232 protein-coding genes, 15 tRNA genes, 1 rRNA gene, 2 pseudogenes, 1 riboswitch and 1 other annotated feature (1 of these 252 cut by a window edge) are annotated in these 218452 nt (G+C 39.6%); of the genes and pseudogenes, 44 read left to right on the top strand and 206 right to left on the bottom strand.

The features are described from left to right. The 9 genes from lepB to ACTFWY_RS01380 form a co-directional block, all read right to left on the bottom strand. A protein-coding gene (lepB, locus tag ACTFWY_RS01340; RefSeq protein ID WP_311810705.1) for a signal peptidase I crosses the window boundary here: on the bottom strand, nucleotides 1-391 show its 5' portion. The gene continues 158 nt to the left of window position 1, outside the view; the window shows 391 of its 549 coding nt (coding positions 1-391); it begins with the start codon at nucleotides 389-391; its stop codon lies beyond the left edge, outside the window. A 26-nt stretch (nucleotides 392-417) separates the two neighbouring features. Continuing rightward, nucleotides 418-1839, bottom strand: a complete 1422-nt coding sequence (locus ACTFWY_RS01345; protein WP_003126968.1) for a S41 family peptidase — start codon at nucleotides 1837-1839, stop codon at nucleotides 418-420. Nucleotides 1840-1914: 75 nt separating this feature from the next. Continuing rightward, the gene (locus tag ACTFWY_RS01350; protein WP_003126967.1) at nucleotides 1915-2136 is read right to left on the bottom strand and encodes a YozE family protein; all 222 of its coding nucleotides are present in this window, start codon (nucleotides 2134-2136) and stop codon (nucleotides 1915-1917) included. After that, the gene (gene msrA, locus ACTFWY_RS01355; protein WP_439926560.1) at nucleotides 2129-2650 is read right to left on the bottom strand and encodes a peptide-methionine (S)-S-oxide reductase MsrA; all 522 of its coding nucleotides are present in this window, start codon (nucleotides 2648-2650) and stop codon (nucleotides 2129-2131) included. The genes ACTFWY_RS01350 and msrA overlap by 8 nt, the downstream gene beginning before the upstream one ends. After that, the gene (locus ACTFWY_RS01360) at nucleotides 2650-3288 is read right to left on the bottom strand and encodes a YpmS family protein (RefSeq protein ID WP_439926558.1); all 639 of its coding nucleotides are present in this window, start codon (nucleotides 3286-3288) and stop codon (nucleotides 2650-2652) included. The genes msrA and ACTFWY_RS01360 overlap by 1 nt, the downstream gene beginning before the upstream one ends. Further along, nucleotides 3288-4217, bottom strand: a complete 930-nt coding sequence (locus tag ACTFWY_RS01365; protein ID WP_285603985.1) for an SGNH/GDSL hydrolase family protein — start codon at nucleotides 4215-4217, stop codon at nucleotides 3288-3290. The genes ACTFWY_RS01360 and ACTFWY_RS01365 overlap by 1 nt, the downstream gene beginning before the upstream one ends. Before the next feature lie 114 nt (nucleotides 4218-4331). Continuing rightward, on the bottom strand, nucleotides 4332-4589 hold the full coding sequence (locus ACTFWY_RS01370; RefSeq protein WP_261795516.1) for a hypothetical protein: 258 nt from the start codon (nucleotides 4587-4589) through the stop codon (nucleotides 4332-4334). Nucleotides 4590-4664: 75 nt separating this feature from the next. Beyond that, nucleotides 4665-4865: a hypothetical protein gene (locus ACTFWY_RS01375; protein WP_311810707.1), complete on the bottom strand. Its 201-nt coding sequence runs from the start codon at nucleotides 4863-4865 to the stop codon at nucleotides 4665-4667. A gap of 5 nt (nucleotides 4866-4870) precedes the next feature. Then, nucleotides 4871-5713, bottom strand: a complete 843-nt coding sequence (locus ACTFWY_RS01380; protein WP_034704768.1) for a DegV family protein — start codon at nucleotides 5711-5713, stop codon at nucleotides 4871-4873. A gap of 126 nt (nucleotides 5714-5839) precedes the next feature. On the opposite strand from ACTFWY_RS01380, the gene trhA reads away from it, so the two are divergent. Next, nucleotides 5840-6493: a PAQR family membrane homeostasis protein TrhA gene (gene trhA, locus ACTFWY_RS01385; RefSeq protein ID WP_311810708.1), complete on the top strand. Its 654-nt coding sequence runs from the start codon at nucleotides 5840-5842 to the stop codon at nucleotides 6491-6493. A gap of 63 nt (nucleotides 6494-6556) precedes the next feature. Here trhA and ACTFWY_RS01390 read toward each other — a convergent pair whose 3' ends face one another. The 14 genes from ACTFWY_RS01390 to ACTFWY_RS01455 form a co-directional block, all read right to left on the bottom strand. Beyond that, entirely contained in the window at nucleotides 6557-7051 is a 495-nt protein-coding gene (locus tag ACTFWY_RS01390; RefSeq protein WP_003126959.1) for a dihydrofolate reductase, read from the bottom strand. Nucleotides 7052-7054: 3 nt separating this feature from the next. Beyond that, complete coding sequence (locus ACTFWY_RS01395; RefSeq protein ID WP_029486969.1) at nucleotides 7055-7807, bottom strand: hypothetical protein; 753 nt, start codon at nucleotides 7805-7807, stop codon at nucleotides 7055-7057. A 28-nt stretch (nucleotides 7808-7835) separates the two neighbouring features. After that, nucleotides 7836-8783 carry a thymidylate synthase gene (locus tag ACTFWY_RS01400; protein WP_003126957.1) on the bottom strand — a complete coding sequence of 316 codons (948 nt, stop codon included), beginning with the start codon at nucleotides 8781-8783 and terminating at the stop codon, nucleotides 7836-7838. 14 nt (nucleotides 8784-8797) lie between these two features. Next, nucleotides 8798-10702, bottom strand: a complete 1905-nt coding sequence (locus ACTFWY_RS01405; RefSeq protein WP_081131319.1) for an ABC-F family ATP-binding cassette domain-containing protein — start codon at nucleotides 10700-10702, stop codon at nucleotides 8798-8800. Between the two features lie 121 nt (nucleotides 10703-10823). Further along, on the bottom strand, nucleotides 10824-12860 hold the full coding sequence (locus ACTFWY_RS01410; RefSeq protein ID WP_029486972.1) for a cation:proton antiporter: 2037 nt from the start codon (nucleotides 12858-12860) through the stop codon (nucleotides 10824-10826). 3 nt (nucleotides 12861-12863) lie between these two features. Then, nucleotides 12864-13145, bottom strand: a complete 282-nt coding sequence (locus ACTFWY_RS01415; RefSeq protein ID WP_003126954.1) for a hypothetical protein — start codon at nucleotides 13143-13145, stop codon at nucleotides 12864-12866. A 305-nt stretch (nucleotides 13146-13450) separates the two neighbouring features. Continuing rightward, complete coding sequence (locus ACTFWY_RS01420) at nucleotides 13451-15571, bottom strand: peptidoglycan D,D-transpeptidase FtsI family protein (protein WP_081131318.1); 2121 nt, start codon at nucleotides 15569-15571, stop codon at nucleotides 13451-13453. Between the two features lie 298 nt (nucleotides 15572-15869). Further along, the gene (locus ACTFWY_RS01425) at nucleotides 15870-16967 is read right to left on the bottom strand and encodes an LCP family glycopolymer transferase (protein WP_003126952.1); all 1098 of its coding nucleotides are present in this window, start codon (nucleotides 16965-16967) and stop codon (nucleotides 15870-15872) included. Nucleotides 16968-17245: 278 nt separating this feature from the next. Next, nucleotides 17246-18055 carry an ABC transporter permease gene (locus ACTFWY_RS01430; protein WP_081131316.1) on the bottom strand — a complete coding sequence of 270 codons (810 nt, stop codon included), beginning with the start codon at nucleotides 18053-18055 and terminating at the stop codon, nucleotides 17246-17248. A gap of 46 nt (nucleotides 18056-18101) precedes the next feature. Continuing rightward, nucleotides 18102-19157: an ABC transporter ATP-binding protein gene (locus ACTFWY_RS01435; protein WP_003126949.1), complete on the bottom strand. Its 1056-nt coding sequence runs from the start codon at nucleotides 19155-19157 to the stop codon at nucleotides 18102-18104. A gap of 168 nt (nucleotides 19158-19325) precedes the next feature. Then, entirely contained in the window at nucleotides 19326-19727 is a 402-nt protein-coding gene (tagD, locus tag ACTFWY_RS01440) for a glycerol-3-phosphate cytidylyltransferase (RefSeq protein ID WP_003126948.1), read from the bottom strand. A gap of 105 nt (nucleotides 19728-19832) precedes the next feature. Beyond that, nucleotides 19833-20033, bottom strand: coding sequence for a cold-shock protein (locus ACTFWY_RS01445; protein WP_003126947.1), 201 nt, complete (start codon nucleotides 20031-20033; stop codon nucleotides 19833-19835). Between the two features lie 226 nt (nucleotides 20034-20259). Then, nucleotides 20260-20868, bottom strand: a complete 609-nt coding sequence (locus tag ACTFWY_RS01450; protein WP_311810709.1) for a superoxide dismutase — start codon at nucleotides 20866-20868, stop codon at nucleotides 20260-20262. 75 nt (nucleotides 20869-20943) lie between these two features. Next, nucleotides 20944-21387 (bottom strand): GtrA family protein, encoded by a 444-nt coding sequence (locus ACTFWY_RS01455; RefSeq protein WP_081131315.1) that lies wholly within the window; start codon nucleotides 21385-21387, stop codon nucleotides 20944-20946. A gap of 134 nt (nucleotides 21388-21521) precedes the next feature. Here ACTFWY_RS01455 and ACTFWY_RS01460 point away from each other — a divergent pair, with 134 nt between their 5' ends. Further along, nucleotides 21522-22331, top strand: coding sequence for a DUF1189 domain-containing protein (locus ACTFWY_RS01460; protein ID WP_081131314.1), 810 nt, complete (start codon nucleotides 21522-21524; stop codon nucleotides 22329-22331). Nucleotides 22332-22411: 80 nt separating this feature from the next. Then, nucleotides 22412-23362 (top strand): phosphoglycerate dehydrogenase, encoded by a 951-nt coding sequence (locus tag ACTFWY_RS01465; RefSeq protein WP_081131313.1) that lies wholly within the window; start codon nucleotides 22412-22414, stop codon nucleotides 23360-23362. A 34-nt stretch (nucleotides 23363-23396) separates the two neighbouring features. Here the strand turns inward: ACTFWY_RS01465 and ACTFWY_RS01470 are convergent, their stop codons facing one another. From ACTFWY_RS01470 to ACTFWY_RS01565, 20 genes are all read right to left on the bottom strand, one after another. Further along, nucleotides 23397-24329 (bottom strand): glycosyltransferase family 2 protein, encoded by a 933-nt coding sequence (locus ACTFWY_RS01470; protein WP_003126941.1) that lies wholly within the window; start codon nucleotides 24327-24329, stop codon nucleotides 23397-23399. 103 nt (nucleotides 24330-24432) lie between these two features. Continuing rightward, nucleotides 24433-24729 carry a HesB/YadR/YfhF family protein gene (locus ACTFWY_RS01475; RefSeq protein ID WP_034704656.1) on the bottom strand — a complete coding sequence of 99 codons (297 nt, stop codon included), beginning with the start codon at nucleotides 24727-24729 and terminating at the stop codon, nucleotides 24433-24435. A gap of 12 nt (nucleotides 24730-24741) precedes the next feature. After that, nucleotides 24742-25407 (bottom strand): potassium channel family protein, encoded by a 666-nt coding sequence (locus ACTFWY_RS01480; RefSeq protein ID WP_003126939.1) that lies wholly within the window; start codon nucleotides 25405-25407, stop codon nucleotides 24742-24744. A gap of 90 nt (nucleotides 25408-25497) precedes the next feature. Continuing rightward, nucleotides 25498-26127: a response regulator transcription factor gene (locus ACTFWY_RS01485; RefSeq protein ID WP_003126938.1), complete on the bottom strand. Its 630-nt coding sequence runs from the start codon at nucleotides 26125-26127 to the stop codon at nucleotides 25498-25500. Nucleotides 26128-26129: 2 nt separating this feature from the next. Further along, nucleotides 26130-27197 carry a sensor histidine kinase gene (locus ACTFWY_RS01490; protein WP_003126937.1) on the bottom strand — a complete coding sequence of 356 codons (1068 nt, stop codon included), beginning with the start codon at nucleotides 27195-27197 and terminating at the stop codon, nucleotides 26130-26132. Next, entirely contained in the window at nucleotides 27194-27925 is a 732-nt protein-coding gene (gene liaF / locus ACTFWY_RS01495; protein ID WP_103299900.1) for a cell wall-active antibiotics response protein LiaF, read from the bottom strand. The genes ACTFWY_RS01490 and liaF overlap by 4 nt, the downstream gene beginning before the upstream one ends. A gap of 150 nt (nucleotides 27926-28075) precedes the next feature. Beyond that, entirely contained in the window at nucleotides 28076-28555 is a 480-nt protein-coding gene (greA, locus tag ACTFWY_RS01500) for a transcription elongation factor GreA (RefSeq protein ID WP_003126935.1), read from the bottom strand. A 111-nt stretch (nucleotides 28556-28666) separates the two neighbouring features. Beyond that, nucleotides 28667-30031 carry an endolytic transglycosylase MltG gene (mltG, locus tag ACTFWY_RS01505; protein WP_138371733.1) on the bottom strand — a complete coding sequence of 455 codons (1365 nt, stop codon included), beginning with the start codon at nucleotides 30029-30031 and terminating at the stop codon, nucleotides 28667-28669. Nucleotides 30032-30183: 152 nt separating this feature from the next. Continuing rightward, a complete protein-coding gene (locus tag ACTFWY_RS01510; protein ID WP_219645278.1) occupies nucleotides 30184-31905 on the bottom strand; it encodes a hypothetical protein in 1722 nt (573 codons plus the stop codon). Nucleotides 31906-32059: 154 nt separating this feature from the next. Further along, nucleotides 32060-33007, bottom strand: coding sequence for an NAD-dependent epimerase/dehydratase family protein (locus ACTFWY_RS01515; RefSeq protein ID WP_219645279.1), 948 nt, complete (start codon nucleotides 33005-33007; stop codon nucleotides 32060-32062). Nucleotides 33008-33010: 3 nt separating this feature from the next. Then, nucleotides 33011-36457: a CDP-glycerol glycerophosphotransferase family protein gene (locus tag ACTFWY_RS01520; protein WP_439926553.1), complete on the bottom strand. Its 3447-nt coding sequence runs from the start codon at nucleotides 36455-36457 to the stop codon at nucleotides 33011-33013. A gap of 56 nt (nucleotides 36458-36513) precedes the next feature. Further along, a complete protein-coding gene (locus ACTFWY_RS01525) occupies nucleotides 36514-38499 on the bottom strand; it encodes a CDP-glycerol glycerophosphotransferase family protein (protein ID WP_311810711.1) in 1986 nt (661 codons plus the stop codon). A gap of 18 nt (nucleotides 38500-38517) precedes the next feature. Further along, nucleotides 38518-41826 (bottom strand): CDP-glycerol glycerophosphotransferase family protein, encoded by a 3309-nt coding sequence (locus ACTFWY_RS01530; protein ID WP_311810712.1) that lies wholly within the window; start codon nucleotides 41824-41826, stop codon nucleotides 38518-38520. 11 nt (nucleotides 41827-41837) lie between these two features. Beyond that, nucleotides 41838-43025: a CDP-glycerol glycerophosphotransferase family protein gene (locus ACTFWY_RS01535; protein WP_219645283.1), complete on the bottom strand. Its 1188-nt coding sequence runs from the start codon at nucleotides 43023-43025 to the stop codon at nucleotides 41838-41840. After that, nucleotides 43006-43752: a WecB/TagA/CpsF family glycosyltransferase gene (locus ACTFWY_RS01540; protein ID WP_176333413.1), complete on the bottom strand. Its 747-nt coding sequence runs from the start codon at nucleotides 43750-43752 to the stop codon at nucleotides 43006-43008. Before ACTFWY_RS01540 ends, ACTFWY_RS01535 begins: the two co-directional genes overlap by 20 nt. Beyond that, a complete protein-coding gene (locus ACTFWY_RS01545; RefSeq protein WP_138371729.1) occupies nucleotides 43742-44899 on the bottom strand; it encodes a CDP-glycerol glycerophosphotransferase family protein in 1158 nt (385 codons plus the stop codon). Before ACTFWY_RS01545 ends, ACTFWY_RS01540 begins: the two co-directional genes overlap by 11 nt. 223 nt (nucleotides 44900-45122) lie before the next feature. After that, a complete protein-coding gene (gene asnS, locus ACTFWY_RS01550) occupies nucleotides 45123-46421 on the bottom strand; it encodes an asparagine--tRNA ligase (protein WP_005472233.1) in 1299 nt (432 codons plus the stop codon). A 42-nt stretch (nucleotides 46422-46463) separates the two neighbouring features. Next, nucleotides 46464-47657: a pyridoxal phosphate-dependent aminotransferase gene (locus ACTFWY_RS01555; protein ID WP_003126924.1), complete on the bottom strand. Its 1194-nt coding sequence runs from the start codon at nucleotides 47655-47657 to the stop codon at nucleotides 46464-46466. 21 nt (nucleotides 47658-47678) lie between these two features. Beyond that, nucleotides 47679-48179 (bottom strand): cell wall elongation regulator TseB-like domain-containing protein, encoded by a 501-nt coding sequence (locus ACTFWY_RS01560; RefSeq protein ID WP_003126923.1) that lies wholly within the window; start codon nucleotides 48177-48179, stop codon nucleotides 47679-47681. 54 nt (nucleotides 48180-48233) lie between these two features. Next, the gene (locus ACTFWY_RS01565; protein ID WP_439926550.1) at nucleotides 48234-50996 is read right to left on the bottom strand and encodes a helicase C-terminal domain-containing protein; all 2763 of its coding nucleotides are present in this window, start codon (nucleotides 50994-50996) and stop codon (nucleotides 48234-48236) included. A 228-nt stretch (nucleotides 50997-51224) separates the two neighbouring features. Here ACTFWY_RS01565 and ACTFWY_RS01570 point away from each other — a divergent pair, with 228 nt between their 5' ends. After that, nucleotides 51225-51995, top strand: coding sequence for an SDR family oxidoreductase (locus tag ACTFWY_RS01570; protein WP_003126921.1), 771 nt, complete (start codon nucleotides 51225-51227; stop codon nucleotides 51993-51995). A gap of 134 nt (nucleotides 51996-52129) precedes the next feature. On the opposite strand, the gene ACTFWY_RS01575 is transcribed toward ACTFWY_RS01570, so the two are convergent. The 3 genes from ACTFWY_RS01575 to ACTFWY_RS01585 all read right to left on the bottom strand — a co-directional run bounded on the left by ACTFWY_RS01575 (nucleotide 52130) and on the right by ACTFWY_RS01585 (nucleotide 54623). After that, complete coding sequence (locus tag ACTFWY_RS01575) at nucleotides 52130-52762, bottom strand: HD domain-containing protein (protein WP_005472230.1); 633 nt, start codon at nucleotides 52760-52762, stop codon at nucleotides 52130-52132. 119 nt (nucleotides 52763-52881) lie between these two features. Continuing rightward, nucleotides 52882-53082 carry a cold-shock protein gene (locus tag ACTFWY_RS01580; RefSeq protein WP_003126918.1) on the bottom strand — a complete coding sequence of 67 codons (201 nt, stop codon included), beginning with the start codon at nucleotides 53080-53082 and terminating at the stop codon, nucleotides 52882-52884. Between the two features lie 416 nt (nucleotides 53083-53498). Then, complete coding sequence (locus ACTFWY_RS01585; protein ID WP_138371726.1) at nucleotides 53499-54623, bottom strand: baeRF6 domain-containing protein; 1125 nt, start codon at nucleotides 54621-54623, stop codon at nucleotides 53499-53501. Nucleotides 54624-54803: 180 nt separating this feature from the next. Between ACTFWY_RS01585 and ACTFWY_RS01590 the strand changes: the two genes are divergently transcribed. Further along, nucleotides 54804-54875: transfer RNA gene (locus ACTFWY_RS01590), tRNA-Arg, on the top strand. 226 nt (nucleotides 54876-55101) lie between these two features. On the opposite strand, the gene ACTFWY_RS01595 is transcribed toward ACTFWY_RS01590, so the two are convergent. The 11 genes from ACTFWY_RS01595 to sfsA all read right to left on the bottom strand — a co-directional run bounded on the left by ACTFWY_RS01595 (nucleotide 55102) and on the right by sfsA (nucleotide 65442). Further along, the gene (locus ACTFWY_RS01595; protein WP_311810714.1) at nucleotides 55102-56283 is read right to left on the bottom strand and encodes a GNAT family N-acetyltransferase; all 1182 of its coding nucleotides are present in this window, start codon (nucleotides 56281-56283) and stop codon (nucleotides 55102-55104) included. Nucleotides 56284-56339: 56 nt separating this feature from the next. Next, nucleotides 56340-56753, bottom strand: a complete 414-nt coding sequence (locus ACTFWY_RS01600; protein WP_003126911.1) for a DUF3284 domain-containing protein — start codon at nucleotides 56751-56753, stop codon at nucleotides 56340-56342. Next, nucleotides 56750-56938 carry a DUF3188 domain-containing protein gene (locus tag ACTFWY_RS01605; protein ID WP_003126909.1) on the bottom strand — a complete coding sequence of 63 codons (189 nt, stop codon included), beginning with the start codon at nucleotides 56936-56938 and terminating at the stop codon, nucleotides 56750-56752. Before ACTFWY_RS01605 ends, ACTFWY_RS01600 begins: the two co-directional genes overlap by 4 nt. A gap of 53 nt (nucleotides 56939-56991) precedes the next feature. Next, nucleotides 56992-57213 (bottom strand): hypothetical protein, encoded by a 222-nt coding sequence (locus tag ACTFWY_RS01610; protein ID WP_003126906.1) that lies wholly within the window; start codon nucleotides 57211-57213, stop codon nucleotides 56992-56994. A gap of 118 nt (nucleotides 57214-57331) precedes the next feature. Continuing rightward, nucleotides 57332-58768, bottom strand: coding sequence for a PTS sugar transporter subunit IIC (locus ACTFWY_RS01615; RefSeq protein ID WP_003126904.1), 1437 nt, complete (start codon nucleotides 58766-58768; stop codon nucleotides 57332-57334). 88 nt (nucleotides 58769-58856) lie between these two features. Beyond that, nucleotides 58857-59174: a PTS lactose/cellobiose transporter subunit IIA gene (locus ACTFWY_RS01620; RefSeq protein ID WP_003126901.1), complete on the bottom strand. Its 318-nt coding sequence runs from the start codon at nucleotides 59172-59174 to the stop codon at nucleotides 58857-58859. A gap of 24 nt (nucleotides 59175-59198) precedes the next feature. Then, nucleotides 59199-59516: a PTS sugar transporter subunit IIB gene (locus tag ACTFWY_RS01625; RefSeq protein ID WP_003126900.1), complete on the bottom strand. Its 318-nt coding sequence runs from the start codon at nucleotides 59514-59516 to the stop codon at nucleotides 59199-59201. Between the two features lie 135 nt (nucleotides 59517-59651). Beyond that, nucleotides 59652-62363 carry a sigma 54-interacting transcriptional regulator gene (locus ACTFWY_RS01630; RefSeq protein ID WP_103299890.1) on the bottom strand — a complete coding sequence of 904 codons (2712 nt, stop codon included), beginning with the start codon at nucleotides 62361-62363 and terminating at the stop codon, nucleotides 59652-59654. Between the two features lie 65 nt (nucleotides 62364-62428). Beyond that, nucleotides 62429-63685, bottom strand: coding sequence for a DEAD/DEAH box helicase (locus tag ACTFWY_RS01635; protein WP_230321040.1), 1257 nt, complete (start codon nucleotides 63683-63685; stop codon nucleotides 62429-62431). A 12-nt stretch (nucleotides 63686-63697) separates the two neighbouring features. Continuing rightward, nucleotides 63698-64696 carry a Gfo/Idh/MocA family protein gene (locus ACTFWY_RS01640; RefSeq protein WP_003126897.1) on the bottom strand — a complete coding sequence of 333 codons (999 nt, stop codon included), beginning with the start codon at nucleotides 64694-64696 and terminating at the stop codon, nucleotides 63698-63700. A gap of 17 nt (nucleotides 64697-64713) precedes the next feature. Next, nucleotides 64714-65442, bottom strand: a complete 729-nt coding sequence (gene sfsA, locus ACTFWY_RS01645) for a DNA/RNA nuclease SfsA (protein ID WP_005472220.1) — start codon at nucleotides 65440-65442, stop codon at nucleotides 64714-64716. A 371-nt stretch (nucleotides 65443-65813) separates the two neighbouring features. Between sfsA and ACTFWY_RS01650 the strand changes: the two genes are divergently transcribed. From ACTFWY_RS01650 to ACTFWY_RS01660, 3 genes are all read left to right on the top strand, one after another. Continuing rightward, entirely contained in the window at nucleotides 65814-66158 is a 345-nt protein-coding gene (locus ACTFWY_RS01650) for a DUF4828 domain-containing protein (protein WP_003126895.1), read from the top strand. Between the two features lie 210 nt (nucleotides 66159-66368). Continuing rightward, entirely contained in the window at nucleotides 66369-66530 is a 162-nt protein-coding gene (locus tag ACTFWY_RS01655) for a hypothetical protein (RefSeq protein WP_003126893.1), read from the top strand. A 222-nt stretch (nucleotides 66531-66752) separates the two neighbouring features. Continuing rightward, nucleotides 66753-68087 (top strand): serine hydrolase, encoded by a 1335-nt coding sequence (locus tag ACTFWY_RS01660; protein WP_311810715.1) that lies wholly within the window; start codon nucleotides 66753-66755, stop codon nucleotides 68085-68087. 71 nt (nucleotides 68088-68158) lie between these two features. Here ACTFWY_RS01660 and ACTFWY_RS01665 read toward each other — a convergent pair whose 3' ends face one another. Further along, nucleotides 68159-68677, bottom strand: coding sequence for a GyrI-like domain-containing protein (locus tag ACTFWY_RS01665; RefSeq protein WP_103299887.1), 519 nt, complete (start codon nucleotides 68675-68677; stop codon nucleotides 68159-68161). 130 nt (nucleotides 68678-68807) lie between these two features. Between ACTFWY_RS01665 and ACTFWY_RS01670 the strand changes: the two genes are divergently transcribed. Further along, entirely contained in the window at nucleotides 68808-70010 is a 1203-nt protein-coding gene (locus ACTFWY_RS01670) for a YdcF family protein (RefSeq protein WP_029487014.1), read from the top strand. A gap of 119 nt (nucleotides 70011-70129) precedes the next feature. Here ACTFWY_RS01670 and ACTFWY_RS01675 read toward each other — a convergent pair whose 3' ends face one another. Together ACTFWY_RS01675 and ACTFWY_RS01680 are read right to left on the bottom strand one after the other, a co-directional pair. Next, nucleotides 70130-70642 carry an HD domain-containing protein gene (locus ACTFWY_RS01675; protein WP_003126881.1) on the bottom strand — a complete coding sequence of 171 codons (513 nt, stop codon included), beginning with the start codon at nucleotides 70640-70642 and terminating at the stop codon, nucleotides 70130-70132. A gap of 125 nt (nucleotides 70643-70767) precedes the next feature. Next, a complete protein-coding gene (locus ACTFWY_RS01680) occupies nucleotides 70768-71526 on the bottom strand; it encodes a TrmH family RNA methyltransferase (protein WP_242387636.1) in 759 nt (252 codons plus the stop codon). A gap of 109 nt (nucleotides 71527-71635) precedes the next feature. Between ACTFWY_RS01680 and ACTFWY_RS01685 the strand changes: the two genes are divergently transcribed. The 3 genes from ACTFWY_RS01685 to ACTFWY_RS01695 all read left to right on the top strand — a co-directional run bounded on the left by ACTFWY_RS01685 (nucleotide 71636) and on the right by ACTFWY_RS01695 (nucleotide 74022). After that, nucleotides 71636-71917: an acylphosphatase gene (locus tag ACTFWY_RS01685; protein ID WP_005472207.1), complete on the top strand. Its 282-nt coding sequence runs from the start codon at nucleotides 71636-71638 to the stop codon at nucleotides 71915-71917. A gap of 112 nt (nucleotides 71918-72029) precedes the next feature. Beyond that, nucleotides 72030-72959 (top strand): membrane protein insertase YidC, encoded by a 930-nt coding sequence (gene yidC / locus ACTFWY_RS01690; protein ID WP_005472205.1) that lies wholly within the window; start codon nucleotides 72030-72032, stop codon nucleotides 72957-72959. Between the two features lie 121 nt (nucleotides 72960-73080). After that, entirely contained in the window at nucleotides 73081-74022 is a 942-nt protein-coding gene (locus tag ACTFWY_RS01695) for an AEC family transporter (RefSeq protein WP_003126877.1), read from the top strand. Between the two features lie 113 nt (nucleotides 74023-74135). Here the strand turns inward: ACTFWY_RS01695 and ACTFWY_RS01700 are convergent, their stop codons facing one another. The 9 genes from ACTFWY_RS01700 to rpsB all read right to left on the bottom strand — a co-directional run bounded on the left by ACTFWY_RS01700 (nucleotide 74136) and on the right by rpsB (nucleotide 87049). Then, nucleotides 74136-78485, bottom strand: a complete 4350-nt coding sequence (locus tag ACTFWY_RS01700) for a PolC-type DNA polymerase III (RefSeq protein ID WP_308052452.1) — start codon at nucleotides 78483-78485, stop codon at nucleotides 74136-74138. Nucleotides 78486-78591: 106 nt separating this feature from the next. Continuing rightward, the gene (locus ACTFWY_RS01705; RefSeq protein WP_311810716.1) at nucleotides 78592-80295 is read right to left on the bottom strand and encodes a proline--tRNA ligase; all 1704 of its coding nucleotides are present in this window, start codon (nucleotides 80293-80295) and stop codon (nucleotides 78592-78594) included. Between the two features lie 74 nt (nucleotides 80296-80369). Continuing rightward, nucleotides 80370-81638 (bottom strand): RIP metalloprotease RseP, encoded by a 1269-nt coding sequence (gene rseP, locus ACTFWY_RS01710; RefSeq protein WP_081131699.1) that lies wholly within the window; start codon nucleotides 81636-81638, stop codon nucleotides 80370-80372. 437 nt (nucleotides 81639-82075) lie between these two features. Further along, the gene (locus tag ACTFWY_RS01715) at nucleotides 82076-82882 is read right to left on the bottom strand and encodes a phosphatidate cytidylyltransferase (protein ID WP_060814675.1); all 807 of its coding nucleotides are present in this window, start codon (nucleotides 82880-82882) and stop codon (nucleotides 82076-82078) included. Beyond that, nucleotides 82879-83676, bottom strand: coding sequence for an isoprenyl transferase (locus tag ACTFWY_RS01720; RefSeq protein ID WP_003126871.1), 798 nt, complete (start codon nucleotides 83674-83676; stop codon nucleotides 82879-82881). Before ACTFWY_RS01720 ends, ACTFWY_RS01715 begins: the two co-directional genes overlap by 4 nt. 163 nt (nucleotides 83677-83839) lie before the next feature. Continuing rightward, nucleotides 83840-84397, bottom strand: coding sequence for a ribosome recycling factor (gene frr, locus ACTFWY_RS01725; protein WP_003126870.1), 558 nt, complete (start codon nucleotides 84395-84397; stop codon nucleotides 83840-83842). 1 nt (nucleotide 84398) lies between these two features. Beyond that, nucleotides 84399-85121 carry a UMP kinase gene (gene pyrH / locus ACTFWY_RS01730; protein WP_003126869.1) on the bottom strand — a complete coding sequence of 241 codons (723 nt, stop codon included), beginning with the start codon at nucleotides 85119-85121 and terminating at the stop codon, nucleotides 84399-84401. Between the two features lie 144 nt (nucleotides 85122-85265). Then, a complete protein-coding gene (tsf, locus tag ACTFWY_RS01735; RefSeq protein WP_005472197.1) occupies nucleotides 85266-86147 on the bottom strand; it encodes a translation elongation factor Ts in 882 nt (293 codons plus the stop codon). Nucleotides 86148-86260: 113 nt separating this feature from the next. Then, a complete protein-coding gene (gene rpsB, locus ACTFWY_RS01740; protein ID WP_003126867.1) occupies nucleotides 86261-87049 on the bottom strand; it encodes a 30S ribosomal protein S2 in 789 nt (262 codons plus the stop codon). A gap of 302 nt (nucleotides 87050-87351) precedes the next feature. Between rpsB and ACTFWY_RS01745 the strand changes: the two genes are divergently transcribed. Next, nucleotides 87352-87822, top strand: coding sequence for an arginine repressor (locus ACTFWY_RS01745; RefSeq protein WP_003126866.1), 471 nt, complete (start codon nucleotides 87352-87354; stop codon nucleotides 87820-87822). A 61-nt stretch (nucleotides 87823-87883) separates the two neighbouring features. On the opposite strand, the gene argS is transcribed toward ACTFWY_RS01745, so the two are convergent. The 10 genes from argS to ACTFWY_RS01795 all read right to left on the bottom strand — a co-directional run bounded on the left by argS (nucleotide 87884) and on the right by ACTFWY_RS01795 (nucleotide 98823). Continuing rightward, nucleotides 87884-89575, bottom strand: coding sequence for an arginine--tRNA ligase (gene argS, locus ACTFWY_RS01750; protein ID WP_003126865.1), 1692 nt, complete (start codon nucleotides 89573-89575; stop codon nucleotides 87884-87886). A 91-nt stretch (nucleotides 89576-89666) separates the two neighbouring features. Further along, nucleotides 89667-89869, bottom strand: a binding site (T-box leader). 80 nt (nucleotides 89870-89949) lie between these two features. Continuing rightward, entirely contained in the window at nucleotides 89950-90960 is a 1011-nt protein-coding gene (argF, locus tag ACTFWY_RS01755; protein ID WP_242387638.1) for an ornithine carbamoyltransferase, read from the bottom strand. A gap of 196 nt (nucleotides 90961-91156) precedes the next feature. Beyond that, nucleotides 91157-92176, bottom strand: a complete 1020-nt coding sequence (gene tsaD, locus ACTFWY_RS01760; RefSeq protein WP_003126863.1) for a tRNA (adenosine(37)-N6)-threonylcarbamoyltransferase complex transferase subunit TsaD — start codon at nucleotides 92174-92176, stop codon at nucleotides 91157-91159. Continuing rightward, a complete protein-coding gene (rimI, locus tag ACTFWY_RS01765; RefSeq protein WP_003126862.1) occupies nucleotides 92173-92634 on the bottom strand; it encodes a ribosomal protein S18-alanine N-acetyltransferase in 462 nt (153 codons plus the stop codon). The genes tsaD and rimI (ACTFWY_RS01765) overlap by 4 nt, the downstream gene beginning before the upstream one ends. Further along, entirely contained in the window at nucleotides 92627-93169 is a 543-nt protein-coding gene (gene rimI / locus ACTFWY_RS01770; protein ID WP_021151217.1) for a ribosomal protein S18-alanine N-acetyltransferase, read from the bottom strand. Before rimI (ACTFWY_RS01770) ends, rimI (ACTFWY_RS01765) begins: the two co-directional genes overlap by 8 nt. Then, nucleotides 93153-93875, bottom strand: a complete 723-nt coding sequence (gene tsaB / locus ACTFWY_RS01775) for a tRNA (adenosine(37)-N6)-threonylcarbamoyltransferase complex dimerization subunit type 1 TsaB (RefSeq protein ID WP_081131704.1) — start codon at nucleotides 93873-93875, stop codon at nucleotides 93153-93155. Before tsaB ends, rimI (ACTFWY_RS01770) begins: the two co-directional genes overlap by 17 nt. Before the next feature lie 234 nt (nucleotides 93876-94109). Continuing rightward, complete coding sequence (locus ACTFWY_RS01780; RefSeq protein WP_081131705.1) at nucleotides 94110-95096, bottom strand: LacI family DNA-binding transcriptional regulator; 987 nt, start codon at nucleotides 95094-95096, stop codon at nucleotides 94110-94112. 38 nt (nucleotides 95097-95134) lie between these two features. Continuing rightward, nucleotides 95135-96616, bottom strand: coding sequence for a UDP-glucose--hexose-1-phosphate uridylyltransferase (gene galT, locus ACTFWY_RS01785; protein WP_156247259.1), 1482 nt, complete (start codon nucleotides 96614-96616; stop codon nucleotides 95135-95137). Nucleotides 96617-96627: 11 nt separating this feature from the next. Beyond that, complete coding sequence (gene galE, locus ACTFWY_RS01790) at nucleotides 96628-97617, bottom strand: UDP-glucose 4-epimerase GalE (RefSeq protein WP_021151224.1); 990 nt, start codon at nucleotides 97615-97617, stop codon at nucleotides 96628-96630. Nucleotides 97618-97665: 48 nt separating this feature from the next. Continuing rightward, nucleotides 97666-98823: a galactokinase gene (locus tag ACTFWY_RS01795; protein WP_003126854.1), complete on the bottom strand. Its 1158-nt coding sequence runs from the start codon at nucleotides 98821-98823 to the stop codon at nucleotides 97666-97668. Between the two features lie 153 nt (nucleotides 98824-98976). Here ACTFWY_RS01795 and ACTFWY_RS01800 point away from each other — a divergent pair, with 153 nt between their 5' ends. After that, nucleotides 98977-99144 (top strand): DUF3042 family protein, encoded by a 168-nt coding sequence (locus tag ACTFWY_RS01800; RefSeq protein ID WP_003126853.1) that lies wholly within the window; start codon nucleotides 98977-98979, stop codon nucleotides 99142-99144. A gap of 23 nt (nucleotides 99145-99167) precedes the next feature. Here the strand turns inward: ACTFWY_RS01800 and ACTFWY_RS01805 are convergent, their stop codons facing one another. The 9 genes from ACTFWY_RS01805 to ACTFWY_RS01845 form a co-directional block, all read right to left on the bottom strand. Beyond that, the gene (locus tag ACTFWY_RS01805; protein ID WP_311810717.1) at nucleotides 99168-99530 is read right to left on the bottom strand and encodes a DUF488 domain-containing protein; all 363 of its coding nucleotides are present in this window, start codon (nucleotides 99528-99530) and stop codon (nucleotides 99168-99170) included. 164 nt (nucleotides 99531-99694) lie between these two features. Continuing rightward, entirely contained in the window at nucleotides 99695-100093 is a 399-nt protein-coding gene (locus ACTFWY_RS01810) for a rhodanese-like domain-containing protein (RefSeq protein ID WP_005472184.1), read from the bottom strand. A gap of 15 nt (nucleotides 100094-100108) precedes the next feature. Beyond that, the gene (locus ACTFWY_RS01815; protein ID WP_005472183.1) at nucleotides 100109-101074 is read right to left on the bottom strand and encodes an ROK family glucokinase; all 966 of its coding nucleotides are present in this window, start codon (nucleotides 101072-101074) and stop codon (nucleotides 100109-100111) included. Then, the gene (locus ACTFWY_RS01820) at nucleotides 101074-101283 is read right to left on the bottom strand and encodes a YqgQ family protein (protein WP_005472182.1); all 210 of its coding nucleotides are present in this window, start codon (nucleotides 101281-101283) and stop codon (nucleotides 101074-101076) included. Before ACTFWY_RS01820 ends, ACTFWY_RS01815 begins: the two co-directional genes overlap by 1 nt. 18 nt (nucleotides 101284-101301) lie before the next feature. Then, complete coding sequence (locus ACTFWY_RS01825) at nucleotides 101302-101982, bottom strand: rhomboid family intramembrane serine protease (protein ID WP_096710797.1); 681 nt, start codon at nucleotides 101980-101982, stop codon at nucleotides 101302-101304. Next, nucleotides 101975-102541, bottom strand: coding sequence for a 5-formyltetrahydrofolate cyclo-ligase (locus tag ACTFWY_RS01830; protein ID WP_103299880.1), 567 nt, complete (start codon nucleotides 102539-102541; stop codon nucleotides 101975-101977). Before ACTFWY_RS01830 ends, ACTFWY_RS01825 begins: the two co-directional genes overlap by 8 nt. 72 nt (nucleotides 102542-102613) lie before the next feature. Next, complete coding sequence (locus ACTFWY_RS01835) at nucleotides 102614-103594, bottom strand: FecCD family ABC transporter permease (RefSeq protein ID WP_081131709.1); 981 nt, start codon at nucleotides 103592-103594, stop codon at nucleotides 102614-102616. Further along, nucleotides 103591-104574, bottom strand: coding sequence for a FecCD family ABC transporter permease (locus tag ACTFWY_RS01840; protein ID WP_242387641.1), 984 nt, complete (start codon nucleotides 104572-104574; stop codon nucleotides 103591-103593). The genes ACTFWY_RS01835 and ACTFWY_RS01840 overlap by 4 nt, the downstream gene beginning before the upstream one ends. Next, nucleotides 104571-105362 (bottom strand): ABC transporter ATP-binding protein, encoded by a 792-nt coding sequence (locus tag ACTFWY_RS01845; RefSeq protein WP_060814786.1) that lies wholly within the window; start codon nucleotides 105360-105362, stop codon nucleotides 104571-104573. Before ACTFWY_RS01845 ends, ACTFWY_RS01840 begins: the two co-directional genes overlap by 4 nt. A gap of 169 nt (nucleotides 105363-105531) precedes the next feature. Here ACTFWY_RS01845 and ACTFWY_RS01850 point away from each other — a divergent pair, with 169 nt between their 5' ends. Together ACTFWY_RS01850 and rpmG are read left to right on the top strand one after the other, a co-directional pair. After that, nucleotides 105532-106485: an ABC transporter substrate-binding protein gene (locus tag ACTFWY_RS01850; protein WP_219645293.1), complete on the top strand. Its 954-nt coding sequence runs from the start codon at nucleotides 105532-105534 to the stop codon at nucleotides 106483-106485. A 121-nt stretch (nucleotides 106486-106606) separates the two neighbouring features. Then, the gene (rpmG, locus tag ACTFWY_RS01855; RefSeq protein ID WP_369914469.1) at nucleotides 106607-106771 is read left to right on the top strand and encodes a 50S ribosomal protein L33; all 165 of its coding nucleotides are present in this window, start codon (nucleotides 106607-106609) and stop codon (nucleotides 106769-106771) included. Nucleotides 106772-107092: 321 nt separating this feature from the next. Here rpmG and ACTFWY_RS01860 read toward each other — a convergent pair whose 3' ends face one another. Further along, the gene (locus ACTFWY_RS01860; protein ID WP_171917961.1) at nucleotides 107093-107650 is read right to left on the bottom strand and encodes an adenylyl-sulfate kinase; all 558 of its coding nucleotides are present in this window, start codon (nucleotides 107648-107650) and stop codon (nucleotides 107093-107095) included. A gap of 181 nt (nucleotides 107651-107831) precedes the next feature. Here ACTFWY_RS01860 and ACTFWY_RS01865 point away from each other — a divergent pair, with 181 nt between their 5' ends. Continuing rightward, entirely contained in the window at nucleotides 107832-108107 is a 276-nt protein-coding gene (locus ACTFWY_RS01865) for a hypothetical protein (RefSeq protein ID WP_081131714.1), read from the top strand. Nucleotides 108108-108156: 49 nt separating this feature from the next. Here ACTFWY_RS01865 and ACTFWY_RS01870 read toward each other — a convergent pair whose 3' ends face one another. The 4 genes from ACTFWY_RS01870 to ACTFWY_RS01885 form a co-directional block, all read right to left on the bottom strand. Beyond that, complete coding sequence (locus tag ACTFWY_RS01870; RefSeq protein ID WP_003126837.1) at nucleotides 108157-108615, bottom strand: hypothetical protein; 459 nt, start codon at nucleotides 108613-108615, stop codon at nucleotides 108157-108159. A 67-nt stretch (nucleotides 108616-108682) separates the two neighbouring features. Continuing rightward, the gene (locus ACTFWY_RS01875; protein ID WP_439926539.1) at nucleotides 108683-109048 is read right to left on the bottom strand and encodes a thioesterase family protein; all 366 of its coding nucleotides are present in this window, start codon (nucleotides 109046-109048) and stop codon (nucleotides 108683-108685) included. Nucleotides 109049-109067: 19 nt separating this feature from the next. Then, a complete protein-coding gene (locus ACTFWY_RS01880) occupies nucleotides 109068-110282 on the bottom strand; it encodes a CCA tRNA nucleotidyltransferase (protein ID WP_311810718.1) in 1215 nt (404 codons plus the stop codon). Continuing rightward, entirely contained in the window at nucleotides 110269-110619 is a 351-nt protein-coding gene (locus tag ACTFWY_RS01885; RefSeq protein WP_003126834.1) for a nucleotide pyrophosphohydrolase, read from the bottom strand. The genes ACTFWY_RS01880 and ACTFWY_RS01885 overlap by 14 nt, the downstream gene beginning before the upstream one ends. 136 nt (nucleotides 110620-110755) lie before the next feature. On the opposite strand from ACTFWY_RS01885, the gene ACTFWY_RS01890 reads away from it, so the two are divergent. Beyond that, a complete protein-coding gene (locus tag ACTFWY_RS01890) occupies nucleotides 110756-111658 on the top strand; it encodes a YitT family protein (RefSeq protein ID WP_081131716.1) in 903 nt (300 codons plus the stop codon). Between the two features lie 172 nt (nucleotides 111659-111830). Here the strand turns inward: ACTFWY_RS01890 and ACTFWY_RS01895 are convergent, their stop codons facing one another. The 8 genes and pseudogenes from ACTFWY_RS01895 to ilvD form a co-directional block, all read right to left on the bottom strand. Next, complete coding sequence (locus tag ACTFWY_RS01895) at nucleotides 111831-112388, bottom strand: YpiB family protein (protein WP_003126831.1); 558 nt, start codon at nucleotides 112386-112388, stop codon at nucleotides 111831-111833. Between the two features lie 9 nt (nucleotides 112389-112397). Continuing rightward, a complete protein-coding gene (locus ACTFWY_RS01900) occupies nucleotides 112398-113657 on the bottom strand; it encodes a tetratricopeptide repeat protein (RefSeq protein ID WP_311810719.1) in 1260 nt (419 codons plus the stop codon). Beyond that, nucleotides 113658-114707, bottom strand: a complete 1050-nt coding sequence (locus ACTFWY_RS01905; protein ID WP_005472178.1) for a hypothetical protein — start codon at nucleotides 114705-114707, stop codon at nucleotides 113658-113660. A gap of 167 nt (nucleotides 114708-114874) precedes the next feature. Continuing rightward, a complete protein-coding gene (gene ilvA / locus ACTFWY_RS01910; protein WP_103299868.1) occupies nucleotides 114875-116128 on the bottom strand; it encodes a threonine ammonia-lyase IlvA in 1254 nt (417 codons plus the stop codon). Nucleotides 116129-116141: 13 nt separating this feature from the next. Next, nucleotides 116142-117140 (bottom strand): annotated as a pseudogene (gene ilvC, locus ACTFWY_RS01915) (ketol-acid reductoisomerase); the annotation flags it as partial. Nucleotides 117141-117178: 38 nt separating this feature from the next. After that, nucleotides 117179-117655: an acetolactate synthase small subunit gene (ilvN, locus tag ACTFWY_RS01920; protein ID WP_081131721.1), complete on the bottom strand. Its 477-nt coding sequence runs from the start codon at nucleotides 117653-117655 to the stop codon at nucleotides 117179-117181. Nucleotides 117656-117661: 6 nt separating this feature from the next. Then, nucleotides 117662-119359: a biosynthetic-type acetolactate synthase large subunit gene (gene ilvB, locus ACTFWY_RS01925; protein ID WP_311810720.1), complete on the bottom strand. Its 1698-nt coding sequence runs from the start codon at nucleotides 119357-119359 to the stop codon at nucleotides 117662-117664. After that, a complete protein-coding gene (ilvD, locus tag ACTFWY_RS01930; protein WP_311810732.1) occupies nucleotides 119359-121047 on the bottom strand; it encodes a dihydroxy-acid dehydratase in 1689 nt (562 codons plus the stop codon). The genes ilvB and ilvD overlap by 1 nt, the downstream gene beginning before the upstream one ends. Nucleotides 121048-121695: 648 nt before the next feature. On the opposite strand from ilvD, the gene ACTFWY_RS01935 reads away from it, so the two are divergent. The 3 genes from ACTFWY_RS01935 to ACTFWY_RS01945 all read left to right on the top strand — a co-directional run bounded on the left by ACTFWY_RS01935 (nucleotide 121696) and on the right by ACTFWY_RS01945 (nucleotide 123066). Next, entirely contained in the window at nucleotides 121696-122010 is a 315-nt protein-coding gene (locus ACTFWY_RS01935) for a hypothetical protein (protein WP_123836320.1), read from the top strand. Between the two features lie 188 nt (nucleotides 122011-122198). Beyond that, the gene (locus ACTFWY_RS01940) at nucleotides 122199-122459 is read left to right on the top strand and encodes a hypothetical protein (RefSeq protein ID WP_231475498.1); all 261 of its coding nucleotides are present in this window, start codon (nucleotides 122199-122201) and stop codon (nucleotides 122457-122459) included. Nucleotides 122460-122484: 25 nt separating this feature from the next. Further along, on the top strand, nucleotides 122485-123066 hold the full coding sequence (locus ACTFWY_RS01945; RefSeq protein WP_231475499.1) for a hypothetical protein: 582 nt from the start codon (nucleotides 122485-122487) through the stop codon (nucleotides 123064-123066). 43 nt (nucleotides 123067-123109) lie between these two features. Here the strand turns inward: ACTFWY_RS01945 and ACTFWY_RS01950 are convergent, their stop codons facing one another. The 50 genes from ACTFWY_RS01950 to ACTFWY_RS02195 form a co-directional block, all read right to left on the bottom strand. Next, the gene (locus ACTFWY_RS01950) at nucleotides 123110-123472 is read right to left on the bottom strand and encodes a hypothetical protein (protein ID WP_231475500.1); all 363 of its coding nucleotides are present in this window, start codon (nucleotides 123470-123472) and stop codon (nucleotides 123110-123112) included. Continuing rightward, the gene (locus ACTFWY_RS01955) at nucleotides 123465-123914 is read right to left on the bottom strand and encodes a hypothetical protein (protein ID WP_147586981.1); all 450 of its coding nucleotides are present in this window, start codon (nucleotides 123912-123914) and stop codon (nucleotides 123465-123467) included. The genes ACTFWY_RS01950 and ACTFWY_RS01955 overlap by 8 nt, the downstream gene beginning before the upstream one ends. A 177-nt stretch (nucleotides 123915-124091) precedes the next feature. Beyond that, entirely contained in the window at nucleotides 124092-124985 is an 894-nt protein-coding gene (locus ACTFWY_RS01960; RefSeq protein ID WP_242386927.1) for a GH25 family lysozyme, read from the bottom strand. 1 nt (nucleotide 124986) lies between these two features. Next, nucleotides 124987-125433, bottom strand: coding sequence for a phage holin family protein (locus ACTFWY_RS01965; RefSeq protein ID WP_138371934.1), 447 nt, complete (start codon nucleotides 125431-125433; stop codon nucleotides 124987-124989). Between the two features lie 72 nt (nucleotides 125434-125505). Beyond that, nucleotides 125506-125646 carry a CD1375 family protein gene (locus ACTFWY_RS01970; RefSeq protein ID WP_185079671.1) on the bottom strand — a complete coding sequence of 47 codons (141 nt, stop codon included), beginning with the start codon at nucleotides 125644-125646 and terminating at the stop codon, nucleotides 125506-125508. Nucleotides 125647-125660: 14 nt separating this feature from the next. Then, nucleotides 125661-125960 (bottom strand): hypothetical protein, encoded by a 300-nt coding sequence (locus tag ACTFWY_RS01975; protein ID WP_439927248.1) that lies wholly within the window; start codon nucleotides 125958-125960, stop codon nucleotides 125661-125663. 11 nt (nucleotides 125961-125971) lie between these two features. Beyond that, complete coding sequence (locus ACTFWY_RS01980) at nucleotides 125972-128539, bottom strand: hypothetical protein (protein ID WP_439927246.1); 2568 nt, start codon at nucleotides 128537-128539, stop codon at nucleotides 125972-125974. Nucleotides 128540-128551: 12 nt separating this feature from the next. After that, on the bottom strand, nucleotides 128552-131083 hold the full coding sequence (locus ACTFWY_RS01985) for a metallophosphoesterase (RefSeq protein WP_439927245.1): 2532 nt from the start codon (nucleotides 131081-131083) through the stop codon (nucleotides 128552-128554). Then, entirely contained in the window at nucleotides 131080-132579 is a 1500-nt protein-coding gene (locus ACTFWY_RS01990; protein ID WP_439927244.1) for a distal tail protein Dit, read from the bottom strand. The genes ACTFWY_RS01985 and ACTFWY_RS01990 overlap by 4 nt, the downstream gene beginning before the upstream one ends. Then, complete coding sequence (locus tag ACTFWY_RS01995; protein ID WP_439939942.1) at nucleotides 132576-136733, bottom strand: phage tail tape measure protein; 4158 nt, start codon at nucleotides 136731-136733, stop codon at nucleotides 132576-132578. Before ACTFWY_RS01995 ends, ACTFWY_RS01990 begins: the two co-directional genes overlap by 4 nt. 223 nt (nucleotides 136734-136956) lie before the next feature. Then, the gene (gpG, locus tag ACTFWY_RS02000; protein WP_123836426.1) at nucleotides 136957-137304 is read right to left on the bottom strand and encodes a phage tail assembly chaperone G; all 348 of its coding nucleotides are present in this window, start codon (nucleotides 137302-137304) and stop codon (nucleotides 136957-136959) included. A gap of 43 nt (nucleotides 137305-137347) precedes the next feature. Beyond that, a complete protein-coding gene (locus tag ACTFWY_RS02005) occupies nucleotides 137348-137794 on the bottom strand; it encodes an Ig-like domain-containing protein (protein WP_123836425.1) in 447 nt (148 codons plus the stop codon). 76 nt (nucleotides 137795-137870) lie between these two features. Then, the gene (locus tag ACTFWY_RS02010; RefSeq protein ID WP_439927243.1) at nucleotides 137871-138449 is read right to left on the bottom strand and encodes a major tail protein; all 579 of its coding nucleotides are present in this window, start codon (nucleotides 138447-138449) and stop codon (nucleotides 137871-137873) included. Between the two features lies 1 nt (nucleotide 138450). Then, nucleotides 138451-138825 carry a hypothetical protein gene (locus tag ACTFWY_RS02015; RefSeq protein WP_123836424.1) on the bottom strand — a complete coding sequence of 125 codons (375 nt, stop codon included), beginning with the start codon at nucleotides 138823-138825 and terminating at the stop codon, nucleotides 138451-138453. Beyond that, nucleotides 138822-139196 carry an HK97-gp10 family putative phage morphogenesis protein gene (locus tag ACTFWY_RS02020; RefSeq protein WP_185079693.1) on the bottom strand — a complete coding sequence of 125 codons (375 nt, stop codon included), beginning with the start codon at nucleotides 139194-139196 and terminating at the stop codon, nucleotides 138822-138824. The genes ACTFWY_RS02015 and ACTFWY_RS02020 overlap by 4 nt, the downstream gene beginning before the upstream one ends. Next, the gene (locus ACTFWY_RS02025) at nucleotides 139196-139528 is read right to left on the bottom strand and encodes a phage head closure protein (RefSeq protein WP_185079692.1); all 333 of its coding nucleotides are present in this window, start codon (nucleotides 139526-139528) and stop codon (nucleotides 139196-139198) included. The genes ACTFWY_RS02020 and ACTFWY_RS02025 overlap by 1 nt, the downstream gene beginning before the upstream one ends. Next, nucleotides 139518-139868, bottom strand: coding sequence for a head-tail connector protein (locus ACTFWY_RS02030; protein ID WP_123836421.1), 351 nt, complete (start codon nucleotides 139866-139868; stop codon nucleotides 139518-139520). The genes ACTFWY_RS02025 and ACTFWY_RS02030 overlap by 11 nt, the downstream gene beginning before the upstream one ends. 75 nt (nucleotides 139869-139943) lie before the next feature. Further along, nucleotides 139944-141074, bottom strand: a complete 1131-nt coding sequence (locus ACTFWY_RS02035; protein ID WP_123836420.1) for a phage major capsid protein — start codon at nucleotides 141072-141074, stop codon at nucleotides 139944-139946. A 3-nt stretch (nucleotides 141075-141077) separates the two neighbouring features. After that, the gene (locus ACTFWY_RS02040) at nucleotides 141078-141800 is read right to left on the bottom strand and encodes a head maturation protease, ClpP-related (protein WP_123836419.1); all 723 of its coding nucleotides are present in this window, start codon (nucleotides 141798-141800) and stop codon (nucleotides 141078-141080) included. 34 nt (nucleotides 141801-141834) lie between these two features. Continuing rightward, nucleotides 141835-143067, bottom strand: coding sequence for a phage portal protein (locus ACTFWY_RS02045; RefSeq protein ID WP_123836418.1), 1233 nt, complete (start codon nucleotides 143065-143067; stop codon nucleotides 141835-141837). A 14-nt stretch (nucleotides 143068-143081) separates the two neighbouring features. Continuing rightward, nucleotides 143082-144872 carry a terminase large subunit gene (locus ACTFWY_RS02050; RefSeq protein ID WP_123836428.1) on the bottom strand — a complete coding sequence of 597 codons (1791 nt, stop codon included), beginning with the start codon at nucleotides 144870-144872 and terminating at the stop codon, nucleotides 143082-143084. Then, on the bottom strand, nucleotides 144862-145317 hold the full coding sequence (locus ACTFWY_RS02055) for a phage terminase small subunit P27 family (protein ID WP_123836417.1): 456 nt from the start codon (nucleotides 145315-145317) through the stop codon (nucleotides 144862-144864). The genes ACTFWY_RS02050 and ACTFWY_RS02055 overlap by 11 nt, the downstream gene beginning before the upstream one ends. 30 nt (nucleotides 145318-145347) lie before the next feature. After that, the gene (locus ACTFWY_RS02060; protein WP_123836416.1) at nucleotides 145348-145527 is read right to left on the bottom strand and encodes a hypothetical protein; all 180 of its coding nucleotides are present in this window, start codon (nucleotides 145525-145527) and stop codon (nucleotides 145348-145350) included. A 134-nt stretch (nucleotides 145528-145661) separates the two neighbouring features. Beyond that, nucleotides 145662-145982 carry an HNH endonuclease gene (locus tag ACTFWY_RS02065; RefSeq protein WP_439927239.1) on the bottom strand — a complete coding sequence of 107 codons (321 nt, stop codon included), beginning with the start codon at nucleotides 145980-145982 and terminating at the stop codon, nucleotides 145662-145664. A 246-nt stretch (nucleotides 145983-146228) separates the two neighbouring features. Then, nucleotides 146229-147272, bottom strand: a complete 1044-nt coding sequence (locus ACTFWY_RS02070) for a helix-turn-helix domain-containing protein (RefSeq protein ID WP_439927238.1) — start codon at nucleotides 147270-147272, stop codon at nucleotides 146229-146231. Between the two features lie 415 nt (nucleotides 147273-147687). After that, a tRNA-Ser gene (locus ACTFWY_RS02075) sits at nucleotides 147688-147772 on the bottom strand. A gap of 351 nt (nucleotides 147773-148123) precedes the next feature. Next, a complete protein-coding gene (locus ACTFWY_RS02080; protein WP_242387605.1) occupies nucleotides 148124-148537 on the bottom strand; it encodes an integrase in 414 nt (137 codons plus the stop codon). A gap of 213 nt (nucleotides 148538-148750) precedes the next feature. Continuing rightward, nucleotides 148751-148912 carry a hypothetical protein gene (locus tag ACTFWY_RS02085; protein ID WP_175496514.1) on the bottom strand — a complete coding sequence of 54 codons (162 nt, stop codon included), beginning with the start codon at nucleotides 148910-148912 and terminating at the stop codon, nucleotides 148751-148753. Nucleotides 148913-149001: 89 nt separating this feature from the next. After that, nucleotides 149002-149196 carry a hypothetical protein gene (locus tag ACTFWY_RS02090; protein ID WP_439927237.1) on the bottom strand — a complete coding sequence of 65 codons (195 nt, stop codon included), beginning with the start codon at nucleotides 149194-149196 and terminating at the stop codon, nucleotides 149002-149004. Between the two features lie 14 nt (nucleotides 149197-149210). Continuing rightward, complete coding sequence (locus ACTFWY_RS02095) at nucleotides 149211-149453, bottom strand: hypothetical protein (protein ID WP_439927235.1); 243 nt, start codon at nucleotides 149451-149453, stop codon at nucleotides 149211-149213. 2 nt (nucleotides 149454-149455) lie between these two features. Then, nucleotides 149456-149656, bottom strand: coding sequence for a hypothetical protein (locus tag ACTFWY_RS02100; RefSeq protein ID WP_439927234.1), 201 nt, complete (start codon nucleotides 149654-149656; stop codon nucleotides 149456-149458). Continuing rightward, the gene (locus ACTFWY_RS02105) at nucleotides 149646-150131 is read right to left on the bottom strand and encodes a hypothetical protein (RefSeq protein WP_439927232.1); all 486 of its coding nucleotides are present in this window, start codon (nucleotides 150129-150131) and stop codon (nucleotides 149646-149648) included. The genes ACTFWY_RS02100 and ACTFWY_RS02105 overlap by 11 nt, the downstream gene beginning before the upstream one ends. 41 nt (nucleotides 150132-150172) lie before the next feature. Further along, the gene (locus ACTFWY_RS02110; protein ID WP_439927231.1) at nucleotides 150173-150349 is read right to left on the bottom strand and encodes a hypothetical protein; all 177 of its coding nucleotides are present in this window, start codon (nucleotides 150347-150349) and stop codon (nucleotides 150173-150175) included. Then, the gene (locus ACTFWY_RS02115) at nucleotides 150349-150759 is read right to left on the bottom strand and encodes a hypothetical protein (protein ID WP_439927230.1); all 411 of its coding nucleotides are present in this window, start codon (nucleotides 150757-150759) and stop codon (nucleotides 150349-150351) included. Before ACTFWY_RS02115 ends, ACTFWY_RS02110 begins: the two co-directional genes overlap by 1 nt. 19 nt (nucleotides 150760-150778) lie before the next feature. Then, nucleotides 150779-151102, bottom strand: a complete 324-nt coding sequence (locus ACTFWY_RS02120; protein ID WP_113849446.1) for a hypothetical protein — start codon at nucleotides 151100-151102, stop codon at nucleotides 150779-150781. 290 nt (nucleotides 151103-151392) lie between these two features. Next, the gene (locus ACTFWY_RS02125) at nucleotides 151393-151701 is read right to left on the bottom strand and encodes a hypothetical protein (RefSeq protein WP_439927229.1); all 309 of its coding nucleotides are present in this window, start codon (nucleotides 151699-151701) and stop codon (nucleotides 151393-151395) included. Continuing rightward, on the bottom strand, nucleotides 151701-151934 hold the full coding sequence (locus ACTFWY_RS02130) for a hypothetical protein (RefSeq protein WP_096711182.1): 234 nt from the start codon (nucleotides 151932-151934) through the stop codon (nucleotides 151701-151703). Before ACTFWY_RS02130 ends, ACTFWY_RS02125 begins: the two co-directional genes overlap by 1 nt. After that, nucleotides 151931-152479 carry a DUF1642 domain-containing protein gene (locus ACTFWY_RS02135; protein ID WP_439927228.1) on the bottom strand — a complete coding sequence of 183 codons (549 nt, stop codon included), beginning with the start codon at nucleotides 152477-152479 and terminating at the stop codon, nucleotides 151931-151933. The genes ACTFWY_RS02130 and ACTFWY_RS02135 overlap by 4 nt, the downstream gene beginning before the upstream one ends. Beyond that, entirely contained in the window at nucleotides 152457-152618 is a 162-nt protein-coding gene (locus ACTFWY_RS02140) for a hypothetical protein (protein WP_179299900.1), read from the bottom strand. The genes ACTFWY_RS02135 and ACTFWY_RS02140 overlap by 23 nt, the downstream gene beginning before the upstream one ends. Nucleotides 152619-152629: 11 nt before the next feature. After that, nucleotides 152630-153076 (bottom strand): single-stranded DNA-binding protein, encoded by a 447-nt coding sequence (locus ACTFWY_RS02145; protein WP_192189547.1) that lies wholly within the window; start codon nucleotides 153074-153076, stop codon nucleotides 152630-152632. Next, nucleotides 153073-153456: a hypothetical protein gene (locus tag ACTFWY_RS02150; protein ID WP_225585938.1), complete on the bottom strand. Its 384-nt coding sequence runs from the start codon at nucleotides 153454-153456 to the stop codon at nucleotides 153073-153075. Before ACTFWY_RS02150 ends, ACTFWY_RS02145 begins: the two co-directional genes overlap by 4 nt. Next, nucleotides 153446-153628, bottom strand: coding sequence for a hypothetical protein (locus ACTFWY_RS02155; protein ID WP_192189546.1), 183 nt, complete (start codon nucleotides 153626-153628; stop codon nucleotides 153446-153448). The genes ACTFWY_RS02150 and ACTFWY_RS02155 overlap by 11 nt, the downstream gene beginning before the upstream one ends. Before the next feature lies 1 nt (nucleotide 153629). After that, nucleotides 153630-153941: a hypothetical protein gene (locus tag ACTFWY_RS02160; RefSeq protein WP_195493379.1), complete on the bottom strand. Its 312-nt coding sequence runs from the start codon at nucleotides 153939-153941 to the stop codon at nucleotides 153630-153632. Then, complete coding sequence (locus tag ACTFWY_RS02165) at nucleotides 153916-154737, bottom strand: hypothetical protein (protein ID WP_113849821.1); 822 nt, start codon at nucleotides 154735-154737, stop codon at nucleotides 153916-153918. Before ACTFWY_RS02165 ends, ACTFWY_RS02160 begins: the two co-directional genes overlap by 26 nt. 1 nt (nucleotide 154738) lies before the next feature. Next, nucleotides 154739-155065, bottom strand: a complete 327-nt coding sequence (locus ACTFWY_RS02170) for a hypothetical protein (RefSeq protein ID WP_192189544.1) — start codon at nucleotides 155063-155065, stop codon at nucleotides 154739-154741. Between the two features lie 4 nt (nucleotides 155066-155069). Further along, a complete protein-coding gene (locus tag ACTFWY_RS02175; RefSeq protein WP_439927225.1) occupies nucleotides 155070-155747 on the bottom strand; it encodes a putative HNHc nuclease in 678 nt (225 codons plus the stop codon). A gap of 5 nt (nucleotides 155748-155752) precedes the next feature. Continuing rightward, nucleotides 155753-156436 carry an ERF family protein gene (locus ACTFWY_RS02180; RefSeq protein WP_439927224.1) on the bottom strand — a complete coding sequence of 228 codons (684 nt, stop codon included), beginning with the start codon at nucleotides 156434-156436 and terminating at the stop codon, nucleotides 155753-155755. Continuing rightward, nucleotides 156436-156771: a hypothetical protein gene (locus ACTFWY_RS02185; RefSeq protein ID WP_439927223.1), complete on the bottom strand. Its 336-nt coding sequence runs from the start codon at nucleotides 156769-156771 to the stop codon at nucleotides 156436-156438. Before ACTFWY_RS02185 ends, ACTFWY_RS02180 begins: the two co-directional genes overlap by 1 nt. A gap of 73 nt (nucleotides 156772-156844) precedes the next feature. Then, nucleotides 156845-157048: a hypothetical protein gene (locus ACTFWY_RS02190; RefSeq protein WP_439927221.1), complete on the bottom strand. Its 204-nt coding sequence runs from the start codon at nucleotides 157046-157048 to the stop codon at nucleotides 156845-156847. Continuing rightward, a complete protein-coding gene (locus tag ACTFWY_RS02195) occupies nucleotides 157045-157170 on the bottom strand; it encodes a hypothetical protein (protein WP_439927219.1) in 126 nt (41 codons plus the stop codon). The genes ACTFWY_RS02190 and ACTFWY_RS02195 overlap by 4 nt, the downstream gene beginning before the upstream one ends. 329 nt (nucleotides 157171-157499) lie before the next feature. Between ACTFWY_RS02195 and ACTFWY_RS02200 the strand changes: the two genes are divergently transcribed. Next, nucleotides 157500-157958 (top strand): hypothetical protein, encoded by a 459-nt coding sequence (locus ACTFWY_RS02200; protein WP_219645648.1) that lies wholly within the window; start codon nucleotides 157500-157502, stop codon nucleotides 157956-157958. Between the two features lie 97 nt (nucleotides 157959-158055). Here the strand turns inward: ACTFWY_RS02200 and ACTFWY_RS02205 are convergent, their stop codons facing one another. The 3 genes from ACTFWY_RS02205 to ACTFWY_RS02215 are packed head-to-tail and all read right to left on the bottom strand — an operon-like array spanning nucleotide 158056 to nucleotide 159649. After that, nucleotides 158056-158244, bottom strand: coding sequence for a hypothetical protein (locus ACTFWY_RS02205; RefSeq protein ID WP_217956154.1), 189 nt, complete (start codon nucleotides 158242-158244; stop codon nucleotides 158056-158058). Next, complete coding sequence (locus tag ACTFWY_RS02210) at nucleotides 158244-158759, bottom strand: ORF6C domain-containing protein (protein WP_311809782.1); 516 nt, start codon at nucleotides 158757-158759, stop codon at nucleotides 158244-158246. Before ACTFWY_RS02210 ends, ACTFWY_RS02205 begins: the two co-directional genes overlap by 1 nt. Then, nucleotides 158744-159649 (bottom strand): hypothetical protein, encoded by a 906-nt coding sequence (locus tag ACTFWY_RS02215; protein WP_311809783.1) that lies wholly within the window; start codon nucleotides 159647-159649, stop codon nucleotides 158744-158746. The genes ACTFWY_RS02210 and ACTFWY_RS02215 overlap by 16 nt, the downstream gene beginning before the upstream one ends. A gap of 76 nt (nucleotides 159650-159725) precedes the next feature. On the opposite strand from ACTFWY_RS02215, the gene ACTFWY_RS02220 reads away from it, so the two are divergent. Next, a complete protein-coding gene (locus tag ACTFWY_RS02220) occupies nucleotides 159726-159977 on the top strand; it encodes a hypothetical protein (RefSeq protein ID WP_123836354.1) in 252 nt (83 codons plus the stop codon). On the opposite strand, the gene ACTFWY_RS02225 is transcribed toward ACTFWY_RS02220, so the two are convergent. Genes ACTFWY_RS02225 through ACTFWY_RS02240 form a run of 4 tightly spaced genes read right to left on the bottom strand, consistent with a single transcriptional unit; the run spans nucleotide 159958 to nucleotide 160782 of the window. Further along, a complete protein-coding gene (locus ACTFWY_RS02225) occupies nucleotides 159958-160089 on the bottom strand; it encodes a hypothetical protein (RefSeq protein WP_263864509.1) in 132 nt (43 codons plus the stop codon). The two genes, ACTFWY_RS02220 and ACTFWY_RS02225, sit on opposite strands and share 20 nt — an antisense overlap. 5 nt (nucleotides 160090-160094) lie before the next feature. Further along, nucleotides 160095-160289 (bottom strand): hypothetical protein, encoded by a 195-nt coding sequence (locus ACTFWY_RS02230; RefSeq protein WP_123836355.1) that lies wholly within the window; start codon nucleotides 160287-160289, stop codon nucleotides 160095-160097. Next, nucleotides 160286-160588: a hypothetical protein gene (locus tag ACTFWY_RS02235; protein ID WP_123836356.1), complete on the bottom strand. Its 303-nt coding sequence runs from the start codon at nucleotides 160586-160588 to the stop codon at nucleotides 160286-160288. The genes ACTFWY_RS02230 and ACTFWY_RS02235 overlap by 4 nt, the downstream gene beginning before the upstream one ends. Before the next feature lie 11 nt (nucleotides 160589-160599). Further along, nucleotides 160600-160782, bottom strand: a complete 183-nt coding sequence (locus tag ACTFWY_RS02240) for a hypothetical protein (RefSeq protein WP_439927217.1) — start codon at nucleotides 160780-160782, stop codon at nucleotides 160600-160602. 296 nt (nucleotides 160783-161078) lie between these two features. Between ACTFWY_RS02240 and ACTFWY_RS02245 the strand changes: the two genes are divergently transcribed. From ACTFWY_RS02245 to ACTFWY_RS02260, 4 genes are all read left to right on the top strand, one after another. After that, nucleotides 161079-161402 (top strand): helix-turn-helix domain-containing protein, encoded by a 324-nt coding sequence (locus ACTFWY_RS02245; protein ID WP_439927435.1) that lies wholly within the window; start codon nucleotides 161079-161081, stop codon nucleotides 161400-161402. 7 nt (nucleotides 161403-161409) lie between these two features. Then, nucleotides 161410-161814: an ImmA/IrrE family metallo-endopeptidase gene (locus ACTFWY_RS02250; RefSeq protein ID WP_123836359.1), complete on the top strand. Its 405-nt coding sequence runs from the start codon at nucleotides 161410-161412 to the stop codon at nucleotides 161812-161814. Between the two features lie 90 nt (nucleotides 161815-161904). Continuing rightward, complete coding sequence (locus tag ACTFWY_RS02255) at nucleotides 161905-162519, top strand: hypothetical protein (protein WP_123836360.1); 615 nt, start codon at nucleotides 161905-161907, stop codon at nucleotides 162517-162519. Between the two features lie 103 nt (nucleotides 162520-162622). Further along, nucleotides 162623-163768 (top strand): tyrosine-type recombinase/integrase, encoded by a 1146-nt coding sequence (locus ACTFWY_RS02260; RefSeq protein ID WP_311809784.1) that lies wholly within the window; start codon nucleotides 162623-162625, stop codon nucleotides 163766-163768. Nucleotides 163769-163862: 94 nt separating this feature from the next. On the opposite strand, the gene ACTFWY_RS02265 is transcribed toward ACTFWY_RS02260, so the two are convergent. The 7 genes from ACTFWY_RS02265 to ACTFWY_RS02295 all read right to left on the bottom strand — a co-directional run bounded on the left by ACTFWY_RS02265 (nucleotide 163863) and on the right by ACTFWY_RS02295 (nucleotide 171174). Beyond that, on the bottom strand, nucleotides 163863-164138 hold the full coding sequence (locus tag ACTFWY_RS02265; protein ID WP_003126821.1) for an HU family DNA-binding protein: 276 nt from the start codon (nucleotides 164136-164138) through the stop codon (nucleotides 163863-163865). A 234-nt stretch (nucleotides 164139-164372) separates the two neighbouring features. Then, nucleotides 164373-165683 carry a ribosome biogenesis GTPase Der gene (gene der / locus ACTFWY_RS02270; RefSeq protein ID WP_003126818.1) on the bottom strand — a complete coding sequence of 437 codons (1311 nt, stop codon included), beginning with the start codon at nucleotides 165681-165683 and terminating at the stop codon, nucleotides 164373-164375. A gap of 167 nt (nucleotides 165684-165850) precedes the next feature. Further along, the gene (gene rpsA / locus ACTFWY_RS02275; RefSeq protein WP_003126816.1) at nucleotides 165851-167059 is read right to left on the bottom strand and encodes a 30S ribosomal protein S1; all 1209 of its coding nucleotides are present in this window, start codon (nucleotides 167057-167059) and stop codon (nucleotides 165851-165853) included. 307 nt (nucleotides 167060-167366) lie between these two features. Next, on the bottom strand, nucleotides 167367-168038 hold the full coding sequence (cmk, locus tag ACTFWY_RS02280) for a (d)CMP kinase (RefSeq protein ID WP_003126814.1): 672 nt from the start codon (nucleotides 168036-168038) through the stop codon (nucleotides 167367-167369). A gap of 74 nt (nucleotides 168039-168112) precedes the next feature. Then, nucleotides 168113-168748 (bottom strand): SAG1386/EF1546 family surface-associated protein, encoded by a 636-nt coding sequence (locus ACTFWY_RS02285; protein ID WP_003126813.1) that lies wholly within the window; start codon nucleotides 168746-168748, stop codon nucleotides 168113-168115. A gap of 72 nt (nucleotides 168749-168820) precedes the next feature. Continuing rightward, entirely contained in the window at nucleotides 168821-170197 is a 1377-nt protein-coding gene (locus tag ACTFWY_RS02290) for a RecQ family ATP-dependent DNA helicase (RefSeq protein WP_113849938.1), read from the bottom strand. After that, nucleotides 170191-171174 (bottom strand): helix-turn-helix domain-containing protein, encoded by a 984-nt coding sequence (locus ACTFWY_RS02295; protein WP_003126811.1) that lies wholly within the window; start codon nucleotides 171172-171174, stop codon nucleotides 170191-170193. The genes ACTFWY_RS02290 and ACTFWY_RS02295 overlap by 7 nt, the downstream gene beginning before the upstream one ends. 35 nt (nucleotides 171175-171209) lie before the next feature. Here ACTFWY_RS02295 and ACTFWY_RS02300 point away from each other — a divergent pair, with 35 nt between their 5' ends. Beyond that, nucleotides 171210-171425 carry a ferredoxin gene (locus tag ACTFWY_RS02300; RefSeq protein WP_003126810.1) on the top strand — a complete coding sequence of 72 codons (216 nt, stop codon included), beginning with the start codon at nucleotides 171210-171212 and terminating at the stop codon, nucleotides 171423-171425. 41 nt (nucleotides 171426-171466) lie between these two features. Here the strand turns inward: ACTFWY_RS02300 and ACTFWY_RS02305 are convergent, their stop codons facing one another. The 14 genes from ACTFWY_RS02305 to tuf all read right to left on the bottom strand — a co-directional run bounded on the left by ACTFWY_RS02305 (nucleotide 171467) and on the right by tuf (nucleotide 185453). After that, nucleotides 171467-172060 carry an ECF transporter S component gene (locus tag ACTFWY_RS02305; protein WP_003126809.1) on the bottom strand — a complete coding sequence of 198 codons (594 nt, stop codon included), beginning with the start codon at nucleotides 172058-172060 and terminating at the stop codon, nucleotides 171467-171469. Between the two features lie 154 nt (nucleotides 172061-172214). Beyond that, nucleotides 172215-172339: riboswitch (FMN riboswitch) on the bottom strand. An 81-nt stretch (nucleotides 172340-172420) separates the two neighbouring features. Beyond that, nucleotides 172421-173137 carry a pseudouridine synthase gene (locus ACTFWY_RS02310; RefSeq protein WP_081131786.1) on the bottom strand — a complete coding sequence of 239 codons (717 nt, stop codon included), beginning with the start codon at nucleotides 173135-173137 and terminating at the stop codon, nucleotides 172421-172423. After that, entirely contained in the window at nucleotides 173137-173715 is a 579-nt protein-coding gene (gene scpB, locus ACTFWY_RS02315; protein ID WP_003126807.1) for an SMC-Scp complex subunit ScpB, read from the bottom strand. The genes ACTFWY_RS02310 and scpB overlap by 1 nt, the downstream gene beginning before the upstream one ends. Continuing rightward, nucleotides 173708-174460, bottom strand: coding sequence for a segregation/condensation protein A (locus ACTFWY_RS02320; protein WP_003126805.1), 753 nt, complete (start codon nucleotides 174458-174460; stop codon nucleotides 173708-173710). Before ACTFWY_RS02320 ends, scpB begins: the two co-directional genes overlap by 8 nt. A 14-nt stretch (nucleotides 174461-174474) precedes the next feature. Then, a complete protein-coding gene (gene xerD, locus ACTFWY_RS02325) occupies nucleotides 174475-175365 on the bottom strand; it encodes a site-specific tyrosine recombinase XerD (RefSeq protein ID WP_439927166.1) in 891 nt (296 codons plus the stop codon). 89 nt (nucleotides 175366-175454) lie between these two features. Next, a complete protein-coding gene (gene fur, locus ACTFWY_RS02330) occupies nucleotides 175455-175925 on the bottom strand; it encodes a ferric iron uptake transcriptional regulator (RefSeq protein WP_003126803.1) in 471 nt (156 codons plus the stop codon). A gap of 109 nt (nucleotides 175926-176034) precedes the next feature. Beyond that, nucleotides 176035-176898, bottom strand: a complete 864-nt coding sequence (locus ACTFWY_RS02335) for a CvfB family protein (RefSeq protein WP_081131788.1) — start codon at nucleotides 176896-176898, stop codon at nucleotides 176035-176037. 25 nt (nucleotides 176899-176923) lie between these two features. After that, nucleotides 176924-177241, bottom strand: a complete 318-nt coding sequence (locus ACTFWY_RS02340) for an AzlD domain-containing protein (protein WP_147735539.1) — start codon at nucleotides 177239-177241, stop codon at nucleotides 176924-176926. Continuing rightward, nucleotides 177234-177941, bottom strand: coding sequence for an AzlC family ABC transporter permease (locus ACTFWY_RS02345; protein WP_439927164.1), 708 nt, complete (start codon nucleotides 177939-177941; stop codon nucleotides 177234-177236). Before ACTFWY_RS02345 ends, ACTFWY_RS02340 begins: the two co-directional genes overlap by 8 nt. Before the next feature lie 118 nt (nucleotides 177942-178059). Then, nucleotides 178060-180015 carry a cell division site-positioning protein MapZ family protein gene (locus tag ACTFWY_RS02350; RefSeq protein WP_311810722.1) on the bottom strand — a complete coding sequence of 652 codons (1956 nt, stop codon included), beginning with the start codon at nucleotides 180013-180015 and terminating at the stop codon, nucleotides 178060-178062. 324 nt (nucleotides 180016-180339) lie between these two features. After that, entirely contained in the window at nucleotides 180340-181446 is a 1107-nt protein-coding gene (gene rpoD / locus ACTFWY_RS02355; RefSeq protein ID WP_003126797.1) for an RNA polymerase sigma factor RpoD, read from the bottom strand. A 23-nt stretch (nucleotides 181447-181469) separates the two neighbouring features. Beyond that, nucleotides 181470-183299 carry a DNA primase gene (dnaG, locus tag ACTFWY_RS02360; RefSeq protein WP_311810723.1) on the bottom strand — a complete coding sequence of 610 codons (1830 nt, stop codon included), beginning with the start codon at nucleotides 183297-183299 and terminating at the stop codon, nucleotides 181470-181472. Between the two features lie 158 nt (nucleotides 183300-183457). Further along, on the bottom strand, nucleotides 183458-184087 hold the full coding sequence (locus ACTFWY_RS02365; protein WP_103299860.1) for a lysozyme family protein: 630 nt from the start codon (nucleotides 184085-184087) through the stop codon (nucleotides 183458-183460). Nucleotides 184088-184265: 178 nt separating this feature from the next. Next, complete coding sequence (gene tuf / locus ACTFWY_RS02370) at nucleotides 184266-185453, bottom strand: elongation factor Tu (protein ID WP_003126794.1); 1188 nt, start codon at nucleotides 185451-185453, stop codon at nucleotides 184266-184268. Between the two features lie 274 nt (nucleotides 185454-185727). On the opposite strand from tuf, the gene ACTFWY_RS02375 reads away from it, so the two are divergent. Continuing rightward, a complete protein-coding gene (locus ACTFWY_RS02375) occupies nucleotides 185728-186087 on the top strand; it encodes a YxeA family protein (protein ID WP_003126793.1) in 360 nt (119 codons plus the stop codon). Nucleotides 186088-186131: 44 nt separating this feature from the next. Here the strand turns inward: ACTFWY_RS02375 and ACTFWY_RS02380 are convergent, their stop codons facing one another. Continuing rightward, nucleotides 186132-187136, bottom strand: a complete 1005-nt coding sequence (locus ACTFWY_RS02380; RefSeq protein WP_219645297.1) for a nucleoid-associated protein — start codon at nucleotides 187134-187136, stop codon at nucleotides 186132-186134. 153 nt (nucleotides 187137-187289) lie between these two features. Here ACTFWY_RS02380 and ACTFWY_RS02385 point away from each other — a divergent pair, with 153 nt between their 5' ends. From ACTFWY_RS02385 to ACTFWY_RS02400, 4 genes are all read left to right on the top strand, one after another. Then, the gene (locus ACTFWY_RS02385; RefSeq protein WP_373368160.1) at nucleotides 187290-188135 is read left to right on the top strand and encodes an aldo/keto reductase; all 846 of its coding nucleotides are present in this window, start codon (nucleotides 187290-187292) and stop codon (nucleotides 188133-188135) included. A gap of 14 nt (nucleotides 188136-188149) precedes the next feature. Beyond that, on the top strand, nucleotides 188150-188419 hold the full coding sequence (locus tag ACTFWY_RS02390; protein ID WP_005472161.1) for a hypothetical protein: 270 nt from the start codon (nucleotides 188150-188152) through the stop codon (nucleotides 188417-188419). Nucleotides 188420-188632: 213 nt separating this feature from the next. Beyond that, on the top strand, nucleotides 188633-189274 hold the full coding sequence (locus ACTFWY_RS02395; RefSeq protein ID WP_003126789.1) for a hypothetical protein: 642 nt from the start codon (nucleotides 188633-188635) through the stop codon (nucleotides 189272-189274). Nucleotides 189275-189470: 196 nt separating this feature from the next. After that, nucleotides 189471-189890: a GNAT family N-acetyltransferase gene (locus ACTFWY_RS02400; protein ID WP_311810724.1), complete on the top strand. Its 420-nt coding sequence runs from the start codon at nucleotides 189471-189473 to the stop codon at nucleotides 189888-189890. Between the two features lie 91 nt (nucleotides 189891-189981). On the opposite strand, the gene ACTFWY_RS02405 is transcribed toward ACTFWY_RS02400, so the two are convergent. Next, complete coding sequence (locus ACTFWY_RS02405) at nucleotides 189982-192429, bottom strand: hydroxymethylglutaryl-CoA reductase, degradative (RefSeq protein ID WP_311810725.1); 2448 nt, start codon at nucleotides 192427-192429, stop codon at nucleotides 189982-189984. A 191-nt stretch (nucleotides 192430-192620) separates the two neighbouring features. Here ACTFWY_RS02405 and ACTFWY_RS02410 point away from each other — a divergent pair, with 191 nt between their 5' ends. The 9 genes from ACTFWY_RS02410 to vanS all read left to right on the top strand — a co-directional run bounded on the left by ACTFWY_RS02410 (nucleotide 192621) and on the right by vanS (nucleotide 202930). Then, entirely contained in the window at nucleotides 192621-193775 is a 1155-nt protein-coding gene (locus ACTFWY_RS02410) for a hydroxymethylglutaryl-CoA synthase (protein WP_081131795.1), read from the top strand. A gap of 450 nt (nucleotides 193776-194225) precedes the next feature. Next, complete coding sequence (locus ACTFWY_RS02415; protein ID WP_060814818.1) at nucleotides 194226-195200, top strand: ABC transporter substrate-binding protein; 975 nt, start codon at nucleotides 194226-194228, stop codon at nucleotides 195198-195200. Between the two features lie 102 nt (nucleotides 195201-195302). Continuing rightward, nucleotides 195303-196223 carry an ABC transporter permease gene (locus tag ACTFWY_RS02420; protein WP_005472153.1) on the top strand — a complete coding sequence of 307 codons (921 nt, stop codon included), beginning with the start codon at nucleotides 195303-195305 and terminating at the stop codon, nucleotides 196221-196223. Then, nucleotides 196220-197029: an ABC transporter ATP-binding protein gene (locus ACTFWY_RS02425; protein ID WP_257602775.1), complete on the top strand. Its 810-nt coding sequence runs from the start codon at nucleotides 196220-196222 to the stop codon at nucleotides 197027-197029. The genes ACTFWY_RS02420 and ACTFWY_RS02425 overlap by 4 nt, the downstream gene beginning before the upstream one ends. A gap of 348 nt (nucleotides 197030-197377) precedes the next feature. Next, nucleotides 197378-198409: a D-alanine--D-serine ligase VanC1 gene (gene vanC1, locus ACTFWY_RS02430; RefSeq protein WP_063856645.1), complete on the top strand. Its 1032-nt coding sequence runs from the start codon at nucleotides 197378-197380 to the stop codon at nucleotides 198407-198409. Further along, complete coding sequence (locus tag ACTFWY_RS02435; protein WP_003126779.1) at nucleotides 198406-198978, top strand: D-Ala-D-Ala dipeptidase/D-Ala-D-Ala carboxypeptidase VanXY-C; 573 nt, start codon at nucleotides 198406-198408, stop codon at nucleotides 198976-198978. The genes vanC1 and ACTFWY_RS02435 overlap by 4 nt, the downstream gene beginning before the upstream one ends. Next, complete coding sequence (gene vanT / locus ACTFWY_RS02440; protein ID WP_311810727.1) at nucleotides 198975-201071, top strand: membrane-bound serine racemase VanT; 2097 nt, start codon at nucleotides 198975-198977, stop codon at nucleotides 201069-201071. The genes ACTFWY_RS02435 and vanT overlap by 4 nt, the downstream gene beginning before the upstream one ends. Nucleotides 201072-201159: 88 nt before the next feature. Next, the gene (gene vanR-C, locus ACTFWY_RS02445) at nucleotides 201160-201855 is read left to right on the top strand and encodes a vancomycin resistance response regulator transcription factor VanR-C (protein WP_003126775.1); all 696 of its coding nucleotides are present in this window, start codon (nucleotides 201160-201162) and stop codon (nucleotides 201853-201855) included. Then, entirely contained in the window at nucleotides 201845-202930 is a 1086-nt protein-coding gene (vanS, locus tag ACTFWY_RS02450) for a vancomycin resistance histidine kinase VanS (RefSeq protein ID WP_311810728.1), read from the top strand. Before vanR-C ends, vanS begins: the two co-directional genes overlap by 11 nt. A gap of 240 nt (nucleotides 202931-203170) precedes the next feature. Here vanS and ACTFWY_RS02455 read toward each other — a convergent pair whose 3' ends face one another. The 10 genes from ACTFWY_RS02455 to arcA form a co-directional block, all read right to left on the bottom strand. Beyond that, nucleotides 203171-203815: a V-type ATP synthase subunit D gene (locus ACTFWY_RS02455; RefSeq protein ID WP_029487033.1), complete on the bottom strand. Its 645-nt coding sequence runs from the start codon at nucleotides 203813-203815 to the stop codon at nucleotides 203171-203173. Continuing rightward, nucleotides 203806-205203, bottom strand: a complete 1398-nt coding sequence (locus tag ACTFWY_RS02460; RefSeq protein ID WP_003126771.1) for a V-type ATP synthase subunit B — start codon at nucleotides 205201-205203, stop codon at nucleotides 203806-203808. The genes ACTFWY_RS02455 and ACTFWY_RS02460 overlap by 10 nt, the downstream gene beginning before the upstream one ends. After that, on the bottom strand, nucleotides 205203-206978 hold the full coding sequence (locus ACTFWY_RS02465) for a V-type ATP synthase subunit A (RefSeq protein WP_423121534.1): 1776 nt from the start codon (nucleotides 206976-206978) through the stop codon (nucleotides 205203-205205). Before ACTFWY_RS02465 ends, ACTFWY_RS02460 begins: the two co-directional genes overlap by 1 nt. A 31-nt stretch (nucleotides 206979-207009) precedes the next feature. Beyond that, nucleotides 207010-207324, bottom strand: a complete 315-nt coding sequence (locus ACTFWY_RS02470) for a V-type ATP synthase subunit F (RefSeq protein ID WP_005472140.1) — start codon at nucleotides 207322-207324, stop codon at nucleotides 207010-207012. Further along, nucleotides 207317-208318, bottom strand: a complete 1002-nt coding sequence (locus tag ACTFWY_RS02475) for a V-type ATP synthase subunit C (protein WP_081131801.1) — start codon at nucleotides 208316-208318, stop codon at nucleotides 207317-207319. The genes ACTFWY_RS02470 and ACTFWY_RS02475 overlap by 8 nt, the downstream gene beginning before the upstream one ends. A gap of 12 nt (nucleotides 208319-208330) precedes the next feature. Next, nucleotides 208331-208921, bottom strand: coding sequence for a V-type ATP synthase subunit E (locus ACTFWY_RS02480; protein ID WP_439927159.1), 591 nt, complete (start codon nucleotides 208919-208921; stop codon nucleotides 208331-208333). Nucleotides 208922-208934: 13 nt separating this feature from the next. Continuing rightward, nucleotides 208935-209408 (bottom strand): V-type ATP synthase subunit K, encoded by a 474-nt coding sequence (locus ACTFWY_RS02485; protein WP_003126765.1) that lies wholly within the window; start codon nucleotides 209406-209408, stop codon nucleotides 208935-208937. Next, on the bottom strand, nucleotides 209392-211386 hold the full coding sequence (locus ACTFWY_RS02490; protein WP_041118997.1) for a V-type ATP synthase subunit I: 1995 nt from the start codon (nucleotides 211384-211386) through the stop codon (nucleotides 209392-209394). Before ACTFWY_RS02490 ends, ACTFWY_RS02485 begins: the two co-directional genes overlap by 17 nt. After that, nucleotides 211387-211698: a hypothetical protein gene (locus ACTFWY_RS02495; protein ID WP_003126763.1), complete on the bottom strand. Its 312-nt coding sequence runs from the start codon at nucleotides 211696-211698 to the stop codon at nucleotides 211387-211389. 370 nt (nucleotides 211699-212068) lie between these two features. Continuing rightward, nucleotides 212069-213292, bottom strand: coding sequence for an arginine deiminase (gene arcA / locus ACTFWY_RS02500; protein WP_171918031.1), 1224 nt, complete (start codon nucleotides 213290-213292; stop codon nucleotides 212069-212071). Nucleotides 213293-213672: 380 nt separating this feature from the next. Between arcA and ACTFWY_RS02505 the strand changes: the two are divergent. Together ACTFWY_RS02505 and ACTFWY_RS02510 are read left to right on the top strand one after the other, a co-directional pair. Then, a pseudogene (locus tag ACTFWY_RS02505) lies at nucleotides 213673-215309 on the top strand (beta-galactosidase); the annotation flags it as partial. A gap of 99 nt (nucleotides 215310-215408) precedes the next feature. Next, nucleotides 215409-215588: a Beta-galactosidase C-terminal domain gene (locus ACTFWY_RS02510; RefSeq protein WP_229078489.1), complete on the top strand. Its 180-nt coding sequence runs from the start codon at nucleotides 215409-215411 to the stop codon at nucleotides 215586-215588. Between the two features lie 278 nt (nucleotides 215589-215866). On the opposite strand, the gene ACTFWY_RS02515 is transcribed toward ACTFWY_RS02510, so the two are convergent. From ACTFWY_RS02515 to rrf, 15 genes are all read right to left on the bottom strand, one after another. Then, nucleotides 215867-216628: a (S)-acetoin forming diacetyl reductase gene (locus tag ACTFWY_RS02515; protein ID WP_005472124.1), complete on the bottom strand. Its 762-nt coding sequence runs from the start codon at nucleotides 216626-216628 to the stop codon at nucleotides 215867-215869. Between the two features lie 225 nt (nucleotides 216629-216853). After that, nucleotides 216854-216937, bottom strand: a tRNA-Leu gene (locus ACTFWY_RS02520). A gap of 126 nt (nucleotides 216938-217063) precedes the next feature. Next, nucleotides 217064-217147: transfer RNA gene (locus ACTFWY_RS02525), tRNA-Leu, on the bottom strand. Between the two features lie 26 nt (nucleotides 217148-217173). Further along, nucleotides 217174-217244 (bottom strand) — tRNA-Cys (locus ACTFWY_RS02530). A gap of 39 nt (nucleotides 217245-217283) precedes the next feature. Beyond that, nucleotides 217284-217355: transfer RNA gene (locus ACTFWY_RS02535), tRNA-Gln, on the bottom strand. A 10-nt stretch (nucleotides 217356-217365) separates the two neighbouring features. Then, nucleotides 217366-217438 (bottom strand) — tRNA-His (locus ACTFWY_RS02540). A 29-nt stretch (nucleotides 217439-217467) separates the two neighbouring features. Beyond that, nucleotides 217468-217541, bottom strand: a tRNA-Trp gene (locus tag ACTFWY_RS02545). A gap of 6 nt (nucleotides 217542-217547) precedes the next feature. Next, nucleotides 217548-217628 (bottom strand) — tRNA-Tyr (locus tag ACTFWY_RS02550). A gap of 1 nt (nucleotide 217629) precedes the next feature. Further along, a tRNA-Phe gene (locus ACTFWY_RS02555) sits at nucleotides 217630-217705 on the bottom strand. A gap of 34 nt (nucleotides 217706-217739) precedes the next feature. Further along, nucleotides 217740-217813, bottom strand: a tRNA-Asp gene (locus ACTFWY_RS02560). A gap of 4 nt (nucleotides 217814-217817) precedes the next feature. Next, nucleotides 217818-217890, bottom strand: a tRNA-Val gene (locus ACTFWY_RS02565). 20 nt (nucleotides 217891-217910) lie between these two features. After that, nucleotides 217911-217982: transfer RNA gene (locus ACTFWY_RS02570), tRNA-Glu, on the bottom strand. A gap of 10 nt (nucleotides 217983-217992) precedes the next feature. Beyond that, nucleotides 217993-218081: transfer RNA gene (locus ACTFWY_RS02575), tRNA-Ser, on the bottom strand. 43 nt (nucleotides 218082-218124) lie between these two features. Further along, nucleotides 218125-218198, bottom strand: a tRNA-Asn gene (locus tag ACTFWY_RS02580). Nucleotides 218199-218206: 8 nt separating this feature from the next. Then, nucleotides 218207-218322: ribosomal RNA gene (gene rrf, locus ACTFWY_RS02585) — 5S ribosomal RNA — on the bottom strand. Nucleotides 218323-218452: the final 130 nt, after the last annotated feature.

Raw genomic sequence — 218452 nt, forward strand, 5'->3', positions numbered from 1 at the left:
ACAATGATTGTAGATCAAAGTCATTCGTATAAGAGACATTTTCGTGATCATTCTTTCGATTTTTCACTAGGAAATTCTCATCTACCGGCTGATCATTAACATATAGTTGATCATTTTCGTAACGAATGGATTCACCAGGCAATCCAATCACTCGCTTAATATAGGTGGAACCATCCGGCATTTGAAAAACGACGACATCAAATCGCTTGATGGGTGAGATTTTCTCGATCAAAACCATATCCCCCTGTCTTAAGGTACCTTCCATTGAATTTCCGCCCACCGGTACAGGGATCAGCAAGAATGCACGAATCAGGAATGCAGAGGCCAATGCAATAATCGCGTATTTAATGATGAACCAAAAGCGATCGATCCAGATTTTTCTTCGCTGCATGATGTCCCTCCTCTTTTACTTTGTTACTACTTTGATAATAACTCGACAGCTTTCAAATAAGCATGATCTTCTTGTTTTAATTGATCCGTCACAGCTTTCTCAATTGCTTGTGCTGTTTCTGCATTCACTTTCCCTGTCACTTCCAGCTCAGCTTTTTGCTGAACGGCTTGAACGGCTGATACGGTGGTTTGGTCAAATGTATCTCCGGTGGTCCGATAACCTAGTGCAGAAAGAAACTGATTCAACCGATCAACTGCTTCTGAGCTTTGCCCTTCTTTCAATTCTTTGTCTCTTGGTAATGGAGCTAAATAGGCATACTCAGGAAAATCTGCTTGATGATCTGGCATTACACCTTGCTCATTGACCCATTCTTCATTTGGCGTCAGCCACTTCATGACCGTCATCTTTAGCTCACTATTGTCTCCTAATTCTTTTACATTTTGTACAGTTCCTTTACCAAAGGTTTCTGTACCGACAACTGGTATATCTGCGGATTCTTGCAACGCAGCTGCAAAAATTTCTGCGGCCGATGCACTGCCGCCATCAACCAAAACGACAACCGGTTCTGTGACTTTGAATCCTTCATCAAGAGCAGCACTTGCCTTCGTTTCACTTATGACACCACTATCATCTGCAAACTTAACGATCGTTTTTCCATCTTCTAAAAACATGCTAGCCATGATCTGTACTTGATCTAAAAGTCCACCAGGATTTTGCCGGACATCCAGAATAAATGATTTTGCTCCTTTCTTTCTCAGTGACTCAATTCCTTCTTTTAATTCGGAGGCAGTACTTTCACCAAAAGTCGTAATTTCGATTTTCCCGATTTTTTTCTCACTATCAAGGTCTGTATGAACAGTATCCACTGGAATCGTATCTCGTGTAATCGATACGTCAAAGGTCTCTTTTTCCCGTTGGATCGTCAACTTGACTGTGGTCCCTTTTTTGCCACGAATGTTGTTTACGACCTCTGTTAATGACAGGCCTTTCGTTTCTTTCCCATCCACTTTCAAAATACGATCGTTTAGACGCAAACCGTTTTTCTCAGCTGGGGAGTTCTTGATAGGGGCTTGTGCCACTTCTGGATAGTCGTTGACAAGGGTAAGGGTGGCGCCAATTCCTTCAAAACTGCTTGATAAAGACTGATCCAATTCATTGGCTGCTGATTCACTAAGATACGTTGTATAAGGATCACCTAATGCATCGGTCATTCCTTTTAATGCCCCTTCGACCAAGACATCCTCATCTACTTCTTGGTAATAATTGGCACGAATTTGGTCAAAAAGCGTTTGAACTTTTTCCAGTTCATTTGATGTCGCCACTGTGGGCTGATTCTGTGGGGATTGTGTTGCAGCCGTACTTTTTTGCCAAATGTAGACACCGCCTCCCGAGAGGATCGCGACACAAATCAGTGAGATCACATAACGGTGAAAAGAAACATTTTTCATAGAAAGACACCTTTCTGTCCATTAATTTTTTAGCCTCTAGTGTAAAAAGAGAGGAAGTTTCCACTCCACTCTCTCTTATTTATTATCCTCCACATACTGTTCCCAAATACGATCAAAAATATCCATAGAAGGCAAATAATCGACGTTCAATTCTAAATAAGAAGAAACTTCATCATAATCGTCGGTATGTTTTGGGAATTGAATATCATGACTTGCATGTGTCGCAAAGATCTGTGCCTCATCAGTATGACTAGGCCCTTTGATGGCCATTAAATAAGTATAAAAACTTTTACGCATGCGTATTCTCCCAGTGATCCTCAAGAAAAGCTGCTCGTCTCGCATGATTGCGAGCAAAATTTTCAAGATGCTTTTTGTAGTATTCTTGATGCTCTTCTTCTGCCAAATAAAAAGGTTGTGCAGGTTCGATACTCGTTACGATTGGGGCATTAAAGCGACCCGATGCTTGCAAAGCGGCTTTGCTTGCTTCTGCTTTTTGTTTTTGTTCCTCATTGAAATAGAAGATGACTGGTCGGTAATTGTCTCCTCGATCTTCAAACTGCCCAAAAGCATCCGTGGGATCCGTCTGTTGCCAATAAATAGTCAATAATTCCTCAAAACTGATTTTTTCTGGATCAAAAATGATCTCAATAGCCTCTGTATGACCGGTTTTATGACTTTTTACTTCCTCGTAGGTCGGGTCAACCGTGTGTCCAGCCGTATACCCGGAAAAGATGGACTGTACTCCTTCTAACTCATCAAAAGGCTGAATCATACACCAGAAACACCCTCCCGCAAAAATTGCTCGTTCCATTATTTGTCCTCCGTTTCTGCTGGCAGATAGAGACTCATTTGGATCTCATCATCTACTAGATTGATTTTATTCGCTTTGATAAACAAGCCGTTTTGCATGCGGAATTGATCCAAGCGAATCAAAATAATTTGTTCATCCGTATTGACCTCGATCCACTCTGGAAACTTGAAGCTGCGCTTGATCATTTTTAACACTTCACTGGTCGGCAGATCTAAAGTACCAATTGATAAACTTTTGGCTTTTAACTGAACATTGCCTTCTTCGGTGACATAAGGATCAAAGTATAAGTAAAATGTGATTGGAAAATTCAGCACTTTAAATTGACCTGTCAGTAGTGCCTCATTTCTCAACTCGAAATTGTATTTTACTTCTTGATCTTTCTGAAAATCAGTTAAATAGAAATCGATCAATTGATTGACTTGACTCTTATTACTGTTGATGGTCAAAACAGGATTACCGTCTCGTTTGACTAGTTCTGCACTTTCTGAGATCCCAGATTCACGTTGTTGAAACACCCGTGAAGCAAAAAAGAAAGTTGTTCCCAGCAGAATGCCTACTAAAACTAGAAAAGCAATTTTCCAGTAATTCATTTTTTTGATTGGACTTTTTTTATCCACATCATTAGTTTCTTGTTTCATTATTTTTCCTCCTTCATCAGCCAAACATTTTGGGTTTTGATTAATTCATCACGAACAGCATTCGCCATTAGCTGATACCCTAGATTGTTTGGATGGAAACGATCCCCATCATACAGTACATTGTTGGTCACTTTTGTTCCCCCAGTTTCTGAAGTACCGGTCATACCATTGGTGGTGGAAGTTGTGGTATCCGAAGTTTCTGCTGATCCTGAAGCGCCTGCTTCAGAAGAATCCGTATCTGCGATCCCTACTTCGTCACTTAGCCCCTGGTACAGCAAATCATTGATTGGGATAAAATAAGCATTGTGCTGTTTTTTGACAAATGTTTCTGTTGCTTTGTTCCAATTATCAATAATCGTTTGCATATCAGTAATTTCTGGAAAATTTAAATAAAAAGGATTATATATCCCTAACACATAAATGGGTGCTGTTTCATTCAGTTGACGAATCTGCTCAAACATCTCTACTAATCGTTCTTGATAGTCGGCCATTGGTTTGGTAAAAGAATCGACACTCAAACCAAAAAAATTAGTTTGAATCACTTTTAATACATCATTCCCGCCGACGGTCAATGTAATCAAGTCAGCCTTCTTTAGATCACTGCGCAATTCTTTGTCTTTGTTCACTCGTTTCAGGATTTGATCGCTGCGCTCTCCAGCAATTCCATAGTTCGTCGTCACAACATTTGCTAAATGATACCGATCTTGCAAATCGGCTGCAACGATGGGCACAAATCCTCCTTGTTGCGTCTCATCACCGACTCCTTCAGTCAGCGAATCGCCTAAGGCCATGTAATTGATCACATTTTTGGTCTTTCCCTCTTCTGCCGTTCTCGCAACTGGTGTGAGCAATGGTTGCGCTTTTGGAATCAAAAAATGACCGAGCATTCCAGTACCTAAAGCTACGATCAATACAACTGAAAGATAAATTGCTACTTTTTTCCACTTCACGGATCTTCAATCTCCTAACCTATAATCTAAGCTATTTTATCAAAATTCTCATTAAATTCATAGTCGAAATGTTTTGATTGACGAGAAACTCAATCAACGAAGAGCAGCGAAGTATGAAGCAATTTCTACCCATCTGCTTGATTCGAGTCCCGCTTCATCAACTGCTCGGCTACTCATTGTACTCATTGTTTCGTCTGCAGTTGCTTCTAAACTTACATTAAAAAGAATGTAAAAGTCATTTTTCGAGTGACAACCATAATGATTCTTTTCAAGGTCGCGCTCGCTTGGCTCGCCGTTGCTCATCATCTGCTCTGTCACTCTTCGTGTGCCAGTCTTTGTGATTCTTTTCAAGGTCGCGCTCGTTTGGCTCGCCGTTGCTCACCATCTGCTCTGTCACTCTTCGTGTGCCAGTCTTTGTGATTCTTTTCAAGGTCGCGCTCGCTCGGCTCGCCGTTGCTCATCATCTGCTCTGTCACTCTTCGTGTGCCAGTCTTTGTGATTCTTTTCAAGGTCACGCTCGTTTGGCTCGCCGTTGCTCACCATCAATTCTGTCTTGCTTCGCAAGCCAATCATTGTGATTCGCAGCAAAAAGCGATTCGTGTTTACGAATCGCTTGGATACTGTCATTAAAATTATTCGGTGTAATACGTAATGGCGAATGCGCCTTTGCCGGTATGGGTAGCGATGATTGGGGTGGTATGAAGTAGTGGAATATTCATTTCTGGAAAGAGTTGTTGCAATTCTTTTTTGAATTGTTCTGTGATCTCTAACCCCTCTGCATGAGAGATCCCTATTTGTTTCACATTCGGCATGCGTTTCAATTCGTCTTTCAATTCTTCAAACCACTTATTAAATGTTTTTACACCGCGTCCTTTTACGATTGGAATCAATTCTGAATGGTCGAAATCCATAATCACTTTCATATTTAATAAACTGGATAATAACCCTTTGGCACGACTGATTCGACCGCCTTTTACCAGATTTTCTAATGTAGAGACACCAATAAATAATTTGGTATTTTCTCGAACTTTGTCAACTTCCGGCAAAACTTCAGCTAATGTCTTACCTTCTTGTGCTAATTGAGCTGCCCGAATCACTTGGAACGACAATGCTTGATCTGTCGTATCACTATCGATCACTGTCACATTTGCTTTCGACAAATTACTTGCTTGTCTGGCAGCTTCGACAGTTCCACTCAGACCCTTCGTCATATGTATCGATAAAACGTCACTACCATCTTTTCCTAATTCATCGAACAGTTCCACAAAATGGCCAATCGGTGGTTGGCTCGTTTTTGGAAGTTCTTTTGCTTGTGCCATCATTTGCATGAATCGTTCTCCGGGCAATGAATCATCATCCGGATAAACCATCCCATCGATCATTACAGATAACGGAACTACATGGATATTCAATTGGTCTCGAACGGTTGGCTCCATCGTACAGGAGGAATCCGTTACAACTTTAAGCTTTGCCATCATACATTCACTCTCTCTTTAAATCAAGTCTCTTTTCGTGGTAAAATAACCATAGACCATTTATAATCAGTATAACAGAGAGAAAAAATTTTTTCATCTTATTTAAATTCGAAGGGAAGGTGCTTGATGGATCATATGAAATTTACACGACGCTACTTGATTCTGAATGAGGTACTCAATGCGGTGACCCATGGTATCGGATTTGGATTAAGTATAGCTGGACTCATTATTCTTTTGATTAAAGGGGCTCGATTAGATTCCCCTATTCACATCATTTCCTATGCGATTTATGGCTCTATGATGATTTTGTTATTCTTATTCTCTACGCTCTTCCATAGTTTGATGTTCACACGAGCAAAAAAAGTTTTCCAAGTCTTTGATCACGCCTCGATTTTTTTATTGATCGCAGGCAGTTATACGCCGTTTTGCTTGCTGAGTATTCAAGGTGGGTTGGGCTGGACACTTTTCATTTTGATTTGGTTGTTAGCCATCAGCGGGATCGTTTATAAGTCACTCACACTGCATAAAAAAGAGACGGTTTCAAAAATATCCACACTAATTTATATTATTATGGGCTGGCTCTGCGTGATTGCATTTAAACCATTGATTGCTTCACTGGGTTTTTGGGGTACCTTTCTGTTAGCAAGCGGTGGTGTCTCTTATACCGTCGGCGCATTATTCTACAGTATCAAATCCGTACGCTTCATGCATGTGGTTTGGCATTTGTTTGTTATGCTCGGAGCTGGACTAATGTATTTTTCCGTTCTTTGGTTTACATGATCCAACCCACTTTTACTAAAATAAGACAGCTGCTACAACCATATGTTGTAACAGCTGCCTTATTTATTTTTTCTGTTTACTATAAAACTCAAACCGGTGCGGATAGATGTTCTTTTCATCCACTACGCCTTCTATGACTTTATCCAAATGCCAGTTTGACCAATCGATCTCAGGAAAGTAGACATCTCCGGTAAATGTCTCGTCGATCACTGTTCGATACAACTGATCGCAATCTTCGATCATCGATTCGAAAACTCCAGAACCCCCAGTTAGAAACACAGGATGATCTTGCTGTGCAGTATAATCCAAGACTTCTTGTCGATCATGCATAACTAATACGCCTTCTGCTTCATATGCTGTGTCACTGGTCAAAACGATTGTTGTTCGATTTGGCAATGCTTTTTTCTTCATGCCCTCAAACGTTTTTCGCCCCATAATGAGCGAATTTCCAGTAGTTTGTTCTTTGAAGAATTTCAGATCGTTTGGCAAATGCCATGGCAATGTGCCGTTTTCTCCAATCAAACCATTTTTGTCTTGTGCCCAAAGTGCAATCAACATGTTTCAAAACTCCCTTTCTAGATAAAGTGAATCTGCAATAGCCGCTGCAATCTGCAGCCTTCTCATTAATTGATAAGCAGGCTGTGCTTGCAGATGATCGGTATTTCTTTCTTTATAACACAAGCCTTCGCACGCTTGATAAAAAATATGCCCTCCATGATGCTTCACTTTGGTTGGCCATTCGCCATCCGTCCATCTTGAAGAATCTGCGGATACTAGTAAAGGAATCAATTCCGCAGAAAACAAGACACTGCCGGCGGTAATATCAAGACCCTTGATATGAAAAACTTCCGCTGCAATTTCATTGACCAGCTTTTCTGTCCGCTGCCAAGCAGTTGGATGGCTTAGGAAGGCTTTCTTTGTACGTCCTAATATACAGAAAGTGTTCGTAGGAAATGGCTGACAGCTCAAAGCTGACAGTTCATCTGGGTATTCCTCACACCAAGTGATCAAACGATCAAAATCACATAATTGAAAGGAAGCGAGTTGCGGAAATGCCTTTCCAGCGCGTGCCACAGCTTGTCGACGTGCTGGACCAGCACCGACTGCTGGCAATTCAAAGAGATAGATCTGGGGCGGCAGCTGCCATAAATACCGCTTGATTTCAGGTTTCGTTACTTCAGAAACTGCTAAAATGACTTGCGAAAAATAAGAACGAAGGATCGTAATTGTTTTTTCTACATCTGATAATGAAATGGTATCTTTTGACGTAATATGCAGCGTTGCGACGATTCCCCGCTGTAAATCGTTTGTCATCTATCTTCTCACTCCCAACTGTAATAAGTTAGACAGCGATCGGTGCCTTGATCGTGGGATGCGGATCGTAGCCTTCAATCGTGATATCTCCCATCTCAAAGTCAAAAATCGATTGTTTCTCAGGATTTAAGTGCAACGTAGGTGCAGAACGAATTGTTCGGGAAAGCTGCTCTTTCATTTGTTCCATATGATTGCTATACAGATGGGCATCCCCTAAAGTATGGATAAATTCGCCGACTTGGAGTCCTGTCTCGTGAGCGATCAAGTGAGTCAATAACGCATAGCTAGCAATATTGAAAGGCACCCCCAAAAAAACATCAGCACTTCGTTGATAAAGCTGACAACTTAGACGACCTTCATGAACATAAAACTGAAACATGGTATGGCAAGGAGGCAGCGCCATCGTCGGCACATCTTCTGGATTCCATGCGGAAACAATCAAGCGCCGAGAATCTGGCGTTGTTTTGATCATTTCAATCACTTCTTTGATCTGATCAATAAATTCCCCTTTAGTAGTTTCCCAATGACGCCATTGATACCCGTAAACATGACCTAGATCACCAAATTTTTCTGCAAATGCTTCGTCATTTAAAATACGTTCGCAAAATTTTTGCAATTCCTCTTGATAGCTGGCATTGAATTCTTCATCAATTAATGAGCGACGGCCAAAATCAGTCATATCAGGACCTGTATAGTCCTCACTTTTAATATACCGCTCAAAAGCCCATTCATCCCAAATGTGATTCTTATGTTGCAGTAAGAATCGAATATTGGTATCTCCTTTAAGAAACCAGAGTAACTCGCTTTTGATCAGACCAAAAGGTACGCGCTTGGTTGTCAATAATGGAAATCCTTGAGAGAGGTCAAATCGCATTTGATGACCAAAAATACTTTTGGTTCCAGTCCCTGTGCGATCCCCTTTGACATTTCCCGTTTCTAAAATTTTTTTCCCTAAGTCAAGATATGCTTGTTCCATAATGGGCCTCCTTATTAGTCGTCTGAAAACTCGCTTAAATATTCCCAGCGTGTCATTTTTTCTTCTAACAATTGTTCTGTTTCTGTAACTTCTGCTTGGAGCTGCTGTAATTTCGTAAAGTCATCCCCCTGCTGATTCATCGCTTCAGTTAGTGCGTCGACTCGTTCTTCTAACAGAGCAATCTCATCTTCGATCGTTGCCCATTCTTTTTGTTCCATGTAGCTTAGTTTCTTTTTGACTGGCTTTTCGGAAACAAATTTGTTTTGTAGCCCTTTGTCAGGTTGTGAGGCTGCAGTTTTCTTTGTGCCCTGTTTCGTTGCTGTCTTTTGTAAATATTCGTTTATCGAACCATAGAAGCGAACAATTTGCGCATTGCCTTCAAAAATAAGTAATTTTTCAGCAACTTTATCTAAAAAGTAACGGTCATGAGAAACTGTAATTACGGCACCAGGAAATGATTCAAGATAGTTCTCCAAAACAGTTAATGTATCAATATCCAAATCATTCGTTGGCTCATCCAACAATAGAACATTTGGTTGACCAATCAATAATTTCAATAAGAATAGGCGGCGTTTTTCACCACCAGATAATTTACCGATCTTTGTTCCATGCATGAAACGGGGGAACAAAAATTGTTCCAGCATTTCCGCTACACTGACATGGGCACCATCTGTTTTTTCTACTTCTTCTGCTGCCTCTTGTAAATAAGCAATCATTCGCTGTTCCGGATCCATCGTCTCATTGGTTTGCGTATAATAAGCTAATTTAACGGTTGAGCCAATAATCCGTGTTCCTGAATCTAATGAGAGACGTCCCGCCAACACATTCAGCAAGGTTGATTTACCTGCACCATTCTCACCAGTAATGCCTAAACGTTCTCGCGACTGAATCAATAAATCAAATTGAGATAGAATTGGTTTGCCTTCAATTGCATAACTACCTTCTTTGATTTCCAGCACTTGCTTACCTAAACGTGAGGTCGCAACATCAATCTGCACTTCTCCATTCCGCTTGACTTGGTTCATATTCTCTTTCAAATCGTCGAAACGATCAATTCGCGCTTGTTGCTTAGTCGTTCTCGCTTTGGCGCCTCTCCGAATCCATGCCAGCTCGTGCTTATATAACTGTTGCCGTTTTTCTTCTTGGGTTTCTTCAATACGTTCTCTTTCTGCTCTGGCTAATAAATAGTCCTCATAATTTCCTTGATATTCATAAAGTTTACCAAAAGAGAGTTCAAACACGCGATTGGCTACCCGGTCAAGAAAATAGCGATCATGAGTGACCATCATCAGTGCGCCGCGATAGTTTTTCAAATAGCCTTCTAGCCATTGGATAGCTTCATAGTCAAGATGGTTCGTCGGCTCATCCAACAATAGTAAATCCGGTTCATCGATCAACACTTGCGCTAACCCCACCCGTTTTTTTTGCCCACCTGAAAGTTCATTGACTGGTTGTTTTAAATCTGAAATCCCTAATTTCTGCAAAATAATTTTTGCCGTTGTATCCGTATTCCAAGCATCTGTTTTATTCATAGCTTCTTCTGCTCTGCTGTAGGCAGCTTGCACTGTAGGATCTGAGCCATTTTGTTCCAGCTGAATCAAAGCTTTCTCATAGTCACGAACGGTTTTGATTAATGGACTTGTTCCTTGGAAGACCGCATCAACAACCGATAATTCTTCTTTTAATTGACTTTCTTGCGCCAAAAAGCCGATTCGATAATCTTGTGGTTTAAAAACAGAGGGACGGTCGCCATCTCCGGCTTCAATTCCAGCCAAGATCGTCAGTAAACTTGATTTGCCTGTCCCATTGACACCAATCAAGCCAATCCGGTCTTTCTCATGTATCAGAAAAGAAAGCTGATCAAATAATGTTTTATCGCCGTAAGTTTTTGTAAGCTCACTTACTTTTAATTCTTTCACAGAATCCCTCCTGAGATCTATTTTTCTTCGCCCATTGTACCACATAAGCATGACAGGGTCTTTAAGAAAAAAGAAAAAAACAACCGCTCCATCTCAACCCTGAGACGAAGAAGTTGTTGTTTTATCTACGAAACATTCGCTGTTTCGGCTGTTCATCTGCGCGAGCCATCGCATAAGATTCCAAGAGATTTACGTTGCGTCGATATTCGTTTGCAGAGATCGTTGGAATTTTTTCGGCTACCTCATATTCATCGATCGTTTTTCGTTCTAAATAATAGCCTCGTAAAACTTTTTTGACAAAAATCGGTTCTTGTTCAATCATGATAGTCTCAATGAAGTTATTATGCTCAAAACGCTTTAAGCTCATTTCCCTTTGACGTATAAAGAAGTTGATCAAAGATGAATCGTAGACATCTTCTAAGTTGCTTAAACTATGAAAAATATAATCACTGTTTTTGATATAGATTTTTTGTACTTCTGATATATCTCTTTGTTTCAATGCATCCTTCAGCTGCTGCTGGCGCTGCCAAAACAGCTTGGGATGAAAAATGATCCGTACAAAACGTTGAATGATCAAAAGCCAAAAACTGAAAAAAGACAAGAACTGTTTTGCTAACGAATGCTGCTGCTGCGAAATGAACCGGGAATAAAAGCGATACCCATTGGAGCTAACCTCACCTTTTCGGTAGGCTTCATCCAAACCATCCTGTTCAATGGATAGAATCAATCCTTGAATTTCCTGTATCTCTTGCTTTTCAGAATCAGTTAAACTATTGCGATACAATTCCCAGCGTCGATTTTCATAAGTATTGATTACTGCATCTGTCGCTAAGCGCTCTTTGGCATCCGTAGTTTCTTTCTCTTCTTCTTCCAAGATCTGGATGACTTCTTCTAAAATCAGCAACTGATTGAAATCAACAGATTCGGCAGCTTCACCATCTGCCAAATAGGGCAAGACAAGTACACTGATCACTAAAGTCGCTAAGATGACACAAGCCGTCAAAAATAAGAGCAAACTGCGGGCTTCAAATTGGTCACCGTTGATCGTTACAGGCAAGATAAAAATTGCCGCTAAGCTGACCGTTCCTTTGACCCCTCCAAAGGTCAACAAAGCTACTTGCTTCAAGTCCACGATTTTTTTTGATTGTAAAAACTGATAATAAAAAAGAAGGAATAAGAAACGAATGAAGAAGATAACGAGTGTTACTACTACGATGGTCAAGACTAAATGACCATTTGCATAAGAATTGCTTTCCCAAATGGGTGAAAATACTTGCGAAAGTTCAATCCCTAAAAATAAAAAAACAAGGGCGTTCAACGTAAATACAATTGTTGACCACGTACTTTCAGAGATATTGGCTAGTTCCGCATCGAACAAAGAGACTCGTCGTCTTCTTTGTGCTTGCGCTACACCGGCAACAACTGCCGCAATGATACCAGATACTCCAACCATTTCTGCAATCAAGTAGGCTGCAAAAGGCAATAGTAGTTCGATCAACAGATAAACAGTGACATCTTGGGCAGATATTTTTTCAATAAAGCGAATGATCCGCCGTTTTAACCAAACGATCAAGTAACCAATCAAGCCGCCGCCAATACTCGAAAAAAGCAATTGAAAGCCAGCCCCCATAACAGAAAAGCTACCAGTGACTAAAGCAACGATAGCAAATTGGAGCGCTGTTACCCCGGAAGCATCATTCAAAAGTCCTTCGCCTTCTAAAATATGCATGATGTTCTTGGAAATTTTTAAGCGTTTCGCTAAAGATGAGACGGCTACCGCATCTGTTGGTCCTAAGGCAGCGCCAAAAGCATAACAAGCAGCCAAAGGAATCGATGGCATCAGCCAATGCAGTGTCGTTCCCACTGCAAATAAGGTCAGCAAAACACCGCCAAAGGCCAGAAACAAAACGATCTTACTGTTCTTCAAGATTTCCGGAACATCGGCTCGTTCTCCTTCTCGAAACAATAGCGGTCCAATGATCATCACTAGAAACATCTCTGGTTCAAATGCGATTTCTTGTCCCATTTCAGTCAATCCTAGCAGAATGCCTAAGATAATCTGAATGAAGAAAATCGGTACTGATGGCAGTATTTTGCTGACAATATTTGAAAAGGTCACGAGGATCGCGATGATGATGATAAGTTCAATAAATTCCATCCATTATCCTCTTTTCTTTCGAATTGCGATTAATAACTCAAGAAAATGTTCTTTTTTCATGAGAATCTTATGATCGAGCTGATTCAACTCCTTTTCATTTTTTTCGATTTCACATTGAATCCGTCTTGATTCTAGACGAAATAATTCATGTTTCATGCGTTCAAATTTGCGAAACAGCAATGGATTCTTCCGTTGCAAATATTCGCGGATTTCTTTTTTTTCTGCTGGTGAGAACTCCCCTAGGCGTTCCATCAATTCTTGTTTCGTTAAACATTGCTTCGTCATGATAGCCCCCTGCAATTCTAGTCAATTATAATAGAAGTCAGTTAAAATGAAAAATGATTGAAACCAATCCTGCTTTTTCATTTCTTGTTGACCGAGAGTATTCTATGCCATTCAACCAAAAATAGCAAGACCCACTTACTAAAAAAGAGGTTTCTCTCCGAATTATTGATAATCTCTTAATAATTCCGATAGAAAGTATTTTGCTATAAAAAAAGTTGATGAACCGTCCTTCACTGATTTGGAAAATCATCAGCGAACGAACCGTTCATCAACTCCCTCTTACTCATTCAACGATTATGCCTTGCTTATTTCATATATAAATCATAGTAAGCATCCATGATTTCTTTCACGATTTTTACGTTTGGATGCGAAGTAGTTGAAGATTTAACCTGTGGTAAAACCACTGCAACTGCTATATCTGCATCATCACTTGGTCCATAAGCAACAATATTTAGGTTGACCAGATTGATGGTTTTGCCATTTTCATCGACAATCGGTGTCTCCGCAGTACCCGTTTTCGCAGAAAGTTCCATTTTAGCAGAAGCTAGTCCTGTTGCTGTAGCCCAAGCATCTGTTCCATGAACGGCATCATAAAATCCATTTTGAATGATTTTCATCTGATCAGTAGTTAAACCAACTTCGTTCAAAACGGTAGGTTCTACCGCTGATTTCAAGCTTCCTAAACCACCGGTTTCATCATTCCCATAGATACCCGAAACGATATGTGGCTGCAATCGTTGGCCGCCATTGGCCACAGTTGCTGCATATTGAGCCAATTGTAATGTCGTATAGGTATCAAACTGTCCGAAGGCTAAGTCCAGGATCTTACCGCCATCACTGACCGTATCTAATTTGTCGACAGGTGTGCTGATCCCTGTTGCTTCGCCAGGAAGATCGATCCCTGTTTTCGTCCCCATCCCAAAAGAGGCAAAGGCTGTACGCAGCTTACTGTAGGCTTCTGTTTGACGATCAACTGTTGGAATTGAAATTCCAGGCTGATACTCAATGCCCATCAAGCGTAAAGCAACCTGCATCATGTAGGAGTTGGAAGAAACTTCTAAGGCTTGTTCAGCTGACAAATTGCGGTTGTTTGCTCCTGTCGGGTTAAAGATCGAAGCTTTGACATCAGAGCCGATGCGGATTGGTTGGTCATATAAGACTTCATTCCCATTCAAGACACCATTTTCCCAACCAGCTGCTAACGTACCACCTTTGACTACAGACCCTGGAACAAAAGCATTGATGAAGGTTCCGATTGCATTCTCTTGCAATTTGCTTGATTCTGCCTCATGTTGATAACCTGACATTGCCAAAATCCCGCCAGTTTTAGGATTGATCGCAACAGCATAGACTCCAGGCGAGTATTCTGCAGCTCCTGAATCCATCAAAGACTTAAAGTTATCTTGTAAGATTTCATCAACTTCTTTTTGGAACTTGGCATCTAGCGTCAGTACAAGATTATCTCCCTTAGAGCCCGCATAGATTTCTTTTTGGCTTTCAATATTATTGCTATTGTCTAATGTGATTTGAGACTTTGATTTTGATCCTTGAAGGACTTCTTCATATTGCTTCTCTAAATAGCTTCGTCCTACACGATCATTACGAGCATACCCTTTCGCTAGATATTCATCCAAGTTTTCTTCAGGGATCCCTTGTTCTTCTGTTGTCACAGTTCCGATCAAACTTGCCAATGAACTGCCTTCAACAATTTTTCTAGTCCAGTCTGTGCCGGTCGAAACTCCGGGAAGTTCGGTCATATTCTCAGCCACAATTGCTAGTTCTTCATCAGATACATCAGAATTTTTTAAATAAACAGTGCTTAAAGATTGTGCACTATTCATTCGTTTAAAAATGGAAGCTACTTTTAACTGATCATCATTAAAGGCAATATCCTCATCCGTTACTTTATCGACAGTTGCCGCATACTGTTCAGAAGCCCCGAGCGCTTTTTGCTTGGAACTTAATTGATCTTGCGCTTTCTTCAAATTTTCAGGATCTGCCAACCAAAAATCTTTCAGGTCCCGCTCTGTCAGATTCTTATCGATTGGAATATCGATCAATGTAGCTAGTTTTTGTGCAGTCTTCAATAAATCTTCAGCTGTCATCTTATTTCCTCTTGTAAAGGTAATGGCTGCATTGGCTTGATTTTTGACAAGCGGTTTGCCAGATGCATCATAAATCATTCCTCGTGGAGAGCTGCCATTGACTTCTACCACGGATGAAGCTTTCAATTGCTTCTCAATATTATCACCATTCACGATTTGTAAATAACCTAATTGCACGATCAACGCAACAAAAAGACCAAAAATCACAAAAAAGAGAAAATTCAATCGAAAGGGAACATGGGATTTGCGATAAGATTTTGTCTTAGGCTCCTCAGGCCCTTTTCGTATATTCTTAATGACTTTATCTTTTAGATTCTTCATCTCTTCTATCCTCTCATTACAAACTGCTTACCGTCTTATTTTACCAAAAATTTTCAATATAAACAGAAGAAATCAAAATTATCCAAGTATCCTTAGAGAAAATTATAAGAATTCGTTCTCATCCACTGTAATGTTTCACAGTTACGCAAAAAGATTTTTTTGTTGAGAAAAAATCTGCTACACTTTAAGCTTTCTTAATCTTTTCCAATTTTAATCCCGTGAAACACATTTTTCTAACTTCCATCTGTGGAAAAGTAAAAAGCAAACGATCAATGACCGTTTGCTTTGGTTTTCATTATTAATATCCAGAGTAATCGCCAGTATCTTCCTGATACCCGGCTCCATCATCATAAATGTCTGACGGTTCACCTGGATTCTCATTTGAGTTTTCTTCACTATTGTAATTCGTATCGTCGTACAATTGATAGTTTGTATAACCATCAGTATGTTCATCTCCTTGAGACAAAGTCTCGCTGGTAGGAAGATTCAGTTGTTCTTTCAATTTATTTTGCATTTCCAGCAATTGATTGATACCTAATAATTGGTAATAGACCCCATTCATCATTTGGCCTTCACCTTGCAATTGTTCTTGATCGATTGTCGTGAACGCAGGCAAATAATTGGTAGCGATATCCATCATGTCATCCCAAGTCAAATCTGTTTTTGAATTCTTTTCAACAGCTTTTAATATTTTTTGATAATTGCTGACGCCATCCAAGCTCATTACTTTTTTAACGATCTTAGTGACAACTTCTCTTTGCCGTTTTTGACGTCCAATGTCGCCTTCCGGATCTTGTTTTCGCATGCGTGCATAGGCAAGACCGGTTTTCCCATCTAAAGTAATGGTTCCTTTAGGCACATGCACCCCTTCCAGAGTAAAATCGATTTTATTAGTGACTTCGATGCCTCCAACTGCATCGATCAAATCTCGCATACCTTGCATGTTAATCGTAACATAATGGTCAATAGGAATGTCTAACAGATTTTCAACGGAATCCATCGACATTGCTTCGCCACCAAAGGCATATGCATGGTTCAGCTTATCCAACGTGCCATACCCAACAATTTGAGTGTAGATATCACGGTCAAGACTAACGATCGTTGATTGTTTCTTGGCAGGATTAACCGTAACGACCATCATACTATCTGAACGCCCTTGTTCGGTTCTCCCCAACGCTCCAGTATCAATCCCAAGCAAAAGAATCGAAAAGGGTTCTCTATCTTCAATACTTACTGCCGTTTCACGTTTTTTCGTCTTACGATCCGCACTTTGCGTAATATTATTGAACGTTTTATTCGTATCATCGTATACTTTCATTCCATAGACAGTGACACCGACAATACTTACTGCCACCAAGCCCAACAATCCTAAAATTACTTTTTGATATAAACGCATTCTACACCTCTATCACAACATTATTAGGTAATCGTTTAAATTTTGCCACAATTTTACAAATTCAGCAATCTTGCTTCTGTTTTATTACAGAATCTTAACACGATTGCAACAAAAATGAAACGATAAAGAATTTGTTATTTTAACTTTTAACGGCGTACATCCCTATTCATTAACACATCTAAAAAAACTATCCTAAGGAAAGTAAGAGACTCGCTTTAACAGACCCTTCATTCCTTCGGATAGTTTTTTGTATTAATTGAAAAATAGTTTTTTTATACTTAAATATAATCCACAAATCGCGCTCTAAACTTCATGTGTAGATGACTACCTAATATCAATAAAGTCAGAGTTACACCCCAAAATATCAAAGTGTAGGTCGTTTTTTCCCAAACCCAACCACGTGATAAAAAGGCATCTCTAAAGCCTTCAATCAAATAATAAAAGGGATTCAAACGTAATAGCTTAATTAACCATTCCGGCATATTTCGATTATTGATATCCCAAATTGGTCCTGAAACATAAAACAACAAACGCAACACTGATTGTAAGAAAATATGATAGTCACGTATCAATACTGTAATGGTCGCATTTAATAATCCGAAAGCAAATAAGAAAATAACCATCGCAATAAAGTAATAAATAAATTGCAACCAATAAACGGACGGTGTTACTCCCGCCCATAAGAGCGAGCCAATCACAATAGCTACCATAGGGATATAAGATGACAAGTTACTGATAATATTGATTGACGGCAAGATACTTACTGGAAATTTCATTTTGGCTACCATACCAACTTGTCGGTGAATACTATTGGACGCTCCAAGTACCGAAGAATTGATATAAAACCAAGCTGTGATCCCAATCAACATCCAAATAATAAATGGTACGCCATCTACTTTCCGATTACCATTGACTCCTAGCCCAAAGACTAAATAATAGATGCCAATTTGAATCGCAGGGTTCAAGATTTGCCATGCAAGACCAAGATAGTGGCTTTGATAGGTTGCTTTGTCCTCGTATCGAGACATACGGAAAATAATTCCCGCATGATTAAATTGTTCTTTTATTACTGCAGCAATTTCTTTCACTAAACTCTTCCTTTTCTATCTAAACTAAATAAAGAAATAGTTATCTTTACTTGAAAACTTGTACAATTGCATCAACTGGATGCTTTAGCGCATAGCTAATGGATCTGCCACTGAAAGAAACAAGAGAGCAAAACAGTGTTCCTACTATCGCAAGAGTCAAAAGTCCTTTAGTTGGAATCGTCATCTTCTCACCTAAAGGAGTTCGTTTAAGGTTCTTCTGAATCATTTGTTCAGATAGATGCTGCTCTTTCAGCAAGCTATCATCTTGGCTTTTTTCAGCTAATTTTTCTAGATTAAATGCCTTTTGATTTTCTTTGTATTTATCTTGGTAAGCTTTTTGTTCTTTTTTCGGTTGCTTCTTGAACCAGTCGATAAACTTGCGATATTCTGCCATTACTTCCTCAGTCGGACCAAACATGCGCAAATCGCCGTAATGCATCCAGATTGTACGGTCACATAATTTTTCAACTTGTCCTAAAGCATGGCTGACAAAGAAAATAGTCTTGCCGGACTCTTTGAATTCCATGATTTTATCCACACATTTTTGATAAAAAGTTTCGTCTCCAACAGATAAAGCTTCATCAATGATCAAAATATCTGGATCATTATGAACAGCAATGGCAAACCCTAAACGTGACTTCATCCCACTGGAATAGCTTTTTACAGGTTGATTAATAAAATCACCTAAATCGGCAAATGCTACGATTTCATCCATTTTTTTATCGATTTCTTTATTGGTCATTCCAGACATCAATGCTTTTAGACGAATATTTTCTAAACCTGTCAATTGATATTTTAATCCGGCTCCAATTGCGATAATCGACGTATCGCCATTGACTTCCATTGTGCCTGATGTTGGAGGAATAATGCCACTGATCACATTTGAAAGCGTTGATTTTCCAGAACCATTTATCCCAATGATCCCTACAGACTCTCCTGCACGCACTTCAAAACTAACGCCTTTTAATGCCCAAAAACGCGGAACATTTCGATGATAAAATTTGAATAATGCTTTCACTTTGTCTGATTTCTTTTTGTATAGGTCATATTCCTTTGTAACCAAAGTACTACGAACTTTTATTTCTTTTTCCACTTTCTTCATCCATTCTCAAAGAAATTCTATTCATTTGCTACAACTCAAGCTACATCATATCATATTTTCCTCTAAGACAAAATAAACAACGAAAAACATCTAATAAATTTTAAGAAAAAAACGGAAATAGTGTACAAAAAAAGGCACCATTTAAAGATACCTTTTATGCTTTAAGTATTAATTATTTATTTTTAAGTCTTTTTTGATCTGTGTCGTTGATATTTCAGGCGTTCTAGCTAAATAAACAACTTCGGCATCTGTTTCTTCTTGAATGAAATCAAATTTACCAGCCCAATCATCACCCATGACAAAAGTATCCACGTGGTACTCTTTGACGTCAGAAACTTTTTGTTCCCAGTTTTTTTCAGGAATAACTAAATCAACATAGCGAATAGCCTCTAATAACTGTTTACGTTTTTCATAAGAAAAGTAGCATTTCTTCTGTTTTTCATCCCAATTGAACTCGTCCGTAGACAATGCCACGATCAAATAGTCTCCTTGTTCTTTTGCTCGGCGCAATAAATTGATATGACCATAATGGAGCAAATCAAATGTCCCATACGTAATTACTCGTTTCATCAAATATCCCTCATTTTTAATCTATTTACAATACACTGAAGATAACAAATTTGGCCGAAAATAGCAAATTAAAAAAAGCTGAGGTCCCCCTCAGCTTGTTCTAGTTTAGATTTTCGTGACTTCTGCCGCTTGCGGTCCTCGGGCGCCTTCGACAATCGAAAACTCGACTTCTTGACCTTCTTCTAAAGACTTAAAGCCATCTCCTTGGATCGCAGAAAAATGAACAAAGACATCATCTCCGCCATCAACTGTAATAAACCCAAAACCTTTTTCATTATTGAACCATTTTACTTTTCCATGTTCCATGCGTGTAAATCCTCCAGTAATTAAAATAAGACGCTTCCGTCTTCAATATTATAGCTGAAAATGAAAGCGTTAGCAATATGTTTCAAAAAATAAAACTACCCCCAACGAATCAAAGGTAGCAGTGAGAACTTATGGTTAACACGAAGCTGATGCTAAGATGCAACGTGCTTTCTTTTATCGTTGGGATAGTTTTATTCTGATTAAAAATAATTCCCTTACTTAATGATTATTTTACTTTCGCATAAAAATCATTTACTTTATCCCAATTAACAACACTCCAGAAAGCATTGATATAATCAGGGCGTACATTTTTGTATTTCAAGTAGTAGGCATGTTCCCAAACATCTAAGCCTAAAACTGGCGTTTGACCGTCCATTAATGGTGAATCTTGGTTCGCAGTTGAAGTGATCGCTAATTTACCATCTTTGATGACTAACCAAGCCCAGCCAGAACCAAAGCGGCCAGTTGCTGCTGTTTTGAATTCTTCTTTGAAATCAGCAAAGCTGCCAAATGTTTCTTCGATGGCTTCTTTGATGGCTCCTGTTGGTTCACCACCAGCATTTGGTGCCAAGATTTCCCAGAAAAAGCTGTGATTTGCATGACCACCACCGTTATTACGGACAGCTGTTTTGATGTCTTCAGGCACCGAATCAAAATCAGCAAGTAATTCTTCAACTGATTTTTCACCTAATTCAGGATGTTTTTCAATTGCTGCATTCAAATTTGTGACGTAAGTATTGTGATGCTTGTCATGATGCAAATGCATCGTTTCTTCATCAATGTAAGGTTCTAATGCATCATAAGCATAAGGTAAATCTGGTAATGTGTAAGACATAAAAAATTCCTCCTCAGTGATAGTGATTACATAAGTAACATTATCAGATAAAAAGTGGTTCATCAAAACATATGCTTACTTTTTATCAACTTTTTTTGGTGCAAAAATCAGAAACTTGCTGAAAACATAGTTTGCTAGGACGACAACGATTTGTGTAACAAGCTTAGCGATAAAATCACCGGTTCCTAGTACGCTAATCAATAGATACATACAAGCCATATCCAATCCCAGCGAAAGGACTCTGAAGAAAAGAAACTTCCAAAAGGCAAGCCACGATTCTTTTTTTGTTTCACTTTTTGCTTCAAAGACCCAAATCTTATTCGTGAAGAATGCGAACAACACAGAAGCTGCCCAAGAAATCACATTAGCAATCATATAATGAAAATCAAAGATTTCTCTAAAGAGAAAATAAACAACTAAATTGACCAAAGTAGTTAATCCACCAAAAATTAAATACGTTAACGGCTCCCATAATTTTTTTTCTTGTAGTTTATTTTTCACATTTTTTAAACTTTCCATACTCGATCTCCAATTCTACTCATTAATCAGCAAAGAACACTTTAGAGATAACCGGACTTTTCTGTCATAAGTCCTTGTGTTCTGTTGCTGCCTTCGTTACAATTATTTTTAGTTACATAAAAGGAGTTAAACAAATGACAATCATACAAATGCTAAAAAGTGCATTTATTCGAATCCCAAATCTCAAATATGTAAAAGACGCTGCTTTTTCAAAAGTGATTCTTTTTCTACTTGGAGCTACCGTTATTTTAGCCGTACCAATCACTTTGCAAGTCAATGATATCTTTCAGGATTTCCAGCGAGATAGTCAAAAAATTGCGCAAAAAATCCCCAATTTTTCGATTGAAAATGGTCAATTAACAACGAATGGACAAGGAGAAGGGTTTATCTATCAAACCGACTCTATCATTTTTACTTTCGACCCTGAAGGAAAACGCAACGCTACCGATATTGCTTCAGATGCCACTGCAAATGTGTTGAGTGTGGGACTATTAAAAAAAGAAATTGTTGTCAGTTTCCCTGGAACAGGACTTTCCACATCATTCTTAGATACAAATCAATTAAAATTTTCTTATAATGAACCAGCATTTAAAAATTTAGATGGCAAAAAGATTCGGGAAACTCTGAGCAGCAATCAAATTCCTTGGTGGCTACAACTTATTGTTTTCTTAGTAGCGCTCTACCCTACATTTTTAAATTTATTAATCACATTGATCATGGGTACATTTATTGCAACTATCTATACAAAACTAAAACTTTTTTCTTACAGCTTTTTTGAAAACCTTAAGATACTAATCGTTAGTGCTGCTTTACCAACAATTTTGAGTGTGCTGATCCAACTATTCGTACCAAATTTTGATGGGACAACATTTATCTTATTCGCAGCACTGTTTCTATTCACTCAAGGCGTCAAAGGTTCGCCTAAAATCCAATTAAAAAGCTAGTAACTATCCAACCATGCATAGATCTTTGCGCATGGTTTTTTCTTCGTTCTTTGATACACTAAAATAAAGGAGGAACAAATATGACTAAATATATTTTATCTAGCAGAGAATTTCGTGATGAATTTATCACACAAATTCATGAAATCAGTGATGAATATCAGTTTATCCACTATGATGAAGCAACTTCCATCGACTGGTCAAATGTTGCAATCACGATTGGTTGGAAAGAAGAATGGGCCGGAAAGTTACTGGCTAATGCTTCTCTTGAATGGGTCCAAGCCATTTCAGCCGGTGTGGATACCCTACCTCTAGCACAGTTTGCCCAAAAGAACATCTTACTTTCTAATGGTAGCGGCATTCATGCACAATCGATCACTGATCATTTAATTGCTTTATTATTCATGGAATCCAGAGGAATTTTTACCGCCATCAAAAAACAGGCTGAAAGACAATGGCAGCCCAATGGTATTCCTTATTCATTATTATCTGATAAAGAAATACTGATCGCAGGTACAGGTAAAATTGGGCAGGCTTTAGCAAAGGCCTTAAATTTTTTTGGCACCCAACCTGTCGGCATAAATACAACGGGGCATGCCGTTGATGGTTTCAAGGAAACTTATCCACTTGAAGAGTTGATTGAACAAAGTCAGAAAGCTGATTGTGTGATCAATATCTTACCATTGACACCTGAAACTACAAGAATCTATAATAACCATTTTTTTAATAGTATGAAATCATCCGCTTCTTTTTATAATGTTGGACGTGGACCTAGTGTAGATACTGTAGCGTTGACAGAAGCCCTCCGCCAAAAAGAAATCGCATTTGCGGCTCTTGATGTTTTTGAAGAAGAACCTTTACCCGCAAATGACCCGCTATGGACACTTGAAAATGTGTTGATCACCCCGCATATTTCCGGGTTGACCCCACATTTTCAAAAAGCATTCATGGCCATCTTTATGGATAACTTCCGCAATTTTATCCACGAGAAAAAATTGGTTCGAAATCAAGTCGATGTAACAAAAGGGTATTGATCATCAACCAGCGCTGCTTTTTTAATCCCAAAAATTATTTTTGATCTTTTTCTGTCTCCTTTAAAATGTAAAGGGGACGTTTTTTCGTTTCCAGAAAAATTTTTCCAATATATTTTCCAATAATACCTAGACAAAGCAATTGCAAACCACCAACAAACAATACGATACAAACTAAAGAAGGCCAGCCTGAGGTAGGATCACCAAAAATAAAAGTACGAATAATTATGAATAGCAGTGCAATTCCAGAAGCTAGACAAGACAACGCGCCAACAAAAGAAGCAATATTTAATGGCGTATCAGAAAAATTGACGATGCCATCAATCGAGTACTTGAATAAGCTCCAGAATGACCAAGAAGTTTCTCCAGCTACTCTTTCACGATTTTCGTAGGCAATGTATTCTGTATCAAAACCTACCCAACTAAAGATTCCTTTGGAGAACCGATTGTATTCAGAAAGTTCTAAAACTGCATCCACCATATTCCGACGCATTAAACGGAAATCTCGTGCGCCATTGACCATATGTGCCTCACCAATTTTGTTGATCAATGCATAAAAGGCTTCTGAAAAGAAACTACGAACTTTAGGCTCTCCTTTGCGATCGGCTCTGCGAGTACCAACACAGTCTAATTGTTTTGTGTTGAGCAAGTCAAACATCTGAGGCAAAAGGCTTGGAGGATCTTGTAAATCTGCATCCATTACGGTAACAAAATCCCCTTTTGCTGCTTTTAAGCCAGCATACAAGGCTGCTTCTTTTCCAAAATTACGTGAAAACGAAAGGTACCGCACACTTTCTGGATGCTCTTGATGCAGCTTGCGCATCACTGCGAGTGTTTGATCGGATGACCCATCATTGATAAACAAATATTCAAAAGGCATGCCTACCTGATCTTTTACTTTTTCAGTCTCTTCAAAAAAAAGTGGTAAGCTACTCTCTTCGTTAAAGCAAGGTACGATAATTGATAACATGGTTTCATCTCCTAACGAACAGGTCTATGATCAAAGCTAGCGATATGGAATCCACTAAACTTCAGTCATAGACTCATACTGTTACATTGTATCTTTATTTTAGTTAATTGTTTTCAGTAAAACTATATTTAGGTTCATCTAGCTTTTCATCGTAGTCGACTTGTAGATCATACCCTTTGAAGAACCACTCGTCGGCCTCCTCAATAAAAAAAAGCATGTCTGAAACTGTCTTTTGAACGATAGGATTTTCAGGTTTATCTACTGACATTCCTACTGAAAAACCATCATGGATCTGAGTTTTCCCATAGATTTTACCAAAAAAGCGAACGCCGCTTCCTTGGTCGACTGACAGTTCTTTTTTGAACCAATCAATTGCGGCTTCTGTAATAGTTATATTCATCATTTTTCACTCCTAATCATTCATATGTTCATCAAGAATATCCACATCATCCGTGTTCCCAATCACGAGTAGATTATCATTCTCACGCACGATCGAATCAGCTGCGGGAGACACGATCACTTGTCCAGGTCCTCGACGAATAGCAACAACGGTCAATCCATATTTTTGACGAAAATTCAAATCAAGTAAGGACCTATTAAAGAAACGCGGATTTGAGACACGAATCTCCGCCAGCGAAAATTCATCTGAAAGCTCAATATAATCCAAGATATTTTTTGATACTAGATTGTGAGCGATACGAATCCCCATATCCCGTTCTGGGTGGACAACTCGATCAGCACCAAGCTTCTCAAGAACCCGAGCATGATATTCATTTTGCGCCTTTGCTAAAACGTTCGGTACCCCCATCTCTTTGACCATCAAAGTCACAAGAATACTTGCTTGGATATCTTCACCGATTGCTACGATCACATGGTCGAAATTACGAATTCCTAATGAGCGCAACGTCATTTCATCCTGTGCATTGCCCACCACCGCATGGGTAGCAATATTCATATACTCATTGACCCGATCCTCATTGCTGTCAATGGCTAATACTTCTTGTCCGGATTCTATCAATGTTCGACAAATACTGCCGCCGAACCTTCCAAGACCAATAATCGCGTAATTCTGCTTCACATTAAACGCTCCTTTACCTTACAAATCCTACTCTAGTATATCAAAAACCTCCTCAACTGACTATGAGGAGGTACCCTTATGATGAGATTCTTATTTTGTCAAGCCATGCTTAAAGGCATAAATGGTTGCTTGTGTTCGATCTTCCACTTCTAGTTTCGACAATATATTTGATACATGGGTTTTAACCGTTTTGAGTGTAATAAACAACTCATCCGCAATCTCCTGATTACTTTTCCCTTCAGCAATCAAAAGCAGCACTTCTTTTTCCCGATTTGTCAGATCATCATGTAAAATCGGCGTGCGATTTGTTAAACGATCCATCATTTTCGTTGTTACTTCCGGTTCCAACACCCGCTCGCCTCTTTGAGTCGCACGAATGGCATCCGCAATTTCATGGGCAGTGGATGTTTTTAACAAATAACCGGCAGCACCAGCTTCAATTGCAGGATATACTTTCTCGTCATCAATAAAACTAGTAACTATGATGATTTTTGCTTCCGGCCAATCTGCTAGAATGGCTTTGGTTGCCTCAATGCCATCCATTTCATCCATCACTAAATCCATCAATATGACATCGGGACGTAAAGACAATGCCTTTTCGTAGCCGATTTTGCCATTTTCAGCTTCTCCAATCACCTCTATATCTTCTTGAATGGATAAGTAGGAAGAAACCCCCAAACGTACCATTTCGTGGTCATCTACTAACAAAACGTTGATCATTTTTATGCCTCCTTAAGCAGCGGGATTTTTATTTCAATACTTGTTCCTTGATTTTTAAAACTGATAATCTTTAATGTGCCGCCAACGGCACTGATTCGCTCACGGATATTCATCAGCCCATAACTGCCAGCTTTTTGATTGTCGACATCGAATCCTACACCATCGTCGATCACGCGCAACAGCACGTTGTGTTCAATATGATTCAAGTAGACTTCAAGTTCATCCGCTTTGGCATGACGCAGTGTATTCGATAGTAATTCTTGAATCACTCGAAATAATTGGTCTTCTATAGAGCTTGGCATAGTAAACTCTTCGATATCCCATTTCAAGGATATCTTGATTTTTGTTTCCAATTCTTTTAATAATTGCTCGATTCCTTGTTTGAGGCTTTTCCCTTCCAATGTGACCGGACGCAGATGTAACAATAACGCTCGCATCTCAGACTGCGAAGCATTGATGATGTCCGTTACCATAGCCAATTGCTTCTTTTGCATTTCCGGGGCATCGTCCCGGATGGCTTGTTCGTTCAATGCGGACATCATCATCATTGCGGCAAATAATTGTTGTGAAACTGAATCATGCAATTCTCGGGCCAAACGATGTCGTTCGGCTTCAAGGATTTCTTCTTTTGTACTGCCATCCACTAGCTGCGGCCGAGCATTTAATTGTTGAAGCTCACTTGACATATCTTTCATTTTGACCTGTAATTTCCTGATGTCTCGATCGACATCTTCAATCAACCGATTTTCTTGCGCATGAGGGATAGGTGTGTCAAGTAGTGGACTATCAATATCTCCATTTGAAAGCAATCGCAGCTTCTCTTCGATTGGCCCGTATTGGCGGTTTCTGAAAAGAGAAATCAATAGAAAGACAGCCAGGCCCACCATCAGCGAAACAACTAATAAATGAAAAATGATCGGTATAAAGAATAGTTTGATCTGAAAGACTTCTAGCAGCCAATTCTTCTTTCCACTAGCATAAAGATACGAAAAAAGAATCAAGATCATCATCAAAAAACTAGTGACCGCACTATAAAAAGCGATCATTCCTCGAGAAAATTTAGCAATCATACCCGAATCACCTCGATATCCCCAATCAAAGTGTTCGTTAAAATTTTTAGTCGGCGGGTGTTTTCCTCATAATCCGGACTGTAGATCGTAACTTTCTCATTCTTCAGACCTGTTGCCTCGCCTTCGAAAATCACTGTCCCGATAAAGGTGCTATGTTCCATTTTGATAGCAACTCCAGCAGGGACTAAAATTCTCGTACGGCCGAATCCCTTACGAACAATCACGACATTCTCTTTTTTCGGCAATAATGTGTTTCCCAAATCAATGATCGTATCTCCAGAAAAGATGTCGATATTGATATCATCCCATTCATACACTTGATTCCCGATCCGCTCATTGCCGATCCATTGTTGTTTCGTTTTATGAGGATGAAACTGCTTTGGTTCTTCTGTTTCTAAAATGATCATTTGTTTTTTGCGCCAAAACGTGTTTTTTGTAAAATCTACACCAGTGATTTCCACACCTTTCAATCCAATAAAAAGGATCGCAAAAATCAACATCAGCCACAAAGCCGGACTATTTAAAAGACTGATAAAGATGGCGATACCACCGGTAACCATCAAAAAATTATTAAAATTTGTTTTACGTTCTCTGCGAGAAACAAAGTAGATCGTCACAACACCTAAAATCAATAAAATCAATAACGGTGGATTCGATAAAATTTGCCAGACCGCAAATAGAAATAATAATGCTTCTACGACAAAGAAAAAACGCCAAGGGCTTTTCATGTAAGCTCCTCCTCCCAATGATTCTATTTTATCATAACGGATTCTTCGATGGCATACATCCGTCGCGAGTCCGAAAAAAGATCCTGATTGGTCCTTTTCTCTTTGAGAAAGTGATCATCAGGATCTTCTGCTTAGACTTTTACGAAAAAATCAGCTTTTTTTCACTTCTGTGATTTTCACCAGCATATCTCCGCCTGGTGTTGAAATTGTTACTTCATCATTGATTTTTTTACCAATCAATGCACGAGCGATCGGTGAATCGTTTGAGATTTTACCAGAAAATGGATCCGCTTCTGCACTCCCAACAATTGTATATTCTTCTTCATCTCCATCAGGTAATTCAATGAACGTGACGGTTTTTCCGATCGATACTTCATCATTGTCTACGCCTTCATTATCAATGATCTCAGCAAAACGGATCATATTTTCTAATGTTGTGATACGACCTTCTACAAAGGCTTGTTCATCTTTTGCGGATTCGTATTCAGAGTTCTCAGAAAGATCTCCAAAGCTGCGGGCAACTTTGATTCTTTCAATGATTTCTCCACGTTTGACTGTCTTTAATTCTTCTAATTCCTGCTCTAATTTTTCTTTTCCTTCTAATGTCATTGGGTATACTTTTTCTACCATTTTAATTTCTCCTTTTAACTTCGTATCAACTGCAAAAGGTAATCTTTTGCGAATAGTCCACAAAAGATTACCATGGTTTTTTTTAAATGTAAACTAATATCCTAATAAAAATTAATTCGAAGTATTGTTTACATATTTTTCAACTAAACGCATATGTTCATCATAGGTTTCAGCAAAATAGACTTCTTGCGTATTGATGTCTGCCACAAAATAATAGTAATTATTTGGTGTTGGTTCCAACACTGCTTTGATAGATTGCTCACTTGGATTATTGAATGGTCCTGGACCATATCCTGTGTTGACATACAAATTGTATGGTGAGTCTACTTGAGTATCTTCGTAAGTTACCAACTCTTTATGCTCGCCTAACGCATAGAGAATAGAAATATCTGACTGCAATGGCATATCCACTGCCAGACGGTTAAAGAAGACTTGGGCAATGTTCTTACGGTCATCTTCTTTACTACCTTCTTTTTCGACAAGAGAAGCCAAGGTCAACACTTCTTGCACTGTCATTTCTTTTTCTGCGATCTGATCGTAATATTTAGACATAACAGTATTTGTTTTATCAATCATTTGGGTCACAACTTCTTCTAAAGTGTTTCCTTTATAATAGTCATAAGTTGCCGGGAAGAGATATCCTTCTAACTTGTATCGAACGCCTTCTGCTTTTGCTGCGCTATCCAACAACTCTGGATATGCTTCATGCATTTTATTAAAGAAGGTGTCATCTTTCATTAAAGCTAAGAAATCATCTTTCGAGATACTTGTTGCTTTGGCAAGCGCATCTCCGATTTGGTCTATATCATACCCTTCAGGAATCGTCACTTTCGCATCTGATGTCACTGACCCTTCTCCTTGCTGTAACTGGGCACTAATTTCATCCAGAGTCATACTTGGAGAAAACTGATAATTACCAGCTTGGAAACCAGTCAGATTATTAAATTTCGTATAATAATTAAAGATCATACCACTTTTGATGATCTTATCTTTTTCTAAAATCTCGCCAATCATTTTATTTGATGATCCGCTTGGAATCTCAACAGCAACTTTTTCTGTTTTTTCTGGATCTAACGGCTGCAATCCTGAAGTAACATATCGATAGACTGAAAAACCAAGGACGCCGCCAATAACGATTAATGCGATTACAACAATTGTGACGATGCGATTGACGATACGGTCTTCTCTTTTCCGCTGTAACTTACGAACGGTATCTGACTTTTCATCTAAACCAGCTTCTTCCCTTTTAGGAGCTGAGCGCTTCGCTTTTTGAGCGTTTTTTTGAACAGTTTTATTTTTGGCTTGGCCCTTTTGGGTACTGCTCTGCTTTTTTGTACTGCGGGTCGCAGAACGACTTTCTATAGGTTCCTCAACAGATGATCGTTTTTGTTCAGACGATTCGTTGGTTTGAGGTTTTTTCAAAGCACCTAAAACTTCGTCTTTGAAGGACTTCTCTTCTGGATGTTGTTTACTCAAAACAACTCCTCCTAACTTTCGTAATACTGACTTGTACCATTATACACGAAAGTTAGGAGGAGTGGAATAGAATTTACTTTTTCTATATTTCAAACAAAATTAATTTTGAGTTGCCCGATTTACATTGATAAAAAGCAAGTTACCATTTAAATTTACTTCTTACTTAATTTTTGCAGTAAAATACAAATTGAAGAAAGGATAAAAACGACACCAGAGATTACCATTGATAAAATAATATATCGTGGTGTATCATACGAGATTTTGAGTATATTTTCTCCTTTTTTTGAATCAACAATAATTGTTCCAATATCAGTTAATTTAGGGTTGATTTTTTTCTCGCTTATTCCATCTCTGACTATCGTATCTCTATATTTTACTATTGGGACATTAATGCTTTCTACAGAATTCCCAGTCCATGAAACAACTATTTGTCCGTTCACAACGCTTTTCTTGAAATTATGGTTTGGATAAATAATATAAGACCAATATTTTGAATACGGGTCGAATTGTTCAAAATTACTATTCGATACTTTCTTTTTTACAGGTAGGTAATCAGAAGTTCCCTTCCGTACTAGATCAAGTACTTCACCTGTGTTTTTACTTTTTATAGCGTTTCGTAAAGTTTCACTGGATACATTCCCTGCTTTTTTATTAGGAGACGCTAATACATTCTCTGATTTCCAACTTTCCATTCTTTCATAAACTCTATTTTGAGCTATAGAAACAGAAAATAAAGTAAGTACCCCCAATACAATAATAAAGTTTTTGCCCTTACTTTTTTCTATATTCATTCCCAATGCAAGTATTAAAAATATAGTAGGAATAACAATGAGCCTCGAAGGAAATTGTAGAAACGTTTCTAGAGGAGAAAATTTTTGAGAGAGCAAACTCCAAGGAAAAAATTGACTTGATAAGAGTAAAAATAAGCTGCCTATTATTGTTAAAAATTTATTTATTTTACCAATGCTATTCCAATACAAGGCTGAAAAACAAATTTGTGTAAAAAATAATAGAGAAAAAACAATACCAATATTAGCTTGTCCCGTCCCAACATTTGGAAGAAAATAGACTGCATTTTCCATCAAATCAATTGGAACAGTTTGTAATAAATAATTACTATTAAATAAATATAACATGCCAATCCAAACATTTAAACTTAACAGTATCGCAAGAATGATAGCAGCAAATAATTTTATAGCAAATATTTTCTTTTTATCCGTTTTAAAAAAACCATAACAGACAAAAGGTAATAATATAACTGTCGCCAGTAAAGAAGAAAAAAGATGGACCTGAAGGAGTATTCCCATGCTAAATCCTAAACCAAAAAAAGAAAATTGATTCTGTTTATTAACTAGCATCTCTATACCATAGTAAACAACAAAAGGAACAAGCATATTCCCTACTCCTGTGAAAGAGCCAGCAATATTCCAAGAAGCAATAAAATAGGTTGACATGTATAAAATACCCGATAAAACTGCAATTAAATCTCCTAGGGAAAGCTTTTTAGCAATTCTATAAATACCCAAAGCACCTATAATATTAATAAAAAAGGAGGTTATTAATTGAAATTTCACCCAACTTTCTGTAATCAACAAGATACCACCAAGTAAATAAGCCATCGCTGGACCATATAATGCGTTTACTATTCTTGCAGATTGTTGAAAGGAAAATAAAGAAATAAAATAATTATATTCTCCTGTTTTCATTTGCATCATTGTTTCATAAATTCGATTCATATGGAAAATGGAGTCTACTCCCAGTACATATCCTTTTACATATATTTGTGCACTTTGAATCAATAGAGATACTATTGCAAAAATGAAAATTACTCCTAAATATTTCAAAAACTTATCTTGTTTTAAAAACTTTTTCATAATAAATAAACTCCCTGCATTAACTGACTACAATCCTATTGATACTTATTAAGATATAATCACAAACAAATAAAGAAATCTCATTAAAATATTTCAACAAATGTTTTAATGAGAAATCAATTACACATGAGCAAAAATAGAAAATAAACAGAAACTATTTCAGTTCGGTTGATAAGTATTTTGCTATTCCTTCATCTAAACTATAATTAGGTGAAAACCCAATTTTCTTAAGTTTTGATATATCTGCAACCGAATCCTTAATATCACCTTTTCTAGACTCTTCAAACTGAATTATAGGCTTGATATTCATTTCGGATTCATATATACCAAGTACATCGTTAATCGAACTAGGAGCGCCAGTCCCTACATTAAACACTTCTCCTAGTGCTTCTTCTTTTTCTGATACCAATTTTAGAGCTTGCAAAACATCCTCAACATAGACAAAGTCTCTAGTTTGACTCCCATCTCCAAAAATTGTAAACACATCTTTTTCATTATTTCTTATTTTTTTGAAATGATTCGTTATAATAGACAACACTCCTGAGTATGGAGAAGAAGGATTTTGATTTGGACCATAAACATTAAAAAATCGTACAGCACTTGTCGGTAACCCATACAGAGTATTATAAAGTAATACATATTGTTCCGACGAGTATTTGTCAATTGCATACGGAGACAACGGCTTTATTCTCGAAATCTCTGATTTAGGTAAGACTTGATCGTCTCCATAAACAGCCGCAGAAGAAGCAAAAACAAACCTTTTTAGATTTTTCTGGGTCTCTTTTGCTAATTCCAGTAAGTCAAGTGTAGCCTCCATATTAACTTGGTGTGTTTCAAATGGTCTCTCTATCGAATCGGCAACACTTGCAACTGCAGCTAGATGGAAAATATAATCAAACTGATATTCAGCAAATAATTTATTTACAAAATCTCGGTTTCTTACATCTTTTTCAAAGAACGTGATTTTAGGACTGCTATTAAGATTTTCTCTTTTTCCCATCGATAAGTTATCAATGACCACTATTTCATTGTTATTTTTTTCTAAATTATTTACTAATGTTGAGCCTATAAAGCCGGCACCGCCTGTAACAAGATATCTCATTGCTTATACCTCCTCAATTTGTTTATAAAACATCTTGATCGCATTTTTATTATATTCTTGTGCATTGAAAGTAGCTGGTTGGACTTTTTCATTATATGCCTTTATAAGCATATTTTCTATGCCTTCAACGTTATTACTTTGGGCCAAAATTCCTAATCTACCATTTTGTAATACAAATTGTGTAGCCGGTATATTTGTAGCTCCTACTGGAACTCCCAAGGCCATTGCTTCTAGCAAAACCATAGGTTGTCCTTCATATTCCGAAGTTAGAATAAAAAATTGAGCTTCAGATAGTAACTGAAAAGGATTTTTCTCATGCCCCATTAAAAAAACTTTGTCAGCTATATTTAAAGATTTTATTTGATCAATTAGCTCTTGTCTTAAAGGTCCATCACCTAAAATATAAAGTCGAGCATTGTCAACGGAAGTGACAAATCGATTAAAGGCTTCAATTAACTCAGCTTGTCTTTTTTCTGGAGATAGCCGCCCCATGGTAACGATATTAAAATTTTCTTGTTGAGGATACAGCACAAAATTTCCTAATAAATCAACTTTTCCGAAGCTTTTAATCACTTTAATCTTAGACTCTTCCACAAAAATATCTGTATTCGTTTTGAAATATATGCCTAGTGTTGTAATGCACTTCTCTGTTAATAAAACTTCTTTTGTCGTTACTTCAATAGTTTTTTGTTCCTCTAATGAAGAAAACGCATAGTCTGATATTATTTGTGCTTTCAATAATATATTTTCAGTTGAAACAATGTGAAATCCATCAATTATTAATAAATTTTTCTCATTTACCCAACCGATAAACTTATTTCGATCCCAAAGACGATAGTACCAACCGTTCTGATTTTGAATTTTCATAGTATACTTCAAAATTTTTCCGTTGATTATATTGATGTCTTCTTTTTCATAATCCTTTGTTAAGGCGCTTTTCCATGGATCATTACTTGGAAGTGCAATGATTCTAGCAAACCCTTCTTCATAGACAGTTTCAAGAGTTCTGTTATTTAAAGTTCTTAGACGGTTTCTATTCGATAAATGATTCTTCATTTTTCTAAGCATTAAGTTACTGTTGATAGGATTTAGAACAGATTTCTCAATCCAGCCCAAATCCTTAGAATCTATTTGTATGTGAACATATACTTGATCTGTACTCAAATAAGCTTCTTTAGTAACTTTAACAATCAAGTAGCGATAATCCCATATTTTCCCGACTACTCTTGCTTCCTCAATCGTGGGAAGGTCTTTCCATAGGATTCTACGTTTATTTCGTTTTACGTAGCAAAAATAATCGACGTTCTCTATACTCACTATTTCTGGCAACCGTATATTGACATCTTTTGAAGAAGTCCATCCAACAAAAATATTATTAATCAAAATCTTATATCTGATTTCATCTGCGAACTTAACCTGAGCTACTGATCTTAACAAATCAGTCGACTTAATTATCTGACTTTTACTTTCTAAATCAAAAGGAGATTTAAATATTTCTATTGATTCTCTTATATTAACTAAATCTGTATTACTTTCAAGAATATTAATTTCTTCATTCAGCTCTTTGCTTGTTGAAAAAAGTTTTTCCGTATCTAGAGTATTTAATGCGTAAGTAAACTTATCTTTGTCTACAAATTTTGATAATTTAGCCTGATTTACTTCTTGCATAATAGGTGACACAGTGATTAACTTATCAAAATTTTTGTATTGATAAAACAACCTTAATAGGTTCATCTCATGAATGCGTACTCCATTAACTGTACGATTTTTATCTTCTAGCATATCACTATGGAGATAACAAAGTTTTTTATCTGAATCAGCCGCCAAAATGTACTTTGACCAAAAGAAACTATACCCGCTGAAATCGATTGCTACATCAAATTTTTGATTAGAGAAAATTCGAGAAGCCTCTCTCTTGAGCCCATCCCACGGAAGTAAGCTTGAGTTTTTTTCAGATGGCTTTTCATTATACCTTGCTACTAATTTCTGTTCTTTGTTACTTAGCATAGCATATCCTGGCTTGAACAAAAATCTTGCCTCATCAGGAATAGCGTGGATATTAGAAATACTTTCTGAAGAATGAGGATAGCCTGAGAAACAAGTAACATCATATTCTGAATAATCGATATTTTTTAGTAAATTGATTAAACTTGATGTTATTCCATTATTTTTCATTCCTCCCACATAAAACAACAATTTCTTTTTATTATTTCTTGAAACTATGCTTTCACCCAAATTTAGCTCATGTTTATCAAAAATATATGAAATAATTCTGTGTGTTACATTTCCATCCTCGTATTTTAGAAATTCGTTTTTGAGAGCTTCATAATTTTGTCTATATTCTTTCTGCACTCTATCAATACTTTTTATATAATTAATAATTTCGAAAATTGTCGTAGCAACCGGACCAGGTAATTTATCTTCACTAATATATAGCCCTCTATCATTTTCATAAAGATCCTTGTCCCAACAATAAAATAGAATTGGTTTATCAGTCAGCATAAAGTCAAAAAATATACTAGAATAGTCTGTCACCAATAGATCAATAGCCACCATTAATTCATTTGGATCATAAGAATCTGGTACTAAAAACCCACGAAACTCATCAATTTCTTTCGCTGCATCATAAATAAACGGATGTACCTTAACAAGTAAGTTATATTCACTTCCAATGTGACTTTGTAAAAACTTAGATTCACTAATTATTTGATTCAACTCAGAAGTAGGGTTATTTACGTCTTTTCCCTTCCAAGTAGGACAATATAGAACTGTTTTTTTGTCAAGGTTAACATTCAATGATAGCTCTTTTAATTTCTTTACTTCTGATTCGAGTGTAGTTTTATGCATTAAGTCAATTCTTGGATAGCCTGCTTCTAAAATCTCACCTTGATACAATCCGTCCAATTTAAAGCTGTTCAAATACATATTAGTTGTATGTCTATTTGGACTAATTAAGTAATTTGAAAAAAGAAAATTTCTGATAACATTTTGCGGACCGGCTGGATTAGAATCTTTGATATCAAATCCCATTTTTTTTAGTGGAGTACCATGCCAAGTATTAATTACTACCTGATCTTTCCTAGGTATAAAAAAAGATTGAAAAGTAGCGTTTGTAATTAAAAATTTACTCTCATAAAGATATTTTACGTATTCTTGTGTGTTTCTCTCCACAAAAAGCACATTTGTTTGTTCTTGATAGAAATCGATTATATTCTCCCAATTATCTACTGCTGGATCAAAGCTCCAAACATGAGTATATTCTTTATATCTTTCATGATTCATCATATATTCAAAGATTGCTTTTGGGGAGTCAACCATATTTTTTCCATCTCTGGATTCATAAAAAATCATTTTTGAGTCTTGTTCACAAAATTCATAATACTCCGCTGCCCAGGTGGCTAGCTGAAAAGATAAATTATTTTTTTTTCTAACCTTAGCTAATATATTCAATCCAAACACCTTTCTCTTTAAAAACAATTTCTCTCTACAAGTGCAATATTCGGCTACTAAAAGGATTTTTTTTCTTCATGTAAATGTTGCAAATTTTGAAAAACTCTTTGACAAGCTCTTCTATCACGAAATTGGTAAATATCATTTTTAACAATTTTTTTGAATTCTTTTTCCATTTTATAATGTTCAATCTTTTTGAATAATTCATTCAATAGCTCTTCTTCTTTATTGACTATCTTTCCAGGTAAAAAATCTGGCTCTAATGGATCAAAATTTCTCTGTTCAACAAGTTGATTATCAAACTGATAATACAATACTGGTTTATATAAAATTGAGAAATCAAGCCCTACACTTGAATAATCAGTTATTAATATTCCATGATTTTTTAACATGTTTTGGACGGTATGTTCTCCAGCTTCAACAACTTGAACAAATCTAGATTCAAACAAATGATTATACTTCTGAAAATTATTATGCAAGTATAAATTAACAGTCAAATCCCGTTTATTAACTTCATTTTCAAAAAACAAATTATTTATTAACGAATTAAAGGCTTTGAAGAAAGATGTCTTTTTAAATTCTTCATCCGATAAATTCTCCTGCCCCTTTCTCCAAGAAGGCATGATTAAGATCTTTTTTTTATTAATAATAGTTTTGACCTGATTAAAAGGTTCAAGTAAATAATCAAACCTTGGAAGACCAGTTAAGATAATATCTCCCTCAGGATAATACAATTCATCCCTAACTATATTAAATTCTCTTTTTGATGAAACAACAAATTTATTAATTAGTTCGGGATTTGTTTTTTTCCCATACATATATTCTAAATTTCGCACACCTATAATACCATGTTGTAGAAATATATTATAAAAACTCTTTATCTTTCTCTCAATAGTACTTGTCAATACTGGGGCTGCATAATTTGGGGTATGCGTATGAGCGAGATAACTGGCTTGAAAGAGTTTTTCGATATGTTCCTTACTTTTATAAAACAAGACATTGGACATATATTTATTTAATTCCAGTAAATCTTTCGAGTCTTTAGTAATGATATAGTACGGAATAAACTCTTTCTGTTTATCCATCAGATATTTAAAAAACGCCAAACCATTTTCCTGTGCTTTATGTGGATACTCCATAATTAAAATAATATTGTTTTTATCGGATGATTTAGATAACATATGATCGTTTTCAAGGCTCTTCAAGAAAGTGAATTCTTCTTTTTTTAATATACCAAATCTAGCAGAAACTTTATTTTTTGCATTTTCAAAAAATCTTATCATTATCTTTTTGCTCTCTGAAAAGTTTAGCCATATCTCATTATTCTTTATTGAAGGAATACTTATTTGTGCCATATATGACGTTAAAGGAATAATTTTTGATTGAATAGTAAATCCAAAATCAATAATATCATAATTGTACTGGTCATAATGAATAGTTCCAGTAACTTTTTTTATTGCTTCTACAATATCATAAGTCACAGAGAAACTATTAATAAAGGTACTGTTTTCTCCTTTTCTACTATTTATATACTTGGTTTCTATCGTATGAGTAGCTTGCTTCTGTCTATTGATAGTTACAATATTTAATTTATCGATTGGTATACACTTTGTAACAACTTGAAAATTTAATATCAAGTTCTGTTTTTTTTGCATCCTGATATCAGTTATTTGAGCATTCTGGATGTAACTCTTAGCTGAAGGAAATTGATTCCATATAAATCTTATTTTGTTGTCTAAAGTGAGGTATATATAAATTTCAGTATTATAAATTTTCATTTTTGGAGAATTTATAAATGAAATATCAAAATCATCTACTGAAATTTGCTCCTTTTTTATTCCGTAATAAATAAAAACCCTATCCTCTTGTTTTTCTTTCATCAAACTAGCAATATCTTTACCTGTGATTTTCCAAGTAAAATCGTCTACTTTTATGAATCTAATCTCATTTTTTCCTTTTGCAATAACTAGTTTAACAAAATTAAACGTTCTAGAGATAAAATAGCATTCGTCTTTTTCTGTTCTTATTTCAATTTTATGCATAATAGTACTCACCTAACTTTATCCATCAATTTCCATATAAAAATTTGTAATTGCCTTCGTATTGTAATCATTAGGATCAAATTTTATTATCTGTTCTATCATTGGTATTTCTCTTTGTATAGCTTGTGCAATATCCTCTGCAGAAAATCCTTCAATGTAGGTCGTAGAATACTCTCCCAAAACTGAAACATTTGCAGGGATATTTGTAGCTAGAACAGGAAGTTTTAACGTTAAAGCCTCTAATAAGACCATAGGTTGCCCTTCATAGATTGAAGGAAAAACAAACAAATCACATTGTTTCATAATCGAAAAAGGATCTTCTTGATGTCCTAACAGAAAGACATGTTCTTCAAGCTCAAGTTTTTTGATTAGCTGCTTCATCTCAAGTTTTAAAGGACCTTCTCCTAAAATATACAAACGTACATTTTTTTGATCTTCAATAATTTGCTTGATAGCCTTGATTAAATTGATTTGATTTTTTTCTGGTGATAATCTGCCCATATTAACTAAATTGATAGAGTCAGATGAGATGGTAGGACCGCTTATCCACTTCTGATTCTTGGCTCTTTCATCAATTAAGTTACTTTGAATTTCCATTGAGTTGACTCTTGCTTCCTCAATGTTTTTTGCTTCAATCCATATTTTATTTCCTTCTGCTGAATTAGTACAATAGTAATCCTTCTGATTAATTGTTGCTTTTTTTGTAAATAAAGCTACATCGTCTTTTTCAAACATAATGGCTACTTGTTCGCTTCCAGCAATTGGCTCTGGTTCAGTCCATCCAATTGTTGTTTTATTTTTGAATTGACCTTGAATAAATATAGACTGAAACTTATCTAACACAATTGTTTTTTCTTTGACATTTTTATTCAAAAAATAATTTATTAAAGCCCTTAGATGAAACGTTTGATGAAAATTTGAAAGACAATTTTTGTTAATCCAGCCGATTTCTCCATTGCTGTTTTCAATGTAGCAGTAGCTGGTGTCATTAATTTTCTGCTCTTTACTAATATAAGCATACGTATTATTTAAATATTTAAGTGGTGAGCGAATACTATTCAAATCACTCATTGAATAATAAATCATTTCATCATTGCTGCAGTTAATTGTAGCAATCATTGAGCGGTTTTCTATTATTGTTTCTTCCTTTTGGATACCTTTGTTAGAAGCCTGAATAAATCTTTTTTCAATCCAACCTGTATAAATGCCATTAACTGTAATTTTTGCATACTCTTTCATATTATAAAAAGTTGATGCAAGTACATAAATTTCGTCATCTTCTGTAATTGTTTTGGAAAAATATACTCCTTTTTCCAGCAGTGATAGGCTTGTATATACTTGATAGGTTTTAGCGGCAATGATGTTTCCTGTAAATCTAAAATTAGATATTTCTTGATTATTGGCGTTTGGATTACTACTATCTACAGATCCACTTGTCATGATCTTAGATATATCAATTGTATTTGTCGTGTAACCAATTTGTCCATCCGTGATAAATTCTTTTAAATTCTTTCTGTTAATTTCCATGGTCTCTTTTGAAACACTAAGAATACGATCGAACAAGTAATAAATGGAAAAGACTGCAGGTAGATTTTTTTTATGCGGAGCCTTTCCATTAATGATTTTTTTTGAATCACTTAATAAATCATTATGTTGAAAAATAATTCTCTTATTACTGTTCATGAATGCAATCAATTTTGCCCAGAAAAAGCTATACCCACTAAAATCAATTGCAACATCAAACGCAATATTTCCTACAATCCTCGCAGCCTCTCTTTTATAAGCTTTCTCTGGTAGCAAGAAGCGCCACCCTTTCTTCAATGAAAAGAGCTGAATAAAATAATCTCTGATTAATTCATTTCTAGTAAAAAGTGAATTTCCTGGACGAAATAGCATTCGAACATTTTTATTGATCTTATTTAAGTTTTTTATTTCTTCACTGGAAATAGGTTTATTCAGAATAATAGAAATATCATACTTGCTATAATCTATATTGTTACTTAGATTAATAAAACTTGTTGTGATTCCATTATTTTTCATGCCACCAGGATAAATAATAAGTTTTTTCAGATCATTTCTAAGAAGTATCTCCTTAATTTTTTTTGATTTCCTTTTTTTGAAAATCCTTTCAACATAACGCTTAGTTACATTACCATCTTGGTAATTGCAAATTTTCTCTTTCATTAAACGATAATTTTGTCCATATTGATCCACAAAAATATCTTTTTTTTCTATCAGGTCAATAAGCTCATCGACTGTCTCAGCAACAGGTCCGGGTAATACACTTTCTGGGAGATACATTCCTCTATCCGCTTCATACAAATCTCTGTCCCAAACATAAAAAATAATAGGTTTGTCTGTAACCAAAAAATCAAAAAAGATGCTAGAGTAGTCAGTGATCAATAAATCAACAATTGATAATACCTCATTTGGATCCAAACTATCTGGAATCAAAATATGTTTGATTCGCTCATTTCTGCTTAATGTCTTGTAAATATAAGGATGTACCTTGACCAATACATTATATTTTCCCTTAAAATAGTCTTTTAAAAGATAGGTTTCTCTTATAATTTGTTCTTCATCATTTGAGGGATTTAATATAGAAGATCCTTTCCATGTTGGCGTATATAAAATAGTTGGCAAATTATCATCAAAAACGAGGTTTAACTCATCTAATTCTTCTTTGATGACTTCTCGTTGAATAGAATTAGTGCAATCTATTCGAGGGTAGCCTCCTTCTAAAATCACTCCAGGAAAAATTCCGTCTAATCGATAGCTTTTTGAAAAAATTTCAGTTGTGTGAGCATTCGGCGATAGAATATAATCAGCCATTAAAAAATTTCTTACAACATTTTGCGAATGAGCAGGATTTCCTGGGATATCAAATCCCATATATTTTAAAGGTGTCCCATGCCAAGTATTTATGTAAATTTGCTCTTTTTTCTTAACAAAGAAAGATTGAAAAGTAGCATTGTTCACTAAATATTCTGCAGACGCAAGCCATTTCAAATATTCTTTTGAGTTTCTCACTACAAAATCAACATTCTTATAAGAAGCTTTTATTTTATTAACAGTAGGATAATCTAAATCATTGATTACCCACACATGGTGATAATGAGCGAAGTCGGGATCATTCACTAAATACTTAAAAATTGCAAAAGGAGAGTCTACAATTGATTGACCATCCCTGACTTCATATAGTATCGTATTTTTCTTTATATCGATTGTACTTAATTTTGCATAAAACGACGCTATACTACCATTTTTTGAAACAAAACTGTTTAATACTTTGTTAATCAGCAACTTAATATTCCCTACTGCACTCATATAGTATCCCCTTAATTACTTGCCTTGATCAATTCTGCCACTTTTAGAGAAGCTTCTCCATTTTCCCAAGAGCAAAATTTATTATAAAATTCTAGATATTTTTTATCATTGAGATTTTTTTTACTGGTTTCTGTATAAAAGTTTTTTATCGCATTATAGAATGATGTTTCATCTTTACAAATTGGTCCAGGTAAACTATCATAATCAAAATAAAATCCACGAACCTCATTCTCATAATGAACCAAATCATAAGCATAAAATATCATTGGTTTCTTTAATATCGCAAAGTCAAACATAACTGATGAATAATCTGTTATTAAGCAATCAGCAATCAGAAACAAATCATTTATATCCTCATCAACACAGACCCTAACTTGATTTTCATACCCATCTATATCTATTGAATCTTTTACTAAATAATGCGGTCTGATAATTAGCAAATCTTCTTTATCAAGAAGTTGTATCATTTTTTCTAATTTGAAAGGCATGTTAAACTTGTAATTCCCCTGGGAAATAAAATAATCATCTCGCCAAGTTGGTGCATATAGAAAAACGTTGCCTCGTTTTTCTCCTAGGAGTTCTTTTTTCAGTTGGTTGACTATAAACTCATTATTTGCTTGCACTAAACGATCGTTCCTAGGATATCCGATATCTAAAAAATTATTTTCGAAAGCAAATGCATGTTTAAATATCTCTTTTGAGTATTCATTAGGTGCGACTAAATAATCCCAACGCTTACTTTCTTTGATAAAGCTATCTTGATAGGATTTAGTATTTGTACCAGGCATGACAACATTTTTGATATCTAATCCTAATTTTTTCAAAGGGGTCCCATGCCATGTTTGAAAATAGACTGTTTGCTTATTTTTTTTAAACCAGTTTGACATTCGTGCATTAAAAATCCAAAAACCCGCCCTTGAAGCTACCCATAACCATTTCATTGAATAGCGAGAAAGAAAATTCATTTCTGGATACATAGCTTTTGCTTCTAATAGATTTGCTTTTTTTATTCCCCAATAAAGATTCCAGTTTGCAAACTCTTCGTCTTGAACCATAGCATTATAAATCGCTAAAGGATTATCTGAAGGGATATTCCCGTTAAAACTTTCAAATAAAACTATTTTTTTATTTACTGGAAAGATTGCTGTGACTATATTGAATAACGTTCGATAAATAAAACTAATAATTTGTTTTATCATTTCTATGCACCATCTTCCAATAAATACTTTTCGCCATAAATACTGGCAACTGTAGAATTCTTCCAATCCTCTTTGGATTGCTCAAAGAACGGTACAACCATTCTAAATGACAATTAATAAAAAAAGCAGGAGCTCTTTTTACGTGACCGCTTAAAACATCAAAACTCCCCCCAACATCTTGAAAAACTGATGCTTCAAGCGCATTTGTATTTTTAGCCAACCATTTCTCTTGCCGAGGAAACCCCAACGCTACAAAAAGAAAATCAGGTTGAGCAGCATTTATTTGATCAACTAAGATTCCATCGTCCATCTTAGTATATCCGTCCACTGCGCCTGCAACAATCAGGTCTGGGTATCGCTGATTGATGTTCTTAACTGCATCAGACAGGACTTCTGGCTTTGCTCCATAAAAAAAAGCACTTTTCTTATGAGTATTTGCGTAATCCAATAATTTCAACATTAAATCGTAACCAGTGACTCTTTCCTTGATTTTTCCACCAGTTAATTTCGAAACTAAGACTACGCCAATCCCGTCAGGTATGCGATGTGTACTATGATTGATAAATCGCACGATTTCAGGAAATTTATTGCTTTCAGTGATGATTTGCGGGTTTACACTTACAATAGTCATTTTACGATTACTATTGATATAATTTGGTAAATCATTGATTACATCCTCATAGGTAACTTGATCCACAAAAATTCCCATTATCTCTTCAGTTTTCATATTGTTCATCAATCCATTCAAATAAATAGTTCATTGCATTTCCAGAAACAAACGTATTCCACTTCGCATTAAAATCCACTAAGTCCTGTTTTTCGGAGGACATTATTTCTTCAAATAATCCAGCTGGCGTTTTCACGATTGAAGAATCCAGAGTATCTTTGAAGGCCTCTTGTATCCCCACAAGATCATCATATAATTCATAGTCATAACAAAAATAAATTATTTTTCCATTTGGATTCGCTAAAGAAAATTCAAATGGAACTGAGGAATAATCCGTGATCAGACAATCTGCAACAATAAGTAAATTTTTTAGATCATGTTGCATTTCATCAATAAAATAAGATGGATATTTCTTAGCCAAGTTTTTTAATTTTTTATCATGGGGATGGGCATGGATATAGAATACCCATTCATCACCAATTTGTTCTTCAATTTGCTCGAAGTCCAGCGGAAGCTCATAGTCGTTTTCTCTATAGGTTGGAACATAGAGAGCAATTTTTTTATTAGTCCCTTTTGATAAAATATTCTTTTCTTTAAGAATGTTTTTTTCGTTCCGATTGAAATAATAATCCGTCATGGGATAACCGAATTTTAAAAAGATAGGATCGATATTGTAACTTTCAGCAAAAATTTCAGCCATTGTCGGAGAACTTACTACAAAATGCGTAAACGTATCATATACTTTTTGATAACGTTGTTGATCCTTAGCAGTTGCTTTCTTAGCATATTGGGCTTGCAAACCAAATTTTTTGATTGCCCCATTTGCATGCCATATTTGAACAACTTTTGTTTGTTCATCAAAAGACATCCCCCCCAGAAAGGCGAAATAATTATCACATATAATCATTTGCGACGCTTTAATAATCGGGATGATTCTAGTACACAAGATATAAAATGACTGCAGAGGATAGCAGTCGATTCTTTCTTGATTAAATCGTTTAATCGTTTCTTGCGCATTGCTGGTATAACAAATAACCAAACGATTACCGTATCTTTCAACTAAAGCATCCAAAACATAGGTACTTGTGGATGGAAAACTTAACAAAAAGACGATTTTATTGTTTTTAGGACGTCTCCTTAGTGAAAAAAGTTTAACTAAGGACAAGTAAACGATTTTTGAAAACGAAATTGCAATTTGTTTAATCATAAATAACCTCTATTTATTTACATTAGTTCTTATTTTACCTGATAATAAGCAAAAAGAAAATAAATGTAACAAAACCGTTATATTTCAATAAAAGTTACACCTTCCGGCATATGGTGATCTTTTGATAAATCCAAAAACTCGCACCTTCATTCCCCTAAGATTCCTTGCTTCCTTTTACCAAAAAAAGCCAGCTTCCTACCCAGAAGCTGGCTTTTAATATCCTCTATGGATAAATACGATTCAATAAGCGTGGGAATGGAATGGCTTCACGCACGTGTTCGATACCTGATAGCCATGTAACGGTCCGTTCAAGACCTAGACCAAAACCGGTATGTGGAACTGAGCCATACTTGCGAAGATCTAAATACCAAGAGTATTCATTTTCATCTAATCCGTGGTTACGGATTTGTTCTAGCAAGAATTCATAATCTGTAGCCCGTTCTGAGCCACCGATGATCTCCCCATAGCCTTCTGGTGCAATCATATCTGCACAGATCACGACATCATCTCTTGTTGGATGTGGTTTCATATAGAAAGGTTTGATGGCTTTTGGATAGTTAAGAATAAAGACTGGTTGATCAAATGAGTTTGCAATAAATGTTTCGTGTGGCGAACCAAAATCGTCTCCCCATTGAATGTCCTCAAAGCCATTTTTTTGCAATAGTTCTACGGCATCATCATAAGAAATACGAGGGAATGGTAATTTCGTATACTTTTCAAGAATGGCACGATCTCTGCCTAAAACATCTAATGCATAATCACAGTTGTCCAAAACGCTTTGTACAAGGAAAGCAACGTATTGTTCTTGTACTTCCAAGCTTTCTTCTTGATGCATGAAAGCCATTTCCGGTTCGATCATCCAGAATTCGATTAGATGACGACGCGTTTTAGACTTTTCTGCACGGAAAGTCGGTCCGAATGAAAAGACTTTACCAAATGCCATCGCTGCAGCTTCCATATATAATTGACCAGATTGAGATAGATATGCTTTTTGATCAAAATAGTTGGTTTCAAAAAGATCCGTTGTTCCTTCCGGTGCAGACCCTGTCAAAATTGGTGGATCAATTTTGATAAAGCCATTATTATTGAAAAATTCATAGGTAGCACGAATCACTTCGTTACGGATCTGCATGATGGCATGTTGTTTTGAAGAACGTAGCCATAAATGGCGATGATCCATCAAGAAGTCGGTGCCGTGCTCTTTCGGTGTGATTGGGTATTCATGGCTTTCGCCCACTACTTCAATGCCGCTGATGCCGATTTCGTAGCCAAATTTCGAACGGCTATCTTCACGAATCTCACCAGTTACTAGAACTGCCGTTTCTTGATTTAAATTTTTGGCAAGCTGAAAGACTTCTTCGCCCACTTCGGTTTTTACCACGATACCTTGAAAATATGCGGTACCGTCACGTAATTGCAGAAAGGCAATTTTTCCACTTGATCGTTTGTTTGCGACCCAAGCACCAATCTGTACTGTTTCGCCAACATGTTTTTTTGCATCTAAAATTTGAATAGATTCCACACGTTTCTCTCCAATCTGATAATAAGGGTTCCATAAAGCATTTTAAGCTTTTCGGCTTTTCTTTTCAACAAAATCCTGCAAACGTTTTGCGGCTTCTTCCAAGGTTGCCCAATCGGTTGCATAGCTGATCCGTAAATTGTCTGGTGCACCAAACCCAGCACCAGTAACGACTGCTACTCCGGTCTCTTCCAGAATTGCTTCCACAAAATTATTGATGTCTTCATATCCGCACATATTCATTGCTTCCCTGACGTTTGGGAAAAGGTAAAAAGCGCCTTGCGGTTTTACTAATTGAAAACCTGGAATGGCTGCAACAATCGGATAGATTTTATTTAATCGGTCTTCGAATTGCTGACGCATGATTTCAATGGAGTCTTGATTCCCTGACAGTGCTTCAACAGCAGCATATTGACTGACAGCTGTAGGATTGCTAGTTGCTTGAGAAGCAATATCCGTCATCGCTTGAATGATTGTTGGATCGCCGACGGCAAATCCAATCCGCCAACCAGTCATGGCATATGTTTTTGAGACACCATTAATGATGATCGTTTGCTTACGAATAGCCTCAGACAAGCTAGCAATCGGCGTAAAGGAGTGGCCATTGTAAATCAGACGACCATAGATATCATCAGAAACAATCAAAATATGATGTTCAACTGCCCACTCTCCAATAGCCTGTAGTTCTTCTTTCGAATAAATTGCTCCCGTTGGATTGGAAGGCGAATTCAAAATAATGGCTTTAGTCTTAGCTGTTCTAACAGCTTCTAGTTGAGAAACCGTTACTTTAAATTGCTCAGTTTCCGCAGCATAGACGAAGACTGGTTGCCCTCCTGCTAGTTTCACTTGCTCTGCATAGCTGACCCAATATGGCACAGGAATAATCACCTCATCTGCTGGATCGATCACTGCTTGAAACAACGCATAAAGCGCAAATTTAGCGCCATCTGTTACGATCACTTGGTTGGTGTCATACGTTACGCCATAAAACTCCTGCAGATAGCGTAGGATGGCTTCTTTTAGCTCAGGGATCCCAGCTGTCGGGGTATAAAAACTTGCCTTCCCATTTTCAATGGCTTGGATAGCGGCTTGACGAATATTCTCAGGAGTAATAAAGTCGGGTTCTCCTACCGTCAAACTCAATACGTCAACGCCTTGCGCTTTTAACGCCTTAGCCTTGGCAGCTGCAGCTAATGTAACTGAGGGCTCTACTTGATACGCTCGTTTGGAGAGTGTCATGTCAACCATCCTTTCTCTAAATCAAATATTATTGATGGCATTGATTTCCTTGCCGTCTTTAAAACCTAGCAAATAATAATGAAGTTCACCAGAAGCATCTTTCGTCATGATTTCCCAAGCAGCTTGCTCTTTAAACAATCCTAAAGTAGCTTTCTGGATCGTTTCTTCTGGATGCTTTTCGGCAACCAATTGACGAGCGGCTTCTTCCGTTAGACCATCTGATTGTTTAAAAACTGACACTTTTTCACCGCTTTTAGGAATAATGACGACGATTTTATTTTCTTTATCATCTGTACCAACTAAACTAAAAGAAGAGGCTTGACGATTAAACCAATAAAATTGATCGACCTCTTTCAAATCCGTATACTTTTGAGCAATTTCGATTGCTTCATTGCGTGCCTGTCGCATCGGACGAGTCGAACGGATGTAGAAAATCGATGAGAATATGATAACGATCAATAAAAAAACGATCGCACCCAGTAAAATCATCACACGGCGTTGTTCTTTGTCTTTCGTTTTCACTCGTTATCCTCCATAAAAATAATATGCTCTATTATAGCAGATTTCAGCTATCTTTTAAGAAAAATGTTTTTTTGGTGTTTCTTCTGCTCCAGAATCAAAAAACGCCCATATGTCCTCGGTCATTTCTTGTGGTGTAGCTTCTTTGACCGGCAGATTTTTTGGCAAACCTTTAAGTATTCGCTTGCCATACTTCGTAGAAAGAATCCGACGATCAAGAACCACCATTACTCCTTGATCATTTTCCGACCGAATCAGACGTCCCAACGCCTGACGCATTCGGATAATTGCTTTTGGCAATGCATCCTCCTTGAAAGGATCAATACCTTCCGATGCTAAAAAAGCATGACGTGCTTGAACAAGCGGTCGTTTGGGGTTCTCAAATGGTAAGCGCGTCACAACCGCGATTTTGAGCGCTTGACCGGGTAAATCGATACCTTCCCAAAAACTATCTGTTCCAAAAAGAATCCCATTTTCCGCCAGTAAAAAGCGCTTGATGATTTTCTCGCGACTACCGCCAGTCCCTTGTGCTACAAGTTCTCGTCCTTGTTCCAAGGCTTTTTTATGCAGTTTTTCATAGACCCGTTTCAATGTTTCATGAGCAGTGAATAATACAAGTGTTGGCTGCAAATTTTCAAATAGCAACGGTGTTAATGCATCGGCCAAATATTGCGCGTATTCTTCATTCGTTGCTTGCTGAATCGAGATTCCTTGTTTGACAATAAATAGGCGTGCTTGCTTTTCATAATCATAAAATGCCGGAATCGTTTTGACCGTCACTTCAGGAATGCCTAATCGGTGAGCAAAGTAAGATTTGTTACCAGGAATTTTCAATGTACCGCCTAAATAAAGAATATGTTTGTACCTTGAATACCATTTGCTTTCGATAATTTGATTTCCCTGCAGGTCTGCCACTTCAATAATCGCTGCAGCAGTCCCTGCTTTTTTCTTGATCCAATGGACATACCGAGGTTGCCAATTCATCAGCCACGATTGAACCGTCGCTGCCTGTACCTCCATATCATGGAAATAATCGAACAAGCGGGCAATCAGGATGCGCTCCCGAGCCAATCGCCGTTCTTCTGTCGCCATGAAGGTTGTCTGCAATCGCTGTTGGATTTCTAAAATTTCTTTATAATACAAATGAATTTTTTGATGGAGACGATCTTGCTGCAAGCTGCCATCGTAAAGATCCTTGCGTTGGACAAGTGTCAGTTCTTCCCCATCGATCACGAGTGTTTCAAAATAGGCTTCTAGCGTATCGATAATCAATTTGATGGCATCGATATACAATGAAAATAAATGGGAAAGATCGAATTCTTCAGCGACGAGTTGCTTGATCTCTTCAAACAAACCTTCTTCATTCAATTGCAAAAATTGTCGTTTGAACTGTTGGGAATCAAAGGAATTTTGCGAATATCTTTCGGCAATCTCCGGCAAATGCTGGACTTCATCGATCAGCAGAAAGTCACTCGTTGGTAGTAGTGGATACTGTCGCCGATTTTCCTGCATCAAAAATGCATGGTTGACAATCAGCACATTGCTTTGTGTCATCTTATTATAGAGATGGCGCACAAAATCCTGCTCATAAAAAGCTTGATTCTTTGCCAAAAAATCCACCCCTCGATGACGGATTTCCAAAAACAGCGGATGATCAAGACGCACAAGATTCAATTCATCAAAATCTCCGGTCTCAGTTTTGGTCAGCCAAACTAAAAGTCCCATCTGGTACTGGGCATACTGTTTTTGTTCAAGCGGTTGTTCTAATGTTGCTTTGAACCGCTGGAGATCAATGTAGTGTTGATGGCTTTTCACAACAGTTGCCTGCAACGGTTGTTCCAGTACTTGATTGACTAATGGGATGTCTTTAGCCAATATCTGATTCTGTAGCAAAATCGACGTGGTACTGACGATTAATGGATTTTTTGGAGTAGCTAAGTAGCTTGCAGGAAATAAGTACCCGATGGTTTTTCCCATGCCGGTTTCTGCCTCAATGATCAGATTTTTTTCTTCATGAGAAAAGTGATCATAAACAGCATTCATCAACCGCGCTTGTTGTTTTCGATAACTGAGGCGACCATCAAAACATTTGATCTTATCCGCTTTAACTTTAGGATACTCTCCTTGAAAATAGCTTGATTCAAACAATGGCACACTCTTTTTTCGCAGAACCAATCCATCGATTTCTTCCAAATGTTCAGGAAGCGGCTCTTCGGTACGTTCACTGACGATCCGCTGAATATATTGACTGGTCTGCATCCCCATTTGACCGCTCAACTGGGCGATTTGCTTTAAAGTCACCCATGGCAGTTCACGCATGATCGATTCGATGTACAGCAATAATGCCGCGGTCACTTCCGCATCGCTATCCGCCTGATGTGGATTCTCATGAACAAATCCGATACTTTCAGCCAGATCTCCCAAACGAAAGCTGCTTTCTGTCGGCAAAAAAACTTGCGCCAATTCCACGGTATCGATTCCTGGAATCTCAAGGGGCGGCATCCCGCATCGGATTAATTCTTGACTTAAGAAATGATAGTCAAAATAAATATTATGAGCCACAAAGACTGTTTGTGTTAACAAATTATAAATCGTATGAGCAACATCTTCGAAATACGGTGCTCGTTTCACTTGTTGATTGGTGATATGAGTCAAATTCTGGATCTGCTTTGATATTCTTCGATCCGGATTGATATCTGTCGCAAATCGATTAATGACCTGACCATCTTGGATCAAAACACAGCCAAATTGGATGATTCGATCAATGGCAGGATCAGTCCCCGTTGTTTCAAGGTCGACCACAGCGTATATGGGTTTCATTTCGCTTCCTCCTTACGCACTTCTTGCATTATACTACAAAATCTTTGCCTCTTACATCTGTTTTAGCCAATAACGAGGAAATCAAATTTTGAGATCAATCAGACGAGAAGCTTGATTTTAGGACTAAAGTCCTCATACGTTCATCCTATCAAAAATCAATGGACCATCCGTATCTTTCGACAAAGGTCAGGAACTTTTTTATAATTTAATTAAGAAGGAGGCGTTTAAATGAAACGGTTTGAAAATAAAAGGGTTATCGTGACGGGTGCAGCATCCGGCATTGGCAAAGCAGTTGCCCAGCAATTTCTGGATCAAGGAGCAGTCGTTGGTCTATTAGACATTGATGAAACAGAATTGAAGGCATTTGTAGAAGCCACTGAAGGTCAATCGATTTATCGTGTGGTTGATGTATCAAAAGGAGAAGAGCTCTTACAGGCAGTCACAGCGTTGGCACAAGAGTTGGGTGGTGTCGATATTCTCCACGTTAATGCAGGGATCAATGGAACCTGGACCCCTATCGAAGAGCTTTCACTAGATGATTGGGATACGACCATTACAACGAATCTTCGCAGTACTTTTGTCACAGTTAAAGCAGCAATTCCTTTTTTAAAAATCAACGGCGGCAGTATCGTGATCACAAGTTCGGTTAACGGCAACCGAATTTTCAAAAATTTCGGCGCTAGTGCCTACAGCACATCTAAGGCTGGTCAAGTTGCTTTCATGAAAATGGCGGCACTCGAGCTTTCCGGCTACAACATCCGAGTCAATGCGATTTGTCCAGGAGCGATTTCAACAAATATTGATGAGAATACGGCTATCGAAGAGGCTGTTGAAAAAATCAAAATCCCAATCGTCTTTCCGGAACGGGAACGTCCTTTGCGTCAGGAGACTGGTATTCCAGAACAAGTAGCTAACCTCGTGCTGTTTCTTTCCTCTGAAGATGCAGGAAACATTTCGGGTACAGAAGTCTATGTTGATGGAGCAGAATCATTGTTATAATAAAAATAGCCTGTGAAACAAGTCTTCAAAAACATACAAGATACTAAGAGCAGAGGAGGAACTTATCGACGGATGAGTTTCTCCTCTGCTCTTAGTATGTTTTTTTCATAGGTAAACTTGTTTCACAGACCATTTCAATTTTTGATTAGGTTTGCGATTTCTTCTAGAAAATTTTCTTTTCCATAGAAATCTGCATTCAATAGTTCTGGAAAGACCGCTTCAAAGAAGTAAGACACACTAGGACGGTGATTAAAATTTTTGACCGTCATTACTGCTTCGCGAAACATTTCTTTGTAGACTTTATCTGGATTGCTTTTTGAAATTTCTTCAAAAGATTCATAAAGCAAATCAATTTTATCTGCGATCGCCAACAATTGGCCTTCCAGGGAATCATCTTTACCATCCGCTAATCTACGACGATAAATCGGCTGAAATGATTCTGGAATCTCTTCTTCGATGAATGTATCTGTCATCTTTTCTTCTACTGTCGAAAGCATTTGCCGCAATTCTTTATTTGCATATTTGACAGGCGTTTTGATGTCTCCAATGAATCGTTCAGTATAATCATGATTTAATGCTTTTTCATAGAGAATCTGCCAATCGATCGTATTTCCCGCCTGCTCTTCAATATCAGCCAATGTCTGGGCAATCATTGCGACTCGAAAAGAATGCGCCGCGACGCTATGTTCTGTAAACTTAAAGAACCCCGGCGCCCGTTGAATCTTTTCCAAATTCGCCAGTCCCAAAATAAATTCATTCAGTCCCATCCTGAGTCCCCCTTTTTTCAAGTATAACAAATACAGAAAATGCAAACAAATTTAGACTCTACCTTCTTTTGAATGAAAGCACAAAAAAAGAGCAGCTAGGCTGCTCTGATAGGCAATAATTAAGCTTTGTTTACGTTAGTAGCTTGTGGTCCACGTTGTCCGTCTTCGATATCGAAAGTAACAGCTTGACCTTCTTCTAAAGTTTTGAAGCCTTCACCTTGGATAGCTGAAAAGTGAACGAATACGTCGTTTCCGTTTTCTGCAGTGATGAAACCAAAACCTTTGTCTGAGTTAAACCATTTTACTGTACCTGTTTCCATAATAAAAATCCTCCTTGTGTTAAAACACATATTTTGCAATTACTTGTATATGGTGAAAATGTGGGAGATGTTTTAAAATGAAACAAGCTACCATAAATTACCGTAACAAAAACTACACTTCGTATTATAGCACAGTTTTTGCTTCTTGACTATCGCAAACTTAAAAAAAATGAAAACGCAATTATTTCTTAACTTTCTCCACAAAGAAGGCACTTTTTTAGAGAAAAAGCCTGTGACATATGTTCTACAACAAAGGGACTAATCCGAAAAATTCTACGATTGCTCCTACAGTTTGTAAGTTCTAGTAGCAACTATACAAGGGATACGCAATCCTGGTAAATCGTTCAGATTATTCTTCTTGTTGTTTATGTCACAGGCTAATTTATTCAACTGGTGCTTTACGGATATTTAGGAAACTAGTACCGCAAGATCGCAGTCAAACTTTTCTCATCCGGCGCATCTTTTTGCTCCAATATAGAGACTTCTCCACTGTTTTCCAACACATTTTTGGCCAATGTATTCAGCACTTGCCGACGATCATACTCAGTATCCGGGTCTTCTCCGAAGCCATCCACTAAATTTGAAGTGGCGATAAAGAGCTGCGCGATCCGTCCTTCTTTCGCTGCTGGTACAATGTCCACTAATTGATCCATAAATTTGCGGTCAAGCAGTTTGTTGTAAGAAGCTACTTCATTCTGCATCAGATCGTCCATCAATTTTTGCGCACACTCGGCAATTTGTTGTGGGGATAATGAAGCAGGCGATGACGCAATACAAGCATCTTTTTTGAAGTAACTTGTTTTTGCAATCTTCTTAAATAATGTTTGATTTTCAGGGAGTGCAAAAAGATAAAGCGGTAAATTTTCCTCATTTGGAAATTCATTTTTAAAATAATTGTCTACAGCTTGGTAGTAATTGACATGATCGATCTCAACCTCTTCGTCTTTAGCACTGAAGCCGTGGTAGGCAACGCCTTCACCAGAACTGTTTGGTGCACCTTGTGCACTGTAATTGAAATCTCCACCACCGCTGATTTCTTCACCAAGAGCAGTTTCAATGTCAACAGGAGCGTCTTCAGGCAATGCCACTTCAGTGACTTGCTTGTTTTCAACATGGTATACTTTCATGGAATCCCGATTCAATGCAAGTAAATAAAAGGCATAATTGAATTGGGCATTTTTGATGATCGCCAACAGGTAAGGTGTATCTCCGACATAGTATTGATCATCCACGGGAATACTCAAGCGATGGATCAATGTTTCTTCTGCTGTTAAGATCACTGCCACACTTTTGGTGCTGCTGCGCCAAAATGCCTGATCAGCAAGCAGAGTCTCAATTTTTTCCTGGAATTTGTTCCATGAGTGGTCGGGATATCTCTTCTCAAATCGGCGTTTTGCTTCTTTAGCAAAATTTTTGAATTTGATTTGATCTTTCTCAACATTTTGGTGACCTACGTGAGTATTTAGCATGATCGTGACAAATGGTCCATTGATTCCGTCAGTTGTTAATTGCGACAAAAAAGCTTTCCCAAATTTTACCATTCAACATTACCTCCTACTTGATCGGTTACACCTAAAGTGTACCATGCCTATTTTTATCCATAAAGCAAAACGATTGCATAAATCGGGTTTCTATTCCTCATCTTCCCTTATCCCGCAACAAAAATAACTATGACTTAGGGTTGCAGGAAGATGAATTTACAGGTAAAATGGGATTGTTGTGTTCCCTTAGTTAAATGGATATAACAAGTCCCTCCTAAGGATTAGTTGCTGGTTCGATTCCGGCAGGGAACGTTGAAAGAACCTGTTAAACTCTTGCTGGACAAGAGTTTTTTTGCTTATCAGATAAAAAAATCTTAGTTGCAACAGAACACTTGTCTAAGAAGCAAGTTAAAACCAAAGATGATAAAACAGATCTGATCCATCAGCTGTCCGTATCACTGCTCTCATTTCTTAAAGGATTCCTACCTAAAACGCGAGGGGACCATCAGGTATTTTGCTGATTGGACGACTCGATAAATCAGAAATAGTCTTCTAATATTGGTTTTCCTATTGGAAGATTAGACTTGATGCAGTTTATTGCTGCATCATCTGCCACTAATTGTTCCAAGAAAACCATTGTATCAACTGTTTGGTATCCCATAAATAACTGGACAAAACGCTGCACGGTTGTTTTTACTATTGGTTGTTGCGTCTGCGTTACTTTTTCGATTGAATGCTGACCGTCCTTGATAGAGATTTCATAAATCCCATTGTTCCAAGGCGCATATTTATCTTCTTGGATCTCAATAGCAAAAGCTCCATTTAGCTGATAAGTAAAGGGATATTGCGTCAAAAAGCGATGAACATCGACTACTCGCGCCATCATATCCGGTCTCACCTGATAGTGTGCTATTGGTTTGGCAGCAATTGCCTGGCGAATATCATTGTCATAACCTGGTTGATAAATGATTCGGGCAACAGAATCGGCATGAGAGACAATCAATCGATTCAATCCGTGATAAGCCTCAATATTTAAGTAACCCCACTCTTCAATGATGAATTTGCCTTCTTGAATCGTATAAACTAGATAACCGGTATTATTCCCAGCTTCATCGCGGTAAATGGCAAATGTATACGGCTTACGATACGTAAATTTGATCGTTTCCCACCAATCTGCTCGCAGCAATCCGCCTTTTTTATGTCTTGGCATAGCATGATAAATATCGTGGATCACACTTTTAGCCTCTGACCATGGCAGACGCTGAATCGAACCTGTTACTCTGGGACTATCGGCCCATTCATGAGCAGCAACGTCATAGACCATACGTTCAAAGACGTATTCATACCCATAGCGACGATAAAAGGGAAAAGAAAAAGGTGCTAAATAGGAAAGGACAATTCCCTGCTCATAACAATCTTCCAAGATGCGGCGCATGATGCGGTCGATTCTTCCCTGACTTCGATATTCTGGATATGACGCAACAAAACCGATTCCTGCCATCGGATAGCTTGTTCCATGAAAATCAATGGCAAAAGGTGTGGCCATGATTTGACTAGCCAACTTTCCTTGATCATCATACGAACCATAGTTCCATGAATTCTCTGCTAGCAAGCGATAACGCTCCTTATTTTTCTCACTTAATTCCCATTGGAAAGCATAAGCCACTAAATCCAAAACTTCTTGTGGGCCTGCTTCATCCATTCTACGTACATCACTCATCCGATTTCCTCCTATTACCTACCTGGAAAACACAAAAAAGGCGTCACAGGACCCCTTTAATATGATTCTTCCATCATAACCAGCATTTTTTTGAATTGTTTTCGTTTAAAATAACCTAGAATCGTTCCAAGTAGCATATCATTCATTTGTTGCAAAATACCGAATGACTTCATCGTTTCCGTATAAATTACCTTTGTCTGCTTTTCATTTATCGTTTCCAGCTCATAGCGAACGACAAACTCATTTTTGGTTGTCTCTGTCCGAAACTGATAGACTTGATTCTCAATGACTTCTTCAATTTTGATTTTTGCACGGCTGGAAGCTGAAAATTCCTTGACGTACTCATATCCGGCTAACTGTTTGCGGGAAACCGTTTTGCCTGTTGCCTTGCGGATATCAAATATCACTGAGTCGATTATTTTATCGAAAAAGACTGGACTTGGAACGTTCAATGTTTTTTCAATTTTCATTTAGACTGTCCTCCATTTGATTGATCAGCTTTTTTCTTGCCTTTCATAAACAACAAACCGCCGCCTATCAGCAAAGCAATTCCAGTAGTAAAACTGAAAATGTCTAAACGCATATTGCTTGGGTTCATGCTATACAAAATCACAAGCAACCCGATACTGCACAAAAATAAGCCGTTTTTTATCATTTTGATTCATCCCTATCTATTTAATCGTCCCTGACATCAGTTGTATTACGACATCAAACAGCGGTTGCTTGAAAGTATAGCACAGATCCCCATGGTTGGGCCTTAATCAATTCTTTCGCTTTTTTAGCTGCTGCTTCTGCATCGTCAGCTGTGGTAGTAAAAATCAATTTGATCCCTTGTTTTTCTTTAAATGTGTAAGACACACCGTCTTCATTGTATCCTTCTAATAATTCTTTGATTGCATCTTGCTGCATAGCACTTGCGATTGAGATCATTTTTTATTCCTCCTCGAGCAGTTTTCTTGCTGCTGTTTTCTAACTGTATTCTTAATGAATGAAAAGAAGAACTGCTACCTCAACTATGAAGCGATAGCAGTTCCTCTCGATTAAAGGGCTATTCGCCTAATTTTGGATCAATTTTATTTGCTGAGATAACAAATGGCGCCCAGATGAAGAAGGTGACCACCATACATACTAAAGTGACGATTGGCGCACGCCAGTCTGCACCGGTTGCTAAGAATGATAATAACATTGGCGGCACAACCCAAGTTACTTGTTGAGAAACTGGTGAGACTAATCCCCAGTAAGTAGCTAACCAACCAATTGTTGTAGCAACAAGCGGTGCAATAATGAATGGAATGAACATGATCGCATTCAACACGATTGGCAAACCAAACATGACTGGTTCGTTGATATTGAAGATACCAGGTCCAATTGATAATTTGGCAACTGTCAGATAGTCTGCACGTTTAGAGAAAACTAAGATGGCGATCAAAAGAACAATCGTTCCACCTGAACCACCAAACCATGCAAATGCATCGAATGATCCACGAACCCACATATACGCTTTTCCATCTTCAATGGCTGCCAATACCGCGCTTGTTCCAGTTTTTCCATCATATCCTTTTTGGAAAATATCAATATTGATCAACTGTGCTTGTCCCCAGATACCTTCCAAAACTGGTGCCAATACGTTTGGACCATGGATACCAAAGAACCAGAAGATTTGTACAAAAACAGTAACGATCAAGACTGCACCTATTCCTTGAGAAAGACCCAAGAATGGTTCAGCAATATATTTCTGAACAAGGTCGATAATCAATTGTCCATCCGTCAATTGTCCAACAATAAAGTTAATAATAGCAATAACATACAAAGCGATCGTTGCCGGTAAGATTGCGGCAAAAGCTTTCGAAACTGCTGGTGGAACGGAATCCGGCATTTTGATTGTAATATTGGCTAACATTAATTTACAGAAAATGATGACTGAGATTGCTCCCATGATCATTACAGTAAAGTATGCATTCCCATTTAGATGGTTCAAATTCAACCAGCCCCAGCCGCCAGCTGTAATTCCTTCAGCTGTTGCTGACCAACCAGTTGTTGCTGTACCAGCATTGATTTCATCCATCAAATTTGCAGGAACTGTCGTCGCAACAGATGTGCTATATGAAAAAGCGATTCCTTGGATCAGTGTCGCCATTCCGACGATCCCACCGGCAAGGTCATTGACGCGGTATGCTCGGGCTAAGTTATACCCCCAAGAAAAAGCAAAAACCAATCCAGCTACAGCTAGTGTACCATTCCAAACAAACCCATTAATACTAATAATTTCACGTATAACTGGAATTGTACTTGCATCATAACTAGGCCAAAACTGTGGCGGCAGATCGCGAATGATCGCATTGATCATTACAGCGATCGAACCAGCCATTGTCGCGGGCATTGTTCCAATAAACGCATCACGCAACGCTACTAAGTGCTTTTGAGCACCAATCTTCGCTGCTACGGGGAGAATGTATTTCTCCATCCAACTCGTTAATCCATCCATTTTTATGTCCTCCTATAAGTTCTATTCGCCAAAGAAGATTTTTCTAAGAGATAAAATCAACAAATAACTACTTCTATCCGTTCAAAGATTATTCGTTACTCATACGTCGATAAATATCAATGATTTCTTTCGCTAGATCTGTAAATGCGATTGATGTCATTAGATGGTCTTGCGAATGAACCGTCAACAAGGTCACTGTCATATGGTTGCCTTGTGCTTCTTGTGTCAACAAACCAGTTTGTGAGTGGTGTGCTTCTACTAAAGATGCTTCAGCATCCGCAATCTTTTGGTCTGCCAATTCAAAATTTCCTTCTTTGGCTGCCGCAATTGCCTCCATTGCATCACTTTTCGCATTTCCGCCATACATGATCAAACCCATAATGGCTTCCAAATTTTGCTCGTCCATCAAAAAAATCCTCCTCTTACTTCACTACTTCATTAAGCTTTCTGCTTGTGCTAAAACTTTTTCGCCATTCATCATGCCATAATCAGCCATGTTGATGACTTCTAAAGGAATCCCTTTAGGTGCTAATTTTTGTTCAAACTGTGATTTCATAAAACGTACTTGTGGGCCTAACAATAGAACATCCACCGGTTTTGATTCTAAATGTTGGTCTGCTTCTGAAGCGGAAACTGCAAAAATATCTGCGTCCATTCCTTTTGCTTCAGCTGCTTTTTGCATTTTTGTTACCAACAAACTAGTACTCATGCCAGCAGAACATACGAGCATAATCGTTTTTTTCGCCATCATTGTCACTCCTTTCTAAATTATTATTTACACTTAACTATAAAGCAAAAAGCGTGCCAAAATAAAAAAAGTGCAAACCTTGATTTAACAATGGTCTGCACCAATTTAACGCTTACACACTTTTACTTTTTCTCATTACACACTAATATTGTGTGCGGATTCATGATGATTTTTTATTTCATTTTCTAAGAACATCTGTGTGAGATACGCAATCTCATCTTCAGAGATCTTGATTTGATAATTTTTTTCGATTTGCAGCAAGTTCGTTCGCAACACATCGGTCTCGATTCGATACCGCTTTTGGAAGTTTGCTAAATCCTTAAATGCTCGGGAAGGTTCCTTTTTCAAATTGCTCTCCACAAGAAAAGCAAGGTGGATCACTAACCCGGCATCTACAGTCGGTTCTAGTGTCACATGCAGCTGATTCTGAACCTGATGGACGATTCGTTGCAAGCTCTCGATCAAATGGTAGACAGACCCGACATGCGTAAGGGTATTTTCAAGAGAGCGAACAATTTTCTCGATGGGAACTTCATCAGAAACGATTCGCTTCAGCACATTCAACCGTTCGTCATCAAAGACATCATAAGCCGAAAAGAAAGGAATGTTTTGATAATCGATATCTACTGTGCCAGCGATGGCTTTGATCTCATATTCTTCTAGCAACCCATCGATGTGTTTCTTGAAGGTTTCTTTCTCAATAAATTGCATTTGAATAATTTCGACCTTCTCTTGATCGACGACCGGATAGATGCGCTGATACAGCTTGGCAGCGACACCTTCTCCCGTAAAGCACGTAACGATTACTGCCTTTTTATTGCCTTTGGCTTCCCGAACCGTGCGGAATTGCTCTTGAACGATCGTCTCAAAGGAACGCTGGATGTTTTGATAGATATCCTCGAGACTGCGTCCACTCTCTGCCATGCGCAAAGCTTCCAGCACGATCATCGTACTGGACATGGAGATTGCTTTCGTCCGAATGCCCGTTTCTTCATAAATAAGTGTTGCAAAAGAGTTCAATGATCCCATATCAGTGAGAAGCAATAGACCATTACTTAATTTATCTTTATTCTTAGAAACATAGGCCAGTAACTTTTCGTACATTGCGCCCACTTCTGTATCCAATGACATATTCATTGCATAACCGCTAGTGGTTTCCAATAGCTCCTGTGCGGTTTCCAGCATGCTGCTAGCTGTTGCTCTTCCATGCATCAAGACGACGACTTCTACCTTCTCAAGCGGCATGATCTGTTTTTTCACCTGAATAGCTAGAAACATACTAATAAAGCCAATTTCATCGAAGGGAATCTCCACGTGTCGTTCCTCTTCAATAATAGTTGATAGATCCATCGCCACCTGAAACTCTGATTTCAGATTTTTCCGAATCGTATTTAAGTCTGGATGAACGATCATGTGGCCTTCTTTTACGCGTTCTAATGTACTTTGAAGATGAAGTGCAAAGGCAAAACGTGCTTTTTCATTGTATGTACGATCCAATTTTTGCTCAGCGATATCATAAAGGTGATTGGTCAGTTTCCAAATATCTTCTGGAATCAACTCTTTGTGAACGGGATTTTGCGTCAGCTCTTCTACATACATTTCAAAATAGGCATCCACATCCTTGGAAATCAGATTTTCCAGATCGATCGTTGCAACACCTGTCTCGATCAAGCTGCTGACTTTCTCTTCAATCTCATTGTAAACCTGCATATTTCTTTGAGGATCTTGTGACCAAACAACATCTTGATCCCCAGGCTCGAAACTCAAAAAATCGCCTTTGCCTTCTAAAAATCGATCGAGACGTTCCGACATTTCTTTGATTTTCAACAATCCTTTTTGGACTTGCAGTGAACAATCTTCTTTACGAATCAATAAATGCTTTTTGCCGTAGGTCCGATAATGGAGGAATGCTTTGGCACAGACTAATTTCAAATCACGTTTGATTTGACCGATATTGCCTTCTGCTTCATACAGCATAAAGGCCAAAATCGCATCTCGCTCAACGTCGATCCGTTGATTGAGCCGAGTTGCTTCTTGCTTGATAAATAAGGAGATGATTTCATATCGTTCATCCAGTGAACGACTCTCCACATTCGGCAAAGTGATGGCCATTGGAATCCTTCGGTTGAATGTCGTCAAAAATGTTTCTGAAGATTCTGTTGTAGCACCGATGATCTGCACAGAAGCTTCGTACACTTGATTGCTTTCACCTAGAGGACGATAGACTCCCTTGTCGATAAAGGTAAAGAGCATTTCCTGGCCTTCCGGCGGCAAACGATGAATCTCATCCAGAAACAAAATACCGCCATCGGCTTTCGCCATTAGTCCGGGACTATCTTCCGCAGCGCCAGTGTATGCGCCTTTGCGGATCCCAAAGATATGACCAAATAGCAATTGGGGATTTTGCGCATAGTCCGCACAATTAAACGCAACAAATGGGGCATCTTTTTTCAGCATTTTTGATTCCACAGCGAAATGATACATACACTCCGCAAATAATGATTTCCCGGTCCCGGTTTCGCCGAATATAATAGTATGCAGTCCACGGGGCGGATATAGAATGGCCGCTTTCGCCTGTTGGATACTGACTTTCAAAGAAGCTTGAACGCCCACCAGACTTTCAAAGCTAACCTCGGAGGACACATCCACATGAACTTCCTCATTCAATGGTTCATAGATTACTGGTCGACCAGCACGCTTGCTGATTTTATTTTCTTTAAATAATTCACTGAGATAACGGCTTGCATTACTGCGATCGATTTGTAAAATCTCCGCAACCTCTAAGGCTGTCAGACCTTGTTTGTGCAGTTCGATCGTCTGAAAGATTTCTTCTTTCCTTGAATTCACGAAAATGCCTCCTCAATATTACACACTAGTAATTAACCACCGTTAATGGTAACACAAAAAGACGCTCAATGGCGTCTTTTGCCTTTATCTTTTTGGTTTTTTTGCTTTTTCTTCGTTTTCTTTGGCATAGTGTGTAATTTTTCAGAAGTTTTTCTGGAATTTTTCTGCACACTCTGCTCTTTTTTAGGTTCACTTTTAACTTCCGGACGCTCTGTGTGAAGCGCACCTCCATGCAAGAAAACTTCTTGCAGCGTTACATCCAGCTGTGCGGCAATTTTCTTTAGATCCTTTAATGTATGGTCTTGGACGATCGTGATCACTGTGCCCTCATTTCCCATCCGTCCCACACGACCTGCTCGGTGAAGATAAGATTCTTTCTCTTGTGGAACCTCGGTGTTGACCACATACCCCAGCTGATCGACATCCAATCCTCTGGCAGCAACATCTGTCGTTAGTAATTCACAAATCTTTCCCTGACGGAACCCATCAAGCGAAGCACGGCGGGTCAGTTTGTTCTGGTCTGAAGCAAGGGAGGCGACTGGCAAACCATGAAAGAGCAGTTTTTCTTCAGCATTACCTAATGCACTTAATTCATTGAAAAAAATCAATCCCTGAAAATCTGGTAAGTAAGCCAACCGGCGCAAAGCATCCACTAGTTTACGACTCGGGTAATTCAAATAATAATGATGGATCATCCCTTTGCTCTGGTCTTCCTCTGTCACATCAATGACCTGTGGTGTTTCAAAAGCCAGTTCTTGAATTTCTTTTAGAACCTCATTGGCAGTTGCAGAGAAGAAACTGCGAGTCGCCTGTTTTGGAATAAGCGTCAAGATTTTGCTAGCGAGCCCAAAGGCCCCTTCTTTCAGTAATTGATCCACTTCATCCAAGACTATCCCGTGAATCTGTTGCGTTTTGACTTTTTTTAATTTGATCAATTCCAATACTCGTCCTGGTGTCCCCACCAAAACTTCTGGTTTGGCCTTCAACTTTTCAATTTGTCGCTTAGTATTTGCGCCGCCAATCAGTGGTAAAACCTGCAAATCTAAAAGCTGGGCCCAATCTCGTGCGACCTGTGTGACCTGCATGGCCAGTTCTTGGGAAGAGGTCAAAATCAGGAGCTGATTGCCTTCACCAACTTTTACAGTTTCCAATAAAGGTAGTAAATAGGCCAATGTTTTCCCTGAACCTGTCGGCGAAACGCCTACTACTGATTGTCCTGATTTCAAGAGGGGGTAAACCCGTTCTTGAATCAGTGATGGCGCAGAAAAGCCGCTGCTTTGCCATTTTTCTTGCCAAACTTCTGCTAAATAAGTTGCTGTCATACATTCCATTCCTTACTCTTTGTCTGCGTCAAAGGATATTTCTGCGTGTTTTCTCATGAGATAGATCGCTTCATTGACATCACGAGCTAATTCGATCCATTCTTCATAGCGCGCACCCAATTGGGGATCTGCTTTATTTTCGATGACTTCTGCAAAATCTGCAGCTTCTTCGACCATCGGATTTGCCTGCGCAGTCACCGGTAATACCGTTTCATTATTTGTACGGTCATAAAATACCGCTTGTTCAATGGCATTGACTGCATTTAGTTCCAGTGTTCCATTTTCAAAATATATTTCTGATTTCAAGTCAGAGTTGCCGATTTTTCCAGTTTGAATGGTTACGTCAAAAGTTTCATAACGTAAAATGATCGTACCGATCCCATCGACTCCTGTCACGATTTTCCGGGCAAAATAATAAACATTTTGTGGTCTGCCAAACCAAGCTAGTGCTGCATAAACGGGATAAACACCCAGATCTACCAATGCGCCGCCAGAAAAATGGGGAGAAAAAATATTTGGCTCCTCTCCTGCTAACACTGCATCATACCGTGAAGAGTATTTCATATAGGTAAAGTTTGCACCAATGATATTGCCATGTTCAGTTAAGACAGACGCAATGGTGTCAAAACTTTTCTCATGAATGTTGCGCGCTGCTTCAAAAAATAAAACTTGATTTTCATTGGCCAATTCAATGATCTCAGCCATTTCTGATGGTGTCGAAAAGGCAGGTTTTTCGACGATCACATTTTTTCCTGACAAAATCCCTTGTTTTGCTTGTTCAAAATGCAAACTGTTGGGAGATGCAATATATACCGTATCTAATTCTTCTAGTTGAAAGAAAGCCGTTAAATCATCTACACAAGTCACTTCTCCATATTTCTCTGCAAAAGACTGAGCAGTCGCCAGTTTTCTAGAATAGACAGCCGTTAGATGGTAGCGTCCCGTTTCATGTGCAGCTTGTACAAATTGATCCGTGATCCAATTTGTACCGATTATCCCTAAATGAATCATTCATATTCCCTCTTTTCTTATAAGTTTGGGTCTTCAAAAGCAGCCGTAAGATCAAAAGGTACTGCTTTATTAATGGAAATGCTGGTTTCATCCACAAGACAATTATACGCGAAAACTTGGATTCCGTCTGCAATTGCTTGTCCGATTTTTTTTGCTAGCTCTGGTTGCATGGCACGATGGATCGTCGCGACATCAATGTCTTCAAATTGGACGACAAACAATACCGCGGCATAGTACCCTTCTTTCTTAGCATCTATCAGTTCACTTACATGTTTCAATCCGCGACTGGTGGGCGCATCTGGAAAAGCACCCACTCGTTTGTTTTCCAAAGTCATCCCTTTGATTTCTATAAAGCCCTTTTCTCCGACATCTGTTTCAAAATAAAAATCAAACTTTGAACGGTGATACGTCACTTCTCTCTTTAGTAAAGTTAGATTGCCTGTGATCTGCGGTAAAAGAATCGTTCCGTCCAACAAGGATTCATAGGCCAAACGGTTTGGGACTTGACTGTCGATATTGATCCATTGGTCGCCCTTTTTTACTGCGATCAAATCATAATTAGTTTTTCTCTTTGGACTATTCCAGTATTGCAAAGTGACTAACGCACCAGCAACAAGTACCTCTTTTCCTCGACCAGTATTTTTGACGTGAACGATTACTTCCTCCCCTGACATCAATCGACAGCGGGCAATAAAGCGATTTTCCCGAATAATAAATATCGCTAAGTGACTATTTGGATATTCCATCTTTTTCCCTCTCCATTAATACCTCGGCCTTAAAACAGCCGGACTTCCTTAAATAAACGCTAAATCAGTTGATCTAGTAATTGATGATGTTCTGATTCTCAGTGAAAGACTCTCTTTCAATTAAAGTAGGAGAAAGCAGAAAACTTTCTATCTGATTTTACCATAAGCTATGGAACAATGCTTTGGGTCAGCATCATTGCTGCAGCTATCCGCTGCCGCTGCAATTTTCTGGTATTTTCTGAGAACTGCAAGATTTGATAAATGGATTATACGGTCAATTAAAAACTTTTAAAGTTCCGACCAAAGTAGGAGGATTTCTTTGTTCCCCATGGTATACTAGTTCCATCATAGGTAGGAATGGATGTGAAAATGTGAAAAAACGTTCACTGTTGATTGGTCTGTCACTTTTGACCGGTGTTGCCAGTTCGCTCATATTAAGAAAAGAAAAGCAAAAAACTGAGCCCCGCCAACAATTCGTGGGGAAATGGCAGTTCACTTCAAAAATGAAAGACACTGTATCCATTGAGATCACAGAGGAGCATTCACTGACAATTGATGGGAAACATTCACCTACTGTGATCGTTGAGCTGACCCCATCAAGATTGGTTTTACTAGATTCATTGGGTTACCATTTGATCATTGAACAAAAGGACCAGCGCTTCACCCTTTATGATGAAGCAGAAGATTGGCAATATCCTTTGACAAAGATCGAATGATTTCTTCAAAGTTTCTTCATTATTTATTCTTGATTTCCTCTGAAAATGCTCAGACTTTCTACCAGCATTTTTAGACAGTTCATGCTATGATAGTAATAAGAAGTGGTTGAACAAGGTGTTCCGTTGAGTGATAGATGATCGTTCATAGATTAAGGTGTAGGTTCGATTCCTACCTTCCACATTAATTAAAAACAGAAAGAAGGGATTTCTATGTTAGCGACGTTTGTTTCACTTTTTTCAATCTTTGGTTTAGCCGCATTACTTGGAGGAACGCTGTTTCTTGCCCGCCAATTGATGCAGCAAGAAACAAGAGCAGTGAAAGTACCTGTAAAAGTGCAAAGTGAGGATCCCCGAAATCATATTCGCCGATAGTTTTATTAGATAAAAAAACTGCTTTTCTTTGTTCGTTAAAGAAAAGCTTTTTTTTATGTCTAAAAACAACTGTTGTTTCAAGACAAAGCGATCACTGGTGTGATTCGGCAAGAAGAAAAAAGCTGGTTCTTACGAATTTTTGAACTTTCTGTTAGAGTATTGCAACTCAGGAAACTCTTTGTTAAACTTTTGATTTAGATACAGAAACGAAGGAGTTTACCTATGCAGAAATTATCCAAAATCTGGTATTCATTGATTGCGGGTCTAGCAACCCTCTTTTTTATTGCCGGAATACCATTGATCTCCCACGCTGAGGAAACTACATTTACCGCTGAAGAAATCAAAAACTTTTCTATCGATGCAAAAGCTGCTTTTTCAGTGGATTTCGATACAGGCAAGATTTTATATGACCAAGAGGGAGAAACCCCGATGGGCATCGCCTCAGTGACAAAAATCATTAGTCTGTATCTAGTAGCAGAACAAGTCAAGGAAGGCAAATTGACTTGGGAAGACCCTGTTGAAATCTCACAATATGCAGCCGACCTCAGTGTCACACCTGACTTGTCCAATGTTCCTTTGCATCGTGATGTTCAATACACCGTTAAAGACCTTTATGAAGCGAGCTACATTCAATCAGCTAATGCTGCGGTCGTTGCCCTAGCAGAGAAAATTGCCGGGTCGGAGCCAGCCTTTGTCGATCAAATGAAAGACAAACTCACTGAATGGGGAATCACAGATGCTAAGATTGTCAATGCTTCCGGACTGAATAACACCTATCTGGGAGAAAACCTTTACCCTGGTTCCACTTCCACTGATGAAAATGAATTATCTGCAAAAGATGTCGCTATCGTAGCGAGACATTTGCTCCAAGACTTCCCAGAAGTATTAGAAGTCACCAGCACGGTTACCAAAACATTTGGTGAAGGTTCCTACTCACCAGTTGAGATGGTCAACTGGAACTGGATGCTACCTGGTTTCATCAACGCCAAAGATGGTGTTGACGGTTTGAAAACCGGAACCACCGATTTAGCAGGTGCTTGCTTTGTTGGAACGGCTGTGCGAGATGGCCAGCGTATTATCACCGTAGTGTTGAACGTCAACGGTCATGCTGAGAATCCTAGTGTACGTTTCACCGAAACAGGCAAACTGATGGATTACTCATTTGATGCGTGGGAGCAAGTTCCTATTCTATCTGCTGGTGATCAGTTAGCAGATACAAAAACGGTCGCTGTTAAAAACGGCAAAGAACTTACTGTTCCCATAGCGGTAAAAAATGATCTTTCTGTTTGGGTACGTAAAGATATGGATCCAAAAGACTTCACCACAACAATCGATTATAACAAAACAATGAACGAAGAAACTGTCTCTGCACCAGTTGCCAAAGGAACGGATTTAGGAAAAGTAACAGCAATGATTCCTGCAGATACATTAGGTTATATGGATGGTAGTAAAGAAGTCCCTACTACTGAGCTGATCACTACTAAAGCCGTTGAAAAAGCAAATATTTTTGTTATCGGCTGGCGATCAGTTGCCAATTTCTTTACAAATCTTTTTTAATCAAAAATAAACTTCCAGTGTTTGGCGTTGCCGGTAAGACCGGTGATCACTGAAACACTGGAAGTTTTTTGTTAAGAGAGTAACTCTTCTTTGGTCACAACAGGCGCAATCGGTTCAATAGGAAAATACAGTTCTACTTCCCCTTCTTGAAAATTAGGCAGGTAGTGTTCCTGAATAGCTGCTGCCAGTTGAACATTATTTTCTGGAAGAACTTCTCTCAACATCTTCTCTGTCATCATGTTTAGATTGGATTCATTTGTTTTTACGACCATGTATTCCATCTCTGGCATTTGCCAACGGACCCAATCTACTGGTGGAAAATTATCCGTAGTGACTTGGACACCCGCAAGGTAACGTCCTGTCTCTTGCCATGGTTCCAGCCAGTTCTCTCCGTCACTCATCAATCCCCAGAACTGCAGATCTTCCGCTTCTTGATCGGCTAGCAAAAACTCGATTTCTTCAAAATCTTTCGTTGCAAGATCCCATAGTGCCGGTACCCATGAAGGGCCTTCTTCAGCAAGACCTTTCCCTTCTTTTCCGACAACATAAAACGCTGGGAGTGTTACTCGGATCACTTCACCTAATTCCATGCTTGTGCCTCCTTCTTTCTTCTCTATCCATTGTAGCGAATTCAAGAAAATTCAGCAACTTTGACCACATCTGCAAGCTTTTTCTTCGAAAATTAGGTATACTGTTCTTAGATTTAAAGGAGTGAAAAGAATGGATTTTACACAAATTGGGCTTTTCAGTATCGCTTATATCTTAGGAGCGATTTTTGTTTTTTGGTACCGCAAGAAAAAAGATGACCCAGATATCTTTTTCTTCGAGTGTTGTTGGACGATTGCCGCTTTATTGGCCTATTTGTCCATTTCGGAATTACGTACTGGCAGTTTTTTTATCTTAGCCCCGCTTAGTTTGGCCGGATTATTTTTATATTCCTATTTTAAAAACAAGCATCGTTTAGTGAATGGTTTGCTTTTTAATGTCTTCATCTTGACCTTTGGGATTTATTTGCTCGTTAATCTTTATCGGACAGAAGATATTTTAGTCGGCGGGATTTTAGCTGTTGCATTAGTTGGCTTTCTATTCGTTTTTCTTTTTGGTTTGTATGGATTGATTATTTTCCTCTATTGGAATTCAATCGTCGTTTTACGCCGAGAATCCCACTCATTGGCCAACCTATTGACATTGGTTTTAGCTATCGTTTTAACGATCTTGTTGGTATCGGATTCCTTTTTACATGCCTTACCAAGTTGGGTCAGTGTTTTATTTACAATTTTTCCGGCATCGCTGCTTTATTTTTTTGTGGTTTTTCTTAATTTTTTGTCGATCTCGGTTATTTATCAATTCAATCATCCCCGCTATGACCAGGACTTCATTATAGTTTTAGGGGCAGGTCTCCTTAATGGCGAGAAAGTTTCTCCATTATTAGCCCAACGGATCGATAAAGCCATCGCATTTTATCATCTTCAATTTCGTGCGAAGAAAACAGCCCCTCGTCTTTTGATGTCCGGTGGTCAAGGCAGCGACGAAAAAATTCCTGAAGCAGTGGCCATGAAAGAATATGCCGTTTCTCAAGGAATCCCTGAAAGTGAAATCTTAGTGGAAGCCAATTCGACAACGACTTACGAAAATATGAAATTCTCCAAAGAAATCATGGATTCGTTACGTCCAGAAGGATATCACGCAATCTTTGCTTCCAATAACTATCATATTTTCCGGGCAGGGATGTACGCCGACCAAGCGCATGTCAAAGCAGATGGGATTGGCTCACACACAGCCTTCTATTACTTGCCAAATGCTTTTTTACGAGAATATATCGCCATTTTGTTCATGCACAAAAAAAGACATGCGTTAGCTATAGGCGGAATTGCAATTATCATCTTTTTGATGACTATTCTCGAATTTTTCTTTGGAAACTAGCGTAAGTATGCCCTTTGAATGGAATCATGAGCACCACGATCCAATTGTTTCACCACCATACAAAAAAAGCGCCTGGAATCTGATAAATCACTACAGATTCTAGGCGCTTGCCTGTTTTATTAGAGATGTGTTGGTCGTTGTTTATGCCAAAACCGTTGTTGCCATTTTGCTTTCATGGCTTGAGTCATTGGTTCTGATGCTTCCTTCACCGCACAATATTTATCCACCATGGTTACGATATAACTTTCTTTATATCGGGGTGGTGCAATGGTTGCTCCCCACATATGTTTCAAAATAATGTCCCGCTCGAGATCACTTAATTCAGTAATTTTCTCTGCGTTTTTAACGGCAATTCGCGGATGCATATAGGCATGTGTTCCTTCATCGAATTTGGTTGTACGCCAATCATAATAGAAAAGGTCATGCAATAATCCAGCCCGAGCTGTTGCACGAGCATTGCCGCCCCATTTTTTTGCCAATTTATAACTGTAATAAGAAACGCTGATCGAATGTTCTAAACGTGTGGAACTCATATGTTGAACATAATTGGCTAATTTTTTTACAGCTTCTGTCTCTAACAAATCTGCTACATAAGACATATACTCGCTATCTTCTTGCCATTTTTCTGTCATAGATTTATGCCTGCCACCTTTTTGATACTGCTTATTTCTTACAAATAGAAGTATAGCATCTGCTCAGACAGAATTCTAGGAGAATCCAAAGAGTTGCTTTGAGTTTAACAGTTCCTTAAAAAAGTCTAACTGACAAAAAAGTACATCAAAATACCGGCAGCAATAGCTACATTCAGTGATTCTGCTTGCCCATAGATAGGAATATAGACATTTTGATCGGTCAACGCTAAAATATCTGGATGGACGCCTTGTCCTTCGTTCCCTAAGATAAACGCAGCTGTTCCTTTCTTAGATAACTCCGTATAAGAAACCGCCTCTTTATTCAACTCAGTCCCGTAAATAGCAGTCCCTTGGACTTTTAATTTTTGGATGAATGCTGGCACATCCCCTTCAAGGATCGGTAAATGAAAGTTGCTGCCTTGCATACTACGCAAGACTTTTGTGCTGTAACGATCAGCTGTGCCTGTTCCTAAAAAGACCCCAGCAAAACCCGCAGCATCGGCTGTACGAATCATGGTCCCAACATTCCCTGGATCCTGGACATTATCTAAAATCAGCCAATTTCCATGAATCGTTTCTTGAACCGTCTCTTTTTCGATCACTGCAAAGATCCCTTGGGGTGTCGGTAAATCTGATAGAAAAGCAGCTACTTCATCGGAGATACGAAATACTTTGTCTTGATAGTCTTTTAACTGATTGCCGGTTTCTTGGATTCCTTTATCAGTAACAAATAGATAATTGATCGGTGCCGATGCTGCAATGGCTTCTTGTACCAAATGCCAACCGTCGATTATATACGTATTGGTTTGATTGCGGTATTTTTTTTGTGCGAGTTTTTTAACCTCTTTGATCAATGTATTTTTTTTTGAAAGAATTTCCCTCATCCTGTTCACCTCGCCTCATTATAGCATGAGTCAAAGGATGAAACTTGTTCTTTCGTTAGAAAAACGCTATCATATACCATAGAGGTTGACTGAAACGAGGGGTGATTTGATGAAAAAAATACGCATTCAAGTTCAAGGCCGAGTCCAAGGAGTCGGTTTTCGTTACACGACAAAATTGTTAGCGGACCGGATGGGGATCCAAGGATCCGTCAAAAATGAATCTGATGGTTCAGTAACGATCGAAGCTATCGGCGAAGAGAAACAGGTAGACGCTTTTGTTGAAGCAGTCAAAGATTCACCGTCTCCTTCTGGTAAAGTGACAAGTACAAAGATCCAAGAAGATCCTTCTATCAAGGAAAGAACAAGTTTTGATGTTGAATATGGTTACTAAATCTACGACGAAAGATTGATTTTTCAATGAATTTCCTTTTGTACATTGAAATAGTCGGTCTTTTTTAGTATAGTTATTTTTGTCTAAATTTATAGTGAAGAGGAAGAAAAGAATGTCAAAAATGAATAAATGGCTGCTCTCGTCTGGATTGTTAGGACTTTTACTGACTTTATCCGGATGTGTCAGCACAAACTCTGATGGAACACCGAATGAAAACGGCATGATCTATCGTTTCTTAGTGAAACCATTAGGTAATTTGATCACCATGCTGGTAGAAAACTTCGATTGGTCTTATGGTTGGGCAATTATCGCTGTGACAATCGTTGTACGCCTTATTATCTTACCGCTTGGGATCCATCAATCGAAGAAAACGATGATCCAAAGTGAAAAAATGCAGTTCTTGAAACCGCAGGTAGATATCGCACAAGCCAACTTGAAAAAAGCGACCACTCGTGAAGAACAAATGCAAGCACAAGCAGACATGCAAAAAATTTATTCTGAAAATAATGTCAGCATGTTTGGCGGAATCGGTTGCTTGCCGCTGCTGATTCAGATGCCAATATTTTCAGCTTTGTATTTTACTGCTCGTTACACACAAGGGATTCAAAATTCGGAATTCTTTGGGATTTCCTTAGGACAACCAAGTTTCCTATTTGTAGCCATTGCTGGTATTTCGTATCTCATACAAGGATATATTTCAACCATTGGAATCCCAGAAGAACAGAAAAAAACGATGAAAACAATGTTGATCGTTTCGCCATTGATGATTGTCTTCATGTCATTAAGTGCACCTGCTGGTGTAACGTTGTACTGGGTTGTCGGCGGGGTCTTCAGCTGCCTGCAAACCTTTATTACAAATGTCATCATGAAACCTAAGATTCGTGCGCAAGTTGAAGCAGAAATGAAAGCCAATCCGCCTAAAACGGTCGTGACGCCTCGGAAAGATGTCACTCCTACGCAGCAGACGCAGCCTACAACGCCAAAAAACTTGAATCATAAAAATGCAAAAGGCCGTAATGCCGGCAAACAACAACGAAAATAAATTTAGAACTATGACCGACTCTTCTCGGTCATAGTTTTTTTGATTGCTTTTTTGGGGTATTCTTTTCTGATTGAATTGATTATGGAATCAAGATTCGCTATAGTGAAAGAGAGGTGAGTTCATGTTCCAAGCATATAGCAATATTTTTGTGATTTTTAGTTTGATGTTTATTGGCTACTGGTTGTCTTTTAAGCAATGGTTCTCAAATCGTACAGCAGATACCTTTTCAAAACTTGTTTTGAATCTCTCACTGCCGGCAAGTATGTTTTTGAATATCATCAAGAATTTTACCCGCGATGAATTCCTTTCACTGTTTTCTGGAATGATTATTCCATTATTATCCATTGTCATTACTTATGGGATCAGTAAACTTTGGCAGCGTTTCTTTCAAGTAGCTCCCACTCATCATGGATCCTTCTCCACCATGTTTACTTTTTCCAATACAATTTTTATTGGATTACCGATCAACCTGGCTATTTTTGGCGAAAAGGCTGTTCCTTATGTCTTGCTTTATTATATTGTCAACACTAGTTTGTTTTGGACGGTTGGGATCTATGAAATCGCTCGAGACAGCCCTAGTTTCGAAGAAGCAAAAGTCTCCTTTCACCCTTTAGTTGTGTTGAAAAAAATCTTCTCTCCTGCATTGATTGGGTTTATTATTGGATTGATCTGGATGCTCTTCGATTTTCCTTTACCGAAATTTATTGCAGGCCTAGGAGGCTATCTTTCTGAGTTGACCACGCCTCTATCCATGTTCATCATTGGGATCATCGTTTACTATAGTGGTATCAAGAATTTACGTATGACCAAGGATCTTGCCGGTGTCCTCGCAGGTCGTTTTCTCCTCTCTCCATTGATCGTGTGGCTGATTGGTCAATGGATACAGGTTCCTTCATTGATGCTGCAAGTCTTTATCATCCAAGCATCGATGCCTGTTCAAAATTCTGTGCCGATCCTGGTTAGAAATTACCATGGAGATGAAGAGTTTGCTGCTTCTTCATTAGGCTACTCCGTTTTGATTTATATGATTTACATTCCATTATTGTTGATGGTTTTATTATGACATGCAGCAAAAGTGTCGATGTATAAAAACAAAAAAAACGATTCGAGGACCTATCATTTCTGAGAAAGATAGTGCCTGCGAATCGTTTTTATAGTTGATAATAAATTTCTTCCTTATAGCATATCAAACAACGACAATTGATTTTCATCCGGTAAATCTTTCAAGACACCATTGTCTGTCATATATTCGATTAATGTTTTGGAAACTTTTCCTCGGTTGGCCAGATCTTCTTTGGACAAGAACGGACCATCTTTCCGGGCCTCACAGATTTGTTTGGCTACGTTTAGACCTAAACTTGGTACAGCTCGAAATGGTGCGATCAGCTTGTTGCCATCGATCACAAAATTCTCAGCATCTGATTTATATAAATCGATCATGCCAAATTCATAGCCTCTTTCCAACATTTCATTGGCCAATTCTAAAACAGTCAGCAAGTTTTTTTCTTTTGTCGATGCATCCATGCCTTTGTCATTGATTTCTTGCATCCGCTCTTTTACCGCTTCTTTGCCTTTTGACATGGCGATCAAATCAAAGTCGTCCGCACGAACAGAGAAATAGGCACAGTAATACAGAATTGGGAAATATACTTTGAAGTAAGCGACCCGCAATGCCATCAATACATAGGCTGCCGCATGGGCTTTTGGGAACATATACTTGATCTTAGAACAAGAATCGATATACCATTCAGGGACATTATTTTCCCGCATCGCTTGCAGATACGTATCTCGCAAATCATCCGGGATCTTGTTCCATTGTCCTTTACGAACCGTCTCCATGATTTTGAAAGCCATACCGTCATCTAATCCTGCATGAATCAGATAGACCATGATGTCATCCCGACAACCAATGACTTCTGCCAAGTTGGCATCACCGCGCCGAATCAGTTCCTCGGCATTTCCTAGCCAAACATCCGTTCCGTGGGAAAGTCCTGAAATCTGCAACAACTCTGCGAAGGTGGACGGATGGGTCTGTTCCAACATCCCCCGTACGAAACGGGTCCCAAATTCAGGAATACCTAAAGTACCAGTTTTAGAATAAATTTGCTCTTCTGTTACACCTAAAACATCCGTTCCGCCAAAAATACGCATAACTTCTGGATCATCGGTAGGGATCGTTTTTGGATCAATTCCAGATAAGTCCTGTAACATCCGAATCACTGTCGGATCATCATGTCCTAAAATATCCAGTTTCAAAATATTGTCATGGATCGAGTGGAAATCAAAGTGTGTCGTCTTCCATTCAGAATTCATATCATCGGCTGGGTATTGAATCGGTGTGAAATCATAGACATCCATATAATCGGGGATTACAATGATCCCCCCTGGATGCTGTCCGGTGGTACGCTTCACTCCGGTAGCCCCTTTGGCCAACCGGTCCACTTCTGCTGCACGATAATGAAGATTGTGATCCCGCTCAAACCCTTTTACAAAACCGAATGCGGTTTTGTCTGCTACCGTACCGATCGTTCCTGCACGGTAAACATAATCTTCTCCGAAAAGAACCTTCGTATAATTGTGCGCTTCGGGCTGGTATTCCCCAGAGAAGTTCAAATCGATATCGGGGACTTTATCTCCATGGAAACCTAAGAAGGTTTCAAACGGAATGTCATGACCGTCTTTGTTTAGTCGGGTGCCGCATTTCGGACATTTTTTTTCTGGCATATCATAGCCGGAGCCATAAGACCCGTCCTCATAAAACTCCGAGTACTGACAGTCTGGGCAATAATAATGAGGGGCTAATGGATTCACTTCAGTGATCCCCGTCATCGTTGCGACAAAACTGGAACCGACAGATCCCCGCGAGCCCACCAAGTAGCCATCTTCATTGCTCTTGTGTACCAGTTTTTGGGAGATCAGGTAAATCACGGAGAAGCCATTTCCGATAATGGAATCTAATTCTTTTTTCAATCGCTTTTCAACGATCTCAGGCAAAGGATCCCCATATAATTCTTTGGCACGATTGTAGCTTAGATCTGTGATTTCTTGTTCGGAACCTGGGATTTTTGGCGTATACAAATCATCCTTAACTGGAATGACCTTTTCACACATATCCGCAATTTTGTTGGGGTTCGTCACGACGATTTCTTTGGCTATATCTGGGCCTAAAAATTGAAAAGCGGTCAGCATCTCATCTGTCGTCCGAAAGTGAACAGCTGGGAGACTATGGCGATTCAGAGGATTGGCTCCCCCCATTGAATTGATCAAAATCTTACGATAGATCGCATCTTCTTCATTCAAATAATGTACATTCCCTGTAGCTACCACCACTTTGCCTAATTCGTTGCCAATCTCGATCAGATTGCGAATAATGTCTTCTAGGTCTGATTCATTCTTAACAAGTTCGGTCTCAATCAAATGAGCGTAAACTTCTTTGGGCATGACTTCAATATAATCGTAGAACTCTGCTAATTTACGGGCAGCATCCACCCCTTTTTGCATCATGGCGACAAAGACTTCTCCCTTGTCACAGGCGGTTCCTACAAGTAATCCTTCCCGCAGCTTCACCAATTCCGAGCGAGGAATTCTTGGGACTTTGTCATGGAAATATTTCACGTTCGACATCGAGATCAATTTAAATAAATTTTTTAATCCGGCTTGCGTCTTCGCCAAGATCGTCGCATGGAATGGTCGCGCCGCTTTGAAGGAGTTCTCTCCTCCCACATGGCGGTTCAAGTCTTCATGCAGCAGCATGCCATGCTTTTCCATCGCTTCTTTGACAAAGATCCAAGCTAAATGGCCCGTGGCTTCCGCATCATAGATCGCTCGGTGATGCTGTTCTAAGCTGACGCCGAATTTTTTAGATAAGACGCCTAGACCAAAACGTTTGAACTCAGGATATAAGTAACGTGCCAGTTCTAATGTATCAATAACTGGATTTTCGGCTTCTGGAATCCCATATTTTCGATAACTCGTATTTAAAAAGCCCATATCGAAAGAAGCATTGTGGGCAACCAAGATTGCTCCTTCAGAAAACTCTCTAAAGAGTCGCAATACTTCTTCTTCTGATTTAGAACCGCGAACCATTTCATCCGTGATCCCTGTAAGCTCTACGGTGGTGCGAGACAATGGGTGTCCTGGATCAATGAATTCATCAAATGAGCCTTCCACATTGCCTTTATGCATGCGGACAGCCGCTAATTCGATAATTGTATCATAAACGGCAGATAGCCCCGTCGTTTCCACGTCAAACACAATATACGTGGCATCCGTCAAAGGAACTGGTTTAGGGTTATAAGCTACTGCAACGCCATCATCAACGATATTGGCTTCAACCCCATATAAAATCTTAACGCCAGCTTTTTCACCCGCATGATGGGCATCTGGGAAAGCTTGCGCGCCACCATGGTCCGTAATAGCGATCGCCTTATGTCCCCATTTTCCAGCTTGTGCAACTAAATCACTGATATTATTCGTGGCATCCATCGTACTCATATTTGAATGAAGATGGAGTTCCACCCGTTTTTCTCCTTCAGGTGCATAGTCTTTCCGAATCTCGTGTTTTACCTCAATCAAGTCTTGAGCATTCATAACAAGATCTCGCATAAAGGTATCTTCCTGCACGCTTCCGCGAACTTTTACCCAGCTGCCTTTGGCGATTGCCTCAAAGATTTGTTCATCTTTTTCATTATTGGAGAACTTTTTGACACTGAAAGATGACGTATAATCCGTGATTTTCAGAATCAAGATCTTCCGCTTTGAACGTAATTCCCGAACTTCTTTATCAAAGACATATCCTTGGATCGTCACACGGCGTTCTTCCTCAATGATATTAATCATTGGGGTAACGGGTTCATCGGCTGGAATATTCCTTCCCAATGCAATCGGACCGTCAAATTCAACAGCTTTCACTTCTTTTTTCCGCTGTTCATGGGCGATCAAGTTCTCAGCAGCCTGTAATTGGAAAGCAGCAGTCTGTTCTTCTTTACGAGCTTCCAATTCTTTTAAAGCTTCTTCTGCTTGTTCGGCATCCATTTCAGGAATGATACGAAATTTTTGAAAACCAAATGTTTGATAGTTTTCTTCAATGATTGGTAAATATTGTTGCTGCAAAATCGCGATTACCGCTTCATTGGTAACAGGCAGGATCACTTTTTTCTCATTCACTACCGGTAGCTGATTCTTAATGACTTGCTGTACTAGTGGACGATCACAGTTTTGATTTGCGAGTGCTAATGGCCAGTACTCTTGGATCAGTTGTTGATCGAAGGCATTATCCTTGGCTTCAATGATCATTCGCACCGCAGCGATTTCCTTAAAGGCCAGTTCCAAATGTTGTTTGAACGATTGATACACCATAACGGGTAGCAATGTATCAAACTGCAAGTAAAATGTCCAAGCTTTTGACTGGCGATGGACCACGACTTGTTTGATTTGAGCGGTCTGTATCAAAGGATGTTGGCGTAAATTAGGACCAGCATTGATTTGCTCTAATAAGATCTCAAAGGTCTCTCTTTCTTTTGACAATTGACCATCCTCCTTTTTCTCAGTATTAATTAGTATACCTCTTTTTCTTTTGTCTTTCATTAAAAAATCGAGAAAGGGCTCCCCCTTCCTCGATTTTTGTCACGGATCATTCAGATGCAGTCAACAAGATCGTTAATGTCGTAGCCACTTCCTCTTTACGAACTTCAACGGTTGCATTTGTGTGTTTGATTTTTATTTCGACAATCCCTTCTGTCGCTTTGTTGCCAATGGTCAATCGAATCGGACAGCCTATCAAATCCGCATCCGCAAATTTGACACCAGCACGTTCGTTGCGATCATCTACTAAAACTTCATAACCGACAGCAAGCATCGCTTGCTCTACTTCCTCGCACAAAGCAGTTTGATACGAGTCTTCCATTGTGGTTTGAATAATATGGATATCATAGGGTGCAATCTCTTTCGGCCAATCGATTCCCTCTTCATTGCCGTGCTGTTCAACGATTGTTGATAGAAGACGAGATACACCGATGCCATAACACCCCATCATGACTGGCGTCTCCTGACCGTTCTCATCGACAACTGTCGCACCAAGTCTTTCACTGTATTTGGTTCCTAGCTTGAAAATGTGGCCAACTTCGATTCCTCGTGTGAAAGTTAGGACCCCTTTGCCATCTGGAGAAGGATCACCTTCTTGCACCAATCGAAAATCAGCAAATGCCAATGGGGAAAAATCTCGTCCTACATTTGCGTTTTGATAGTAATGGCCCGGTTCATTCCCAAAGACGATCACATTTGCTAAATCTTGTACATGCTGATCAGCATATAAGCGGACATTTTCCGGCAGCGCAATGGGACTGATTGCTTCAGTTTGCAGATGACAACGTAATTCTTCTGGTGTAGCTATTTTCAATTGATCGGCTTCTAGAAAATTTTTGACTTTTGCTTCGTTCAATTGATGATCGCCACGTAGAAGAATCATGACCGGTTCTCCATCAGCAAACAAAAGAAAGGACTGAACGATCTTAGTCAAGTCACTCTCACAAGCTGCAGCTACTTCTTCCAGAGAATAAGATGGATCAACCTGCAACTCTGCGCGCTCAAGAAAGGTTTCGTGAGATTTCTTTGATACATACAAACTTGTGGCCATTTTCCAATTCGCCACGTAGTCGCTTTCCGTTGAGTAGCAAATTAGTTCTTCACCAATCTGCGACAGTGCCATGAATTCTTTGGAATCATGCCCTCCCATCAGACCGTTATCACCAATCACTGCACGATACTCCAGCCCACAACGTTGCAAAATCGCGTGATAGGCTGCTTCATACCGTCGATAAGTCGTATCTAAACTTGACTCATCGGCATGAAATGAGTAGCCGTCTTGCATGATGAATTCGCGACTGCGAATCAAACCGAAGCGCGGACGTTGTTCGTCTCGGTATTTTGACTGAATCTGATACAAACTGATCGGCAGACGTTTGTAGGAAGAGATCTCACTTTTGATCAATTCCGTAAAAGGCTCTTCATGGGTTGGCCCCAAGACATACTCCCGCTCGTTTCGATCTGTTAACTGATACAGTGAGCGCCCATAAAGCCCATCTCGCCCAGTACTTTGCCATAGTTCCAAGGGCAATAAAACTGGCATCGTCATTTCTACTGCATCAATTTTGGCTAATTCTTCCCGCATCAATTTTTTGATTTTCTCCAACACCCGCTGGGCTAAAGGCAAATACATGTAGATGCCTGCTGCCACTTGCCGAATATAACCGGCTCTAACTAAAAGTTGATGACTCAATGTTTCCGCATCACTTGGTATTTCCCGCAATGTCGGAATAAACAGTTTCGACTGCTTCATTTTTTTCTCCTTTGCTGCAAACACTTTGCTATACCCATACACCCTGCTTGGCCCATATCAGCTGCTTCCTCTAATCAAAAGAAAAAGCGCTGAATATCATTCCAAGTCACTAACACCATCAGCAACATCAAAAAACCAAACCCAATTAACGTGATGATTCCTTCTTTTTCTTGACTGATCGGTTTACCTCGGACACCTTCAAGAATGTTCAAAACGAGTTTGCCGCCATCCAATCCTGGAATAGGCAACAAATTGAAGATTCCTAAGTTGATGGAGATCGCCGCCATCATCATGACGACAGAGGCTACCCCTTGTGAGGCTGCTTGTGAGGACAATTGGAAAATGGCCACCGGACCACCTAATTTGTCCAGATCTGGTTGTACGATCAAATTACCGACAGCTCGGAAAATCAGTAAAGCATTGTTGAAGGTCAATTTCAAGCCACCTAATAGCTTGTCACCAAGACTTGTTTTCAAGCCAGGACTGATTCCCATAAATCCTACTTTTTCTCCTTCAGCAGATTTCCCTTCTGGCGTTGCTTCAATCGTTAATGTATCACTTCCCCGCTTCACTTCAAGGGGGATCTTCGTGTCAGGATAATTTTGGATCTCACTGCTCAATTCCTGCCAGTTGGATACTGTCTTGCCATTGACTGCTAAGATCTCATCGCCATCTTTCAAGCCTGCCTCAGCGGCTGGTGAACCATTTTGGATACCAGAGATGCTGGTCGTATTCACATCTTGTACACCACCCTGTGCAAACACTAACCCTGTGAATAAAACAAAAGCTAAGATGAAGTTATTCATCGGTCCAGCAAAATTGGTCAACATTCGCTGCCAAAGTTTCGCTGACTGAAATTGAACATCTTTCGGTGCAATCCTTACTTCAACACCGTCTTCATGAATAATGGTTGCATCATGATCGACCGCATAAGCGACTTTTTCTTGTTCATTTCCATTGATGTACCCTGCAATCGTCAACTTTTCTTCGAGATCAAAGTCTACCACTTCCATCGGAATCGCATGAGGCAACTGCACCTTTTTGCTAGTATTGATCTTGATGACTTTTCCATCCTTGTCTTGCACAAGTGAGATCGGCATACCTGGTGTCAGCTCTGTCTCATCTTCGCCCCAGCCTGCCATTTGAACATAGCCACCTAATGGTAACATTCGAATCGTGTAAGTCGTTCCATCTTTTCCTTGATGGGCAAAAAGCTTTGGACCCATTCCAATGGCAAATTCCCGAACTAAAATCCCTGCACGTTTGGCAAAGAAGTAGTGTCCAAATTCGTGGATTACGACCACAACAGAAAATATGATAATAAACACAAGAATCGTTTTCATTCTGTTTCCTCGCTTTCACTGTTCCCTCTTGCTAAAGGGGAAACCTTTCTTTATTTTATCACACCCACACCTAATGAGGAACTTCCGGCGTTATTGTAACAAGAATTTAAAGAACCAAGCTCTAACACGCATAAAAAGACTGTGGCTCTTTCTCACAACACATTCCTTAACAGGAAGAGTGTTCTTTTTTCCTTACCCTCGCATTCTTCACAGTGGTCCGTCAAAAAATCTTCGACCGCCAAGTAGTCGAGAACTAAAAAACCTCTAAATGTCTGGTCCCGTGAAAACAGGCTTCATTTAGAGGTTGAAATAAGGTTAAAATGAGGTTAAAAATTGTCTTCTTTCTGCGGAGCTGATCAAACAAATTAATGACCTAGCACTTATCTAGTCAAGCAAGTGATTATTGCTCGTTTATCTAGACTAACTAAATGATTGCTTTAGAAAACACCTAATAAGTACATGATTGGAAAAACAAACAGCATACTATCAAAACGATCAAGAATCCCGCCGTGGCCAGGCAAAATATTGCCTGAATCTTTTACTCCGTAGTGTCGCTTGATAGCTGATTCGACAAGGTCACCAAACTGACCAGCAATCGAAAAAATAATCGTCAATACGATCATGATCAGACTTCCATGGCCAAAGTAATCGTTGCCTGGGAATGCCAACAAATAAAGAGCTGCCACAACGACTGCCGAAACAATTCCGCCCAATGCCCCTTCAATGGTCTTGTTCGGTGAGATCTCCGGCCATAGCTTATGTGCGCCGAATCGACGGCCAACCATATAAGCACCAATATCTGTCGCCCAAACAATAAACAAGCCAAAAATCAGCACAACTAATCCGTTTGGTACTAATCTAGCCGTCAAGAAACGTTCAAAGCCGACACCCACATACAGACTGACTAAAACGGGGAAACCTGCTTCATCAATGGTGTACATATTTTTGGAAACGACAGCGATTCCTAGCAACAACAAGACAATCAGATAAAACAAAGCACTTTTATCTGTATTTGCTGGTAAGAAAGCAAACCAAGGATCTTTAGGTAAGACTAAGATCACAGCCCCAAGAATCGATAACACCCCTTCAAAACTGAGAACCGCTAATCCTTTCATCCGAAATAATTCAAACACACCAATTCCGGCAAGTAAAGCTGCCGTCAACTCGATGGCTATTCCACCGACATAAATAACTGGTAAAAAAAATGCTAATGCCACCACTGCGGTGATCACACGTTGTTTCACTTTTTGTCCTCCTTCTTGTTCAACCCGCCAAAGCGCCGATTTCGCTGTTGAAAACTGCCGATGGCAGCTTCTAACAATTGGGCATCAAAGTCAGGCCATAATGCTTTAGTGAAAAAGAGCTCGCTATAAGCAATTTGCCAAAGAAGAAAATTACTGATCCGTTCTTCACCACTCGTTCGAATCACCAATTCAGGATCGCGAAGTGCAGCAGGCAAGAAGCCAGTCATGAGATGCTGGTCCATCATTTCTTCGGTGATTTCTACCGTCTCCTGTGTGTGGTCTAGTTCTTCATACAGCTTTTGGATCGCCTGCAGCATTTCAGCGCGACTGCCATAGTTCAAAGCGAAATTCAGGACCATTCCTGTATTCTCCTTGGTCTGTTCGATGGCACGATTGACAGCATCTTGAGTGTGAGCAGGCAAATATTCAGTAAAGCCCATCACATGGACCTTCACATTTTCTTTGATCAGCTCTGGTACAAACGTGTCAAAAAAATCAACTGGCAATTGCATCAAGTAATCGACTTCTTCATTTGGTCGTTTCCAATTTTCCGTTGAGAATGCGTACAATGTCAAGACTTTGACTCCAAGCCGCGAGGCATGGGTCGTGATCGTCTTCACTGTCTCCATCCCTTCTTTGTGCCCTGCCACCCGTGGTAGACGCCGATTCTGAGCCCAGCGGCCATTTCCGTCCATAATGATCGCGATATGCTGAGGCACAGGTAATGCCGGATCAAGTTCGTATTCAGTTTCTTCCTTAACATATTTGTCTTTTTGTGGAAAAAAACGCAACATATGATTCGCTCCTCTTCCATTTCGTAAAATTCATCTTTTTCATTATAACAATAATCATATTTCTTGCCTATGAAAAGTAAAAAAAGAAATCTATATTAAAGAAAAACAAAAACATTTTCTCTTTGTTAGGAATAAAAAAAGGGCGCTTGTGCGCCCCTGCTTCTTATACTTCTAATAATTCTTGTTCTTTTTCAGCTGCGATCTGATCGATTTCTTTAATACTGTTGTCTGTCAATGTTTGAACTTCTTTTTCTGATTCTCTTAAATCATCGACCGTGATATCGCCAGATTTTTCTTGCTTCTTGTAAGCATCCATCGCATCACGACGGATATTACGGACAGCAATTTTCGCATTCTCCGCTTCTTTTTTCACATCTTTTGCCAATTCTTTCCGGCGCTCTTCCGTCAATTGCGGAATGACTAAACGGATTACTGTACCATCGTTAGCAGGTGTGATACCGATGTCGCTTTGCATGATCGCTTTTTCGACTTCTTGGATCATTGTTTTGTCGAAAGGCGTAATCATCAAAATACGCGCTTCAGGAATCGTGATTGATGCCATTTGATTTAGTGGTGTTGGAACACCATAGTAGGTTACCATCACACGGTCTAAAATACTTGCGTTCGCACGGCCAGCACGAATTTGTCCTAACTCGCGCTGCAAGTTTTCTGCTGCTTTTTTCATTTTATCTTTTGCTTCTGTTAAAATTTTGTCAGCCATTCTATTTCCCCCTTACTGTCGTTCCAATATGTTCTCCTAAGATTGCACGGCGAATATTTCCTTGTTCATTTAAATTAAAGACAACTAACGGAATATCATTATCCATGCTTAATGAGCTTGCAGTGGAATCCATGACTTGCAATCCTTTCGAAATCACTTCTAGATGCGTAAGCTCTTCAAACTTCACTGCACTTTGATCGATTTTTGGATCTGCTGAGTAGACACCATCGACGTTATTTTTTGCCATCAAGATCACATCTGCATTGATTTCAGCTGCTCTTAAGGCAGCCGTAGTATCTGTTGAGAAATAAGGATTCCCTGTGCCGCCAGCAAAGATCACTACACGCCCTTTTTCTAGATGACGTTCTGCCCGACGGCGAATATAAGGTTCTGCGATTTGGCGCATTTCGATCGATGTTTGGACGCGAGTCGGTACGCCAGCGTTCTCAAGAGTGTCTTGCAACGCCAATGCATTCATGACAGTTGCCAACATTCCCATATAGTCTGCTTGCGCTCGTTCCATGCCCATTTGTGCACCGATCTGACCACGCCAAATGTTACCGCCGCCTACTACGATCGCCATTTCAACACCAAGTTCATGGACTTCTTTGATCTCTTTGACGATTTCTTGGATCGTTGGCGGTTTGATACCAAATCCTTCATCCCCTGCCAATGCTTCGCCGCTCAATTTTAACACAACACGTTGATATTTTGGTTTACCCATGATGATTCCTCCGTACATTCTCCAATACTATTGTAGCATATTGGCGCCATTCTGTTTGAATTTGTGCAATTTTTTTGAAAATCGGTTTTTGCTTAAAAAAAGGGAGCGCACTTCCATGCGTTCCCATCTGTTCGAGGAACAGAATTATTTTTTGACTTGGCTCATAACTTCTTCTACAAAGTTATCTTCGCGTTTTTCGATACCTTCGCCGACTTCAAAACGAACAAATGATTTCACTGTTGCGCCTTTTGAAGCAACAAATTTTTCAACAGTCATGTCAGGATCTTTAACGAATGGTTGGTCAACCAAAGCGATTTCTGCTTTGAATTTTTTCAAACGGCCTTCAACCATTTTTTCAACGATGTTGGCTGGTTTGCCTTCGTTCAATGCTTGTTCAGTCAAAACTTGTTTTTCGTGATCCAATTCTTCTTGTGAGATTTGAGATTCATTCACATAGCGAGGATTGATTGCAGCAACGTGCATAGCGACATCTTTTGCAACTGATTCGTCTGTTGTTCCTTCAAGAACAGTCAAGACAGCGATACGTCCGCCCATGTGCAAGTAGCCACCGAAAGCAGAGTTGTCATCTTTTTCAACAACTTCAAAACGACGGAAGCTGATTTTTTCACCGATAACTTGAGTTGCTTCGATCAATGCTGCTTCCATTTTACCTTTTGATGTTTCCAACTGCAAAGCAGCTTCCATGTCAGCAGGTTTGTTTGCAGCGATTACTTCTGCGATTTCTTTAACTAAATCTTGGAACATTTCGTTTTTAGAAACGAAGTCTGTTTCAGAGTTTACTTCAACGATTGCAGCAGCATTCCCGTTGATAGCAACAGATGCCAATCCTTCAGCAGCAATCCGATCATTTTTCTTTGCAGCTTTAGCCATTCCTTTTTCACGTAATAGATCAACGGCTTTTTCGATATCTCCTTCGACTTCAACTAAGGCACGTTTTGCATCCATCATACCTACACCAGTCATGTCGCGCAATTCTTTTACTAATTTAGCTGTTACTTCTGCCATTTTTTGTTTTCCTCCTAAATGTCATTTAACAAGCCTGAACTTGCCTTTTAAAAAAGCTGTTTCAAAGGAGAGTGAGGCTTGGCGCCTAGCCTTTGAAACAGCTCCATCATTTCTTATTCAGCTGATACATTGTCGCCTTCGACAACATCAACGATTTCTTCGATTGAAGTAGCATTTTCTGTTGATTCAGCAGAAAAATCTTCTTCAACTACTTGGTCTTCGCCTTGGTTGCCTTCGATAAATGCATCTGCCATTTTAGCAGTGATCAATTTAACGGCACGAATCGCATCGTCGTTTGATGGGATAACTACGTCGATCTCATCTGGATCACAGTTTGTATCAACCATCGCTACGATTGGGATATTTAATTTACGTGCTTCTTGGATCGCAATGCGTTCTTTGCGTGGGTCAACAACGTACATTACATCTGGAATTCTTGGCATATCAGCGATACCGCCTAAGAATTTTTCAAGACGTTCGCGTTCTTTGTTCAAACCAACGACTTCTTTTTTAGGAAGGACATCAAATGTGCCATCTTCTTCCATTTTGTTGATTTGTTTCAAGCGAGCAACACGTTTTTGGATAGTTTCCCAGTTCGTCAATGTTCCACCTAACCAACGATGGTTTACGTAGTATTGACCTGAACGGATTGCTTCTTCTTTGATTGCTTCTTGGGCTTGTTTTTTTGTTCCTACGAACAAAGCAACTCCGCCTTCTTCAGCAACGTTTTTCATGTAGTCGTATGCTGCATCTACTAACTTAACAGTTTTTTGTAAGTCGATGATGTAGATACCGTTTCTTTCTGTGAAGATATATTTCTTCATTTTTGGGTTCCAGCGACGTGTTTGGTGTCCAAAGTGTACGCCGGCTTCTAGCAATTGTTTCATTGAGATTACTGCCATGATGTGTTTCCTCCAATTTGGTTTTTGATTTCCTCTCTTGCTCTTTAGCTCTTCGAAGAACTGATTATCAGCACCGCTTCGCAGATGGAACAAGATGTGGATTTGCGGAGTCAAAAAACTCACGCCTTAAACAGTATACAGTAGCTACTAAAGAATTGCAACTGCTTTTCCTCATAAACCTAGCTGTTTACTTTTACATTTTTTTCTTACAAACAACGGGTGTTCAGTCTGACTAAAGCCTAGGTTTTTAATCCTTTTTCTGCTATGATAATGCTGAAGAATTCAATTAAAGGAGTCTATTTATGCGTAAATCCGACCGGCATTTATTGATCAAACAGATTATTGCAGAACATAGTGTGGGAACTCAAGAAGAACTGTTGCAGTTGCTCGAAGCACAAGGAGTAACCGCTACGCAGGCAACGATCTCCCGCGATATCCGTGATCTAAAAATTGTCAAACAGCCTGATGAGACTGGACAAACAAAATTTGTTCTCTTTCAAGGAATGAATACTCAAGAAAATGAAAAAGCGGAAGAACAACGGCTGATTCACATGCTGGAAGATGTCGTCACCAAAGTGGATCGTGTTCAATTTATGACGCTAATCAATACGATCCCTGACAATGCACCTTTATTGGCAGCGGCTTTAGATGAAGTTTCGATGCCTGAGAAAGTTTGTTCTCTCGCCGGCTTTGATACAGTAGCCGTTATTTCCCGTACAAATGAAGATGCCATCAAGCTGACTGAATATATCAAGTCCCATGCTATTCTCTAAAGAATCGAAAAAAAGATACCAGCGGCAAGCATATAGGCTGCCGTTGGTATCTTTTTTTTATTTACATTTTATCAGGTGCATGTAATCCTAACAGACGCAAATCTTCTTTTAACAAGACTGTTACAGCGTAAACCAATGCCAATCGAGCATCTTTTTGCGCATCTTCTGCTAAAATCTTGACATTTGCATAGTATTTATTGAAGGCTTGCGCTAATTTGATCGCATGTTTAGCAATCACTGATGGCTCATATTTATCTGCAGCCTGTAAGATAGTTTCTGGGTAGCGTTGGATCAACTTGATCACTTCCCAGCTCTCTGCATCATTCAAAGCAAGAGCTTGCGCATTGGCAGGATCAAATTGTGCTTTTTCTAAAATGCTCATCGCCCGTGCATGAGAATATTGGACGTAAGGTCCGGTTTCTCCTTCAAAACGAACGACTTCTTCCAATGTGAAATCGAAGTTGTTCAGGCGATCATTTTTTAAATCATGAAAGACGACCGCACCGACACCCACTTGTTTTGCCACTTCATCTTTGTTGGCTAAGCCTGGATTTTTTTCTGTGATTTGTTCTTTCGCAGATTCGATGGCTTCATTCAATACTTCTTCTAATAAAACGATTTTTCCTTTACGAGTAGACAGCTTCTTACCATCTTTGGTGATCAAACCAAATGGGATGTGGTGCATATCATCTGACCAATCGAAGCCCATTTCTTTAAGAACTGCTTTCAATTGCTTAAAATGATAGCTTTGTTCGTTACCGACAACATACAGAGACTTAGCAAAGTTATAAGTCCGTTTGCGGTACAATGCTGCCGCCATATCCCGAGTGATATATAATGTTGCGCCGTCAGATTTGCGGATCAACGCTGGATTGAGATCATAGGCAGTCAAATCAACGATTTCTGCGCCTTGATCTTCTTGTAATAAATGTTTTTCTTCCAAAAGTTCAACGACTTCCGTCATTTTATCATTGTAGAAGGCTTCCCCATTCAATGAATCAAAACTTACTTCCAGCATGTCATAGATTTTGTTGAACTCTTGCAATGACTCATCGCGGAACCATTGCCATAATTCGGTTGCTTCTTGATCACCGTCTTCTAGCTTCTTGAACCATGCCCGAGCTTCATCTTCCAACGCTTTATCATTTTCTGCTTGTTCATGGAATTCAACATATAAACGCAAGAGTTCATTGATTGGTTCTTTTTTAACTGCTTCTTCAGAACCCCATTTTTTATAGGCGACGATCAATTTCCCAAATTGAGTTCCCCAGTCTCCTAAATGATTGATCCGAATTGGCTGATAACCGATTTTTTCAAGAATAAAGCCAATCGAATTACCGATCACCGTCGAACGCAAATGGCCCATGGAGATTGGTTTCGCAATGTTTGGTGAAGACATATCAATCGGAACCGCCTGCTGATTGCCAATTGATTGATCTCCATAATGATTTTTTTCCTTCAAGACGGTTTGTAAGACGTGTTCGCTGATCACTTCTTTATTCATAAAAAAGTTCAAGTATGGACCCACGACTTCGATTTTTTCAAAAGAAGCTGGATCAATTTTTTCCGCCAGCTCGCTAGCGATCTGTTGCGGTGCTTTGCGATAGACTTTGGCTAAAGCAAAGGCAGGAAAAGCAACGTCTCCGTGTTCAGCAGTTTTAGGATTTTCTAACAATTGACTGACTTGTTCTAAAGTCAAATCTTCTTTGACAGCGGCATAAATAGCTTGTGCAACGATTTGTTTATTATTCATTTTCTTTCCCTCCATTTGTTTCGATACGAAAGCAATGCCCAGCGAATGTACATGCGGAACAACTAAAAAAAGCCTCTAGTGCATCACATGCACTAGAGACGAGATTTCCCGCGGTACCACTCTATTTGTCCTTTAAGGAATGATTCTTAAAAGACCTACTTATTTCTGATAACGGCAGAATTCCGTTTGCTAGGCAAAATCTCACAAGTGCGCTTCACTTTCTTGATTGTTCGGCTCACACCTTCCCGAACTCGCTGAAAAACAAAAGCTACTCTTCTTGCTCATCGATTATCTACTATTTTGTTCCCAGAAAGTATAACAAAAAATAATCGGTTTGGCTAGCCGGTTTTTCGCCTTTGCATGGATTTCGCTAGTTAAACCTTTGGAATAAAAAGATCTCCTAGGGTGACAGCCATAATGGCTTTGATAGAGTGAAGGCGATTTTCTGCTTGATCGAACTGGCGCGCTTGCTTGCTGTGAAAAACGTCATTCGTCACTTCCATCTCCTTCAAGCCAAAATCAGCAGCGATTTTGGCCCCATATTTGGTTTGTGTATCATGAAAAGCTGGTAAACAATGGAGGAAAATGGCTTGTTCATTATTGGTTTTTTTCATTAATTCGGCATTTACTTGGTAAGGCATCAGCAAGTCGATTCGTTCTTCAAATTTTGCTTCTTCTCCCATTGAAACCCATACATCGGTATAAACGACGTCTGCTCCTGCTACAGCTGCCACATCATCTGTAATCAAAATTTCGGCTTGTGATGCTTGGGCAAATTGCTCTGCCAGCTCGATGACTTGCTGTTCCGGCTGTAATTCTTTTGGTGCTATGATTCGAATAGCAACACCGAGAATCCCGCTAGTCACAAGTAAGGATTGCGCAACGTTATTTCTTCCATCGCCGCAGTAAGCGATCGTCAGACCTTCAAGACTGCCAAAATTTTCTTGAATCGTCATAAAGTCTGCAATCATCTGTGTCGGGTGCCACATGTCAGACAATCCATTCCAGACAGGTACACCAGAATATTTCGCCAAGTCTTCAACGATTCTTTGGCTAAATCCTCGATATTCGATCCCATCAAACATCCGACCAAATACTTTTGCAGAGTCCTCAACAGATTCTTTTGATCCCATCTGGATATCGTTTGCTCCTAAAAATTCCGGATGCGCTCCTAGATCAACGGCAGCAACGGTAAAGGCAGCTCGCGTCCGAGTAGAATTTTTTTCAAACAAAAGAGCGACATTTTTTCCTTCCAAATAACGATGCGGGATATTCTTTTGCTTTAATTCTTTTACATGTAATGAAAAATCGATCAGATACTGCAATTCATCTCTGGTAAAATCTTTTTCTGCTAAAAAACTGCGACCTTTAAAAACGGATTTCATTTCTTTTGCACCCTTTCTTGCTTATGTTTTTTAGCCAGTATACATCTTTTCTAATTTTTATTCAATATATACAAGTTTTACGTATTTTTAATCAATTATATCCAAATAATTAAACAAAAGACCGTGGGCTGCCATTCGGATTCGTATCCCGATGACGCCACGGTCTTCTCTATAATGTTGAGCAGCAAATGCCTGATTATTTCATTTCATGACCAAAACTTAGGCTTGGCACAGCATTCAAAGATAGTGGGGCAAACTGTTTTTTTTCTAACAAAATATGCCCAAAGGCCCCGATCATTGCCGCATTATCGCCACATAAACGCAAAGGTGGGATAATTAAGTCAATCTCAGGCAGGTCACTCATTGCTTCATCTAGTGCCTGACGCAGGCCTTGGTTTGCAGCAACGCCACCTGCAACAATCAATTGGTTGACAGGATAAGTCTTGCAGGCGCGAATCGTCTTAGTGACCAAAACCTCTACGACACTTGCTTGAAAACTAGCAGCAAGGTTGGCTTCGTCCAATGTTTCTCCTCGTTGCTGCGCATTATGGACAAAATTAATAAAGGCACTCTTTAATCCGCTAAAACTAAAATCAAAATTGTCTTCATGAATCATTGCTCTGGGAAAATGGTACGTGTCCTCACCTAAATGCGCCAAACGATCGATTTCTTTTCCGCTAGGATAAGAAAGTCCTAAGACTCGTCCCACCTTGTCATATGCTTCTCCTGCAGCATCGTCACGTGTCTCGCCAATAATCTCAAAGGAACCATCTTCTGTCATATAAACTAGCTCCGTATGACCACCGCTCACTAGCAAGGCAAGCAATGGAAAGGTCAGAGGTTTGACAAAACGGGCCGCATAGATATGCCCCGCCATATGATTGACTGGCAACAAGGGTAATCCATGCGCCCAGGCAAACGCTTTGGCTGCCGAAAGACCGATCAGCAACGCCCCCACTAATCCTGGACCGTACGTGACCGCTACAGCGGATAAGTCTTCTGGTGTCACTTCTGCTTGTTTCAGTGCCTCTTCTAAACAAAGAGTAATCTGCTCCACATGATGTCGACTAGCTACTTCTGGGACAACGCCACCAAAACGTTGATGACTTTTAATTTGAGAAGCCACGATATTGCTTAAAATCGTGTCCCCGTTCTTTATGACAGCGACACTTGTTTCGTCGCAGCTGCTTTCAATGGCTAAAATCAATTCATTCATTTGATTGATGCTGGCCTCACTTTCTTTTCCATGATCAATGCATCCTCTTGAGGATGACTATAATAATTTTTGCGCCGCCCAATGATTTCAAAACCCATTCGCAGGTATAAGGCTTGTGCTGGAAAATTACGGACCCGCACTTCTAGAAAAATCCTTTCGACGCCAGCAGATTGACAAGACTGAATAACAGCTTGCAGCAAGAGTTTCCCCAATCCCTGTCCTTTTTTTTCCGGTAAGACTGCGAGATTAAAGATTTCAGCTTCGTCTAAAACCCGACGGTAACTAACAAATGCCTCCATTGGCTGGAGTACTAAATAGTGACTGTCAACAGCAGCCAAATCCTGCTTGAATTGTTCACAAGTCCAGGGAGAGCCATCTTGGTAACTCGCTTCTGCCAATTGCCATAACAGCTCTTCACTTTTTGCAGGCAACTCTTCTTTATTCAACAGTTTATTCATTTAAAAATTTCACCATATCCAATGCATCTTCATTTCCTTCTGTATAGTAGGCAGTTTTGATCGCTCGCGAGACAAAGCCCAGCTGTCGATAAAGCCGCTGAGCGTCACGATTACTTAAACGCACTTCTAACGAAATTCGGTCACATTTGTTTTTTCGCGCATACTGTTCGATTTCAGTCAACAAAAAAGAGCCGACACCTCGGCCTTGATATTCAGGTATAACAGCAATATTGGTAATATGAGCATCTTCTCCCAACAAACGAACGCCCGCAAAACCGATCATGCGCTCATTTTGTAAGATACACAAGTACAAATGCTTAAATCGCGAATAAATCTCTGAAAGAAACGCGCTCTTGGTCCAAGGCAGCTCCCCGGCATACACCAATCGTTCCACTTGCAGTAACTCTTTGATATCTTCGCCGACGATTTCACGAATCACATACGTTTCATCCTGAATCGTTTTCGTCTGTTCCGGGTATTGAACTTTACGAAAAAGGGTCAGCTTTCCTTTGAAAGATTTAAATTTTTTCAACATACGTATCCGCTCCTGGAGTATGAGATGCCAACCACTTTTCTTCCGCTTCAACAAGTTTCAAATACTCTGGCACAAAATCATGGATCGACGAAACGGGTTCCTCTGTTTCACTTAATTCTGCCAACACGACGCCATTCGGATAATTCCACAAAGAAACGTGATTGATCTGTGCAGACGGCATTGCTTCAGTGATTTGCGGGGCAAATTTTGCAGCATCAGCGCCAACAAAAAGTACCTCTGTGTGCAACTCAGCTAATGCATGCAACAATGTCGGTAATGCCACATGCTGGTCAGGGATCACTGACTGCAGCTTCCCTTCCTGCCAACGATAGCCACCAGCATAGACATTGTTGCGACGTGCGTCAAATAATGGCACGATCACTTTCAAAACCCCAACACAATTCGCAGCTATGTTCTTCAAACTCGACACGCCCACCAATGGGATATGTAATGTATCGGCTAATGTTTTAGCGGTCGTGACACCGATCCGCAATCCTGTATAAGATCCCGGACCTTGGGCAACTGCGATTCGCTCTAACTGCTGCGGCAATACCCCCACAGATTGCATCAATAAATCGATTGCCGGCATCAATGCACTGCTGTGATTTTTGATAGCCATCGTCTGACTTTGTCCTAGGATCTCCTGACCATCCATGACTGCAATGGCCAATGTTTGATTTGATGTATCGATCGCTAATGTTTTCATTGCTTTTTCTCCCCAATCAAAAAACTCACTCATATTTTACCATATTCTGATAAAATGCCAAACTTTGCTTATTTGCTTTCATAGGTGCATGGTTACTGGTGAACTAAAAAAATGGCCAAAGAATCTATGGCAGCCGCGACAGTTTCTGACTGCGACGGAAAACTGTTCCATTACTGGAGACTTTTTCCCATAGATTCTCAGGACATTTCTATTTGTTGCAGATGAACTTTCCCATCATTGATTCGTAGATTGACGTTTAATCAACTCCGTTGCGATAGTGACCTTTCGCGGAACAGGAGCTGGATTCTTGATGATCTCAAGTAGTGTGGTTACAGCCAACTCTCCCATCCACTCCGTATGAACTTTGATTGTCGAAAGGGTTGGAAAAACATACTTGGCAACACTGACATCGTTAAAGCCGATCAAGGAGATATCTTCTGGCACACGAATCTTTTCTTCTTGCAGTGCCCGCAGTGCTCCGATGGCTAAAGCATCGCTGGAAGCAAATAACGCAGTAGGCAGTGGCAAGGCGTCTTGCAAGAACTGTTTCATTGCCTGATATCCATCTTCGACAGTAAACGGTGCTGCAATGTGATACCCTTCGTCATAAAGACGCAAGCGTGTCAGTCGTTCCTTGAATAGCGTCAGCCGCGGATCTTCAATTTCTTGTCGACTTCCTTTTGTAAATTCAATACCAGATAAGATACCGATTTTTTGATGTCCTTTAGCAACAAAATGATCAATGACCAAATCCACTGCTTGCTGAAAATCGACTACCAATGAATCCACTCCAGCCGACAGCCCGTCAAAATCAACGAGTAGCAGATGAGGCTGCGTCTTTTTTAATTGTGCGATCTGCTGGGCATCAAATTTTCCTAAAGCAATCGTTCCATCTACTTGGGTCTCACTGATAGAAGCAAACGATTCTTTTAACAAGCGAATCCCCAATTCTTCCGTCTTGTTCTCAATCCCAAGCCGAATAGCTAAATAGTAAAGATCTGCCAGTTCTTCTTCGGTATCAAACCACTGAATCAAACGAATCCGACCGTTTTCGACTTGGCTTTTCTTTTTATGCTTTGTATAGTTCAGTGCTTCGGCGGTTTTGAATATTTTTTCTTTGGTTTCTGAACTGACGGCTAACTCACTGTCATAATTGAGGACACGAGAAACAGTCGCTGGTGAAACGCCTGCCTGTTCAGCAATATCTTTAATTGTAGCCATTCCCGCGCCTCCATTCTTTCAAATTCATCTCAATAACTTCAAAGTTTATTGATAAAACGCATGAATGCAGCCTGACCGGATGCATCTCGCTTGAAAACTCCTGCGTATTCCAAAACTTTTGCAAAAATCCCACCAACTTCTTGATAAACAATCTCTGTTACATTCTCCTCAGTGATGGTGTAGGTTTCCTTCATCTCTTGTGCCCACGGAATATGATAAGCAGCAATTTGATTTGGCTGATCAAGAAGATAGGCCCTCACTTCTTCTAACTCCGTTGCTAAACGTGGAGGCAAGACCGCTAATCCCATCACCTCGATTAACCCAATGTTTTCTTTTTTGATATGCTGAACATCTTTATGAGGATGAAAAATACCATCAGGATGTTCGTCAGAAACATTGTTATCCCGAAGAACAAGATCCATTTCAAAGTATTCGCCTTGTTTTCGAGCAATTGGTGTGATGGTGTGGTGCGGTGTGCCATCTTCTGAATAAGCATTGATCGAAACGGAAGGATCTGAGTACTCTTTCCATTGTGCCAAAATATAATCAGAAGCAGCAGCCACTTTTTGCTTGTCTCGACCTTGAATCCGAATAACCGAAAGCGGCCATTTAACGATTCCCACCGTTAGCTCGTCAAAACCAGCTAGTTTGAATGTTTTCTCAATGGGTGCTTTTGCCATCGCAAATGTATGCCGTCCACCTTGATAATGATCGTGGGACAAGATCGATCCGCCTACGATTGGCAAATCAGCATTTGAACCGACAAAATAGTGAGGCAGAACCTCAATGATTTGCAATAGACGATCAAAGGTTTTGCGCGTGATCTTCATCGGACGATGCTCTAAAGACAAAAAGATGGAATGCTCATTGTAATAAGCGTACGGAGAGTACTGAAGCCCCCACGCTTCGCCGTCCAGATTCATCCGAATAATGCGATGATTTGTTCGAGCCGGGTAATTCAGCCGCCCTTTATAACCTTCATTTTCCAAACAAAGGAGACATTTAGGATAATCGATCGCTGCTGCTGCTCGCTGCGCAGCGATTTCTTTCGGATCTTTTTCGGGTTTGGATAGATTGATCGTGATCTCTAATTCTCCATACTCGGTCATTACCGGAAAAACAATATTTTTCTTGATGGCTCGAGTCTTGATGTAATCATTTTGCTGACATAAATGGTAAAAATAATCCGTTGCCTCTTGTGGATCTTTTGCATAGTGCTGGGCAAAGAAAGCATTGACCACAGAAGGCGGTGGCGTCAAGAAATCCATCAATTGCGCTTCAAGGATTTCGGTATCAGCAAGTGCCTCGCCGATCACCTGATTTTTTTTTGCTTGAGTGACCAATTGATCCATCAATACCACGGCTGATTCTTCGACCGGTCGTACAGTAGCTGATTCAAAGGCTTCTTCACCAATCATACCAAGAATCCTATTTTGTAAATAAATACGATCCATTTCCATCCATCCACCAGCCTGGATCGCTAATGTCACGAAATCACAGATTGTTTGACTGAGCGTCATTTTGTTGCCTCCTAGTCTTGATAACCTTCTGGATGGCTAACGTGCCAATTCCAAGCTGTTTCAATTATTTGTTTCACATCGGTGTAACTAGGTTCCCAACCTAACACCGCTTTTGCTTTATCACTAGAAGCGACCAATGTTCCCGGATCTCCGGCACGTCGCGGTGCTACTTTCGCTGGAATATCTTTTTGCGTAACAGTACGCGCTGCATCCAACATTTCTTTGACTGAGTAGCCATTGTTGCTGCCAAGATTGAAAACATTGCTAGGATTGCCTTTTTTCAAATATTCTAATGCTAAAATGTGGGCATTGCATAGATCTTCTACGTGTACGTAGTCTCTGATACAAGTTCCATCTGGCGTATCATAGTCATCACCGAAAATTGCTAGCTCCTGACGCTGACCTAAAGCGACTTGCAAGATGATTGGAACTAAGTGAGTCTCAGGATCATGGTCTTCCCCGATTGAAGCATCTGATTTAGCTCCTGCAACATTAAAGTAGCGTAAAGCGACGTATTTCATGCCGTAAGCTTCATCACACCAACGCATCATTTTTTCCATCATGAGTTTGCTTTCCCCATAAGGATTTTTGGGATTTGTAGGTGTTTCTTCTGTGATTGGGCTTTGTTCTGGCTCGCCATAAGTCGCTGCAGTAGAAGAAAAGACAATATGATCAACGTTGTTGTCTTTCATTACTTCTAATAATACCTGCATCCCATACACATTGTTGTTGAAGTATTTCAACGGTTTCTCAACTGATTCACCGACAAGAGAGCTTGCGGCAAAATGGATCACGCCATCAATCGTTTCTTTCTCAAAAACGCTTTGCAAAAATGCTTTGTCTCGAATATCTCCTTCGTAGAAAACAGCCTCTGGATGGATTGCTTGACGATGACCTGTTAAAAGGTTATCCACGACAACGGCTTGGTATCCTTTCGTAATCAATTGATCAACTGCATGAGAGCCGATATATCCGGCGCCACCTAATACTAAAATAGCCATTCTTAATCATCCTTTTCTTTCATTTATTCAATGAATCCGTCTTACATTCTACAGTTTTCGCGCGCCATCATCAATGCTTGCTTGGTAAATATCTGTCTCATAGCCGATTTTTTCACGATAGCTTTCTTTGACAGCCGTTGCAAAAGCTTCCCACTCGCTTTTTTTCACCAAAGCGATTGCACAACCACCAAATCCAGCCCCTGTCATTCGAGCTCCCAAAACTGCTGGCTGTTCTTGTGCCGCTGCCACCAAAGTGTCTAACTCGATACCCGTAACTTCATAATCATCTCTTAAAGAAGCATGAGAAGCATCTAACAGATGACCAAAAGATTCTAAATCTCCCGCTTCTAATGCCGCTTTAGCTTTTAAGGTACGCTGATTCTCAGTTACAGCATGTTTTGCGCGCTTGATCAAGGTTGGATCTTCAATCAGTGAAGTATGTGCAAAGAATGTTGCTTCGTCCAATTCACCAAGCGATTGGATTTTCAGTTTCGTTTGAAGTCGTTTTAATGCTTCTTCACACTCCCCACGGCGCTCGTTGTATTTTGAATCTGCCAATTCCCGCCGCTTGTTTGTATTCATGATAGCTACGACATAGTCCCCAAATTCTGCAGGTACAAGGTCATAAGCTAAAGTGTTGGTATCTAGCAGTAATGCATGGTCTTTTTTTCCCATTCCTATAGCAAATTGATCCATGATACCTGAATTAACCCCAATAAATTCATTCTCAACTTTTTTCCCTGTCAAAATCAACTCTAAACGTTCGATCGCCAATCCGAACAAATCATCAAGAATCACTCCTGTCAATAATTCAATGGAGGCAGAAGAAGACAAGCCGGCACCATTAGGAATATTGCCATAAAAAGCGATTTCAATACCAGAGTCGATTGCATGACCCGCTGCTTTCAAATAGCGAATCACACCTTTAGGATAATTGGTCCAGTCGTCTTCTTTGCGGTACTCCAAATCGTCTAAGGAAAAAGTGATGATCCCCTTTTCAGGGAAGTTTTCCGAATAAAGACGTATTTGCTTATCTGCCCGTTTTCGTGCTACACCATACGTTCCTATCGTGATAGAGGCTGGAAAGACATACCCGCCATTATAATCTGTATGTTCCCCGATCAAGTTGATTCGTCCTGGTGCAAAATACGATCCTGTGCCTTTTTCACCGAATTTTTCTGCAAAAATTTGTTGTAGCTGTTCCATCTTTTTCGCTCCTTCATTTCATTTAGTAAATTTATTATAAAATATTTACTAAATTTTATCAATCCTTTATTCGCGATACAAGGGCTTATTTTTGATATTTTTGTACTTTTGTTTCATAATAGAAATAAATAGATAAAGGCGAGGTGGAGAAGAATGAAACGATTTCTTTCAGGTTTCTTAGTTGGTACAGTAGCAACTATCGCAGCAGCTGCTAGCGTAGTTATGACTGTCAAAAAACAAGTGATCGATCCAATTGACGAACAACAAGCACTAAATGAAGAAAAAAGGAAACGAGCTATGCGTAAAAGCGTCTCTCGTTAATACAAAAACTGCCATTGAAGATTTTACTTCAATGGCAGTTTTTTCAATTCTTCAGCTAATACAACCGCTTGATTATGTGTTTCATCTTTTGCACCATAAACCAATGTCACGGTTTTATGGTCTTTTACTATTTGTTGCAATGCACTAAAGGCATCATCGGCTGGCTTCTTTTTTAGTTCTGCTAGGTATCTTTGACAAAACGCATCAAAGCGCTCTGGATCATGACCAAACCATTTACGCAATTCCGTACTAGGTGCAACTTCTTTCAACCAAGAATCAATCGCCGCCACTTCTTTTTTGACGCCTCTTGGCCAGATTCGATCAACAAGGACCCGAAAACCATCTGTGGGTGCTGCAGCCTCGTATACACGTTTTACTTTAATCATTTCCTTTCACTCCTTTGAATCTACCTTAACACATTCTTTCAAAAAAAAGACCGAGTCCATGATGACAAGATTCTCAGTTACAGCTGCTGAATGGTTTCTAACGATTCATTCTCGCGCCTCTTAGGAACATCTTGCTTGATCATTGATCTCAGTCTTTTGATTGATTAACTAGTTTTCTTTTTCGTTTTTCCGCTCCAGCCTTCATAGCCTTCTTTTAGAATGTAAATTTCTTTAAACCCTTCTTTGCGAAGTTTATTCGCAGCACGGATACTTAGAGATTTACGGGTATCATATAAGTAGATGGGCTGATCTTTCCGAAATGCGCTAAACGAATTGGTTAATACCGTAAATGGGATATTTCGTGCACCTAAGATATGACCGGCATCGAACTCGTTTTTCTCCCGCACATCAATCACTTGTGCTTTTTTCATGCCATTTTTAAATTCTTCTTCGGAAATGATTTTGGCTGATCGTCTTCCCATAATTTGGAAGTACGCCCAATTCAATGCGATTGCCAATAAAATCAATCCTAAAATAATATTAATCCAGTTCCAAACAGACATCTTACCTATTCCTCTCTACTTTGCAAATTGTAATGCTAATGACGCAGCGCCGATCACACCAGCATCATTCCCTAACTCAGCTAATTTGATTTCCGTGCTTTCCGTTACTTGCGGGAATGTGAATTCTGCAAAGTAAGCTGCTACACGACTACGTAAAAATTCACCTGCTGCTGAGACACCGCCACCCAGTACAATACTTGAAGGATTCAGTGTATTGCCCAAGTTTCCACAAGCAAGGCCTAAATAGAAGCAGACTTTATCTACTACCATCAATGCAAACGGATCTTTCGCTTGGGCCGCTTCAAAAATATCTTTGCTGGAAATATCTTCGCCATTATCCAGATTTTTTTTCAATTCAGAATCGCCAGCATACTCTTCCGCCAAATGTCTTGCTACCCGAACGACACCCGTCGCACTTGACACGGTCTCTAAACAACCACGCTTCCCACAAGTACATTCAAATCCTTCTGGATCTACTGTAATATGCCCGATTTCTCCTGCACAGCCTGCTACACCATGCAAAAGTTGTCCTTCCATGATGATTCCACCGCCAACACCTGTACCGAGTGTGATAAAGATCACATCGGGATTGTTGTCACCTGCGCCTTTCCAGCGTTCGCCTAACGCAGCAACATTGGCATCGTTATCGATAGCAAAAGGAATCCCTGTCCCTTTTTCAATCGCTTCTTTGACAGGTTGCAACGTTTTCCAATTCAAATTGTAAGCACCGATAACTGTTCCTTTTTTGCGATCGACACTTCCTGGAGTCCCCATACCGATCCCAATGAAGTCTTCTGCTTTCATGCCATACAAATCCAGACGATGATTGATTGATGCAATGATCTCTGGTACGATGTGAGAACCCTCATCAAGAATATTGGTATCGATGCTCCATTTTTGTTGAATCTCTCCTTCAGAAGTCAACACAGCAAACTTGACTGTTGTTCCTCCTAGATCAATCCCGATGATTTTTTTGTCCATCACTTATTTTCCTCCCGGCTTTCTTCAATCCGATGTTCACGCTTTAAAATGCGCCAAGCGGTCAAATAGGTATCTCGATCGATCAAACGGCTGTCATAAAGATTTTTGACTTCCATCTGGATCAACTCGATATCATAGATTCGCTTGCCAACATAAATATAGACACCAAATTGTTTCAATAGTTGTTGTACGTCATATAACGTTTCCATAAACACACTTCCTGCTTATTATACAAGTATTTGATACTTTTTTAAACCATATATCACAAAAACTGCCAGTAAAAAAAGAAAAACAATGGCGGAAAGAATGCGGGTATGAATCGAATATTTCCCGAAGTTCTTTGGTAAAGCCAATGCATTGCCTAAGATGAATCCTCCTAAGATTCCTCCGACATGTCCCCAAATATCAATCGATTGATCAAATAGACCAAATACGAAATTCAAGACAACGAACAATGCAAATTGACGAACCATCGCTTGGATCTGGTAATCATTCTTAAAGTGGAGTCCCAGAATCAGAAAAGCACCAAACAGACCAAACAATGACGTGCTCGCACCTGCAGATTGGACACCGGCCTGATTAAAGGCAAAACTCATCGCGTTCCCCATAATCCCACTCATCAAATACAAAATGAAGAAACGAGCATGACCGTAGATCGCTTCCACCTGTTGACCCATAAAATAAAGAATAACAGAATTCACTGCAAAATGAGCGAGACCAAAGTGAATGAAAATCGGCGTTACAAAACGCCAATACTCGTTCATATAAGCAACATAAGGGCCAAACATCACCCCCATCACTTGAGTCATCGGACTAATATAGCCGATAATAAAGACTAACGTCTGGATGGCTAAAAACGTATAAGTAAAGATTGGACGATTAAGCCAGCGTTTCATTTGTTTATTCATTGTCTACTCCTTTTTCTCCGAAAGAAACTTTATCAGTGATTATTTTCTGGACCGGAATATCAAAAGAATCAGGTTGCCACCGGACATCAAATTGTTCTGCAAAAACCAATGACACAGTTTTCCCTTGGAAATCTGCCAGAAACCGATCATAATAACCGCCGCCAAAACCAATCCGATATCCCTCATGAGAAAAAATCAAACCAGGAACGATCAAAAGATCCAGGTCCAATGCATCGATTTTTTTTTGAGAAAGAGGCTCTTCTACCCCAAAACTGGAAAGCTGATATTCAGTCTGTGGTTCCACTTGATAAAAGTGAAGTTTCTTTCTCACAGAACGTGGCACGGCAATTTGTTTGCCAGAGTGAAATCCGCGCTCAAAAATCGGCTTTGTATCAAATTCAAACGGCAATGACCGAATCACGCCAATGGATTCTGCTTCGAGCCACTCTTTGGAAGCAAACAACAAAGACTGAATGATCTGCTCTTTGGTTTGCTTTGTTCGTGGATCCAGTTGCTTGAGTCGGGTTAGCCCTTGTTCACGCAAAATTTTTTTATCCATAATTAACCAACTCCTACTCCGAATAGTACCAAAAACCGGACTCAAATAGCAAACGCAATCGTGAAAAAATTCTCACGACTGCGTTTTTTGACGAATCAGCAAAAACAAAAAGTACGGAGCACCAATGATCGCAATCACGATACCAGCAGGAATTTCGCCACTTTGAAGTAAAAGACGGCCGACTGTGTCGCTGACTAGCACCAAAATAGCGCCAATCATTCCCGCTGCTATCAATGCCCAACGAGATTCTTTGCCAATCAATCGTTTAGCGATATGGGGCGCCAATAAACCAATAAAAGATAAGTTTCCAGTATAGCCAACACTGCTTGCGGCCAGGCCAATCGCTACGAACAACAAACCGGTACGCAAAAGATTTAGGGGAACACCTAAACTGATCGCCTGTTCTTCTCCAAAACCCAGTAAATTGATCAAAGGTGTAATCATGAATGCCAACAATCCTAGAATCAAGAACCAAGGCAACAAACTTAGCACTTGCGTCCACGAAGTTCCCCAGATAGCCCCCGAAAGCCATGCCGTAACAAAACTATATCGTTCTTTTGACAATTGAACAGTCAATAATAACGACGCAGAAGCAAGTCCAGCATTAACAGCAATTCCAGATAATAAAATTCGCTCCATTGAAAGCAGCTGTCGCTGTTTATAAGCGATAGCATAGACTAGCAGTGCAGCTAAAAGTCCGCCAATCATACCAATTAGTGGTAACAGCTGGGAGCCCTGGGCATAAAAGCCTAAGTAGAGCATGACACATAAGCCAGCTCCATTATTGATTCCTAAAATACTTGCATCCGCCAACTCATTTCTGGTTACTCCCTGTAACAAAAAACCTGAGAAGCCAAACGCACTTCCAGCAATCAGTGCCAGCACTGCTCGAGGAAGTCGGAAATCGAAGAATATCAATGACTGGCTAGCTGTTAGAGTTTGCTGCCAAAGAGCGAGCCAGAGATCAAAAGAAAAGAACGTCTTTCCCACCATGATACTGCCACAAAACGCCAGAAGAACCAAAACAAAAAGGAAACCGATTTTTTTCTTCATAGCTGTTCCCTCCGAATCTTCACTAATAAGAAAGGAACCCCAATCAAAGCCATCATGATTCCAAAAGGCGTTTCAAAAGGTGGCTGAATGATTCGTCCTACCCAATCTGCCAAGATTACCAATATTCCCCCCGCCACTATCGTCAAAGGTAAGATCATTTGATAATTTTTGCCAATCAGTCCGCGAATCACATGAGGGACCATCAATCCAATAAAGCTGACCGGTCCCACCAGTGAAACAGCCATCCCAGCTAATAGAACAACTACGGCTAAAGAAACAAGTCGAATCCGTTCAGGATGTTTGCCTAAAGAGATTGCCGTCTCATCTCCCATAGCCAGCAAATTCAAAGATTTTCCGAGTCCTAGGATGATGAAGAGCGCCACCAGATAAATAGGGGTGATCACTTGTAATTGTGTCCACGTTACATTTGCTGCACCGCCAATAAACCAAAAGGCCAAGTCTTGATTCAAATCAAATTGTAAAGAAAATACTTGACTAATCGCAGAAAAAAAAGAACTCAATGCAACACCTGCTAGAATCAATCCAGTCGGCGTCATACCGATCCTTGAATACTTCGTCAACAAAAATAAAAAAGAAGTAGCTAGAAAAGCGCCTAAGAAAGAAAACAACGCTGCCTGATTCGGTTGTAGTGAGGGAAACAAGATAAATGCAACGGCTAATCCGACTGCAGCCCCACTATTGATTCCTAGTAAACCGCTATCTGCTAGCGAATTTTTGGTGACTCCTTGCATGATGGCACCAGTTACAGCAAAACTGCTGCCAACAATAAACGAAGCACAGATCCGCGGCAAACGAATATTTCTAAGCACTTGATGGGTTTGATTTTCTGGATCAAATGCGTAAAAGGCCTCTTTAATAGTTATTAAGGGAATATCAGCTGCTCCTTGCGTCAATGCCAGAAAAAACACAGCGACCAATAATCCGCTTAGAACAAGCAAAAGAATCGTAAATTTTTTCATGTGTTGGCTCCTAATTCATAGGTCAAAAGCAACGGTTTCGAACTATTGGGAAACGTACCTAAAACAGCTTCGATAGCGAACAATTGTTGGAGCCATGAATGGGTCAAAACTTCTTCTGGTGTCCCCCAAGTCATTAATTGACCTTCTTTTAAGGCAAAAATATAATCAGAAAATCGAGATGCATGATTCAGATCGTGAATCGACATAATGATCGTTTTCCCATATTTTTCATTGATTCGTTTTAACAATAACAGCACTTCTAATTGATGTGCCGGATCTAAAAAAGTCGTCGGTTCATCTAAGATAACAATCTCTGTATCTTGTGCCAAAGCCATAGCGATCCAAACCCGCTGTTTCTGACCTCCTGAAAGCGTATGGATACTAGCATCCGCTAGTTCGGTCAAATCTGTCGCAGCTAATGCCCATTCAATGGCTTGATAATCTTTTGCGGTCAACCGACCTAGCCCTTTTTGATAAGGAAAACGACCATAAGAAACGATCTCTCGAATGGTTAATCCGATGGAAGAATCACTGACTTGTGACAACAAAGCAATCTGGCTTGCGACTTCCTTCGTTTTGATCGTTTGTAGATTCTGTTCATTTAGATAAACTTCCCCTTCCATAGGTAGCAGGATTCGGGCTAATGCTTTTAGAAAAGTCGACTTGCCACTCCCATTAGGTCCAATCAAACCAATGATCTTCCCTTCTGGGATGTCGATTGTTATCTTTTGCACAATTTTTTGTTTTTGATAGCCGACAGTCAAATCGACCGTGCGTAAGTTTGCCATATCTTTCCCTCAAAATTCTATTGATAATGATTATCAATTATGACGGTTTTCCTTCTATCCGTCAATGCTTCAAAGCAAAAAACCAGGGATTGACAAATCACTTTTTCTTCGTGATAATGACAAAAAGAAAGTGAGAATGATTCTCATTTATCCCATAAGGAGGAACCTAATGAAAAAACGAACCCTAAAAACACTTTTTTGGCTGTCTTGTACCCTAGTCAGCTTAACAGCATTGAGTGCTTGTTCAGCTAATTCCAATAATACCAAGTCATCTTCCTCAGCTGAGACGGCAACGCTGAAAGATGCGGCTGGACATGAAGTAACAATCCCCGATAATCCAAAGCGAATCATCGGCAGTTATTTAGAAGATTACTTAGTAGCCTTGAACGTCACACCAGTAGCACAATGGACTGTTGGTAATAACAGTGATCAAGGCTATTTGCAAGAGAAACTAAGTGATGTACCAAGGATCAGCTACGACTTGCCCTATGAGGACGTCTTAAGTTATGAACCAGACTTGTTGCTGATCGACAGCAATACGATGGTTGAAGGGGATAAATATGCACAATACAGCAAAATCGCCCCTACTTATGTAGTCAAAAATGGTGAAAATGTCTCTTGGCGAGACCGTTTGACAGATATCGCAAAAGTTCTTCATAAAGAAGATCAAGCAAAAACAGTAGAAAAAGACTATGATGACTTAGTAAAAACAACTAAGCAAGAATTTTCAGGTAAAATCAATGGGAAGTCGGTGGCTGTTCTCTGGGTCACCAACAATTCTGCTTTTATGGTTGCTGACGATCGTTCCAGCGGTCAGCTCCTCTATCATGAACTAGGATTCTCCGTACCGCCACTTGTTTCTGAGATCAGCAAAACAGCGACAGCTGACTGGTCTGCCGTTTCTTTGGAGAAATTAGCTGAATTAGATGCTGATTACCTGATTCTAGTAAATAGCGATCAAGGAGCCGACTTTTTTAAAGACCAAGTTTGGCAAAATCTTAAAGCGGTCAAAGAAGGAAATCTTTGGGAGTTTGGACCTGAATCCAGCTGGCTGTATAACGGACCGATTGCTTATACAAAAATGATCGAAGACGTGAAAAATAAATTGGATGAAAATGGTTGATTTCATTCAAAAAATCGTCAAGTAAAATTACTTAACAAATTTCATTAAACTACTAGCATTCCTTTGCCAAACATGCTATTATATTTTAGTCTGAGAGAAATCTTAGAGGATTCTTGAATATATGGGAGGGAAAAACATGCGCGTAAACATCACATTAGAGTGCACTTCTTGTAAAGAACGCAACTACTTAACAAACAAAAACAAACGTAACAATCCTGATCGTTTGGAAAAGAAAAAATATTGCCCACGTGAAAGAAAAGTTACTTTACACCGTGAAACAAAATAATTCATTTTAAGTCGACTGCGCTTGCTGATAAATAAGCATTGCAGTCGGCTTTTTATTTTTGTGCTATACCCATATGTTCACTTTAAAATAGATAGATGACAAAATCGTAACTTGTTTTTAATTGTTAATAATGCTATTTTTTAACTACAGACTAAATATGCGTATAAATAATAATACAGCAAGGGAAAGTATAGAATCAAAGAAAGTTTTGCTTACCCCAATATTCCCTTTGATTACCTAGAAAATTAAGATCCCCTTTTTTTATCTCTCAAAAGATGACCTTATTCTTTACGTGACAAGTATTTTTCCCAATTCCAACAATCATTCTGCGAAAATCGTTTTTTCCGCTAGAACTTCTTCTTTGAACCAAGTCATTTGGTCTTGAAAATTAATCGTCCCATCTCGAATATAATCTGCTTGTGGAGAAACAATTTCTTCGTGCATCAAAAAAAGCGGTCGCGCTTCCTCTAGATACCCCGTGACCCAATTAATAATTTTCTCTGGCTGTTGTTGAAAGTCTCTAATGATTAGTCTACCCAAGACAATATCCAGAGGTGTTCTTAAATAAATGACCTTGTCGATAGCAGGTGCGAGTTGCTGATGGACATACCCAAACGGAAAATCGATCAAGATCAGCGCACAGTGGTGAATGATTTGTTTTAGGTCATTTATCAATGGTTGAATATCAAATTGATTGATTGCTTCGTAGGGTTCTTTTAACAGAGCCTCAGAGGATGGTGCAGAAGGCAATGCATCGATACTATAATCATCAAAAGATAAAACTGCTGTACCGGGACATAGATTGGCGACCTTTTGGATAAAGGTGGTTTTCCCTGAAGCAGTCACTCCACTAACAACGATAACTCTTGCTTTTTTCATCTGTTTCTCCTTTGTTTTCATTTTCTGTTTAAGTCTTGCGACACATCTAGCTGTTTCTTCTAAGCGTAAAGTAGTTTTGATGCAATACCAAACAGGTGTTTAAAAATTTACTAATTCATATAGATTTTTTTTACATTACTCCGGAAATAAGGTAACTTATCATATAAAGGAGCGTGATCGTGTGAAGGTAGACAAAATCGAATACAAACGAGTAATCAATGATGCCGGACATCTTGAATATGATCTTTTGCAGTATCTTGAAAAAAATCGCGAGAGTGCTTCTCCGGAAATCAAACGTACTGAGATCGATTACTTGATCGATCATGATATTCAACACCGCATCATCCAAAATGCTCGTAAAAGCTTGCTTGGAGACAAAATCATACTTAAAGATGCCATCAGTCAAGACTATCTTTTATTAAAAAAATATACCGACTTTTTTCGCACTTATCAGTGATTGTAATGAAAAAGCAGAACCAGAGAGAAGCTCTCAGTTCTGCTTTTTTTTATTCTTCAAAATGTTCTTGGTAAACGTCTTCGACTGTTTGGTTTGGATCAATCACAATATACAGGCTTTTTGTTTTTTCACTGATTTTTGTTGATTGATAAACGTTATCTAATCCTTCAGTATCTTTGTCTTTGTATGGGAAGTACACAAGATCAGGTGTTCCATTACGGTAAAGAATTTCCATTCGTTCAATATCTTCGTATTTCAAAGCGCGGGCGAACATGCCTAATTCCAATCCGCCTAAATTGATATCATGTGTTGCAACATGATCCCCTTCTTGGAAGATTTCAATTTTGAATCCTGCACATGGATGGATCTCAACAAATTCGCTTCCGTGGATGCGGCCAAAACTAGTAGTGATTTGCTTGATCCACAAATCTCCAATATAACGGCGCTCAATCGTCCATGTTTCTCCATTACGGAAATAAAATTTCAATGCTTTCATTTCTCTTGCCATGACATAACGCTCCTTTTTTTTAATAATACATTTCAATTTTAACACATTGTCTGCTAAGGAGCACAAATTAACTTTCTTTCTCGCTCACTTTTTTTAAAAAAACTTCGATATCGACCGCCGCTCGATGATGCGTACCTGTCGCTAGCAGTTGATCGTTTTCATAGACACGAAAAGTAAACTCATACGTCTTTTCATTCGAGATCTCTTCACAGCATACCTGAACGGTTGCACCGATTCCTGAAGCCGCCCGGTGCTCGATCGTAAATTGTGTTCCTACTGTTGTCTTACCAGACGCTATACGCGATTCCAATGCTTCAAAACAGACAGCTTCTACCATGGCAGCCAAACGAGGGGTCGCTAAGACAGGCAGTCCTCCCGATCCAACTGCAAGAGCTGTATCTTCCTCGGTAACCAAAAATTCTTTTTCGATCATTGTTTTCTCACCTGCTTATTTATAGGTTATTTAATACGATTGTTTTGGCAAAAGCCAATAATGCTTTCTCTTCATTTGCGACTCGTTTCTCAATCACCGCTTTTTCGGCAGCTGCTAGCACTTCTTTCATCCAAGGACCGCCGGATTGGTCAAAGTGGCTCAGCAAGTCGCGCCCATTGATGGCCAAGTCTTTAAGTGAATGGATTGGCAACGCCTGGTAGCGAGCTTGACTAACAGAGGGATCTACCTCTTGTCCATAATAGTACAGCAATTCTTCTGATAGTCGAGCGGCCTCGCTGCCCAGATGGTACAATGCTTCATCACTAAACGGCCCTGCTTTCCGCAGCAATACTCCCTCGAATAACGATTGGACCATCCGAATCAATTCATTGGAACACTTCCATTGCTTCAAAAAAGGACGAACTTCTGCTGTAGAAAGTCCAATCTGGTCAATCAATAGTGTCCAGGCAGAAGCTTCATTGTTCAATGGTCTCTCCGGTAAATCAGCCATTCGCAACAGAGCTTCACCGGCTTGTTTCAGTCCTGGACAATAGAGATAACATTCAGTCGCTACAAAAGCCTTTAAAGCTGAATTGCGATGTGCCCCTAACAGCAATTTGACGAACTCAATGGTGATTCTCTCCACGGATATTTTTGCCAATAGCTGATGATTGTCATAAATTGCCTCAAATGTTCGTGGTTCCAATGTAAAGCCCAGTTGACTGACAAAGCGTAAGCCCCGCATCATACGTAGTGCATCTTCATGAAATCGTTCGTGCGGCTGACCCACTGCTCGCAGAATTTTCTGTTGCAAGTCTGCCAGTCCATCAAACAAATCAATGATTTCACCATCTTTTTTCAGAGCAAAAGCGTTGATTGTAAAATCTCTGCGCTTCAAATCTTCAGCCAAAGAGCGCACAAAAGCAACTTTGTCTGGCCGACGGAAATCTTGATAGGCTTCTTCTGTCCGAAAAGTCGTGATCTCATATTGTTCATTTTCCCATAAAACAAGGACTGTTCCGTGCTCGATACCTAAATCGATGGTACGAGAAAAAAGTTCTTTGATCTCAGCTGGAAAGGCACTTGTTGCAATATCTACATCATGGATTGGCTGTCCTAAGATTGTATCTCTGACACTTCCTCCCACAAAGTAGGCATCAAACCCGGCTGCTTCGATTCTTTGCAATACAGGGATTGCTTGTTCAAATTCTTGTGGTAACTTAGTCAGCTTCATTCATTTTCCCATCTTTTCTTTCAAAGCGATACGCATCTCTGCGGTTGAACTTTTTCATATTGGATTCAAAAACTTCCGTCAAATCGATACCCATGGAATTTGCCATGATCATGGTGACAAAAAGGACATCACCTAGTTCTTCAGCAACTGTTTTCTCGACTTCCGTCTTCTTCTTGGCCTTTTCCCCATAGTGATGATTGACTTCCCTTGCCAACTCGCCGACTTCTTCAGTAAGTCGGGCCATCTGTGCTAAAGGGCTGAAATACCCCGCCTTGAATTGTTGGATATAGGCATCGACTTCTTCTTGCATCTCATATAGTGAACGTTTTTCTGTCATCCTCTTCACCCTTTCTTTCACATTTTAGCAAAAGAAAACGCACCTGCCTAGATAGAGGATCGACTTGCTCATATTGTTTAATGCCAAATTTCGTGCTAAATTGGTACTTGTGAGATTTAGAAATGGGGGAAACAGGATGCGATCTTTTTTTTCGTGGCGGACAGTCCGCGATATTGCCTTAATTGTTCTAGGAACGAGTGTCTATGGTTTTGGTCTCGTCTATTTAAATATACCTAATGATTTAGCTGAAGGCGGCGTCACCGGAATCACGTTGATCATGCGCGCATTGTGGGGCATCAATCCCGCTTACAGTACACTGATTTTGAATATCCCAATCATTTTGCTAGGAGGTAAGATTCTTGGCAGACGTTCGCTAGTCTATACAGTGATTGGAACCTTTGGTCTTTCATTTTGGTTAGGTTTCTGGCAGACGGTTCCATTATTGATCGATCTGCAGCATGACTTACTGATCGTTGCGTTACTCGCAGGACTAATTGCAGGGATCGGCAGTGGTGTTGTTTATAAAGTTGGTGGGACAACAGGTGGCGTGGATGTATTAGCCCGGATCCTAGAAAAGAACTTTGGGATCACGATTGGTCGTTCTCTCTTGATCTTTGATGTTTTCGTTCTATTGCTTTCCTTAACCTATATCGATTTGAAACGCATGATGTACACGCTAATCTTTTCCTATGTTTTCGCTCGCGTGATTGATTCGATCCTAGATGGCGGCTATTCAGCAAAAGGGATCATTGTTATCAGTAATCATAGTGAAGAAATTGCCCCTGTCTTAATGAATGAATTGGAACGAGGCGTCACCTTTTTAAATGGGGAAGGAGCCTATTCCGGTGGTAACAAACGGATCATTTATATGGTAGTAAGCGGCCGGGAAATTTCAGAGGTCAAACGGATCGTTGCCGACTTCGATCAACAAGCGTTCGTATCGGTGATCAATGTCCATGAAGTCGAAGGGGAAGGCTTCACTTATTTACGTCCTAAATCACGATTTTTGCAACGCAAGGCAGCAAAATCAAAAGGATAACCCCATTCTTCCATCCTATCTAATTATAAAGAAAAAACCGCAAGAAACTTGATTTCTCCCGCACACTGTTGCAAACGACGAACGCTCGGTGCTGGGAGTCCTCTTCTTTCTTGCGGTTCTTTTCTGTTCCACTAGTTTTTATTACTTCACATAGCGCTTTTTAATAGCTTTATTAATGACTTTTTTCTTTTTGATCGAGTTTGAAGCGGTTGACTTCATCCGATAATTCCAAAAAAGCATCCCGATCCCCATTTTCCAAAGCAAGATCGATTTGGCGGTATAATTTCTCAATTTTTAGCTGCATAGCTTCTTTGTCAAGATATTCTGTCACATTTTTTTGTACTTCTTCGTCAACATGGTCATTCCACCGTTCAAAAGGATTGTCCTCCAGAACAGCTAAATAAAGTGGTTTTTCCCAAGGATTTGGAAAGATACATTCTAAATAAAGCGGCTGTTTCCAATTCATCCTGATTTCGTGAAAAATTTGATCGATATCATAAAAGGTTTGATTCTGGATCGTCAACACAAATGGCTCGCCGCCAATCTCTGTACTGCGAACACTCAACCCCCGATCTGTCTGCATCGCCCCTTCAACAATATGAACATTTGTCAAAATGGCTTCATGATTTGCTAGGTAGTTCAGAACCCAAGAAACTTCTCGTCGGCTGAATGATACAGTAGAAACTAACCAATTGAGAAATTTTTTCTTTTCTTGTACATTGATGTTCATTTCCCTCACCTATCTTTCTAATAGATCCTCCACGATCGATTGCACTTCCAGATCACCAGGTTCGTGAGCCAGATAATGTCTCAGTAAAGGTAGAGCTTCTGATAATCGTCCTTCTTCTCTTAAGAACAATCCATATTCTTTCATAAAAGCTGGTTCATGCTGCAATCCTTCATTCGCTTGTTCATAGAACTTCGCTGCTTGGTCAAACTCTTCTAACGCGTTATAAGCCTGTGCTAAATTCCATAGAGCATGGGGTTGTTCATTGTCTTCCATCTTCTCGATAGCCAACACAGCTTCTTGCCAACGCTCTTCATTCAAATAAAGATTACTCAGTGTAAGCAGGGTTTCATCTTCTTTTTCCCCCGTCTCAAGGGCTTTTAATAAGAAGGATTCGGCTGCTTCGCTGTCATGCAACCGATACGCATTTTCTGATGCAAAATGATAAAAATCCACTTGAAATGGATCTTCATGGATTCCTTCTTCAATGACAGTTTGTGCCTCTTCCAGTTGCTCTTCTTCTTGTAATGCCTCTGCTAAATAGAGATACAAGGAACGGTATTGCGGATTCAGTGCCCGCAACTGCTGCAAATATCGAATCGCATGCTCATTTTCTTTTAATTGTAAGTAAACTAAAGCGGTTTGGAATAGACGGTCATCTGTTTGCTCCTCAGCTAGACTTGCTTCCAGATATTCGATGGCTTCTTCAAATTTCCCAGCCATACTCAATGCGGCTCCGGTCCGTTCCAATAAGGAAATACCTGTGATTTCCTGGATATTTTCCTTTAGTAATCCTTGATAAAACTCTGCCGCTTCTTGATAACGGTCGGTTGAAAAATACAATTCCGCTAGTGCAAAACGAATCAGCGATTCTTTGGGCAGCAGCTTTTGGGCTTCCAATAATTTTGCTTCACTGACTTCGGGGATCCCAATCAATTGATAGAGATCAGCACTGATCAATAACGCTCGTGGATAAAAAGAGCTTTGCGGTGTGATCCGATCTAGATAATCAAAAGCTTCGTCGATTTGATCATTTTCCATAGCAATTTCTGCTAACGATAGCAACCATTCTTCATTTTCGGGGTCACGTTCTTGCAGTGTATCAAATACTTCTCTTGCTTCTTCTAAAAAGCCGATTTGGATCAATTCTTCTCCTAATTCGGCTAAGACTTCATTTTGATCTGATTGCAGGGCTTTTGCAAAATTCAATTGCGCATCAGCTAAATTCTCGGCTGCTAATGCCTGTAACATTTTTTCACTGTATGTTTCCATCTAAGTTCCTCTTATCTGATTGATTATTGTTTGGTAAGCGCTCATTGTCTGGACGAGATCCTCTTCTAATGCGCTGGTTCTGCCCCCTATTGTACCAATTTCTGATAAAAAAAGCAGTTTTTTCTCTTTTTTCTGTAACAGCAGAACTTGCTGAAAATAGTCGCTTAAAGATAGTTGGTCAGGCAATACTAAAGGAAACCCTAGTTGGTCAAGCCACAAGCAAAGCTTATCTAATTTGACTGCTAACTGCTGTTGTTGAACATTCCAGATTAAGTGAAAGAGTAGGCCATAAAAAAGTTTCATTGCATCAGACAGCAAATGTCCATTTTCAGTCTTATAAAAAGCATCTGTAAAGACTTGTCCATATTCTTCAAGTGCTGCACCGTTTGCTTGATAGGCTTGGATCACCCGATCTGTATACGCTGCAAACGAACGATTGTTTACTTGTTTTTCTGTCAGAAACGTGCGAAAGAGTTCCCGCAGAAAAGCTTGATCCGTGAGCAGTCCGCAACGAATCAATACAAGTAAGTCCACCAACTTCCCATCTTTTTGTTTTTCAGCAATCGTTTGATCGTATACGACCACTTGCGGTACATTGGGACTTTGCAAAACAGGAATATCTGGTTTCTTAACAATGATCGCAGATTCTTTGACACTTTTAGCTAACGCCCGTAAAGACACCGGGATCAACCAAAGATCGCTAGTCAGAATCGACGTGTAGTGAATAAAACTGCTTAACGCCAGCACACCTTCATTGCCGAAACCCACGATCAAATAGTTCTCCTGTTTCGAAAAGCGGCTTAGGAAGGACATAAAGGCCTGAAATTCCGTAAAATTATTGCAATACATTTGATTGGTACAAATATACCAGCTGACTTCTTTGGGTAAAAACAAACGGGTCAGTTTTTCAGAGAAACGATCATAATACCGCTGGTTTGTGAGAATGATGACTTGATCATTGGAAATTTCCTGCGTCCGTAAAACAGCATTCAATGTTTCCCCATACAAGATTTGCGTCTGCTGTTCTTTTCTAGAAAAGACAAATTCCATACATCCGCCCCCCATCTACGATTTGTTACTTCTATTATAACAAGAATCAACCATTTCACCTACTAACTAGCGAAAGGATGAGGGAAAGTCATGGATTTGAAATCAAAAAACAAACGACCTCTTTTTTTTAAAAAGGTCGTTTGTTTCGTAACGCTTGGTTCATAAAATCAAACAAGAAGAGTATAGAGAGATTGATTGTCCCGCAAATCAATATATTGTGGATCAAATCTTGACATTCGCGCCAGTAGTGGGGGCAGATCTTCCTGCCTTTTTAGCAGAATCCCTAACAGTACTGGTCCTGTTCCGCGATTGATTTTTTTGGTGTATTCAAATCGAGTGATATCATCCGTAGGACCCAAAATATTGCTAACAAATTCTTTCAACGCCCCAGGTCTTTGAGGAAAATTGACCACAAAATAATGTTTTAAGCCTTGATAAATCAAGGACTTTTCCTCAATCTCTGCCATTCGAGTACTATCGTTATTGCCGCCGCTGATAATACAAACAACGGTTTTCCCTTTAATCTCTTCTTTGATCAATTCCAGAGCGGCGACACTCAGTGCTCCCGCTGGTTCTGCCACAACTGCTTGTTTACTGTATAAGTCCAAGATAGTTTGGCAAATTAAACCCTCATCTACCGCTACTAATCGATCGACGTACTGGGATGCATGCTGGTAAGTCAATTGACCGACTTTTTTGACAGCTGCTCCATCTACAAATTTATCGATCTGCTCTAATGTGGTCGGACCATGATTATCAAAAGCCGCCTGCATCGAAGCGGCGCCTAGAGGTTCAGCACCAACCATTGAGATTGTAGGCTGTTTTGCTTTCAAATAAGTTGCAACACCACTGATCAACCCGCCACCGCCAATTGCTGTCACAACATAATCGATAGAATAATTGCGCTGCTTTGCTTCTGCCATCAGTTCAACTGCCAATGTTCCTTGGCCTGCAATAATGGCGGGATCATCAAAGGGATCAATAAACGCCATTTGATGGTCTTCGGCATAGTGTTGGGCTGCCTCGGCGGAAGCATCGAAGGTATCACCGACAAGTTCGATACGGACAAAATCACCGCCAAAAAACAAAACTTGCGCTACTTTTTGTTGCGGTGTCGTCGTCGGCATAAAGATAACCGCCGACACTTTCAATTCATGACAGGTATAGGCGACCCCTTGGGCATGATTGCCGGCACTTGCACAGACAACCCCCCGCTTCAGTATAGCCGGATCTTGCTGTGCGATTGCATAATATGCCCCCCGCAATTTAAACGATCGGACCTTCTGAAGATCCTCCCGTTTCAGTAAGACAGTCGCTTGATACTTCTCGGATAAAAACCGATCATGCTGTAAAGGAGTCTTTGAAACGACTGATTGCAAGCTTTCATGTGCTTGTTCTATTTGATCGACAGATACCAGCAATCACTGTTCCTCCTTAATCTTTCGTAACAAAAGGCATCATTTTTCTTAATTCTGACCCAACTTTTTCGATTGGATGATTCCCGTTTTGTTCCCGCATTTTTTTGAATTCCGGAAAACCAGCTTGATTATCCGCAATAAAACCTTTGGCAAACGTGCCGTTTTGAATATCTTTCAAGACATTCTTCATATTGGCTTTTGTTTGTTCGGTAATGATTCGTGAACCAGAGACATAATCCCCATATTCTGCTGTATTGGAGATTGAATCACGCATCTTGGCGAATCCTCCTTCATAAATCAAGTCAACAATCAGTTTCATTTCGTGACAAACTTCAAAATAGGCTAGTTCTGGCTGATAGCCGGCTTCTACCAGCGTTTCAAACCCAGCCTCGATCATACTTGTCAGTCCGCCACATAATACGGCTTGTTCCCCAAACAAGTCTGTTTCCGTCTCTTCCTTGAACGTTGTTTCTAGTACACCGACTCTTGTAGCCCCGATTCCTTTGGCATAGGACAAGGCTGTCTCTTGTGCATTGCCAGTAGCATCTTGATAAACAGCAAACAACGCAGGGACAGCAAATCCTTCGCTAAAGGTCCGGCGCACCAAATGGCCTGGTCCTTTAGGTGCCACCAGGAAGACATCCACCTCTTTTGGAGGCGTGATGACCTCAAAATGAATATTAAAGCCATGAGCAAAGGCTAATGCATCCCCTGCAGAAAGATTAGGCGCAATTTCCTTCTCGTAAAGTTCTCCTTGGATCTCATCAGGAGCTAAGATCATCACAACATTTGCTTGTTGTACAGCTTCAGAAACTGGAAGCACGGTAAATCCATCATTCTTTGCGTTCTCAGCTGATTTTCCTGCACGAATCCCGATCACGACGTCGTGCCCTGTATCCCGTAAATTCTGTGCATGGGCATGTCCTTGAGAACCGTAACCAATGATTGCAATAGTCTTATCTCCTAAATTGTCTGTCACTTCGTTATAATATACTTTTACCATGTATGCTTCCCTCCGAAATCTTTTTTTATTAAAAGCAACTGTTCTTGCATTTAACCTCTAGTGAAACCTGTCACACCGGTACGAGCCATTTGCTTGATTCCATAAGGCCGCAACACGTCAATACAGGCTGCTACTTTCTCTGAGTCTCCCGCTACTTGAACCACGATAGTCTTCAATGCAACATCAACGATGTGGGCTCGAAATGGTTCGATCACAGCTTGGATCTCCGAACGTGTAGTCGTTGGCGCGTTCACTTTGATCAGCACTAATTCCCGTTCAATATGGGGGTCTTCTGTAATATCTGAAACTTTTAAGACATCGATTTGCTTATTCAATTGCTTTATCACTTGTTCTGTCTCCAGTGGGTTTTCTGCGTTGATAATGATCGTCATTCGCGAAAATTCCGGCTGTTCGGTGGTCCCAACTGAAATACTTTCGATATTCACCTGACGACGATTCAACACACTGGTGACGCGGCTTAAAACACCAGCTTCGTTATGCACGATGGCAGCAAGGATACGTTTCATAGTCTTTTAAACTCCTATCATCTCATGATTGGCTTTTCCTGGTGGAATCATTGGCAGCACATGTTCCGTTGGCGAGATCAGTACCTCGATTAGTCGTGCACCAGGTTCTAGCAATGCATTGGCCAAATCGTTGGTCAATTGATCTGGGGTTTCGATCCGCACACTATTGATGCCATATGCTTCTGCTAATTGGCCAAAATTTGGCTGTTTAGCAAATACAGAAGCAGAACGGCGTTCATTATGAAACGTTTCTTGCCATTGCCGTACCATCCCGAGAGAGCGGTTATTCATCAAAATGAATTTGACATCCAGACCATAATCATTTAGCAGAGCAAACTCTTGATTGGTCATTTGGAAACCGCCATCGCCTACAAAAACGACTATCGTTTTTTCAGGACAAGCAAATTTTGCCCCTATGCCTGCGGGGATGCCATACCCCATTGTCCCTAAACCTCCGCTAGTGATCAGCTGTTTGGGAAATCGGAAAGGATAATATTGAGCGACCCACATTTGGTGTTGACCAACATCGGTAACAATAACGGCTTCCCCTTTCGTCAAGCGTCCCACTTCTTCAATCAATTTTTGCGGCTTGATTTCCTTTGTTTCCTCGCGGTCATACCGATAAGGATGTTCTTTTTTCCGTTTTTGACAACGATTGAGCCATTCCTTGCAATCTAATTCCTCCGCAGGATAGCGCAGCAACTGGGTCAAAGCTGCTTTCGCATCCGCCACGATCGGAATGGCTGTTTGAACGACTTTTCCGATTTCTGCAGGATCAATATCGATATGAGCAATGATTGCCTGTTGTCCAAATTGACTGCCGGCTGTTGCTAATCGGTCATCAAAACGTGAGCCAATATTGATGATCAAATCCGCTTCAGATAATGCCATATTCGCAGCATACGTGCCATGCATGCCCCCCATTCCTAAGAATAAGGGATGATCTGCTGGCACCAATCCAAGACCTAAGAGCGTGGTTACGATCGGCAAATGATGGGTTTCGACAAACAGACGCAATTCTTCGGCTGCATTGGCGGCACATACCCCTGCTCCCGCCAAGACAACTGGACGTTTTGCTTGTTTTAAACAATTCTTCAATTTCTCGATTTGCAAAATAGATGGAAAGACGGTGGGTTGATAGCTTTTTCGCTCAATTGGCAGTTCAATGACTGCGGCTGTCCGCTGAAGCGTGACATCTTTTGGCAAGTCGATCACCACTGGACCTTTTCTACCCGTGGTAGCGATATGAAAAGCTTCTGCGATCACTCGCGGCAAATCATCGACATGTCTAACTTGGTAATTATGTTTAGTGATCGGTAATGTGATCCCTAGAATATCCGCCTCTTGAAAAGCATCTTTGCCAATACCGGCTGTTGCTACTTGACCGGTGATCACCACTAATGGAACGGAATCACTCATGGCATCAGCGATGCCTGTTACCACATTGGTTGCTCCTGGTCCACTAGTCACTAGGACAACGCCGGCTTTCCCGGTGGCTTTGGCATACCCTTCTGCAGCGTGGACAGCACCTTGTTCGTGACGCGCTAAAATATTCGGAATCGCAGCATCGTAGAGTTGGTCATATAAAGGCAAGACAGCACCGCCAGGGTATCCGAAAATCAGTTCTACTGCTTGTTTCTGCAAACTATCGACTAACACTTCTGCACCGGTCCTAGTTACTTCATTCAACTGGATATTCTCCATTAAACTTCCTCCTCGCTGATTTTCATGATCGCCCCGGTATTTGCTGATGTGACTAATGCCGTATAACGTGCCAGCCAGCCTTTCTTCACTTTAGCCCGAAACTTCGGACGTGTTTGTGCGCGCAGCATTAATTCTTCCTCTGAGACTAATACTTCCAATGAGCGATTTTGCAGATCAATCACGATGTCATCTCCATCACGGATCAAAGAGATCGGTCCACCGGCTGCCGCCTCAGGAGAGATATGCCCAACTGCGATCCCTCTCGTGGCTCCTGAAAAGCGTCCATCTGTGATCAGTGCAACCTCTTTGCCTAACCCTCGTCCAACAATACTCGAAGTCGGCGCCAACATTTCCGGCATCCCGGGACCTCCTTTAGGTCCTTCATAGCGGATCACCACGACATGCCCTTTTTGGACCGTATGATTGTCGATCGCGGCTACTGCCTCATCATGAGAATCGAAACAAATTGCTTTTCCTTTAAAAAGCTGAATGCTTGGGTCAACACCCCCCACTTTGATGACACTTCCCTGAGGCGCAAGATTGCCGTAAAGGATCGATAAGCCGCCGACAGGGCTGTACGGATTCTCCTTTGGATGAATCACTTCTTCATTTTTGATTGTCGCCTGAGCGACATTTTCCCGCAAAGTTCTGCCTGTGACTGTCAGCCGATCTGGATGGATCGCCCCCTTGATATCGACCAATTGCCGTATAATGGCAGAGACGCCGCCAGCCGTATGGACATCGTGCATGGAATAAGCGGAAGATGGCGCAATTTTTGAGAGATAAGGAACTCGTTCGGCAATCTCATTGACCCGCCTCAAGTCATAATCGATCTCCCCTTCGTTCGCAATAGCTAATGTATGCAAGACGGTATTGGTAGAGCCCCCCATAGCCATATCAAGAGCAAACGCATCATCGATGGCTTCTTCTGTTACGATATCCCGGGGCTTGACTTGATTCTTCACTAGATCCATCAGATGGAATGCCGCTTTGCGAACAAGTTCCCGTCGTTCTTGCGAAACTGCCAGAATCGTCCCATTTCCTGGTAATGCCAACCCTAAAATCTCCAAAAGACAGTTCATGGAATTGGCTGTGAACATGCCGGCACAGGAACCACAGGTGGGACAGGCATTTTTTTCCATGAATTCAAAATCTGCCTGTGACATTTTGCCCTCTTTAAAGGCGCCTACTGCTTCGAACATGGAAGATAATGTCGTCTGATGGCCCCTAGGATCAATCCCGGCTTTCATAGGTCCCCCAGAGCAGAAAATTGCTGGCACATTGGTACGCATAGCTGCCAAGATCATCCCAGGCGTAATTTTATCGCAGTTGGGGATGTAAAAAACACCATCGAACCAATGGGCATTGATGACTGTTTCAGCTGAGTCAGCAATCAGTTCACGACTTGGCAATGAGTAACGCATCCCGATATGTCCCATGGCGATTCCATCATCTACCCCAATTGTATTGAATTCAAAAGGGATCCCCCCGGCTTCTCGAATGGCTTCTTTGGCAATATCTGCCAGTTCTCGCAGATGGACGTGACCAGGTACGATATCGATATACGAGTTGCAAATGGCAATAAAAGGCTTATTCATATCTTGGATATTTTTTACTTGTCCTGTTGCATAAAGCAAACTCCTTGCTGGAGCTGCGTCAATGCCTTTTTTTATCTGATCACTTCTCAATTCCATCATCTCCCGCCTATTTCATAAAAAAAAGCACCCCGGTTTATAATAAACTGGGATGCTTTGCCAGAATCCCATTTTACTTACGCAAATAGGACTCAAACAAACGGATAAATTTTGCTTCCGTGTTCTAAGTCCTGGTCTCAATAATAATGACTAATAAATATTGATTAAAATTGCGCATAAAAAATGGCTCCTTCATTAAAATATTTGCTGTTTTCTTGTAATTGTTTAATAATATAGCGCGAAAAAAAATTCTTGTCAATGAATTTTCTGAATTTTTTTGCAATTGATCCGATAAATGTACTTTTAGTAGACGGATCTACATTGGATTTTTGATGAAAATAGGGATAAGTAAATTTATGTACAAAAAAACCCTTGATTACTCAAGGGTTTGGAAGACTCAATTATTTCACTGCGTCTTTTAATTAAATCATTTTCCTGCTGCCATATACTGGTACTTTTCCGCATCAAATAAGGCGTATTTAGCATCTCATATCCTTAAAAATATTTGACTGGTATGGACTAGTAAACAGTTTTTGCCCCTTTTTTGCCCCTTTAAACAGCATAAATATCTAAATAATTAATCTGGTGTTCGCTTTACAAAACGAACATTCGTTCGTATAATTCTTTTAAGGAGTGATTACAGTGAGATTCATTAAACGTGAGAATTTCGGTGATTATATTCGACCAGCAAAATTTTGTTTAAAGAATAAACTTTATGGATTTGAAAAAGCATCCCACGAAATTATTATCATAGAAGGAATAGATTATAATTGGTGGATTTATAATAGTGATCGCTATTGCATGGCATTCCCGACCAAGGACATTGATCATGTTTTATTATTTGAAAGAGATTTTCAAGCTCGTCTACCTCTCTCTCACAGCGGAGAAAATTATCGTCTAACAGATTTTAAAAAAGCAAAACGTCCTATAAATCCATACACTGGAAAGGTATCTTAATATGAACTTAATTAGTCAGTATGAACAGGGCTATATTTCTTATTCAGAGTTTGAACAGGAATTTCCTGATAGTATATCTGAATCGCAGGAGTGCGTTTTTGGAACTCGTTGCGTAGAGTTTTATGTAGGCATGACTTTAGGGAAAACAAACACTAGGTATTTTATACAACCATACGGAGGCAATCATAATGAAATCATTGAAAGGTGTAGTTTCGAAGATACGAGTGTTGAAAATGTCGAGGACCCCTTTAGTGCGTTTCTCGCTGGATAATGTAAACTGTCTGATTGCAGCACATAGTTTGAGCTTTCTAGCCGACGTAGACGAAGGAATGCAAATCGTTGTGGCTGGTGAGTTTAATGATCGTAAGCAGTTTGTTGTGAAGAAGTATAGTGTACTTGGCAAAACGAAGATTATGATGGTATTTGAAAATTTAATGGCTTATAATTAATATATAACTTATAGAGGATGGTTTTATGAAAAAAGTCATATTATCTTTATCGTTTTGTTTTTCATTACTTTTTATATCCGCATGCGGTTCTGAGAACTCAAGCTCGGCCAATACCTTAAATGATCATAATGCAGCAAGTGAAACAAGCTTAACTGAGGACTCGTCAGTTGTTGATCAATCTGTTTTAGATATTTACGATGATAATGAAGACTGGTCTCTAGGAAAAATGGATATTCCTGGATTGATTAATGCTTCATCCGGAAATCAAGAGAAAGCTATTGAAGATGCTAACATGGTTATTAATCTATCTTTGTTTAAGTATTTTATTATAGACTCTAATAAAGATAAAATTGAACTAACTGCTGAAGGCGATAATAAAGACTTCTATTCCATAATGTTTACTATTATGAGTGTGCCCGATAAAAAAACGATGGAGACTCTTTCTAATAATTTCGAAGAGTTAGTTTCCCGGAATCCAATAAATCCAGACATTGATTTATATACATTAACTGCATTATATTCTTCAGATTCAGAGGAAGAAGATACTACACCTGTCGTTATATCATATCAATTAAATGAAAATAATAAGGTAGAAAAAATTGATTAATAAAAGCCCCCCTACTCAAATTGAGTAAGGGGGTATAGTTTTATTATAAGCCAAAAAATTTTAAAATTATAGGAATCATAATTGACCCAACTACCAACAATACAATAGTGTTAATTTTGGAATCAATTTTATCTATATTCTCTTTCATATTTGTTAATCGTTCTGAATTTAATTTCTCATTAGCTTCAATCTTCTGGACAATTAAGTCTAGATCATGTTTAGTTTCTATATGAGAAATCTCAATTTTATGATTTAATTCTTTAATTGATCCATTCAACTCTTCTTTAGTTGCATATTGAGACATGTCATTCTCATCCCCTTGATAGCTTGGTAAGTCTTTTTTTAGTTGTAAATTTGAGTTGTCTTTTTTGAAATCATTTAATTTAAAAATTTTCGTTTCATTCATAATCTTTGTCTCCAAATAAAGAAATGATATTTACAGGAAATTCGGTTTTAAAAAAAACTGTCTCATTTAGAGAAACTTCTCCTATATTTTCTTTGTATATTTTTGCAACATAGGAAAATCGCAACTCAACAAAATCTATAAGTTCCGGAATGTTTTTTTCAAGAACAATCTCTCTTTGAAATTCAATTATATTATTGGAGGCCTCAATAGGTATTTCAGTATAAAATCTACTTTCGAATTTAACACTTTTATCTATCCCATCATAAACAATCAATGATATAAACAATGTAACATCAGTCGTTAAAGTTGCCCCGCGATTCCAGTACAACTTTCCATTCACTGGAATTTTTGTAATACCATTTAACCCATCTTGGTATGTTTTCTTAAACTCTAGAAAATCTATGCTAGTTTCAAGAACTGTCAAAACTTGCGTTTTATTCAAGAAAATCCCCCCTCGTCACGATTAAGTTTACTATAAAATATAGTTCTGATACTATTAAAATCTATTCTAACACAATATATTTTTTAATTGAAAAAGGCAAATACCTTTTTTCCGACTTATTTGAATCACGTATATATTAATTTCTTTATGTATAAGCCCGCATAAGCGGGCTATTTTTTATAGAATATTTCCCCAATCAGAAATCTTTCCAATGGCTATATAGCCTTTTTTGTAACTGTCCGTTCGAGGCTGGACTCCCCAAATATAGCCCGAACCAGTTACAATATCATTGAATTCAACTTTACTACCTTTTTTCAAGGTTGCAATAATCTTACTGTTAGTATTTGCGCTAACACGTAAGTTAACATTGTCTTTTAAAGTAATAGTTTTCATTTTAATTTTTCCTCCTGTTGTTGAGTTGCTAGAAGATCCATTATCTGCGTTTGCTCCAGTGGAACTATTACCGAAAAAATATTCAAATCCTTTACGTACAATCCGATTCAAGTCGAGCGGTCCGGAATAGCCACTTAGTTTTCCATTTGATGTGTACTGATGGATATCATAGTTAGAAGTTGCTGTGGGATTCGAACCATTATACTGACCATTGTTTGAACCGTATGTGGGAATCCAGATACCATCAAATTTTGAAGTATCCAAATTAAAGCTTGAATACAAGTGGTTTGCAATATATGCCCCCACTTTTTTAGCACCTAGTGATTTCAATTTTGCTCGGTACTTTTCAATCCCAGTTCTCATATCGCTCATTGACTTTTCTTCTACGTCAAGCCACCAGAATGTTGGATTATATGCTTTCGCACGGTTGTAGAAGTCTGTCGCTTCTTTCTCCATATCTGAATTTGAAACTCCTCGAACCCAAGCGTAAACCGCTACTGGAACGCCACGTTTTTGAAATTCTACAATGTGAGTTTTGTAGTGCTTGTCGATATACCTTGATCCATACTGTATACGAACAATTACACCGTCAATAGCACTGGCCAACTTATCATAATTGATAGTGTTTGGTGTTTGCCATTCACTAATATCAAGAATAACTGGTGTTGGATTACTCATTTTAATCATCCTTTCGCTCAGTGAACTCCTGTCCATCGCCATAATCTTTCTCTGAATTAGTATTCTTAACACTTGGATTAGTATTTGTATCTTGTAACTTCGACAATCTTTCTTTGACCCAATTTGGAATCGGTACACCTAATTGACCTAAGTTCTCAGTAATTGAAATCCCATAAACTGCGATATAAAAAAAGACGAATGCAGTCGCAAACGTCTCAAGGTTCATAATCTTTAAATATGGGTAAGCAATAATTACTAAGCAGACAACTAGCATGTGTTTAACAATTCCTAACAGCCCTTTTGTGCTATTTGCCTCTTTCACAAAAATCCCTTTACACAGTCCTGTAACAATATCACCTACTACAACCCACAAAAAAAGTTGAATATATCCATTTGTTAACAATCCACGAAATTCGTTCAGTAACATTCCATTATTAATAATCACCATATTAACCACCTTTTCTTTTATTAAAAAAGCAACCGGCTAGAAAGCCGATCGCTCCTGATACTACATATCCGATTATTTTGTTCCTTCTGGCTTTTTTGCTTCGTCAACAATTTTTGCAACATCTTCTCGTAAAATATCTGGCACACTTTCGATTGTGCGTTTTCCTTCAATTACGTGTGTTGCGTACAACATTTTCAATGCTGAAAACTCCATTTGTCACTCCTCCTTTACTTTGAGAAAACATAATCTGATATTTCCATGAAGGCAGTTTGAACCATTTCAGATTCATCTTGCATGGATTTGATTGCTGCCTGTAACTTTGTGTTCTCTTGTTTCAATAGCTCAACCTCAGATAATTCTTCAGGTAATATCTCATCATTGATTGATTGGATAAATGCGCTCATTTTTTCGCTATCATCCTTAAAAACCTCGATTAAGACCTGTTCAAACAAGCTATTTAATTCGTTGTCAAAGCCGTCTCCATGAATACATTTCTCAATATATTGTTTTTTAAATTCTTCTAACATCACGATTCCTCCTATATATCAGCTGCAGCAAAACCACCCGCTATATTGAAAATGTCTCCAGAATTGTTTGTAAGATAACCAAATGTACTGCCTGTCCAACCGAGACGATAATTGACAAGTATATCCCCATTTGTATCGACGGTTATTTGGAATATCGTTGTTCCCGCGCCTTTTGCCAACCACTTTTCTTGAGTTGAAGGTCGTAGACCTACAGGGAGGGTACCTATCTTGTAAGTTTCGTTAGTATTCGGCAAAGTTGTATTATTCTTGAACGCACCGGTTAATCTAACACTTCTTCCATATCTAACTGCCATCGGCTGGTTAGCTCCGGAAGTTGCATATGCTGACCACCCGGAAGCAGCTGGAATTGGAGTAGCAGGATAAATCAACAAATCATTATAAGACAGGAAAGAACCTGATACATTGCTAGGAACACGAGAATCCCTCAAAAGAATCCCTGAGGACCTATACGAAGCTGTTTGATTGAAGTTAGATGGATCATTAATGTATACAGATGTTCCATCAGAATCATGTATAACGCCACCTTCTTTGACTTTTGCCCCCGTGCTTTTGTTGTAGTCTTCCCAAAGAGTAGTGACTTCCGCATTTTTTATAGTGGTTTTTCCTCTTCGCCACATCTGAGCACTAGTATTCGGTACTAAACTCCCATCCCAAAAATCAAAAGAATTGGTAATCGTACCACTTTCTAATTCAGCCCCTACAAGTTTTTCAAACCTACCATCTTTAACCACCAGATTATCCGCTACAATATTTTCTGGAGCGATTCCCCAATTCTCCCATTTCGTACCGTTCCATTTTTGTACGTTTGGATCGCTAGGCTTTTGCCACAGCGTGCCGATTGATGGATTGGCAGGTGCGGTTTCTGAAACAACGATTGCATCTCTGCCAATCATAGTCGGAAATGTTGCCCACGAACCAAATGTACCATCAGAAAATTTATTTCGTGTTCTTGTCCATAAATATTGACCAGGTATAGGTGTAGGACGTGTATAAGACCAGCCCGAAGTGGGTTCAGTAGATGTTGTAGTTTGAGCATACTGTACTTCAACGCCTATAATACTTATCCCATCCTCGCCATCTTTCCCCTGATTCCCCATGAATCGTTGCCAGGTATAATCAGCAGGATTTGTTGATTGGACATCGTCAAATGTTGTGTAAGTTCCTACATATGAAGGATATGCATTGATAAAGTCGTCGCTAGGAGCCGGAGTGTAAATAGTGCCATCTCCGAATTCAATTTTCCATCTAGAAAGATCTAAAAAGAATTGAGAAAGATCTGGAATCGGATCGATAATTGAATACGGAATAAATCTTAGGGTTTGAACATCAGTAGGAAAGCTGTTAACTATTAGACTTACTACAGTCCAACCAGTACCGATATTGACAACTTGATAATCTCCTGGCAAAGCAGAAGTCCCTGTGGCTGAAACGCATCTAGCCATTAAATTCATTTTGACATTCGAAGTACCTCTAGCTAACAAACTAAGTGTGACTTTTTTTCCGGCTAATTTTGCAGCAAAATCTTCTGGCAAGTTAATTCCATTAAAAATCGAAAACACTTTTGGATTTTGCGTTGGATTTGAGCGCCTTATTCTAGAAAAATAAAAATTGGATTCTGTTCTTATTTCTTTTGTTATTGGATACGTCGATGCATTATTTGAAGAAACACTTGAATATGTTTGAACCGCAACATCACCAGAGAAAAGATTTTCATTCGGGTATGTTGTCGTAAATCGATCAGTACCTTCTTGACTCCATGAGTATGCTTGATAGATATGAGCATCTTGCCCATCCTCGCCTTCTTTTCCATCCTTTACTTTTACAATACTTAACGTATCGCTTAGATTATCTAAAGTGGCAGTGATGGCAATTAAGGTCCAGTTTTTGTTCGTCCATTGTGCACTTGTTAAGGTTCTTGTATTTCCACTTCCGCCTAACGTAATAGCAGCTTGTGCTGTATTGCCGATATAGGGAATAGCAGCGAACGTCGCTGTTCCAGTAACGTTTTGGAGCTTTGCTGTTATATTGATCGTCTGTGTTGTTTTTGGTGTATCGTCAGCATTAAATACCATATTCTCTGCTGATGCAGTTAAATAAAGAAGTTTGGCATCTGCGCCATTAGCCCCCATCTTCCCAACTGAATAGGACTCTGTTTTTGAGTCATCAGTATAAACAAGTGTAGTTTTTGTCCAAAGATATTGATTTGCTGATACATTAGGAATCGACTCTTGCCAACCGCTAGTTGGTGGTGTGTTTCCGCTTGTACCGATTGCATAGCTAATAGACTTAGATTTAATACCTAGGCCGGGTGTTCCTTCTTTTCCCATTAATGTAGGTGTCTGGGTTTCTGATGTTGTGTCGTCTGTATATGTTGTGACAACTCTTGTCCAAAGATACTGTCCAGCTGGCACATTTGGTCTAGTATCTGACCATGTAGTTGGCGGAGTCGTACCACTTGTTGATTGTGCATAAGTTGAGACAGGTGTCCCTTTGATTCCTCTTCCATCTTCGCCATCTTCTACACGTGCGAAACTAATTTGATCTTCAACTATAGCCAAAATATTCCCTCCTTAATACGAGAACTCTCGATCCTCTCCACTACCAAACCGAAACATTTTTACTTTTCTATTCTTTGTATCAACAGCTACAACATCCCATAAATCTTCACTCAATGTTCCGATTGAACGATCTAGCATATCGTGTTTTGGTCGACTAACTGAACATCCAGTCGACACATTATGGATACCATCTTCTCCAAGCGAAATTCGATCTTTATGAGTGTGTCCGTGCATCAAAAAAGCAACTGTTCCCTTTCGCCCATTAAAATTGACGGAAACACTTGCTTGAAAATCTACATTATCTGAATAGGTTCTAGTAAAACTGCCTCCAGTTTTAAAAGCCGATAACAAACCATCAATCATTTCATAATTATATGGATAACTATTATCGTTTGCATCATATCTTCTTCCGAATGGAAAATGCTGGTACACGCCAACTGTCATTGATGTTGGTGTATTTAATAAAACATTTTTCAACCAGTCAATTTGTTCTTGGCGATAACCAGAAACACCAATAGGGTTGTACTTTGCATATCCATCCACATCGAGGGTTAACGGAATATCGCTTGAGTTAAGAAATATCGCACGAAAATTCTTATCAGGAACATCATAATAGTAATAGCCTTTTCCACTATCATTTATTGAGAATATTGTTGATGGACGAATCATTGCCTGATATAACTCACTCATCGTTAGAACATTTTTTAACTTTCCAACAAACAAGGTGCTGCTTGGGTCTTTCATTTGATAAGCATTCACTTTTTTAAGAATCCCACCTGATCTTCCATCTCCCCATGAATTAAATTCATGGTTTCCAATAATCGAAAAATAAGGACAATCTGCGTTTCCCATTCTTGATACAATATTTGTTAAGTCTCTCTTAGCTAATGTTTTATTGTAAGTGCTACCGTCAATCAAGTCTCCTCCACCAACAATATAATCTAGAGCAATATTTTTACTAAAAGCAACCACATTATCTACATGTCGATGAGAAATACCATAATTTGATAAATCATCACGGATAGCTGTGTCAGTTGCGAAATGTATATCAGTGATAAATGCACTTACAATCATTTCCTTATTGATATACCGCAAAACATCGTTAGTGACTGACTTTAACCCATTTATAAAGTAGATTGCTTGTACACCAGGTGTTTCGAATACAACAGCTTGGCATTTTATGATATCTGTTTTTTCTGAGATACTATTTTTGGGAATGACAACTTGACTTCCCTTAGCATTCGCTTCCCACTGCTCGTCGTGAATGCCTTGTTCATTTTGCTTCGTCCATACAAAAGTATCCTTATTCACTTTAGATGTAATATCTCTACCATTGTGATAGACCGTCGCTGTAAGTGTAATGCTTCCTACATTATCTTTAATCGATGTTGGACTATCTGACGATATCTTAACTAGATAGATATCTTTTGGCGGTGCAAGTTGTTGTTGAAGGGCAATGACATCAGATGAAATCTGACTTTGCAGAAGTTCATAGTTGCTTAATTCCACCTCATTTTTTGTTTGATCATCATTCATAGTAATCTTTTTGACCCTTGCTTTTACCCTTAATGCTGGTTTGAATTCTTCGTCAATATAGATGACTGTATCTCCAACATCTAAATCACCCATCTCAAAAAGATGGTTTACCGTAACTTCTAAGGTCGGACTGTTGCTTGCTTTTAATAAATCCAATCCCTGGTTATATCTTTCTTGTGGACTCAATTCATCACTTGAAGAAAAATTACCAAATGTATAACTAGTAAACACGTCTTTAGATGTATTAGAATACCCATATTCTGTATTTGATTGGCGATCATAAATAATTGACTCACCTTTCATAGTAAAAAATCTACCATCGTCTAGTACCAAGTCATTGAATCCCTGATTTTGGTCTCTAATCGCTGAAAAGAAATTATAGATATCTGATGATTTACTAATTGAAACTACATCTTCTCCAGAATAATGAATATCATTTGATCGATCGACACCGATGCTATACGAGATATCAATGTATTTTTTTGTCACTTTTAGATTTGAAAACTCATATCTAAAGGACATCTCGCAGTTAAATAACTCACATATCGATTGCAAACGAGAAAGTGGTGATTCTTCAGAAAAGTTTCCTATCTTCTTAATATCTGTTCCAAGCTCATTTCTACCTATCTCCCAGTCCGTCTGAGCAATTTCTCGATTGACATAATAATCAATATATTGTGCATCTCTTGAATCAATCATTACTGCACTACCGTTTCTAAGTGACACACCTAAATCATAACAAGTCACTGGTCTAACATATTCAGTTTCTTCTGATTCTGCCATGATGACCATTAAAATTTTTAAGTCATCAATGATTAAAAATTTTCCAAGATTTAACTTCTCACTAAGATCACTCGTTTTATAAATATCAAAGCTCGCAGTATGAATAGCAGTACCATTAACTAATTCTTTTTCAATAAAAAGCTCAGAAATAATTGTATCCATCTGATAGGAAGTGTCCACTGTTTCTATATGATTCATTTGTTTGTCCAAAAAGTGTAATATCATACGAATCGCTCCCTAATTTCTGCAGTAGCAGTCACATCTCCATCTGTCATGCAATAGATTGGTGTTGTTGAACTAGCATCCACCGTAAATACATTGCTACTGCCGACAACCCTATAGTCTCCAGATAAAACACTATTCAAGTAAATCTTGTTATCAATAACCTGCAGATAGTCGCCTTCGTAAAACGTTAAAGGCACATTTAACGGGTCTAAAGAATTAATCTTTTTGATTTGGCAGAAACTAACCCCCATATTATAAGCAGGTTGCTTTCCGTAGGTGGCCATATAATATGACACTCGCTTAGCTGAGAGCGTAGCAATTGTGTTGTTTACAGTTTCTCTAGTTACTCTCCAGGTCTCCTTGTTGTTTGACACTCGTGCAATTTTAAAACTAAATTTGTTGTCTACTTTTTTGAAGATAACTTGTCCGTAAAATCCACCCCCAGATTTCATTACACTGCTTGGAAAATAACCCCAATCAACTACGTTGTCTCCAATGAAGAATGTCCAACTAACTTTATCGAGAGAAGGATATCCATCCATCAATTGCAACCCCATTAAGAAGTTGTTATCCTCATCCAGTACATTAATTTCCATTAAACCTTCTTGAGCAGCTTCCGATTTTCCTCCCCCTGTAGATTTAAAGGTAACTGCGCTCCAAACTTCCCAGTTTTCCATTTCAATAATATCTCGACTTATTGATGGGCCATGCCAAAACTTGTCTTCATCAGTAACACTGCCTGTACTATTGACCCATGTACCAGTTGAATCATACTTTAAACTTCCCATCCGTTTTGAAGTATGATCCCCTGCACTTTCATTACGACGAATTCTAGCTTGATTAATGTTCCATTGAGCGCTAGTGGAACTAGTCATCTGATCTTTTAAAACAAGCTCTGTTTTGGGTACTTCTCCGCTAGAATCAGGTGCCTCTGCAGATCCCAACTGCAACACTTTTTCACCAGACACAAACGCAATTGAATTAGCATCTGACAAAAAGTTCACATTGAAATCTACAGTTGTGTTAAAAGTTCCATTATTTTTGATTGTAGTCAATATTCCGTCATTCGAGTTGGAAAACGGGAATGATCTCGACTCAGTTGCATACGCTAAACCATCATCACAGAGAAATTTCAACTCCCCGAATGCTTCTCCTTTATTTTCGAGCGATCGCTTCCAACTTGATTCACCTGTAAGTTCAACAAACCAATAACGGTCAGGTTCATCCGAAAACCAAAGTTTTTGTTTTCCATTTTTAAACAGTATATTGGCAAGGTCGTCTTTTGTTTGTCTAAAATTGCCACTTAAAGCAAATAAAGGTAATGTAATAATTCTGTGTCCCAATCTTTTATTGACGATACTTGATCCGTTTGATTGTGCCATTTGAACTAATTCGTGTTGCACTTCAGGGAAGAGACCACGATCTGGCTCATCAGTTAAATCAAAGTAATCTGACAAACTAAAATCATTTAATTTAATCTCTAGATCACTAATCATCTCGTTCTCCTCCCTGCTTTTATATCATTTTTTATTTGCTGGTTTATTTGTCTTGTTTCAACTGATTTTGTAACATTTCTTCCATCGAGTATTACTTTCATATTTCTCAAATCTTCGCTAAAGTTAGACATTATATCGATTAACATCTCAAAATGTTTAGAATAATCTTGTGTGCGTATATTAATAGAGCTAGTTTCCTTAGGAGAAGCCATACTTCTTAAATTTCTTACCATCGATGAGTTTTCCGGAACACCGACGCCATCAGCATATTTCGGTATTTTCAAACGACTTAGAATCGTTTTTGTAACACTAGCTTTAGCAACCTTAGTTCCTACCGGTGCATTTGGAATATAGACATTTCTACCTTGAGGAATAAATGGTTCTTGACCAGGGAATTGAACTAGCTCTTTATATAGCGGACCGACTTGGTCGTTTACGATCATATCTCCGCCCGGATGGTAATTTGTTCCTTTAGCATTCGGAATTGCTTGTTGCCCAGTTCTTCTACCACGATATTCAACATCAATAACGACATTTTTACTATATACTTCTGCTATTGCTGCTCTAGCTCTTTCAACCTCTGAATAATCCGCTGTAGCGTGTAAATGTTTCGCTCCAACACTAGTTTCATTGTAGTTTCTGATTTTGGATTGCGCTGTATTGATATTATTGACAACACTTGTATTATCGCCAAACAACTTCTTCAATTCGGGACTTATTTTGTTGTACTTCTCTAATGCAGACTGAGTCTGCTCAACCGTCAGCTTTGCTGGGTTATCAGCAATTAGGGTTTTAACTTCTGGAGGTAAAGCATTCCAATCAGACAGTTTCCCTTTAGTATCAAGCAACTTGTAAAGAGCATCTGCATTATCTACACCTAAAGTTTTCCTATCGGAATTATAGGCATTCCATAATTCCATCTCTTCTATTGTGTCATATAAGTTGAGCATTGCTTCATCATTGCCCACAAGAAGCTTTTTATCAGTAAGATAAAGATTGTTCCATTTACCAGATTCTCCCATGGCAATAGCAATTTCTTCTTTTGCATTTGTGCTAATATCAGCATTTTTAGCAATAAATTTTAGCTGTTGCCATCCTTCATCTGTTGAAGCCATATCTTTCAATACATCAGCCATGTTTGTTCTGACTTCGCCAGTTTTCGGATCGAGAGCCATCTGATTCCACTGAATATCGGCTTCTTCGGTGCCTTTAGCTAACATATCAAGATTTTTAGTTGTATCATCGACACTGGAATTCACTAAATCAGCGACTTCATCAACGGTCCATCCATACTGTTGCCAAACAGATGACATTTGTTCCAAACTGTAGCCTTGTTCCAACCGTAGTTTTGCTAAACCTAATATCATAGATTCAGAACTATTTTTATGTTCCTTATCCAATTCTTCAAGCAAAGCTTTTTGTCTTTGTACATTATCCTTAGTGCCTTCGATAATCGCTTTTCTATTCTGTTCATACTTCTCTTGTTCTGTATTTAAAGCTTTTCCAACACTATTTGCTCGTTCCTCAAGTTGTCTGTCAGTAAGCTTGCTTAATTTGTCTTGATACGCAGATTCAATTGCAATTCGTTGTTCAGATGTAAAGCCAGCAAGTTTTAGCTGCTTATCTGATAACTGATTATAGTTTGCTTCTATATATGCTCGTTCCTGATCAGATAGTTTTCGGCTATTTTTACTTGCATCAGATAAAATTTTGTTGATACGGTCAACTCTTTTTTTTGCTTGATCCGCTAACTGCTCACCATATTTTTTATCATTTTCAGCTTGTTGCTTTAAACTATCTTGAATGCCTTGGTTATCAACATCCTCAGCATTTTTCATTTTTCGTTCATACTCTTTGTCAATAGTTGCTTGTATAGAGTCAATAATTGCGTTATTTGCTTTAATAGCTTTATCAGCCGATCCTTTAACTCCATCTGCATATTCATCAATGTACTTGACTGCTTTTTCCCGTAATTCATAGGACTTAGTAATCACTTTATCTTGTTCTTCGGTTACTTTAGTTCCCCACTTAGCTCCTGCAAGTTGGTGTTCGTCATATGCTTTTTTACCAAGATAAACTGCTCCAGCAACTGCACCTAATGCAGCAATACCTATGGCGACTGGTCCAGCCAAACCTGCAATTGCTGTGCCCATACCGGCAATTCCTCCAGTTGTTGCACCGGCTGTTCCAGCACCAACTGCTGTTGTTGCGGCTGTTCCAACACCCGAAATTGAAGTTGCTAGGCCACCCAACGCTTTCTTTTCAGCTGCATCAGCTGCAAGTTTGACAATACCCTTTGAAAGTTTTCCAACACCTTTAGTGACAGATCCAACTATGGAAATACCACTCCCAAGTAGTTTGAGAGTTGGACCAGCTGCGGCAGCTATTAGTCCCCATTTGATAATGTTTCTTTGTTGCTCTTTATCTAAAGAGCTGAAAGACTTTGCTAGATTACCCAGACTTTTAATCAAAGGCTTAGAAGCTTCAAGACCATCTCTTAATGCATCAACAAGTGGACCCCCAAATTCAATAGCTGCATCTACTACTTCATTTTTCAACATCTTCAATTTGGATTCTGTTGTTTCATACCTTTTGCCTGCTTCTTCAGCAAGAGCCGTATTTTCGCCAAATGCTTTATTACCCATCTCAACTGCACCAGAGAAAACACCACTAGCATTAGCAGCTCTTAACAAGCTATCTCGCAATCGAACTTCTTTGATATCCATGTCATCTAAGACTTTAATAGCAGATGTTCCGTTTTCTTCAGCTTTACCAAGACCTTCAACAAATTTCATGATTGCCGTGCTTGGATCATCTTTGAACATTTTTGAAAATTGCTCGCCAGTTAGTCCAGCTACATCAGCAAACTGCTCCAATGAGGTTTTTGATTTATCAGCTTCTTTGTACATCTTCTTCAATTCAGACGAAGTGAAGCCCATTTCTTTAGAAACACCAGTTAGTTCCTTGCCACCGTTTCGAACAGCAGAAACCAATCGTTCCCATGACACACCTTGATCCTCAGCATGTCCCTTTAACTCTTCAAAGGCTCCGGTCCCTTTTTCAACAGCCAGTTGCATTTGAACCATGACTTTAGAAAAGGCAGATCCACCAGCTTCTGCTTCAACACCAACCGAACTTAACGCAGCAGCAAAACCTAAAATGTCCCCTTCACTCATTCCTACTTGGTGTCCTGCTCCAGCTAAACGTAATGCCATTTCGGATATTTCTGATTCGGTCGTTGCAAAGTTATTTCCCAAATCTACAATAGCTGAACCAAGATTGCTAAATTTATCTTGTGACATTTGTGTTATGTTAGCAAAACGAGCCAACTCAGTAGCAGCTGTTTCAGCGCTCATGTTTGTTGACTCACCTAAATCGATCATTACTTTAGTAAATGCCGAAACATTTTGCGTTTGAATGCCTAATTGTCCTGCAGCCTCTGCTACAGAGGCTATTTCTGAGTGCGTTGAAGGTAGTTGCTTAGCTAAATCTCTCAAACTGCTCTCTAAATCATCGTATGAATACACTACATTTCCGTTACTGTCCACAACTTCGTCAGAAGTTTTCTTGACACCAGCGAAAGCAGACTCCCAATCAATAGCTGCTTTTGTAACTGCTGTTGCTCCAGCAACTAATGGAAGAGTAATTCCTGTTGTTAATGATGATCCTACACTAGATACCACACTGCCAAACTTTTGGATTTTCTCGCCTTGTTTGATGAAAGCATCGCCCTGTTTGTTAAGCCATCCAGTAACTCCATTCATTTCAATATCAAGACGAGCTAATTGGCCAACAGTAGATTTTAATTGCTGCTCGTAGCCAGCTAGTTTAGCTTGAGCATCGTTATATTTTTGAGCTGCTTTAGCAGTTGTCGAAGTAGCATTTCCTTGAGAATCCAGAGTTTTATCATAAGCCTGTTTTAGGTATCCCAACTCATTCTTTTGTGCTTCAATAACCTTGTTTAATGCTTGCTGTTTGAAAGCTAATGTATCGATTTTCTTTCCGCCAGAATCGACTATTTTTAGCCCTGCTTGCATTTCTTTTGCTGCAGTTTTTGTTGCTCGAGTCGCTCCTGTTAGACTACTTGAAAATGCCGTAGTATCTAACCCTAGCGTTATCAGCATTTGACCTAAAGGCTTGCCATTTTGTACCACTTATTTACCTCCTTTCTTCACTTATTTATTTCTTTGAACCAATCTTCCATCGAAACAACTTCTCTTTGTATATTCACTGCTTCGGGGCTTTCAACATCCGAGAACATAATTTCGTCTAAGTAGCGAACGTCAGTTTCTAGAATCGTATTAATATTCCAGCCTGGGAAAGCTATGATTGTTTGCTTCATAAAATTAATAAGAGAAGAATAAAGCTCGCTTCCCTTTACACTTCCTTTTTTTCGTCGTTCTCCTCAGAGATTTCTTCTTTTCGCAAACCTAGAACACGATATAAAATGATATCCATGATTACAGGGTCTTCCACGTCAATGCCATTTAAAATTGCATTACCAGTTACTTGTTTATCGTCAAAAAGACCTGCTACAAAATTTGCTCTAAATTCTGTCAATTCTTCAGGTGTAGCAGGTAATGGCTTTCCATCTTTATCAGTTCTCTCCACCAATTCCGTTTCTTCTCGAACGTAATCAAGCCTTTTTTTGAATGGTACGAAGTCTTGAGTAAAGGTCTTGGTTTTGCCATCTTTCATACGAAGAGATAGTTTAATTTCTGTCATGTTCTTTCCTCCTAAAATAAATCAAAAAAGGCTAGTCAAATGACTAACCTTCAATAACAGTAATTGTGCATGTAGCTGTTTTTGCACCATCTTTTGTAGTAAAAGTAACATCAGTAGTCGCACCAACTGTTGCATCAGCTTTAACTGTGACTGTTCCACCACTCACTGTTGCTACAGCAGTATCAGAACTGGACCATGATCCAGTTTTATCACTTGCGTTTTCGGGTAATACAGTCGGTGTCAACTTAACTGACCCTCCAACCGCAACATCTGCGGTCGACTTATCTAAGCTTACACTTGCAACTGGAATCGGTAGTGTTTTAAAAGAAGGAATATCCACTTTCACAGATTCGCTATCTCCTACAACACGTGTCGCTTTGTACTCACCGGCAACTACGCTTTTATTTGCTTCTTCTCCAGTAATTGTTAAAGGTGAAGGACCTTCTTTTACAATTGAATCACCTTTATAAATTCTAAATGTCTCTACCATATTAATTTCCTTTCTTATGATAAATTGATAACTGCCCCGTCAGTTGTTGGCGATATTTCTCCAATTACGGGGACTGCTACTCCCCCGAAGTTTCTCCGAACAGTTCAGTGACTAAAGCAGCAAACGACTCGTCTCCAACTGCAAAGCCTACAGTCTCATTTGTGTCATCAATTTTTTTCGGAACTGGCGCAAACGTAAACTGATCCGCTTCAGGTGTCGGATTTGTCCCTTCTTTTGTATTCGCAGTGATAGATTCACGTCCAAATTTTCCAGCATATAATCCTGTTCCCATCTTTTCACCACGTAACGTTGATGATTCAAACAGAACTGCACAATAAGGCGGTTTTGTTTTCTCTCCAGCATGATAAACGCCATTTGTTGCCTTTGTGCGCCCTAATACTTCGTTTTCAACCTCAAAGGGCAAGTCTAGAGCGCTAAAGGTAGCAGCAACCTCACCAGTTCCCTCTTGAATGATAAAATAAGGGATATCTGATCCGTATGCTTTGACTGCTTCTGGAGAGAGGCCTGTAATTTCGAAAGCACTTGTCGCACCTTCATTTGTCTTTCCTTCAATTACATATTTTTTTGTAGGAACTGGATTTAAACTTTCATCCAAGATTTGAATTGTCGCTCTTTTGAAACCTACTAATGTCATTTTATTTCCTCCTTGTATGAGTGTACTGTCTAATCAGTACGTGTATATTTTCGTTTTCTGAATGCGGTCTATCTTCCCCATATATTTGAAAGAAATCCGCTTCTTCCATCCCTCGATCTAATTTGTCGTTCAGTTCTTCAATATCTGTTTTCCCTAGATCAATAAAAGCCATTACCTGAATGCGATAGCTTCTTGAATGGTATTTGTCTGATCCGTGAGATCCGTTTGTTTCTCCTACATTTTCAATCTTGAAATATGGTACTTGATCTAAGCTTTGGTATTTTTCAGGTACTGTATAGGGAAAGAAAAGATTCGAATCAATCTCCGGAAATATTTTCGGCAATATATTTACCGCTACTTCCGCAACTGGCGTCATAATCCTAATCCTCCTTTTAATTGTTCCATATACTCTTGCATTACAGTTTCTGCTTCGGTATCAGCAGTTTTTTCGATAAAATGCTGTCCACTTTGGAATTCAGAACCCATATTTACAACGTGAGCACGGAAGTAAGCACCTCGACCATATCCAACATCAACATCACCATTATCTTGAACCGCGCCTACTGTTACTGTCTCTTCAAGTAAGATCTTTCCAGTTGATGCATCAACTGGAGTATTCGCTTCTAAAGCTTCTCCAAGTTTGAAGCCTGCCGATTTTCCTGCCTTGCGACGGATCTTGCCTTCCACATCGGCAATGGTTTGTGCGACGTTTCTTTCTAAGTCGCCAAGATCGATTGTTACACTCATCATTCCACCGCCTTTAGTATTAAAAGCATGAAATCCTCGTTTTCAACATCTGGATTGATGTCAACAATGTTATATTGAACTCCCTTTATACTAACTATCATATCGGGAGTGACTGTTTGTTTTTGCTTTTGCCGAATCACAATGTTAACAGTGTTTTTATATGAAGTATCTTCACTTTTAACTTCGGTTAGATATTTCTGTTTGTATCCAAACCAAGGCCTCATCACCTGAACGTAATTCGGTATTTTTGTCCCATTAGGTCCTGTTTTAAAACCATCTTGTTTCAAAAACTGCGCGCGTTTAGTAAGTTTTCCTGTACGACTAACCGCCAATAGGATCACCTTCCTTAAACACCTTATATTCCGCTTTTAATAATGAAATCAAGCTTGTATATCCCAAATCGAATTCTCGCAAGGTGCCATTCATATTACTTGATTCAATCGTTGCCGATCTAGCTTTGTAATAATGGTCAGCAAGCATTATGGCAGCAGTGTTAAGCAATTCCACAATCTCGTTTTCTCGAACATAGAAAGAGGGCTTGTCTCTTCCGAGCGCCCCCTTAATTGTTCCGATTGCTGTTGTAAATGCTCTAATCACTTCTTTGTCGTCATCATCCGTATCAATTTTCATTGCAGCTTTGATTTCTTCTAAATCTTTTTTGGGATCTAACATACTATGAGCCCCCTTATTGAAGCTCTATAACAGCTCCATCAGTGGTAGGATCGACCGATAGAACTTCAGGGGCTGTTATTTTGACACTGCAGCCAGACGGAACGCAGATGCTAGTTTGATACGATGGTCAAACCATGCCGTTACAACAAACAAATTGATACCAGTCTTAACGTCTTTGTCCTGTTCGTATAACACATTGATATCATAGTTGAAATGAGAATATGAAAAGTCACCAATGACTGGAGTCACTGCTGCATCACTGAATACAACCGGTTTACCTAAAATTTGCTCTGGTTGTGCAGTGTATAATGTAGCATTTCCATTCGCTAACGTTTCAATAATTTCAAGATAGTCAGCATAACGCATAACAATTTTTGCATTTTCTCGGTAGTCTTCATGCAAATCTGCAACTGCTCCTTTGATAGCTTTATACATGTCAGCCGCTTCGATTTTTTTAATGTTAACGACAGTCGTATCATAAAAGCTCATATGTTCTTCACCAGTTTTTGGCGTTGTTGCGAAGGCTACTTTTCGTTCTTTAGCTGCCACTCCAGATTGCAAATTAGCTTCTACAGTAGTAACAAGATTAGTATTTGTTCCCAAAAGAATAGTTTCAGAAATACCTGTAAATACTTTGAATTTATTGCGTGTAAACGAAACTGTGTCCCCTGTTGCTTTAAGTTCTTTAGCTGTTTCTTCGTCCTCAATAAAGTCATCGTCATCGAGCGTGAAAGTTACTTTTGGAATCTCTAAATTTGGAATGCTTGTAATAGTTGACAAACCGCGTAGCTGATTTTTAACCACAGGATCAGAGATAACATCATTTGCAACAGTTTTAGGCAAGAACTTACCTCCACCTGTACTGTCGTCACCTAATACTTGGTATACATCAGTCGGCACTGCTTCTTTTGCCATTGTCTTGCGGATTAATTCAGCTTTAGCATCAATTACTTTTTGTTTCGGATCGGTTGAGTCTGAGAAGCTCCCTTTTGCTAAGCTAGCTTTCTGCTCGGCTTCTAATTGGTCATGCTGATTTTTGATAATTTCAAATCGTTGCTGTAAATCTCCCTTTGTTTGATTCAATTGATTCAATTCATCCATAGATGTTTTCGGATCAGCAGCTTTTTGAGTAATATCGTCATTTGTTTTTTGAATTTGGTTACCAATTGTAGCCATATCTTGTTTTAATTCGAAAATTGTTTTCATTTATTAAAGTCCTCCTATAATTGCGCCAATCAAGGCGTTGTTTTGTTTTGCTTCTTCGATCATTTTTTGTCTAGCTTTTTCTTCGTTTAGCGATTGAGTCGTTGACTCAAACTCTTTAGGAACGTTGTTATACTTTTGAAATAATTCCTTGCTGACACAAGCAGCAATTTGTACTGTTTCTGTAACTTCGTCACACAGCCCAATTTCTAAAGCTTCAACTGCTGATAGCCATGTTTCCTCATCCATGATTTGCTTGATCTTTGCTTCGCTTAGCTTGTCGCCGCCTTTAGATAAGTAAGTGATTACTGAAGACTCTGCGATTTTGTCTAAGTCATCTGCTTGTTTGCGTAACGCTTTAGCATTGCCTACGCTGTAGGTCCAAGGGTTATGAATCATTAACATGCTATTCTCAGGCATTACTACCTTGTCAGCACTAGCGACTATCACACTTGCAATTGAGGCAGCCAAAGCATCTACATGCGCTACGACCGTTGCTTTGTGTTGTTTCAGAATGTTTCCAATTGCAATTCCTTCGAAAACAGACCCACCAGGGGAATTTACATGTAAATTAATCTGCTCAATATCACCTAACGCCTTTAAATCTTTTTGGAAACTAGCCGCTGTCGTATCGGTGTCATTCCATTTATATGAGACGATTTCTCCATAAATCGAGATGTCAGCCTCTTTTGTATTGGCTGACTGCTTTACTTCCCAAAACTTTTTCACTTTTCCACCTCCCTTCAAGGCAAAATAAAAAGACCTAACTTTTTTCAGTTACGTCTTGATTGCTTTTATTTGATTTTCGTAGTGTAGGATCCATTTCCAATGGATACATATCGCCGGATATCCATAATTCAGAAGCTTTGCCACCCTTTGGTGGTAACTCTTCAAGCATCCTGACCTCATCTTGGGCCATCCAGCCGTCTCTAATTGCTCCATGATAGAATGCCTGTCGTGCAGTTGAATCACCTCTTAAAAGAGCATTGAGATTGAATTTAAAATAGATTCCATTAATACGCTCTTTTGAAGTTAAAATCTTCTTATTAAACTCTCGTTCATACTGTTTAACAATTGGGGAGAGAGTCATATTAACAAACAGTTGCATTAGCTGCTCGTTCGAAGAAAAACTATCGCTCGATTTATTCAGGAATACTCCAGGTACGTTATAGACATTTGCTATTCTATCTCTTGTGATATTCTCAGATATCTCCATATCTCCTGCGACAAAACTTCTTGCCATTTCCTTGATTTCAACACCAGGTTCTTGAAATAGCACTCCACCATTTTCTTCATAGAATCGCTTGAAATCTTCGACTACCGCTGCCCTTTTCTCATGATCTACGTTCGCCGAATAAGTCAATATGAAAGAATCTCTCAAAGACTGCATTTCTTTTAAAGAAAACTGCCTAACTGCTTTATCGAACTCATTTGAGTTCTTCAAAACTGCAATCGGGCTTATCCCCTTCCAATTTCCATTTCCAGCAATATGTCTTACATGTATAACGTCAGAATTATGCAAATAGAAGGTTTTACCATCACTATTTACTTGGTACCACAGTTCCTTTGATTGTTGTTCAATTACTGGCTCCACATAATTTGGATTGAAAGGAACTAATTTATCAAATTGTCCCCGAATATCTCTGAAAATCAATGCATATCCATTTCCGTTAGTGTTCCTGCTAACTTCTAAAACATTTATTACCATATCTAAAGTTTGATTAGGGTTTGGATAATAAACAAGTTTATCCATTTGTTCATCAAATTGCTGATCATAGTTTTTGTACTTTTTAAATGGTAGACTTGATAATGTATTAGATAGCCTTGAAACAATAGAGAAGATATTTTCATTTGTTTCAAGTGTTCCATTTTCAATTCCAAAAAAGGTTCGCCCGAACCATTTTGTAAAATCGCTCTTAGTTGAATAATCATTGATAATCGATTGTCTTACAAAACCAGGAATCAATTTATTTACTACCTTTTGAAATGTATTCACCGTTCCACCTCCCTTCATCGCTTCAACATGTCTCTAACAGATATAAAACCAACATTTGCATTACCTTGAGGCTTCACAAGCAAATCAATCACTTTCGTATGACTGTTTAAAGTAGCAGCAAAACCATCAATTTTCCGATTTTTATTTTGTTTTGAAGGTAAATAATTGGAATTCCTATCTTTAACTAATTTCACATTAGATAGATACCACGAATAAAGTTTTGAGTTATTAAAAATAACTTTTCCATCCAGTAACATTTCTTTAAAGTTTTGCATGGGGCCACCTAATGTTAAAAATCCTTGCCTCGTCTCCTCGGTAACAAATCCAAAGCTAATAAGTTCTTTATTTAGCCTTAAAGCTTTGGCTCTATCATAATTAATCTGAATTATGTCAAATGATTTAGACTTTTCTACAAACCATTCAAGCACATATTCGTAGTTAACATAATCGCCAGGAATGATAGTTAAATCACCTTGTTTTTCCCAAGTATTTATTCGCTCTTTGTTTTGATCGCGCTCGTATCTTGCTTGAGGAATCCACGTATGCTGTAAAACAAAAACCTCTCCATTATAAAGCGGAAATTCTAGCACCGCAGAGGTAAAGTCTTCGGTTTCTGATAAATCAAATCCGCCAACGCATTGTTTTCCTTTTAGCGATTCAAGATCTATTATTTTGTTATTCTTTTTTATTGTTGGCATATCAACAAAAGACAATTCGTCAATGTCAGAAAAAAGATTAAACTGTTTGGTTATCCAGTCTGCGTATTCTTTTGGGTCTTTTTTATCTTTTATAAAGTCATCCACCATGCCGACGAAATTCATTAAGCAAATGTTTGGGTTCGCTTTAATCCAATTTCTAGGATCAGAAGCTTCTTCTGGTGCATCTAATTTAGCAATATAGTAAAATGTCCGTTCGTCAAGATCATCTTCTAGATGTTCCAAACAATCTAAACCTTGCTCATAATAAGACATCAACGGGCCTTCTAAAATATATCCAGCAGTTGTTATATAAACGATCAAAGGTTGTTTTCGAGTCCCTCTCGATTTTTTTATTACATTAATTAACTTATAATTTGTAAACTCATGTATTTCATCAAAAATGCCAAAGTGAGTATTTAAACCGTCTAACTTCCTACTATCGGATGCCCGTGGCTCCATTTTGGAAAATGCCGGTTCATAATTAATAGAAGCTCGTTTGGGTTTTCCAAACTTTTTCATCAAAGCTGGCGACTGTTTAACCATCTCTGCTGCCTTATCAAATAGCAAACTAGCTTGATCTCTAGCATTGGCTAATACATAAACATTTGCTCCTTGTTCTCCATCGTAACCAACCATATAAGTTGATAAACCAGAAATCAGAGAGGTTTTCCCATTTTTACGTCCTACAAATATTAGCGCTTCTCGGAAACGTCTCTCACCAGTATCTTTATGTACCCATCCGTACATATTCCCTATGATAAAGTGTTGCCAAGGTTGAAGGACGAAACTATCAAAATCGCCTTCTGTCGGCTTGCATTTCTTTTCGATGTATCGAATTGGTCTATGTCCTCTTTCTTCATCAAATATCCATGGGAAATCACTAGTTCCTTGACGCTCCAAATCCCTCAAGTGTCTTTTTGCTGCTTGAATATTCTCTTTACTAGCTGGAATGCTCCTGTCAACTAACCTTTCCGCATACCATGTTGTTAATAATTCTGGATAAGGTTGCACGAGATAAGCGCCCCACGAGGACTGCTCGCTCAAGTAATCAGTCCACCAAGAAACGCGTTCCGTGTACGACATTTCAAGTATTTTTTTAGAAGTCATCGTCATCATCTTCATCTTGAGCCATTTTTATTGCTAGTTTTGCTCTTGCAGAAGGTGATAGTCCTAAGTCACTACCAAAAGAACGCATATTTTTTGAACAAGTATCAAGTTGCTTAATCAAAGGATTACCGATAGACTCAGGATTCTCAGCCTGAACTAAACTTGCTTGTGCTTGGAGTTTCATATGTTCTGAGTACCAATAGCAATACATCGCTAAGGGATAAACGTCTCCATTGGTGATCAATTCAATATGGAGCAATTCTTCTGACAAAAATTTAAAGGCCCTAACTGCTGTATTATCTAACCAGTTAGGAGCCTTTATTTTATCAGTGCGCATTTGAAGCTTCTCTTCCGCTTCAGCGCGCTTTTTTAAATCCTTGGTATTCTTTTTGTTTGGATTACCGTTTAACAATTGTAATTTTGCGCTTTTTGCTGGTTGTGGCATCTTATCACCTTCTTTCAACACTTTTACTTTTTATTCTTGAATAATTTTGAAATACTTGTCTGTATGCGCTTCAATATCGCCTAACATCCATTGAATAGTTTGATCTGCGATATCTGAGTTAAATAAATATTGAAACTGAATTTTAAAAATCATAAATTTATAGAACAATTTTGGCTTTATAGTAATGTCGATTCTTTTGCTTCCCATCATTTCGTTCCCTCCCCTTGTACACAAAAACTTGAAAAGCGGTAATTTTGCGAAGGAAGGACTGCACCGTTCTTCCCTGGCCCTCCTAAAAACTTTCGACAGTAGGGGGGCTATTGTTGATTTATCAAGATTTCTAGTCATCTTTCATTATTTGCAAAGAATTTAACCACATTGCTTTTAATCTTTGCTTTAGCCTTTCCTCCACTTCGTTCTGGGTGTTCTCGGTTATGGCAAGCATCGCACACTAACTCTAAGTTGTTCTCACACCAGAAGAGTGTAATATCTTCCCTTGCTTCTACAACGTGATGGACCACTGTACCTTTTGTGTATCTCTTACGTCTCTTACACTCTTGGCATAACCCAAAGTCACGTTGGATGATCGTATTTCTTAGCTTCCTCCACCTAGTAGTTTTATAAAGCTTATCAATGTCATCTCTTGGTCTTGCATAGCGATTCATTTAATATCATCACAATTTAGGTTACAGTTTAGTTTCACATTCCATACCTCCTTAATCTCTCCACAATATGCAGATCGCTCTTCCAACCATGCCCAATGTATATCAACCTATGCCGATCGATATATTCGTCACTAAACTGCTGATAGCATTCAAGCAGTGCATGTTTAGGTTTCAACTCCGCTTGTCGGATGTTCTTATGCCTTAGTATTCCTACTGACAGTTGGATATAATAGTAATGCATATCAGTCACCCCAACTCATAGATTACTTTAAGCTTGTCTGCTGAATACTCAAAGGCCTGTGTACTCTTGTAGTTCATCGTGTAACCATTCTCCGACTCATACTGATCGTTAGGCTTTATTGTTCCTAGCTGTCGGTGAATAACACCTTTAAGGTTTTGAGCTTCCATTGAGTGATAATGCCCTTGGTGAATCTCAAGCCAACTACTCTTGCTCCATACGTCTCGAAACTCGGTAGCGAATAACATAGGGTAATCGCCCTTCTTACCGAAGTGTCCATGAGTGAGCATAATGCCTACATTGTCTAGCTGATATGCGATTCTTGGTAGGTTGTGTTTGTTTACCAATACCTGTGGATAGAGTGTCTCTAAGTACATTAAGAACAAATACTCAAAGTCACTGTGATTACCACTGGCAAATTCAATCCGCACTTCTGAGCTTTTTCTTAATGATTCATCGATCAGCGTAATGAAGAATGTTTTAGCCAACTCAATTGCTTCGACCATATCCACATCTTCAAGTTGGGTGCCTTTGATCGTTTGACTTGACTTCATAGCGTTTGAGTGAAAGATGTCCCCCAACACTTCTATGACGATTATCTTATAGCCTTTATTTATGATTGCTAATACATCGGATAGATAGGTTTCAAACTTTCGTTCCGACAAAATAGGGAAGTGCAAATCAGCCAAAGGTATGACTAGATTGCACTCCCCTTTTATAGTTGGTTTAACAAAGGCTGGTTCAACAGATTGTAATAGCTTTGTTGCCAAATCCTTAATACTAGTGTTCGTTTTCGGCTTCACCACAAACTTCAACTGCTGATTCCATTTCTGAATATCAGCAGTTGTTGTGGTCCACTCGTTAGTAGTTACTTGAGATATCTCCCACTTATCTGGATCATATCCCTTATAAAGAAGAATATCTTTTGGCGTCTTACTTCGTTTCTGATAGAATGCCATCTTTACTTCAAACTCGGCTTGAGAGATTGTTCCATCAGGATTATGACGCTCATTTACTTTGATTGAATGGTCACTCGGTTGCTTAACACGCATATTCTTTTCGCTCGGTGGCAAACCCAACCTGGTACGTTTACTTCTAACACTTGGCCACGAGAACTCTTCTCCGAACTCCTCTGACAGCATAGGCGCTATCTCTATATTTGTTAGTCCTTCATTTGCCAACTCCGACAATCGTTTGACCTGCTGTTCCGTCCACTTAGTAATGTCTGCCACCTCGCTTTTCTGCAAAATAAAAAGCCACTCGCAATGAGTGACTAATAAAACTCTCATATCAGATACACGTCTGCCACAAGGGAATGAGAGTATTGACTTAAATTTAAAGCAACCTACACGCTCGCGATCTCGAGCCACCATATCCCACTATGCCACAATCCTCGGTTGCTTTCTCTGTTCGTTCGCATCAAGGTAGCGAAACACCAAGTTTTAACGGGATAACTATAAACCCTATTGGTGACACAGGATTCGAACCTGTGACGTTGCCGGTTCTTCCGGTCCTCCGTACAACCATATCCACCAACTTGAGGGAGCTACCCTCTGCGCGCTTTTTTTCTGGGATCTAAGTCCCGTGTTTTGAGATTGTTTATCCGACAAAAGCCTTGGGATAACTCAAGAGCTGATTGCCACGTGCTTTTGTTCAATCTCAATGTCACTGGAGTGGCACTGCCCCACTCACGTATCAATACCACAAAAGATTGGCTAGTTCCTTTGTTGATCGCCCCTAACAATATTGATACAATCAAGCGTCTTCTACTTCCGCCACAGTGACTATCGCCCACAGAATAATTTTTACGTATCAAAAGGAGGTTGAATGCCGTTGTGCTTGTGGGCGATATCTGATAATACTAATTTACCACGTTTTTAGACCTCGAAAGTTTGAAAATCGTTTAAATATCAAGGCTTCTATCCAATTCTTCAAAGAATTTGTCTCTTAAAGTGAATGCTTTATTCCTACCGCACTTGATAACTAGATTATCAACTAAACCTTGCATTGTATATTGCGGAAATCGTTTGATATACAACTCTCGTATGATCGTCTCAGTGTCACTGCCGCACTCATCGAGAAGCTCTTCCACAATCTGCTTATTGCGTTTCAAACGCCGGATCTGCTTGTCTGTTTCAATGGTCCACAATGTACCAAACATTGTATCACTGTCACTTCTGGACCCCTTGATATCTCCATTTATATCCTCTTCCCGATACGGAACACGTATCTCTTCTTCAAGCTTCCTGACGTACTTATCCGTATCTCGGTAATCTTTCAACACTGCCTTGACTCGTTCAACACGCCATTTCTCCAATCACTTGCCCTCCTCGGTTAATTTTGCCCCACACATAGGACAAAAGGTAATCTCAAACTCTGCTGTGTAACCCGCATTATCAACTTCAGCTGTAACATGCATTGTATTGCCATTCACTCCAACTTCCACACAGTCGGTACGTCCTGACCACAGATAATCAGATCTATACAAAGTTTCCCTACTCCTTGGATCGGGTTTACAGTACTCACACATTTACTCGACCTCCATATAATCTCTGACGAACTCTTCAATTTCTTCTTCGCTGTATTTTTTTCTTGTTCCAAATTCACTCTCGATCAGTCGCTGCCATACGTATTCTAGCAGCATTCCGTGAGAGAAATCATAAGCATACGAGCCAGCAGCTTTCAAATCCAATCACTTGCCCTCCTCATTGTCTTCCTTACCGAATATCACGCTTGCAACTACTGCCGCTATTACCGCTACAAATATCAAAACCGCTTCTGTCATTTTTGTGCCTTCTCAATTTCCCGCTCTAGCCATTCATCTTTCGTTGCTAGCAAGGCACCTTCTTTGGAGTAATATTCATTGATCAACCTTGCTGGATTTTCTTTGGTTCCCTCACCTTCAAACGAAACCACATGAATAACTTCCATCATTTTAACTTCACGAACATGATTTGATTTCTTCGGTAAATTCATTGATTATCCTCCGTTTATAAGATAGATTTGATTTTCTTCAGTTGCTTTCTCTTGATTCTTGATTTCTTTGTCCTACGATAAATTTGATGATATTTCTTGACCCTTGGATCTCTTGATTGTTTGATTTGAATATTTAGAACAGCTTCATCCATTGATGCACCGAATAGCCTAAAAGCATTCGATATACTGTTTACTATTTCTTCAATTGATCCGCGGGACCAAGTAAGCAACCTTTGGTTAGTTTCATCCGATGCCATTTTCATCCCCCTGCTTCCATCGCATCTCGCACTAACGGATCGTTGATAATAATCTTGTACTTCATCTGCTCATGCTGCAGCTGTTCTTGTAACTGCTCAATCTGCTTCTGTTGGTCCACTATTGTATAGGATAGCCAACTTAGACCTGCGATTGTCAGCAGTATTGATACAATAGCTAGTACTGTATAGTGATTAATTTTCATTGGCTTTCAACTCCCAAAATGGTGCCAATTTATATAGTTTTCCGACTTCTCTATTCAGCGAACGAACCATACTTTCTAGTACAGTCGCCCTTGTTCCGATCGTGACATTTCGCTTTTTGGCTTTTTTAACGCTTGTTATGCCGATGTTGTGGCTGAGTTCATCAAAAATCAAAATGCCCTCATAATAGTATTTCCAACCTAAATCTTGATTGGCTTGGATCACTTCCCATAGTTCGTTAGTTACCACGAGATAGTTATAATCACCGATAAACGTTTGACTTGCCCTTGATTTCAAATCAGCTAGCGTGACTTTGATCTCATAACAGCGAATCGTGTTATCTGTTGAATACGTGATATAGTCCACTCGCTCTTTGCCGTACCAACCGATAGTGACTTCAAAACATCCGAAAACACCCATTTTATTTGTATAGTTCCATAAGCATTTCTCTGCTTGTCTGGTCAAATCTGTCTTCAATTGATCACTCCTTCAGTTTGCTATCGCTGACGATTGCGGAATTAAAGAACATCCCTGAAATAACATGCAGCGTTGCAATATCCATACTTACTGCCATATTTGTTTCTCTTTAAATCAAGCTTTTTTAAGCAGTATCCACAATACAGTTGATGTTCAGCTTGTTCGCCAATCATAGCAATCCACTGTTTACGTTTTTTCTTTCTTTGCCGAGCATTCATCATTCTTCCTCCTGTTCCAAAGACCATTGAGCGAATGCTGATAGGACTTCTGCTGCTTGCTTCCTAGTCAATCTTGCAAGAGCATTTTTAGACTTCAATAACCCCTCCGTACAATCTTTTTCTAGCTGATTAGAAGAAATAGTTAGCAAATTAAAAAGAGAATGAATTGCTTTGATTAGTGATCCATTTGAGCCTGCGTTGATTTTCAGTTGCCCTAGCACAATCTGCTGATTCTCGTTAAGTTTCTCTGTAACAGGATGTAAATCTAATTGACTAGGGTTTAAGTAGGTCACTCGTGATTGAGTAAGTGCCACTTCAAGTAGCGGCTCGTTTTCATCTTGTGTTACTCTCATAACTTCTCCCTGATACCCTTGGAAATAAACTTTATCGCCTGCTTTAATTTCACTCATAATCATTCCTCGCTTTCTGCTATTTCGTCGGATTACAAACTGGTGGCTCGATCAAAGTCTGTGTTTTATAGTCGACCCATGTCTCATCTCCGAAATTTTGATAGATTGCCACTTCTTCTTCGCTTAGGAATCTAGCAACCATCTTTCGATGTGCAAAGCCAGCTGATACTGCGCCTTTGCCTGTTAGCTTCGGTTTGGTTTTCCAAATCAGATCGGTAGTGAAATACCTGCCACAATTCTTAACAAGATAGTCAACTGCTTCTCTTCCTGAATTGTGGATCTCAACGTCCATCACACCACCACGCATCATGTCGTAGTAATAAGTTATTGCTTGTTTTGCCATTTTCTTCCCCTTTCCAGTTGGTTATTTTGGTGGATAGTGGAATCATCTACTATCCTCTTTAAAGCATTGAATGCAAATATATGAATTATCTATCTTCCGTAGTTGTCCAACGCAGTTGCACTTAAAGCATTTAATAACCCTACCTTTTCGATAGTTTCTTCCGCTAATGGTGTCTAACGTCTTTGATAAACGCATCATTTCAGATAGATTCACCCTTCTTGCACCAGAATCAATAACAGCAATTCGTTCATCTTCCATGACTTCCTCCATTCCGCTATTTCTGTCGACTACTAACTCAATATCTCGACCGTTGCACCTGCAAAATTGCCTTTCTTCAAAGGTATCTGCAATCTGCATGCTCGATCCAATGTCCATTTGTTCAGCCCTGACATCTCTGCGGCTTCACGCTGTGTGCTGAATTCTTTGACTTCACCATCTGGAAAAGTAAATCTGACTGGCGTTGAGTTGTATCTATTCTGCTTTGGTCGATCGTAACTCTTTCCCCACAAAGCCTTTCTCAAAACTCTGATTTCGTCTTCATCAGCACCTGGCGTATTAACTAACTTTTCCAACCGATACAAATCTTCTTTATTAGTCATCATTCCACCCTCTTCATATTTCGCAATTTAACTACTGTCCGATCGCTGCCAAACGTCACAATAGCTGAGTTCTCAAGCACTTTGACACACACTGCTTTGAAAGGTGTTTTAAAACGTTCGGTCACACACCAATACTCGATGCCTGCTTTTACTCTACGTTGCTTTCTGACTACTCGTGGCGGTGGGCTATACTTACCGTCTTGCACGCCTGTTACTGTGTCTGCTAGTTTCATTTGACTTCCTCCACCGGCACTGGTACTGCAAACTGTTTGATTTCTGGAAAATGCTTATCTAGTTCTTCTTGAGTAAACTTCTGAGCATTTCCTTGGCGGTACGAGACTTTACCATCCTCATCTACACAATAATGAACAGGATACGGTACATAAGGCACCGGCATTAGAAATAGTGGTTCTTTCTCCACTTCATATCCAAACATCCACGCTTTAGCAGTCAGTTCATCATTTTCGTTGTCTACAACCCAATTTTGAAAATCTTCCGAGCCAACATCTTCGCCATTGGAGATTTCATAATATCCATCTAGGCAATCAGCAAGTGTAGCTTTTTCTTTGCATCGTTCAATCCAATCAGCCGCAAACTTTGGCACAGTTACTTTTGGTTGTTCGTCAAGTTGCTCAATCTTTTTCTGTGAAATTAAAAGTCCCATATATATTCCTGTGCCTATGCCTCTGGAAATTCCAGTGCTTTTCATGTCGGTACATAATTTATAAAATTCATTTTTATTTTTTTCTATGTCATCAATCAATTCTTGTTTGTTCATCTTTGCTCCTCCGTTCCATTTCCTCGGCTAGCCATTCTTGTTGCTTGAGCAATCTCTCGACATGGCTGTCGATTACTTTCTTTCTCCATACTAGGTCCTTATCCGACATGTTTCTGATTTGGATTTGTGTTGGTGTCATCTGCTCACCTCTCAAAATGGAAGATCTTGACTATCGATCTCGATAGACGAATTACCAAATGGGTCTGATTGCGCGTTGTTGCGGTTTTGCTGTGCGTTGGCATTATTACTCGTTTGGTTGTTTGAAACGCCACCACCGCTGTTTTTGGTGTCTAAAAACTCAATTCCGCCGTATTGGTTCGCTACAACCTCGATAACCGTTCTTTTCTGTCCGTCTTGCGTTTCATAACTTCTGCTAGTCAGCTTACCGTTGACAGCAATTTTTGATCCCTTGTTTGTGTAGTTGGCTAGTGATTCGGCTTGTTTCTCCCACACTACGATCGGAATGAAATATGATTTCTTGTTGTCGCCCCATCCATCGTCTAAAGCCAGCGTATTCGTTGCCACCGCTTTTCCAGACTTCGTGTACTTCAATTCGTTGTCTCTTACCAATCTGCCGATTAAATTTACTGTATTCATTTTTCTTCCTCCAATATCTCAATTTCAATTCTTGGGCAATCTTTATCAACCACAAAATAATGATGAATTTCTTTAATTTCATTGAATCCATCGTTTTCAATCATCCTAGCTTCTTGCATGCCATCTAATATAAATTTGACACCAAAAGCAACATTGTCGGGATCCTTGCGCTTGTTTTTGCAGTACCAAGTGATTTTCAAGTTGATTGGCGTTGTCACTCTTAGCCCTGCCGCTTTCGCCATCAAGAATGCATAGCAACATTTTTCTGTGTTCTCCTTTTTCAACTTAGCGCCTGCATAGCGGTTCGTCCGCTGGCTATTGATGAACTTGTTCAAGTCAATCAATTCACCAGGAATTACAATCTTTTTGTTATAAGGCATTTCGTTTGTCCAAGAGGTCCAAAGTTATGACCGCTATATCCCTTTCCGTTAGATTCAATTTCTTTGCAACCTCTGTTGGCTTCATACCAGAATCTAAGAGTGCCGCCGCTCTCACGAGTAATCTTTTAGGAAAATCAAACCGCCATCCGTCTAAGCAAATCACTTTCTCCATATCATCCGCCTCCATTTTTCAAACTCATGTATAGCTGCTGCGCCTCTTTCCATAGTTCATCTGTCGTGACATCCATGAAATTCTTTCCAAAGTGATTGCTGTCTACTAACCGCTTTGATATAAGCAAATGTCGATACATAAGCATGAACACTCTGAATTTAGCTTCTGCTCCAGTAGATTCTGTATCACCTGTCTCTTTCACATAAGCAGTCATAGACTCTAGTGGAAACCTCATCGATTCTTGATGTTCAGCAGGCAAAAGGTTGAATATCAATTTCACAGGCTTACTAAAATCCCTCTGTGTCTCCGACATCTTCTAAGAACCTCCTTAAATCTTCATCAGTCACTTTTGGCTTGTTGCTAGAATAATCGACTGGCTCCTTTGCCCAATCCGGAAGTTGTTCTTGCCTAGTAGAATTTGAGAATGATTTTTTGGGAGTCAAATCATACTGATCTAGATATCGTTTGTCTCTTATCCATCTAAAAAACTCCTGTGCGTTGTACCAACTGTTTAATTCGATATAAGCCATGTAGTTGTCAAAACCTGTCTTAAACCTTTCAAACTCTGTCTGGTTAGTAACCTTCTTGCTAAATTGTTCTTTAGCCTTCTTTTTTTGTGTCTTTTTAGGGTACCTTTCCCAAAATTGTTCGAATCGAGCTATATATAAATTAGTACTTGGTATAGATAAGTCATTAGTAAAAGAATAAGTACTTAGTAGCTTCCGATTTTCTACTTCTTGGTTTTCTACTTCTTGGTTTTCTACTTCTTGAAAATCGGTAAGTGGTGAACTTGTTGTTAAATCAACGTTTTCTCTAATTTCCGTCCTCCACTCAACTATTTTTCCTGATTCATTTCTAATCGGAAACCTACGTACATACCCTTTTTCTGTTAATTCGTTCCAACCACTTCTGAAACTTGCTTTCTTGTCGGTAGCATGTTCAATCAATTCTTCCAAATAAATTACCCAATCATCAGGAAGACTAAGGATGTAACACATTATTCCTTTAGCCTTCCAACTAATATCGTTTCGACGAAGTATCTCGTTATGGATAATTGAGTAATTGTTCGTTTTGGACTGGCGGAATATTTGAGTTCTTACTTCTGCCACGTTATCCCTCCTCTGATAGCTTGACTTTTTCCGATAGCAGCCCTTTAAGCTTTTCCGAAATCTTCTTACACTCAGAAAAGTATTCCATTTCTTTCAGATAATCTTGTCCTTTTTGTGTATCCAATATGCTGCATATCCCAGATTCAGGGGAGCATGGGCACCATTCTTTACTACAATATCTGAAATTTAGTATTAATCTTGTTAGTTCAACGATCAGTTTATTGCCGACTAGAAACAATTCCTTATCTTCATTGCCACAAGCTATATCATTCTGGTTGAAGAAAATAAGGTGTTTCAAATCAATGGTCGAAAATTCTAATTTTTCCAAGAAATCAACCTCCTATCCTCAATTTTTTAATCTCGTCTTGATTCAGCTTCACGCCGATTACGTGATACTTGTTTTTAAACTCCGTAATCCCCATTTGATGCTTCTCGATATGATGGGTTCTACAAAGTGCTGCAAAAGTAAATTCTGTGTGATCTACTTCTTTCCGCTTTCGTCTGCCTAGGGCTTTGTCAAAGTGATCGATGTCAGCGTTCTTTTTACCGCAAATGCAGCAGGTTCGATTCATTACACATTTATAAAAGAAATACTGAATGTTTTGTGGCGGAACCTCGTATCCATCTTTGAAAGGGATATCTCCATCGAAGATAAAGTCGAGTATCAAATCAGCCAGCAAAGATACATCATCCACTGTATTCGTGGAAATATTTTTCAAACTAATATTTTTTCCTGTTAAAAACCGAAATTGCCAGTAAAATATATTTTTTAAGTCGTCGAATGGTTGTCCGGTGTATCTGTAAATATCATTCATGAGAGAAAACACAAACGCCCTCTGTTCGACTGTGAACCCTCGTGGGTCTTTGATGAATATTTCCGCCTGTCGCTCGCCGTCATATCCATCAAAGATTGTTTTGAGACGCGCGATATTTAGTTCATCTTTGAGTTCTAGCGTCAGGCGATTGCCTTCAACTTTTATTATTTTTGCGAGATACGAAAGGTTGTTCATTTACATCACTTCTTCTTTTTGGCTTCTTTTTCATACCCGTTGACCCATTTAGTCAAAGTATTCATAACCAAACCGAAATCATAGCCGCTGAAATCATCAAGTGCTTTAGCTTGAGAGATCCCGTTTGACATCTTCGCTTGTTCGAAAAAGGCTTCTTTCGGCTGGCCTTTCAAGTCATGTAGTTTTTGTAACTGAATTTCAATTGCTTCTTTCTGCTCTGGTTCTGCTGGAATGCGTTTAAGAATTTCTTTTTGAAAAACATCTGGATCAACTTCATCAGTCGGAATGTTAAATTCTTTAAGAAAGAATGTTTTTTCGGCATAAGTTAGTGCTTGCCCGTATGCGTATGAAGCATTCTCATCATCCGCCATAGCAGCAAACAAAACTTCTTCTCTTTCTGAAGGATTATCAGCGTTGATCCATGTATATTTCATGTCCAATGTCACTAAATAGTTGAAAATATCTTTTTTTGTCTTTTCGTTTATACCTACTTTTTGTCGTTCGATTTCTTTATGAAGAACTTCGGTTTTCAAATAGAGGTTTAAACTATTCATATGACGGTTAAATTCCGTTAGAACCGTTTCAGAACTCACAACAGCAAATTTCATATACTGTTTTTGTTCCTTTTTGATATACGGAATCTTTTTTCTGAGAGTGATTAATTTCTGAATAATGTTTTTCTCTGCCATTAAATCAAATCCTTTCCTAAAACTGGTTCAGCGCTCCAAACCAAATCTTTGTCTTTTTCGTCAAATATGAATTCGCAGATGTCTTCAGCATGGACAAGATATTGTTTTGTTTTTTCGTAAACCTCATCCAATGAAAAGATGATTGTATTTGGATTGAGTTTCACAAAAACGATAAACAATTCATCGTCAGCGTTGACTGCACGAGGTTTGTAGCTTGTCATGATGCGTTCTTCCTTGTATTCATCAAACCCTTTAAATTGGTGGATATTAGGCATCACATGACTGGTTTCGTCTTGCATCAGGTTGTCGTAGTTTGTTGCGATATAATCTGACATCTTCCCACTCCTCTCGATTTGTGGTAAACTTAGGTAAATATTTTTTCATAATTGACTGACTAAAGCTTGCCGGCTAGTCGGTCTTTTTTTGTTGAATAAGGTATTTTGTTAGATGTTGCATGAGTTTAAATATTTTTCCGTCGTCAAGATAGATAGCCACGGTTTCTTTGTCCTGTTTATTTTGTGCGATCAACACTAACTCTCCGTGCATGTCATGAAGCGAAAGCTGTGATTCGTTTCTTTGCACTTTGTCCGATACACGTAAGATTTCACTCATACAATCCCCTTCCGTTTCTTCATCCGTTCAATATTCTGCCTTGACTGAATCAACGGCTTGTTATGCTTGTACCAACGATCAGCAATGATTTTGCCGATGCGTAGCGCTTCAGCTCTATTCATACCGTCTCACCTTCCTTTTGCTCTTGTAGTTAAGACTGACTCCATATGGTCCTGTGTCGGAGCTCATGAATACTGGTCCTTTTTTTGCAGCAAGTTTGATATCTCCGTCCGTTGTTTCCAAATTTAGGAATACTGGTGTTTCAGTGATTCGTAGATACCAAATACAAAACTTCTTAATCATAGTTTCTCCTCCTTGAAGTATCGATCGATCAAAGCGAGCGCTTCTTCTTTTGTGTGGACTGTATGAGTCGTGTGTCCGTCTGTGAATGTTACTGTTATCATGTGGTTCCTCCTTTGGTATAATTGTTTAAAAACTGGTGGTGTTATTAATGCAATTGGATTCAACTGTTACCTTCGCGCTTATTGTTGCCGTTATTTCACTGATATCTCCGATGATTACGACTTATCTAAGTAACAAACACGATCTAAAAGTCAATGAAATAAAGTTTAAACAAAAGAAATACGAGCAAAACGATCTATATGTTAAAAGAATGTTTGATAACTTTGTTCAATCTTTTGGAGAAGTTATGGAATATCCTCAAGCGAACAATCAGAAAAGATTCGGCAAGTATTATTTCAGTTGCCTGAACTATGTTCCTAAGAAAGATTATGAAACCTTTGTTGAATTCTATGATATTTATAAAAGTTCAAACGATGAAGTTACGGTTGAATTCTTCACGTTAAGAATCCTTCCTATCACGCGTTCAATTATAAAAAGCTATGAAAATAGTGAAACCAATGCAAATCCCGAGAGCGTACCACTTATAAAAAGAATTTTCGGGAAATAGTTTTTTCATTAGCTCATTACAAATGAAAGCTACAGAATAGACTATCAAGCATAGTATTTGTTCCACCCTAGCCCCTCCTTCCGCGTGGGGTTATTTTTCATCCAATACTCCAGTTGCGATCGGCCACTTCATCAATACCCAACAAATCTGCAATAGCATAGATATGCTCTTTCATCAGCTCTTGAAAGTCCTCGTAAGTTGCTGGCTTTCCGTCTACTTGTAAATTCGATGATTCGGCATACTCCATTGCACTTTTTAGCGCATCTTTGACGTTCTCAAATTCCATTATTTCTCCTCCAATTCCAAAACGTTCAATACTGCAGGCGTTGCTTGCAAATCTGCCAGACTAAAGTGTTCATAGGTTAGTACGTTTAAATAAGCTAAGGCTTCATCAAAATCTACTCGCTTAATCGACGTATAACGGACAACGTTCATGCGTTTCTTTAACTTAGAGTGAATACGGCTCATGAACATACCTTTCCAAGCTTTAAATAGATTGCCACTGTATGTTTTACCTTGGCGCTTTTGATGTTCTTCGGTTAAGCTAATGGCAAGTTTGCTGACAATTGAACGCAATTCCTTTTGCTCTTCATAGGTGATAGTGACTTGCTCAGACATTTTTTCATATAATGAGCGGCTTTCACTGACGTGCTCTTTTACTTCGTCTTTCAGCTCAATCATTTCTTCTTTGACATTTCCCATTTCACGCAACAAACTTACCAGCGCTTCACTTTGTTTGCCTTGTGTTTCCAATGTGTGGATCAATGCGATCGTGTTGTTTTTAGTTAATTGATTACCCATGCTACTTCTCCTCCGATTTCTTGTTTGATTTGTTTTAATAGTTTTTCAACTCTGGAAATTGAATCCGTGAGTTTTTGCTTTGTCTCATCGTTCGCACCAGCGATTGCTTGCGAATCGTATACCGTTACCGCTTGTTCTTTAACAAATTGATTCATATTGATAATGAGTTTATGAACACTGATATCGGCATCACGTTGTAGACGTTTTAGGTGTGCTTGTTCTAGTTCATCATTTTCAACCTTCGCTTTTTCTTGCAACGCTTTTTCGGAATCCGCTATCCGTTGTTTCAAAGCTTCCTGTTCAGCTTTAAGCGATTGATTTTCTTTGGTGATTTCATCAATAATCTTTGTAGATTGCTTAAGCTGCTGATAGTCGTCTGGAACCTTCTCGACAATGACTTCTTTTTCAACTACTTCCGTTTCTTGCTCATTCAGATCATCAATCATCTGTGCTTGTAGTTTAATTTGCTCATCCTTTGCTTTTAGCTGTTTCTCAAGCTCTCGATATTCTTTGGTGGTTTTTATATCGCCTGAGAGCACCATTTCTACCGCTTCTGGTTTAGCTGACGGTTTGGATATTTCTGTTTTGAGTGTGGTTGGTAGTTCTTGGAACATTTCGATTTGTTTGTATTCGTCCATCTGATGGACAAATTTAGCTTGGTTGATGTAGTTATAAACAGTTTGTTTTTTCAATCCAATTGAATTGAACCATTTCTCGAATGTGCCTGTTTTGAAACTAGCAAGTTTTTCTTGTGCTTCAATTAACTTCTCGCCTAATTGAATTGAGCTGTTTAGAACGATTGATTGTAGTTCCTGTTCTTTTAGTTTTAAAAATTGAGCAGTGGTATCATCTACTATTGAATAGTCAAAATTTGTTGAAACTTCATTCAATGTCATTCTCCTTTCTTTGGTATAATTTCCTTATCAGTCAGTGGTCGGCTGAAATAATTGATAAGGAGGTATTAATATGAAAGAATATAAATTTGAATATCATTCTGAATTGCCAATTGAATTCGTTGATATGTTCAAGGTTGATATTCCTGCTGAAACACGCACTTACTTCAATATCGACTCAAACATGATTGTTCAAGAATTTGAAGATGATACAGTGTTATGCATTACAAGAGACGATTATCAACTTTCGATTCATTCGAATAAGAAGTTTAATCAGACAATTCCGGTAAGAAGTAAGAAGGTTATTATTTCTTTTGAGGAATAACCGTTCCATAACCAGTAGTCGGATTGTATAATATTTGTTGCTCCTCGCTACTCCTAATAGCTTGGAGCAATTCTTTTACTTCGTTTGGTGTTGCCTCGATTGTGATTTTCATTTCTCTCACCTCACTTCTATTTGCCGATTCAATCGGTTTTGATAAAGTAGTTCTTGATAACTCCTTAATTCCCGAATCGATAAATCTCGTTGTGTATCAGTCAGTGGTACTTTCCGATCGTGTAACTGCTCATGCAAACTTCTAACTTTTTCTTTGGCTAGGGTGTCGATTAGTAGCTCTTGTTGCAAGTTGTAGTTCATGCTGTAACACCACCAAGCACCTCGTGTGGCGACAATTTATTGGTTAGATACTTGTTAGTGTCTTTCCACTTTAGAAACCATAAGAATGTTTGGTAATGAATAAATGTGGTCGAAGGTCCCGGACGAAGCAAGCCTTCTGCAAATTCAGGAATTTCGTCCATCTCCTTGCAATATTGCAGCAAAGCCGATTTTGACATTCCATGAAATTTTTCTAGGATAAGCCCTTGCCGATACCAATCATCTGGATTTACTTCTTTTTCAGCAGATATGATCAATTCTTTTAATGTCGGCTTTTTCAATTTGATCCCTCCTATCTGATTTTGTAATGAGCAATAATGTTGGTGATTTGTTTCGGATGTTGTTCAGGGTTGTTTAAAACTCTTCGAAGATATTGCTCGGACACGTTTAACGCACTTGCAACATCTGGGATTAGCCATCCTTGTGCATTGAAATAGTCTAAAATCTTTTGAACTGTTTCCTTTGAAATTGCCATTCTATTCACCTCACTTGTCAAATTTTGAAACAAGTTTAACAACCGTTTTAGAAATTATGTTGACATAGATAGATTAATAATCTATACTAAGTGCATAGTTAAATAAGACATATAAACATTGATTTAAAGGCTTTCTTGGCGGTTGGCATTTATTAATCAACGGCGTTTTTGTTGTCTTCTTAGTTGTTAAACTTGTTTACAAAACATAGTATAGATTATTAATGTATATAAGTCAAACATTTTTACATTATTTATCTAAACTTTTTTTGTAAGCATTCAGAAAGGTTGAATTATCAATGAATACTTACGAAACAATAAAAGAATTAGCGAAAGAAAAAGGACTATCTATTAGACAGCTAGAAATAAACTTTGGATATTCAAATGGATATTTGGGCAGTTGGAAAAGACAAACGCCTAACTCAATTGAATTGGCCCGTTTGGCTGATTATTTTGGAGTAAGTGTAGATTATTTATTGGGAAGAGAAGAAAAGACTTCTTTGGCAGAGAAACATGACGTATTTGCGTTTGACGGAGAACCAGTAACAGATGAAGAAGTAGAGTTCTTGAAATCAGTTCTAGCTGCCAAAAGAGCTGCAGATAAAAAGAGTAAAGCGATGTGATGTGTATATGTGCGAGGTTAATCATCATTTGCTAAAAATAGTAAATGATATGGGTTTGGATCTGATCTTTACGGATATGGATCGAAGCGGTATATATTACGCTGAAGAAAAAACGATTTTTCTAAGCGATAGATTACTTGAAAAAAATTCTGATTTTGAAATATCTCATGAGCTGGGGCACTGTATTAAGAAACACGAAGAATTATCAGATTACTATAATGCAACTGATTATGGTAGACGTAAGTTAGAATTCGAAGCCAATAGAATTGCGATTGAAATCCTATTGTATATATGGGCAAATGAATACGACTTTGACAAAGAGCAATTGAATGCGGTTAAATTTATGGAGTACTACAATATTCCGTGGACTTTAGAGGGATACGTTCGAGAAAGCATGAGGAATTACGCATAAAAATACCCCTACCGAAGTTACAGCTTCGATAAGGGCTACTCATTTCTGAGTGATTACAAAATTATTATATCAAAGAAATGAGGTAATTGAATGAAAAAAGTGGTTTTTGGGATTGTCTTCATTGGTATCTTTCTATCGGGATGTACTTCTTCAAACAGTTCTAGCCAGACGAAAGAAACATCAAAAACTAATTCTTCGTCAAAAGATATTACATCTTGGAGTTCTGGGGAGTCGTATTCAAGTCCCTTTTTAAATGACAGTACAGAAGAATCAGTATCTACTAATCAAACATATGGTTTAAATGAAGAGGCATTTGTTGGAACCTCTGCTACAGAACCTGTATATTCTCTTAAAATAGTGAAAGCTACAACCAAGCTTGATAACACAGATGATTTTTATACTAATGGTAAACCTGAAAACACAGTTCAAGTCACTTACGAGTATAAAAACTATAATTATGATAATCCTTTAATTGTAAGATCTCAATTTATCAATGGATATGATTCAACCGGGCTGGCAGGAGAAACGCTCTCTATCATGCAAGGACAAACTGAAGTTTCTAAAGGCAAAACAGCTCAGTCAACAATATACATCGTTATGAATGAACCGATGACAAACAAATCAGAAATTGAAATTGAGTACATCAATGATTTTTCATTAAATTTTGAAGGATCATTAGTTTTCAAGGTTCCATTAGAACACTAAAAAACACGCCCCTCTTTCTTGGCGGTCAGAAGGCGTGTGAAACAAAATAAACGATAGGCTTATTTAGTCATGCCTATTGTATCAAAGAATCGAGGTAGACACAATGTGGGTCGAAGATTTAGGTAACGGAAGATATAAATTCATAGAAAGATACAAAGATCCGTACTCTGAGAAGTATAAGAAAAAGAGCGTTATTCTTACAAGTAACTCCGCTCAAGCTTCTAACAAAGCACGTAAAATATTAGATAAAAGGATTAACGAAGCGGTTAACGAGAAGAAAAAAGAAAGAATCATGTTTCACGATGCGATAGATCAATGGTATGAGAGTCATAAAAAGCCTCTTAGAAATAGCTCTAAGATGGCATATTCGGCTACTATAAAAACGGTAAAAGAAATGATTAATTCTGATGTTTGGATGGATAACATCGATGCCCCACTTTTACAAGCGGCATTTAACAAGCTTGATTATTCGGATGAGTATATGTCTACAATAAAATCAATCTTCAATATGGTATTTGAATACGCTCGTAGAATGAGCTACATTGATTTTAATCCAATGACTGATATTATCATTAAGAAAAGACCAAAGACTCGTGAAGACTTCAAGAAGCTCGAGAACAAATACTTGGAGCGTGAAGAAGCTGAGAAACTTATTGAAGAACTATATCGTCGACCATCGACATATCGTTTAGGTAGACTCGCTGAATTTATGTTTTTAACAGGTATGCGTGTTGGTGAGGCTACAGCAATGCAACCCAATGATTTTGATATAAAGAATCAGCGAGCGTTTGTAAATGGATCAATCGACCGAACCGAAGGATACCGAAAAGGTGTCAAAGGACCAGTTAAAACAAACGCCTCTTACAGAACTATAGATATTACCCAAAGAACAATTGATCTTGTGCAGCGAACAATAGATGAAGTGAGTTTAGATGCTATTGATAACCCAAAATTCAAAAAATTAAACTATTTATTCGTAACAAAGAATGGTGTCCCAGTTCAAATAAACTCTTTCAACCTTGGATTAAAAAAAGCTGGAGCTAGAATTGGACTAGAACATAAAAATTTGTCTTCTCACATTTTTCGTCACACTCATATTTCTTGGCTCGCTGAAAAGGGCTATCCTCTGAAAGCGATCATGGATCGAGTTGGACATGAAGATTCTAAAATAACAAATCAAATATATACACACGTAACTAAAAACATGCGTGCTAACATACTTGAAGATTTGGAAAAGGATGGACTTTAATATACAATATTTTGCCCCTTTTCTGCCCCTTTACACTATATGTAAAAGACAAAACCCGTTAGAGCCCTAGAGCCCCAACGGGTTTTTTGCGAAATTATTTCACTGCGTCTTTAAGAGCTTTACCTGGTTTGAATGCAGGTACTTTGCTAGCAGGGATCTTGATTTCTTCACCAGTTTGTGGGTTGCGTCCTTTGCGTTCTGCACGAGAACGAACTTCAAAGTTACCAAAGCCGATCAATTGAACTTTTTCACCGTTAGCTAAAGCGTCTTGAATTGTTGAGAAGACAGCGTCTACTGCTGCTGTAGCGTCTTTCTTTGTCAAGTCAGTAGCTGCTGCAACTTTTTCGATTAATTCTGCTTTATTTGCCATGGATGGTTTCACCTCCTGATTATTTTTTTGATGTCATACATCAACAAAAATCTTGAGTGGTCCAAGTTTTTTGTCAAATATTGATATCCATCAATATTCTGATATAACGTTATCATAAGAACGTTGTAATATCAAGGATTTTAACGTTTTTACTACTGTTTTTTTTAGGATTTATCGTTTTTCTGTCAAAAGAATAGAATTCTTTGTCAAAAGCAGCAAAGTATGATAAAATCGCTACTTTCGTCTTCTTGGAATGATTCGAATCGGAGTTCCTTCAAAAGTAAATGCTTTCCGGATCTGATTCTCTAAAAAGCGCGCATAAGAAAAATGCATCAACTCTTCTTCATTAACAAAAATAACAAATGTTGGTGGCTTGACCGCAACTTGTGTCGCATAAAAAATCTTCAATCGTTTTCCTTTATCCGTTGGCGTTGGATTGATGGCTACTGCATCCATGATCACATCATTCAATAATGCAGAAGGGATACGCATGTTTTGATTCATGCTGACTTCTTCGATCAAAGCTGGTAACTGATTCAACCGCTGTTTCGTTGCCGCTGATACAAAGATGATCGGGGCATAATCTAAGTATTGAAACTCATCACGAATCTCCGCTTCAAAGTCTCGCATGGTATTGGTTTCTTTTTTTAGCAGATCCCATTTATTGACAACTAGGATGATCCCACGGCCAGCTTCATGAGCATAGCCAGCGATTCGTTTGTCCTGTTCACGAATTCCTTCTTCCGCATTCAAGACCATTAGAACCACATCGGAACGTTCGATGGCACGCATCGCTCGCATGACACTGTATTTCTCTGTTGATTCGTAAACTTTTCCTTTTTTACGCATTCCTGCAGTATCAATCATAGTGAACTCTTGCCCATTTTCACTTGTAAAATGAGTATCGATCGCATCCCGGGTCGTTCCTTCGATATCCGAAACGATGACACGTTCTTCACCTAAAATCGCATTGATTAACGAAGATTTCCCGACATTTGGTCGCCCAATCAAACTAAATTTGATGATCGATTCATCCTCTTCCTCTGCTTCTTCTGTAAAATGCTTAACGGCTTCATCAAGCACATCTCCGATCCCTAATCCATGACTGCCGGATATTGGATACGGATCACCTAATCCTAATGTATAGAATTCATAAATATCTGCACGCATTTCTGGATTGTCGACTTTATTGACCGCTAGAATCACAGGCTTATTGCTCTTATACAAAAGGCGAGCAACAAGTTCATCTGCATCCGTCACACCTTCTCTGGCACTCGTAATGAAGACGATCACATCTGCTTCATCGATCGCAATTTCTGCTTGATGTTTGATTTGATCCATAAACGGCTCATCGCCTAAGTCGATTCCACCTGTATCGATAATACTGAACTCTCGACCTAACCATTCACCTGTTGCATAAATTCGGTCTCTCGTCACACCCGGAGTATCCTCAACGATCGAGATTCGTTCTCCGGCAATCCGGTTGAAAATAGTCGATTTCCCGACATTCGGACGTCCGACGATCGCAATTGTTGGATTTGACATTTTTTACCCTCCATTTATAAGAAGCGAACTGCTGAATACAGCTGCTTCTGCTTTTCAATCTTTCTTAGTTTACCTAATGCATCACTAACTTGCAAGTCTTGATGACAAACAAAAAAGCAGCTTATAACAAATTCAAAAAACGAATCGTTATAAGCTGCTAGGCTAGATTATTCTTCGTCGTTATCTTTCAACGCATCGCCCAAGATATCACCCATGGTAAAACCAGTGGATTCTTCTGGTAATTCATAGTCATCTTCTGCAGGCGCTTCTTCCGCTTCCTCGGCTTTTTCTAGTGCTTTGATGCTCAAAGCAATCCGATGATCGGTTGGATTCACTTCAAGAACTTTCACTTGCACTTGATCACCTTCATGCAACACTTCATGAGGCGTTGCAATATGTTTATGTGAGATTTGCGAAATGTGGATCAATCCTTCTACACCAGGGAAGACTTCCACAAAAGCACCAAAACTAGTTAGTCGTTTTACTACACCATCTAAAACACTACCAACGGGTGCTTGTTCTTCGATATTGCTCCAAGGTCCAGGCAATGTATCTTTGATCGATAACGATACGCGTTCTTTATTTGGATCAACGGATAAGACACGGACATTGACAGTATCACCAACAGATAAAACATCACTCGGTTTGCCTACATGGGCATGAGAAATTTCTGAAACGTGTACTAAACCATCAATTCCACCCAAGTCAACAAAAGCCCCAAAATCGGTCAATCGTGCAACTTTCCCTTCGATTTCTTGACCTTCATAAAGATCAGCTAGCAAGGCTTCTTTTTGTTTCTCTTTTTCAGCCTCAACCACTGCTTTATGGGATAAAATCAAGCGGTTCTCAGAAGGTTCGATCTCAACAATCTTAAAGGTGAGTGTCTTGCCTTTATAATCTTCAAAATCAGCTACAAAGTGGTCCTCAACCATCGAAGCTGGCACAAATCCGCGTACGCCAACATCAACAACTAAGCCACCTTTGACTACATTTGTTACAGGCGCTTCAATGATCTTACCTGCTTGGAAATCTTTTTCGATATCTTCCCAAACTTTCTTCGCGTCTAAACGACGTTTTGAAAGTAGATAGCTGCCGTTTTCTTTATCTTTACCGATTGCAGAAATAACAACTAACTCTAAAACATCGCCCACTTTGACTACTTCATTGATATCCTCAACAGGCAATGTAGACAATTCTTTTGCTGGAACGACTCCTTCTACACCTGCTCCTTCGATGCCAACGATCGCTTGTTTGTCTTCGATGGCTAAAACTTCACCTTTGACAATATCGCCAACGTTCACTTCTTGGAAGTTATCCAAAGCAGCTTCCATTGATTCATTCCCATTTTCCACTTGATTATTTTCAAATTCTGTCATGTCTTGTGTCCTCCTAACCAACAATTGTACGTAAATGCACTACATCCCTTAGTTTAAATTAGAATGCCAAAAAAATAAAGCGATTTCGCTTATTTTCACAAAAAACTGTCAATAATTGTTCTCAAAAAACGTTTCCTTCACTATTTTGCTTCAAAATCACTGTTTCATACAAAAAAAACTGGCCCCTCCGACCTAAAAACCCCAGAGTTCGAACAATATTTCTACGCGAAAATTCCGATATTTAATGAAATTTCTCATGAGAATCGTTCGGTTCTGTTTTTTTAGGTCGACTAGCGCCAGTGGTTGATTATTCCATTTTTTGATCAACGATTTGCTGAATCGCTGCAACGACTTCTGTAATGGACATTCCTGTCGTATCAATGCGAACTGCATCATCGGCTTGTTTCAAGGGAGAGATTTCTCGATGAGAATCTAAATAATCCCTTTGCTCGATTTCTTTTTTTAATGTGTCAAAGGAGGTGGTGATTCCTTTTTGCTGGTTCTCTTTGTATCTTCTTTCTGCTCGTTCTTCTACACTCGCCACGAGAAAAACCTTTACTTCCGCTTGAGGTAAGACTGCGGTGCCAATGTCGCGGCCGTCCATTACAACACCGCCATTTTCAGCAATTTTTTGTTGCTGTTGGACCAGTTTTTCCCGAACTTTTTGATAAGCAGAAACTTTGGAAACAGCGTTGGTTACCTCGGGCTGGCGAATCTCTTCTGTCACTTTTGTTCCATCTACAAAAACATCTTGTCCTGTCTCAGTTGGCGCAAAAGTGATTGGATAAGTATCGATCAATGCCACAAGCCCGCTTTCATCTTCTAATGAACACCCTGTTTTAAGAGCTAAATAAGTGATACTACGGTACATTGCCCCTGTATCCGTATAAACATATCCATAATGCTGAGCTAAAATTTTTGCCACTGTACTTTTGCCCGATGAAGCTGGACCATCGATGGCAATATTGATTTTTTTCATTTGTTACTCCTTCTCAACAACTACCGATCAACGGCCTTTTAACTTTCAAGAAAAAAAACCGCCAAAGCGGTTTTTTATTTAATTCGTAATGTATCGCCTGGGTAAAGCATGAAATTACTTGGATCGATCCCGTTTAATTGATACAAAGTCTCGACAGAAATACCTGTACGTGCTGCTACTTGTTCTGGACCTTCACCAGCTTGAACAGTCGTATATTGCTCTGTTCCTTGGTTGGTTTCTCCCTGATTCGCTGCACCTTGATTCGTCGTTCCTTGGTCTGCATTTCCCTGATTGTTCTGGGTGTTGTTTCCTTCTGCTTCACTGTTCGCTGGCTCTTCAGACTCACTGCTTTCAGATGAGGAAGAAGATGATGACGACGATGACGAACTACTGCTGGAAGTAGATGATTCACTGACTTTTGTCGATGACTCAACAGTCGATGATTCTGTGCTGGCAACTGTACTGCTACTTGTTGATGAGGCAACAGTCGCTGTATCATTTGAGCGGTTTAAGACCCAAATCCCCGCGCCAACAGGAATTGCAACGATCAAGAAAAGTAAAACTAAGACGATCGTCAAAAAGAGTGAATTCCCGCGTTTTTGTTTCCGCTGTTGTGATCGTGAGGCAGAATCTTCATATTCTGTATCATAAATTGGTTGTTCCCACGGCTCTTGATTTTCTGAATTATAGTTTTTGTCTTTCTTGCTCACTCGTATTACCTCCTAATATCCTTCCGATGTATTATAACATAGCTTGAATCGAACTGTCTTTTAAAAAACGATTCAATTTGTTTCTTTAAAAATTTTTAGTAAACGTTCCTGCCACGAGTTCTTTCTTTGCGGCTTGAATTCCTTTTGGTCAAGCCGAATTTCAATACCATCGATATCACAACACTGGTCAAGCGGTTGTTTTTCTTCGTCAAAATGAGCCAATAAAAAACACCGTCGACAACTAGTACAGTGAATGTATTCGAGCATCGTTTTTAGCTGCTGCTTTTTTTCCCACTCATTTTGCTTTAAAATAGCAAACCATTTGTTGGCACCATACTCATTGATTTTTGCTTGCCATTTTTCCTGCAATGGGGAAAGCATCAAAGATTGCGGCGTCATTTCCAGCTGTTCTCTTTCTGCACTTAGTTCCTTTTGAAAGAAATAATGGATGGTTTCGTCTCCAGGACGATAGAGTAAGATCGCATAGCTTTGCTTGCCATCTCGACCTGCTCGGCCAATTTCTTGACTATAGTTTTCTAACGAATCCGGCAGATCATAATGGATCACAAAGCGAATATCTTGTTTATTGATCCCCATTCCAAAAGCATTTGTGGCGATCAATAACTGCAGCTCGTTCCGACTAAACTGCTGCTGAAGGACTTTACGCTGATCACTGGCTAATCCACCGTGATAATACCCCACAGAATACTTGCCGCGTAATTTTTGATAAAGTTCTTCCACCTTGTTTCTAGTGGCACAATAAATAATTCCCGCACCTGACAATTGCTGCAAGTAATGCATTAAAAGCGTGTCTTTTTCTTCGCCGCTTTTATCAACGATCAGTCCAATATTTTTGCGATCCATTCCATAGCGAAAAACTTGATGCGTTTTTCCTAAAAGGTTTTGTTGAATATCTCGTGCCACCTGTTCGGTTGCCGTGGCAGTCAAAGCCAGAGTCGTTGGTGCTTTTAATTGTTGTTTGACCGCAGCTAGCTGAAGGTATTCTGGTCGAAAATCGATCCCCCACTGAGAAACACAGTGTGCCTCATCTACGACCAGCAATGCGATTCTACTATTTGCCAATGCTTGGAGAATCGTCTTTTGAACAAGCATCTCGGGACTAATAAATAGAAATTTATACTGCTGTAGATGGCTAAGAACAAATTTTCGTTCAGCGAATGATAAGAGACTGTTAAAAGCGATCGCTCGTCTCTCACCATTTTTTTGCAAACTATACACTTGATCTTCCATCAAAGAAAGCAATGGTGATACGATTACTACCAACCCTTCCAGCAAATAACCCGGCAGTTGATAGCATAAGCTTTTGCCGTTACCAGTGGGCATGATTGCTAATGTATCCTGATGATTCAGAACCGATTGGATCACTTCTTTTTGACCTGTCCGAAAATGGGAATGACCAAAATAGTGTTTGAGCGCCTGTTCTAACATAGGATCCCTCGCTTTTGTGCAATTTGATTGATTCGGATACTTAAAAAATCCAGCGGCACTTCTTTTTGAAGAATGTGATAAGGCAATTTCCATGACAATGGAGGGAACTGCTGCTTTGTGGCAAAATAGTGATAAGGAAACTGATCATCGATGATCGCCCATTCGATCAAGTGATCGTTGACTGTTCCTCGCTTGATCTGTCTAAGTGCCATGATTTCCTCAATCGACTTCCCGCTGAGAAATAAGCGACGGGTCTTCAGCATGCTTTGGTTGAGGTTTTCTTGATAAAACGGGTTTAACCCTGCTGCTAAAAGAGGAGATTGCTTCTTTGCCACTGATAAAAAGCAGTGGATCGCTGCCGCTGGAAAAAACTGATTCCAAGGCATTTTTTGGTAGTTATCTGGTAACAGCTGAAAAAAAGTCTGACCAATTTGCTCAGGTCCTGTCAACGTCCCTGCCAAAAAGTCGGCAAATTCTCCCGGAATCTGCTCGAAGACTGTCCAAAGCTCAGTAAACAACGCCTGCTTCAATTTTGGATGCTGCCGAATCAGCTGCCGAACCGGTTCTGTGAACATAGGAGTGTTCTCCACAGGAATATATCGATTACTGATTTCTTGAAAAGCAGCCGCTTGAACAAGCAGCTGTACCAAGCGCCACATCTGTTCCCCCCGGCGACCGAATTGAAAATAATTTAAATGACGGCAGAGTGTCTCTACTTCAGTAAGCGTTGCAGGTGCAACTGTCTGGAGAAACCCTTTTTCATCTGCTACAAGTTGTTTGGCAGCAATCAGCGCCGTGATTCTTTTATTAAATTCATCCTCTTCAAGATTCGGCATTGCTTGAAAGTAACCTAAGCGATCATAAAAAAAAGCATAACTCAATACTGAACTCGTTCGTTTGCCGTAAAGTATTTGATAAATGGTTGACGGACGCAACTTGTCAGAATGATGAAACAACGCTAAAATAAAAGCATCCATATGTCTATACTTACCTCCAGAAAGGAAACAATTCCATGTCTCAACGCTGCAAAATCATTCCTGAGCGCTGTATCGCTTGTGGACTATGCGCGGTCTGTGCCCCTGATATTTTTGATTATGATGAAGATGGTATCGTCTTATTTGCTCAAGAACCAGCCGCTCGGCAACAGTTTATCATAGAAGATCAGCAAGAAAAAGTCTTAGCTGCATATAAAAAGTGTCCTACTCGGGCGATACTGTTAGAAAAATAAAAAGATCGCGTTTGCTCAAAAGCAACACACGATCTTTTTTATTATTTTCCAACTGGTGAATGTTGCGGTTGTTTACGAGCCAACCAAGGCAACAACTTCGCATGAAGGATCAAGAAGACCCCACTGACGATAACTCCTTTGATCAAGTTAAAAGGAATAATACCGATGCTGACATAACGCGCTAATGACATGCCAAGGAATTGATCTGCTGTAACACCAAAGAAGCGCAGGTACAATGGTGTGATGACATATAGATTGGCAATACTCATAAAAGCAGTTAATGCGAGGATTCCTGTGACCACTCCCACGAATTTATTTTTCGCATGGATCCCTTTACGGAAAAAGTAGTACATTGGCAAAGTGAAGACACAGGATGCCAAGAAACTTGCCGTGTCTCCCACGAGATCTGCTGGTGAAAAACCAGATAGAAACAAGTGTAAGAGAGAACGTAGAAACGCGGTTGCCACGCCAGCAAAAGGACCGAATAAAAACATGACGATCATTACTGGAATATCGCTAAAATCGATTTTCAAAAAGCTAAACGCCGGGATGATGGGAAACGCAATAAACTGTAAGACTGTTCCCATTGCTGCACACATTGCTATTGTTACCATTTTTCTTGTTTTGTTGTTCATTAATACAAATCCTCCTAAGTTCAGGATTCCTCTTCAAACGAACCTATTAAATTTCCTTGATTCCTTACTTGTCGGCGCCAGACAAAGTAAAAAATGCCCTCTTTTCCACAGGGAAAAAGAGGGCATTTGAAAAACCATAGGCAAATCAAATACGCTCTATCTTCTTTATCCAGACTTTACTGTCGGTATCGGAATTTCACCGATTCAGCTACTTCAAAAGAAGTAGGTCGTGGACTATCACCACCGGTCGGGAATTGCACCCTGCCCCTGAAGACGAACCTTTTATTTATAATACATGTTTCATTATACACAAAAATTCTCGATTGACAAATTTTTTAAGCATCTTTTGCTGTGTACTGGTTATTTCACTTGGTTTTTTAATTCATTGACTTCTTTTTTCGTCAACTCCCGATACTCTCCAGGGCGCAACCCAGCTAATGTCAACGAACCATACATTTCCCGTTTCAATTTTTGGACCGGTAAACCAACTGCTTTAAGCATATTTTTCACTTGATGATTACGGCCTTCATGAATCGTCAATTGGACGATACTTGTTTGAGTAGCAGCGTCTGTCGACAAAATCTCAAAGCGAGCAGGTGCGGTTTTCTTGCCTTCGATCCGAATTCCTCTAGACAAGGGCAATAGTTGTTTTTTATCAGCGATTCCTTTCACTTTTGCCACATAGACTTTATCCACTTCATGTTTTGGATGCATCAGTTTTTGTGAAAGATCGCCGTCATTGGTCAGCAATAATAAACCTGAAGTATCATAATCCAACCGTCCGATTGGGTAGAGACGTTCTGGAACTTCAGTAAAAAAGTCTAAAACAACTTTCCTTTTTTTATCGTCAGTTACTGCTGAGATTACGCCACGTGGTTTATAGAGCATATAGTAGACGGGCGATTCTTGTTCAATTGGGACACCGTCAACTTCCACGCGATCTTTGGCACTCACCTGTACTCCTAGTTCCTTAACAATTTGACCATTGACACTGACACGACCTGCCACAATCAACTCTTCTGCTTTTCTGCGAGAAGTGATTCCAGCATGTGCGATTACTTTTTGCAAACGTTCCATTATGAGTCTCCTTCTTGTTTGTAACGATCATAAAAAAGATCCACTGGTCCATCTTCTTCGAGTTCGTCTTCCATTGCTTGAATATCAGGTAATTCGGCTAATGATTTCAAGCCAAAGTAATCCATGAAGTATTCAGTGGTTCCATATAAAATTGCTCGACCTGGTCCATCAACACGGCCTTTTTCCTCGATCAATCGTTTTGCGACTAATTTCTGTACGGAGCCGCTGGACTGGACCCCACGAATCTCTTCTACTTCGATTCGTGTGATCGGTTGCTTGTAGGCAATGATCGACAATGTCTCTAACGCAGCTTGCGAAAGAGAGTTGCCCATTGGCGATTCTGCGTATTTCTTTAATAACGGTGCGACTTCTTTCTTTGTGGACAAAACAAAATGATTCCCAACTTCTAAAATATGCAAGGCTGAATCTTCATTTTCTTCATAACGCTGATTCAATTCTTGCAAGTACTGATAGACAGCCGCAGTTTTGCTATTGACTAAGTAGCTTAATTCTTCTAATCCGATCCCTTCATCTCCTACGACAAAGAGAATCGCTTCTATTTCACTATATTTACTCATCTGTTTTACCTGCTGGGTAAAGCAAGATCGATTCATAGTTTCCTTCTTGCTCTACTCGAATATATCCTTTTTTCATTAATTCTAATAATGCCATGAAAGTGGTAACGACTTCTGTTTTGCTGTAATTGGTGAAAAAAGAATCAAAACGTCGTCCCTTTTTGGCATTTCGTTGCTGCATTTCCAATTGGATCGTCGCCATTTTTTCATCAATGGTACTTTCATCTGGTGTGATCTTTGTCTCCAGTACTTTCCGACTCTTTTTCTTTTCAAGCATTTTATGAAAAGCCAAGAATAAATCGATCGTGTTGAACCGGTTGGCTGCCAATTCATCACTTTTTTCTTTATAGGCATCGACATCCATCGGATCTTTCGTAAAGTATAAACTTCGTTCTTCCGCTTTTTCGGATAATTGTTCGGCTGCGTATTTGTATTTACGGTATTCCAATAGCTGAGCAACCAGCATATCCCTTGGATCTTCTTCATAAGGATCGTTTTCTTCAATCAAGATCTCTTGTTTTGGCAGCAGCATCTGGCTTTTGATTGCCATCAGTGTAGCAGCCATCACCAAGTATTCTCCGGCAACCTCTAACTCTAAACTTTTCATTGCATGAATATATTGCATATATTGTTCGGTGATCGCTGCAATTGGAATATCATAGACATCGATCTCCAATTTTTGGATCAGATGCAGCAACAGATCCAACGGTCCCTCAAAGACATCTAGTTTGATATTGATTTCTTCCATGTCTTCCTCTATTTCTAGGCACGAGGAAAGTGCTGCTTATACACTTCCGTCATCCTTTTTTTCGTAATATGAGTATAGATCTGTGTCGTGGATATATCTGCATGCCCTAATAATTCTTGAACGGTACGCAAATCGGCACCATTTTCCAATAAATGGGTGGCAAAACTATGCCTTAGCGTATGTGGCGTCACATTTTTTGTAATGCCTGCCTTGCGCACGAGGGCCTTTAAGTTTTTCCAGATTCCTTGACGAGAAAGTTGTTTTCCATGATTATTGACAAAAAGATGACTCTCTTCTGGATGTTTCCGAGTCAAAAAAGGGCGTGCTTCTTCCAAGTAAGTTTCGATCCACTGAATCGCCAGATCTCCTAAAGGAACGATTCGTTCCTTGTCACCTTTCCCTGTCGTCTGCAACAGACCCATGCTTAAATGAAGGTCTTTCAGTTGCAACCCGATCAGTTCACTGACCCGAAGGCCGCTAGCATACATCACTTCAAAAATCGCACGATCGCGGATTCCCAACACTTCTTTGGTATCCGGTGTCTCGATCAAGCGCTCAACCTCAGAAAGGCTCAATGTATCAGGCAGTTTCTGTTGTTTTTTTGGGGAATCGATGTGCTGCATAGGATCATGATCCGTAAAGCGTTCTTGACGGAGAAATTGATGAAACCTTCTCAAGCTTGATACCATTCGAATAATGGTCGCCGAGGATTTCCCTGATTGCTGCAATTGCTGCAAAAAAGAGAGGATCAAGACACGATCCACCGCCTGCCAATCTTTGATGTGCTGTTCCGTCAAAAATGTAAGGTACTGCTCTAGGTCGCGCTCATAACTTTTACGGGTATTTTGGGATAGCCCCCGCTCAATCGTCAGATAATGCAAATAATCGATGATCTGTTCTTTCATACACGTCCCCCCTACTTTCAACCTCTTTATCATAACAAATTAAAGCTTGATATGATAGTAGTTCAACCACAAAAAAAGCTGAGGAGCAATTACGCTTCACTCAACTTCGCTGCATTTTTTGTCTGACACTTCTGACACACTCCATGAAAAGTCAATCGGTGGTCTTTTACTAGAAAATGGTATTTTTTCTCTACGATGTCTTCGACACCTGTCAGCAGATCTTCTTCTACTTCTTCGATACTGCCACACTCTAAACAAAGCAGATGGTGATGGAAATGCTTTGCTCCTTCTTTGCGCAGATCGTAACGAGAAACACCGTCATTGAAACTCACCTTGTCCACGATTTTTAGATCAGTTAAGATTTCTAATGTACGATACACTGTAGCTAGTCCGATTTCTGGACTTTTTTTGCGCACAAAAAAGAAAATTTCTTCTGCAGATAAATGATCTTTCTCATTCTCCAAAAGAACCAACAAGGTAGCTTCTCGTTGTGGAGTCAATTTAAATCCTGATTCATGAAGTTGTTTTTTTGTCTTCTTTAAAGCAGCAGTTGTATTCATACAGGCCTCCATACATCGCTAATTTATAACGATTCTAATCTAAGAGACGTCAACTCTTAGATAATATTGTAATCATTATAAATTAGAATGAGAAAAGATACAAGCATTCTCAATTGGATTTTTCGACTTTGATGGTGAAGCCGTCTTTTTGTTCCACTAAACGCTGTTTCATCAAGGTACCGATCGCCCGCTTGAATTGGCCTTTACTGATACCGAATGTCTGCAGAATCTCTTCTGGTGTCGATTTATCAGTAAAAGGAATACGATGATCTGCAGCTCGATCCAAGAATGTCATGATCATAGCGGCATCATTTGAAATTGCTTCATAAGCACGAGGCTTCAATGATAAATTCAGAACACCATCCGGGCGAACACCAATTACTCGTCCTGAGACAACTTCTCCTAAACGTGGTTCTTGGTATCTTTCGGAAGGATGGATAAAGCCAATGTAGAAATCATCTGTGAGCAAGTAAGTTCCCGCAAGTTTCAAGCGATAGACTGTCCCTGTAATGTCAGCATTCTTCAACGTCTCTGAACCACGTTTACTCAATGCTTTAAAAATCTTTTCATCCGCTAAAGAAGCCCAGATTCGATCCTTTTCATCCACTGTCAAGCTGACCATCAAGCGATCGCCTTTCTTTGGCCAAAGTTCCCGCATTGTTGGTAATTCATCTAATGATACCACCATATCTTTATCTTTGAGACCAATATCGACAAAGACGCCTAGATCTCGACGACTGTCCGTGACAGTTCCGAAAGCATAATGTCCTTGGCGGCTTTTAGGAATCTCCGTAGTGATTACGAGTTCTTGTTTTTGATTCTGATAACCAAAACCCTCCACAGCTTCTCCAAGATGGTGCTCTCCTTCTGCTTTTGATAAGCGAAAAGTCAGACCATTTTTTTGTACAAAGTAATTTTGATCATTCTCATCAATGATCAATCCGCTAAAAACGGATGCCAATAAGTCTTTCATTTTTTCTCTCCTTAGAAATGATTTACTAGAAAAAGAATCGAATCGCCGCCATCGTGATAACGCCTGTAACAACGATCTTCATCAAATCTTTTGTATAATAACCGACCACTAGCGCTGGTAAACAAGCAACGGTTTCTTTGACTTTAAGCAATGGAAATTGTCCTTCACGAAAAACCAACAGATTTTGAACAAGCAGCGCCCCAAGAATACAAAGGGGCAAGTAGCTTAGAAAGATCGTGAATCTTTCAGGAAAAACTAATTTCTTCGAAAATAAAAAGGGCAGCACCCGAGGTATCCAAGTAACGACACCACAAGCTATCATCAGTATAACAAAATCAATCATGATGTGTCACCGTCCCTATCAAACATCCAATCAAAGTGGCAGCAATCACGGCTACTTCAGCTGTTGAAATTCGCATAAAAAGGACCAATGAAATTACCACAGCGGCTAGCACCAGCACCGTCTGCTTGGTCTTCTTTTTTAAAGGCAACTCTACTTGAAAAAGGAATAAGCCAACAAACATAGCCACTAGTGCAAAGTCCAGTCCTAATGCTTCAGGATCAGGAATATATGACCCTAACAACGCTCCTAAGAAAGTGGCAAAGATCCAACTTAAATAGGCCATGACATTCAATCCGTGAGTCCATCGGGTAGTGATTGGTTTGTTTTGTTGCAAAGCTGTCGTTAAAACTCCATAGGATTCGTCTGTCAGCAATGTGCCGATGCCAATTCCTGACACTAATGAAGCAGAACGGAAATAAGGTGCTACCGATAAACTCATCAAAAAGTGGCGTAAGTTTACTAAGAAAACTGTCGCAACGATCGAAGTAAACGGTGCTTGAATAGCCAAAAGGGCACAGATGATAAACTGGGCACTTCCAGCATAGACAATGATCGACATCAAGAGGACTTCAATGACCGTCAAGCCGATTCCTTTCCCCACGTCTCCCATTGCAAAACCAATGCCTAGATAACCCAGAATCGTTGGAATACAGGCAATAACTCCATCACTGAACTGTTCATATCTTTCAATTTTCTGCAACAAAAAAACCTCCGTTTCCGATTGATTATCATCCATCATATCGAAAAGCCGGAGGAGAAACAAGCTGTTTTTTGATTCAATAATGTAATTATGCTGAAAATTTTCTAAGTGTCACCCATCACCGAATCGTATGATCATTTCCATTTCCACGGAAATACCCGGTTTTGGCATTCACTGTAAAGAGATACATTGGAAAAGCGGAATCACCGGTTCCTTTCAACAAGGAGCCTTGGTTGTTGGTCGCATAAAAATTATAGTAACCTTCTCCATTCACGATTCGTACGCGCTCAAAGGTATAACCCCCTTCAACGACATAGCCGCGAGCAATTGCGGTTGCAATGATCTTTTCTTGGACACCAGGCGCCCAATTCCAAGCCGGATTGCTAGAGTCTGCCAAATCACTTTCACGTGCTGGAATGATTGGTTGATTATTGGTATTCGTTGGTGTATTCGGCGATAATACATAATCAGCTTCAGAAGACTGGCTATTGTTAGCCGTAGTTGTTTCTTGAGCTGCGGCGGCTTTTTCCGCTTGTGCCTGAGCTGCTTCTTGGGCCGCCTTCTCTTTAGCAGCCTTCTCGGCAGCTTCTTTTTTCTTCAGTGCAGAATCAATCGGTGCTATCTCAGCAGTCAATTGCTCTTTTAAAGAAGCAATCGGCAATGCATCGATCTTCTTCACTAAATCATTGTAGCTTTTTCGCGTGACTTTGTCAGAAAGTTCACCCTCTTTATTCAAAGCAACCATGCTTTTGACTGCATTTCGTACTTCTTCGATCTGGGCATACTCTTTTTGCCCTTGATCAATCGCCCGATTTACTAATTGATCGAATGGTGTTTCAGATGTTCTTTTTGACATAGTCACTGCCGAAGGCTCTTTTAAGGAAACCTTCTGCAATTGATCTTCAATGATCACTGGACTAGTGAAATACCCATTGATTTCCGAAAGAGTCGCCATCTTTTCTTTGATTGTTTCAGACTGAGCCAACAAGTCCGGGTAACGGCTTTCCGTTTTATACTTGGCTAGTCGATCAGTCAATGCCGTCAATTGCGTAGTTGTTTTGTCTGCTTTGATAAATTCTTGGTTATCGTCGGTATAAAAATCGGCTAGATCCGCTTCGATCTGGTCCAGCTCACTTGCTGTCGCAATTTGTTCTTGACGAGCGGTCTCTTCGTAATAATACCAGCCACCTGCAGAAACAAGTACCAACGCCGCAGCCGCTACATAGAATTTTTTGCGTGACTTTTTATTTTTGGGCAGTGGATCGGTTTTACTCTTCGTATTTTCAGATACCGCTGTTTTTTCTGGAATTTCGGCAAGCTTTGTTTCTTCTGCTTCAATTTCCGGTTGCGGACTCTCTGTTGATTGAGGGCTTTCTGAAGATTCAGTAATCGCTGCAGTATCAGTTTGTTCATCTTCTAATCCAGATTGAGATTGTTCCTCCGTTAGAGGAAGAGCCTCTTTATCGTCCGTGACTTCCGGTATCACTGGAACATCTGTCGCATCTTCATCCATCTCTGAATTTTTATGTTGACGAATATAAGCAGATAAAATAGCCGAATCGTGATCTTCAGGGACCTCGGCTGAATCTACTAAATCATTGGGCTCTGCGGAACTTTCTGCGATCGATTGGATTCCTTTGTCTGATCCAGACACTTCATTGCTTTCATTTCCACTGTGCATCGATTGTTCTGCTGACTGATATTCAAGTGACTGTGATTCGATCGTTGCGGACGCATCTGATAGCGTTTCTTTTGAAACGGGTGTCTGTTCTATATTTGGGTTCGTTATCAGCTCTTGCACGTTTACGTCGTCTTCTGACTGATTGTTCTTTGACTCATCAGTTTCATTCTTGTCTTCGAAATGTTCAATTAATTCACCTAAGGGAACATCCTTAAAATCAGACCAGCGGATATCATCATTTTGCTGCGGATTCTTTTCGGATACCGTCTCATTCGTATGAGGGGCTTCTTTTTCATTTGCCTCATCCGCTTTAACAAACTCAAAGCCGCAGTTTGGACATTTCTTTTGTGCATCAATTGATTCAAATCCACATTGAGGACATGTTTTCATCATTTGTTCGAATTTGCTCCTTTTATTTTGAACCTGCTTCGGCAGTTATCTGTTCATCGTTGAAAGGTTTCATTTTACTACAGAATATCACACTTATAGACTTGCCCTTTATTCACTGGCTTTGGTGAAAAAACTCTCTGTACCAAAATGATTCACCTTCGTGTAAATGATTCACAAAATTAAATTTATCATATTCAAAGCAATTAGCCAACACTTGCTTCGTTACGTTTTTATTAAGTTCATTACTTTTCCTACGAAAGTTGGCTAAACCACAAGAAAAAGACTTCTCCAAGGATACTTCTTGGAAAAGTCTTTGTGGTCTCAGTTTTATTCTAGAAAATCTTTTAATTGTTTTGAGCGGGAAGGATGGCGTAATTTACGTAACGCTTTTGCTTCGATCTGACGAATCCGTTCTCTCGTTACACCAAAAACTTTTCCGACTTCTTCTAAAGTACGTGTCCGACCATCATCGATACCAAAACGCAATCGCAAAACATTTTCTTCACGATCGGTCAACGTATCTAGTACGTCTTCCAGTTGTTCTTTCAACAATTCGTAGGCTGCATGTTCGGCGGGACTTGTCGCATCTTGATCTTCGATAAAATCGCCTAGATGGGAATCATCCTCTTCACCGATCGGTGTTTCCAATGAAACTGGCTCTTGTGCGATTTTCAAGATTTCACGTACTTTTTCAGTTGGCAGATCCATTTCTGCTCCGATTTCTTCCGGTGTCGGTTCGCGACCTAGATCTTGCAGTAATTGCCGTTGGATTCGAATCAATTTATTGATTGTTTCCACCATATGGACTGGAATCCGAATCGTCCGTGCTTGGTCGGCAATAGCACGAGTGATTGCTTGACGAATCCACCAAGTGGCATAAGTCGAGAACTTGAATCCTTTGCGGTAATCGAATTTTTCAACAGCTTTCATCAAGCCCATGTTTCCTTCTTGGATCAAGTCCAAAAACTGCATCCCCCGACCAACGTAACGTTTCGCAATACTTACAACGAGACGTAAGTTGGCTTCAGCTAACCGTTGTTTCGCTTCTTGGTCGCCTTCTTCGATTTTTAAAGCAAGGGCTACTTCTTCTTCGGCAGTCAATAAGGGTACGCGTCCGATTTCTTTCAGATACATCCGTACCGGATCATTGATCTTGACACCCGTAGGAGCGGAAAGATCTTCTTGTGGTTGCGTTGCTTGCTGCTTTTCATTGCTCTTCAAACTATGAACGGAAGGCTCCCCATTCTCATCTACTACACTGATCCCTGAGTCTTCCAGTTTTTGGATCAGCTTGTCCATTGCGTCTGCATCTAAAGAATAAGGGGTCGCTAAATGATTGGTTAGTTCGTCATAAACGACTTGTCCTTTTGGTTTGTTTTCTTTGATAAATTCGGCAACAGCTTTGTCATATGTTTTCTTTGTTTCTTCTGCCATGAAAGAAAGCCCCTTTCAGTTCGCTATTTAGCTTGTTTCAACCGTTTGGTCAAATCAATGATCGCAATTGCTAATTCCAACTCTAATTGCTGGTTTCCTTTTTGTCGTGCTTCTTGCTGCTGGATTCGTTTTTGATTGATTTCTTCAGCAATGCCCGACTTACGAAATACCTGCAGAAGGTCTTGGAATTCTTGTTCCGTCCCCTCTTCAGAAGCCTTGATATCAGCGATCTCGATCACTTGTTGTTTCATTTGTTCATCTTTCAAAAAATCCAAGAATTTTGCTAGGATAAATTGCTCTTCGGTTTCCATATACGCATCGTATAAAAAATAGATTTGTTGGTATTTATCATGAATAAACGCAACACCGGTACTTTTAAAACGAGGATTCAGCGTATTGTCATGGAACAGACGATATAACAGTAATTCCTCCGCCTTTTCTACCTGAGTTTTCCGTTGCTGTGGTGGTGGCGGTGGTGCTACACTCACTGCTTCACGAACTGGCGGTGAAGGCGTTGGGGTCGGCTGCGTCTGTTTTAACTGACGCAATTGCGTCTGTAGTGTTTCTCGACTAATATGAAATTCAGTTGAAAGTTGTGTCAAGTATCGGTCCTGTTCTAGCAAAGAATCTACATGCTGTAATTCTTGCAAGACCTCTTGGACATAATCGATCTGTTCTTTTTCATTGGCCAAATTGCGATTGGCACGATGAAAGTCCATTTTGAATGCAAACACCGTTTCTCTGCCATGCATGGCCAGTTTGAAAAAGGCCTCTGTACCATACTTTCGCACATAATCATCCGGGTCCAGACGTTCAGGGACTCGAACGACGGAGAGATTCACGCGGCTATGTTCTTGTAAAAGATCAATCCCGCGATTCGTTGCATTGATTCCTGCCTGGTCACCATCATAGCAAAGGATGACTTCTGTAGCGACACGTTCAATATTGGCAATCTGCTGGTTCGTCAAACTAGTTCCCATTGAAGCGATCCCGTTCTCAATTCCTGATTGCCACGCTGCGATTACATCCATAAAGCCTTCAAATAGAAAGACTTGGCCTTCTTTTCGGATTGATCGCCGGGCTTTATCAAAGTTGAAAAGTACTTCACGCTTATTGAAAAGCATTGTTTCCGGACTGTTCAAATACTTGGGCTGGTCTTTGCTATCATCCTGTTCCGTTTGAAACCAGCGTCCAGAAAAACCGATGGTCTTTCCTTGAGGGTTCCGAATCGGAAACATGATTCTTTGATAAAAACGGTCAGCAAGTTGCCCATCGTTCCTTTGTACAAAGAGACCTGTATCCGCAAAAAATGCCGCATTTGCTTTTTCATTCAAAAAAACTTTTTCCAAAAAGGCACGCTCGTTAGGCGCAAAACCAATCTGAAATTCGTCAATCAGTGCCATCGTCAATCCGCGTTCCAGCAAATAATCCAATGCGTCTTGCCCGGCAGCCGTATTGACTAACATGTGATGATAGACTTCAGCAGCTTTTTCATGCAACGCGATCAATTGATTTTGCTGAGAAGAGGTTGCATCAATTGCTTCGGTTTGCTTGTATTGCTCATCTAAAGGGATATCACTGATTTCTGCAACTTTCAAAACAGATTCTGGAAAACTTAATCCTTCTAACTCTTGCAAAAAACCAAAGACATTGCCTCCGCGGCCACAGCCAAAACAATGGTAGATCTGCTTGTCTTCTGCCACAGAAAAAGAAGGTGACTTTTCGTTGTGGAAGGGACATAATCCAAAATAGTTTTTCCCAGATTTCTTCAACTGGACGTACTGACCAACGATATCAACGATATTGCTTCGTTCTCGAATATCATCAATGACCGTTTGAGGTATTCGTGCCATCCACTCACCTCCATTCGGTAAGTATTCCCGTATTCATTAGGTAAAAAATCGCACCAATCAGAATCAGTGCGACGAATAATTAGACAGAATCACTCATATTGATTCTATCATATTTTATTGTTTTTTCAAGTCTTTTACCTGCTTGATTTCAGAGACTTTCAAGAAAACAAAATACTACCCATTTTTATCTTCCATTGATTGAATTTTACCACATCTGCATAAAATAAATTGCCACCATTGTGATACAAATAACCGCCATTATAAGTGATCGACTGCCACCCCCAGTAACGATAGGTTTGCTCATTATCATTTCCTAACAAAGGAGAAAGCACTTCTTTTGAATAGGACTCTGCCAGTTCTAGCGTATTTTCGCCACCATTCTTGGCTACATAATCAATATAGTCTGTCCCAAAATTATAGGCTTGAACGGCGGTCCACAGATCACAGTCCATGTCAGCAGATTTTTTGATCAGTTTAGCCAGATAAGCCACTCCCTGCTCGATACTGTCTTGGGCATTTTCAAATTGATTTTGTTTTCCGTAAGCACTCTCTGAGCTTTGCATCGGGTCGTTTCCTTCCCCTTTTGATTCAGTCAACATAATACTCATCGCTAATTCCTGATAGTCGCTGATGCCATATTTTTCTGTTTGCTCAGCGATTGTTTCTTCATAAGAATACACTTTCTTTAGAGCTGTATAATTTTTATAGCCTAAAAACAGCCCGCCGATAAGCAACAGGACTCCAGCTATTTTTGCTATAAAAATAAAAAATCGTCGCAGTTTTCTCATGGAAAAACATCCTATCTTTTTAGTGTCAGCTTCTATCCTACTATGAAACTTATTTGCTGACTAGGTTTGTTTTCCATCATCTAAAATCCTTAATAAAATCACAAAGAAATTTAGAAAAAGAAACAGTGACTGTCCTAAAAGGCTCTAGTCACTGCTTCATTTTTGTTGAAACACTGATTTATTTTTCGATTTCAGTAACGATACCGGAACCAACTGTGCGGCCACCTTCACGAATAGAGAACGTCGTTCCATTTTCAACGGCGATTGGATGAATCAATTCCACATCGATGGTCACGTTGTCACCTGGCATCACCATTTCTGTTCCTTCAGGCAATGTAATGTTCCCTGTCACATCCGTTGTACGGAAATAAAATTGTGGACGATAGTTGTTGAAGAATGGTGTATGACGACCACCTTCTTCTTTCGTCAATACATAAACTTCTGCTTGGAATTTTGTATGTGGTGTGATCGAACCTGGTTTAGCCAACACTTGTCCGCGTTCGATTTCGTCACGAGTGATCCCTCTTAGCAAGACACCTACATTGTCGCCGGCTTCCCCAAAGTCCATCGTCTTGCGGAACATTTCGACGCCTGTCACTACAGCTTTTTGGGTTTCAGGTTTGATACCGACGATTTCTACTTCATCGCCTACCCGAACTGTTCCCCGATCGATCCGTCCGGAAGCAACTGTTCCTCGTCCAGTAATCGAAAAGACATCTTCAACTGGTAAGAGTAATGGTTTGTCTGTATCCCGCTCTGGTGTTGGGATATAGCTATCTACTGTATCCATTAATTCCATGATGGCAGCTTCTGCATCAGGGTCTCCTTCCAACGCTTTTAATGCCGAACCTTTGATAACAGGAATGTCATCACCTGGAAAATTATATTCAGATAGTAGTTCTCTTACTTCCATTTCCACTAAATCGATCAATTCTTCGTCATCGACTAAATCGATTTTGTTCAAGAAAACAATCAGATGTTTCACACCAACTTGTCTCGAAAGCAAGATATGTTCCCGAGTTTGAGGCATTGGACCATCTGTTGCGGATACAACTAAAATCGCACCATCCATTTGGGCAGCACCGGTAATCATATTTTTAACATAATCCGCGTGTCCTGGAGCATCAATGTGAGCATAATGACGTTTTTCTGTTTCATATTCAACGTGAGCGGTATTGATCGTGATACCACGTTCCCGTTCTTCAGGAGCCGCATCAATACTTGCGTAATCTTGCGGATTAGCGAGTCCTTTTTTACCAAGAACTGTCGTAATGGCAGCAGTCAGTGTCGTTTTCCCATGATCCACGTGTCCAATTGTACCAATGTTTACATGTGGTTTACTACGATCATAATGTTGTTTTGCCATAATAATTTCCCTCCTAAATGAGATGTAGCGCCGTTGGATCGGCTCTACTATCAATTATAGACTTTTCCTTACAAAAGTAAAAAATTCTTTCTTACTTATTTTTTGTAAGTTTAAATCTATCTCTATTATAGGTCAAATTTAGTCAAAGTCAAGAATATTGTCTCCTTCATTGTTTGCCGTTTTTATTCAAAATTTCTAAGATTTGCTTTGATTTTGATAAAATAGTTGGACGGGTCTGCTTTTTTATAGAATAATGGATATGAGGTGAACAGGAATGAAAAAAATCATTGCGAGTTTGATCGTCTTTGGCGTTTTCTTAGGCGGCTGTTTCTTTGCCTACCGTTATTACTATGGCGGCACTGCTTACTACACCGAAATCACTACCAGCGGTACCCACTCAACATCAATTGCCAGTGATGGTGTGGCTCAAGATATTTATAAATATGAACAAGCGGCTTATAATGAATCAGGTGAAGAGAAGATCGTTAAAATGAATGAACACCGCTCCAAGCCCCTACGAGAAGGAGCTTATCTGAAACTGTTAGTCAATCCCCGCAAAGGTGTCCTCAGTTGGGAAGAAGTCTCACAAGAAGATGTACCCAAACCCGCTTTGGATCAACTCAACAATAAATAAAAATAGCTGCCAGAGACTCCTTGAGAAGAGCCTGGCAGCTATTTTTATATGCGATTGATGACTTCTTCCACATTTTTGATGGTTACAGAAATCGTGCCATCGGGATTGTTGATGAATTCGATCAAATTCGGATCTCGATAGACATCCAATGGAACGATCAACTCGATACCATTGGAAAGTTTTAGCTTTTGTTTGCCATATTTTTTTTCTGAAATTTCTCTGACCTCTCGCAGCATAGGGGCTTGATCGATATACCCTTTTTCTGCTACTTCTTCTTGAAAGGCCATCTGAGCCGTAATATTATCTTTGAATACTTTTTGGGCAATCGAATCTACATGCAGCTGACCATTTTCTTCTATTGTATCGTAAACAGCCTCTTTGACATCGGCGATGACATCATAAGAAGGGGTCTCAAACTTTTGACCAATTTTTTCAGCTACCTTTTTGATGACTTTGACATTTTCTTCTAGAGAAGGCAGCGGTTCAGAATCAATCACTTTCGTGGAGAAATAGAAATATTTTTCTCCGGAGAAGGTATATTTTTTCTCTACTAATTCGTAAGTCAGCTGCTCGACATCGATCGTTATTCCTTCATCTGCTTTTTGGGTTTTGCCAGCTAAAAGTGCTCGATGCAAAATCAGATTATTGGCGATACCTGTTTCAGTACTGTCGATAAAGTGCGTGTAGCCATCTGTATAGTTAACCTTCAAAAATGCTAATTGCAGTTTGGTATCTAATTCATACAAAACAATGAAAGCATCCGCACTTGGTGCATCTTCACTTTGATGGTAAACTTCATACCAGCGTCGCAGGATTGCTTCACTGCTTTCTACAAATGCTTCCGGCGCTTGTTTGACGAATCTAGCCATCTCAGAGTCCTCCAGCAAGCGGCCGGTCTTTGTCTGAGGTGTCGCTAATTTTTGAATTTTTTTCGTTAAATAATCTCGGATGTATTCCGTTGTCAGATCCAATTCCACTTGCGAGTATACGGGATCACCCGTTTGTCGATCCACAATGTGCATGATCGCACGCTTTAAATAGATATCCATATTCTCTCTCCTTATCCATTTCTCAAGTGTACAAAAAAACTGGTTCAAAACACAAGTTTTTTTACATCTTTTTTGTGCATTATTTTGATCAGAAGTATCTTCCATTGGAAAAAAATCCCTTCTCTGCTAAACTAAAAACAAAGAAATGGAGGAATGAAAATGAACAGTTATACTTTATCGAACAATGTATCGATTCCTGAACTTGGCTTTGGCACTTGGCAAACACCAAATGGTGACGTTGCTGTTTCTGCTGTCAAAAAAGCATTGGAAGTTGGTTACCGTCATATCGATACCGCGCAAGGTTACAAAAATGAAGACAGTGTTGGACAAGCAATTAAAGAAAGTGACATTCCTAGAGAAGAAATCTTTTTGACAACAAAATTATGGAATGAAAATCACTCTTACGACTTGGTCCTTTCTTCCTTTGAAGAATCGTTGAAGAAATTACAAACCGACTATATCGATCTTTTCTTGATTCATTGGCCAAATCCAGTGAAATTCCGTGACAATTGGCAGTCAGCAAATGCAGAGACATGGCGCGCGATGGAAGAGCTTTATCAAGCTGGTAAGATCAAAGCCATCGGCGTCAGCAATTTCTTGCCTCATCATTTCGAAGAACTGAAAAAAACAGCCACTATTTTCCCAATGGTCAACCAGATTTTCTTAGCGCCTGGTGAATTACAAAAAGAAGTAGTGTCTTATTGCCAAGAGCACAATGTCTTATTGGAAGCTTACAGTCCTTTAGGCACAGGAAAGATCTTTGACGTTCCTGAAATGCAGGAACTCTCTGACAAGTACGGCAAAACGATTGCTCAAATCGCGATTCGCTGGTCTTTACAACATGGTTTCTTGCCGCTGCCTAAATCTGTTACACCAAGTCGTATCGAGGAAAACTTAGCAGTCTTTGATTTTGAGCTTTCTGATGAAGATATGCAGCGAATCGACCAACTAGATGGAGTCGTTGGGAAAGCAACTAATCCGGATACAACAGGATTCTAATGAGGGAAAACCCGATGGATTCTACACGTTTGGATCAACTGCCCACTGCCGTCAAGCGAGCCTTGCATCCTGATTTTGTATTTCTGATTTTTCCCGACTACGTTCAACATTTTCCCGCACGTCAATGGGATCAGTCAGACTATCAGCAAATGCTTGCTGAAAAAGCGAAGATGCCGCTAAGCTTTTTTCTATGGGAAAATTGCTTGGTCGCCTACGGTAAAAATGATTCGTTTATTTTGATGCCTAAATATCAGCAAATCGACGCTTTGAGCACTATGCGATGAACCTGGTATATCTTTAGAAGTAAGTTGTTGCCCTCAGAAACAGTCAAAGTCATCCCCTACTCATTGGGTATGATCTTGGCTGTTTCTTTTATTTCATTTAAGGAAAAGCCATTTTTTCTGATAATCAAAAGAAATTCCTCATTTTTTCATGAAAACCCCTGTTCATTTTCGTCATTATTCCTTATAATCGAGATTGATTGAGAGGAGAAGAATATGAAAAAGAAACAATTAGCCAAGTTAAAACAACAATTTCGGCCATCTTATGAAATGGCACGTCAACAATTATTTTCAGCGATCCAACACAAGACAGCTGCAAATTTTGGACTAGAGACCACCGTTTATATCAACCCTAAAAACCGTGAGGAAATGTTGATTGAACTGCAAACGGCAACGACCAAAGAACAAAAAATCGCAGTTCCTTTAGACGAGAATTTCAAAATCGTTGTGAAACGAATCCAAAAACAAGAAAAAGGTCTATTAGATCGTTTTAGTGATAATCTAGTGGAAGAAATCGCCGCTTATTGGTTACCAGCAACATCAGCTGTCAATCAACCAGAAGCCTCTGCTACCGAACCAGTCTCAGAATCTCAGACGGAAGCAGCGGAAACAACGGATGGTTTTGCCGCTTTTGAAGAAAAAATGACTGCATTTCCTAAATTCTCTGTTGAAAGAAATGCCGAGAATGTGCAGATTTTTGAAGATACAGCGAAAGAAAAACGCCTATTGGCAACTATATCAGCGACTGAAGTTGGCGAATTCACTGTTGAACCTGCCTTAGCTCGTAAGTACAAACTGAAGCTGGATGTGATTCCATTGATCGAAGAGTATGCGAATACCCCACTAACTGAACGTTAAGCTAAAGAGACGATGATAGAAAAAAAACGAACAGCTCAACTGTTGGGGTTTGGCTGTTTCATTTGTTGGAATCCTTCTATCATCGTCTCTTTCTTTTAAAGACGTCTTTGCCCATTACCTAAAAGCCATCTGCTAAAGGGTATTGATCAAATTCCCTAGGACTAAACAACTCTACTCTGTATCAAGGAGGACCATGATGAACGATTCTAAATATCTCCTAAAACATACAGTTCCTGAAGTAGCTGAATACCTAACTCTACGAAAAGCCTGCGGTCTTTCTCTTCGTGGAACAGCTGCGAGTAAGATTGGTTTAAGCAATAGTCTTTTTGCAGTGACTGTTCGAAGAACCAGCGATCAAACCTTAGTCGGCATGGGCCGATTGATTGGTGACGGAGGTACTGCCTATCAAATCCTAGACATCGCTGTCCTTCCTGAAGATCAAGGCAATGGATTGGCAAAATCAATCATGAGCGCCATAATGAACCATATACATAATGAAGTAGATCCCCAAGCTTACGTGAACCTGATTGCTGATTGTCCAGCTGAAAATCTTTATCAGCAGTTTGGTTTTGTGGCGACAGCCCCCAAAAGTATTGGGATGTACTTAAAACGATGAGCTTTAGCAGCTTCTAGAAACACTCATCAATTTGTCTATGACAAAAAAACTTGTTTCAACAGTAGCATTTGCTACCGTTGAAACAAGTTTTTTATTGTTCCCGAATTTCTTCTAAAAACCGTAACGCTTGTTGTTGATTCATTGGAGGATTTTGCCGTAGTTTTTCAGCTACTTGCTCGATTTCCGCTTTCTCCGCTCCAACAGCGATCGCTAGTGAACGAGCTTGCATACTCATATGTCCCTTCTGAATCCCTTCTGAGACAAGCGCCCGCAAAGCTGCCAAGTTTTGGACAAGTCCCACACTTGCAGCTAGCGCAGCTAACTCTTGAGAAGAGTGAACATCACTGATTTCCAATGCTGCTTGTGCTTTTGGTAGGACCTTTGTGGCACCACCAACAGTAGCGATAGCTAACGGCAACGTGATTTCCCCTACTAATCGCTCTGATTCGATGGTCCAATTAGTCAGTCCTTGATAGCTGCCAGTACGTGCTGCATAGCCGTGGCAGGCAGCAGAAACTGCCCGGGTATCATTTCCAGTGGCCAGCATCACTGCCTCCACCCCATTCATGATGCCTTTATTATGAGTGACTGCTCGATAAGGATCCGTTTTGGCAAACAAAGAAGCTTGAACAATTTTTTGTGCAACCGTGGCGCCACCTCTTTTGCTCAAAGCGGAAAACGGTACTTCACAAACAGCCGTGACTAATGACTCAGTAGCAAGATTGCTTAAAATACTAAATAAGATTTCTTCATTAGGAAACCATTCTCTGAAAAGTGCGGCAACGCCTTCTAAGATCGCATTGATGATATTGGCTCCCATCGCATCCTTGACATCCACGAAAAGATCCACCGATAAAAACGTCGACTGATCAGCAGATTCCTGCTGAGAATCTGCTGGAAAGTGCCGCAGAGCGATGCGCCGCAATCCTCCTTCTCGTTTGACGATCGAAGGATAGCTTTGTTCTGCCCGTTCAAAAATCACAGCTTGGTTTTCCGCAATCCGTTGCTCGATCTCATTTGGATTCTTTGCAGAAAAAACAATCTGTCCCCGCAACAATCGTTCTTTGCTTTGCGTATGGATCTCACCAGCCATTTTGGCTCCATTACTCATTGCTGCAATCACAGAAGGTTCTTCTGTAGCCATTGGTACGACATATGCTTTGCCGTCCACCTTCAGATTCATGCCTACACCCATTGGCAGCTCGATCTCACTGATTTGGTTCTCAATCAAATGGTTCGCCGTGTCTTCCGCTAACATCATTTGTGACAGTTGTTGTTTTGTTTCACTAGAAATTTTTTGTTGATTCTCAAGCTCTTGTAACCGCTCAGCGGGGGACAACTCATAAAATTTCTTGTCCGTCGGCTTTGCTTTTTCAATTGTTGGCCGCTCCAACAGCATAGCCAGCCCTAACCCGCCACCAACACATAAAGAAGCAATCCCATAACGGGCTTGGATCTCTTGCATTTGGTAGACCAAAGAAGTTGCTAAGCGAGCTCCTGTGGCACCAATCGCATGTCCAAGAGAAATTCCGCCACCATAGCGATTGACTTTTGCTGGATCCAATCCCAATTCAGACTCCACCACGATCGAAGATGCAGCAAATGCTTCGTTGATCTCAAACACACCGATGTCTTCTAATGAAACTTTTTGATTTTGAAGAAGTGTTTGAATTGCCTTGATAGGCGAGATCCCCATGATTTCAGGATCAATCCCTACTTCAACGATCTCTTTGATCGTCGCTAAATACGGAATATCATTTGTTTCACAGTAGGTTTTTGATGCTAACAACACCAATGCTGCACCATCATTGATCGTAGAAGCATTTCCAGCAGTGACGGTACCGTCAGTTTTAAAAACTGGTTTTAAAGAAGCCAGTTTTTCCATTGTGGTCTGACTGCGGATCCCTTCATCTGCGGTGATCGTTTCTGTTTCGCCAGCCAGCGGAACGATCTCTTTCGCAAATTTATTCTCTGCTTGCGCTTTAGCAGCTTTCATTTGTGACTGATAGGCAAACTGGTCCTGAGCCTCTCGTGAGATGTCATAGCGTTGCGCCACATTTTCAGCTGTCAAGCCCATTGGCTTACTACTAAAAGCATCTGTTAAGCCATCTAATGTCATACTTGAGACTGGGACACTGTAAGTATCTTCTGCTTTATTGTAATGACTGAGGGACGGAGCATTCGTCATGCTTTCGATCCCCCCTGCTAAAACAACTTGCGCTTTGCCCAACTGGATTTGCTCCATTCCCATTAAAATGGCTTTCAATCCAGAACCACAAACTTCATTGATCGTTGATGCCGGGATGTCCACTGAGAGACCACTTTGTAGGGCCACTTGTCGGGCAGGGTTTTGGCCATTGCCTGCTTGTAGGACATTGCCGATGATCACTTGCGCGATTTCTTCCTTGATCTTTTGATTTCGTTCAAACATATCTTTCGCTACAGCAGTACCTAAGGCAACTGCTGAAAATTTCTTTAATGACCCATGGTATTTACCGATGGGGGTTCTTCGTGCATCGATAATAACAACTTCTTCCACCATGCCACCTCCAACAGAAATATATCATTATTTCCACAAAAAAAGAATACCCCACGAGTTTGCATTCTGTTCCAATCAGCCATTCTTAAATAAAGTTTAAATTCTAATAGAATTTTTTTCATTTTTAAACAAAAATATGATACCGTATAGACGATAGTTATAACATAAGTTAAACCCAAAGGAGCGTCATAATGAACGTTGGTATTGATAAAATAAATTTTTTTGTTCCGCCTTACTATATAGACATGGTTGATCTCGCTCACGCTCGTGAGGTAGATCCTAATAAATTTACCATTGGTATCGGTCAAGACCAAATGGCAGTCAGCAAAAAAACACACGATATCGTTACATTTGCGGCTAGTGCAGCAAAAGAAATCTTAGAACCTGAAGATTTGCAGGCAATCGACATGGTGATCGTCGGTACAGAATCTGGAATCGATGAGTCGAAAGCCTCTGCTGTAGTCTTACACAGATTGCTTGGCGTCCAACCTTTCGCCCGCTCTTTCGAAATCAAAGAGGCTTGTTACGGAGCAACCGCAGGGATTCAATTTGCGAAAACCCATATTCAAGCCAATCCAGAAAGCAAGGTTCTAGTCATTGCGTCCGATATTGCTCGTTATGGTTTACGTTCCGGTGGTGAACCAACACAAGGAGCAGGTGCTGTTGCCATGTTGCTTACAGCTAACCCACGAATTCTAACTTTTGAAAATGACAATTTGATGTTGACTCAAGATATTTATGATTTTTGGCGTCCTCTCGGCCACGCTTATCCAATGGTCGATGGGCATCTATCTAACCAAGTTTACATCGATTCTTTCAAAAAAGTGTGGCAAGCTCATTGTGAACGCAATCAAGCCAGCATCAGCGATTATGCTGCAATCAGCTTCCATATTCCTTATACAAAAATGGGGAAAAAAGCATTGTTAGCAGTCTTTGCCGATGAAGTAGAAACGGAGCAGGAACGAGTGATGGCTCGCTATGAAGAATCCATCGTCTATAGTCGCAGAGTCGGCAATCTCTATACCGGCTCTCTGTATTTGGGACTGATTTCGTTATTAGAAAATTCGTCTCATTTAAGCGCAGGAGATCGCATTGGTCTTTTTAGTTATGGTTCTGGGGCTGTTTCTGAATTTTTCAGTGGTCGTTTGGTAGCTGGTTATGAAAATCAATTAAACAAAGAAGCCCACACTCAGCTATTGGATCAGCGACAAAAATTAAGTATTGAGGAATATGAAGCCATCTTTACTGATTCATTGGAAATCGATCAAGATGCCGCTTTTTCTGATGATCTTCCTTATAGTATTCGAGAAATTAAAAATACGATCCGTTATTATAAAGAAAGCTAAACCTATTTAATAAAAGCAGCTTAGTTAATCTGGCTGCTTTTTTATTTTATTTTACTATTTGCATACATCTCTTTATCTGTTATAAAAAAAATTTTCAGAATATTGCGTTTTTCAATTGACAGATGGCAGAACTTTCGTCTATACTGAAAACAATTCAATTTTGGAGGAAGAATCATGAAATTATTGCTATCCCCACAACTGAATATTGCTTACTTTAGCTATTTTAGATAGTTTGTATTCATAACATTGTGGATACAAACCTCACAACACTTTGTTTGTATCTATAATGGCTAGAGCAGTTTAACGTGAACAGCAGCCATGTAGAGAATCTTCTAAATGGCCGCACTGAATTTCTGAATTTTGGTAAGTTCAAATCCATTTAGACGATTGTCTGAATGGATTTTTTTGTTCCGTTGGGTTTAAATCAAGACTTTTTAGGAGGAATATTTGATGAAAATGAAAAAATGGATCACAACTGGCCTGTTGGCAACTACCTTAGGACTTGGACTTGCGGCATGCGGGAATACCAACAATGCCACTGAAGATGGCAAAAAAACGGTTGGTATCTTGCAGCTGGTGGAACATGGTTCGTTAGATGCTGCCTATGAAGGATTCAAAGAAGGTTTGGCGGAAGGCGGCTATAAAGAAGGCGAAAACCTTACTTTAGAATACCAAAATGCCCAAAATAGCCAAGACAATCTGAAGAGTATGAGCGAAAAACTTGTAAAAAATTCTCCTGATCTTCTCTTAGGGATCGCGACACCAGCTGCTGTCTCATTGGCGAATGAAACAACAGATATTCCGATCGTTGTAACTGCAGTCACTGATTTAGTTGAAGCAAAATTAGCGGATTCCAATGAAGCTCCTGGACGCAATATCACTGGTACATCTGACATGGTCCCTATCGATAAACAGATTCAATTGTTATTGAGTATCGTCCCTGACGCTAAAACAATCGGTATTATGTATAATGCTGGAGAAGCAAATTCAAAAATCCAAGCAGATTTGGCAGAAAAAGCATTGAAAGATGCAGGTGTAGACGTCAAAGTCTTGACAGCGAACACGACAAATGATGTCCAACAAGTAACTACTAGTTTAGCTAAAGATGTGGATGGTATCTATGTGCCAACAGATAATACCTTTGCTTCTGCTGCGGCAGTCGTTGGTGAAGTAGCCAAAGAAACCAAAACACCGATCGTTGCTGGTTCTGTCGAGCAAGTGGAAGATGGCGCTTTAGCTACATTCGGGATCGATTACAAGTCACTAGGCAAACAAACGGGTGAATTGGCTGCAAAAATTCTTGATGGAGATGAAAAGCCCGCTACAACACCTGTAGAAACAGCGAATAAACTAGAGCTAGTTGTGAACCAGGAAATGGCAACTGCATTAGGAATTGATCCAGAAAGCATCGTGGCTCCTGAGTAATTTTGCTACTATCTGCTATCTACTATAATTTTGCTGCTATATGATGAAATGATGAAAACTAACTTGAAACTAAAAACCTAAAAAACGATTTGAGGAAACCTTATGAATTTAATCAATACATTTTTCATACTTATTCAATCAGCTGCCTCTCAAGGTATGTTGTGGGCATTATTAGCGATCGGGGTTTATTTGACCTTCCGAATCTTAGATATTGCCGATTTGACAGCTGAGGGAAGCTTTCCATTAGGAGCCGGCATTGCTGCTGTCAGCATCACCAATGGCCTTTCCCCTTTTACGGCAAGTCTGTTGGGCTTTTGCGGCGGTTTAGCTGCCGGATTTGTCTCAGGGATCTTGCATACCAAATTTAAAATTCCCGCATTATTAGCGGGAATCATTACCATGACCGGATTGTATTCTATTACAAATCGGATCATGGGGGCACCCAATATTGCCTTGTTAGGGGAAGATACTGTTTTTACTTGGTTTCAAACACTAGGCTTAACGAAAAATACCGCAGTCATTTGTACAGGCCTCCTGTTTGCTGCTGTCGTGATTTTGTTGCTGTTTCTCTTCTTCCGCACAGAGATTGGACTAGCAGTGCGAGCAACGGGAGACAATCTCGCGATGAGTGAAGCCAACGGAATCAATACGGACAATATGAAACTAATTGGCTATATGATTTCCAATGGCTGTATTGCTCTTTCTGGTTCCCTCTTAGCTCAAAACAATGGTTTTGCTGATCTTAACTCAGGTGTAGGAACGATCGTGATCGGATTAGCATCGATCATTATCGCGGAAGTCCTTTTCAGCAATAAATCTTTGTGGGTTCGTTTGATCACGATTGTGATTGGTGCGATCTTGTATCGTCTAATCCTGGCCATCGTCTTTGAATTCAACGTGGAAGCTTCAGATTCAAAACTTGCCTCTGCCATCGTTTTAGTTATCTGTCTTTCATTGCCGCAAATTCGAACGAAACTTGGATTGCAAAAATTTCTTCCGAAAACCAAAGGAGGTCAATCATGACGACACCTGTTTTAACGATCAGTGATTTACACCAAACATTTGAAAAAGGAACCATCAACGAAAATCATGTCCTTCGCGGGATCGATCTCACCATGAACAGCGGTGATTTCATTACGATTATCGGTGGAAACGGTGCAGGAAAATCAACATTACTCAATAGTATTGCTGGAACGATCCCAACAGAACAAGGTAAGATCGTCTTAGGTGACAAAGAAATCACACGTCATTCAGTCACACGACGCTCCAAAGAAATCAGTCGTGTCTTCCAAGACCCGCGGATGGGGACAGCCGTTCGTTTGACAGTCGAAGAAAACTTAGCCCTTGCTTATAAAAGAGGCCAGGTTCGCGGGTTTTCCTCCGGTGTCAAAGGAAAGCATCGGGCCTTCTTCAAAGAAAAGTTAGCTCGCTTGAATCTTGGTCTTGAAAATCGACTGACGACTGAGATTGGGCTGCTTTCCGGAGGACAGCGGCAAGCGATCACACTATTGATGGCGACCTTGCAACAGCCTAAACTGATCCTGCTAGACGAACATACAGCAGCTTTAGATCCGAAAACCTCCATGACTGTGATGGCACTGACTGATCAGTTGATTCAAGAACAGCAGTTGACCGCCTTTATGGTCACTCATGATATGGAAGATGCCATCCGTTACGGCAATCGCTTGATCATGCTCCATCAAGGCAAAATCGTTGTCGATATCGTAGGTGAGGAAAAACAATCCTTAACGGTACCGGATTTGATGGCACTCTTCCATCAAAATAGTGGGACTGAGCTAAAAGATGATCAGCTATTGTTGCACACTTAACTGTATCTTCTTTGGCTATAGCTGCCTCAATTGGGCACATCACACTACGCCAAAGAACTAACGTATGAATACAGAGGAACCAAGTTGAAAATAGTTCAGCTCGGTTCCTTTTTTGTACGCTTTCCTGCATGCGTGAGCTCTTCCTTCAACGCACTTCTGTACCAAGAGTTGTTGTCCATTTGATCACTAACAATAGCTTCCCCAGCTTTCTTAAAGCCCTTTGTCATAAAATCGTTAGATTTTCATCATAAAAATACGAGAAAGACAACAGGAAGACCGCAAATTTTCTTTTCTTTTCCTAGGTACACTGAATGTAACCTTAAAAGAAAAAAGGAAAGGAAGAAAATGATGAAAAAAATTGCCGTTTTATTTGGAGGGAATTCTCCAGAATACTCAGTGTCACTAGCCTCAGCAGCAAGTGTGATCCAAGCTATTGACCCGCTGAAATATGAAGTAATGACCATTGGCATCGCGCCAACAATGGATTGGTATTTGTATCAAGGAAACCTCGCGAATGTTCGCAATGATACTTGGCTAGAAGATCACAAAAACTGTCACCAGCTGACTTTTTCTAGCCAAGGATTTATATTAGGAGAAAAACGAATCGTCCCTGATGTCCTCTTTCCAGTCTTGCATGGGAAGTATGGCGAGGATGGCTGTATTCAAGGACTGCTTGAACTAATGAACCTGCCTTATGTTGGTTGCCATGTCGCTGCCTCCGCATTATGTATGAACAAATGGCTCTTGCATCAACTTGCTGATACCATGGGAATCGCTAGTGCTCCCACTTTGCTTTTATCCCGCTATGAAAACGATCCTGCCACAATCGATCGTTTTATTCAAGACCATGGATTCCCGATCTTTATCAAGCCGAATGAAGCCGGTTCTTCAAAAGGGATCACAAAAGTAACTGACAAAACAGCGCTCCAATCTGCATTAACGACTGCTTTTGCTTACGGTTCTACTGTGTTGATCCAAAAGGCGATAGCGGGTATTGAAATTGGCTGCGGCATCTTAGGAAATGAGCAATTGACGATTGGTGCTTGTGATGCGATTTCTCTTGTCGACGGTTTTTTTGATTTTGAAGAGAAATACCAATTAATCAGCGCCACGATCACTGTCCCAGCACCATTGCCTCTCGCGCTTGAATCACAGATCAAGGAGCAGGCACAGCTGCTTTATCGAAACTTGGGTTTGACGGGTCTGGCTCGAATCGATTTTTTCGTCACCAATCAAGGAGCGATCTATTTAAACGAAATCAACACCATGCCGGGATTTACTGGGCACTCCCGCTACCCAGCTATGATGGCGGAAGTCGGGTTATCCTACGAAATATTAGTAGAGCAATTGATTGCGCTGGCAGAGGAGGACAAACGATGAACACATTACAATTGATCAATAAAAACCATCCATTGAAAAAAAATCAAGAGCCCCCGCACTTAGTGCTAGCTCCTTTTAGCGATCACGACGTTTACCTGCAGCCAGAAGTGGCAAAACAATGGGAACGACTCGTGCGAGCAACCGGACTAGAAAAGGACATTCGTCTGGTAGATGGGTATCGTACGGAAAAAGAACAGCGACGCTTGTGGGAGTATTCTCTAAAAGAAAACGGGTTAGCTTATACCAAACAATTCGTTGCTTTGCCAGGTTGCAGTGAACATCAAATCGGTCTGGCCATTGATGTAGGACTAAAGAAACAAGAAGATGATGATCTTATCTGCCCTCATTTTCGAGATAGTGCTGCTGCTGATTTATTTATGCAGCAGATGATGAATTATGGCTTTATTCTACGCTATCCGGAAGATAAACAAGAGATCACCGGTATCAGTTATGAACCTTGGCATTTTCGTTATGTCGGGCTTCCCCATAGCCAAGTCATCACTGCCCAAAAATGGACTCTGGAAGAATACCATGATTACTTGGCTCAGACAGTGAGGCAGTTCGCATGAAAAATAAAGGAATCGATCAATTTCGTGTGATTGCAGCCATGATGGTGGTTGCGATCCATTGTCTTCCCCTTCACTATTTATGGCCAGAAGGCGATATCCTAATCACATTGACGATTTTTCGAGTAGCTGTTCCTTTCTTTTTTATGATCAGTGGTTACTATGTGTTTGCAGAACTTGCTGTGGCCAATAGTTATCCTTCGCGACAACGAGTGTTCAACTTTATCAAAAAACAGCTAAAAGTCTATCTATTAGCCACACTAATGTTTTTACCATTAGCACTCTATAGTCAAACGATCGGCTTCGATCTACCAGTTGGAACATTAGTACAAGCACTTTTGGTCAATGGCATTCTTTATCATCTTTGGTACTTTCCGGCTTTGATTACTGGGAGCCTGCTCCTAACAAGTTTGCTGATACATGTCTCCTTCAAAAAAGTGTTCTGGCTTGCGGCTGGATTGTACCTGATTGGATTAGGTGGTGATAGTTGGTTTGGACTGATCCAACAGACACCAATCGAACCATTCTATACTGCTGTGTTCCACCTATTAGATGGTACCCGCAACGGTATTTTCTTTACACCATTGTTTTTGTGCTTAGGTGTGCTGGTCAGAAAACAATCAGAGAAAAGAAGTTTATCCAAAACAGCTCTCTTCTTTTTGATCAGTCTTATCGGATTGCTTATTGAGAGTGCGTACTTGCATGGGTTTTCTATACCTAAACATGACAGTATGTATCTCTTCTTGCCTGTTGTACTCTTTTTCTTATTTCCACTGATCTTGCGCTGGCATCCCCACAGGACTTGGAAGCATCCGGGACAGCTATCTTTGTGGCTTTACCTTTTGCATCCTTATACAATTGCCGGCACACACTTTTTGAGCCAAAAAATCAGCATTCTGCAAAACAATCTAATCAACTATTTGGTTGTTTTGATCTTGACGATTGGATTCATTTGCCTCTTTTTAAGACAACAACACTCATGGTTTAGACACAAACAAACAACGCCCGTTAAAAGGGCCGTAAAAGAATTCTCAAAGACAGCCCTTTTGCATAATCTACAGGAGATCCAGCGGATCATCTCACCGAAAACAAAAGTGATGGCAGTCGTTAAAGCCGATGCCTACGGCTGTGGTGCCAAGGAAGTTGCTCCTGTTTTAGAACAAGCCGGAATTGATTTTTTTGCGGTGGCTACGATTGATGAAGGTATTCAATTGCGGAAAAATGCTGTCAAAAGCCCCATCTTGGTCTTGGGATATACCTCTCCAAAACGCATAAAAGAACTTCGTCGCTACTCATTGACCCAATCGATCATCAGTGAAGGTCATGCTGTAGCATTGTCACAAAGAAAAGTAGCGATTGACTGTCATTTAGCCATCGATACTGGGATGCATCGGTTAGGTGTAACACCGACTATCGATTCGATTCTTTCGATTTTCGATTTGCCCTTCTTGACGATCAGTGGTGTTTATTCTCATCTTGGTTCGGCAGATCGCTTAAATCCTGATAGTATGATTCGCACTCAGAAGCAGATTGCCTGCTTCGATCAGATTCTCTTAGAACTGGATCAGAGACAGATTTCTTATGGTATCACACACTTACAAAGCAGTTATGGTATTTTGAATTATCCAGACTTAAACTATGATTATGTGCGTCCGGGGATTTTATTGACAGGATCCCTCAGTGATAAGAACGAGCCTACAAAACAACGAGTAAGCTTACAGCCTATTCTGACCCTCAAAGCACAGTTGATCACTAAGCGAGTCGTTGCCAAAGGGGAAGCGATCGGTTATGGGCAAACCGCCATCGCGAATCAAGAAACAACTGTTGGTGTTGTGAGCATCGGCTATTGTGACGGACTGCCCCGTTCTCTATCAAATCAAGAGTTTTGTCTTTCCTATCGCGGTCAGTCCTTGCCGCAGATCGGCTTGATCTGCATGGATATGCTTTTGATAGACTTGAGCTATTGTCCTACGATCCCAATTGAAAGTGAAATTGAAATTCTGACAGATTGGAGCGATACTGCCGAGCAAGTACAAACTATAACCAATGAGTTGATTTGTCGGATCGGTCCACGAGTCAGTGCTAGGATCAAATAGAAAACGATGCATAAGTTTACCAGGTAAGGTATGATGGGGGTATGGAAACGTGAGAATCCGAAACTATGTTTAGGTGGAGTGAAAGAGTATGTCAGAAAAAATAGTCGTTGTTGATGATGAAAAAGAAATTGCGGACTTAGTCACGACCTTTTTGCAAAACGAAGGATTTAGTGTGCAGCCGTTTTATGATGGTACTAGTGCCATCGCCTATATTGAAAAAGAAGCCATTGATTTGGCCGTTTTAGATGTCATGTTGCCGGACATTGATGGTTTTCAACTGTTACAGCAGATCCGCAAGACCCATTTTTTCCCAGTGTTGATGCTGACTGCCAAGGGAGAGGATCTAGACAAAATCACTGGATTGAGTTTGGGAGCGGATGACTATGTCACCAAACCTTTTAATCCTTTAGAAGTTGTGGCTCGGGTAAAAACCCAATTGCGGCGCTACCAGCGATACAATCATTCCACTGCTTCTCCAACAGTAGAAGAATATGAAAAAGACGGCTTGATACTCAAAATCAACAGTCATCAATGCATTCTCTACGGCAAAGAAGTTTTCCTGACTCCCATTGAGTTCAAAATATTGCTTTATTTATTTGAGCACCAAGGATCCGTCGTCTCTTCCGAAACACTTTTCGAAGCGGTTTGGAAAGAAAAATATTTAGATAACAATAATACTGTCATGGCACACATTGCTCGTTTAAGAGAAAAATTGCATGAAGAACCTCGTAAACCTAAATTAATCAAAACCGTATGGGGGGTCGGCTATATCATTGAAAAATAGAAATCCTTTGATCCGAAAGCTCTTGACCCAATACTTCGTCACCACTGGAATCTTGCTGGCATTCCTTTTAATGATTCCATTAGTCATTCGCTTTATTGCCGGAACCCGGACTTGGTATGGAACGGAACCTATCTACTATATTTTACGTTTTTTTGCGGATCGCTGGTTGTTTTGTGTTGCGATAGGCGCTTTACTGATATGGTTTGGTACCACCATTTACTATATGACCAAAGCCATCGGTTATTTGAATGAAACGATCCAAGCCACGACTCAACTGATAGAAGAACCAACCAAACGCATCACTTTGTCGAGCCATCTGATTGATGTTCAAGAGGAAATGAATCAACTGCGGGAGAAAAGTCTGCAAGATCAACGTGCCGCTAAAGAAGCGGAACAGCGGAAAAATGATTTGATCGTTTATCTCGCCCATGATTTGCGGACGCCTCTGACAAGTGTCATAGGTTATCTGACTCTTCTAAAAGAAGAACCACAATTATCCAATGCGATGCGGAATCGTTACACGGAGATTGCTTTACAAAAAGCCCAACGGCTGGAACTATTGATCAGTGAATTCTTCGAGATCACACGCTTCAATTTGACCACGATCGTTTTGCAGACAGAAACGACTGATTTAAGTTTAATGCTTGAACAGCTGACCTTTGAGTTTTTACCTCTCTTGGAAGAAAAGAATCTAAATTGGCAACTCAACTTACAAAAAAATGTTCTTGCAACAGTAGACACCGAAAAAATAGCTCGTGTCTTTGATAATCTCATTCGCAATGCCATCAACTACAGCTATCCAGATTCGTCTTTACTTCTTGAATTGGTCGAATCAGACAGTATTCACATTCGTCTGACGAATCGTGGAAAAACAATTCCAGAAGAGATGATCGGACGTCTCTTTGAACCTTTCTATCGCATGGATTCTTCCCGAGCTACAGCCACAGGCGGAACTGGTCTTGGTCTTCCGATTGCAAAAGAGATTCTGTTAGCATCTGGCGGGGATATCTCGGCAGAAAGCAAAGACGAAACCATCATTTTTAACGTTCGCTTGCCAAAACCTGCCAACAGCTGACGTCTCTTGATTTAAAAAATCTCTAGTATCAACTTTCATATAAAAAACTGTGATATCACTCTTTCAACAAACGAATAACACAAACACGGCAGCTATTTTCAGATTTATACTGAAAATAGCTGCCGTAAGCTTATGTTGTTCCCAAAGAAAAAATAAACCAGTTTTACTGACTTCTCAACTAAAAAATCTTTCTGTTTATGACAGAAAATAGTTGAAAAAAAGGGTGAATTCTCATTGCGTCTAGCGCGTTTCATTTTCGGCAATGATATCCGTCACTTTCATCAAGCGTGTCAATGTTGCTCGTTCATCCTCTGCTAAGTTGCTCTCAATGTATTGGATGGTTTCTGTCAACTTCGGAATTGTCATGTATTCTAGTGCATTGACTCGCCGACGAGTCCGTTCGATTTCATTTGCCATCAGCTGACAAGTTTTTTCAATTTCAGCTAATTGCAGCATGACTGGCAAAATCTGATCCAGATGGGACAGAGAAAGATCCAACTCACTTGTCGTACTAACAAAACCATATGAAAAATCATCATCCGAACTTTCTTCTTCATAAACAGGATTGAGTACCGGTACCTCCATGTTCATCACCGTGCGGCTTTGAACATCTAACGTCACTTTGTTCAAAGGAATCATAAAAGCTTCTTGCAAGATCACATCAGGAATACTACTAGATGCCAAAACATACTCTTCCATTCCAGCTTGTAACGCTGATTCCATTTGTTGGCGCAATTTTTGATTTTTTTTGACTAACTGAATAAATTGGCGAACCAACTCATCTTGTTTATCTTTCAATAACTTATGCCCCCGAGTTGCCGTCGTCAAGCGTTTGCGAAGCCGACTCAATTCCATCCGAGTCGGATTGACATTCATTATTGCCATGAAGGATTCACATCCTCCCCAGTAGGAAGATAGGCTTCAATAAATTCTTCTTTGATTCGGCTCAATTCTTGCTTCGGTAATGTAGCGAGCAATTTCCAGCCAATGTCCAATGTTTCTTCAATCGTTCGGTTGGTATCAAATCCCTGATTTACGTATTCTTTTTCAAAAAGATCCGCAAAACGAGCAAATTTCTTATCAATATCTGAAAGTGCGGATTCCCCTAATACGATCGACAGTTCTTTGGCAGCCTTCCCATCAGAATATGCCGCGTAGATTTGGTTCATCGTCGCCGCATGATCCCGCCGAGTCTTGCCTTCTCCGGTTCCTTTATCTTTCAGTCGGGACAAACTAGGTAGAATATCCACTGGCGGATTGATGTTTCTCTTGTAAAGATCACGGGAAAGGATAATCTGTCCCTCCGTGATATAGCCGGTCAGATCGGGTATTGGGTGGGTCTTATCTCCATCCGGCATCGTCAAGATCGGAATTTGAGTGACGGATCCTTCTTTATCCATCAAACGTCCTGCCCGTTCATAAAGAGTCGCTAAGTTGGTGTACAAATAACCAGGGTAACCGCGTCTGCCAGGAACTTCTCGGCGAGCAGCTGAAATTTCCCGCAACGCTTCACAATAGTTTGTCATGTCGGTCATGATAACTAATACATGCATTCCTTTTTCAAAAGCTAAGTACTCGGCTGCTGTTAATGCCATTTTCGGTGTAGCAATCCGCTCAATGGCTGGATCATTGGCTAAGTTCATGAACAATACCGAGCGATCCAATGCACCGGTTTTGCGAAACTCTTCTACAAAGAATTCAGCTTCTTCGAAAGGAATGCCGATCGCCGCAAAAACGATGGCAAAGTTACCTTCTTGACTTGGCACAGTCGCTTGACGGGCGATCTGTGCTGCAATTTCCTTATGAGGCAATCCTGACGCAGAAAAGATCGGCAGTTTTTGACCACGGACCAACGTATTCAAGTGATCGATCGTTGAGATCCCCGTTTGAATGAACTCATCTGGAAAATCTCTGGCCATTGGATTGATGGCTTCGCCATTGACGTCAATTCGTTTTTCTGGAATGATCTGCGGTCCATCATCTTTAGGCTTACCTAGTCCATCAAAGACACGCCCCATCATATCTGGCGATACACCAAGCGTTAAACCCGTTCCTAAAAAGCGGGCTTTACTCTCTTCTGCACTCAGGTTACTAGTGCCTTCAAAAACCTGTACAACGGCATAATCATCGCTGACTTCTAAAACCTGCCCTTGACGAACCTCGCCACTGTCCATTCGCACTTGGACAAGTTCGTCAAATTTGACGCCTTTGACATTTTCTACCACCATCAAAGGACCAGCGATTTCCGAGACTGTTCGATATTCTTTTAGCATTAATGAATTCCTCCAGTCTCTACGATTTTTTGTAATAATGCTTTCGTGTCCTGCTTGATTGCATCTAAACGTGTTAGTTCTTCTTCAGGAATATATTTACTGCGGGCAATCCGTTCTCGCAGATCGGTGGTACCTTTGGTTATATCATCCAGATACGCCCCTAGCTGCAAGGCCCGTTTTGCTTGTTCATCAAAATATAAAATATTTTCTAGCATTTTAAATTGCTTATTTCTTGACGTATAGGTATCCACGTCATCAAAAGCATTCTGCTGCAGATAATCTTGACGTAAAGAACGAGCCGTCATCATCGTCAAACGATCTTTCTGAGAGAGAGAATCCATTCCCACTAGCTGAACGATCTCTTCTAAGCGGCTTTCTTCTTGCAAGATCGCCATTGCTTCATTGACCATCTCCGACCAGCGAGGTCCCATCAACTGATCTAAATAAGAATTGATTTGATCTTCATACAAAGAATAGGAGTTCAGCCAATTAATAGAAGGAAAATGCCGCTTTTGTGCCAACATACTGTCTAATGCCCAGAAAACTTTCACGATCCGCAACGTGTTTTGAGTAACTGGTTCTGAGATATCCCCTCCAGCTGGCGAAACAGCACCAATAGCTGTAATACTGCCCTCTCGAGGCTCCGATCCCAACGAACGGAACCGACCAGCACGCTCATAGTATTCCGCGATCCGGCTGCCTAAATAGGCTGGATATCCTTCATCTCCAGGAATTTCTTGTAAACGACCGCTCATTTCTCGTAATGCTTCGGCCCATCGTGAAGTCGAATCTGCCATGATCGCTACACTGTATCCCATATCCCGATAATATTCAGCAATAGTGATTCCTGTATAGATCGAAGCTTCACGAGCTGCAACTGGCATATTTGAAGTATTGGCAATCAAAACGGTTCGTTCCATGATCGATTCACCCGTGTGAGGATCGATCAATTCTGGAAATTCATTGATAACATCTTTCATTTCATTGCCGCGTTCGCCACAACCAACATACACAACGATGTCGACATCCGACCATTTCGCGATTTGATGCTGAACAACGGTTTTTCCTGCACCAAAAGGTCCCGGCACAGCTGCCGATCCACCTTTAGCTACCGGAAAGAAGGTATCGATCACCCGTTGACCAGTGACTAATGGTTCACCCGGATTTAACTTTGCTGCAGTCGGTCTAGGCTTACGGACAGGCCATTTTTGCATCATAGTCAAGCGCTGTTCGCCTTCTGCCGTTTCTAAAAGACAAATCGGTTCAGTAATAGCATAATTACCTACCATGATTTCCTTTACAGTGCCTTTCACACCTGGCGGAACCATCACTTTGTGTTCAATGGCTGTTGTTTCTTGAACAAGTCCTAGAATGTCTCCAGCATGTACGTTGTCCCCTACTTTTACTTGCGGCATGAACGTCCATTTTTTTTGACGATTTAGCGGGTCAATGGTCACCCCCCGTTCCAAAAAATCACTCTCTGTTTGATTCATAAAGGTATCTAATGGACGTTGAATACCATCAAACATTTCTGTCAACAAGCCAGGGGCTAATTCAACCGATAACGGAGCCCCTGTTGATTCAACGGGTTCGCCCGGTCCAATTCCTGCTGTTTCTTCATATACCTGGATCGACACGAGACCTTTCTTGATCTCGATGATTTCTCCAATCAAGCCTTTTTCACTGACTTTACAGATTTCATGGATCTTAGCTCCTGATAAACCTGAGGCCGTGACCAAGGGACCAGATACTTTTTCTATTGTGCCAAATGCCACATGCATTCCTCCTAGTTGCCGTACTTCTCTTTTAAGAATCTAATATATTCATTCCAACAGCTTTCTCGACATTCTGCTGGATCCGTGCCATTCCGATCCCTAGACTCCCTGTACTGCTGGGGATGGGGATGATGGCTGGCGTGGGTAGTTCTTCGTATTGTCGAATGATTGACTCCAACTGTTCAATCAATCGCTCGGTCAAGAAGATCACCCCATAGTCTTCTGCCATTTCCTGCAGCTGTTGTGCGGCTTCTTCAAGATCATCTACAGGATAGATATCAATTCCTAGGCCTTTGAAGGGCAAAATTGAGTTTTTGCCACCCATCATTGCTATTTTTTTATTCATACGTATCACGCACCCGACTTCTTAATATCTCTTCCGGTACTTTATTGATTTTTCCAATCAAAATAATCCGTAAATTTTTACTTTCGATTTCTTTTGCATACAAGTAACCGATCATCGCAGCTGGACCGAATGGTACGATTTTTTGTTCTTTCAATTTTGCCATCAAAAAGTTATCTTTTCGCAGATCAAACGTATTGAGGGTCTTCTTCTCAAGCAGTTCTTCATAGCTGTGATTAATCAAATGTTTGTAAGGTGTATTTTGCAGATACTGGACAAAAACTTCCAAAGACGTCGTGATTGCTTCCAACAGCTCTTTTGCAGGGAGAGTCCCATTATCTGCTAGAACAGCGCTGATAAAGCCTCGATGACGCTTCATGGCGTAACTACGTAGTGCTGTCGAAATATTAAAAATATCTACTTGCCGTTGAATGATCCCTTGTAAAAACGGATCATCATATCGCTTACCGATTGACCAAAGATGTTCCCAAAAATGATTGTCAAAAATGATATCTACGGATTGAATCTCATGATAATTTTCGATATAGGAAAATACTTCATCGATACAAGCAATCATTGGCTTCTCTGCGTGTGCACTTTTTCTTGTGTTGACCAAATCTTTCAATTCATTTAAAGGCATGGTTCCGATCGGTACCAAAAATTCAGAAAAGTCTTGTTTCATGAATTTAGCTTTTACTAACACCTTCAGATTTTGATAATCATAGCGAAGGGCAAAATAATCCACCACAGAACGATCAGGTGTTAGCTGATACAAGTTTTCATATACTCTTTTTAATTCTGCGGTCAATACTTGTTCAAAATCATGGACTCGATCTTCTTCATTGATAAAATCACCATAAACGGTTTCTCGCAAAAGAGCATAAACTTCTTCGGCACTGTTGGCAGAAAGCATACGTTCATAACGGCTGCGACTGATCAATTCCGCTTCATAGGTTCGTATTCGTGTATTCAGCGTGTTGTATTTGATATCTTCCATTTTTACACCCGCTTACTGTTCAAAAATCAATTGCAGTAATGTATGGCTCAACTCTTCTTTGCTGGCATCCAACAACGCATCAAACGTAAAGTTCAGCTCAATATCGCCTTGGCGCAGTAAAAATCCGCCTTTTCGCGGCAAAACTTGTTTTGCAACTGTTAGTCGACATTCAGGAATCGTTTGTTGAATCTCTTTCAATGAACCTTCTGTCAGCAGATGCGCACTTTTTTCTCCCAATACCAATTCAACTTCACCAAAAACCTGTGCTTCTTGTACTCCTTTTGTGACGAATGCTTGAAAATCAGCGGCTTCCATTTGGTTCAAGCGCTCAAGTGCCTCACTAAACAATTCTTCCAAAACGGATTGTTTCGCGGCAAGCACTTTATTGCGAGACTGAATGTGAATATCGGAAATCTGCAAATACATTTCTACCCGTTTTTCTTTTTCAAATTGGGCCAAACGATCAGAAAGTTGTTCTTCTAGTTGAGAACGTTTGAGACGCTCCTGTTTTTCAATTTCTACTTGTGCATCATTAAGGACCAACTGATACTTCTTTTCAGCATCTGCTGTGATTTTTTCGGTTAATCGCGTAATATCAGACATCTTTCTCCCCCTCTTAATTTAAAACTAGCAAGAAGGAAATAACGAAACCTAAGATACAATACGTTTCCATCATCGCTACATAAATGATCCCTTTTGTTACGTGCTCCGGTTTCTTGGCTAAAATCTGCATAGCGGCACTTGCAGCACGTCCTTGCCATCTTCCGGCAACGATTGCTGTCAACGCAATAGGTAAAGAAGCGATAAATAGGTACATTCCTCTATCAAGGGAGATCGTTCCGCTCATTTGACCAAAAATCATGAATGATATAACGAAACCGTATAGTCCTTGGGTACTTGACAACAGTTCCAAGATCAAGGCCTGTCCAAATTTTTCTGGTTGCTCTGCAGTCAATCCTGCAGCGGCTTCACTGGTCATACCGACCCCGATCGTTGAGCCGATCCCACCACAAATTGTCGCTGTAGCTACACCTAATGCGGCAAAAACTAACCCGCCATTTTCATAAAAGAAACTAATCCAATTTTCCATTCTTTTCCTCCTGCATTTTCTCTTCTGAGATAACCTCTACGTATTTTTCATCGGTTTTGAAAGGTACAAATGCTCGTCCCCCACCGGTGAAAAATTTTCCGAAATATTCTAAATACTGTAAACGAATACCATGAACATACGCACTTAAATAGCTTAAAAAGATATTTAATGCATGCAGCGCCACAAAAAGCAAAATACCGACTGTGAAACGCGCAGCTATTGGTAAATAACTGATGATCAAATTGAATGCGGATGCGATACTGCCCCCTGCGACTCCTAACGCCATGAGTCGTGTGAAGCTGATCATATCCCCTACGTAATTCGTAACATCCATTAATCCATATAGTCCTGAGCCGATTTTACCAGCTAGTGTTTTGCCTTCTAAACTACCGCCAAATACAACTGCCACTAAGCTAGCGATAATCATGATCAAACCAATGGTTTGTAAAGGCGAATCAGGCAACAGCAACATTCCTGCTGCCAATAGAACAACACTGATCAAAAAGACCATCCAAGATCCAGCCTGAAAAATAGCCTGTAGCTTCTGATCTTTTCGTTTCCAAAGGACATAAAACTTCAAAGCTAATCCAAACATGATTTGGATATATCCGAAAATGATCGACAAGACCAAAATCTGATTGACATCTTCTTGGGCTGATAACAATTGGAATGACAATTCAAAGCCAAAGAAATTACCATAAATCAAGCCCCAAATAATCGTGGGAATCGAACAAAGCTGAAACAGCGTCAAATTTTGTTCCAATCCTTTACTTAAATGAAAGAATTTTTTGCCCAAGAATGTTGCCAAAAACAGTAATAATCCATAGCCAAAATCTGCAACCATCATTCCAAATGCAACCATATAAAATGGCGCCATAAACGGTGTAGGATCTAATTCATCATACTGGGGCAAACTATACATCCGCACTAACCCTTCAAAGGGTTGTATCCACCGCGAATTATTCAACAAAATCGGAACATCCTCGATTTCTTGTTCTTTCACTTGTTGGTATTCAAGATAAAAAGCATCTTTGCTGGCCTGTTGGATCCTTTTCTCCAGTTCTGCTGCTTGCTCAACAGGGATCCAGCCTGAAATAGCTACGGCATGAGCCGAACGAAGCAACTTTTCATTACTCTGAGCTCGTTTGATCGCGCCATCTAAATACTCTGCTACGAGACGCAATTGTCCCTGCTCTTCGCTCATTGCACGTAAGGAGTGTTTGATTGTTTTTTCTTCCTCAATCAATGCGTGGGATTTTTCTTTTACATGTTGCAGGTCATCTTTTGGCAGACCTGAATAGGGATAGGTATACTGCTCGAATGCAGTCTTTTTTAAAAGGGAACTTACTTTATCTTTAACATCTTTATGGAAAAGAACGAATAAGTATGTAGTCGTTTGTGATTGATAAACTGTTTCAAAATAAACGAGGGGCAGTTTTTCGCACCCCTTTGTGAAAGCCGCAAATTCTGAATTTGGGAGCGAACCTAATAGGCCACCTGATTTTTTTAATTCATTCAAAATCTGAGGACGGTCTTCAAAGTATTTCCATCTATTCAGTTCTGCTTCTTGAGCCAAAAGCTCTCGTTTTTCTTGTTCGATCAATCGTAAACGTTTGTCTTGTTTTCGAAGTGTTTGACAAACTTCTTGCCAAGGATAAGTATGAGCGGCTTGCGCTAATTCGTGAAGTGTGTAGCGCTTGATTGGTTGCCGAAGTTTTTCCAGCATTCCTTTTTTTGGAACATATTCCTCTAATAATTGCAGGCCCCAATTTACTTGATCAAATTGGTTTTCTACTTCTTCAGTCTGTTTCTGTTCATCACGAACGGGTGTTAACACGCCTGTGGTTTCCTCTGACTCGTAATACATTTCAGAAGAAAGCAATTCGACAACTTGAAAGTCTTGCAACTGCTGTAAAACGGCATCTTTTTGTTCGTAAAAGGTCAACAGGCTGAATTTTTGCATTTTTGCAATCGCCATCTATGTCACAACCTTATTTATTATTATTGCCAATGCTTGTTCTTTCAACTCAGCTGAAATCGTGCGCAATGTCTCAACTTCCTCTTTTGTTTTTGCCACAAGGGGTTGTTTTGATTGCTCAAATTCCGTTGCAACTTTTTCTTCAATCATTCGTTGTGCTTCACGTTCTTTTTGTACCAATTCTTTCTGGAATGCTGAAATTCTTGTTTGACTTTCATGGATCAGTTGTTTTTTTTCAGCTTCCGCTTTCGTGTTTTTTTGTTCTGCAAACTCTTCTGCTTCTTGCAGCAAACGAATGGCATCTACAGACATTCTCTCACCTACTTTCTACTTTTTTTCGCGAAAAAAAACCATTACGAATCAAGCGATCGCTGTTCGTATGGTGTTAAAATTTAATAAGTGTCATCTACTCACACTTACCCGCGTCACTAATATAACCGTAACATATATTTTGTAGTATAACAAGGTTTCATCTGTTTTTTTATAATCATTACATATAAAATTTAAATTTTTTGCACAATTTCACGAAAAGTAATCCCTTTCATTATAATGGAGGTTTTTTAATCAAATAAAAAAAAGATGAAAGAAAAATGACTTCCTCTCATCTTTTTTAAACGTTCTAATTTGTGATGCCACCTGTTTTTTGCTGATAAAAAAACACTTAAATCAGCTAGTCATTCTATCAATCAGCTGTACGAATAAACGGCATGCTCATGCAGCGGGGGCCGCCACGGCCCCTTACTAATTCACTACCTGGAATTTGATGTAATTTAATACCGGCCTCTGCTAAAAGTTGGTTCGTAATAGTATTCCGGTCATAGACGATCACTTCGCCAGGCGCGATGGCTAATGTGTTTGATCCATCGTTCCATTGCTCTCTGGCAGCTGCCGTGATATCGTCGCCGCCACAACGAATCAACTCGACTGCCGGCAAGTCCAAATAACGGCATAAAATGTGATCTAACGTATCTTTTTCTTCAACTACTTTGATTTCTTGTCCTTGCTTTGTAATAGAGAACAAGGTTAGTTCACCTTCTATTTCAGGGTGAATCGTAAACTTGTCTTTATCAATCATGGTAAAGACTGTGTCCAGATGCATAAATTTCCGTTCAGAACCAATATCAAATGCTAAAATATGTTCAAATGACGGTTCCATTGAAAAAATGTTTTCAGCAATTTTTTCGATAGAGTGCACTTCTGTACGCTGAGAAATACCGATCGCTAATACATGCTGGGACAAAACAAGCTGATCCCCACCTTCGATACGTGCAGGTTCTTCTCGATCATACAAGAAATTGACCGATGGCTTGGCGAACTGCGGATGGTGCTTGAAAATGTACTGTCCATAAAGCGTTTCTCTTCGACGAGTTTCCGAAAACATCCGGTTAAGAGAAATGCTATGTCCTATAATAGCAAACGGATCTCTTGTAAAATAAAGGTTTGGCATCGGATCAATAATAAATGGATAATCATTTTCCCGCATTGCTGACAAACTTGCAGTCTTCGATATGGAAAGATCCTGTTTTTTTAACCCCGCCATCGTTTGATCAATAAACGCTCGTTCGTCTTTAATCGAAAGAAAATAGTCTCTGACTTCATTTAATACATCTTGATCTTGAATTTTCGTCTCTTGCAAATAATCATCCAAGAAAGCTTCCTTACACCCTGAAAGCTGTAATGTTTCAGCAGCCAGGTCTTCTAAATAAACCACTTCACAGCCATTCTCCACTAAAACTTTTGCAAAAAAATCATGTTCTTGTTGGGCTTGTGCCAAAAATGGAATATCGTCAAATAACAAGTCTTCTAAATAATCCGGCATCAAGTTTTCAAGTTCTGCACCAGGACGATGGAGCATCACCCGTTTTAACGGTTCAATTTCTGAAAATATTTGTATAGGTTTTGACATATCCAACCATTCCTTTCGCTCATTTCAAAAATGCTGAAGATGTGCATAAATATAAAAGAACATCTAATAATAATACATCTTCATTAAGAATTGAGTGTTATCAATTATATTTAATTGTAGGTTGAAAATAAAAAAACAGCAAGTAATATGGTTCTCGTGTATTGAGATCGGTTTGAACATTTTACAGATATTTGTATTATTTCATGCACCTTTTTTGCTAACGCTTTCAGCTTTTACGTTTTTTGTTATGATTGAAACAAATATGTCTTACTACGAGAAAGGAAGTTTAACAGATGGTTGATCAAAAACAAATTTATTACGGCGCAGATTACAATCCTGAACAGTGGTCACAAGAAACGATAAAGGAAGACATGCGCTTAATGAGAGAAGTTGGAGTCAATTATGTCAGCATCAATATTTTTGGTTGGGTAAACATTCAACCAAATGAATCAACATTTGATTTCACTTTTTTGGATTGGCTGATGGATCTCCTTTATGAAAACAATATTGCCATCGATTTAGCCAATGGAACAGCTTCGCCCCCTGCATGGTTAGTCAAAAAATATCCTGAAATGATGCCGATGACCATTCATGGCAATCGGTTGGTACATGGTTCTCGCCAACACTATTGCCCGACTTCACCGATTTATCGGGAATATGCCCGTCGGCTCAGTGAAGCTGTTGCCAAACGATACAGCCAACATCCGGGAGTTGTGATGTGGCATATCAATAATGAATATACTTGTCACATCCATGAATGTTATTGCCCGAACTGTCGTGCCAGTTTCCAAAATTGGCTAGAAAAAAATACCAAACAATTGAAGCATTGAATACGGCTTGGTCAACAAAATTTTGGAGCCAAACCTATCAAGAATGGGATGAGATTTTCCTACCAGAAGAAATGCCGACTTTTAAGAATCCTTGTCAACAGCTTGATTATCGTCGCTTCATTTCTGATATGAATCTGGAAATTTATCAGATCGAGAAAAAGGCAATTCAAACATTCTCGTCAAACATCCCATTCATGACGAATTTGATGGGTCTTCATAAATATGTCGATGGCTTCAAATGGGCTTCTGAAATGGATGTCGTTAGCTGGAATGCCTATCCTAATCCGTTTGAATCTCTGCCCTATCCCCAATTCTTAGCCAATGATCTCATGCGAAGTTTAAAAAAGAAACCTTTTTTGATTATGGAACAAGCCCCAAGTGCGGTCAACTGGCGCCAAGTAAACGGCGTCAAAAAACCCGGTCAAATGCGCTTATGGAGTTATGAGGCACTTGCTCATGGCTCCGATGGCATGATGTTCTTTCAATGGCGCCAATCACAAGGAGGGGCAGAGAAATTCCATAGTGCAATAGTCCCTCATGGTGATCCACACACAAGTCGCACCTTTCGAGAATGTGCTGCTCTGGGAAATGAATTAAAACAGTTGAATGACATCGTTGCCAGCCGGTTTGTTGCCGATATTGCTATCGTATTTGATTGGGAAAATTGGTGGGCCCTTGAGCTAGATGCGAAGCCGAATACCAATATTCGCTATATTCACCAAATGAGGGCGTTATATGCCGCTCTAAGAGCGTTGAACATTGCTGTTGATTTCATTCATCCATCTGAATCACTAGACGGCTATCCCCTTGTGATTGCGTATAATTTGTACTCTGCATCAGAAGGATTCGGCAATAAAGTCAAAGAATTTGTAGCAAATGGTGGAACATTCTTGACAAATTTCTTCAGCGGAATCGTCAACGAAAACGATCAAGTCTATCTTGGCGGCTATCCAGGACTTTTTAAAGAAGTATTGGGAATCACAGTTGAAGAATTTCAGCCTTTAAAACCGGAAATCCAGCAACAAGTGCATTTTAAAAATAAATTTTATGAAAATCGTCGGTGGGAAGAACTGATCCATTTACAAGGCGCTATCCCATTGGCTACCTTCACGAGTGATTTCCTTAAAGATTCACCAGCCATCACTAAACATCGGTTTGGCAAAGGACTGGCTTATTATTTAGGAACCGAGTTAGACCAAGATGGGTTGACCGACTTATTGAACGACATTTTTAGTGATGCAAAACTAAAAAAAGTTGCTGAGAGGTATTTGCAAGAAAACAGCGAGTTGTCTGTCACTGTTCGACAAGGACCAACCCATATCTTCTTATTCCTACTTAATCATACAAACGATTCACAACAAGTACAATTTCTATCGGAAGGTACAGCATTATTATCAAAAAGAAAAGTTTGTGAACTCACCCTCGCCCCCATGGAAGTTGAAATCATCAAATTTGCCAAGGGCTAAAGAATTGCTTTATCTTTTGTTCTATTCTTTGTGATAACTCCATTCTTAGACTTTTTCGATCGTTCCTTCGTATACAGATGAATGACCCGATTAGAATCTATCTAATCGGGTCATTCATTCGATGATTTGCATGAAACAGCAAATTACATAACTACTATCATTTAGTTTTTCTTACAGTAACAATTGAACAAGAAAATGCCACTATTTTGGTGAGTTTCAATCAACTGAAAACCTGCGGGACTATCCGAACGCCCAATCCTAGATCAACAACTTATTGATTACTGGAACTGCATTCCGCCATCCACAATGATTGTTTGTCCAGTTATATAGTTGGCATCATCACTGGCCAAAAATGAAACGACTGCCGAAACATCTTCGGGTTCAGATAAACGTTTCAATGCGATATCTTTACTAAAAGTTTGCATCCCCCATTCATCATCTTTACCAGCATTAGCACCTACTTGATGCGCAATATCCATCATCATCGGTGTTTTAACAATACCTGGTGCATAAGCATTTACAGTAATACCATAGTCAGCTAAATCTCGCGCAGCGATTTGGGTCATACCACGAACAGCGAACTTTGAGCTACTGTACAACATGAGATTAGGATTACCCACAACACCTGCCTGTGAACAAGCATTGATGATTTTTCCACCATGATTCAACTTTTGAAATGCTTCAGAAGCCGCTTGTGTTCCCCATAATACGCCCCCGGCATTCACGGAATAAACTTTTTCAAACTGTTCTGGAGTAATAGACTCTATCGGTGTAGTCGGTGCTACCCCAGCATTATTTACAATCACTGATAAGTCACCATAGACATCTATTACTTTATCAACTGCTGAAAAAATCTCATCCCGTTTCGAAACATCTGCTTTGATAGCAATCGCATGTTCACCAAGCTCTTTCGCTGCCGCTCTTACAGAGTTTTCATTGTAATCCACCATTGCCACGTCAAAGCCATCTTTGTACAAACGCTTAGCTATGGCAAAGCCAATACCTTGACCAGCACCGGTAACTAATGCAACTTTTTTCATTCATTTCCACTCCTTCTTATGAATACTCTTTACAGTTTTATGTTACTGCTTATGAATACTCTCAGCTAGTGAAAATAAATACGCATTCTAGTAAATTTTCTAAAACAGTAATTCGCAACACTTTTTCTTTTTGCTGATAAAGATCAATCCTTTCAAAATTTAAGAAAGCACACATTTAAATAAAAAAAGCATCAACGTAAGGAATACGTTGATGCTTCATTGTTATACCGACGGCCGGGGTCGAACCGGCACGTCCTTGCGGACACCAGATTTTGAGTCTGGCGCGTCTGCCAATTCCGCCACGTCGGCATGATTGCAGATCACTCAAGTACTTACTAAATTTTAACAGCTTTTTCTATCCAACCAGTTGATCTTCAACCAATATTAGGATAAAAATCGATACATCAATCGTACGAACGAATGATGTATCGATAATACCGACGGCCGGGGTCGAACCGGCACGCCCTCGCGGGCACTGGATTTTGAGTCCAGCGCGTCTGCCAATTCCGCCACGTCGGCATAACGCAAATATTAGTATCGTACTAAGGCGGTAACCGGATTTGAACCGGTGATGAAGGTTTTGCAGACCTCTGCCTTACCACTTGGCTATACCGCCATTATACTATTTCTGCAATTTACAAAAATGTAAATCGAACTGGGGTAGCTGGATTCGAACCAACGCATGACGGAGTCAAAGTCCGTTGCCTTACCGCTTGGCTATACCCCAAAAATGAAAGGGCGAGTGATGGGAATCGAACCCACGAATGCCGGAGCCACAATCCGGTGCGTTAACCACTTCGCCACACCCGCCGTGATAAGAAAACTTTTTAAAATAATAATGGCAGGGGCAGCAGGAATTGAACCCACACTAACGGTTTTGGAGACCGCTGTTCTACCTTTAAACTATGCCCCTATAAAATGGAGGAGAGTGGATTCGAACCACTGAACCCGAAGGAACGGATTTACAGTCCGTCGCGTTTAGCCACTTCGCTACTCCTCCATGGTGGCGCGGGACAGAATCGAACTGCCGACACATGGAGCTTCAATCCATTGCTCTACCAACTGAGCTACCGAGCCAAAATAACATGGTGTATTTACAATAATAATGAAACGGTCTGGACGGGACTCGAACCCGCGACCTCCTGCGTGACAGGCAGGCATTCTAACCAACTGAACTACCAAACCGTAATGGAGGTTAACGGGATCGAACCGCTGACCCTCTGCTTGTAAGGCAGATGCTCTCCCAGCTGAGCTAAACCTCCGGGTGTTCATTAAATTGTAATGATCCGTACGGGATTCGAACCCGTGTTACCGCCGTGAAAGGGCGGTGTCTTAACCACTTGACCAACGGACCAAGATTATAACGGAGAGTAAGGGATTCGAACCCTTGAGACAGCGGTAGCCATCTACATGATTTCCAATCATGCTCCTTCGGCCTCTCGGACAACTCTCCAGCCTAAAAGAAGCTCAATACCCTTTTTTCTCTTGTAAGAGAACTCCGGCAGTAGGACTCGAACCTACGACATCATGATTAACAGTCATGCGCTACTACCAACTGAGCTATGCCGGAATGAAACAGCGTGGCGACGTCCTACTCTCACAAAGGGAAACCCTTCACTACAATCGGCGCTAAGAAGCTTAACTTCTGTGTTCGGCATGGTTACAGGTGTATCCTTCTCGCTATCGCCACCACACTATTCAATTGAGTAAGTGTTGCTCACTCAAAACTGGATCGAAGAATCAAAACTCTTCCGAGTTTCCTTGCTTTTTTCAATCGTGGTTAAGTCCTCGATCGATTAGTATCAGTCCGCTCCAACCATCACT

The sequence above is a fragment of the Enterococcus sp. 125944 genome, assembly GCF_051909435.1.
GTDB classification, from domain to species: domain Bacteria; phylum Bacillota; class Bacilli; order Lactobacillales; family Enterococcaceae; genus Enterococcus_D; species Enterococcus_D gallinarum.

Coding starts and splice junctions, on each gene's coding strand:
- ACTFWY_RS01345 (WP_003126968.1), bottom strand. CDS start 1,839: ATGAAAAATGTTTCTTTTCACCGTTATGTGATCTCACTGATTTGTGTC.
- ACTFWY_RS01350 (WP_003126967.1), bottom strand. CDS start 2,136: ATGCGTAAAAGTTTTTATACTTATTTAATGGCCATCAAAGGGCCTAGT.
- msrA (WP_439926560.1), bottom strand. CDS start 2,650: ATGGAACGAGCAATTTTTGCGGGAGGGTGTTTCTGGTGTATGATTCAG.
- ACTFWY_RS01360 (WP_439926558.1), bottom strand. CDS start 3,288: ATGAAACAAGAAACTAATGATGTGGATAAAAAAAGTCCAATCAAAAAA.
- ACTFWY_RS01375 (WP_311810707.1), bottom strand. CDS start 4,865: ATGACAGTATCCAAGCGATTCGTAAACACGAATCGCTTTTTGCTGCGA.
- ACTFWY_RS01380 (WP_034704768.1), bottom strand. CDS start 5,713: ATGGCAAAGCTTAAAGTTGTAACGGATTCCTCCTGTACGATGGAGCCA.
- trhA (WP_311810708.1), top strand. CDS start 5,840: ATGGATCATATGAAATTTACACGACGCTACTTGATTCTGAATGAGGTA.
- ACTFWY_RS01390 (WP_003126959.1), bottom strand. CDS start 7,051: ATGTTGATTGCACTTTGGGCACAAGACAAAAATGGTTTGATTGGAGAA.
- ACTFWY_RS01395 (WP_029486969.1), bottom strand. CDS start 7,807: ATGACAAACGATTTACAGCGGGGAATCGTCGCAACGCTGCATATTACG.
- ACTFWY_RS01400 (WP_003126957.1), bottom strand. CDS start 8,783: ATGGAACAAGCATATCTTGACTTAGGGAAAAAAATTTTAGAAACGGGA.
- ACTFWY_RS01410 (WP_029486972.1), bottom strand. CDS start 12,860: ATGGAATTTATTGAACTTATCATCATCATCGCGATCCTCGTGACCTTT.
- ACTFWY_RS01415 (WP_003126954.1), bottom strand. CDS start 13,145: ATGACGAAGCAATGTTTAACGAAACAAGAATTGATGGAACGCCTAGGG.
- ACTFWY_RS01420 (WP_081131318.1), bottom strand. CDS start 15,571: ATGAAGAATCTAAAAGATAAAGTCATTAAGAATATACGAAAAGGGCCT.
- ACTFWY_RS01425 (WP_003126952.1), bottom strand. CDS start 16,967: ATGCGTTTATATCAAAAAGTAATTTTAGGATTGTTGGGCTTGGTGGCA.
- ACTFWY_RS01435 (WP_003126949.1), bottom strand. CDS start 19,157: ATGAAGAAAGTGGAAAAAGAAATAAAAGTTCGTAGTACTTTGGTTACA.
- tagD (WP_003126948.1), bottom strand. CDS start 19,727: ATGAAACGAGTAATTACGTATGGGACATTTGATTTGCTCCATTATGGT.
- ACTFWY_RS01445 (WP_003126947.1), bottom strand. CDS start 20,033: ATGGAACATGGAAAAGTAAAATGGTTCAATAATGAAAAAGGTTTTGGG.
- ACTFWY_RS01450 (WP_311810709.1), bottom strand. CDS start 20,868: ATGTCTTACACATTACCAGATTTACCTTATGCTTATGATGCATTAGAA.
- ACTFWY_RS01455 (WP_081131315.1), bottom strand. CDS start 21,387: ATGGAAAGTTTAAAAAATGTGAAAAATAAACTACAAGAAAAAAAATTA.
- ACTFWY_RS01460 (WP_081131314.1), top strand. CDS start 21,522: ATGACAATCATACAAATGCTAAAAAGTGCATTTATTCGAATCCCAAAT.
- ACTFWY_RS01465 (WP_081131313.1), top strand. CDS start 22,412: ATGACTAAATATATTTTATCTAGCAGAGAATTTCGTGATGAATTTATC.
- ACTFWY_RS01470 (WP_003126941.1), bottom strand. CDS start 24,329: ATGTTATCAATTATCGTACCTTGCTTTAACGAAGAGAGTAGCTTACCA.
- ACTFWY_RS01475 (WP_034704656.1), bottom strand. CDS start 24,729: ATGAATATAACTATTACAGAAGCCGCAATTGATTGGTTCAAAAAAGAA.
- ACTFWY_RS01485 (WP_003126938.1), bottom strand. CDS start 26,127: ATGATCAACGTTTTGTTAGTAGATGACCACGAAATGGTACGTTTGGGG.
- ACTFWY_RS01490 (WP_003126937.1), bottom strand. CDS start 27,197: ATGATTGCTAAATTTTCTCGAGGAATGATCGCTTTTTATAGTGCGGTC.
- liaF (WP_103299900.1), bottom strand. CDS start 27,925: ATGAAAAGCCCTTGGCGTTTTTTCTTTGTCGTAGAAGCATTATTATTT.
- greA (WP_003126935.1), bottom strand. CDS start 28,555: ATGGTAGAAAAAGTATACCCAATGACATTAGAAGGAAAAGAAAAATTA.
- ACTFWY_RS01510 (WP_219645278.1), bottom strand. CDS start 31,905: ATGAAAAAGTTTTTAAAACAAGATAAGTTTTTGAAATATTTAGGAGTA.
- ACTFWY_RS01515 (WP_219645279.1), bottom strand. CDS start 33,007: ATGAGATATCTTGTTACAGGCGGTGCCGGCTTTATAGGCTCAACATTA.
- ACTFWY_RS01525 (WP_311810711.1), bottom strand. CDS start 38,499: ATGCATAAAATTGAAATAAGAACAGAAAAAGACGAATGCTATTTTATC.
- ACTFWY_RS01530 (WP_311810712.1), bottom strand. CDS start 41,826: ATGAGTGCAGTAGGGAATATTAAGTTGCTGATTAACAAAGTATTAAAC.
- ACTFWY_RS01535 (WP_219645283.1), bottom strand. CDS start 43,025: ATGATAAAACAAATTATTAGTTTTATTTATCGAACGTTATTCAATATA.
- ACTFWY_RS01540 (WP_176333413.1), bottom strand. CDS start 43,752: ATGAAAACTGAAGAGATAATGGGAATTTTTGTGGATCAAGTTACCTAT.
- ACTFWY_RS01545 (WP_138371729.1), bottom strand. CDS start 44,899: ATGATTAAACAAATTGCAATTTCGTTTTCAAAAATCGTTTACTTGTCC.
- ACTFWY_RS01555 (WP_003126924.1), bottom strand. CDS start 47,657: ATGACACTCTCCAAACGAGCGTATCAAGTAGAGCCCTCAGTTACATTA.
- ACTFWY_RS01565 (WP_439926550.1), bottom strand. CDS start 50,996: ATGAAACCCATATACGCTGTGGTCGACCTTGAAACAACGGGGACTGAT.
- ACTFWY_RS01570 (WP_003126921.1), top strand. CDS start 51,225: ATGAAACGGTTTGAAAATAAAAGGGTTATCGTGACGGGTGCAGCATCC.
- ACTFWY_RS01575 (WP_005472230.1), bottom strand. CDS start 52,762: ATGGGACTGAATGAATTTATTTTGGGACTGGCGAATTTGGAAAAGATT.
- ACTFWY_RS01580 (WP_003126918.1), bottom strand. CDS start 53,082: ATGGAAACAGGTACAGTAAAATGGTTTAACTCAGACAAAGGTTTTGGT.
- ACTFWY_RS01585 (WP_138371726.1), bottom strand. CDS start 54,623: ATGGTAAAATTTGGGAAAGCTTTTTTGTCGCAATTAACAACTGACGGA.
- ACTFWY_RS01595 (WP_311810714.1), bottom strand. CDS start 56,283: ATGAGTGATGTACGTAGAATGGATGAAGCAGGCCCACAAGAAGTTTTG.
- ACTFWY_RS01600 (WP_003126911.1), bottom strand. CDS start 56,753: ATGAAAATTGAAAAAACATTGAACGTTCCAAGTCCAGTCTTTTTCGAT.
- ACTFWY_RS01605 (WP_003126909.1), bottom strand. CDS start 56,938: ATGATAAAAAACGGCTTATTTTTGTGCAGTATCGGGTTGCTTGTGATT.
- ACTFWY_RS01610 (WP_003126906.1), bottom strand. CDS start 57,213: ATGATCTCAATCGCAAGTGCTATGCAGCAAGATGCAATCAAAGAATTA.
- ACTFWY_RS01615 (WP_003126904.1), bottom strand. CDS start 58,768: ATGGATGGATTAACGAGTTGGATGGAGAAATACATTCTCCCCGTAGCA.
- ACTFWY_RS01620 (WP_003126901.1), bottom strand. CDS start 59,174: ATGGACGAGCAAAATTTGGAAGCCATTATGGGTTTGATCATGTATGGC.
- ACTFWY_RS01625 (WP_003126900.1), bottom strand. CDS start 59,516: ATGGCGAAAAAAACGATTATGCTCGTATGTTCTGCTGGCATGAGTACT.
- ACTFWY_RS01635 (WP_230321040.1), bottom strand. CDS start 63,685: ATGACAGCAACTTATTTAGCAGAAGTTTGGCAAGAAAAATGGCAAAGC.
- ACTFWY_RS01640 (WP_003126897.1), bottom strand. CDS start 64,696: ATGATTCATTTAGGGATAATCGGTACAAATTGGATCACGGATCAATTT.
- sfsA (WP_005472220.1), bottom strand. CDS start 65,442: ATGGAATATCCAAATAGTCACTTAGCGATATTTATTATTCGGGAAAAT.
- ACTFWY_RS01655 (WP_003126893.1), top strand. CDS start 66,369: ATGTTAGCGACGTTTGTTTCACTTTTTTCAATCTTTGGTTTAGCCGCA.
- ACTFWY_RS01660 (WP_311810715.1), top strand. CDS start 66,753: ATGCAGAAATTATCCAAAATCTGGTATTCATTGATTGCGGGTCTAGCA.
- ACTFWY_RS01665 (WP_103299887.1), bottom strand. CDS start 68,677: ATGGAATTAGGTGAAGTGATCCGAGTAACACTCCCAGCGTTTTATGTT.
- ACTFWY_RS01670 (WP_029487014.1), top strand. CDS start 68,808: ATGGATTTTACACAAATTGGGCTTTTCAGTATCGCTTATATCTTAGGA.
- ACTFWY_RS01675 (WP_003126881.1), bottom strand. CDS start 70,642: ATGACAGAAAAATGGCAAGAAGATAGCGAGTATATGTCTTATGTAGCA.
- ACTFWY_RS01680 (WP_242387636.1), bottom strand. CDS start 71,526: ATGAGGGAAATTCTTTCAAAAAAAAATACATTGATCAAAGAGGTTAAA.
- ACTFWY_RS01685 (WP_005472207.1), top strand. CDS start 71,636: ATGAAAAAAATACGCATTCAAGTTCAAGGCCGAGTCCAAGGAGTCGGT.
- yidC (WP_005472205.1), top strand. CDS start 72,030: ATGTCAAAAATGAATAAATGGCTGCTCTCGTCTGGATTGTTAGGACTT.
- ACTFWY_RS01695 (WP_003126877.1), top strand. CDS start 73,081: ATGTTCCAAGCATATAGCAATATTTTTGTGATTTTTAGTTTGATGTTT.
- ACTFWY_RS01705 (WP_311810716.1), bottom strand. CDS start 80,295: ATGAAGCAGTCGAAACTGTTTATTCCGACATTGCGGGAAATACCAAGT.
- rseP (WP_081131699.1), bottom strand. CDS start 81,638: ATGAAAACGATTCTTGTGTTTATTATCATATTTTCTGTTGTGGTCGTA.
- ACTFWY_RS01720 (WP_003126871.1), bottom strand. CDS start 83,676: ATGTTGCGTTTTTTTCCACAAAAAGACAAATATGTTAAGGAAGAAACT.
- frr (WP_003126870.1), bottom strand. CDS start 84,397: ATGGCTGACAAAATTTTAACAGAAGCAAAAGATAAAATGAAAAAAGCA.
- pyrH (WP_003126869.1), bottom strand. CDS start 85,121: ATGGGTAAACCAAAATATCAACGTGTTGTGTTAAAATTGAGCGGCGAA.
- tsf (WP_005472197.1), bottom strand. CDS start 86,147: ATGGCAGAAGTAACAGCTAAATTAGTAAAAGAATTGCGCGACATGACT.
- rpsB (WP_003126867.1), bottom strand. CDS start 87,049: ATGGCAGTAATCTCAATGAAACAATTGCTAGAAGCCGGCGTACACTTT.
- ACTFWY_RS01745 (WP_003126866.1), top strand. CDS start 87,352: ATGCGTAAATCCGACCGGCATTTATTGATCAAACAGATTATTGCAGAA.
- argS (WP_003126865.1), bottom strand. CDS start 89,575: ATGAATAATAAACAAATCGTTGCACAAGCTATTTATGCCGCTGTCAAA.
- argF (WP_242387638.1), bottom strand. CDS start 90,960: ATGAAATCCGTTTTTAAAGGTCGCAGTTTTTTAGCAGAAAAAGATTTT.
- tsaD (WP_003126863.1), bottom strand. CDS start 92,176: ATGAATGAATTGATTTTAGCCATTGAAAGCAGCTGCGACGAAACAAGT.
- rimI (WP_003126862.1), bottom strand. CDS start 92,634: ATGAATAAACTGTTGAATAAAGAAGAGTTGCCTGCAAAAAGTGAAGAG.
- rimI (WP_021151217.1), bottom strand. CDS start 93,169: ATGTTGAAAAAATTTAAATCTTTCAAAGGAAAGCTGACCCTTTTTCGT.
- tsaB (WP_081131704.1), bottom strand. CDS start 93,875: ATGAAAACATTAGCGATCGATACATCAAATCAAACATTGGCCATTGCA.
- ACTFWY_RS01780 (WP_081131705.1), bottom strand. CDS start 95,096: ATGGCTACAATTAAAGATATTGCTGAACAGGCAGGCGTTTCACCAGCG.
- galT (WP_156247259.1), bottom strand. CDS start 96,616: ATGACGCTCAGTCAAACAATCTGTGATTTCGTGACATTAGCGATCCAG.
- galE (WP_021151224.1), bottom strand. CDS start 97,617: ATGGCTATTTTAGTATTAGGTGGCGCCGGATATATCGGCTCTCATGCA.
- ACTFWY_RS01795 (WP_003126854.1), bottom strand. CDS start 98,823: ATGGAACAGCTACAACAAATTTTTGCAGAAAAATTCGGTGAAAAAGGC.
- ACTFWY_RS01800 (WP_003126853.1), top strand. CDS start 98,977: ATGAAACGATTTCTTTCAGGTTTCTTAGTTGGTACAGTAGCAACTATC.
- ACTFWY_RS01805 (WP_311810717.1), bottom strand. CDS start 99,530: ATGATTAAAGTAAAACGTGTATACGAGGCTGCAGCACCCACAGATGGT.
- ACTFWY_RS01810 (WP_005472184.1), bottom strand. CDS start 100,093: ATGTCTGTTTGGAACTGGATTAATATTATTTTAGGATTGATTTTATTG.
- ACTFWY_RS01815 (WP_005472183.1), bottom strand. CDS start 101,074: ATGGACAAAAAAATCATCGGGATTGATCTAGGAGGAACAACAGTCAAG.
- ACTFWY_RS01820 (WP_005472182.1), bottom strand. CDS start 101,283: ATGGAAACGTTATATGACGTACAACAACTATTGAAACAATTTGGTGTC.
- ACTFWY_RS01825 (WP_096710797.1), bottom strand. CDS start 101,982: ATGAATAAACAAATGAAACGCTGGCTTAATCGTCCAATCTTTACTTAT.
- ACTFWY_RS01830 (WP_103299880.1), bottom strand. CDS start 102,541: ATGGATAAAAAAATTTTGCGTGAACAAGGGCTAACCCGACTCAAGCAA.
- ACTFWY_RS01835 (WP_081131709.1), bottom strand. CDS start 103,594: ATGAAGAAAAAAATCGGTTTCCTTTTTGTTTTGGTTCTTCTGGCGTTT.
- ACTFWY_RS01840 (WP_242387641.1), bottom strand. CDS start 104,574: ATGAAAAAATTTACGATTCTTTTGCTTGTTCTAAGCGGATTATTGGTC.
- ACTFWY_RS01845 (WP_060814786.1), bottom strand. CDS start 105,362: ATGGCAAACTTACGCACGGTCGATTTGACTGTCGGCTATCAAAAACAA.
- ACTFWY_RS01850 (WP_219645293.1), top strand. CDS start 105,532: ATGAAAAAACGAACCCTAAAAACACTTTTTTGGCTGTCTTGTACCCTA.
- rpmG (WP_369914469.1), top strand. CDS start 106,607: ATGGGAGGGAAAAACATGCGCGTAAACATCACATTAGAGTGCACTTCT.
- ACTFWY_RS01860 (WP_171917961.1), bottom strand. CDS start 107,650: ATGAAAAAAGCAAGAGTTATCGTTGTTAGTGGAGTGACTGCTTCAGGG.
- ACTFWY_RS01870 (WP_003126837.1), bottom strand. CDS start 108,615: ATGGCAAGAGAAATGAAAGCATTGAAATTTTATTTCCGTAATGGAGAA.
- ACTFWY_RS01875 (WP_439926539.1), bottom strand. CDS start 109,048: ATGATCGAAAAAGAATTTTTGGTTACCGAGGAAGATACAGCTCTTGCA.
- ACTFWY_RS01880 (WP_311810718.1), bottom strand. CDS start 110,282: ATGAAGCTGACTAAGTTACCACAAGAATTTGAACAAGCAATCCCTGTA.
- ACTFWY_RS01885 (WP_003126834.1), bottom strand. CDS start 110,619: ATGACAGAAAAACGTTCACTATATGAGATGCAAGAAGAAGTCGATGCC.
- ACTFWY_RS01890 (WP_081131716.1), top strand. CDS start 110,756: ATGCGATCTTTTTTTTCGTGGCGGACAGTCCGCGATATTGCCTTAATT.
- ACTFWY_RS01895 (WP_003126831.1), bottom strand. CDS start 112,388: ATGAACATCAATGTACAAGAAAAGAAAAAATTTCTCAATTGGTTAGTT.
- ACTFWY_RS01900 (WP_311810719.1), bottom strand. CDS start 113,657: ATGGAAACATACAGTGAAAAAATGTTACAGGCATTAGCAGCCGAGAAT.
- ACTFWY_RS01905 (WP_005472178.1), bottom strand. CDS start 114,707: ATGGAATTTGTCTTTTCTAGAAAAGAACAGCAGACGCAAATCTTGTAT.
- ilvN (WP_081131721.1), bottom strand. CDS start 117,655: ATGAAACGTATCCTTGCTGCCATCGTGCATAACGAAGCTGGTGTTTTA.
- ilvB (WP_311810720.1), bottom strand. CDS start 119,359: ATGGAGAATATCCAGTTGAATGAAGTAACTAGGACCGGTGCAGAAGTG.
- ACTFWY_RS01940 (WP_231475498.1), top strand. CDS start 122,199: ATGAAATCATTGAAAGGTGTAGTTTCGAAGATACGAGTGTTGAAAATG.
- ACTFWY_RS01945 (WP_231475499.1), top strand. CDS start 122,485: ATGAAAAAAGTCATATTATCTTTATCGTTTTGTTTTTCATTACTTTTT.
- ACTFWY_RS01950 (WP_231475500.1), bottom strand. CDS start 123,472: ATGAATGAAACGAAAATTTTTAAATTAAATGATTTCAAAAAAGACAAC.
- ACTFWY_RS01960 (WP_242386927.1), bottom strand. CDS start 124,985: ATGAGTAATCCAACACCAGTTATTCTTGATATTAGTGAATGGCAAACA.
- ACTFWY_RS01965 (WP_138371934.1), bottom strand. CDS start 125,433: ATGGTGATTATTAATAATGGAATGTTACTGAACGAATTTCGTGGATTG.
- ACTFWY_RS01970 (WP_185079671.1), bottom strand. CDS start 125,646: ATGGAGTTTTCAGCATTGAAAATGTTGTACGCAACACACGTAATTGAA.
- ACTFWY_RS01975 (WP_439927248.1), bottom strand. CDS start 125,960: ATGTTAGAAGAATTTAAAAAACAATATATTGAGAAATGTATTCATGGA.
- ACTFWY_RS01985 (WP_439927245.1), bottom strand. CDS start 131,083: ATGATATTACACTTTTTGGACAAACAAATGAATCATATAGAAACAGTG.
- ACTFWY_RS01990 (WP_439927244.1), bottom strand. CDS start 132,579: ATGATTAGTGATCTAGAGATTAAATTAAATGATTTTAGTTTGTCAGAT.
- gpG (WP_123836426.1), bottom strand. CDS start 137,304: ATGACAGAAATTAAACTATCTCTTCGTATGAAAGATGGCAAAACCAAG.
- ACTFWY_RS02005 (WP_123836425.1), bottom strand. CDS start 137,794: ATGGTAGAGACATTTAGAATTTATAAAGGTGATTCAATTGTAAAAGAA.
- ACTFWY_RS02010 (WP_439927243.1), bottom strand. CDS start 138,449: ATGACATTAGTAGGTTTCAAAAGAGCGACAATTCAAATCTTGGATGAA.
- ACTFWY_RS02015 (WP_123836424.1), bottom strand. CDS start 138,825: ATGACGCCAGTTGCGGAAGTAGCGGTAAATATATTGCCGAAAATATTT.
- ACTFWY_RS02020 (WP_185079693.1), bottom strand. CDS start 139,196: ATGAGTGTAACAATCGATCTTGGCGACTTAGAAAGAAACGTCGCACAA.
- ACTFWY_RS02030 (WP_123836421.1), bottom strand. CDS start 139,868: ATGTTAGATCCCAAAAAAGATTTAGAAGAAATCAAAGCTGCAATGAAA.
- ACTFWY_RS02035 (WP_123836420.1), bottom strand. CDS start 141,074: ATGAAAACAATTTTCGAATTAAAACAAGATATGGCTACAATTGGTAAC.
- ACTFWY_RS02050 (WP_123836428.1), bottom strand. CDS start 144,872: ATGACTTCTAAAAAAATACTTGAAATGTCGTACACGGAACGCGTTTCT.
- ACTFWY_RS02055 (WP_123836417.1), bottom strand. CDS start 145,317: ATGCCACAACCAGCAAAAAGCGCAAAATTACAATTGTTAAACGGTAAT.
- ACTFWY_RS02060 (WP_123836416.1), bottom strand. CDS start 145,527: ATGATGGGAAGCAAAAGAATCGACATTACTATAAAGCCAAAATTGTTC.
- ACTFWY_RS02065 (WP_439927239.1), bottom strand. CDS start 145,982: ATGAATCGCTATGCAAGACCAAGAGATGACATTGATAAGCTTTATAAA.
- ACTFWY_RS02070 (WP_439927238.1), bottom strand. CDS start 147,272: ATGCGTGTTAAGCAACCGAGTGACCATTCAATCAAAGTAAATGAGCGT.
- ACTFWY_RS02090 (WP_439927237.1), bottom strand. CDS start 149,196: ATGAATTTACCGAAGAAATCAAATCATGTTCGTGAAGTTAAAATGATG.
- ACTFWY_RS02095 (WP_439927235.1), bottom strand. CDS start 149,453: ATGGCATCGGATGAAACTAACCAAAGGTTGCTTACTTGGTCCCGCGGA.
- ACTFWY_RS02100 (WP_439927234.1), bottom strand. CDS start 149,656: ATGAAAATTAATCACTATACAGTACTAGCTATTGTATCAATACTGCTG.
- ACTFWY_RS02110 (WP_439927231.1), bottom strand. CDS start 150,349: ATGAATGCTCGGCAAAGAAAGAAAAAACGTAAACAGTGGATTGCTATG.
- ACTFWY_RS02115 (WP_439927230.1), bottom strand. CDS start 150,759: ATGAGTGAAATTAAAGCAGGCGATAAAGTTTATTTCCAAGGGTATCAG.
- ACTFWY_RS02120 (WP_113849446.1), bottom strand. CDS start 151,102: ATGGCAAAACAAGCAATAACTTATTACTACGACATGATGCGTGGTGGT.
- ACTFWY_RS02125 (WP_439927229.1), bottom strand. CDS start 151,701: ATGACTAATAAAGAAGATTTGTATCGGTTGGAAAAGTTAGTTAATACG.
- ACTFWY_RS02130 (WP_096711182.1), bottom strand. CDS start 151,934: ATGAAACTAGCAGACACAGTAACAGGCGTGCAAGACGGTAAGTATAGC.
- ACTFWY_RS02135 (WP_439927228.1), bottom strand. CDS start 152,479: ATGAACAAACAAGAATTGATTGATGACATAGAAAAAAATAAAAATGAA.
- ACTFWY_RS02140 (WP_179299900.1), bottom strand. CDS start 152,618: ATGACACCAACACAAATCCAAATCAGAAACATGTCGGATAAGGACCTA.
- ACTFWY_RS02145 (WP_192189547.1), bottom strand. CDS start 153,076: ATGAATACAGTAAATTTAATCGGCAGATTGGTAAGAGACAACGAATTG.
- ACTFWY_RS02150 (WP_225585938.1), bottom strand. CDS start 153,456: ATGCCTTATAACAAAAAGATTGTAATTCCTGGTGAATTGATTGACTTG.
- ACTFWY_RS02155 (WP_192189546.1), bottom strand. CDS start 153,628: ATGGAGAAAGTGATTTGCTTAGACGGATGGCGGTTTGATTTTCCTAAA.
- ACTFWY_RS02160 (WP_195493379.1), bottom strand. CDS start 153,941: ATGTCGGAGACACAGAGGGATTTTAGTAAGCCTGTGAAATTGATATTC.
- ACTFWY_RS02175 (WP_439927225.1), bottom strand. CDS start 155,747: ATGAACAACCTTTCGTATCTCGCAAAAATAATAAAAGTTGAAGGCAAT.
- ACTFWY_RS02180 (WP_439927224.1), bottom strand. CDS start 156,436: ATGGCAGAGAAAAACATTATTCAGAAATTAATCACTCTCAGAAAAAAG.
- ACTFWY_RS02185 (WP_439927223.1), bottom strand. CDS start 156,771: ATGTCAGATTATATCGCAACAAACTACGACAACCTGATGCAAGACGAA.
- ACTFWY_RS02190 (WP_439927221.1), bottom strand. CDS start 157,048: ATGAGTGAAATCTTACGTGTATCGGACAAAGTGCAAAGAAACGAATCA.
- ACTFWY_RS02195 (WP_439927219.1), bottom strand. CDS start 157,170: ATGAATAGAGCTGAAGCGCTACGCATCGGCAAAATCATTGCTGATCGT.
- ACTFWY_RS02200 (WP_219645648.1), top strand. CDS start 157,500: ATGCAATTGGATTCAACTGTTACCTTCGCGCTTATTGTTGCCGTTATT.
- ACTFWY_RS02205 (WP_217956154.1), bottom strand. CDS start 158,244: ATGGAATTTGAGAACGTCAAAGATGCGCTAAAAAGTGCAATGGAGTAT.
- ACTFWY_RS02210 (WP_311809782.1), bottom strand. CDS start 158,759: ATGGGTAATCAATTAACTAAAAACAACACGATCGCATTGATCCACACA.
- ACTFWY_RS02220 (WP_123836354.1), top strand. CDS start 159,726: ATGAAAGAATATAAATTTGAATATCATTCTGAATTGCCAATTGAATTC.
- ACTFWY_RS02225 (WP_263864509.1), bottom strand. CDS start 160,089: ATGAAAATCACAATCGAGGCAACACCAAACGAAGTAAAAGAATTGCTC.
- ACTFWY_RS02230 (WP_123836355.1), bottom strand. CDS start 160,289: ATGAACTACAACTTGCAACAAGAGCTACTAATCGACACCCTAGCCAAA.
- ACTFWY_RS02240 (WP_439927217.1), bottom strand. CDS start 160,782: ATGGCAATTTCAAAGGAAACAGTTCAAAAGATTTTAGACTATTTCAAT.
- ACTFWY_RS02245 (WP_439927435.1), top strand. CDS start 161,079: ATGAATACTTACGAAACAATAAAAGAATTAGCGAAAGAAAAAGGACTA.
- ACTFWY_RS02250 (WP_123836359.1), top strand. CDS start 161,410: ATGTGCGAGGTTAATCATCATTTGCTAAAAATAGTAAATGATATGGGT.
- ACTFWY_RS02255 (WP_123836360.1), top strand. CDS start 161,905: ATGAAAAAAGTGGTTTTTGGGATTGTCTTCATTGGTATCTTTCTATCG.
- ACTFWY_RS02260 (WP_311809784.1), top strand. CDS start 162,623: ATGTGGGTCGAAGATTTAGGTAACGGAAGATATAAATTCATAGAAAGA.
- ACTFWY_RS02265 (WP_003126821.1), bottom strand. CDS start 164,138: ATGGCAAATAAAGCAGAATTAATCGAAAAAGTTGCAGCAGCTACTGAC.
- der (WP_003126818.1), bottom strand. CDS start 165,683: ATGTCAAATCCAACAATTGCGATCGTCGGACGTCCGAATGTCGGGAAA.
- rpsA (WP_003126816.1), bottom strand. CDS start 167,059: ATGACAGAATTTGAAAATAATCAAGTGGAAAATGGGAATGAATCAATG.
- cmk (WP_003126814.1), bottom strand. CDS start 168,038: ATGAAAAAAATCAATATTGCCATCGATGGTCCAGCTTCATCGGGCAAA.
- ACTFWY_RS02290 (WP_113849938.1), bottom strand. CDS start 170,197: ATGTTAGAACAGGCGCTCAAACACTATTTTGGTCATTCCCATTTTCGG.
- ACTFWY_RS02295 (WP_003126811.1), bottom strand. CDS start 171,174: ATGGATGCTTTTATTTTAGCGTTGTTTCATCATTCTGACAAGTTGCGT.
- ACTFWY_RS02300 (WP_003126810.1), top strand. CDS start 171,210: ATGTCTCAACGCTGCAAAATCATTCCTGAGCGCTGTATCGCTTGTGGA.
- ACTFWY_RS02305 (WP_003126809.1), bottom strand. CDS start 172,060: ATGAACAACAAAACAAGAAAAATGGTAACAATAGCAATGTGTGCAGCA.
- ACTFWY_RS02310 (WP_081131786.1), bottom strand. CDS start 173,137: ATGGAACGTTTGCAAAAAGTAATCGCACATGCTGGAATCACTTCTCGC.
- scpB (WP_003126807.1), bottom strand. CDS start 173,715: ATGAGTAAATATAGTGAAATAGAAGCGATTCTCTTTGTCGTAGGAGAT.
- ACTFWY_RS02320 (WP_003126805.1), bottom strand. CDS start 174,460: ATGGAAGAAATCAATATCAAACTAGATGTCTTTGAGGGACCGTTGGAT.
- xerD (WP_439927166.1), bottom strand. CDS start 175,365: ATGAAAGAACAGATCATCGATTATTTGCATTATCTGACGATTGAGCGG.
- fur (WP_003126803.1), bottom strand. CDS start 175,925: ATGAATACAACTGCTGCTTTAAAGAAGACAAAAAAACAACTTCATGAA.
- ACTFWY_RS02335 (WP_081131788.1), bottom strand. CDS start 176,898: ATGAAAGACTTATTGGCATCCGTTTTTAGCGGATTGATCATTGATGAG.
- ACTFWY_RS02340 (WP_147735539.1), bottom strand. CDS start 177,241: ATGATTGATTTTGTTATACTGATGATAGCTTGTGGTGTCGTTACTTGG.
- ACTFWY_RS02350 (WP_311810722.1), bottom strand. CDS start 180,015: ATGATGAAAACATGTCCTCAATGTGGATTTGAATCAATTGATGCACAA.
- rpoD (WP_003126797.1), bottom strand. CDS start 181,446: ATGGCAGAAGAAACAAAGAAAACATATGACAAAGCTGTTGCCGAATTT.
- dnaG (WP_311810723.1), bottom strand. CDS start 183,299: ATGGCACGAATACCTCAAACGGTCATTGATGATATTCGAGAACGAAGC.
- ACTFWY_RS02365 (WP_103299860.1), bottom strand. CDS start 184,087: ATGAGAAAACTGCGACGATTTTTTATTTTTATAGCAAAAATAGCTGGA.
- tuf (WP_003126794.1), bottom strand. CDS start 185,453: ATGGCAAAACAACATTATGATCGTAGTAAACCACATGTAAACATTGGT.
- ACTFWY_RS02375 (WP_003126793.1), top strand. CDS start 185,728: ATGAAAAAAATCATTGCGAGTTTGATCGTCTTTGGCGTTTTCTTAGGC.
- ACTFWY_RS02380 (WP_219645297.1), bottom strand. CDS start 187,136: ATGGATATCTATTTAAAGCGTGCGATCATGCACATTGTGGATCGACAA.
- ACTFWY_RS02385 (WP_373368160.1), top strand. CDS start 187,290: ATGAAAATGAACAGTTATACTTTATCGAACAATGTATCGATTCCTGAA.
- ACTFWY_RS02390 (WP_005472161.1), top strand. CDS start 188,150: ATGGATTCTACACGTTTGGATCAACTGCCCACTGCCGTCAAGCGAGCC.
- ACTFWY_RS02395 (WP_003126789.1), top strand. CDS start 188,633: ATGAAAAAGAAACAATTAGCCAAGTTAAAACAACAATTTCGGCCATCT.
- ACTFWY_RS02400 (WP_311810724.1), top strand. CDS start 189,471: ATGAACGATTCTAAATATCTCCTAAAACATACAGTTCCTGAAGTAGCT.
- ACTFWY_RS02410 (WP_081131795.1), top strand. CDS start 192,621: ATGAACGTTGGTATTGATAAAATAAATTTTTTTGTTCCGCCTTACTAT.
- ACTFWY_RS02415 (WP_060814818.1), top strand. CDS start 194,226: ATGAAAATGAAAAAATGGATCACAACTGGCCTGTTGGCAACTACCTTA.
- ACTFWY_RS02420 (WP_005472153.1), top strand. CDS start 195,303: ATGAATTTAATCAATACATTTTTCATACTTATTCAATCAGCTGCCTCT.
- ACTFWY_RS02425 (WP_257602775.1), top strand. CDS start 196,220: ATGACGACACCTGTTTTAACGATCAGTGATTTACACCAAACATTTGAA.
- vanC1 (WP_063856645.1), top strand. CDS start 197,378: ATGAAAAAAATTGCCGTTTTATTTGGAGGGAATTCTCCAGAATACTCA.
- ACTFWY_RS02435 (WP_003126779.1), top strand. CDS start 198,406: ATGAACACATTACAATTGATCAATAAAAACCATCCATTGAAAAAAAAT.
- vanT (WP_311810727.1), top strand. CDS start 198,975: ATGAAAAATAAAGGAATCGATCAATTTCGTGTGATTGCAGCCATGATG.
- vanR-C (WP_003126775.1), top strand. CDS start 201,160: ATGTCAGAAAAAATAGTCGTTGTTGATGATGAAAAAGAAATTGCGGAC.
- ACTFWY_RS02455 (WP_029487033.1), bottom strand. CDS start 203,815: ATGGCAATAATGAATGTCAATCCGACTCGGATGGAATTGAGTCGGCTT.
- ACTFWY_RS02460 (WP_003126771.1), bottom strand. CDS start 205,203: ATGCTAAAAGAATATCGAACAGTCTCGGAAATCGCTGGTCCTTTGATG.
- ACTFWY_RS02470 (WP_005472140.1), bottom strand. CDS start 207,324: ATGAATAAAAAAATAGCAATGATGGGTGGCAAAAACTCAATTTTGCCC.
- ACTFWY_RS02475 (WP_081131801.1), bottom strand. CDS start 208,318: ATGGAAGATATCAAATACAACACGCTGAATACACGAATACGAACCTAT.
- ACTFWY_RS02480 (WP_439927159.1), bottom strand. CDS start 208,921: ATGTCTGATATTACGCGATTAACCGAAAAAATCACAGCAGATGCTGAA.
- ACTFWY_RS02485 (WP_003126765.1), bottom strand. CDS start 209,408: ATGGAAAATTGGATTAGTTTCTTTTATGAAAATGGCGGGTTAGTTTTT.
- ACTFWY_RS02490 (WP_041118997.1), bottom strand. CDS start 211,386: ATGGCGATTGCAAAAATGCAAAAATTCAGCCTGTTGACCTTTTACGAA.
- ACTFWY_RS02495 (WP_003126763.1), bottom strand. CDS start 211,698: ATGTCTGTAGATGCCATTCGTTTGCTGCAAGAAGCAGAAGAGTTTGCA.
- arcA (WP_171918031.1), bottom strand. CDS start 213,292: ATGTCAAAACCTATACAAATATTTTCAGAAATTGAACCGTTAAAACGG.
- ACTFWY_RS02515 (WP_005472124.1), bottom strand. CDS start 216,628: ATGAAAAAAGTTGCATTAGTTACCGGTGCTGGTCAAGGTATTGGCTTT.